Genomic DNA, 230,686 nt, shown 5'->3' on the forward strand with positions numbered 1-230,686 from the left:
AGCCATTAATTCTGCTTCAGCAACTAATTTTCCGTTTGCATATGCGTATGATTGCATATGACAGATTCCTCTTCTGATGGGTGTGATTAATTCACATCTAAAAATTAATGTATCTCCAGGAAGTACTTTTTGTTTAAACTTAACTTTATCCATTTTCATGAAATACGTTAAATAATTTTCTGGATCTGGAACTGTACTTAAAACCAAAATCCCTCCACATTGTGCCATTGCTTCTACTTGTAAAACTCCTGGCATTACTGGTGCTCCTGGAAAATGACCAACAAAGAAATTTTCATTCATTGTTACATTTTTCATACCAACAACATGTTTATCAGTTAATTCTAAAATTCTATCAACTAATAAAAATGGTGGTCTATGTGGTAGAATATCCATAATTTGATGAATATCCAATAATGGTGGTAGACTTAAATCATAGGTAGGAACATTATTCCTTTTTTCTAATTTTATGATTTTAGCTAATTTTTTAGCAAACTGAGTATTTACTAAATGCCCAGGTTTATTGGCTATAACTTTTCCTCTTATTCTTTTGCCAACTAAAGCTAAGTCACCAATTACATCTAATAATTTATGTCGTGCAGCTTCATTAGCCCAATGAAGGGTTAAATTATCTAATATTCCATTTGATTTTACAGCAATATTATCTTTATTAAAAGCCTTCTTTAATTTTTCCATTGTGGAATCAGAAAGCGCTTTATCTACATAAACAATCGCGTTGTTTAAATCGCCTCCCTTAATTAAATCATTCTCTAACAACATTTCAATTTCATGTAAAAAACTGAATGTTCTTGCTGCTGCTATATCATTTTTAAAGTCTGAAATTGTTTCTAAAGTTGCATTTTGAGTCCCTAAAATTTTAGTTCCAAAATCTACCATAGTTGTTACTTGGTATTCATCAGAAGGCATTAAAATAATCTCGCTTCCTGTAACTTCATCTTTATAGGAAATTATTTCCTTAACAATGTATTCTTCAATATCAGCATCTTGTTCTTTTATTCCAGCTTTTTCTAAAGCTTCAATAAAATATTTAGAAGAACCATCCATAATTGGAGGTTCAGATGCATTTAATTCAATAATTAAATTATCAATATTCAATCCAACAGCAGCCGCTAATACATGTTCTGATGTTTGTACTTGAACGCCATTTTTTTCAATATTTGTTCCTCGTTGCGTATTTACAACATATTCGGCTTTTGCTTCTATTGTTGGGCTTCCTTCTAAATCTACTCTTGTAAATGCAAATCCATGATTTACAGGTGCAGGTTTAAATGTCATTGTTACATTATTTCCTGTGTGTAATCCTACACCAGATAACGTAATCTCTTTTTGTATGGTTTGTTGTTTGTTACTCATTATTATTCATTTTGAGTATAAGCTCTTTTTCTATTGTAGTTAGTTTTGAAACTGTTTTTAGTGCTGTAAATTTCATCAAATGCAAAAGTATAAAAAAACTTAGTATTAGGCTAATTTCATTTTTTTAGGATAACACAAAAAGTGCTTATTTACTGGCTTTGCCAATGCCTGTAGGTTTAATTGATCTGAAGCTTTTACAATATCTAACAATGTTCCTTTTTTTGTTAAGATTTTAATCGGAATTTCTGAATTATATGCTTGATTAGAAACCATATCTGTAAATGCAAAATAAGCTACCAAATCATCATCTAATTTATATGCTTCCTTTAATTGATTTTTAATGATTGTTATTTCTTCTTTTGAATGTTTTTCATCTTGTATATCAATCTTTAGCAGTTTTCTATCAATAATCATTGTTGATAATTGTGATAACACAAAATCTGAATGGTTTCTCCAATCTTTTATGGCATGTAAAATATCGTAATCGTCCAATCTTGAAAACAATTCAAGTTTTTCATCATCAAAATCTTTTAAAGAAATTTCATTGTTTAAAAAATATTTTAAAGCTGTACTCGCTTCAATTTCAATATTCTTTTTTGTTAATTCTTTTGCTCTTTTTAAAACTTTAACCAACATGTTTTCAGCTACTAAACCCGTTTTATGTAAATACACTTGCCAATACATTAATCGTCTAGCAATCAAGAACTTTTCGACAGAATAAATTCCTTTTTGATCAATTACTAATTCATCATCTTTTACATTCATCATGGCAATTAACCTATCCGAAGAAATATTTCCTTCAGCAACTCCAGTATAAAAACTATCACGTTTTAAGTAATCTAATCGATCAATATCTAATTGACTAGATATTAGTTGATATAGAAACTTTCTATGATATTTCCCTTCAAAAATTGCGATGGCTAAATCTAATTTTCCATTAAAATGGTTATTTAATGATTTCATAAACTTTATTGAAATCTCTTCGTGCGAAATTCCGTTTACAATACTATGCTCTAAAGCATGAGAAAAAGCGCCATGACCAATATCGTGCAATAATATAGCAATTGATACTGCATTTTCTTCATCATCAGAAATTTCAACGCCTTTTGTTCGTAATACACGTATCGCTTTTTGCATTAAATGCATACAACCAATAGCATGATGAAATCGGGTGTGATTTGCACCTGGATACACCAAATTAGAAAAACCCATTTGAGTAATCCTTCTTAAACGCTGAAAATAAGGGTGTTCTATAATGTCAAAAATTAATGGATTTGGTATGGATATAAAGCCATAAATAGGATCATTAATTATTTTTAATTTGTTAGTTTTAGTTTTTGCCAAAATAAAAAGTTACAATTCAAGACAAATCTAGCAAAACCAAACCAAACATTATTTTATTAACGTATTTTTATCATTTAGAAACACAACATATATGTATTTAACCGTTTCTTTAGTAAATAATCTTTTTATATGAGAAAAATAGACATTCTTTGGGTTGATGATGAAATTGATTTATTAAAGGCTCATATCATTTTTTTAGAGAGTAAAAATTACAATGTTACTACTTGTAATAATGGTACAGATGCTATTGATTTAGTTGATGACACTCAATTTGATATTGTTTTTTTAGATGAAAATATGCCAGGTTTAACGGGTTTAGAAACCTTAGCAGAAATCAAACAAAAACAAGCAAATCTTCCTGTAGTAATGATTACTAAAAGTGAGGAAGAATATATAATGGAAGAAGCTATTGGTTCTAAAATTGCAGATTATTTAATTAAACCTGTAAATCCGAATCAAATATTATTGAGTTTAAAAAAGAACCTGGATTTATCTAGGTTAGTGTCTGAAAAAACAACTTCTAATTATCAACAAGAATTTAGAAAAATAGCGATGGATTTGGCTATGGTTAATTCTTATGAGGATTGGATTGATATGTATAAAAAACTAGTCCACTGGGAATTAGAATTGGAGAATATTAACGATTCTGGAATGTTAGGTATTTTAGAAAGCCAGAAATCTGAAGCAAATACTCAGTTTTATAAATTTATAAAAAAGAATTATCAAGATTGGTTTACAGCTCATGATAGACCTACGTTTTCTCATACATTATTTAAAGATTATGTAGTTCCTAATATTGATTCGGAAAATGGAACTTTATTAATTGTGATTGATAATTTACGTTATGATCAATACCGAGTTTTAGAGCCTTTTATCAATAATCATTACAAAAAGGAAGAAGAGCATTCGTACTTTAGTATTTTACCTACAGCAACTCAATATGCTAGAAATTCTATATTTTCTGGATTGATGCCATTAGATATGGAAAAAAGACATCCCGACCTTTGGAAAAATGATACCGATGAAGGCGGAATGAATTTATATGAAAATGAGTTCTTAAAAGCACAGATTCAACGATTAGGGTTAAATATAAAACACGAATACTATAAAATAACTTCGTTAAAAAAAGGAAAAGAATTAGCCGATAATTATAATGGTACTAAGCAAAACGATTTAACAGTTGTTGTTTATAATTTTGTTGACATGCTTTCACATTCAAAAACAGAAATGGAAGTTATTAAGGAATTAGCTGGAGATGATAAAGCGTATCGATCTTTAACAGTTAGCTGGTTTAAAAATTCGCCATTATTTGACATTCTTCAAAAAGCACAACAATTAGGTCAGAAATTAATTATCACAACAGACCACGGAACTATAAATTGTAAACATCCAACAAAAGTAATTGGGGATAAAAATATTAGTGCAAATTTACGCTACAAAACAGGTCGTAGCTTAAGTTATGAAGATAAAGATGTGTATGCAGTAAATAATCCTAAAGACATTTATTTACCTAGTATATCATTTAATAGTCCATTTATTTTTGCAAAAGAAGATTTGTTTTTTGCCTATCCAAACAATTACAATCACTTTGTAAAATACTACAAAAACACATATCAACATGGTGGAATCTCTTTAGAAGAAGTTATTATTCCTTGTGCAATTTATGAGCCTAAATAACTAAAATAGCTTTTACTTTTCCTTTTTTACTTTTACCTTTGTCTTCTATGAATAAAACCTATTCTTTAGATCAATTAACCGATGTCGCAAAAGAAGTAATAGAAAACGCTCAACATAAAATTCTATTATTTTATGGAGAAATGGGTGTTGGAAAAACAACGTTAATAAAAGAAATTTGTACTGTCTTAGAAATCGAAGATATTGCCCACTCACCTACTTTCTCACTGGTAAATGAATATCAAACTAAAAAAGGAGAAATTGTTTATCATTTTGATTTTTATAGAATAGAAGATGAAAACGAAGCCTTAGACATGGGAATTGAAGATTATTTATATACAAATCATTGGTGTTTGATTGAATGGCCAGAAAACGTTAAAAATTTATTACCTTTAGAAACTGTTGAAATTCACATCTCACTTTTAGAAGATGGTAAAAGAAATATTCAGCTTAAATAACTTTTTATGAGTCAGTTTTCTCCATTTAGTAAAGAAGAATTATTACCACAAGAAGAAATGCTTGAGGTAAAAAAGCAAAAAGGAGAATTATTTATTGGTTTACCTAAGGAAACTCATTTTCAAGAAAAAAGAGTTTGTTTAACACCAGATGCAGTTGCAGCATTAACTCAAAACGGCCATCGGGTTGTTGTAGAAACGAAAGCTGGTGAAGATGCAAATTTTACCGATAAAGAATATTCTGATGCTGGCGCTAAAATTTCATATGATATAAAAGAAGCTTTTGGCTGTAATATCATTTTAAAAGTAGCTCCACCAACCGAAAAAGAAATTGAATTAATCAACCCCCAAAGTATTTTAATTTCTGCATTGCAATTAAAAACTCAAAACAAAAAATACTTTGAATGCTTAGCTAAGAAAAGAATTACCGCTGTTGCTTTTGATTATATAAAGGATGAACATGGTGTTTTTCCAATAGTAAAATCGTTAAGTGAAATTGCCGGTACAGCTTCTGTTCTAATAGCTGGTGAATTAATGAGCGGCGTTAATAAAGGAAATGGTTTATTATTCGGAAATATTGGTGGTGTAGCACCTACAAGTGTTGTAATTCTTGGAGCTGGAACCGTTGGAGAATTTGCTGCAAGATCTGCAATTGGTTTAGGCGCTAGAGTAAAAGTTTTTGATAATTCTATCACTAAACTAAGAAAATTACAACATGCATTAAGTATGCCTATTTATACATCAACCATTCAACCAAAAACATTAGCTAAAGCATTAATGCGTTGCGATGTTGCTATTGGTGCAATTAGAGGAAAAAACAGATCACCTATTGTTGCCACAGAAGAAATGATTGAGCAAATGAAAGAAGGAGCTGTTATTGTTGATGTTAGTATCGATCGTGGTGGTTGTTTTGAAACGTCAAACATTACAGATCATAAAAAACCTACTTTTGAAAAACACGGTGTAATACATTATTGTGTACCCAATATACCTTCTAGATATTCCAGAACCGCTTCGGTATCGATTAGTAATATCTTTACTCCCTACTTACTAAATATTGCTGAAGAAGGCGGATTTGAAAACGCTGCACGCTATGATAAAAGTCTAAGAAACGGAATGTATTTTTATCATGGAATTTTAACCAATAAAACAGTAGCAAATTGGTTTGACTTACCTTTTAGAGATATAAATTTACTAATTATTTAATATAATAAAACTGTAAATAACTATTATTTTATTACAGTAATAGTGGATGGTTTTTTTATAACTTTGAAGTAATAAAATTTAAATATACTAGTTATATATTTTAGTTTATTATAGTATAAACTGTTAATAATTTAGAATAATGTTTATTCCCCCAAGAATAACAAAATGGCTGTTTTTAATAGCTATCTTATGTTTTTGTAACAGTGGTTTTAGTCAAGTTACTGTTAATGATAGTAATTTATCTTCTCAAGGAATGGTAGATTTATTGCTTTCAAATTCGTGTGCAACACGTTCAAACATTAGTGTATCTTCAAATCAATCCGTCGCATACTTCAGTAATAATGGTTCAAATTTCCCTTTAAATGAAGGGATTATCATTAGAAACGGAATCGCAACGCACACACAAGGTATTTATACAGGAAATAACTTAAATAGTCAATTAAATACAAATTCTGATGCCGATTTACAAACATTAAGTAATCAATCCAATCAACCAGCACAAATAACAGATGTTGCATTTTTAGAATTCGATTTTACTCCTTCTTCTACTAATTTTTCATTTAACTTTTTATTTGCTTCTAATGAATATGGTGAATGGCAGTGCGGATTTAGTGATGTATTTGGTTTTTTTCTTACTGATTTAACCACAGGAATTACTAAAAACATTGCAGTAGTTCCAAATACTCAAAATGCTATTTCAGTAAAAGAAATTAGAGATAATCAATATAATTCATCATGTAATTCAACAAATCCAGAATTATTCAACACATATAATGTAGACACTCCAGCAAATTCTTCCGTAAATATGCGAGGTTTTACAAATGTTTTAACAGCAAGTTCTTTAGTAACACCTAATAATCCATACAGAATTAAGTTTGCAATTGGAGATTATAATGATGCTACCTTTGATTCTGCAGTATTTATTCAAGCTGGAAGTTTTGATACTTTTTTGAATTTAGGAGAAGATAGTGTTTTATGTAGTGGTGATACTACTCAATTAAATTCAGGATATACAAATACAACCAACTTTTCTTATGAATGGCTTTTAAATGATGTGGCTATTCCAAATGAAATCAACACAAGTTTGACCGTAAATCAACCAGGAACTTATAAATTAAATATTACCAATACAACAACTAATTGTATAATTTCTGATGAAGTTATTATCTCTACTTTACAAGTAAATCAACCGAACGATTTACAAGAATGTAGCGGGAATAATGTCACTTTTAATTTAACTTTAAACAATACGACTGCATTAAATGTTGATGAAAACATTTATGACATATTGTATTATAATTCCATCGAAAATGCCACTAATAATTTACCTATAGCAGATAATTTATTATCACAATATCCAAGCGGTGGTAATGAAACTATCTTCATTCGCTTAAGAAACAAAAACACGAATACTATTTGTACAGATACCGTAAATTTCAATTTAAATATTACAAATATTGAAGCAACTAGACCTTCAAATATAACGGTTTGTCAAACAGATCAAACGTTAAACATTCCAGATACTTTTGAACAACAAATCTTAAATAATTTAAATCCACTGAATTATACAGTTTCTTATTTTAGAAATGAAAATGAAGCTGAAAGCAATATAAATGCTATTGTTAATCCAGAAAACTATCCACTTATTGGGAGTGGAATTACAATTCTTTGGGCGCGATTAACAGATAATACAAATTCAATTTGTTTTGATGTAGTTGATTTTAACATCACTATTAATCTTTCGCCACCAATAACAACGTTAGAAAACGTTTATGTGTGTTCGGAATATACTTTGCAACCTCTTGCAAACGGGAATTATTTTACTGGACCGCAAGGAACAGGGACTCAATTAAATGCCGGAGATTTAATTACAAATCAATCTACAGTATATATATACAATTCCAATCCAAATGGATGTTTTAATGAAACTAATTTCACAATAAATATGGCAGATGAATATACGGTTCCATTAGTACATTGTGGAACTTTTACGGTGCCATCTTATCCCAATTCAGTGTTTTATGATGCCACAAATGGACCAAACGGAACTGGAACAATTATTCCTTCAGGAACTGAATTTACTACAAATCAAACTATCTTTTTTTATGCAATAAACGAAGACGACAGTATTTGTGTAGATACCCAGTTTGATATTATAGTTAACCCGCTACCTCCAGTAGATACTTTTGAAAATGTTATTACGTGTGATTCTTATACCTTACCTCCTATTACCAATGGTAATTATTTTACAGAAATAGATGGAGGCGGAACGCAACTAAATGCAGGAGTACAAGTTACATCTACTCAAACAATCCATGTTTTTAATATTGATGCAGTTACCAATTGTACAAATTCAAGTCTATTTAATGTAACAATTATAGATACTTCAGTTTTTCAAAATTTAAGCGCTTGTGGTAATTATAGATTACCAAATGTTGAATTTGGTGGTTATTTTACTGAAGCTGTTGGTGGTGGAACTCCTATTGCTATTGGTACTACTATAACAAGTTCTCAAACTGTTTTTTATTTCGCTCCCGAAATAACCGATAATACAAATTGTACCGATAATATTTCTATAGATATTACAATTAATCCTTTACCGCCAGTAGATAGTTTAGAAAATATTATTAGATGTCAAGATGATTTACCAACATTACCAGCTTTAACAAACGGAAACTATTTTACGCTACCAGGAGGACAAGGAACACAATTAAATACTGGAGCTGTTATTAATACTACACAAACTGTTTTTATATATAATACCAATCAATTTTGTGATGCTCAAACTAGTTTTACAGTAGAGATTAGACCATTTCCTATAATTGATAATTTTACTGATGTTTTTGTTTGTGATACTTATACCTTACCACAACTTTCTAATGGAAGATATTATACAGAATCTGGTGCACAAGGAACACAATTAAATGCTGGTGAAGTAATTACAACCAATCAAAGGATTTTTATATTTAATGATTATTCAGATTTGGAAGGCTGTACTAATGAAAACTTTTTTACTGTCAATATTCTAAAAGTTGAAGTAGATGAATTAGAAGATATAAAAGCATGTGACACCTATATTTTACCGCCACTAACTGTAGGTAATTATTTTACAGAGCAAAATGGTCAAGGAACTCAATTAAATGCAGGAGAGACTATAAATACAACTCAAACTATTTATATATATTCAGAATCGGGCACAAGAATTGTCTGCTCAGATCAATCTAACTTTACAGTTACTATTTCTAACACACCCATTTTACCAGTATTTAATGATATTGAAAATTGTAATTCTTTTACACTTCCATCACTAACTCCAATAACTCCAATAACTGGAGTAGATATAAATTATTATAGACAGCCAAACGGAATTGACAAAATTAATATTGCAGATTATACAATCTCAGAAATAGGAACACAAAAAATATATGTAAGAGCATTTACACAAAACAACTTAGATTGTTTTACAGAAACGTCATTTGATTTAACAGTTCATCCCCTATTAGATTTAGTAATTTTAGATGCCTTTATTTGTGAAGATTCAGAAACAGGACTCATAAGAAATACCGCTATTTTAGAGACTGGTTTAAATCCAAATGAATTTACTGCAAATTGGTATTTAGATAATCAATTAGTGGGAACTGGAGTGAGTTATGAAGCTGACCAAGAAGGAATCTATAGAATAGAGTTTATTAAACTAATTCCAGATGTTGGAGCAAATTGTACTTATAATCCCACAGAAGTTTTGGTTAGAAAATCGACACCTAAAGCGGCTATTGAATTTTTAACTCCTGCTTTTTCAAGTAATTCTACTGTTAGGGTTAATTTTAGTGATGAAGGTTTAGGAAGCTATCAATTTAAATTAGATGATGGAGAATTTCAAGAAAGTAATACATTTAGAAATGTAGGATTTGGGAATCACACGATTATTGTAAAAGACATCACAGAATATTGTGGTGATTTTGTTTTTAATTTCACAGCTATAGAAACACCTAACTTTTTTACACCAAACGGTGATGGTATAAATGATGTTTGGAATATTCATCATTTAAAAAATAATCCAGAAGCCATTGTAACTATTTACAACAGATTTGGTAAATTAATTTACACATTTAAACCCTCAACTGGGAGTTGGAATGGATATACTAATACTGGTAATTTAGCAAATGCATCAGATTATTGGTTTATAGTAGCATTTACTTTTCAAGGAAAGCATACAGAATTTAGATCTAACCTTTCATTGATAAGAAATTAGCGTTATTTTTGCTGATCTAAAATCGTAACATGCTTGTAAAACGTATTTTTTATTATTTAATAGGATTATCATTAGGCGCTATTGGTGTCTATTTTTTTTGGCAGAAAAAAAATGCTTCTTTTGATTATGGCATGGATGCTAGAACTCTAAAAACTATCAGAATAAGAGATAGAGTTTATTCTGATGAAGCTAAAATAAAAATGACACAACATAATATTGACACCTTAAAAATAGCAGCCATTTTACAAAATGGCGATGTTGATTTTGGAAAAGGAAAACCAAGACAAAAGCCTTGTGCAGAATATTATGTTACAGGAAAAAAAGAATTGAAAACTGTTAGTTTATTAATAGAACGTTGTGATTCTACAGCAACTATAAAGAAAGTGATTTTAAATTAACAATTTTTGTATTTGTCATGGATTCCTACTCCACTTAATATCATAGGAATAATCTTTTCTAATCTTTTTTGCTTTGTAACCTCTCTTTTTGCTGAAGAAATATAATCGGCATAGTCTCTTTTTTTACTTACAGTTAAGCTTTCGAAAGAAGTAATCAGTTTTTTATTAGTATCTAAAGCTGCTTGTAAAAATGAACAAACCACTAAAGGTTTAGCTCTATTTGGTTTTATTTCATTTCCTGCCTTTACATTATCTATAGCTTCTAAAACATAGCTTTTTATTAATTCAGTATCAATTTCATCCATAGAATGAAATCTCCATTGTAACATTGCTTTTGTTTTTCCTTCTTGAGCGTTTATAAAAACTTTCTGTTCATCTTTTAATAATACTCCTTGAAAAAACCATAAACCACAATAATTTTTAAAAGCTGCTAAACCCACAATATTTTTATCGTTAAAAACATAGGTTGGTGCACCCCATTTTATTGTTTCTTCAACAGGTAAATTTGTAAATACTGAGCGTAATAAAACCAACTCTTTACTACACTTTTCTTTTTTAGAAATATATTCGGCAACTTTATCATTCATTTTTTAATCTTTTATAATAGAGTTCTTCAATTTTATCTACATTTTTTATGGTCTTTTTCACCCAATTAAAGTACAAAATTTCTTTTTCTTGATTTGTTAGTTCCCAATCTATAGTAGAGTTTCTTAGTTTTTCGGTTACATTTTGCAAAATAATAGCTGCTGCAACAGATATGTTTAAGCTTTCTGTAAAACCAACCATTGGAATTTTTAAAAATCCATCTGCATGTTCTTTAACATAATCAGAAACTCCTTCCTTTTCTACACCAAATACAAATGCTGATTTTTTAGTAATATCAAAATCTTCTAACAAACAAGAATCATTGTGTGGTGTTGTAGCAATTATTTGATACCCATTTTCTTTTAATTCTTTTAAACATGTTTTGGTATTATCTCCATCAGAACTATATCTATTTAAACTCAGCCATTTTTGAGATCCTTTTGCTACATGCCTCGAAACTTTATTAATGTACTTGTTTTCAATGGCATGAATATCTTGTACGCCAAAAATATCACAGGTTCTTACAACAGCACTTGCGTTATGTGCTTGGAAAATATCTTCTAAAACTACTGTGAAATGCCTTGTTCTTTGTGCTAGTATTTTTCTGAATAATTTTTTACGCTTATCCGTTAAATATCCTTCATAATAGGTTAAAAGTTGTTTGTCAATCATATTTACAAACTTAATTATTATTTTTACTCCAAGAGAAATTAATTAAAATTTACTCAAACTTTTTATAGTTGATGAAAAAAATAGTCATTTTAACTGGTGCCGGAATGAGTGCTGAAAGTGGATTAAAAACATTTAGAGATGCTGATGGATTATGGGAAGGACATGATATAATGGAAGTTGCAACCCCAGAAGGTTTCGCAGCTAATCCTAGCTTAGTTTTAGAGTTTTATAATCAACGAAGAAGTCAATTATTAAAAGTTTCACCTAATAAGGCGCATTTAAATTTAGTCGATTTAGAAAAAGATTATAATATTGAAATTATTACCCAAAATGTTGATGATTTACATGAGCGAGCTGGTAGTAAAAAAGTCTTACATCTTCATGGTGAATTAATTAAAGCCAGAAGTACGAATAATGAAGAAGACGTTTTCGAGTGGAAAAAAGATATTAACTTAAATGATTTTTGTAAAAACGGACATCAAATTAGACCACATATTGTTTGGTTTGGAGAAGCAGTTCCAATGCTTGAAAACGCTATAGAAATCACACAACAAGCAGATATCTTAGCAATTATAGGCACTTCTATGCAAGTTTATCCAGCCGCTAGTTTAGTTGATTATATTAAACCCAATACACCAATTTATTTTATTGATCCAAAACCTTCAGTAAATAAAAACCAATTTAATAATCTTACGATAATAGAAGATGTTGCTAGTTCTGGTACTGATACATTAATTGAGTTACTGAGAACTCTCGATTCCGCTCGAGATGAAAATTAACTTAACAATCTATTAAAGTATTCGTACAATTCTCCTTTAGCAATCGTACTTCCTTTTTCGATTAAATCAAAAATCTCAACATTTCTTTCTTTTAGATACTTTTTTGAGCCGTTAAAGAATTCAATACTTTTATCATTTGGATTCTTTAATAACCATTCAAAACCATCCTGTTCTAATAGGTTTATGTCTTTATCAACCTTTATAACAATTCTACTAAACTCTTCTTGATAGCATTTAAAAAGATTCACTGTTTTTTCTGAGAAGTGTTCTAAATACTCAGTTTTGTTTAAAACATCATCCCAAACAACATCAGAAAACACATTCATTTCTTCTTCGGCAACGTTCGGTTTATCTTTTTTTATGGCGTCCCATTCTTTTTTATCAATTTTTTGAGAAGCCAAAAATCGTGCAAATTCTTCATGTAAACTTTCAAATTGTTCTTTGGTAAGTTGTCTATATTTCATCTGTAATTTTATGTTTTATTAAAGGTCAGATGTAATTCGCATATTAATCATCTTAATAAAATTAAAAATCCTAGTTACGCTCATTTCATTCCGCAAAAATAAGTTTACAAACTTAATTCTTCAACAATATTCTCAATCATTTTCACACATAGATTTAATTGTTCTATAGAAACAAATTCATTTGCTCTATGTGCTTGCTCTATTGATCCAGGTCCACAAATAATACTCTCAAAACCAGCTTCTGAGAATTGTCCAGCTTCTGTAGCATACGCTACATAGCCTAGTTTTTCCGTGTCGGTAACTTTAACTTTATTGATAAATTCAATAATTGAAGAGTCTTCATCTGTTAACAGTCCAATAACTGGTGGATGTAAAGGCGTATTTGTAATTTTAAAATCTGGAAATAATTGTTGTTTTTCCTTTTCTAAGGTGCTACAATAAGCACTATAATCAGAAAGGATGTCTTCAATTTTATCTTCAGGTATAGAGCGAATATCCCATTCAAAAGAAGCATTAGCAGCAACTACGTTTGTTGCAATTCCACCATTAAATTTACCAACATGTAAGGTAGAATACGGTGGTAGAAACTTTTCATTTTGAGTAGAAGAAGACAATTCTTTCATTTTATTTTCTAACCAAAGAATTAATCGAGAACTTTCATGAATTGCACTAACCTCCTTCTCTATTCTACTGCTGTGTCCTTGACTTCCATTAACTTCAGTTTGTACATATAAAATTCCTTTTTGACCAACAACAGGTTGCAACAAAGAAGGTTCTCCAATAATTGCATATTTTGGTTTTTCAGAATAATATGTATTTATATGTTCTGCAAGCTCTGGAGCACTTAAACATCCAATTTCTTCATCATAAGAAATAGCAAAGTATATTGGCTTTTTTAATGCAGAATTCACCATTTTTGGTAATACAGATAAAAAGCAAGCTAAATAACCTTTCATATCACAGGCTCCACGTCCGTAGAGCTTATCATCAATTTCTACTAATTCAAACGGATTCGTTTTCCAAGGCTGTCCTTTCACAGGTACAACATCTGTATGACCTGATAAAATTACGCCTCCATCTATTGCTGGTCCAATTCTACAGTGTAATGATGCTTGTGTTTTTTGTTCATTATAAATATAAACAACATCAATTCCGAAAGACTTGATATATGTACTTATCCAATCTACTAATTCTAAATTATTTTGTGTGCTTAACACATCAAAACTCACCAATTTAGTTAAGATTTCTTTTACTGTCATTTTAATAATTTGAATAGGTTGCAAAGATTAAAACTATCCAAGAAACTAAAAGAATAGCAATTACAACGGGCAAAATAAATTTAAACCATTTATCTAATGGAACTCTACACATACTAAGCATAGCAATTAACCCACCTAATGTTGGATTGATTAAATTAACTACTCCATCACCTATTTGAAAGGCTAAAATGGTTGTTTGTCTAGTTACTCCTAAAACTTCTCCTAAAGGAATCATTACGGGTAAAGTAGCCAATGCTTGTCCGCTACCAGAAGGAATAAAAAAGTTAATAATACTTTGCGATATAGACATTCCTATAGCTGCTAAGTTTTGAGGTAAACCTTGTAATACATTGGCCATTTCAAAAGAAATAGTATCACTAACATTCCCCATATCCATCAATACTTTTATCGTAGTTGCAAATCCAACCATAAAAGCTCCTGGTGCAGCTTTTGCTATTGAATTTAATACGGTTTCACTAAATAGTGTTGGATTCATTCTTACAACTAGACCACAAGCAATTGCAATCATTAAAAAAACCGCTGAAAGTTCTGTAAAGTACCATTTAAAATTAAAAACTCCATATAAGATAATTCCTAAGCCAAGAACAAACACAGCAAGAACTGCATAATTTTGAGCAGAAACTGTATAGTCAGAAATTGGTTTCGATAATTTTATACCGCTTTCATCTAAATCTTTTCCTAATGATTTTTCTTTGTTTTTAGTGATTCTTTTTAAATATCTAATATTGTATAATGATAATAGTAATAACCCAAAAAAACATAATGCAGTTCTTAATGGCGCTCCAGAAAATAATGGTAGTTCTGCAATTTTATGCCCAACACCTACTGTATAAGGGTTGATAGGTGATAATCCAAAACCAATAGTTATAGCTCCAACTGATATTCCGGCAGCTAAAATTAAATCTCCTCCTATTGCAATACTTAATACTGCAGCTATAGGTACCATGGCAATATTATGCTCATAACCAACAAAAACTCCTAAGAAACCGTAGAAAAAGGTCATTAAAAACACAATCAAGTATTTTTTCTCATTCCCCATTGTTCGTACTAAAGTTCCTACTAAATTTTCTATAGTCTTTGTTTTTTCCATAACTCCAAACATGATTCCGCCTGCTAATACGATAAAAATGATTTTAACAGCTGCTTCAAATCCTAACGGAATTGCTTTAAACATGTCAAAAAATGAAATTGGAGTACTAGTAATAGTATGGTAAGAATTTGGAACAACTCTACTTCTTCCATCAACTACTATTCTTTCAAACTCACCTGCTGGTATTATATGCGTTAAAGCAGCAACTGCAACTATAATGATAAATAATATAGTGAGTGCATGTGGTATTTTAGAAAATAGTTTGGTTTTTAGCATATAGTGATAGTAGTGAAAGTGCTACTAATTTGGCTAAAATAAAAAAAGCTTGTTCATATGAACAAGCTTTTTACCTATATTATAGTATTTTTAAGTTTTTACTTTTCAGCAACTACTTCAAATACGATATCTGCAACAACTTCTCTATGTAAACGTACAGAAGCGTTATATTTACCTAATCTTTTAACAGTTCCACCAATAACTTTGATAAATTTCTTATCTATCTCTGTTCCAGCTTTTGTTAAAGCATCAGCTACATTAATGTTGTTTACAGAACCAAATAATTTGTCTCCTGATCCAACTTTAGATGCAATCTTAATTTCGTAACCTTTTATAGCTTCTGCTAATTTATTAGCATCATCTATTACTTTAGCTTCTTTAAAAGCACGTTGCTTTACATTTTCTGCTAATACTTTTTTAGCTGACTTTGTCGCTAAAATTGCTTGTCCTTGAGGTATTAGGTAATTACGACCATAACCATTCTTAACAGTTACTAAATCGTCCTTAAAACCTAAGTTTTCTACGTCTTGTTTTAATATCAATTCCATGATTCTACCTCTTTATTATTTTAACAAATCTCCAACGTAAGGCATTAACGCTAAATGACGCGCTCTTTTAATAGCTTGCGCTACTTTACGTTGATATTTTAATGAAGTTCCTGTTAAACGTCTTGGTAAAATTTTACCTTGTTCGTTTACTAAATACATTAAGAAGTCTGCATCTTTATAATCGATGTATTTCATGCCGTTCTTCTTGAAACGACAATATTTTGCTTCTTTTTTAGTGTCAATGTCAAGTGGAGTTAGATATCTAACTTCTCCTTGCTTTCCGCCTTTTGCTTGTTGTTCTATTGATGCCATTTCTTACTTTTTTGCAGATTTAACACGTTCTGTTCTTTTTTTAGCCCACGCTGCTGCATGTTTGTCTAGTCTTACAGAAAGGTAACGCATAACGCTATCATCTCTTCTAAATTCTAATTCAAACGCAGAGATTTCTTCTCCAGCAACTTTGTACTCTAATAAGTGATAAAAACCACTTTTTTTCTTTTGAATTGGATAAGCTAATTTCTTTAAGCCCCAATCCTCTTTTGAAATCATTTCGGCACCTTTAGAAACCAAATAGTCCTCAAACTTTTGTACTGTTTCCTTTATCTGAGTGTCAGATAAAACGGGATTCAAAATGAAAACAGTTTCGTAATGATTCATAATTAAGTATTTAAATATTATTTTTAAGGGTGCAAATATAATAACTTTTTATCTTTATTAGTGAGTATATTCTTAAAAATATATCACTAAAACTAGCTAGTTGATAAAACAAAAAAAGCCAACACAGGGTTGGCTTTACAAGAATATACAAGTATGTTAATCCAAATCTAGACGCAATCCTAAAGAAATGTTACGTGTATTACTATTATTAAATAATGTATTTAAATCATATTTTACATAAAAAGAACAATCTCTATAACCTAAATAAGTACTTAATCCATAGTTAACAGTTTTAGTATTAAAATCATTTTTTTCTACTTGCTCTACTCTAACATTATTTGCATCTAAGTATTCTATATACTGTCTTGTTCCTAGTTTAAAACCAAAGAAAGCTCCTAAACCAAAACGGACAGATTTATTAGTTCTATTTCTAGGTGTACCATCAGAATAACTACCGTTTTTAGAAAAATCCCACTCAAAATGTACTGGAAAAATAACCTGGGCATGACGTAATCTACTCTCTGTTAAATTTTCTGGATGCACTTGTAAACCTGTAGTGTTTCCATTAACAACATGATATTGATTATTCTCTGCTCTTAAATTATTCCAAAGAAATGAAACTCCATATTTCAAATAAGAAGCCGATGGTCTTCTATTAAATCTTGTTTTCCAAGTCCATCCTATTTCATAAAAACGAGATTTCCAAAATTTATAGTTAGAAACGTCAAGCGACCCAAAATCATCATCAATCAATACATTATTTACCCCCATGGCAAACACAAATTGAGAAGTTGAAGCTTTACCACGTTTACCTTTCTTTTCCCACTTTTTCTTTCTATCAGATATACGTTTTTCAGCTCTTTCTTTATTTAATGAGAATCTAAATGTTTTATTACCTATTGTAAAAGTATTATTATCATCATAGTCATCTTCTTTTGTACTTGCTATTTTACCATTCGTTTTATCTTGCACAAGTTGCTGTAATAGTTTTTCTTGCGCTCCTACTCTATTCTCAATGTTTTTTGCATGATATGCTGCTGCAGTTTTTTTAAGTTGAGTGGCAACTGTTTGTGTTATTTCTTTGTTTTCTAATCTTAGATTGATTTGATTCACTTTTATCTTTAACGAATCTTTTTCTTCTTTAGTGATTTCATCAATTTTCTTTGATATTTTCTGAACTTCTTTTTCGAAGATTTTTTCTTGAGAAAAAGCCATAGTTGTAGTTAACAACACTAATATTAATAGTATTCTTTTCATTTTATTAAATTTTAATGATTCTTTATTTTTTGATAAACCTTTCGACTACGCTCTAGGTGATAATTAATTATTTCTACTAGCAATTGCAGAGGCAATTCCTGATATTTTTGATTTTAATGTCGACATAAAATTATTTTTAAATACATCTTCATCAATATCACGTTCTACTTCTGCTAAAATGGTATTAGGATCAATGCTTAAATTCGATTTTTTGAGCTCACTTTTAATCGTTTTTAATACATCATCTCTATTAACATTATATTTAGCATAATAGGTTTTTACTTCTTCTTCGGTATGGGTAACGGCAAACAATAAATCGTCACTATTAATTTTTATACTTGATGTTGAAGTTTCTTTTTTTACAGATTGCATCTTTACACTCGCAATGACACTTTTATTAATAACTTCTGATGAATTACTATTGTCAATACTTGCAATTACTGTTTTGTCCTTCTTAGTTGCTCCTCTTTTATTTTCTTTTGAAATAGAAATATTATTTTTAGATATTGAATTTTCATCTTTAATACCTTTTGACTGCGCTCGAGTTGATATTTCTTTTTTATTTTTAACATCTACAATTGCTTCTTCAACAGGTGTTATTTGTTTTAAAACTGAATTATCAAATTGCAAAGTATCTATTGGTGATGCTACAATTATTTCTTTTACTGGATTTATCTTATCATTTCCATTAAAAAAGTAAAACCCAACACTAATCAATAAAGCTATACTTGCTGCATATCCTAAATACAAAAACCAATTCGGTTTCTTTTTAGTTTGCTGTGCATCTAACTGACTACTTAAACGTTCCCAAGCAGAGTCTGACGGCTGCAATGTTCTGTTTTTTAGTTTTTCAGCAATTTGTATGTCTATCTTATTTGTCTGCATTATGTATTGAATTCATTTTAATATAATTTGTTTGCAACCATTTACGTGCTTTAAATAATTGCGATTTAGAGGTGCTTTCAGAAATTTGTAATTTTTCTGCAATCTCTGCATGTTTAAAACCTTCAATAGCATATAAATTAAACACCAACTTATAGCCTTCTGGAAGTTTATCTATTAGTTTTTGAATATCTTCAACCGACGTATTTTCTAAACTTTCTGTAGCAGAATCGTTAAAAACATAGTCTTCATCTGATAATTGAACTGGATTCTTTTTTCGTAAATAACTTAAACATGTGTTTACCATTATTCGTCTAATCCAACCTTCAAAACTTCCTTCACTTTTAAACTTTTGCACATTCGTAAAAACCTTTAAAAACCCTTGTAACATCAAATCTTCTGCATGATGCATATCTTTAACATACTGTCTACATACACCCAACATTTTAGGAGAATACTGCTCAAACAATTGCTGTTGAGCTTCTCTGTTTTGCTGGCTTGCTTTTTTAATAAGCGTAGCTTGTTGGTTATGTAATCGTATAATTTTCAATCCGGATTAATTGGTTTTTACTGTCTTACAAATATATAGACTACAGATTTTAGAAAAAGGTTGCTTGGATTAAAAAAGTTTTCTAAACTTTTTTAGTTATTGGTTTTTAGAAGTTAGTTATTAGTTAAAAAAATGAATTATAATCAATACGTTTCTGTAAATCATATTTTCATTATTAGGATATAATTTTATTTATTATAATTTTAATGAAACCTTACTCTTCTTCAACTCTTTATAAAACAACTTTTTAGTAATTTCAGCATTATAAAAAGGAATCATTTCTTTAAGTTTCTCTTTACCTTTTTTAGAGTTTATCAACTCAGGAAAAGCTTTTTCTATGACTTCTAACATAATTGAAGTTGCTGTAGAAGCACCTGGAGAAGCTCCAAGCAAACAAGTAATACTTCCATCTTTACTAGATATTACTTCTGTACCAAATTGAAGTTTTCCACCCTCAAATTCATCTTTTTTAATAATTTGAACTCGTTGACCCGCTTTTACAACTTCCCAATCTTCATCTTTAGCCTTTTTCACAAACTTGCGTAAAGAATCCATTCTATCCTCTTTACTCATCAAAACTTGCTCTATCAAGTATTTTGTGAGCGGTAAATTATGCCAAAAAGCGCCAAACATTGAAGGGATATTATCAAACTGAATGGATTTAAATAAATCGAAATTTGAACCTTCTTTTAAAAATTTAGGACTGAAACCTGCAAATGGCCCGAACATTAATTGTTTTTTACCATCTATATAACGCGTATCTAAATGTGGTGTAGACATTGGCGGATCTCCAATTCCAGCCTTACTATAAACTTTAGCGTTATATTGTTTTATAATTTCTTCATTTTTACAAACCAACCATTCTCCACTAACAGGAAAACCTCCATAACCTTCTTTTTCATCAATTTCTACTTTTTGTAATAATAACAAACTTCCACCACCAGCACCTATAAAAACGTGCTCTGCATCAATTTGACACTTCTCTTTTGTTTTTAAATTCTTTGCTTCTACTGTCCAAGCAATATCTGTATCAGGATCAATATCTAACACTTCCATATTACAATGAACTGGTGTATTAAATTCAGTTTCTAAAATGTGAAATAGTTTTTCAGTTAATGAACCATAATTTACTTCTGTTCCTCTATCAATTCTAGAAGCGGCCATGATTTCACTTTCATTTCTATCATTCATAATTAAAGGAAACCAATCTTTCATTGTATCAATTTCTCTTGTAAATTCGATAGAATCGAACATAAAATGTTCTTGAAATGATTTAAATCTTTTTTCTAAATAATCCGCATTTTCTTTTCCTAAAACCCAACTATGATGTTTTACAGATGCTATAAACTCATCTGGATTTTCTAATAATTTTTTATCAACTAAATATGACCAAAACTGTTTAGAAATTTCAAATTGAGTACAAATATCAATTGCTTTTTTTATAGATACTTTTCCATTTTCTTCAGGACAATAATTCAACTCACATAAAGCAGAATGACCTGTACCGGCATTATTCCAAGCCGCAGAACTCTCTTGAGCAACTTTATCTAAGCGCTCTAAAATTAAAATATCAACTTTTGAATCTAATAATTTGGTAATCAAAGCTAACGTTGCACTCATAATTCCACCACCAACACATATTAAATCATATTCTTTTTTTAATTTCATTTTCTTTTATGATTTTATAACACAATATAACTAAAAACCAATAACTAAAGACTAACAACTACCTTAATAAGCATCCACATCAATAATAAAACGAATAGGTCTAAAATCTTTAACAGCCTCAAAAGTATTTTTAACTTTAGTAAGTTGTTCTTTGGTTTTTGCTAAAGATTGTTTTGGTGGAATTTTAATCACTAAATTTTTAATATATAAATTTCTAATTCTAGAAACTGCAGGTGCTGAGGGTCCTAAAACATGTTTACCAAAAGAATTTTGCAAGGCTTTTGCTAACCAATTAATTCCGTTATCAACTTTAGTATAATCTCTATGTTTTAACGTAATTTTAATCAATCTATAGTATGGCGGATAATGAAACTGCCACCTGTCTTGCAGCTGTTCTTTATACATTTCTGTATAATTTGTTGTAGAAACTTGTTGCAATATTTGATGATACGGATTAAACGTTTGTATGGCAACATTCCCTTGTTTTTTGCTACGTCCTGCCCTACCAGAAACCTGAACCATTAATTGATACGCACGTTCAAAAGCTCTAAAATCTGGAAAATTCAGCATAGAATCTGCGTTTAAAATTCCAACTAAAGAAACATTTCCAAAATCTAATCCTTTAGAAAGCATTTGAGTTCCTACTAAAATATCTATTTCTTGCGCTTCAAAAGCGCCAATTATTTTTTGATATCCATGTTTTCCTCGTGTGGTATCTAAATCCATTCTCCCGATGGTATGATTTGGAAACAACTCTTTTAATTCTAACTCAATTTGTTCGGTTCCAAAACCTTTGGTATCTAATGTATTACTTCCGCAAGCACCACAACTATTTGGCATGGCTCGTTGATAATTACAAAAATGACAGCGTAATTCTGTTTTATATTTATGATACGTTAAACTTACATCACAATTAGGACATTGTGGAGAAACTCCGCAAGTTTTACATTCTACAACAGGAGAAAATCCACGACGATTCTGAAATAAAATAACCTGTTCTTTTTCTTCTAAAGCTTCGGTAATTAAGGTGATCATTCTATCAGAAAAATGATTCGTCATTAATTTTTTACGATGTTTTTCTTTAATGTCAATAAGCTCAATTTTTGGCAATTGTACATTTCCAAAACGTCTGTTTAATTCCACAAAACCATATTTGTTTTGCTGTGCATTAAAATAACTTTCTAAAGACGGAGTTGCAGAACCTAGTAATATTTTTGCGTTATGTAATTTTGATAAAACTATAGCGGCATCCCTCGCATTATAACGTGGTGAAGGCTCAAATTGTTTATAAGACGTTTCATGCTCTTCATCTACCACAATTAACCCTAAGCTAGAAAATGGTAAAAAGATGGATGAACGCGCTCCTAAAATGATTTGTGCTTTTGGTTTACTTTCTAAAACATTATTCCATACTTCTACTCTTTCATTCATAGAATATTTGGAATGAAACACAGAAACTTGATTTCCAAAATAGTTTTGTAAGCGTGTAATTATTTGTGTAGTCAACGCTATTTCAGGTAATAAAAACAAAACTTGTTTTCCACTTTCAATAACTTCATGGATCAATTTTACATAGATTTCAGTTTTCCCAGAACTAGTAATTCCATGTAATAATGTAACGTCTCTTTCTTTAAATGATTTTTTAATTTGATTGAGTGCAGCATCTTGAAAATCATTTAATTGCATCAATTCATTGGTGTCTCCCTTATATTGAATTCTATCGGTTTTAATATGATAGGTTTCAAAGATATTTTTATCAACTAAAGTTTTTAATACGGCTGAAGAAACATTTGATTTTTCAAGTAACTCTTTTGCTTTTATTGGTTTTTTAGTACTTAATAATTGAAAAAAAGCTAATACAAGTTCGCGTTGTTTTTTTGCTCTTGTTAAAGAATTTACTATACTTTCTATCGCATTATCATCAGAATAATCAGCATGAAAACGGACATACTTAACCAGTTTTGGTTTGTAAACTTCATAAATCTTTTCTTTAATGGTTATTGCTGATTTTTTAATCAACTCATTAATTATTGGCAATACTTTTTTTGTTCCTAAAATATCTGCAACTTGATGGATTGTTAATTGTGATTGATGTTGCAAAGCTTCAAAAACTAAAAATTCATGATCGCTTAAAACTGATTCATCAGTAAAACCTTCGTTTTTATATACAATTGTTTCACTTTCTAATAAAAAAGCGGATGGCAATGACGCTCTAAAAACATCTCCCAAAGAACACATATAATAGTTGGAAATCCACTGCCAATGTTTTAATTGTAACTCATTTACAATCGGTTTATCATCTAAAATTTGATGAATATCTTTTGCTTCATACAACGTTGGAGCAACTTGATGGATATTAAAAACCATTGCGGTATAAATCTTAGACTTTCCAAACGAAACAGCAACACGCATTCCTTTTTTCAGAAAACCAGCTTCTTCTTCCGTTACAGTATAGGTAAAGGTCTTCTGAAGCGGAATGGGTAATATAACGTCTATAAAGTGTGCTCTCACTTCGAGTGATTTTGTATATGAAATTTTCAAAATAGTATCGAGAAGTCTACTTTTAAAAAGTTCTCGATACAAAATTGCAAAAGCAATTTTACTCGAACTGACATTAATCGATTTTTATATAATTTCAAAACTACATAAAATTCATTAAATTTGTTTGTATTACACCAAACTAAAAAACATGAAAAAATTATCCCTCACACTACTTTTTCTTTTTACTATTAACTCTTTTTCTCAAACTGATTCTGGAAATTTAGAAAATTATTTGCATGCAAAAATTGCAGCAATGCCAGGTGAAACTGGAAACAACTTTAGTATACCAACAGATAATGAAGTAACTAGTTGGACAGCAATGATTAATTCTATTTTATCGAATGATATTGCTACAGCAAGAACCAATGCAACTTCTGTGAATTATCAAATTGTTGAATATACAGATACTGATATTGGTAATAATGATGTGTTTTATGTTGTAGAAGAAAAATCGCCACAATCTAAGTATTGGGGAACTTTTGCTTTTGCAAAGAATGCAGCAAGGCCTAATTTAATTTTACAAGCACCACATTCAGATTTCGATTTTAATACAGGTAAACAAGCAATCTATTGTTTTGTAAGACTTAATAATAAAGCATTATTTTTAAATGGAACTCATCGTTGTAATCACAGTACATTATCAACCTGTGCAGGAACAACAACAGTTTGTACTGGCGGATCTTCTGAAGCTTTTAAAATTTCTGATATGGCGCATAATGCCGAAACCATGTGGCAAAAAACAACAGAAATTATTTATAATACCATCACAGAATCCGTCTTTTTTCAATTACATGGTTTTGCTAAAAAAGATGATGATCCGTATGTTATTTTAAGTAACGGAACAGATCAAACTCCAACTACAGATTATGCTGCACAATTAAAAACTGCGTTATTTGCTCAAGACAATACGTTAACTTTTAAAACAGCACATCTAGATAATTGGGATCGTTTAGTAGGTTTTACCAATACACAGGGAAGATTAATAAATCAAAGTAATAATCCCTGTAATCAGTCTGCACAATCTACTACCGGACGGTTTATTCATGTAGAACAAGAAAAAACGAAGTTAAGAGCAGATAGTACGGGCTGGGAGAAAATGTATCAAGCTTTGGTAGGTGTTTTTGGAGTATTAATGAAAGTTGAAGATTTTGTTCAAATTAAAATGAAAAGCGAAAATCCATTTAAAAATAGCTTGACTTTTTCTGCGGAAAATATGCAAAATATTTTGATATATGATATTCTTGGAAAAACAATATATCAAAATAAGAATACTAAAGAATTAAACAGATTTACTATTGATACAAAATCGTTTTCAAACGGGATTTATTTCTTAAAAGTAACTACTAATAAAGGAACTGACATTAAAAAATTATTACGTGAATAATACCGAGTGGAAATCTAAAGGTGAATTTATTACGGTTTTTAACAGAAAACTATTTGTAATTGATTCTAAAGATGTCATTTCGAGCGTAGTCGAGAAATCTCAAGAAACGATGGTTGTTCTCCACGGATACCCAACATCTTCTTTCGATTATTTTAAAGTGTTACCAGCACTTTCTAAACGGTATCGTGTAATTATTCATGATCATTTAGGTTTCGGTTTTTCTGATAAGCCTTTAGACTACTCCTATTCTTTAATAGAGCAAGCCGATTTTGCACTTCAATTGTGGAAACAGTTAGGGTTGACAAAAGTAACCTTATTAGCGCACGATTACGGAACAAGCGTTGCCACAGAAATACTAGCTAGACACAATAAAAAGCAAATCAATTTACAGATTGATAAATTTATTCTTTGCAATGGTTCTGCCCATATAGAACTTTCTAAATTACGTACCATACAGAAATTATTAAAGAGTAAAATAACTGGAAAATTCGTAGCTAGGTTAACCAATTATCCGATTTTTAGAAAGAATATGCGTAATATTTATTTTGATAAATCTAAAGCTACTAACGAAGAATTAAAAGAAATGTGGGAGCTTTTAGAGCATAATAATGGACGAAAAGTAATCCATCAATTAACTAATTATATTAACGAGCGATATTATTATTGGCATCGTTGGATTGGTGCTCTGAAAGAAACACAAATTCCTGCTAAAATTATTTGGGCAAAAAACGACCCAATTGCCATTCCAAAAATTGCTGAATTATTACATGAAGAGATTCCTAATAACGAATTAATTTGGATGGAAAACTGCGGACATTTCTTAATGCTAGAAAAACCTGATGAATGGGTTAAGTTGGTTTTGAAATAAATAATAGTTAATTGAAAGATGTAAACTAATTCGAGTACAGTTGAGAAACTTCATCATAAATTTAAGATTTTTCCATTTCAGTAGAAAAGACATTTGTCTTAAACAACATAATTCGTAACTGATTAATAAATAGCGTTTTATAAAACCAACAAAGACGGAAAAAAACCTCCTATAAGTAATTCTAAAACAATATTTATGGGTACATATACAAGGGTAATATAGCCAAGAGTAGAAGCCATAAACCGAACGATAGATGTAACTTCTACTTTTTTTTTCTTGTGAAATTTAAAATTAAAATGGGCGATGAATCCAACAATCGTTAATAGCCCAATCGTAAATAAAAAACCTACCAAAGGGAATCTATAAGTACTACTCTCTAGAAAATTATCACTGGCTACAATATGGTTTACAATTAAAGAGAAAAGAACCAATAGCATTGCTTTTTTAAACCAAGTCCAAGCAGTATTACTGTTAATTTTCACCATCGTTTTAGTCTTGTATTTTGGATTGGTTATATTGTATTCCAGTAATGGAATCTCTTTTTTGTTAGTTTCAAAAGTAAAGAATAATTTCTAAAATTACTTCAATTTAATATCGCTAGCATACAGAAGTTTCTTGTTTTAAAAATAGTATTCCTCCTCTTCAATTTATGAGTCTTTTAGAGTGCATTAAAAAATTGATCGAGTTTGTATGTTTCTAAATTTACTGTAAATTCATTTTATGAAAAAAACTAACTATTCTTCTGGAATTCTACAATACATTCCTTTTTTTTTATGTGATTTGGTCTGATGATTTATTATCTTATTCTGAAGTTTCTGTCGTAAAAAAAGCCATAGAACAAGATACATCTCTGACCAAAGAAGAGCATCACTATCTATTACAGTGTTTGGATAAAAAGAATCCACCTGCTAATGAAGAATTAAAGCATTGGAAAAATGTAATTTCTAATTCGAATATAAAGCTTATAGAAAGTGATACCTATCCCCTAGCCACTTTTAGTCAGAAAATGGTCGCACATCATTTTGAAGCATTTCCCTTAAACGAGCATTTAAAAGACATAGAAGTTAATTTAGGCTCAGCCCAATCATTACAATCACTTATTTGAAATAGAGGTTGTAAAAGAGCCTATTTCTAATTATTATACACCCAAAGAAATTGATAGCCTCTTAAAAGGAGCACATGCTACAACCATAGATAATTTTAGATAAGTATTAAAAGACCCTATTTTTAAATGGGAACTAAGAAGAACAAAAGAAGCGTTTTGAGCCCATGTATTAAAACAAATCGAGTTTCTGGCAGCAAAAGGATATGGAGCCATGGGCTATCCTGCAGCCTATGGAGGTACTGAAAACATGACTGGTTATGCAGCTATTTTTGAAAATATGATGTATGTAGATGGAAGTATGGCTGTAAAATTTGGCGTTCAGTTTGGTCTTTTTGGAGGAAGTATTCAAAAACTAGGAACAAAAAAACATCATGATGCGTATTTGTCAGCAACTGGAAAAGCAACTCTTTTGGGTTGTTTTGCCATGACAGAAACAGGACATGGATCTAATGTAAGAGGCGTTAAAACTACTGCTACTTATGACAAAGAAACAGACAATATTATTATTCATACCCCTGGAAAAAATGATAATAAAGAATATATAGGCAATGCGTTAGATTCAAGTATGGCCTCTGTATTTGCTCAATTAATTGTTGATGGTAAAAACCATGGCGTTCATGCTATTTTAGTACCTATTCGTGATTCGAATCACAAATTAATGCCAGGTGTAATAATAGAAGATAATGGTTATAAATTAGGGTTAAATGGTGTAGACAATGGTAAAATTTGGTTTCATCAAGTACGCGTACCCAGAGAAAATTTATTAAATAAATATGGTGATATTCTTCCAGATGGAAGCTATCATTCTGATATAGAGAACCCAAGCAAACGTTTTTTTACTATGCTAGGTACTTTGGTTGGCGGTAGAATTTGTGTAGCACGTGCAGGACTTGGTGGTGCTAAAAAAGCATTAGCCATTGCCGTAAAACATGCATTAAAAAGAAGACAATTTAATAATAGTATAAAGGTTCAGGAAGATTTATTAATGGATTATCCTTCACATCAATTACGTTTAACTCCAGTAATTGCAAGTTGTTACGTATATGATGTAACCCTTACACATATGATGAAACAGTATAGTGATCCTTCTATTTTAGACAAACGTAAAATAGAAACCCAAGCTGCAGGATTAAAATCTATTATTACCTGGTTTGCAAATGATGCCATACAAGAATGTAGAGAAGCTTGTGGTGGAAAAGGATATTTAATGGAAAATCAGATTTCGGATTTAAAAGGTGATGTTGATATTTTTACAACCTTTGAAGGTGATAACCATGTATTACTACAATTGGCTGCAAAGGGTGTTTTTATCAGATTTTAAATCGGAATTTAATAGCGCTGGTTTTACAGCGGTTCTTAAATTTTTAGGAACTCGAATAGAAGACAAATTCAATACAATTAATCCTGCCTATACAAACAATGTAGATAAAGATCATTTGTATAATTCTAAATTCCATAAACATGCTTTTAATTATCGCACAAGAAGGCTTACCTATACAGTTGCCATGCGTATTCGAGATTATGTAAAAAAAGGAATGCCATCTTACCAAGCATTTTTAAAAGTACAAACGCATTTATTGGCTGTAGGGAAAGCTTATATTATAGAATTGGCTTATAACACCTTTACAGATTTTACGAATACAATTGAAAATAAAAAAAACAGGTTGTTATTTAAAAAAACAAGCACTTTGTATGCGTTGCATGAACTGCAAAAAGATGCTTCTTGGTACTTAGAACAAGGCTATATAAGTGGCACAAAATCGAAAGCAATACGTAAACGTGTAGAAAGGCTAACCTCAGAATTAAGACCCTATTTAGTTGCTTTAATTGATGGATTTGGAATTCCTGAACATAGTTTGGAGGCTCCTATTGCAAAAAGTTAATGTAATTTTTTAGAGAATACAATATTTTTATATTTTTTCCCATCAACTAAGAAGTTTAATTCCCCAACATTAATGAACTCATTTTTTTCATAGAATCTAATAGCTCTTTTATTTTTTATATACACAGAAAGCCATAGGGTATCTAATTGCAATGCTTTTACTTGTTCCTCTACATACGTTAATAACTGGTGCCCAACCTTTAAAGGAATAAAATCATTTAGGATAAAAATTCGTTCTAACCTGCAACTATTTTGTGAAGCAACATGTTCGTTTGTAGCATGCACTATTATTTTTGCATACCCAATTGGTAAGTTTTCTTCATACATAATATAGAAGAGTTGCTTGGGGTCGTTAATATTCTCATTGGTTTTAGAAATTGAAAAATTCTCGTCTAGGTATTTTTTTAGCTCGTTTTTATCCTCTATATAATGTCCGTGAGATTCTGCCCATGTTTGTCTTCCTAAAAGTGCTAATACTTCTGTATCTGCTTTTGTTGTTTTTTTTATTTTAATCATTGATATTTTGTTTTATTCGTAATCTTCTTAAATGATATCCATGGAGAAATACAGCAATGGTACACCCTATTATTATGGGAAAAGCATTAATAAATACACCATAAAAAACGTAACCAATATTGGCAATGAGTGAAATTAACCGCAGCTTATATTCGCCTTTGGTAGACATGGAATAAAGATTTATCACTAATGCTGCGTAACCAATACTATCAATTAAAACTGGACTCATAATGTTATTCTATCTTAAAATTATAAACTATACTTAATATAGTTACAATAGTAAGTATATTATCTTACCTTTGCAATAACGGTCAAAAATGATAGTATAAATAAATTAGAAATATGTACGCATTTAACGAAAAAGAATATCCTTGTATCACAACATTAACGATGGGAATTATTGGTGGAAAATGGAAGGCTGCAATTTTATACAATTTAAAGTCTAGCATACTTCGTTATAATGAACTTAGAAAAACGATGCCAACAGTAACAGAACGAACGTTGAGTTTACAGTTAAAGACATTGGAAAAAGATGGAATTATTAAGAGGAAAGTGTATACTTCTAAACCACCACTAAAAGTAGAATACTCCTTAACCGAATTTGGAAAAACGTTAATTCCTGTTTTAAATGCTCTTGTAGATTGGGGAAAATATGTGATTGAGCATAAATCTGACTAATGCGGAAAAGCTTAAACCTTTTCATCAACATTGTGTTTCCCTCCTATTATAGCTACGCATACTATTTTTTTTTAGTATAAACACGTATTTAAAGTAATTTAAATTAACTATTTTGGTAGCTTTTAAATATAAATGTACAATTACAAGAAATCCCTCATGTATCATTGGATATTAAAAAATGACCAAATAAAACTTATTTGTTGTGTCATTTTGGTATTGCTATCCATACATAATTCGTTTTCTTTTGAGCAACAAACAGAAAATACTTCTTTAAATAATCCTCAAAAATCGTCTTTTCATACAAATATTGAAATCTCTTTAGATTCTGATTGGGAGTTTTATTGGAATCAATTAATTGAGCCTGGAAATTTTGAAGCTACTACACCATTAAAAAAAGTATCACTAAATAATTGGACAACATTTAATCTTTCAGATAGTACTAAACTACCTTCTTTTGGTTTTGCTACGTATAGATTAAAAATTTCTGTTCCAAAGGAAAGATCACATATATCATTATACATACCTAAAGCTTATTCTTCTTCTAAAACTTATATAAATGGTGTTTTAATCTCTGAAATTGGACGTGTTGGGACTTCTAAAACTGAAACAATTCATAGAAGAAGCTCGCAAATTATTCCTTTAAGTACGTCAGAATCTAAATTCGAAATTGTTATTCAAGTTGCTAATTTTTATCATCATAAGGGCGGTTTTACAGAACCTTTAATAATTAGTAAGAGTAATTATTTGCTTAAAAAGAAGCATAAAAAAACAATAGCAGATATGTTTTATATAGGAAGTTTAGGTTTTATTGGAACCTTCTTTTTATTTTTCTTTTTGTTTTATTGGAATAAAGACAGCGCCGTTCTCTATTTTGGAATTCTTTGTTTATCAATAGCTTACATGTCTTTAAGTGATAGATACGCACCTTTGGGAGAACTTTTTGAATCTATTAGTTTTATTTTTTTAACAAAGATTGAGTATTTTTCATTGTTTATTGTGGGGGCTTCTGCGAATCTTTTTTTCCATGCTATTTTTTCGAGTTTTATGTATAAGAAGTATAAAAAAATCATCATTTATATCTTTTCTATATTCTGTTTATTATGTCTTTTCTTACCGGCTCCTTACTTTACTAAACTAGTTTCACCTTTCTTAATGTTATTAATCATTAACTTGTTATACATCTCATATATCATTATAAAAGTAATTATTTCTAAAGAACGTGAAACCTTTTTATTAATGGCAAGCATGCTATTGGGTTTAGTGATCTTTTTTGGACATATTATTTTCTTTATTTATAAAAATGAAAGCATTTTAATTTTAGTTAATTTTGGTTATCTAGTTGCTTTTTTGCTTTTCTCTATGCTTTTAATGACAAGGTTTGCCAACTCATTTGAAGAACTAGAAGAATCTAAAGAGTTAGCAATAGAACAGCGAAAAGAGATCTCTATTAAGTCTGATGAACTTAAAAATGTAAATCTAGAATTAGAAGAAAATTTAAAACTTTTAAAAAACTACAACACAGAATTAGATAATTTTAATCACATTGTTTCTCACGATTTAAAATCTCCATTAATAGCAATACATTCATTAGTCGCTTTTATAGAAGAAGATGTTCATACTTCTCTTGATAAAGAATCTAAATATCATTTTGAATTATTAAAAAACAGAGTATCTAAAATGAATGCCTTAATTAATGGCCTTTTAGATTATTCTAAAATAGCTAGAGGTAATAAAAAGAAAGAATTATTTAGCTTAAACAATTTGTTAAGTGAAGTTATAAACTTGTTTGATGCTACTGATAATCATATTTTTAACCTTCCAGAAGTAGATGCTGAAATTTATGCAAATAAGCTTGAATTAGAACATGTTTTTCAAAATCTTATAAGTAATTCCATAAAACATAATGATAAAAAAATAACGGAAATCAATTTTTCATTTACAAATTTAAAAAATGAATACTTATTTTCTGTTAACGATAATGGTCCTGGTATAGATGCTAAATATCATACTAAGATTTTTGACATGTTTAGTCAATTAAGTAATGAGAATGAAGTAGAAAGTACCGGAATTGGGCTTTCTATTGTTAAGAAAATAATTTCAGAAAATGATGGAACTATTACTGTAGAATCTGAGAAAGGAATGGGAACTACCATAAAATTTTCTTGGAGAATTTCAAAAAAATAAAGCAACAAAAAAGTCCATCAAAAACTTGATGGACTTTTTAAAACTTGAATTTATATTTAGATAACTTTTACGTTTACTGCATTTAATCCTTTTTTACCTTCTTGTAGGTCAAACTCAACAGAAACGCCTTCACGAATTTCGTCTATTAATCCAGAAATGTGAACAAAGTGATCTTTGTCTATTCCTTCTTCTGTAATAAAACCAAATCCTTTAGACTCGTTGAAAAATTTTACTGTACCTGTACTCATAATTTACTATATTTATTTTAATATTACTTATTTGATTTCAAACATCGTGCCAAAGAACCTCTACTCCTATTGCTTCTTTGCCTTTTTCTTTTTAGGTTTTTCTGATTTAGAATGAGTCGCATTTATTTTTTCTAAATGATTTGCTAGTACTTTTTCAATCAATTCTTCTTTTGTTAAATGATGAAAAACAGTACTCACTTTCTTTTTAAAATTTTCAGAAATTGTACGATTAGGTTTCGTTTTAAAAATTTTCTTTGCCCATAAAAGAGTGTTATTCTCTTCAATACTTTTTGCATCAGCTTTTTTATAGCGATTAAACGAAATACTAAGTTCTTTTTCAAACTCAGCAATATCAACAACCTCTTCTGGTTGAAGAACTGTTAAAGAAAGTCCCTTTGCTCCTGCCCTTGCTGTACGCCCACTCCTATGAACATAGGTGTCATAAGTGTCTGGTAGATGGTAATTTACTACATAAGAAACCTCTTTAACATCAATTCCTCTTGCTGCTAAATCTGTAGCCACTAAAATATCGATATGTCCTTCTCTAAATTGTCCCATGATTCGATCACGAATTCCCTGGGTTAAACTACCATGAATAGCACCTGAAGAGAACTTATTAATAGCTAAGTTTTTTGCTAGTTTATTTACGGCAGCTTTTGTTTTACAAAAAATGATTCCTCTTTCTCCTTCTTTTGAGTTTAAAAAGTGAAGTAATACTTCTAACTTTTCTATGGGAGCAACCACTACATATTGATGATCGATCCCTTGGTGCCCCAAAGTAGTCATATCTGCCTCTATCTGCACAACATTTTTAGACATATAGTTTTGCACCAATTGTTTGATAGTTCCTGGCATGGTTGCCGTAAATAATAAGGTGCGCCTTTTTTTAGGAATTTCTTTGATAATAGCATCTAATCCTTCTTTTAAAGCACTCACCATTTCATCAGCTTCATCTAGAATAAAATAAGCAATATTCTTAATATTAATAGCCTCTCGTTTAACTAAATCTGCTAAACGACCTGGTGTGGCAACCACAATATGTGTTGTGCTTTTTAAACGTTCAATTTGAGGCTTTATAGGGATTCCTCCACAAATTACTGCTATTGATGTTTCTGGACTGTGTGCCGCAAAAGAAATCAAATTATTGTAAATCTGTTGCCCTAACTCTCTTGTAGGCGCTAATATGACTGCTTGAATTTCAGAACTATCAGTATTTATCAATTGTAATAAAGGCAACCCAAAAGCAGCTGTTTTTCCTGTACCCGTTTTTGCTAAAGCAACAATATCTTCTTTTTGCTCTAACACTACAGGAATTACTTTTTCTTGAATATCTGTTGGTGTAGATATTTCTATAGTTGATAAGCTTTGTTGTAATGCTGCATTAATTCCTAAATCGGAAAAACGTTTTGACATAAAAAATATTTTTGTCAAAGGTAACGACACTTTTCATGAGAATACTATCTATTTTATTTGTTATTTTTTATTTCTGATAAATATCCTAAAAAACTATATTCGCGGCATGTGGATGTATTTAGGTTTATTGGCTGCTCTTTTCTTAGGATTACACAACTTATGTAAAAAACATGCAGTTCAAGGAAATGAGGTTTTCCCTGTGCTTCTAGGCACGGTTTTTAGTGGTTTTTTATTTGTTGCTGTTTTTTATTTATTGGCTGTTTTATATCCAGATTATGCTCTAGAAAAAGGCTATAATTTTCAATCTATTTCTTGGCAAACTCATGGTTTTATTTTTATAAAATCGATGATTATGGCTGGTTCTTGGGTTTTAGCCTATCAAGCTTTAAGACATTTACCAATAACTATTGTAACTCCTATACGTTCTGCAGGTCCTTTCTTTACTTTTATTGGCGCAATGGTTATTTATAAAGAAAGTCCAAATTTATTTCAATGGATTGGTTTTTTTCTAATTATATTTTCTGTGATATTATATTCTAGAATTGGTAAAAAAGAAGGCATTATTTTTAAAAAGAATAAATGGATATTTGCCATTATTGGTGCTACCTTTTTAGGTGCTTCTAGTGGTTTGTATGACAAGTTTTTGATTCAGAGTATCCATTTAAACCCACAAACCTTACAGTTTTGGTTTTGCTTTTACACGATTCTAATATTGTTACTTATTTTAACGATCACTTGGTTTCCTTATCCAGAGAAGCGTAAATCATTTAAATTCCGTTGGTCTATAATTGCTGTTGGTGTTTTATTACAAGCTGCTGATTATTTTTACTTTAAAGCTTTACAAGATCCTGACGCATTAATTATGCTACTTTCAGCAATAAAAAGAAGTCAAATTATTATTGCTGTAGTTGTTGGAGGACTTATATTTAAAGAAAAGAATAAGCGAAAGAAACTAGTACCATTAATTGGTATTATGTTAGGTGTCTTTTTGATTTTGTATTCTTAGTTTCTACAACTATTTCATAAAGCATAAAAAAAGCCCATCAAATACTTGATGGGCTAAAAATTATAAAATTTTAAAAACTAATTTAATTTTTAATAACTTTTTTAATAGCTACCTCCCCTTTTTCAGTTGTTATTTTCATTAAATAAATTCCATTCGAAATTGAATGAATATTAATGTTTTTTGTCGTGAATTTTTTAACAATTTGACCTTGTAAATTGAACAAATCAATAGCCTTAATTTGCCCTTTTAATTCTACAGTTAACTTTCCATTTGTAGGATTTGGAAACATCTTAAAGTCAAAATTATTATGATCGTTTATACTAGCTGTACTGCTAAAGATTGCAGTAATATTTTTACTAGCATCCATAGTAATACTTAAAGGGTTTATTGTCCCAGTTGCATCCCCAGACCATCCAACAAATTGATATCCTGTATTTGGAGTTGCTGTTAATCCTACTACAGTTCCATCATCATATGTTCCATTTGTTGGATTTGGGTTTGTTGTTACAGTACCATTAGTTGCAGTAATAGTTAATGTTCGTTGAATTTTACTAAACATTGCTGTAACAGACTTATCTGCATCCATTGTAATATTTAAAGAATTTGTTGTTCCTGTTGCATCACCAGACCAACCATCAAATTGGTATCCTGCATTAGGAGTTGCTGTTATTCCTACTACAGTTCCATCATCATACGTTCCGTTTGTTGGATTTGGGTTTGTTGTTATAGTACCATTAGTTGCAGTAATAGTTAATGTTCGTTGAATTTTACTAAACATTGCTGTAACAGACTTATCTGCATCCATTGTAATATTTAAAGGATTTGTTGTTCCTGTTGCATCACCAGACCAACCATCAAATTGATATCCTGCATTAGGAGTTGCTGTTATTCCTACTACAGTTCCATCATCATACGTTCCGTTTGTTGGATTTGGGTTTGTTGTTACAGTACCATTAGTTGCAGTAATAGTTAATGTTCGTTGAATTTTACTAAACATTGCTGTAACAGACTTATCTGAATCCATTGTAATATTTAAAGGATTTGTTGTTCCTGTTGCATCACCAGACCAACCATCAAATTGGTATCCTGTATTAGGAGTTGCTGTTATTCCTACTACAGTTCCATCATCATACGTTCCGTTTGTTGGATTTGGGTTTGTTGTTACAGTACCATTAGTTGCAGTAATAGTTAATGTTCGTTGAATTTTACTAAACATTGCTGTAACAGACTTATCTGAATCCATTGTAATATTTAAAGGATTTGTTGTTCCTGTTGCATCACCAGACCAACTATCAAATTGGTATCCTGCATTAGGAGTTGCTGTTATTCCTACTACAGTTCCATCATCATACGTTCCGTTTGTAGGATTTGGGTTTGTAGTTACTGTTCCGTTTGTAGCATTAATTGTTAAGGTACGTTGAATTTTACTAAACATTGCCGTAACAGACTTATCTGCATCCATTGTAATACTTAATGGATTTGTTGTATTTGTATTTCCAGTACCAGCAAAATCTCCCGTCCAATGAGAAAACTCATAATTAGAATCAGGATCTGGTGTTAACGTAACTACAGTTCCATCATCATAAGTACCACTATTATTTGTTGTTGTATTAGGGTTTGGGCTCACCGTAATATTACCATTTGTTGCATTAATTATTAATGTACGTTGTGTAACAGGTATTAAACTGAATATTGCAGTAACCGTTTTATCCGTATCTATTGTGATATTTTGAGGATTTGTTGTTCCTGTAACATCACCAGACCATCCATCAAACTGATATCCAGTATTTGGTGTTGCTGTTAAAGTTACCACAGTTCCGTTTAAATAAGTACCGTTTGTTGGATATGAATTTGGAGTTACTGTTCCGTTTGTAGCATTAATAGTTAATGTATGTTTTATTAAACTAAAGTTAGCTTTGTATGCTTTGTCTGCATCCATAGTAACACTTAAAGGGTTTGTTGACCCTGTTGCATCTCCAGACCAACCATCAAATTGATATCCTGCATCTGGTGTTGCAGTTATAGCAACTACTGCACCATCTGTATAAGTACCATTCGTTGGATTTGGATTTGTTGTTACTGTACCATTACCAACTACTGATGTATTAAGAGTTCTTGTAACGACAATAGTTGCAGGATTTGATCCGAATTCATAGACTCCCATATCTACTGTAGTATTAAAAATACGTTGATTTCCTAATAAATCTGTACTAGTTGTTACATACGTATTATCTCCGCTATCTTTTGCTGGCGAACTCGTTGTTAATGAAAAATCTCCATTTAATAAATCTGTAAAAGACGGATCTGTATCACTTGTTGCAGTTGTTGATGTAATTAAAGAATCGTTAAAATTATTTTCATCTATAGAATTATACACATTAACAGAAGTAACAGGTATTCCGTAAAGATCTGTAATAGATTTAGTTGCTACGTTACCAGTTGTTTTATTGTTCCAAAATATCGAATTTGAAACTACTGCATTAAATGTACCAAAGAAACCAGGATGTCTACTAATTGCGAATACTGCATGAGTAGAAGCGTTTAAACTTTGTTCTGTACCTGTATCTGTATTGTTAACCAATGTGTTATTTGTGAAATTTAAATCAACATCAGATGTGCTTCCTAACATTCTAAACCAACCTGCACTTCCACTAAATCCTAGTGCTGAAGCAGTTAAATTAGCTGCGGTATTACTGTTAAATAGTGTGTTTGAAATATTTATATCTACATTGGTATTACTTCTTATAATACTATAAATACCAGTACCCCAACGAGAGAAATTATTGGTGAATTCACAGTTTTCTATAGTTAATACACCTCTAGTTCCTGTAGCATTATTCAACTCAAACTCTGCAATTAAACCAGCACTTGCATTTCTAGAAACATTGTTCTTAATAATACAATTTTTAAGTGTTAGTTTTGCAATTGCCTTATTCTTTACTATAGCACCTCCCTGTTCTGTTGTACTTAAACTATTATGAGCATCACTTATAGTTAAACCATCTAGTAATAAATCATTTCCTGTTGTTGTAATCTTAACAATATGAGTACTGTTTACATTTCTACGTGATGTCTCATTATAATTAGCAAGATAACCCACAACGTTATTATCATCATTTCCTAAATCACCTGATAATATAGTTTCATTAGCTCCAAGAACTCTATCTGAAAGTTTTGTTTCTGTTCCTGCAAAACCTCCATAAATTTTCATACCACTCTTTGTTATATTAAAAGAAACACTTATATCTGACGCATTTGGTGTATAAGTACCAGCAGCTACCCAGATTTCAGAATTATTAACAGTATTTGATAAAGCGGTAGTTAAACTTGTATAGGCATCTGGCCAAGTTGTACCATCGTTATTTCCTGTAGCATTCTTGTTAACATATATTTTTGATTTCACAAAATTAGCCGTTATATTGATGGTGTTATTTACTAATACGCCTAAAGTATTTGTATTACCAACGATATCTCCTGTCCAACCATTAAATTTATATCCTGCAGCTGGTGTTGCTACTAAATTTAATACAGTACCATAATCATGGTTTTGTGAGACAGGATGATTTACAGTTCCGTTTCCGGTTACTTGTACATTTACTTTATATGTAAATAATGCATACGGGTCAAACTCATATGCTCCCACATCTATAGTACTTGTAACAATTCTATCTTTACCTAATAAATCTTTTGTAAAAGTTGCTGGTAATTTTGAATTATCTCCTGTATTAATTGCAGGTGAACCTGATAGTAATATAAATTCATTATTAGCTGCATCTTTAAGTAATGGATCTGCATTACTAGTATTTGTTAAATTAGCAGCTGTTAATTTAGAAAAACTACCCTGATCTATAGAATTTACTGCTGTTACATTTTGCCCTAAAGTAGTGTGCATTCCTGATATAGCATTAGCTATTACTCCCCCTGTAATGGTATTATTCCAAAAAATACAATTGGCAGCCTCTAAATTTAAAGTTCCACTAGTAGTAGAAGCTCCGACAGTAGCTCTATTTAAGTTGTTCATATAACTATGTGTACCGATATCATTATTATTAACATAGGTGTTATTTACTAAACTAGTAGTTACATTAGCAGATCCATGTAGAGATCTAAACCAACCAGCACTAGCAGCAAATCCTACAGCGCCACTTAAATTTTTAGCTTCATTATTACTAAATAAAGAATTGGTTACTTTAAATGTAAACACACCACCAGATCTTGCCCAAGCAGCAAAAGAAGTACTGTGGCGTGCAATGTTATTATCAAAAATACAGTTCTCGATATCAAGAGTACCTCCAGAAGAGGTATATTCTGCATTTATACCTGCTGCATGACCAGCATAATTGTTTTTAAACGTAGAGTTTTTTACTGTCAATGAATTTACAGTTACTCGTTTAAAAATACCTGCTCCTGTTGAATTATTAGCTGTACTATTTGCAACTCCATCTTGAATAATAAAACCATCTATAACAATATCATTTTGATTTACATCAATAACATGATACGCGTTTTCACTTCTACTTCCTCCAATGTCATCTCCTGACAAATCACCAGATAAGATGGTTTCATTAGTTCTTAAATCTCTTTGATTTAAAGTAGTTTCTGTACCGTTAAACCCTCCATATAATTCAACATTTTTTTTGTTGATTGCAAAAGGAACAGTTCTGCTTGAAGCATGAGGTGTATAAGTACCTTTTGCAACCCAAATTTCACCACCCTCTTGCAATGTACTTAATGCACCCTGTAAGTCTGTATATGCATTTGTCCAAGAAGTTCCGTCATTTGTTCCTGTTGCATTTTTATTAACGTATGTAATCCCGTTGGTTCTAACCTCTAATGGAGAGGACCAACTAGACATCGTTGAATTTGCACAAGGTCTTCTTAAATATACATTGTAAATAGTACCTGGTTGTAGACCAGTTAAATTTTGAACATCATTGGCTGTATAATTTATGTTTGATACTATTGTAGCATTTGCAAAAGGTTGTCCTTTAGCAACGTATGCTAAATCGAAAGTACCCGATTCTGACCAAGAAACATCTGCTGTGGTTTCAGTAATATTAGCTGTTGAAATAATAGATGTTAACGGTGGAAAACAAAAATTATTTATAGTAGCTAATTGTGTAACTTCTGCTTGTGTTACTCTTTTAGTATAAATATTTAAATCATCTATAGCACCATGAAACCTATTTGAGTCGCTCAAATTATTAGTTCTGTTGTTTCCGACTGTAAAGTTTCCGTTCGTGTCATGAGATCCAAGTAATCTAAAACTAACTGAAGATGAACCACTTTCATCTATTCCTACTTCGCCTTGATCTAAACCATCAATGAACACCCTTGTTCTAGTTCTAATAAAAATGGTTAATCCTGAAGAACTAACACTATAAGTATTACCAATTGTCATTACAACATGATGCCAGTTACCATCACTAATAATAGGAGTCGTACTATTAGTTGAACCTCTGTATGAAGTATTTCCACTATGCAATACTCTTGTACTTACTCCTATTTTACCATCTTGTAAAAAAACATAATACCCTGTCCAAGTAGTACTAGTTAAACTTGAGTTATTATTAGAATCGTCAATAATAATTCTTTTATTAGTATCATTTGTAGTTGTTTTGATCCAAAAACTAACTGTACCTTCATTTCCGTAGTTAGCACCTAAATTATTACTAGGATACGCTACATCTGTTCTTGTTAAATGATCTCCATTTAAACTAATTGCATTATTTGCTACTGTAAAGCGGTCATCTATATTTGCTAATGCTGTTCCTGTTTGTGTAAATGTTACTGCATTGGCTGCGTCTGTAAAAACTCCATTGGTGAAGTCGTAATTAGCATATAAACCATTAGTGGGTATTTGTGCGTAGGTTATGCTAGCTACAAAAAGTAATAAGAAAAATAATTTTGATTTCATTTTATTGATTTTATGTTTTGGCAAAAAAACGGCGAGATTTTATATTGTAAACAATTCACTTTATGAATAGTGATTTTAGTTTGTGAATGAAAATTTTAAACAAAAAAAAACTCAGTTATGAAAACTGAGTTTATTGTATTTATTAATTTATAGTATATCTTATTCAGAAATCTTTATAATAAATTCTTTGATTTTTTGCTTTGTCATAGCATTAGCTTTAATTTTACTTTTACTATAAAAATTACTGAATGAAAAATCTGTCCAATCTGGCGATTTTTTATTTGCTGGCATTATCATTACAAAGCTTTCTTTGTCGTAAGTAATCATATATAATCCAATAGCATTAAAGAAAACGGGGAACCCTAAAGCTTGGCTATCTTCTTTTTGATATTTATACATTGCAGGAGAGCATCGTTGACAAGCTGCAACAACCAATACTTTGTCATTTCCCCATTTAGTAAATTGAAATAGTTTTTCTTTGGTCATCTTTCTTCCTATTCCTCTCTCTGCATCCATTAAAAGATAAGTTCCATCAATAGTTTTAGTAGGCTCTTTACTTTGAGAAAAAAGCATACAAGGCATTAGTATTAAAATTAAGAGTGTTAAAAGTGTTTTCATAATTAGTTAAATTTAGTTTAGTAGTATTTTTACGTTTTACACAACTCTCTATATATTAGTTTATATTTATAGTTTTACCACAACCTGTATTCTTACCATAAACCTTCCTTCCCTCTACAATATATGCATCACTATCGCAATTCCAAGCTCTTGTTCCTCCTGCTACTACCTCCGTACCTAAGCTACAACCAGTACTAGAGTGACATATATAAATAGATTGACTGCTGTTATTTCTAAGTGTTACATTATCTCTTTTTTTCACATCCTCTACAAATTTTTGATAAGCTTTCATCCTTTTATACTTTGGCGTTGCTTTAATAGAGTCATTATACCTTTTTATTTCATCAGCACCTTTATTTTTTGCTGCAATGATATTTTTATCATGCTGTTTTTCTTTTATTGTTCTATTTTTCTGCTTAGCCTTCATTGCTACTAAATAATCTTTAATTAACTTATCTAGATTTTTATTTTGTAAGGCTTTGTGAGCTTCTCCGTAATTAGGATTCTTTTTAGATTTGTTTTTTGCTTCTTTTAGTTTTTGAAAGAAAGACATCTTTTTCTTTTTAGTTTTTTTCTTATTTCCAGTAGCTTTTTCTCCTTTTATTTTAATATAAACATCATCTATATTTTTAAAAGACGTTCCGTCAGTAGAAATACCTCTTACAACAAATACATAGTCCTCGATAGCTATAATTCCGTCCTTTTGATATTTATGTTTCATATAGCTTTCATAAGGATATCCGCTACATTCATAGTAACCTTCTATCACATTATATCCTCCTCCTTTTTCACCTTTTTTCTTTCCTTCATCTATAATAGCACTTATTTCATAACCTTCACCTGAAGAAAGACGTTTTAAATCAAACTTAACTACATATCGTTTGTCGTTAATTTCATAAGTACCATCACCTTCAGCATCCCAGACTCTTGTATACTCTTGGTATTGATCATTCATTGAAATATTATCAAATAAGTTGTTTTGTGCAAATGATATTGTTGTTATCAAAAGTGCAATTGCTGTAATTAAATTTCTCATTGTTTTTTATATTAAATATTTTGAATACAAGATTACAATCAGAATAAAAAAAAAGAACAAAACGTTTTATGAATGGTAGTTTTGGTTTGTGAATGAAATAATGGGGCTCTTAAAGCTAAGAAATGTTTTAAATAAATGGTAAGTTTACAATAACTTTTGTTCCTTTTGCTACTTCACCTTCATATAAATCTTCTATTGTATAACCAATTTCTTGAGCGTATTGTTTTCTGAAGATATCTAAACGTTTTTCTATAGCTCCTAAAGCAAAAGATTCATGATGATGACCTTGACGACTTGTTATTTCTTTTGCTTTCTCTCTACCAACACCATTATCTGTAATGATACATTGTAAGCTGTTATTCGAAAAAACAAATTCAATATCAAGTTCTTTTTTTCCTGATTTATGTAATAAACCATGAACTAAAGCATTTTCAATAAAAGGTTGAATTAATAATGATGGTATTTCTAAATTTTCTTCTGAGTTATAAGAAATCGTATATATAAAATCTTCACCAAAACGTAAGTTTTCTAACTTTAAATACACTTTTAAAAAATTTAGTTCTTCTTGTATAGAAATAAAATCTTGATTAGAATAGCTTAATGCATTACGTATCAAAACCGAAAATAAAACAATAGAATCATACGTTGCATCTGTATCATGTTTTAAAACTAAATCTTGTATAGAATTTAAGGCATTAAATATAAAATGAGGGTTCATTTGAGAACGCAAAGCCGTTAAATTTGTGGTAATCAATTCTTTTTCAAGCGATACTTTTTCTAGCTGAGCTATTCTTTCTTTTTCTTTTCCTTTTATTTTTCTTCTAAAATAATAATTCATACTTCCAAAAAACAATAATGAAACTCCTAAAATAAACCACCAAGTTTTCCAATATGGTCTTTGTATTGAAAAGGTAAGTTCTTTTATATTTTTAGGTGAAGAATTTTCTAAGTTTGGTTGTACCTGAAAAGTGTATTTCCCCGCAGGTAAACTATTATATTTAACCGAGTTAATGTTCTTATCTGTAAATAACCAAGTATCACTTAATCCCTTTAATCTATACTTATAATTACTTTTTTGGTTGTATAAAAAACCATTAACATTAAAACCAATTTTTATTGCGTTTTGATTATAATTCAACCTATAATTAGAACCAACAACTGTATCTTTTTCATTAATTTCTAACTCATTAAAATATATTTCAGGATACTGTTCTTTAAATAGATTTTCTTTATTTAATGAGAATAAACCTTCATTTGAAGATAAAAACACTTTGTTATTAAGGATTTCAATTCCTGTGATATCATAAGATAAAATACCTTCACGTTTTGTTAGTGTTTTAATTTTTTTTGAAACAACATCAAGTAATTGAAAACTATTTTCTGAAGAAATCCAGAGATTATTTTGATCTCCTTTTATAATACCTGTATTATTTGAAGTTAGTCCGTTACTCGTATTATAATGATGTATAACAGAATCATTTTTAATACCATAAATACCATTATTAATTGAAGATACCCATATAACACCGTCTTTGGTTTTAGTTAATGATCTACCATAAATTGGCTTATTATTATATTTAATAATTTTTGATTCCCATGTATGATTATACTTAACTAAATTATCTACAAAGGCAACGTATACTTCTTTTTTGCTTTCATCTTTTAAAGAAGCATATGTTCTCTTATTATTAGAAATGACGATTTCGTTTTTAAAACTTCCGTTTTTTAATATTTTAACCGTATTGTAACTTGTAAAAAAAACATCCTTTTTATTTAAAATTAATAAGCTTTTAGCAGTGCTAATTTTACTAACTTGTTTTATTTCTTTTAATTGAAACGTTTTATAATTATAAGTGAATGATTGTATGTCTTTACTAATATAAACTGTACTTTTTTCTGGATGATTTTTAAGTACAGAAACTCTATCTTTAGTAGGTATATCTATAAAATGTTCTTTATCTTTTTGAATATTATAAAATCCAATATCACCCGCTTTACTTCCAAATACCAGCGTGTTCTTATTTATAATATCTAAACTACTTATATTTTTGTTTTTTTCTGAAACGGTAGCAACTTCTATAGCTATATTGGGTGCAACATAAATACCATCATTTAGTGTTGTAAACCAATAATTATCATCTTTATCTTTTATAATCTTTGTAACACTTTTATCTTTTAAAAACCTTTTTTTAAATCTAAATCTATTCTCTTTAAATTCAAAAATCCAAACGCCAGAATTTGTCCCAAACCAAATATCATTTTCGTTTTCAAATTCTGTATGAATTCTTTCTTTAGCTATAGGTTTTGAGCCTTTTACTGGAATAATATTTTTATCTAAAGAATTAATTTTATAGAACTTATTGATACCTAGTCTATTTTGATAAAGGAAAAGAGAAGATACTATTTTAAATATTTTTGATGGCCCTTGAGTTATTGTTTTCCCTTTATGATCTTTAGTTGGTAAATTATTTGCAGCAATTGCTTTAAAGTAATTTTTATTTGTGAGGCTAATGATAGAATCTACATTACCAAAATATATAGTTTTATCTAGTTTTAAAGGGTTTCCGAAATTTTTATTGTTCGTATGAATATTTTCTATCAGTTTAGTTTCAATATTTATTTTATAAATATTTCTAGCAGAAAACACCCAAAGAAATTTCTTTACAACCATAAACTCAGAAAGTTCTCCTTTTAGAAGTTTACTTAAATCTGTAAATAAATGGAGTTCATTATTTTTTGTGAAGAAAAATTGCCCAGAGATGTTATTACACCAAATTCGTCCTAAATCGTCTTGTTTAACTCCAAAAACAGATCTACTTCGTTGTTTTTTATTACTAAAGCTTTTATACGATTTACCATCGTATCGGTAAAGTCCATTATCTGCAGCTAACCAAATAAAACCTTTGTCATCTTCTATTAAATTGTAAAACTCTTTATCTGGTAAACCATTTTTTTCTGAAAGATGAATAAATACAGGTTCTTGTCCATTCATTAAAAATGAAAACATAAAGAACAATAGAAAAAAAATATTTTTCATCAATATATATAATGCTTTATTGCAAAAATACTTCTTCAAAATCATCAACTCTTGCTCTAGAAATTCTTGCTTTTAGTATTCCGTCAGCTAATGTAATGCTTAAGTCTGTTTTATTTAGAAATTTGATATATGAAATATTAATAATCCAAGCTCTATGAGTACGGAAGAATGAAGAATCTTTTGGTAAAACATTTTCAAAATATTTTAAGTTCTTACTTGTAGTAATAACCTTTGTATCTTTTAAATGAATTTTACTGTAAGCACCATCAGCTTCTACTGCAATGATATTGTCTAAATCAACAATTCTTCTATTTCCTATTTCTGGAAGTACAATTTTCTTGTAGTTTTTATCTTTTATTGTTGCTAATAAGTTCTGATAATCAACCAGTTTATTTTGTTTCCCTAATTTTTCTTCTAATTTAGAAATTGCGTCTGTTAATTTTTGTCTATCTATTGGTTTTACAAGGTAGTCGATGGCATTTAATTCAAATGCTTTTATAGCATATTGATCATAAGCCGTTACAAATATAATTTCGAAGTTTATCTTTTTAAAGAACTTTACAATCTCATAGCCAGCATAATTAGGCATTTGTACATCTAAAAAAACAACTTGTGGTTTTAGTTCTTTAATCTTTTCTACTCCTTCTTCTAAATCACAACAAATAGCCACTACCTCTATAGAAGATGTTCTTTCTAATAAATTGTTTAGAACATTTCTTGCACTTTGTTCATCATCAATAAGTATCGCTTTTATTTTGGTCATACTACAAATATAAAAATTTGATTATAGTACCCTTCATTTGTTTTATGAATAGTATAATTGGTTTGTAAAGTAGAAAAATAAAGCATAAAAAAAGTCCATCAAATACTTGATGGACTTTTTGAAAACTTGAAGTATATGTTTTAAATAACTTTTACGTTTACAGCGTTTAATCCTTTTTTACCTTCCTGTAAGTCAAACTCAACAGAATCGCCTTCACGAACTTCGTCAATTAACCCAGAAATGTGTACAAAATGATCTTTTTCAACTCCTTCTTCAGTGATAAATCCAAATCCTTTAGATTCATTGAAAAATTTTACGGTTCCTTTACTCATGGTATTGTAATTAAATTTATAATATATTAACCGCAAAGATGAAACCATTTTTTTGATTTATAAGCTTTTATCTGTTTTATTAATTCGTTGTAACTGCCTATTTGACTTGATTTTAGCCAAATTACACCTATTTAAAGCAATCTTCTGATATATTACTGTAGTTAAAATTATACACGTATACTAGGCTAAAATCTCAATATCTATAGTAATTCTTTACAATAATCGGAACTTGAATCCTTAAAAAACATCAATTACTATTTTTGGTTATTGATAAAAAATGGCACTTCATTAAAAGAAAACTACAGTTCATTGATATTAATTTTTGCTACCAGTATTCTTCTATATAATTGCATCATAATTATTATTGCATAAAAACTAAAACAAAAAATTGCTATGATAAAGACTATAAACTTGGGATATCAATATTCAAAAAAAGTACAAATTTTCAATAACCTAAACTTAACTTTTTCTCCTGGAAAAATATATGGATTATTAGGGAAAAATGGCGCTGGAAAATCTACCTTGATTAAAAACATCACTGGAATGCTTTTTCCTACAAAAGGAATTTCTGAGGTATTTGGCTTAGTACCTAAAAATCGTGAAGTAAGTTTTTTAAAAGAATTGTTTTTTGTTCCAGAAGAATACTACTTACCGAACCTAACTATAAATGAACTAGTAACTATTTATAAAGATTTTTATCCAAATTTTGATACAAATCAATTTAACAACTATACCAAAGAGTTTAAAATAGAAAAGAGTAAAAAAACAACTGAACTATCATTAGGGCAGAAAAAGAAAATATTAATTGGTTTTGCATTGTCTGCAAATACCAAAGTATTAATAATGGATGAACCTACGAACGGTTTAGATATTCCTTCTAAAATTCTGTTTAGAAATATGATAAACGATTCATTTAAAAAAGACAGAATTGTAATTATCACCTCACATCAAGTAAGAGATTTGGATGAATTAATTCATTCAATTATTATAATGAATGATGGGGAAATATTATTAAATAATGATAAAGATTTTATAGCTAAAAATCTACATTTTCAATTAACAGATACACTTCAAGATACTATCGATTTAATTTATCAAGAAAAAGTTAGCAATGGTTTTGCTTCAATTAAAAAGAATAATACTAACAATGCTGGCTACATAGATATTGAACTGCTTTTTAATGCTGTATTAACAGATGAAAGTAAAATTAATGCTTTATTAAACTAACATACTATGAATATTTCAACAATCTCCTTATTAATAAAAAGACAATTTAAAGAGAATTATAGAATTTATGGAATTGGACTTTTAGTATTAATTGCCTTACTCCTATTTATGTTTTTATTAGTCCATCAATGGCAAGATAGTTTTGCTGGTGCTGTACAAAATGGTGTCTTTATTATTGGATTATTTATAGCTGGTGGTATATTTTCTAATTCAATGTTTCATGAATTTTCAAATCCACAAAGTGGCATGTGGTTATTAAGTATTCCTGCAACACATTCAGAAAAAGTACTCACAAGTATCATTATATCTGTGGTATTTTTTTTATTAATCTACTTCCCTACTTTTTATTTAGCAGATATTTTATATTTATTAGTTACTGGTAAAATTGGTATGGAAGCTATTTTAAACCCTTTTAAAGATGGCTTTTATCAGTTTATTTTCTTCTATTTTTTATTTAACGGAATCATTTTATTAGGAAGCGTAATTTTTGGCAAACATAGTTTTATAAAAACTTTATTAGCAGCAATAGTACTAATGGTGACTTTAAATTACATAAACACACTAATTCTTCAATCTCTTATTCCAGAAGCTTCAATTGTTTCTAGTACAGCTTTTGATAGCTTCTTGTTTAGACATGAAGGAGAAAATATTAAAGTTTCATTATTTGGAAGTTCTGATGTAATAAGTTCAGTATTTGTACGATTTGTAATTCCAATATCTATCTGGTTTACGGTTTGGTTAAAGTTAAAAGAAAAACAAATTTAAAAAGATGAAAAAGAGTAATTTATTTATAACAATTCTAAGTACAGTTATCATTGTAGGAATGTTTGCAACAAACATTACATTAAAAAACGAGTATCAAAAAATTGATGTTTCAGATCCTTTTAAAAATTATATTTCAATAGATCATAAACCATATTCAGTTCTTGATATTTCTGGTAGTAATGGATATCCAATTCAAATTATAAGCAAAAAAACAAATGATATAAAAGTATTACGCTCTAGAGTGAAACACTTTAAAAGTGAATTAAGAAATGATACATTATATATTAAGTTTACAGGTTCAAACATTCCTTCAAATCAACGTTATAATTCAAATACACCTTATGGAATAATTATTGAAAATGATAAATTAGCAAGTATTATCAGTAAGAATACTCATAACAGGATTTTTAATCTGGAAAATAAAAATTTACATTTAACTATAAAAGGAAACTCTTTTATTGAAATGAGTCATTGTAACTTAGATACTTTACAAGTTGATGTGCAAAATAGCGGTTATATTGATTTTACAATGAAAAATAAAGCAGAATACTTAGATTTAAAAATGTCTGATAAATCGATAGTTTCTTTACAAAACTTAGATTTTAAAAGTATAAAGCATTCACTAAAAGATAGTGTCTCAATTGTATTATCTAAAGATGCTTTTAATAAAATTTTAAAATAATAACAATGCAAACTAATACATTAACAACAACCTTTTTCACTTTATTTACTATCATATTTATTGCTGTTTTTCCACATCTAGGATTGATTACTTTTTTTCCGATGATATATACAGTTCCAGTAATATTATTAGTTTGGCTGAACTTAAAAATCAATAAGGAAAGCTTTTCTGACATAAACTTTCGTTTTAAAGACATCAATTTTAAATCATTTATTATAGGAATTCTTACAGCTATTTTAATTTATTTATTCATGAGGCATATTTTCTTCCCTTTTTTAGAACTGTTTATTACTTTTAAAGAAGCTGATGTAGATTTATACAATGACCTTAGAGAAAAAGGTACTACTTACTATTTAATTATACTTGTTTTAGGTTGGATTGTTGGTGGTTTTTATGAATCTATTGTTTTTCATGCATTTACCTTTTCTCAATTAGAAAAAATTATTGATGGAAAATATAAAACGGTAATAAGCTTCATGATTACTAGTTTAATTTTTGGAGTATATCATTATCAATTAGGTACTGCAGACATGATAAATGCTTTTGTTATTGGAATAATATATTTAGGTATGTTTTTGTTTTACAAGAGAAATTTGTGGAATACAATATTTTGTCATGGAGCATATAACACAATTGCAATAACTTTATTACATTTAGGCTACATATAAAATGATGAGTTTAGATACTATAATTAATAAAAGAAATACTTCTAAAACTATTAGAATATTATCGCATGTTTTCTTTTGGATATTATTGTTTACTAGTTCTTATTTCTTAATTCAATCATCATTAAATTACTATAAAACAACACCTTTAAGCTATTTAACGCCATTAAGAAACACTATAGGCTTAATTGTTGTTTTTTATCCATTAATGTATATTGTTATTCCAAATTTTTTAGAAAAAAGGAGGATTTTCACTCTAATAGTTTCTTTTGTAATTCTCATCTTTATCTATGTTTTTTTAGAAGCACTTGGAGGGAAAATGGTTTTTAGTTATTGCTATAGCTGTGCTGCAATGGCTCAAATAAAGAATCCAGACTATTTAAGTGTGATACAAAAAAGCTTTATAGATAATATTTTATTTAAAGGCTCTAATTTTGGTTTATATTTTAACTTACTTTCTGGACTTGTTTTACCAATTGCAATAAAAAGTAGTTTAGGATATTATCAATTTTATATAAAATCTCTAGAATTAGAAAAAGAAAATGTACAGTTAGAGCTTAACTTTTTAAAAGCGCAAGTAAACCCACATTTTTTATTTAATACATTAAATAATTTATATGCATTAATTATTCAAAAGCGAACAGAAAAATCTTCAGAAACAGTAACACGTTTATCAAGTTACATGCGGTATTCTTTAGATAACGCTCATAAAACTTCAATTTTATTATCCGAAGAAATTACCTTGATAAAAGATTATTTAGAATTAGAAAAATTACGATTAAATCATACAAAAGTATTTTTTATAACAAACGCGGATTCAACCAATCTAAGCATTCCTCCTCTTCTATTTATTCCATTAATAGAAAATGCTTTTAAGTATAATGTTGATCAAAAAGAAAGTGAAATTCGATTAGAACTTAGTATTAAAGAAAATAAACTTGAATTTACAATCCAGAATTATTTTGATGAAAGTAGGCTTAAAAATACGTTAAGCGGATTAGGATTAAAAAATTTAAAAAAACGATTGAATTTATATTTTTCTGATAACTATATTTATCAAGTAGATGTAAAAAACTCAGTATATATTGCCTATTTAAAGCTAAATTTAAAATGAAAACAGTACAAGTTTTAATTGTTGATGATGAGCCTCTAGCAAGAGAAGTTATAAAAACTCATTTGCAAAAAATTTCTAATTGGAATGTTGTAAAAACCTGTATTAACGCCGAAGAAGCTTATGAAGCTTTGTTAAATAATACTATTGATGTTTTATTTTTAGACATTCAAATGCCAGTAATTACAGGAGTTGAATTTCTACAATCATTACAAAATCCACCATTAGTTATATTTACAACTGCCTATAGTAAATACGCTTTAAAAGGGTTTGAATTAAATGCAATAGATTATCTTTTAAAGCCAATTTCTTTTGGTCGCTTTTCACAAGCAATAGATAAAGCTAATAAAAAACTTACAACAATATCAGGTGATCCAAAAACTGAAAACGCATCCAATTATTTCTTTGTTAAACAAGATGGAAAACTGATTAAAATTAAGTTTTCTGAAATCGTTTATATAAAAGCAGAACAAGAATATAGCTTTATATTTACTAAAAAAGAAAAACTATTGGTAAGTATGCATCTTAAAATGTTAGAAAAAATAATACCTAAAAACCAATTTACAAGAATACATAGATCCTATATTGTACCTCAAGAATCTATTAGTACTATTTATGGTAATACAATTCAAATTGGTGAAAATATTCAATTACCAATTGGTAGCACGTATAAGGAAAATTTATTACAGAAATTAAATATAAAAAAGTAGGGTTACTTTATATATTTAAAACCCAAAACCAAATTGAAATCCAATACGCATACCATCTTCACTATTAAAAGCAGAAAGATTTGCGGTCATCATATCAGCTAGATTTATAAAGAACCCACCACCTACAGAAGTATTCCATTTATTCTGATTTAACGACGGATTAGTCACAAATTTGTTATCAATCCATACACTTCCATAATCAAAACCACCATAAAAACCTAAACTAATGGGAAGTATATTTGTTTTTAATCGGGTAAAATTCCAACGGATATCTGTAGATTGAACAAAAGCACTTTTACCTGTAAATCGCTGATTTCTATATCCTCTCAAACCATTACTAGCTCCTAAATTTGCAGCTTGATAAAATTCGAACCCTTCTCCTAAATTTACTTGAGTACTTAAATTGGTGGCTAACACTAAAAGTCCACTCGAAACTAATTTATAGTCAAAACCTAAATCTGCATTTAAATATCCAAAACCTTTACTTGTACTTACATTGTTTTTATATCCTAATAACAAACCAAATTGCATTCCTAGCGTTGGAAATGCCTCATTATCTTTATGCCTAAAACCATAGAAAGTTTCTCCTCCATAAAAATCTTGTTGATCGAAAACTACATGATTAATAGGCAACGTTTTTGCTAAAAAGCGATTGTTGGTACGATCTACTTCATTAGATTCATAAAAAACACTCGCTATAAAACTTGCTCCATAATTTCCGTTCCAAATTAATGAAGGCTTTAGTTTAAAAGTTCTAATTTTAATACGATTATAATCTCTATCTACATCAATGCCATCACTTGTATCTGCATGATGATTTTCAGTACTATTCCCAAATCCAAAGAAGTTCATAGCATAATTTGGGCTATTAAAAGTAGCTTCAATACCAAGATTATAATTTCCAAAAACATTAGTAAACTCTCCTTTGTATCCTAATTCATAACCACTTGTTGCAAAATAATAAGCGCTAGAAATAATATGTTGTGTTGTAAACGGGTTGCGCTCAAATCCAGAACTTGTATATGTGTAATTAACTCCAACTTTTAACCCATCATCAGGATTAGAACCGATGGTTGGTGAAAATTGCCCTAAACTATTTTTTAGTTTTTTATAATCATACACATTTGTTTCGTAATCGTCAGTGAGTTTAATTCTTGCTTTTTTAGCTTCAGTTATGGTATTCTTTTTAGATGTATAATCATAAATAAAAACCTTTCCGCCTTCAAGAACTTTATAAGTATCGTTATGTTGCCCACCTATTAAACGAATTTTAATCTTAGTACTTTTTCCTAAAACTTCAAATACATCTTCATCATCTAAGCCATAAATCCAAATTTCTTTAGTTTCATTTGGATCATAGGTTCGTTGATGAAATATTTTCCCTTTTTCACCTTTCTTTATAGTGTTTACAAGAATTTCTAAGCTTCCATCATCGTTACAAGTAATTGTAAAGTAATCATCTTTATTAGTTCCTTTAAGTACTGAAAACGAATTAACTAATTTATAATAACGATCTGATATTTTTTGAAGGTTCCCTCTCCTAGCCTTTAATGTTCTTTTTATTTCATCAATATTTTGGTCTCTAACTTCTTTTGGGAAATTTAAAAATGCTTTTTCAATTACGGCATCAGTAACACCATCTTGTATTTTTTTAACTTGCGCATCCCAAACGGTTTTATCAGCTTGTTGAATAAACTCCATATCTAACGGATACGGTTCTACATTTACGCCTTTTACATCCACTAAATCATCATCATATTTACGAAGTAACCCAGCTACTGGTAATAATTTTACAGCAGCATTCAATAAAAAACCATCAGACATAATAGAAAACGCCTGATCTCTATCTCTTGGCATTGGTCTATATACTTTTTTTCCATTCTCTTTAAACTCTATCCAACGCCATTGATCTTGATGTCTGTCCCAATCGCCAATCAACATATCAAACAAACGAGCTCGAATGTAAGAAGCCTCATCAATCGTAAAATCAACATCCTTATGGAGTTTTTTCATCACATCATCAGTACTCAATAACTTATTTTGATGTCCAAAACTAGCCAATTCACTATGTCCTTCAGATGTATGCTCCTCAATCATGTATAATTCATCTCCAAACTCATTATTATAGCTCCCTAAGGCATTTTGCTTCGGAATGTAGTATAACTTAGGATTTGTATGATAAACGCCAGCAGCGTCTGATAAATCGCCAATAGTAAATGGTGCATACGGATGTGAGCCAGCAAAAACATCTAATAAAAAATCTTCGGTTTCTGTATTATTGAATTGTCCTTCGATATATTGATCTTTAAACATAACCGCTTGTAAATACTGTACCGCATTTTTACGCAAAGCACGCATCACATATTGTGCACCCGTTTTGGTTTTTAATCGTAAAGATCTAGACTGATTTCCACCGCCTTTTCTAACAATACTAACGCCACCATACAACGTATCTAAATTAACTGTTGGCGCTTTAACTGGTGTGCTATATACATTTCGATACCGATTTCCCCATAAAAATTTGTAAATACTAGATTTTGTAGTTTCTTCTTTTGAATAAATTGACGCTGCTTTTTCTTTTGGAAAATTAATTGGATATGTTGTAAAATCTTTCTTCTGATTCGGTTTTAACACTTCCGTCTGATAGACAATTTTATCATCATCCGCAGAAAAAAAACTCACAAATGAAGATCCATCTTTAAATACATCTAACCTAGCATAACCAGAGGTTCCGTAAGAAAACTGACCACCACCAATATTTCTAGTTGGAGAAACTTTAGAGCCAGAACCGCTAATAATTTGATGTAAATTGTCTTCAATAATATACTGTAAGCTATGTTCATGTCCAGAAACAAAAACTACTTTCTTATTTTCTTGTGAGATCGTAATTATTCGTTTTTTTAACTGACCGTAGATTTTATTTTGTAGGTCAGTATTCACAACACCGCCAGTTTTTCTAATCATGTTTTTTAATGATCCTAATAACGGTAAAGGTTTCATGTAATCTTTACATGAATATTGACCACCATGAGGTCCATTGGTGTACATTGGGTGATGTAACGCTACAATAGTAGTTTTTCCTCTCGATTTTTTTATCAAGCTTTTATATTCATCAAAAAAACGTGCGCGGGTTTTAATATCACATTTAGCGTTAATCGTTGGGTGTTTATCCCAATTTTCTATATACCACTGGGTATCTATTAGAATTAATTCAATATCCTTAGAAATATGAATGTTTTCAATGGGGCAACCATTTTCTGGAAGAAAAGATTTTTTACCCAAGATAGCTTCTACATATTTTTCTTGTCTTTTCACTCCTTTTATTCCACCACTATACCAATCGTGATTCCCTGGAATAAAAATAGCGTTCCCTTTAAAGTTTTCTGCTGTACCTGCTTGAGTATTTAATTGATGTTCTGCAAATTCTCTATTCTCTGCCCCTTTTTTTGGCATTCCATCTTCATAAATGTTATCGCCTAAAAAGATAGCAGTACTATTCTTAGGTGCTTTGTTTAAAGCTAATCTAAAGGCTTTTAAAGTTTTAGTAGTTGTTCCTAATGGCGAATTTCCTCCATCACCAATTAAATAAAATGAATGCTCTAATTCTTTATCTGGAAAGGAAGTTGCTATATTAGATTTAGAATATTGAGGTTTAAAAGTAGCACACCCACTAAACAAAAGCAAGGTTATAACTTTTAAAAAAATAGTAGAGTTTATTTTCATATTTAAAATACAAAAGCTTAGTTGTATTTAATGCTCTAAAATTACATTTATTTAGAAAAATATACGTTTTTAAATTGATGTAATTCTTACTTTTTTCTTTTTTAATCTTGAGTTATTTAAGTTCTCTATCAAATTATCAGCAACCGTAATAGGAACAGCTACAAATGCGCAATCTTGTTTTAACTCTATAATACCAAGCTGATCTTTAGTTAAATTTCCTTTCTTTAAAAACAAACCTGCAATATCTCCTTTAGAAATTTTATCTTTTCTACCACCAGAAATAAATAAGGTTGTCCAAAAATTTGGTTTTCTTTCTGATTGCTTGCTAATATCTTGAATTGCTGTTTTTACTATAAAATCAGGTAAACGTTCCTCTTTCCATTTTAAAACATAAGCGGTTCCTTTTGCAGAAACTCTTGCGGTTCGTCCGTTTCTATGAGTAAACTCTTCTTTATACAACGGTAATTCGAAATGAATAATGAATTTCATTTCAGGGACATCAATACCACGAGCAGCAAGATCTGTTGCTATTAATAATTGATTGGTTCCGTTTCTAAATTTAATTAAAGAACGTTCTCTATCTTTTTGCTCCATCCCGCCATTAAAACAACCATGACTTATATTTTTACTCTCCAAGAAACTACTTACAGTTTGTATACTATCTTTTAAATTACAAAAAATAATTCCTTGTTGATTTCCAACATGATTTAATAAATGCAATAGTGTATTTAGTTTATTTTTTGAAGGAGAAATCACCGTTTTAATTGTTAATTTCGATTGCTTAGTCCCTAAGTAATTAATGATTTTTCGTTGATTAACATTAACAAAGACTGGGATTTCAACTCCCTGTGTTGCAGATGTTAATATTCGTTTACTTAAAGTAGATAATTGATTTATAACCCCTCTCATTTCATACTCAAATCCAACTTCTAAAGATTTATCAAATTCATCTAAAATTAAGGTTTTAATAAATTCTTTTGAAAAACGATCATTGGCAAAATGATCTGAAATTCTACCTGGTGTACCAATTAAAATTGCTGGTAAATGCTTTAATTCAATTTTATCTTTAGACATGGGTCTACCACCATACACAGCATTTACTTTATATCCAGAGCCCATAGAACGAATTACTTGTTCTATTTGTATAGCTAATTCTCTAGAAGGCACCAAAATTAAAGCTTGTATTTCATTAGATTCTTTATCTAGCGATGCTAATAACGGTAAAGCAAAAGCTACTGTTTTACCGGTACCTGTAGGTGATAAAAGAATGGTGTTTTCATTTTCATTAATCGCAGCAATAGCTTCCTCTTGCATAGGATTTAGCTCATAAATATTTAACTTTCTTAATATTTCTTCTTGCCCTTTAATTTGATTTGCCATTACTTGTTTAGTTATTTAAAACAAAAAGCTCTCAAAAATGAGAGCTTTTAATTTATTATATGCTTTTTATAAACTTATATTTTCTTTACTCTTACAGCATTCATACCTCTTTGCCCCTTTTCTAATTCAAAAGAAACTTTATCATTTTCTGTAATTTCATCAATAATACCACTTACGTGTGTAAAATACTTTTCGTTATTTTCTGTATCAATAATAAAACCAAAACCTTTAGAAGAATCAAAGAAAGAAACTTTTCCTTTTCTAATAGGATCTTCTTCTGGTAAATCTTCTTTTTTAGTAACAGAAATCTGAATATCTTCTAACTCGTATTCAACCTTTAATTCTGGATCTGGTGGCGTATCTGTTAAATTACCATTATGATCTACATATGCAAACTGAATACCTTTACTTCCTCCTTCTTCTTTCTCCAATTTCCGAGCCTCCATTTTCTTCTTCTTGTCCTCACGTTTTTTTAAACGTTTCTTCTCTTTTTCACTTTTATTATAGGTCTGCTGCGATTTTGCCATATTTATAGTAAGATATTTTGTAAATAATATTTTACAAAGATATGATTTTACTTTGGACTAATAAAGGTTTCATATGAATTTTGGTAGTTGAAAACCCCAGAAAACCTAATTATAGGTTCTAAATTTTTGTTTCTAATTTTAAGAACTCTAAATTTGTTTAATAAATTATTCCTATGAAAGTTCCTCCAATAAAAATTTACCTTGTTTTATTTGCTATCTCTTTTTTTTACGGATGTAAGAGTAATTCTGTAAAATTTAACTCAACAAAAGATGATACGATTAATGAGTTTAGAAAAAACTTGTCCATAAAAAAGCATCGAGTAAAATCGTTACGCACTAAAAAAAGTGCAGATGAATGTATTTCTTTATTAAATAATGATGGTCTTTTTATCGATTTAAAAGATAAAAGTGATTTAATTCTTACAGATGATTGGATACAAAATATCTCAGAAAAAAAACAGCGTGATGGAGGAAAATTTCTTACTGAAGCTTTTAATAGACTGTGGAGAATAGCTGAAAAGTATCGCTCTAAAAACATAGATGTCAATAATTTAACTGAAACTCAGAAAAAACTATTTAAAGGAATTGCTTTTTATGCCAACTTAGAACAAAGAAGACCAGATACGTTTGGAAGGTTTCATTCATCATGCTTCGCTATTCCAAATGCAGCTGTAAATATCTATTTCGCTCTTGTTGATGCTATGGATACAATTGAAAATGATAAAAACGTACATGCTGATTTAACACTATTAAATAAAAGCATTAAAGAAATTGCCATGCAATCTTGGACAAAGCCAAAAAGAGATGATGAAACCGATGATAATATTGTAAGTGTTTCACGTTTTAGAAATCACGTTTGGTGGGTTGGCGGAAATGCATTAGCCTACAGATCATTATTGCCTGCAGCAGTTATGATGAAATCTACTAAAATGATTGATGTACTTCAAGAGGTTGCCATAAAATCACTTTCAAGTGTTTCACATAATACTTATGATACTGCTTTTTGGAATGAAGGTTTTACCGCAGATGGTGCAGGTTGGGGTCACGGAAAACAATCTTTAGTTTGGGGATATCCTATTGACGGAACATATAATGCTTTAAAATTATTATCAAAATTTAAGGACACACCTTGGGATGCAAATCTTTCACAAGAAAACTTAGCACCCATTTTCAACTATCTTCAAGGCTCTTCTTGGTATTATTATAAAGGTTTTGAGCTACCTTGTTTAGGAAGAAAAAGCATGGTTTACAGAAAGAAAAAGCAAATTATTAAAAGTTTTTTATTGGTGAAATCTTTACTCAATAATTTTAAAGACGATTTAACGAAGGAACAAATTAACGAATTAGAAGATTTTCAAAGTGATACTAAAAAGTTTCATATAACAATGAACAACCACCCTGAAAAACAGTATTCAGGAAGTCGATGGTTTTTTAATAATGATGATTTAGTACAGAAAACCGAGAATCATTCTACTATTTTAAATATGGCTTCTATTCGATGTGATGGTAGTGAAAGTGCCTTATTTCATGATCGTTATAATTATTTCACAAATGACGGTTTAACGTTGTTTTTTAGAAATGGAAACGAATATCAAGAAGCGATGGGTGGTTGGAATTTAACAGCTATTCCTGGGGTAACCAGTAGACAAGGAGAAGAAAACTTAGTGCCTATAACCAATTGGAGAGGTTTTATTAGTAAGCATAATTTTGCAACTGCCGCAACTAGTGGAAGTAAAAATGCAGCAGCAGGGTTTATTTTTGAAAAAATGAATGCTTCAGCTAAAGAAGGTGTAAATGATAGAGTTGGTTTAAAATTTGACACTGATTTTATTTACAATGTAAAAGCACATAAGTCTTATTTCTTTTTAGGTGATTATATGTTGGCATTAGGCTCCGGAATTACAAATAATACTCCAGAAGTAAAAGGTAATATTTGGACAACCATAGATCAAACTTTATGGAATAACACTGTTTCTTCTAATTCAATAGCTACAGGTGAGATTACTTTAGATGATAAAAGCTTTTCTCAAGAGCTTTCAAACACATCTGAAAACATTATTTGGACTTCACAAAAAGGTGGATTCTCTTATGGTATTTTACAAAATCACACCACAGGAAACGTAGTATTACAAACTGAACATAGAGCCACAAAGTGGCAAGAACTAAACGGTTTAAATAAAAAAAGAAAAGACCTTCCAAAAAACATTGATATCTTTCAATTAGCGATAAATCACGGTCAAAATATCACCAATGGAACTTATGGTTATTTGGTTTATTTTGGTGATGAAAAACCTCAACAAGCTTTTAATAATCAAACAATTAAAGTTTTATCAAATACCACTAAATTACAAGCTGCCGCAACAAAGAATAAAGAAATAATCGGCGCCGTTTTTTATGATAAAAGTGAAGAATTAGTGATAGACGCAAATTGGAAAATCACTACTTCTGCTCCATCATCATTATTACTAGAAAAAGAAAGAAATGGTTATAAAATTACTGTTACGGATGCAGAGATGAATAAAAACCTGACTTCTATTAAACTAAAATCTACAGTAGAATTTAAAGGAAATAACGTTTTAAAAGAAGGAAATTGGTTTACAATAACAATCGATTTACCTAAAGGTGAATTATTAGGAAAGCCAGCGACTGTATTTTTAAAACTTTAAAAATTTATTAATCATTTTCTTCTAAGCTAAAAAATTCATTTACAGAAACATTGAATACTTTAGATAGTTTTAGCGCCAAAACTGTTGAGGGTACATACCTGTTTTTCTCAATAGAATTAATTGTTTGACGAGAAACACCTATTTTTTTCGCTAAATCTTCTTGTGTTAAATCTAACATTGCACGTTGTACTTTTAAAGTATTTTTCATCTTATTTATTATATCTTTTTAACTGCCAAAAAAACATTAGCTGAACAATTAGCATAAAAAACAACACTTGAAAATAATTAAAAGACTTTAACTCATCATTTTCATTAAGTAAAAACGCGACTCCAAAGTTTATTAATGGTTGTACAAGAGAATATACAATAGCCATTAAAAAAGCTAATCTATAAGATTGAGAGCGTAAACTATCTACAAACTCATCTTCTATTTTTTCTTTTGATAAAGAGATGATTAATAATCCTACTAATAAAATTGCTTGTAGTATTGGTCGAATCCATTCAGAATTTTCTATATATTTTCTTCCAATCATTAATACAAACGCACCAATTGCAATAAATAAACCTACTTTTTTAAATTGATTTCCTAGTTGAAATTTATTCATTTTTTCTAAATGACTTCTTTCTCTTTCACAAATTGTTTGTTTTGACATGGCATTTAATTTTACAATTAGACAAATTAACTTTCTATAATGACAAATATACTTTACATTTTATAAATAAAAAAATCTTTTTTACTATATTTAAATTATCAATCAACTAAACAAATATATTATGACAACAAAAACTGACAATTCAAAAAAATGGCTATTAGGGATATCAATATTTGCAATTATATGGAATGCCATGGGTGTAAATATGTATTTACAGCAAGCTTATAAAACTGATAGTTTTAAAGCTATGTATCAAGATCCTAAAATTTTAGAAATGGTAGAAAACACACCTTCTTGGGTTATGGGAGCATTTGCAATAGCTGTTTTTGCAGGAGTTATTGGAAGTCTTTTACTTTTATTAAAAAAGAAATTAGCTAAATCTGTTTTATTAATTTCATTAATTGCAGTGCTAGCACAAATGACTTACAATGTTTTTATTAGCGGAGCAATGGAAGTTTATGGTCCTGGAGCTGTAATTATGCCAATAGTAACACTTGTATTTAGTTTCTTTCTCTATTGGTATAGTAAAAAAGTAGATGCAAAAGGCATCTTAACTTAAAAAATAAATATCTTGTTAAATATATAAAGCTGCCTATGGTAGCTTTTTTTATTCAAATAATGCAGCTAAAAATTCTGCAACACATGCTGGTTTTTTTTGACCTTTTATTTCTATGACACAAGAAAATGTCACTTTAATCCCGTTATTATCTAATTCTTCAATTTCTTTAATAGTTGAAAGCATTCTTAGCTCACTATTTACAGGTACAGGATTAGGGAAACGAACTTTATTCATTCCATAATTAAGTCCCATTTTTACACTTTTAATTGAAAAAACTTCTTCTAACAACCTAGAAATCATAGCAACAGACATAAATCCATGAGCAACAGTACTTTTAAACGGACTCTCCTTCTCTGCTCTTTCTTCATCAACATGAATCCATTGCTTATCTAATGTTGCATTAGCAAAATCATTAATCATTTGCTGAGTTATTGTATACCAGTTCCCTGTTGGTAACTCCTTACCTAACATTGTCTTAAACTCTTTGATATCTGCAAACTCTACTGGTTTCATATGCTAGTTTTTAGTAAATAAATCGTCTTTAATTTTAGGTAATTTTAATTGATATTTTACGGCAATCAGTCTAATAATTACAATGACTAAACCAGAAACTATAAATTGAATATTTTCTTGTAAATCAAAATAATCTGTTAATAAATAGGTGATTCCGCCTAATAAACAAGCTGAAGCATAAATTTCTTTTTCAAAAATCAATGGCACTCTTGCGGTTAAAACATCGCGTAAAACACCTCCAAAAACTGCAGAAATCATTCCCATAATTAAAGCAATAAACGGATGTAAATTAAATGCCAGTCCTTTTTGCAACCCTAATAAAGTAAAAACACTAATTCCAATTGTATCAAATAAAAACAACGTTTTACTTAACGGTGCAATTTTACTTTTCAGTAAAAATGTAAAAACCACAGCGATTAGAATCGTCCAAACATAATTAAGATCACCAATCCAATTAATTGGATGTCCGTTTATAAGAACATCTCTTATCATTCCACCTCCTACTGCTGTTACAAAAGCAATAATGATAACACCAAATAAATCGAATTTTTTATCAGAAGCAAACAAAGCGCCACTAATTGCAAATGCAAACGTTCCAAGGATATCTAAAACGTAAATAAATTCCATCTTAATTTTTAACTTCGGTAAATTTGATATTTAGTTCTTTCTGTATTTCATGGATTCGCTCAATTTCACTTGGTAAAACAAATGCAATTGAAATTCCAGTTTTTCCTGCTCTAGCAGTTCTTCCGCTTCTATGTGTATAATATTCTAATTGTTCTGGTAATTGGTGATGAATCACAAAATTTAAATCTCTAACATCAATTCCTCTTGCAGAAACATCAGTAGAAATTAAATATTGAATACTTTCATTTTTAAAAGCACGCATTACTTTCTCTCTATCTCTTTGTTGCATATCGCCTTCTAACGCTCCTGTAGAAAACCCTTCTTCTAATAATTGTGCATTCAAACTTTGAGCACCTGCTTTTGTTCTACAAAAAATAATACCTCTTTGTGTTTGTCTTGTTTCTAAAAACGTAATGATCGCTGCTGTTTTTCCTTTAATAGTTGTTCTTGTAAACTGATGTCTAATATTTTCATTTACCAGAGAATTTCTATTAATTTCTACCCTAGAAGCATTAGGATCCATATATGTTTTTATAATCTTCTGAATTTCTTCTGGCATCGTTGCAGAAAACAACCAGGTATTTCTTTCTTCTGAAGTCGTATACTTTAAAATTCTATTTAGATCTTGCTTAAAGCCCATGCTTAGCATTTCGTCAGCTTCGTCTAGTACAAGGTTCTTAATATTTTTTATATCAATTTCTCCACGTTCTATTAAATCGATTAATCTACCTGGAGTTGCCACTACAACATGTGTGGTTCTTTTTAAATTATTGATTTGACGATCAATTTTCTCTCCACCATACACCGCTTCAACAAATATCTTTGTGTCTACATATTTTGTAAACTTGAATAATTGCTTCTTAATTTGTTGAACCAATTCTCTTGTTGGCGATAATATTAACGCCTGAATTTCGTCTTTTTTATCATCAATATGATGTAGAATTGGCAATCCGAAAGCTGCTGTTTTACCAGTACCTGTTTGAGCTAAACCAATAAAATCAGTTTTGGTGTTTAATAAAACAGGAATTGCTTTTTCTTGAATTTCTGAAGGTGTAGAAATCCCTAATTCTTTAATAGATTTTATATAATCTTTATTAATACCTAATGCAGAAAATGTTGACATTTATCTCTAATTTTCTGCAAAGATACCTTTATTTGTTAGGTTGTAACACATTTAAAACTTTTTCAGTAATTCTAACAGGCTTATAGTTAGAAGCATCAAGCATTCCCCAAATTGTTAGTGTCTTAACAATCAATACTTCATTTAAATAAAACTCCATATGCCTTTCAGATTTAAATCCTTTAGACTCACCTACCCATGTTTTTATAGTAATTTCGTGATCTAAAAGTGCTTGTTTTAAATAATCTACTTCATGCCGTATTACTACCCAAACATATTCTGGAAACGGGCTATCTTTTGTTAAGAATGACCAATGTTGAAAAGCAACTTCATCCATCCATTTAATGTATACAACATTATTTACATGATTTAGGTCATCAATTTCTTTGGAAGTAACTTTTCGTGTAGTGGTAAAAACTGAATTCATTAATCTATAATAGATTCGCCATTTAAATTTGTGGTTAACACATCACTAAAAAAGTTAAAAAAAGGACGTAGTGCTTTATAACTTTTATCTATTTCAGATAAAAAATTAGGTGATAAAACTTCTTTATCGGTGAAATTTCTTACAGCAATAAATCCTTTTTTACGTAATAAGTCAATATCCGAATGCTCTTTATCAAATCCTCTTGGAGCAGATTTCAATTCATGTCCTTCAAATTTTCCTCCAAAATACTTTATATAGTTTTCGGCTTTTAGGATTTTTCTAAATTCTGATGCATCTAACTCAATTTCTTTTCTAATTCTAAACAAATCTTCTTTGTTTGGTTCCCAAAACCCACCTGCTAAAAAGGACTCTCCTGGTCTTATTCTTAAATAATAACCTCCACGTAATTCTTTTCCTAATCTAGAAAATGATCCAGCAAAATGGGGTTGATACGGCGTTTTATCTTTAGAAAAACGTACATCTCTATAAATTCTAAATAACTTGAATTTATCTATCTCATCATGTTGTTCAAGACTTTCTCTTATTGAGGCATAAAGTTCCTTTGCATTATCTTGAGCTTCTTTAAAAACAGGTTTAGTGTCTGCAAACCAATCACGATTATTATTTTTCTTTAAATCTTTTAAGTATTGAAAGCTTGATTTGTTGAAATGCATTTTGATTAAATTTAGACCAACAATTTACAAAATAGATTTGTAACTTCGAATTTGATATGCATCAAAAATCAAAACTTCTACAAAAAAGATACGAAGGGTATTTACAAACAAATTGTTTATGGAAAGGCAATGCAATTTATGAATTAAATCAATTTGAATTAAATTCTAAATCAATACAAATTAATTTAAAAATTGATGAAAAACTTCGGCTTGGAAAATATATTGAGCGTTTGGTTTCTTTTGAACTTCAGCAAAAAAATAATATTTCGATTGTATGTGAAAATATTCAAATTCAACAAGAAAAAATAACATTAGGAGAATTGGATAGTATCATTTTAAAAGACAAAAAACCAATTCACTTAGAAATCATTTATAAGTTTTATTTATATGATGATTCTATTGATAAAGATCAAATTGAATGTTTTATTGGACCTAATAAAAAAGATTCCTTAGTAGAAAAATTAAATAAACTTAAAGAAAAACAGCTACCATTGCTCTATTCTAAAGAATGTAAAAAGTATTTGAAAGAATACAATTTAAAACCTAAAGAAGTTGAACAACAAGTATATTTTAAAGCACAATTATTTGTTCCATATTCTAATCAAAATATTCAGCTAAAAAAAATCAACCCTGATTGTATTATTGGTTTCTATATCAATCTAGAACAAATTCAGCATTTTAAAAATTATAAGTTCTATATTCCTAATAAAAAAGACTGGTTAATAATTCCATTTACAAATATTGATTGGTTAGGTTTTTCTGAATTTAAAGAAATAACGAAATCAATTTTAGAAAGACAATTTTCTCCTCTTTGTTGGCTAAAAGAACCAAATGGAGAAATTAAAAAGATCTTTTTAGTTTGGTGGTAAAGGATAAACTCAATTTAATTTTTAATTATTTTAATAGTTTCTATAGACTTGTCTTGAATGATTTTTAATAAATAAATCCCTTTAGAGATAGCTTTATTTTCTAAATCTATTGTAACTTTTGTACTGTTCTTTTTTATAGATTGTAATAAGATGTTTCTACCATTAATATCTGAAACTATTATTTTCTGAACTGAATGGTTTAATGGTAAACTAATATTTAACTCTCTATTAGTAGGGTTAGGATACACCTTAAAATCTTTTATGCTATTATTTTCAACTGATAATCTTATATACCAATCTTTTTTTAATAAATTAAATTTAGCAATTGCTTTATCAAACCAAGATGGTCTAGATCCTAAACGATGGGTTACCTGGGCTTCATACAAAGATTCTGGAAATGCTTTTGCACCATTACTTTCTTCATATTTTATATTTGATTGCTTAAAAGTTGTAGAACTTCCATGATACCCTACTATAATTGGATTTGCTACAGCAGCACCACAATAATTACTACCACAATCACTCCAAAAATCATAATTACTCACACTTGGTCCTGTTCTATTATAATTCCATAAAGTAAGCCCTCCTAAATGGTTAGGTAAATTTGTATAGTTACCACCATTACCAGTTACATTATAGCCTGCATATAAATCGTACAAATTAGATCTTGGATAATTTCCATGAATATCCATCCCTCTTCCGTTAGTTGCATCAATTCTCCAAGCAACAGAACCTGTAGTTCTTCCAGAAACATCTATACCATGCCATTGTCCTTTATTAGTGTCATCCCAAATTAAGCCCATTAAAATTCTTGAAGAACCTCCAGCTCCAACTAGAGAATGTCCTCTATTTCCATCAACTAATAATTGTATGATTGATACAGCGTAACTATGGCCTGTAGAAACTACGTTTGTTACATTAGAAAAACGTGAACGTCTAACCCAACAATGTGCAGCGTCACTAAAACCTATCGCAGCCCATCCAGAATCATGAATATAATCTTTATGATGTACAAAATCATCTGTGAAATTTCCTTTAAAGTGAATATCCTCAAAACCAGAATTTCCCATCATCTTATACCCTCTAATTGTCCAATTATGAGCAGCTTTTAAATCATTTATTATTTGATCTTTAAAATATATTTTATTTCCATCTATTCTATCAATTTCATGAAACTCTTTCCCCTCAACTCCTTTGGTGTTTATATTACTCCAAATACTTCGAGTATTGGTTTTACCATCTAAGTACAAACTATTTGCGGCTGTATTTGCTGCCATTTCCATTCGCACATATTTATAATTAACTAAACTACTGGCATTTGCAACCACGACAAAGTTTGAATTCTTATACGAATTAGCAGTTAGAGCTAATTTTGCTGAAGCGCCATAATCTCCATCAAAAACAAACATTTTAGGAGTATTCCACAACGTAGTAATCCCAGGTTTTTGAGACATTACAGTTTTCATGTTTATTACTGTACCTCCAAGCTCAGATCCACTACCTTTTATTATAATATTCGATTTTGTTATTTTTATTGATGTATAGTTTCCTGCTACAGAATTTACAGTAAACTCTCCTTTAGGAAAAAAAACAATACCTCCACCTGCGCTTTCCGCTGCATTAATTGCTGCCTGAATCGCATCTACATCAGAAACATCATCATTGGGAATTGCGCCGTAGGTTGTTACATTAAAAATAGTTCCTGTACTCTCAGGAATTTCCATTTTACCTAATTTATAACCTGCAAATCCATAATTTGGTAAATCTGGAATATTTGCTGCTGCTGCACCTGAAATTGCTCCTGTATATTTTTGCCAAATTTTAGCATCTTGTGCAACTGTACTCAAAGAAGTTATTATACTTAAAATGACTATTAGAAAGTAATTTTTATTCATAACAAATTAATTTTTAATAAGCTTTTGTAATTTAATACTATTCTCTTTTCTTAGCTTAAGAAAATACACTCCTTTGCTTAAAGCGCTTATATCTATTTTTTTGAAATCTCCTTTTTTTGAAATTACTATTTTACCATTTAAATCAATAATTTCAATAGAATTTAAATCTTTTGCTCCTTCTATTGAAATATAATTTTTAGCTGGGTTTGGAAAAATAGTTACTGTATTTATGCCATTATTTGCAACTGACAATATTGCATTGGTAGATAATTTAAAATCATCTATTCTTATATAAGCGTCTTTTGGAGATACTGCAGATCCACCATGATAATAATTAAACCAATATGCATAAACTTTATCAAAATTATTATTCGATGTCGTAGTAAACCTAATATTTATCTTTTCAAAAACTTTAACTCCATCTATCCAGGCTTTAAGAACTCCGTTGCTACTACTAACATCATTAACTTTAATATATTGCTCTACTGTATACCACGTATTGTGTTGCATAGTAGAATTACCACCAGACCAATACCAACTATCTCCCCAGGTTTTACCATTCGCTCTACTCATATCTTTATGATAAACATAGTACCTATTCCTTGTTTTGGTAGCTCCACTTGGTGAAATTGATCCTCTAGCCGACCAACCATTTGTTCCGTCGGATGATTTATTTCCCCAACCGGCAACACCTCTTGTACCATCAAAACCAGGAGATTTACCTGAATATGAATCCATTGTTGATTCATAATACACTTTATATTGTGCATATATTTCTTGAGGATCTTGCAAATTATTATTAGCAAAGATAAATTTCATCTCCCCTCCATAATGCTCTCCTTTTGAAACTTTTACTTGTATATAGCCCGAATTATTATATCCACCATTGGTGTGATGAGTAAAATTAGTTCTACGGTTAAAGTTATATGCGCTATCCCAATTGGATTCAGTATTAAAATCATTTTGATGAATTAATTGTGCATTAAGCAGACAATTCATTAAAATAAATAGGAAGAAAATAGTTTGTTTTTGTTTTATCATAAGTTTAGATAAAAGTAAACAATGTATACTAAATCATAAGGGGGAACTTGTTCATTTTTAGGGTACTTTAATTTTTTAAAATCTTTACCACTTTATTTACTATTAGAGTAATTAATTTCATTGAATATTATATTACAAAAATGGAATATAATATTTTTATTTCTCTCTAGATTTTAAAACTTCAACAACATCATTCAATTTAAAACCTTTTGCTTGCAACAACATAAGATAATGAAAAAGTAAATCGGCACTTTCATCTAAGAATAAATCATCGTTATTATCTTTTGCTTCAATAACAACTTCTACTGCTTCCTCTCCTACTTTTTGAGCAACTTTGTTAATCCCTTTTGCAAAAAGTGATGCAACATAAGATTTTTCTGAATCAGCATTTTTAATTCGATTCTCTATTGTATTTTCTAATTTTGTTATAAAACCAAAATTTTGATTGTTTTTTTCATCCCAACAAGTATCTGTTCCTTTATGACATGTTGGGCCTACTGGATTTACAGTAATTAATAATGTATCGTTATCACAATCATTTTTAATATCCACTAGATTCAAAAAATTACCACTTTCTTCACCTTTAGTCCATAATCTTTTTTTAGTCCTAGAAAAGAAGGTTACTTTCTTCGTTTCTTTAGTTTTAACAAAGGCTTCTTCATTCATGTAACCCAACATTAAAACATTTTTTGTTGCGGCATCCTGAATAATTACTGGTACTAATCCGTCGTTATTTTTATTAAAATCTATTTCCATTTTTCTATATATAAAACACTTAAATAATTCTGTGCTCTTTTATTTTAAAGACGCACAGGTATATTATTATTCTTTAATTCTGTTTTTAAATCTATAATATCTATTTCTCCAAAATGAAAAACACTTGCTGCTAACGCAGCATCAGATTTTCCTTCTTCAAACGTGTCTATAAAATGCTGTACAGAACCTGCTCCACCAGAAGCGATAATTGGAATATTTAATTCTGTAGACAAACGTCTTAAAGCTTCATTAGCAAAACCTGATTTGGTACCGTCGTTATTCATTGATGTGAACAATATTTCACCAGCACCGCGTGTTTCCACTTCTTTTGCCCAATCGAATAAATTTAATTCTGTTGGTATGGTTCCTCCAGCTAAATGTACAATCCATTCTCCGTCAATTTGTTTAGCATCAATAGCGACTACCACACATTGACTTCCAAATTTTTGTGATAACTCGTTTACTAATTCTGGTCGTTTTACTGCCGATGAGTTTACAGACACTTTATCTGCACCCGATTTTAAAAGCACAGCTACATCTTCAATAGAAGATATACCGCCGCCAACAGTAAACGGAATATTAACTTGCTCTGCAACTTTTAAAACCATTTCTATCATGGTTTTTCTGCCTTCTAAAGTTGCCGAAATATCTAAAAACACCAACTCATCTGCGCCAACTTGCGCATATTGTTTTGCTAATTCAACGGGATCTCCAGCATCACGTAAATCAACAAAATTAACACCTTTCACGGTTCTTCCGTTTTTAATGTCTAAGCATGGTATTATTCTTTTCGTTAGCATAAAACAGTTGTTATTTGTTAGTTGTTAGGATAAAATTCTCTAGTTGTTTTAAGCTTATTTTATTCTCGTAAATTGCTTTTCCAATAATGACACCTTCACAGCCTAACTCAGCAAGTTTAGGTAGTTCATTAAATGCTGAAATTCCTCCAGATGCAATTAATTTTAAAGTATCAGATTTCTCTAAAACTTCTTTATAAACATCAAAACTAGGGCCTTGTAGCATACCGTCTTTAGAAATGTCGGTACAAATCACATAGGATATTCCTTCTTTTTGATAATTATTAATAAACGGAATTAACTCTAAACTACTTTCTTCTTGCCAGCCATTTGTGGCTATTTTTCCACCAGAATTATCCGGATAAAAATCAGCTCCTAAAATTATTTTTTCAGCTCCAAACTTATCAATCCAACTTTTAAATACATCTTGATTTTTTACTGCTATACTTCCTCCAGTAATTTGATGTGCACCAGAATTAAAAGCAATTTCTAAATCTTTATCAGACTTTAAACCACCGCCAAAATCAATTTTTAAATTTGTCTTGGAAGCAATAGCTTCTAACGTTTTATAATTAATTATTTTACTCGCTTTCGCGCCATCTAAATCAACAACATGTAAGTATTGAATTCCTGCATCTTCAAACTCTTTAGCAACCTCTATAGGGTTTTCATTATATATTTTTTTCGTGTTATAATCGCCTTTCGTTAAGCGAACACACTTTCCTTCTATGATATCTATGGCTGGAATTATTCTCAAAATAGTTGTTAGTTGTTAGTTGTTAGTTGTTAGTTGTTAGTTCAAGGAAATTTTTTAAAATTTGTTCTCCTGCTTTTGATGATTTTTCTGGATGAAATTGAACCCCATAAAAATTATCTTTTTTTAAAGCTGATGCATATTCAATGCCATACTTTGAAGAAGCAATCGTTTCTTTACAATTTTCAGCATAAAAACTATGCACTAAATACATGAATTCTTGATCTTTAATATCATTAAATAAGTCAGACTTTAAATTGGTAATGGTATTCCATCCCATTTGCGGCACCTTAACCGCGTTAGAAAAACGTTTTACATGTACATTAAAAATACCCAAACCTTTTGTGTTTCCTTCTTCAGAAAAATCACACATTAATTGCATTCCTAAACAAATACCTAAAACAGGCTGATTTAAGGTTGGAATAACCTTGTCCAACCCACTTTCTTCTAACATTTTCATTGCTGAACTCGCTTCTCCTACTCCAGGAAAAATCACCTTATCAGCAGCTTTAATTTCATCAATATTATTGGACAAAACAGCATCAACACCCAAACGCTTAAAGGCAAATTGGATGCTTTTTATATTTCCTGCACCGTAATCAATTATTACTAGTTTCATTTTAATCGTTGTTGGTTGCTAGTGCTTTGTTGTTGGGAAATTTATAATCCAATAACTAAATACTAGCAACAAATTTTATAGCATTCCTTTTGTTGATGGTAAAAACATTTTATTTGCATCTCGTTTTACAGCCATTTTCATAGCTTTTGCGAACGCTTTAAAAATACCTTCAATTTTATGATGTTCATTATCTCCTTCAGCTTTAATATTCAAGTTGCATTTTGCACCATCTGTAAAGGATTTAAATAAGTGAAAAAACATTTCTGTAGGCATATCTCCTACTTTTTCTCTCTTAAATTCTGCATCCCATTCTAACCAATTTCTACCACCAAAATCGACAGCTACTTGCGCTAAACAATCGTCCATTGGTAAACAAAAACCGTATCGTTCTATTCCTAATTTGTTACCTAAAGCTTTATTAAATAATTCACCAAAGGCAATCATAGTATCTTCAATCGTGTGATGCTCATCAACCTCTAAATCGCCATCTACTTTTATGGTTAAATCCATCGAACCATGACGTCCGATTTGATCTAGCATGTGATCAAAAAACTTCAGCCCAGTATCGATATCATTTTTACCAGAACCATCTAAATTTAACTTGATGTAAATCTTCGTTTCATTCGTATTTCTAGTAATTTCTGTTACGCGATCTTCTAACTTTAAAAATTCATATATAGCTTTCCAATCGGTACTTGTTAAAGCGATTGCATTTACAATGTCTTCCTTAGGTGTTTCAATTTCATTAACTCCTAATTCAGGATCTTCAGACAAATAAATTCCTTTGGCTCCTAAATTTTTTGCTAACTCCATGTCGGTAATTCGATCACCTAAAACAAAGGAATTTTCTAAATCATACGCTTCAGAAAAATATTTTGTTAATAAGCCAGTTCTTGGCTTTCTTGTTGGTGCATTGTCTTCTGGAAAAGACTTGTCTATTAAAACCTCTGCAAACTCTACACCTTCATTTTTAAAAGCTTGAATTACTTTATTTTGTGCTGGCCAAAACGTGTCTTCTGGAAAAGAATCGGTTCCTAAACCATCCTGATTGGTAACCATCACTAATTCATAATCCAACTCATCTGCAATTTTACCTAACCATCTAAAAACACCTGGATAAAACTCTAATTTTTCTAAACTATCTAATTGGTAATCGATTGGTGGTTCTATAGCCAACGTACCGTCTCTATCTATAAATAATACTTTTTTCATTTTATTATTTTTAACGCTCTAATTAACCTTGAATTTTCTTCTAAAATACCTACACTAATTCGCAAACAATTATCACATAAAGGTTGATTAGTTCTATTTCTTATAACGAGTCCTAAATCAATTAATTGATTATATCTTTTAGTTGCGTCATCAACTTTTATTAGAATAAAATTAGCATCCGACGGATATACTTTTTCTACAAAACTAATTTTTTCAATTTGTTGATAAAGTCTTTTTCTTTCGCTTTTAAGTTGATTAATTTCGTTATTAACTTCCTCCATTTTATTCAATCTAACTAAGGCTTTAGCTTGTGTTAGATTATTTACGTTATAAGGTGGTTTAATTTTATTTAAAACCGAAATTATTTCTTTTGATGCATAACTTATACCTAATCGTATTCCTGCCATACCAAAGGCTTTAGACAAGGTTTGTATCACGATTAAATTAGGGTATTTATGTAATACTTTTAACCAACTTTCATTTTCAGAAAAATCAATATAAGCTTCGTCAATTACTACAATTCCATTAAATTTAGTAAGCAATATTTCAATTGATTCTTGTGTAAAACTATTTCCTGTCGGATTATTTGGTGTACATAAAAATATCAATTTGGAATTAGCATCTACTTGCTCCAAAATTTCATCAACATTTAGCTGAAAATTGTCATTTAGCAACACTTTTCTATTTTCAACAGCATTGATGTTTGCTAAAACACTGTACATTCCATAAGTTGGTGGTAACGTAATGATGTTATCTTCATTGGGTTCACAAAAAACCCTAAAAATCAGGTCTAATACTTCATCACTTCCATTTCCTAACAAAATATTTTCAATAGGAATATTATTTAATTCCGACAACCGTATTTTAACATCGGTTTGTTGTGGATCTGGATATCGATTACTTCCGTTTTCAAAAGGATTTTCGTTTGCATCTAAAAAAATCATATTGCTTGTAGCATCCTTATATTCGTCTCTTGCAGATGAATATGGTTGTAAAGACAAAACGTTTTTTCTAACTAGTTTGGATATGTTCATGACTCTAAACTTTTTAAACGTAAACTAACCGCATTTTTATGGGCTTGTAACCCTTCTGCTTCTGCCATTAATTCTATTGATTTTCCAATATTCTGAATTCCTTTTTTTGATATTTTTTGGAACGTAATACTTTTGGTAAAACTATCTAAATTTACACCAGAATACGCTTTACTAAATCCGTTAGTTGGCAATGTATGATTGGTTCCAGACGCATAATCTCCTGCACTTTCTGGTGTATAGTTTCCAATAAACACAGAACCTACATTAATAATATTATCGATGTAATAATCGTTATTATTTGTACAAATAATAAAATGTTCTGGCCCATATTCATTAATTAATTCTAAGGCTACTTCATCATTTGCAACATAAATCAATTTAGAATTTGAAATTGCTTTTTCTGCAATCGCCTTTCTGGGCAATACAGAAAGTTGTTTTTCTATCTCTTTAGAAACTAAATCAATAAAAGTATTCGACGTAGATACTAAAATAACTTGACTATCAACTCCATGTTCTGCTTGACTTAACAAATCTGAAGCTACAAAACTAGCATCCGCAGAATCGTCTGCAACAACTAATAATTCACTTGGTCCAGCTGGCATATCAATGGCAACACCATATTTTGTTGCTAATTGCTTTGCAACGGTAACAAACTGATTTCCTGGCCCAAATATTTTATACACCTGAGGAATCGTTTCTGTACCAAAAGTTAGTCCTGCAATTGCCTGAATTCCACCAACCTTATATATTTTAGTTACCCCACAAAGTTGTGCAGTATATATTATTGCTGGGTGAATTTTCCCTTCTTTATTTGGCGGAGAACACAAAATCAATTCTTTACAACCTGCAATTTGTGCAGGAACTGCCAACATTAGTACTGTTGAAAATAAGGGTGCTGTACCTCCAGGAATGTATAAACCTACTTTCTGAATCGCTCTTTTTTCTTGCCAACATTCTACGCCATTAACAGTTTCTACATACACTTTTTCTGTTTTCTGAGCAGTATGGAACTTTTCAATATTTGCTTTTGCAGCCGCTATAGCTTCTTTTAATGCTGGTGAAACTTGATTTGAAGCTTCATTAATTTCATCATTAGAAACTAACTTATTCTCAATAACAACATTATCAAAAATCGATGTATATTTTGATATTGCAAAATCTCCATTTTGCTGAACATCACTAAAAATTTGGTCTACAGTGTTTTCTACTTCTTCCAAAGACTGTGTAGGTCTTTCTAAAATAGAATTCCATGTGTTTTTCGGTGGATTCTGAAGTACTTTCATTACAATACCATTTTTTCAATTGGACATACTAAAATTCCTTCTGCTCCTTTGTCTTTTAACTCGTCAATAATTTCCCAAAATTGATTTTTATCAATTACAGTGTGTACAGAACTCCAACCTTTTTCTGCTAAAGGAAGCACAGTTGGACTTTTCATACCTGGCAATAATGTAATAATTTCTTCTAATCGATCATTAGGTGCATTTAACAATACATATTTCGAGTTTTTTCCTTTTAAAACCGACTGCATTCTAAACTCTATTTTGTTTAATAAGGCTTGATTTTCATCAGAAATTAAAGGTGAAACTGCTAAAACTGCTTCTGATTTTAATAAAACCTCTACTTCTTTTAACCCGTTCTTAAACAACGTACTACCACTAGAAACAATATCTACAATTGCATCCGCTAATCCAATATTTGGAGCTATTTCTACAGATCCATTAATAATATGAAGTTTTGCATCAACATTATTTTTATCTAAAAATTGTTGCACCGTATTTGGATACGATGTTGCAATTCTTTTCCCTTCTAAATCTTTTAAATTGGTATATTCTGTTGATTTAGTCACGGCTACTGATACTTTACATTTAGAAAACCCTAAACGTTGTGTAAAGTTTAAATCTTGCCCTTTTTCTACCAATACATTCTCTCCAATTATAGCACAATCTACTACTCCATCCCTTAAATACTGTGGAATATCGCCGTTTCTTAGGTAAAAAACTTCTAATGGAAAATTACTTGCACTTGCTTTTAATTGATCTTTTCCATTATCAATAGAAATACCACAATCTTTTAAGATTTGTAATGAATCTTGATTTAATCTTCCTGATTTTTGAATAGCTATCTTTAACTTACTCATTTTGTTGTTTTTAGATTGTTGAAACAATCAAGTTTGGTTTTGTTCATTAAAAAACCCGCTTGATTGTCTCAAACGGGTTTAAAATATGTTTTGATTTTATTCAATACATTTTCAGTTCGCTTGAGAGCAAATATGAAAATGGTGATGATGATTTTGAATAAAAGTCATGTCTTTTTGTTTACATGACAAATATTTGTAATTATTTTTAATAAAACCTAATGGAGTCTCTTTTTTTTGATGAATTTAACGAAGATTTGTCAATTTAATAATTTTTACTACTTAAAATTACTATTAAAGCAACGTTTCTAAGTAATGACTTTCAATAGCATAGCTTTCTTTTAAACTCAAAATTTTTGAATTGATAGCTTCATCATCACTCTTTTTTGTTGATTTAGAAGCTACTAACATTACATTTTTTCTTGTATGTTCATTGCTTATGAATTCAAATACTTTGGTGTTATAATCGTGTTTTTCTAGAATTAAGGCTCTAATTGTATCCGTAACCATTTCAAACTGACGTTCTTTAAAAATACCGTATTTTAATAATGGGCTTTCTTGCTCCTTCCCTTTTACTTGCTGACGGATTTGTTTATGACAACAGGGCGCACAAATAATTAAGGATGCTTTTGATGCTAATCCTTTGTAAATTGCATCATCTGTGGCAGTATCACACGCATGTAACGCAATTAGGATATCTATTTTTTCTTCTTGATATTCTTGAATCGGTTTGGCAACAAAGTTTAGGTTTTTAAAACTAGATTTTTCAGCGATATCATTACAATAATTCACCAATTCTTTGCGCAACTCTATACCGGTAATCCTTGCGTTGTATTTTTTTTGATTGACTAAATAATCATACAAAGCAAAGGTTAAATAACCTTTACCCGAACCCATATCTACAATATGGATGTTTTTAGCCAATTTAGAGCTAGCCAATAATCCTTCTATTATTTCTAAATACTTATTGATTTGACGGTACTTATCTGCCATTTTATGGATTACCTTCCCTTCTTTATCCGTTATCCCCAAATGAAATAAATACTCGCTCTTTTCTATTCTTTTAACTTTAGGTTTATCGTGCGTATCGGGTAATTTATTTTTAAAACTTGGTGCTACCGTCTTGTAAGAGATTTTCTTCTTCTTAGAAATAAAAACTTGTAAATCATTTTCTAAAGTAAATAATGTAGCTGCTCTAAAATTAATAGTTAACAAACCTTCTAATTCAACAATAACTTCTTGTAACGAATAGTTTTTAACATAATCATTGGTTTTGTTTCTATATAAAAACTGAAAAGATTGCTCGCCTTTTAAAACAATTTGACGTACATATACGTTTTGTAATTCTTCACTTTTTCGAATAGGTTTACTCAATGTCAGTTTAACAAAATTATCCTTTGTTATACTTTCTCTTAAAGTGTCATACAAATTTGAAAAGTCGTTCATGGTGCAAAGATATTAAAAACAAAACCCATCAAAATTGATGGGTTAAATTAATTGTTATTTCAAGTAAAGACTATGGTCTAAAATTAATTTTACGCATACGTAAGCTTTCTGGAGTAACTTCTAAATACTCATCAACTTTAATGTATTCCATATTTTCTTCTAAAGAAAAATCTACTTTTGGAGCAATTTTCATAGCATCATCTGTACCAGATTTACGCATGTTTGTTAACTGCTTTCCTTTAATTAAGTTTACAGCTAAATCAGTATCCTTACTATTTTCTCCAATTACTTGACCAATATAAATTTCTTGGTTAATGTCTATAAAGAAACGTCCTCTATCTTGTAAACGATTTAACGCATACGCTGTTGCTTTACCAGCTGCAGAAGAAATTATAGCTCCTTTTACATCTTCTGTAAAATCTCCTTTATAAAGACCGTATTCAGAAAAACGGTGATTTATAATTGCTGTACCAGCTGTAGCTGTTAAAATTCTATTTCTTAAACCAATTAATCCTCTTGAAGGAATAGAAAATTCTAAATGTTGTAAATCTCCTTTTGGTTCCATAATTAATAAATCTCCTTTTCTCAAAGAAACTAAATTAATTGCTTTAGAAGCCATATCTTCAGGAACATCAATAGACAATGTTTCCATTGGCTCGTGTTTCTTACCATCTATTTCTTTAATGATTACTTGTGGTCTTCCCACTTGTAACTCATATCCTTCTCTACGCATTGTTTCGATTAATACAGATAAATGTAAAACTCCACGTCCGAAAACGTTAAATTTATCTTCAGAATCTGTAGTTTCTACTTTTAATGCTAAGTTCTTTTCTAATTCTTTAAACAGTCTGTCTCTAATGTGACGAGATGTTACATATTTACCTTCTTTACCAAAGAAAGGTGAGTTGTTAATTGTAAACAACATACTCATGGTAGGTTGGTCAATTTCAGTTCTTGGTAATGCTTCTGGGTTTTCTAAATCTGCAATTGTATCACCAATTTCAAATCCTTCAATACCAGTAATAGCACAAATATCTCCACAAGGAACTTTTTGTACTTGCGCTTTACCCATTCCTTCAAAAACGTGTAATTCTTTAATTCTTACTTTCTTGGTAGAACCATCAGCCTTACAAAGCTTATAATCTTTACCTACTTCTAAATCTCCTCTAAATACACGTCCAATAGCGATTCTACCTGTAAAAGAAGAAAAATCTAAAGAAGTAATTTGCATTTGAGGTGTTCCTTCATTGTAAGTTGTAGCTGGAATAGATTCTAATACAGCATCTAATAATGGAACAATATTATCTGTTTCATTTTGCCAATCTGTACTCATCCAATTATTCTTTGCAGAACCATAAATAGTTGCAAAATCTAATTGTTCTTCTGTAGCTTCTAAAGCGAACATTAAATCAAAAACTTTTTCATGAACTAAATCAGGAGTACAGTTTTCTTTATCTACTTTATTTACAACTACAATTGGCGTTAAACCTAATTCTAAAGCTTTTCCTAAAACAAAACGGGTTTGTGGCATAGGGCCTTCAAAAGCATCAACCAATAACAAAACACCATCTGCCATTTTTAATACACGCTCTACTTCTCCACCAAAATCGGCGTGACCAGGAGTATCAATTACATTGATTTTAGTGTTCTTATAGTTTACAGATACGTTTTTAGAAAGAATAGTAATTCCTCTTTCACGTTCTAAATCATTATTATCTAACAATAAATCTGTACGTTCTTTACGATCGTCCAAAATCTTAGCTTGATCTATAATTTTATCTACTAATGTTGTTTTCCCGTGATCAACGTGCGCTATAATAGCGATGTTTCTGATTTGCATGCTTAATTTCTTAAATTTCGTGCAAAAGTAGTGTATTCTTCTCAATACAAAGTTGAAAAGCTGAAAAGTTTTAAAGTAACAAGGCCTAAAATTGTAAAAAGAAATTAAAAAAGTAGATACTTATGCATCTTCTCTAAAGGCAGAAGGCAAAATATCTGGAATTAATTTTATCAATAAAGGCAATAATAATGCACCACCAGGAAGCAAAAACACAGCAAAAGCTGGTATTGCTTTACATATATCTAAGAGTTGTTCTTTTATTTTTTCTTTTTCATCATCATCTAAAGAAGTATGTGTTGCTTTTTTTATCAACCCAACAGCTTCTTTACTCTGTGCTAACTCTTTAGCTAAGCGTTTTTTATTCTTTTCAAGAATTTCTTTAAACTCTTCTTTTGTAGTCATTAAATTTTTCTTCGCTTACGCTCAGTTTTTAATAAATTAAGCTCTCTACTTGTTTGACCAGCAACAGAAGTATTTTCTTCTGCCCTTCTGATTAAGTACGGCATAACGTCTCTTACAGGTCCAAAAGGCAAGTATTTAGCAACATTGTAGCCTTTATTTGCTAAATTATAACTGATATGATCGCTCATTCCAAATAATTGACCAAACCATAGCCGATTATCGTTCTCTTCAATTCCATATTTTTTTGCAAGCTCCATTACTAAATAAGAACTTTCTTCATTATGAGTACCCGCAAATAAAGCCATTTTTGGATGTTCCATCATATATTTTATAGCGGTATCATAATTTTCATCAGTCGCTTTTTTATTTTCACAAATTGGTGATGGATAGCCGTTTTCTTCAGCTCTTTCTCTTTCTTTTTCCATATAAGCGCCACGAACCACTTTCATACCAATATGAAAACCCTTTTCTTTCGCTTTTTGATGAAGCTTTGTTAAATACTCCATTCTATCATGACGATACATTTGTAATGTATTAAAAACAATGGCTTTTTCTTTGTTGTAAGTTTCCATTAATTCCTCAATCAACTCATCTGCTGCATCTTGCATCCAACTTTCTTCAGCGTCAATTAGTAACGGAACATCTTTTTTAACTGCGTCTTTACAAACAGTATGAAAACGCTCTAATACTCTATCCCACTCTTTTGTCTCTTTATCCGACAACGATTTTCCTTCTGATATTTTTTGATACAAACCAAAACGCCCAAAACCTGATGGTTTAAATACCGCATACGGAATCGATTGTTTTTCTTCACAAAAATTAATGATTCGTAATATCTTTTTTAAAGCGCCGTCAAAACTAATTTCTTCATCCTTCCCTTCTACAGAATAGTCTAAAACACTATGAACTTTACCATTAGTATACATATTGGCTATTATTGGCAAACAATCATCTTCTGTTACGCCTCCACAAAAATGATCGAAAACTGTAGAACGAATCAATCCCTCAATAGGCAAATGCGCTTTTAATGCAAAGTTGGTTACAGCACTACCTATTCTAACCATAGGTTGATTTTGAATCATTTTAAAAAGAAAATAAGCGCGTTCTAACTGAGAATCAGATTTTAAAGAAAAGGCAACTTCTGTATTATCAAAGAGTTTCATTCACTAATAATTTATATCCAAACAAAGATACTTATAAAAAGAAAAAATTAAATATTTTCTACTTAATTTGCGGCTTCAAATTTTTTGTGCATGAAATCCATTAAAGCAGTATCATATTTTGTTCATTTTCAGGATAAAGGCTATCAAGAACTATCAAAATTAGTTGAAGAAAAAAGCTATTCTTCTATATTTATTTTGGTAGATGAAAACACTTTAGAGCATTGTTACCCTACTTTTATGTCAAATTTTAGCACACATACTAGAATTGAAGTCATAGAAATTGAATCTGGTGAAATCAATAAAACCATTGATACTTGTACTGGAGTTTGGGAGGCTATGACTGAATTGGATGCAGATAGAAAAAGTTTACTAATTACCTTAGGTGGTGGTGTAATTACTGATTTGGGTGGATTTGTAGCTTCTACTTTTAAACGTGGAATTGACTTTGTTAATGTACCTACTACTTTACTTTCTATGGTTGATGCTTCCGTTGGAGGAAAAACGGGTGTAGATTTAGGTGTATTGAAAAACCTAGTAGGTCTGTTTGCTAATCCGCAAATGGTGATTGTAGATGAAACATTTTTAGGCACAGTTTCTGAACGTGAAATTCGCTCTGGAAAAGCAGAAATTATTAAATATGGCTACACATACGACATTAAACTAATTAATGAATTAATAAATGATAATTCAAACAATATCAGCAAATTAATTCACAGGTCTATTGAAATAAAAAACGAAGTTGTTCTTGAAGATCCTAAAGAAAATGGATTAAGAAAAATTCTAAATTTCGGACATACTTTAGGGCATGCTATTGAGTCTTATTTTTTAGCTTCTGATGAAAAAGAAAACCTAACTCATGGGGAAGCAATTGCAATTGGTATGATTACAGAAAGTTATCTTTCTTCTGTATTACTAGGTTTTTCTAAAGATAAATTAACAGCCGTAAAAGAGTTGATTATTTCTGTTTATGGAAAAGTGCCTATTCTTACTTTAGATTTTAACCCTATCATGGAGTTTCTAAAACATGATAAGAAAAACGTAAACGGACAGGTTAACTTTGTTTTATTAAAAGATTTTGAAGATTACAAATTAGATTGTATTGCTTCAGAAGAACTGATTATTAGAAGTTTAGAATATTATAATAGTTAAGCAGATTTCCCCTTTTTTATAACTCTAATAATTGTTATTCCTGTGAAGACAGGAATCTTGAGCTTTACTATATTTAGAGGTTTCTGCCTTAGCAAGAATGACAGCGGAATTTAATTCTTAACATAACAAGATTGATAAATATCCTCATAAACTGGTAGAATATTTTCTAAAGAGAATAACTTAGTATGTTCTTTTGCATTGTGTTTAAACGTATCTAAAGTTTCATCGTCTTTTAAAATAGTAATTGCGTTTTTTGCCATATCAGATATATCACCAATAGTACTTAAATATCCAGTTTTTCCATGAATATTAACTTCTGGCAATCCACCTGTATTTGTTGATATTACAGCCGTAGATGCTGCCATTGCCTCTAAAGCTGCCAAACCAAAACTTTCTGTTTTAGAAGGTAACAAAAACAAGTCTGAATAGCATAGAATTTTAGCAACTTCATTACTGTTGCCTAAGAATAAAACTTTATCCTCTATTCCTAATTCTTTTACTAATAATTCAGTTTTACTTCTATCTACTCCATCACCAACCATTAATAATTTTGAAGGAATTTCTTTCTGAATTTCATTAAAGACTTTAATAACGTCCTCAGTTCTTTTTACGGGTCTAAAATTACTAACGTGAGTTACGATTCTTTCTTCAGGTAGCGCAATTCCAGCTCTTTTACATTCAGTTTGATTCGCTTTGTCATACTTCTCAGTATCAATAAAATTATAGATTACTTTTATGTCATTAGTAATATTAAAAAGACGTAAGGTATCTTCTTTTAAACTATTTGATACCGAGGTAACTACATCAGAATTATTGATACTAAATTCAACCGCAGTTTTATACGTTGGATGACTTCCAACAAGCGTAATATCTGTACCATGTAATGTTGTGACAACTTTAATATGAATTCCTTTTTCTAATAACATCTTTTTTGCCATAAAGGCAGCGTACGCATGCGGAATTGCATAATGCACATGCAATACTTCAAGTTGATGCTTTTCTACAATTTCCACCATTTTACTTGACAAAGCAAGTTCATAAGGTTGATATTGGAATAATGGATATTCTTCTAATAAAACTTCGTGAAAATGTAAATTGTGAGTAAAAAAATCTAACCTAACTGGTTGATTATAAGTTATAAAATGAACTTCATGTCCTTTATCCGCCAATGCCATTCCAAATTCTGTTGCCACTACTCCACTTCCTCCAAATGTTGGATAACAAACAATTCCTATCTTCATATTTATTAAATGATTTAATATTAAAAAGAATACTACTCTTTTATAACTTTAGTTGTAAAGATAAAAGTATTCTTACATTTTAACGTTAAATAAATTCACAAAAAAAGAGTTTTTCAAAAAATGAAAAACTCTTATCTATATCATTGATTATTTAAAATAATACTAATAATCTCCTAATGTTACTGGATTTTGAGTTAAAGCATTTTCTAATTGCTCATCATTAGGAGCTTTTCCGTGCCAAGCATGCGTATACATCATGTAATCGATCCCATTCCCCATCTCTGTGTACAATAAAATACAAATTGGTTTTCCTTTGCCAGTTAATGATTTTGCTTCCGCTAAGCCTGCTAAAATAGCCTCTATATCATTTCCTTCCTTAACTTCTAATACATCCCAACCAAAAGCAAGAAATTTATCTTTAATACTTCCCATTGGTAATACATCATCTGTAGCACCATCAATTTGTTTACCGTTTAAATCTATGGTTGCAATTAAGTTATCAATTTTTTTTGCTGATGCATACATAATTGCTTCCCAGTTTTGGCCTTCTTGTAATTCACCATCACCATGTAAAGAATACACTAAACGATCATCATTATTCAACTTTTTTGTTGTTGCTGCTCCAATGGCAACAGACAACCCTTGTCCTAATGATCCAGACGCCATTCTAATTCCTGGTAAACCTTCATGAGTTGTTGGATGTCCTTGTAAACGCGAATTTAACTTTCTAAACGTTGCTAATTCTGCTACATCAAAATAACCACTTCGGGCTAAAACACTATAAAAAACAGGTGAAATATGTCCGTTTGATAAAAAGAATAAATCTTCATTCTTCCCGTCCATAGTAAAATCTGATGAATGTTTCATTACTTCTTGATATAAAACAGTAATAAACTCTGCACAGCCTAACGAACCTCCTGGATGACCAGAATTTACGGCATGCACCATTCTTAATATATCTCTTCGAACCTGTTGGGTAAAATCCTGTAATTGCTGTGTTGTTGGCATTATTTAAATTTTGTTGCCAGCAAAAATACAAAAGCGATTGTATTTGTATTGATTTTGAATAAGTTTTCTTTAATAATTATTAACAGGCTATTTTTAAATTAATTAAAAATAGTATCAAAAAGTTTAAAAAAAGAAAAGAGCTTGATGTTTCCTTTTTCATAGTTTCCCTTTATTTTTGGAAAAAATTAAAAACACAATACTCTTTTCTAAGTAACAAATTTAAAGCATTTAAAGCATTGTTACAATAATTGCAAGTCTAAATTTATGAATTTCGACTAAATACAAAAGGTTTTTTCCCCTTATAAAACTATTAAACATATAGGATAAGAAGAATTAATATTTTATGTTTGCAATATATGTTATCTGCTATGATCAATATAATACGTTTTGCTACTTTACTACTTATTTTCATTTTTAGCACGAAAATAACTTCTCAAAACCAACACACTTTAATTGACTCTACTTACAATTATATTTCAGATAAATATTATAAATATAAGTTTACTGATTCAATAAAAGCGAAGCATTACTCTGATAGTTTTTTACTTAAATCTAAAAAAGAAAATGATACTCTAAGTTTAATTGATGGTTATTTTTATAAAAGTGAAGTTTTAAAAAATGATTCTATCTTTATTAATTACTTAGATAATTTAATATTTTCAACAAAAAACGTCCCTTCAAAATTATTTCCTGCAATAGCCTATTTTCAAAAAGGTGAATATTATCAATATAAAGAAGAGAATAAAAAATCGTTAGAAAATTTATTACTAGCAATAAAATACACCAATATAAATAAAAATGATAGCCTTAAATATATTGCAAAACAATTGGTAGGTATTTTAAAATCAAAAAATAACGAGTTAAATGATTCTAAAAAAATATACCGAGAAGTTTATAATTTTTATGAAAGGAATCCGAAATATAAAGACTCAATAAATTATTTTAATCTATTATCAAATTTAACTTTAGATTTCTTACAAGAAAAAAAGTTAGATTCTGCAAATTTTTATAATGCTAAAGCTACTTTATATGCTAAAAACACAAAAGATACATTCAATTTAAACTTTCTTACATTTAGACAAGGACAAATTGAATTCGAAAAAAAGAACTATAAAAAAACAATTCAATTAATAAACAAATCTATACCATCAATTGAATTAGAAGAAAATTATTCAGCATTAAACTATGCTTACTATTATATTGCTAAATCAGAGTTTTATTTAGGAAATACAAAAAAAACTTTAAAATACAATTTACTTATAGATTCGTTATATAGTTCGAAGAATATACCTAATAAAGTACAAAAAAGTAGTTATACATTTTTAATCAAGTATTATAAAGGAAAAAATGATCTTAAAAATCAATTATTATATATAGAAAAGTTATTAAAATTAGATAATATACTTACAAAAGATAATTTTGAATTGACTAAAACTTTTACTGAAGAATTTGATACACCAAATTTAATTGCCCAAAAAGAACGTCTTATTAATAAACTACAAGTTAATGTTCATTCATCAAATAATGCAAAAACTATTTTAGGAATTATTGCTTTATTAGCATTAATATTAACCGGGTATCAGTATAGAAAACGAAGAAAAATTAAATTAAAGTTTGAAGAGTTAATTAACAATAAGGAAGATAAAATTGCTTTTAATAAATCTAAAGCAGAACCCATTAAATCATCTGAAATCAACCTTTCTAAAGAAATTGTAGCTAGTATTATAGACTCTTTAAATAGCTTTGAAGAAAACAAAAACTATACAAATAGTAAACTTAGCCTTAATTCTTTAGCAAAGGAAATAAATACTAACCCAAATTATTTATCTAAAATAATTAATTTTTATAAAAAAGTAAGTTATTCTAAATATATAAGCGACTTACGTATAAATCATTGTTTAGAATTACTAAATAGTCAATCTGAGATTAGAAAATATACTATTAAAGCCATTGCAAAAGAAGTTGGTTTTAATAATTCTGAATCTTTTTCTAATGCATTCTTCAAAAAAACTGGATTGAAACCTTCCTATTACATCAAAGAGTTGAAAAAATTTGATAAATAAAAAAAAGAAGAAAAAAGAGCCTATAATATTTATTTTTTTTATAATACTACCCCCTAAGTAAGCATACAAATTAGTAATTAATTATTGAGCTCTTTTTAATGATTGTTAAAAGTAAGTCTAAACCTTTAAAGTAAAAACAAAATATAGTCTGTTTTCATGAATTTCGATAAGTTCATGAAATAAATTAGTACAAAAATTAAGTTTTTTGCTTCTTTTTCTTAGCAGCAGGAAATAATACATTATTTAAAATTAAACGATATCCAGGCGAAGTTGGATGTAAATCTAGTTCAGTTTTTGGGTCTCCTACTCTATGGGTGTAATCTTCTGGGTCATGGCCTCCATAAAAAGTAAACATGCCTTTTCCTTTCGTTCCATGAATATAACGCGCTTCTCTATTTGTTCTATTTTCTCCTAAAACTAATACGGTTGATTTTACCGTATTCCTATCAAAAGAAGTCGTTTGTCCCATAAAAGCTTTTACCAATTGCGTATGATTCTGTGTTAACATAGTAGGAACTTGATCCCACTTTGCAGAAAACTCTATTAAAGAAAAATAATCTGATGTTTTCGGAATTCTACGCTTTCTAGTCATATCAATCGTAGAAAACTCATAGGTGGTCGGATTTCTAATCAGTTGAAAATCTTTAAAAGCAAACGTTTTATTATAGTTTATTTTAGATTGATAGCTAGGTTCGGATGCATCTCCATCAAACATGGCTTCTGAAATATCAACTCCTTCGGCAGATAAAGCAATATCAAAACTATCGGTTGCAGAACACATGGCAAACATAAATCCACCTCCAACAACATAATCTCTAATTTTCTTTGACACAGCTAATTTTGCTTGCGATACTTTTCCATATCCTAATTTAGCTGCTAATTTTTCAGACCGCTTCTTCCCTTCTATATACCAAGGAGCAGTTCTAAAAGCGCCATAAAAACGTCCATACTGACCTGTAAAATCTTCATGATGCAAGTGCAACCATTCGTATAACAACAATTTATCACTCAGAACCTCCTCGTCATAGACTACATCAAACGGAATCTCTGCATACGTTAATACCATAGTTACAGCATCATCCCAAGGCATTTTGTCTTTTGGAGAATATACTGCTATTTTTGGAGCTTTTTCTAACGTTACTGCTTCTTGATTTTTAGAAGGTGATGAAATTTCTTCTAAAATTAATGCAGATTTTGCCGTTGAAATTATTTGATACGAAACTCCTCTAATTTTACACTCTTTTTCAATTACTGGGTTATTTTCTATCAAAAATGCGCCACCATCATAATTTAACAACCATTTAGCTTTAATACCTTGTTGTAAAGAATAGTAAACAATTCCATATGCTTTTAGATGATTTTTCTGATTATCATGACTCATAGGCACATAAATAAAAGATGCCCAAATAGAATTTGATAAGAATAAAAAAGTAAGTAATGTTAAAAATTTCTTCAATCTGATATTTCTTTTATTTATTATAATCTTTAAACCAAGCCAAAACATGGGCAACTTTACTAATTAAATTACTTGGTTTTCTAGCAATACCATGTGAAGCTTCAGGAATTTCCACCAAAATAGTTTCAATTTTCCTTAGTTTTAACGCATGATATAATTGTTTTGCCTCACTTGGAGGTGTCCTTAAATCATTCATACCTACCATGACCATAGTTGGTGTTTCAATATTACCTACTAATGATAACGGAGAAAATTTCCAATACGTATCAAAATTTTCCCAAGGTTGCCCTGGATACCGTGAATTTGCATAACCATAATAATTATCGGCAACCAATGTTTTACTTATCCAATTCATTACTGGTTTAACAACAGCAGAAGCTTTAAATCGATTGTTTTTACCAATCATCCAAGCCGTCATAATACCACCAGCACTTCCTCCAGTTACAAATAACTTATCATTGTCAACCAATCCTTTTTTAACTAAATAATCTACACCGTCCATAACATCATTATAGTCTTCACCTGGATAATTATTATATAATAAATTTCCAAATTCTTCACCATAACTTGTACTTCCTCTAGGATTAGGATAAAAAACTACATACCCATCTGCAGCATATAGCTGCATTTCAGCAGAAAAACGATCGCCATAATTTAAAATTGGCCCACCATGATTTTCAACGATCAATGGATATTTTTTTGAAGCATCATAATTTGGTGGTTTCACAATCCAACCTTGTATATTTCTGCCATCGAAAGTAGATTTGTACCAAACTTCTTCTGTAACACCTAATTCTCTATAACTTAAAACATCTTCGTTTAAATTAGTGATGAGTTTTACTGATTTATTATCTTGAATTACAGCCAATTCTGCTGGGTATTCGGGTCTAGTTTGTGTATACACCAAGGTTCCATTATTAGCAACAGAATAAGAGCCAGATGCATAAGGTCTACCAATTGTAGTTCCTCCTAAATTATCTGCAAGTTTTGTTATTTTTCCATTTAAGGAAATATATCCAACTTTAGAATTTCCTTTCTCATCATAGGTAAAATACAAACCTTTCCCCTTTTTATCCCAAGAAATATTAGAAATACTGTTATCAAACTTTTTGGAGACAACTTTTTGATTGTTTCCATTTGTATCCATAATATTCAATACCCTATTTTGATGCGTTTGTACTTTATCTTTAAAACCTAAATACGCTACTTTCTTTCCATTTGGAGATACTTTAGGTGAATAATCTGGTCCATTTTGAGAAGTTAATACCGTTATTTTTTTAGTTGCTGTATGTATTTTATATACTTCGTTATTTCTAAATTTATATTCCCAATCTTTTACTCTATTGGCAGAAAAGTAAATAAATGTACCATCTGGAGAAAACGACAAACTTCCTCTGTGGTTATAAGTATCACTTGTTAATTGTCTGGGTGTTCCTCCTTCCGCAGGAATGGTAAAAATATGCGTAAAACCAGGTTTTAAATAGCCTCTACCATCAGCTTCATGTTTTAATCTATCTGTAATTCTTGCTGATTTTGCCCATTTTGCACCTTTTGGCTTCTTTGGCATTTTAATAACAACCGGAGACTTTTCTGCTTTAAACATTGTAAAAGCAATTTGTTTTCCATCTGGAGACCAAGTTATACTACTTGGAGACATTTCTAATTGAGAAATCTTAGCTATTTTACTAGTGTTAACCCAATACATATATAGTTCTGAACCTTCTTTTGTTGTACTTACAAAAGCAATTCTATCTCCGTTTGGAGACCATCTAGCTTGCGATTCGTTTACTTCTCTTGAAGTTAATTTTCTATGTGATGATCCATCTGTATTAATAATCCAAAGATTGCCTTTAGAAGTATCTTTCATAATATCAAAACCAGTTCTTCTATAAACAACTTGTGTTGCATCTGGAGAAATTTGAGGGTCGGAAACCCATTCTAAAGAAAATACATCTAATTGTTGAAAAGGTAATTTCTCATTTTGAGAAACAACTATTTGAAGACTAATAAGGTAAAAGACAATAAAAAATATACGCTTCATAGTTAATGCTATTGTAAAAAACTAAAATACACAATTACTAGAAAGCAATTGTGCATTTTTTTATTTTTATGAATTGTTTATGAAAATACTTATTTACGATAATCTCAATAAATTCAACAATAAGATCATTAATATCAATGGTTTACAGGAATGACATGAGGTATTATCTAAAAAGGAACATCATTATCATCACCTGTTCCAAAAGCATCTTTAGGTTCAATTCGTTGGTCTGGGAAAATATCAGAATTCATACTCGATTGGAATTCACTACTAAAACTTTCTTCTAAATCAGAAAACTTAGCCAAGTGACCCGTAAACTTTAAACGAATATTGTCTAATCCACCATTTCTGTGTTTTGCAACAATAAATTCTCCTTGTCCAGCACATGGTGTATGATCATCATCGTCCCACTCTTCCATTCCGTAATATTCAGGTCTAAAAATAAACGATACAATATCAGCATCTTGCTCAATCGCACCCGATTCACGTAAATCAGATAATAAAGGACGTTTACTTCCTCCACGTGTTTCAACCGCACGTGATAACTGAGATAAAGCAATTACTGGAACTTCTAATTCTTTTGCTAAGGCTTTTAAGTTTCTAGAAATCATCGAAATTTCTTGCTCTCTATTTCCGCCACCTTTTCCGTTTCCACCCGCTGTCATTAATTGTAAATAATCAATAACAATAATTCTAACTCCGTGTTGCGATACTAATCTTCGTGCCTTTGCACGTAAATCAAAAATGGATAATGATGGTGTATCATCAATAAAAATTGGTGCATCAGAAAGCTTCTTAACTTTTACATTTAATTGCTCCCATTCATGTGGTTCTAAATTTCCTTTACGCAGTTTTTCTGATGTCAATCCCGTTTCCGAAGAAATCATACGAGTAATTAATTGTACAGAAGACATCTCTAAAGAAAATACGGCTACAGCATGATTAAAATCGATGGCCATGTTTTTTGCCATCGAGATAACAAATGCTGTTTTTCCCATACCTGGACGTGCAGCAATAATGATTAAATCGGAAGGTTGCCATCCAGAGGTTAATGCGTCTAACTTGGTAAAACCAGTAGCTAAACCACTCATTCCCTCCTTATTACCTATTTCTTGAATCTTCTTTAATGCTTGTTTTACAAGATCACCAGCTCCTTCTGAACTCTTTTTTAAGTTTCCTTGAGTTACTTCAAATAACTTCCCTTCTGCATCATCTAATAAATCAAAAACATCAGTAGTTTCATCATACGCATTTTCTATAATTTCACTTGATATCGAAATTAATTTACGCTGAATGTATTTTTGTAGAATGATTCTTGAGTGAAACTCAATATGAGCAGAAGATGCTACTTTCTGAGTTAAACGAATCAAATAAAAATCACCTCCTGCTAACTCTAACTTTGCGTTCTTTTTTAGTTGATTAGAAACCGTTAATAAATCAATAGGTTGCGAATTCTGAAAAAGCTCATAAATAGCAGCATAAATCTCTTGATGCTTGGTATCATAAAAAGCATCGGGATGCAAAATATCAATGACATCATCAATACCTTTTTTATCAATCATCATGGCGCCTAAAACGGCTTCTTCTAAATCTACTGCTTGTGGGGGAATTTTACCTTTTTCTAGACTAATTAATCTAGATTTATCTATTTTTTTGCCGGCAAATGAGCTTGTTTTTTCCATACTACACAAAGGTAGATTTTTACTTTGGTTGGGGGCTCTCTTTTACAACTTTTATTTGTACACATTTATTGTAAACAAAAATGTTATTATCTTGTTAACAAGTACCCAACTTCTAAATTGATTGCGTATTTTTATCGAAATGAAATGGAACAAAAAACATCTTTTCTTAACAGCACTCTTACCCATAAACAGTTTACTAGTTAATTGGATAAGTCAATACCCACAAGTAATTGAAGAATATTATTCAAATGGAATCTATCCTTACATTTCTTCATTTTTTAGGATTATTTTTGGTTGGATTCCGTTTTCTGTTGGAGATGTTTTAGGTTTTGTTTTGATATACTGTGTAATTAAGTTTATTTACAAATTGATAAAAAGTCGATTTAAAAATATCATTGCTCAGCTATTAAAAATCACTTCATTTTTATCGATACTTTATTGCTGTTTTTATCTTTTCTGGGGCTTAAATTATTTTAGAGAACCTTTATCAAAAAAACTCGGTTATGAAAAAACGAAATATACCACAGAGCAATTAGAAAACACTACAAAACTCATTATCAACAAACTAAATAAATATCACCTAGAAATCACAAAAAATGATTCTTTAAAAGTTGAAAATCCATATACTGCTAAAGAAATGTATGAAAAAGCATTGCTGGGTTATGAAAATTTGGAAAATGATTTTCCACAATTAAAATTCAATTTTAAATCTACTAAAAGTTCATTAGTTAGTTTGTTACAAATGTATAATGGCACATCTGGTTATTTAAACCCTATTACTGGAGAAGCACAAGTAAATGATCGAATTCCAAAAACAAGTTTTCCAACTACTGCATGTCATGAAATGGCACATCAGATTGGATATGCAGCAGAAAACGAAGCTAATTTTATTGGTTTTCTAGCCGCCAATTATCATACAGATGTTTATTTTAAATATGCTAGTTATCGAATGGCTTTTGGATATTGTATTTCTGAAATGCGTAAACGCGATAAAAGCACCTATAAAGGACTCTGGAAATTAGTAAATAAAGGAATTAAAAAAGATTACAATGCCAGTTATGACCTCTGGCAACAATATCAAAACCCAATAGAACCACTCATAAAAAAAGGATATAATTCGTATCTAAAAGCGAATAATCAGACTAAAGGAATTGAGTCTTATAACTATGTGGTTGATTTATTGATTTTATATTTCAGAAAAGATTTAGCTATTGTTTCTTCTTAAAATTATGTTAAAGTCTTAACGAATCCTCAATATGAAACTGGGAATGAATATTTTTATTGACAATTCAAATATACATACATAATGAGAAAACTTTTTCTACTACTCTTTTTCTTGTCATTTTCTTTAGTACAAGGTCAAGATTATTTCCCAACAGATTCGGGAGTAAAAACATCAAAAAACACGCTAGTAGCGTTTAAGAATGCTACTATATATGTGTCCCCTAAACAGGTTATTAAAAACGGAACTTTACTAATTAAAGATGGTAAAGTAGTAAATGCTGGTACATCAGTTAACATTCCTAAAGGAACAAAAACAATTGATTTATCTGGTAAAACAATCTATCCTTCTTTTGTAGATGCTTATGCTACTTTTGGAATTGCTAAACCAAAAAGACCTTCTGGAGGAGGATTTGGTGGCAGACAATATGACGCTACTCGTAAAGGATATTACTGGAACGATCATATTAGACCAGAAACCGATGCTGCTAATGAATTTAAATTCGATGCTAAAAAAGTAAAAGACTTTTTAAAAGCTGGTTTTGGTGTGGTTAACACACATTTAGAAGACGGGATTATTAGAGGAAACGGAATGTTAGTTGCCTTAAATCCTAATACTACTGATGCCTATAGAATATTAAATAATAATTCTGCGCAATATTTATCCTTTGCAAAAAGTAGAAAATCTAAACAATTATATCCAGGCTCTAGAATGGGTGCAATGGCACTATTAAGACAAGTATATAATGACGCAGATTGGTATGCGAAAGGCAATATGAAAAATACCGATTTAGCTTTAGAAGCTTTAAATGAAAATAAGAACCTTAAACAAATATTTGATACTGGTAGTTTATTAGATCTTTTTAGAGCTGATAAAATTGGTGATGAATTTGGTATTCAATATACCTTAGTTGGTAATGGTGATGAATTTGAAAGAATTAACGACATCAAAAAAACCAATGCACAATTTATTATTCCAGTTAATTTTAGAAAAGCATACGATGTTAGCAATCCTTTATTAGCACAACATATTTCTTTAAATGATATGCGTAAATGGAATCAAGAACCTTCTAATCCAGCTGTTTTAGCAAAAAACGGAGTTTCTTTTGCATTCACTTCAAAAGGATTAAAGTCAGTTGGAATGTTTTCAAAAAATATTCAGAAAGCCATTAAACATGGATTATCTAAAGAAAAAGCATTAGAAGCGTTAACTACAATTCCTGCAAAAATTTTAAATAACTCTAAAATTGGGAATCTTAATAAAGGAAGTTATGCGAACTTTATTATTACTTCTGGTGATGTTTTTGATGCCAAAACTACCTTATATGAAAACTGGGTTCAAGGAAGTCAGAATATCATTAATGATATGAATATTAAAGATCTTTCGGGTAATTATTCATTAAGTGTAAACGGTAATAAATATGACTTAACTGTTTCTGGTAAAGGCGCTAAACAAAAAGGAAGTGTAAAGTTAGGCGATAAAAAAGTAAAATCTAAATTTTCTTTTAAAAACGATTGGGTTTCTATTTTACTAAATGAAACAAACGGATTTACTCGTTTATTAGGTAAAGTTTCAGCAAATAGTAACTATTTACAAGGAACTGCATATAATGAAGCTGGAAACGAATCTTTTTGGTCTGCCTCAAAAAATGCAGCTAAAGATGATAAAAAGAAAGACGATAAGAAGAAAGATGATAAAAAATCTTCACCCGAAGTTGTTGCAGTAAGTTATCCAAATATTGGTTTTGGTAACTATTCACAACCGAAACAAGAGACTATCCTAATTAAAAATGCAACGGTTTGGACCAGTGAAAAAGACGGAGTTCTTAAAAATACAGATGTATTATTAAAAGGAGGAAAAATTTCTAAAATAGGTAAAAACCTAAGCGCAAGAGGTGCAAAAGAAATAGACGGAACTGGCAAGCATTTAACTGCTGGTATTGTTGATGAACACTCACACATTGCAGCTTCTGCTATTAATGAATGGGCACAAAATTCTTCGGCAGAAGTAACTATAGAAGATGTTGTAGATCCAAATGATATCAATATTTACAGAAACCTTTCTGGAGGAACAACCTCTGTACAAATTCTACATGGTTCTGCAAATCCAATTGGAGGTCGTTCTGCAATTATCAAACTTAAATGGGGAGAGAATGCAGATAATATGATTTATGAGAATACGCCTAAATTCATAAAATTTGCTTTGGGTGAAAACGTAAAACAGTCGCGAAGCGCAAACGGGGTTCGTTTCCCACAAACTCGTATGGGTGTTGAGCAAATGTTTATCGATTATTTTACAAGAGCTAAAGAATATGATGCTAAAAAGAAAAGCGGTCAGCCTTATAGAAAAGATGCAGAAATGGAAACATTGGCTGAAATCATTAATAAAGAACGTTTTATTTCTTGTCACTCTTATGTACAATCAGAAATTAATATGTTAATGAAAGTTGCAGAAAAATTCAATTTTAATGTAAATACATTTACGCATATTTTAGAAGGTTATAAAGTAGCCGATAAAATGAAAGAACACGGTGTTGGTGGTTCTACTTTCTCAGATTGGTGGGCATATAAATATGAGGTAAACGACGCAATTCCATTTAATGCAGCAATTATGGCAAATGCTGGAGTAACAGTTGCTATTAATTCTGATGATAGAGAAATGTCTCGAAGATTAAATCAAGAAGCGGCAAAAACTATTAAATATGGTGGCATGTCTGAAGAAGAAGCTTGGAAAATGGTGACTATAAATCCTGCAAAATTATTACATATCGATGATAAAGTAGGAAGCATAAAAACTGGAAAAGATGCCGATGTAGTTTTATGGAGCGATCATCCAATGTCAATTTACGCAAAAGCTGAAAAAACCATTATTGACGGAAAAGTATATTTTGATATTGAGAAAGATCATCAAAAGAGAAAAGCAATTACGCAAGAAAAAAGTAAGCTTATCAATATGATGTTAAAAGAAAAAATGGGTGGCGGCAAAACACAGATGCCTTCTAAGAAAAAAGACATTCATTTTCAATGTGATACTGAATTAACCGCTAAAAACTAAAATCATGAAAAAAATAATATACAGCATACTGTTTTTCTTTTTAGTAGGAACAAGTATTGCACAGCAAACACCAGCAGCAAAACAAACAATAGATGTAACTATTGAAGGTGCAACAGCGCATTTAGGAAACGGAAAAGTGATAGAGAATTCATTAATTATGTTTTCTAAAGGGAAAATTACGTATGTAGGAAGTGCTTTAACAAAAATAGGACGAATCGGAACCATAATAAATGGAAAAGGAAAACATGTTTATCCTGGCTTTATTGCTGCAAATGCCTCTTTAGGTTTAGCTGAAATCGATGCTGTAAAAGCAACTAGAGATTTTGATGAAGTTGGTACTATGTTACCGCATATCAGAAGTTTAATCGCCTATAATGCAGAAAGTAAGGTAGTTGAATCTATGAGACCAAATGGTGTCTTAATGGGACAAATTACACCGCGAGGTGGTACAATTTCTGGAACATCATCTATAGTACAATTTGATGCTTGGAACTGGGAAGATGCAGCAGTAAAAGTAGATGATGCCATACATATTAATTGGCCAAGTAGTTTAACAAGAGGACGTTGGTGGCTAGGTGAAGATGCTTCACTAAAACCAGATAAAAAGTACGCAAAAAACATTGCAAATATTAAAGATTTCTTTGCAGATGCAAAAGTATACTTATCGGGTAGTAAGAAACAAACTAACTTACCTTTTGGGGCTACTGAAGGATTATTTAATGGTTCTCAGAAAATATTTCTTCACGCAAGTGGCCAACAAGAAATTACAGATGCAATCACAATTTGTAAAGATGCAGGTATTAATAATATGGTGATAGTTCACGGACAAGGAGCTGATAAAGTTGCTAATTTATTAAAGACAAATAATGTAGCTGTTATTATTGATAGACCTCACAGAAACCCTAATAGCGAAGATGATAGTTATGATAGTACCTATACCTTAGCAAAATCTTTAGTTGATAAAGGGATTTTAGTAAGTTTAGGAATGGAAGGTCAAATGGAACGTATGAACACTAGAAACTTACCATTCTATGCTGGTACCTATGCTGCTTGGGGACTAGGGAAAGAAGAAGCATTAAAGTTAATTACTTCTAATACTGCTAAAATTTTAGGAATAGATAGTACAACTGGAACGCTAGAAGTAGGAAAAGATGCCACGTTGTTTATTTCTAAAGGTGATGCTTTAGATATGAGAACAAACGTACTTTCAAATGCATTTATACAAGGACGTAAAATTAGTTTAGAAACTCATCAGACAAAACTTTGGAAACGATATTCCGATAAGTATAAAAATCAATAAAATAAAAAAGGCGCTGATTTCAGCGCCTTTACTTTTTCCTTTTCTAAACAACTTGTTTAACTCATAACAATGTTGAAAACAAATTCCTTAAATTCTTTACAAATATTATAAAACTAGTTTGAATGTAAAATACCTATATATAGGTATTTATTATTTTGAACATTTATAAAATTTCCCAGAGTCTTTTACACCTACGCGAACTTTGTCTATAATAATAGAAATCGAACGTTTTTCTTTTAGGTCGTAATATGTAGAATAAATAGCATGATTTGATTTAATATGAATTCTATCTGTTGCTATATATTTTTTTGAAGTACTTTTTGATTTTGGAACTGCACTATAATTAATATGTAATGGTTTAGCATATCTATTTCGAAACTGAATTTTCCAACGATATGCTTTACTTTCTTTATTATATACACCTTTTTTAATTCTATAATCCAAACCTTTTAGGCAAGATGTTTTCTTCCATTTTCCCCAACCGTAATTATTATCTGAAACGTTAGAATTAAAAAGAAATAACAGTAAAAATGTTGTAATAAAAAATCTATTCAAAATCATCTGCAAATATTATTAAAAAACACTTTAAATTACTATTTAATTATAAGTATTTTTGTAGGAAATGAAAGAAATAGCAAGCATTCAAAATCCATTCATAAAACAACTTGTAAAACTCCAAGAAAAATCTAGAGAACGCAAAAAACAAGGATTATTTTTAATAGAAGGCAAACGTGAAATTTCTTTAGCTATAAAAGGAAATTATCAAATTACTTCCCTCCTTTTCTGTAACAATTTAATTACTGATAATGAGTTAGAAAGCTATACTACAAATGAAACTGAGCTTATATCAGTAACAAAAGAAGTCTATCAAAAAATTGCCTATCGAGATTCTACTGAAGGATTGATTGCTCTTGTAAAAACAAAAGATTTTTCGTTAGAAAACATCACATTTAAAAACATCACTCCTCTACTTCTAATTGCAGAAGGAATCGAAAAACCAGGTAATATCGGAGCTATGCTAAGAACTGCCGACGCAGCAAATATTGATGCAGTTTTAATTGCTGATGCAAAGACAGATTTATACAATCAAAATGTAATTAGATCTAGTGTAGGTACATTATTTACCAATCAGATTGGTGTAGGAAGTTCTGAAGATATAATTACTTTTTTACAGAAAAACAATATAAACTTCTATGCTGCTACTTTACAGAATTCAAACGAATATCATACGGTAGATTACACACAATCATCTGCAATAGTTGTTGGTACTGAAGCAACAGGTTTAACAGAGATTTGGAGAGAAAAAGCGACACAAAACATTAATATTCCTATGCAAGGAACCATAGATTCTATGAATGTTTCTGTAGCTGCTGCTATTGTTATTTTTGAAGCTAAAAGACAAAGAATAAATTAAAAAAATTACATGAACTCAACTATACTATTCTACATTCTAATAGCAATTATTATCATCAGTTTTTTAGTTGATAAAGTTTTAGATACGTTAAACGCAAAACATTTTGATGATCCTATTCCAGAAGAATTGGCAGATGTATATGATACCGAAGAATACGAAAAGTCGCAATCATACAAAAAAACAAATGATCATTTTTCTAACTTAACAGGCTTCTTTTCTATCATTTTAACTTTATCATTCTTTTTCTTTGATGGTTTTGCTTATGTAGATCAGTTTGCAAGAAACTATACCAATCATCCAATTTTAATTGCGCTTATTTTCTTTGGAATTATCATGATAGGTTCTGATATGTTAACCACACCTTTTTCATATTACAAAACTTTTGTGATCGAAGAAAAGTTTGGTTTCAACAAGACTACTAAAAAAATATTTTGGTTAGATAAATTAAAAGGAGCCTTGATGTCTGCTGTTTTAGGTGGAGGAATTTTAGCTTTAATTATTTGGTTTTATCAACTAACTGGTACAAACTTTTGGTTATACGCTTGGGGATTAGTAGCCATATTTAGCATATTTATGAATATGTTTTATGCAAAACTTATAGTTCCTTTATTTAATAAACAAACACCTTTAGGAGATGGTGAACTAAAAACAGCCATAGAAACCTATGCAAAAAAAGTAGGTTTTACTCTCAATAATATTTTTGTGATTGACGGCTCTAAACGATCAACTAAAGCAAATGCATATTTTTCTGGTTTTGGTTCTCAAAAAAGAATTACATTATTTGATACTTTAATTAATGATTTAGAGACTGATGAAATTGTAGCCGTTTTAGCACATGAAGTTGGTCATTATAAGAGAAAACACATCATTTTTAATTTAGTTACCTCTATCCTACTCACAGGTTTTACACTGTATATTTTATCGCTATTTATTAATTCCCCTTTATTATCTGAAGCCTTAGGAGTTTCTATACCAAGCTTTCATATTGGTTTAATTGCTTTTGGAGTTTTATATTCTCCAATTTCAGAAATCACTGGTTTAGTCATGAATTATTTTTCAAGAAAGTTTGAATATCAAGCTGATGATTATGCAAAAGAAACCTTTGCAGGAAAACCATTAATTACATCGCTTAAAAAACTATCAAAAAACAGTTTAAGTAATTTAACACCGCATAAAGCCTATGTATTTATGCATTATTCTCATCCAACATTGTTGCAAAGAATTCAGAATTTAAAAAAGTAATACTTGCTCATTACATTTCTTTGTGGTACTTTTCCTTATCAATAAAAAAACATTTTTAGTGTAATTTATGGCCTATTCTGCAACCATAGAAGAAGAAAATAAGGAAATAGCAAATCGATATAAAGATTTGTTAAAAGGAACGTATGAAGTTTTATCTAAAGAAGATAAAGCTTTAATACGTAAAGCTTTTGATATTACTGTAGAAGCTCATTCAGAACAAAGAAGAAAAACTGGTGAACCTTATATATTTCACCCTATTGCTGTAGCAAAAATTGTTGCTTATGAAATTGGCTTAGGAGCAACATCAATAGCCGCAGCATTATTACACGATGTAGTTGAAGATACAAAATATACTATCGATGATATGGAACGGTTGTTTGGAGAAACAATTGCTCGTATTGTTAGTGGATTAACTAAAATCTCTCGATTAAACAAAGAGAAAGACGCTTCAATTCAAGCAGAGAATTTTAGAAAAATGTTACTCACACTTAATGATGATGTTAGGGTTATTTTAATAAAAGTTGCAGACCGATTGCATAATATGCAAACTATGGATGCAATGCCTGCACATAAACAGCTAAAAATCTCATCAGAAACTTTATATATTTATGCACCATTAGCACATAGACTTGGACTTTATAATATAAAACAAGAACTCGAAGATTTAGGATTAAAGTATACAGAACCAGAAGTTTACAACGATATTTTAAGTAAAATAACAGGTAGTAAAGAAGAACAACAGAATTACATAGATAAATTTGCAGAAACCTTAGACAAAGCGTTAGTAAAGGAAGCTTTTGATTATGAAATAAAAGGGCGATTTAAATCAATTTTTTCTATTAGAAGAAAAATGAGAAATCAGAATGTTTCTTTTGATGAAGTCTATGATAAGTTTGCCATTCGTATCGTTTTTAAACCAACTTCTAAGGATGAAAAATTTGATGCTTGGAAAATATATTCAATTGTTACAGATCATTTTAAACCAAATCCTTCACGATTAAGAGATTGGATTTCTCAACCAAAATCTACTGGATATGAAGCCTTACATATTACGGTTATTGGACCAGAAGCCAAATGGGTAGAAGTTCAAATTCGTTCTGAAAGAATGGACGAAATTGCTGAAAAAGGCTATGCCGCCCATTTTAAATATAAACAAGGAAAAGTTAATGAAAACGGTTTAGAAGGCTGGTTAAATAAACTAAAAGAAACATTAGAAAATCAAAGTTTGAATGCCGTAGATTTTGTTGAAGATTTTAAACTAAACCTTTACGCTAAAGAAATTTATGTATTTACACCTAAAGGCGATTTAAAATCCTTACCAAAAGGTGCTTGTGCCTTAGATTTTGCGTTTGCAATTCATACCGATGTTGGACTAAAATGTAGAGGTGCAAAAGTAAACGGAAAACTAGTTCCGTTAAGTCAAGAACTTAATAGTGGTGATCAAATAGAAGTTCAAACAGCTAACAATAATAAGCCCAATGTACGTTGGTTAGATTTTGTAATTACTGCAAGAGCACGTACCAAAATTAAATCGGCATTAAAAGAAGAAGAGAAAATTATTGCCGAAGAAGGAAAAGCTATTTTGGCAAGGAAATTACGTCATTTAAAAATTCCTACGAATGATAAAACATATCATGAACTTGCTACTTTTTTTAAATTAAAAACAAGCTTCGATTTATTTTTTAGAATTGGTAATGGCGCCATTGATAATACGCAGTTAAAAGCATACGCAGCACAACGAAATAGTAAAATACTATCATTCTTTAAAAATACGTTTAGTAGATCTTCATCAGATAATATAACTGAAAAAGAAGAGATTACTGCAAAATATGATGCATTAGTTTTTGGAAAAGAAGAGGAAAAACTAGATTATAAATTAGCCAAATGTTGCAATCCAATTCCTGGTGATAATGTATTTGGATTTGTAACCATTAATGATGGTATAAAAATTCATAGTAAGAGATGTCCTAACGCAATTTCGTTGCAATCCAACTATGCTTATAGAATTATGCGTGCTAAATGGATAGATTCTACCAAGCAAGAATTTAAAGCAATTTTACACCTTTCTGGAATCGACAATAAAGGAATTGTTAACAATTTAACACGTATCATTTCGAATAACATGAGTGTATTTATCCATAGTATAAATATTTCTGGAGATCAAGGTGTTTTCGATGGTAAATTGTCCATTAGTGTTAAGAACAAAAACCAGTTAAATAAGCTTATTGAGAGCATTAAAAAAATTGATGGTGTTCAAAATGTAGAACGTGTTAATACTTTGTAAATATCATTTGACTAAAAGCTTGGAAATATCCATTATATAACAGTAAATTTGTTCTTTCGTAAAAACTAAATTTATGAGTGCTTCAAATGATAATCAAGAAGTTGTAAAAAAAGTTTTCACTGCTTTTTTAGAAGAAAACAAGCATAGAAAAACTCCCGAAAGGTACGCTATACTTCAAGAAATTTATGATGTTGAAGAACATTTTGATATAGAGTCTTTATATATTAAAATGAAAAATAAGAACTACCGTGTTAGTAGGGCTACCTTGTATAATACTATTGATTTATTACTCGATTGTGGATTAGTGCGTAAGCATCAATTTGATGGGCAATCTATGGCACGATATGAGAAAAGTTATTTTGATAAACAACACGATCATGTAATTTTAACGGATACTGGAGAAGTAAAAGAATTTTGTGATCCAAGAATTCAAATTATCAAAAAAACGATTGAAGAAGTTTTTGATATTGATATCCATAATCATTCACTTTATTTTTACGGAACAAAAAAGAAAAACACAACTAAAACAACATAAACACAACAAACTAAATGGCTGTAGATTTATTACTCGGACTACAATGGGGAGATGAAGGAAAAGGTAAAATTGTAGATGTACTTACAACAAATTATGACATTATTGCTCGTTTTCAAGGAGGTCCAAATGCAGGACATACCTTAATTTTTGATGGACACAAGCATGTTTTACATACAATTCCTTCAGGTATTTTTCATAAAACAGCAATGAATGTTGTTGGTAATGGAGTTGTTATCGATCCTGTTATTTTTCAAAAAGAATTAGAAAATTTAGATAAGTATGATATCGATTATACTACTAAATTATTAATTTCAAGAAAAGCACATTTAATTTTACCAACACATAGATTATTAGATGCAGCATCAGAAACATCTAAAGGAAAAGCAAAAATTGGTTCTACATTAAAAGGTATTGGTCCAACTTATATGGACAAAACCGGTAGAAACGGAATGCGTGTTGGAGATTTAGAATTAGACAACTGGAAGGAGAAATATGATGCATTAACTAAGAAACACTTAGGAATGTTAGATTATTTTAATGTTCAGATTGATTATGATTTAGAAGAATTAGAAGCCGAATTTTGTAAAGGAATAGATAAACTAAGAACATTACAATTTATAGATTCAGAAGAATACCTTAACAATGCCATGAAAACTGGTAAAACTATTTTAGCAGAAGGCGCGCAAGGTTCTTTATTAGATATCGATTTTGGAACCTATCCATTTGTAACTTCATCAAACACAACTGCTGCTGGTGCTTGTACTGGTTTAGGAGTTGCTCCAAATAGAATTGGTGATGTATTTGGTATTTTTAAAGCATACACAACTAGAGTTGGATCTGGCCCTTTTCCAACTGAGTTATTTGATACTGATGGTGAAACCATGGCACGTGTTGGTCATGAATTTGGTGCAACAACAGGTAGACCAAGACGTTGTGGTTGGTTAGATTTAGTTGCTTTAAAATATGCTGTTGATGTAAACGGTGTAACACAATTAATGATGATGAAAGGTGATGTACTTTCAGGTTTCGACACCTTAAAAGTGTGTACTTCATATAATTATAAAGGAAAAGAAATTTCACATCTACCTTATAACATAGAACCAGAAAACGTTTCTGTTAATTATTCAGAATTCAAAGGATGGGAAGAAGATTTAACAAAAATGACTTCTGCGGATCAATTACCTCAAAATTTGTTAGACTATATTTCTTTTATAGAAAAAGAAACTGGCGTACCAATTAAGATTGTTTCTGTTGGACCCGATAGAAAACAAACCATACTAAGATAAGTTTATCTTAAGTTTAAGAACTTTGGCATATTCTTTTCATTATTTTTGTAAACATCAAAAAACAAAAACAGTTTTGAAAAGAATATGCTTTTTTAGTTTACTAATTCTCTCCTACTTAGCAAATGCACAAGCTAAAAAAGTGACTATAGAAAAGTCTGACTATTCTTATGTTGATGAAGAAAAGTTTCCTGGCGCTACCGTATTTATTGGTGATGTAATTATGCATCATGATGGAGCAAAACTCACCTGTAAAAAAGCATTGTATTATCAAGAAAGGAATTTTTTTAAAGCCTTTGGTGATGTAGTCATTAATCAAGGAGATACTATTAAACAAACAAGTGATTATTCGGATTATGATGCCAACACAAAACAAGCATTGTCTTGGGGAAATGTTGTATTAACAGATCCTAGCATGGTTTTAAAAACGGATACCTTGCATTTTGATAGAATAAATCAAAAGTTATATTACAAACATTACGCAACTATAAAAGACGAAACTAATGTTCTAAAAAGTAAATATGGAAATTACTATTTAGAAAATAAAAAATTTACCGCCACCACAAGAGTTACTGTTGATAATCCAGAGCACAATGTAGTATCTAATCACCTAGATTATTATACACAATATGGTACAGCCTATTTATACGGGCCATCAACTATTACAAACTCACAAAACGAAAATAAAATTTATTGTGAGCGTGGATTCTATAATACCAAAACAGATATCTCTCATTTTGTAAAAAATGCTAAGCTATTTTTAAAAGAAAGAACTATTGAAGGAGATAGTTTGTATTATGATAAAAATAAAGGATTTGCTTCTGCAACAAAGAATATTAAGGTAATAGACACTGTACAAAACTCAATAGCAAAAGGTCATTATGCTGAATTATTCGACTTTAAAGATTCACTATTTATTACAAAACGAGCTGTTGCAATTTCTGTTTTTGAAAAAGATTCTAGCTATACGCATGGTGATACCCTTTTGGTTACTGGAAAAGCAAAAAATAGAATATTAAGAGCATTTCATAATGTAAAAATATTCAAATCAGACTTACAAGGAAAATGCGATTCATTACATACTAATGAAGCAATCGGGTTAACAAAAATGTATAGAAATCCAGTTTTATGGTCAGAAAAAAGTCAGATTACTGGAGATACCATTCATTTATTAAATAATTCTGTAACTAATAAGCTAGACTCATTAAAAGTGCTAAATAATTCGTTAATCGTTCAAAAAGATTCTTTAGGGAAAGATGATTATAATCAGATTAAAGGCAGAAATATGTTTGGTAAATTTGAAAAAAACAAACTAAGAATACTTTTGGTAAAAGGAAATGCAGAATCTGTTTATTACAATAGAGATGATAGTGGCACCTTAGAAACCATAACAAAAGAAATTTCAAGTAATATTGAATTTACCTTAGTAGATAATGAAATTGAGCAAATAAAATATATCACTAGTCCAGATGGAACATCATTTCCTCCCGATAAAGTTACGGATGATGTTGTAAAATTAAAAGGATTTATTTGGCGTGATGATGAAAGACCTAAAGTAATGGAAGATATTTTTATTAAAGATCTATCTGGTAAACCATTACCAAAAGTCAAAAAAGGTACAGCTAAAATTAAAGAAAAACCAACTACTAAACTTGATAGTATAAATACTAAAAGGAAAGTATTTTTAATGGATAAACTAAAAGATCAGTAAATATGAAAACTGATTTTTATAAATATCAAGCACAAACTTCACCACACCCTTTAGCATTAGAAATATCGCATGCAAAAGGAAATTATATTTATGATACCTCTGGAAATGAATATTTAGACTTTGTTGCTGGCGTTTCTGCAAATAGTTTAGGTCATAATCACCCAAAAGTATCAGAAGCTATTAAAAATCAACTGGATAAATACACACATGTTATGGTGTATGGTGAGTTTATTCAGAAACCACAATTAGAACTTTGTAAAGCATTAGCAGAAAATTCTCCAGATAATCTAAACGCAGTTTATATAACTAATTCTGGAACAGAAGCGACAGAAGGCGCATTAAAATTAGCAAAACGTTTTACCAATCGACATGAAATAATTGCAGCAAAAAACGGGTATCATGGTAATACTCAAGGTGCCATGAGTGTTTGTGGAGCTGAAAAACAAAATGCAGCTTTTCGCCCATTAATCCCAGGAACAAAATTTATTGAATTTAATAATCAAATTGATATTGACAAAATAACAACAAAAACTGCAGCTGTTATTTTAGAAACAATTCAAGGGGGTGCAGGTTTTATTGATCCTAAAAACGATTATTTAAATGAAATACAACAACGTTGCAATCAAGTTGGAGCCTTATTTATTTTAGATGAAATCCAAACTGGGATAGGCAGGACTGGAAAGTTTTGGGGGTTCGAAAATTATAATGTAGTTCCAGATATTATTATTACTGGGAAAGGTTTGGGTGGTGGAATGCCAATTGGTGCTTTTATTTCTTCTACAGAAATAATGGAGACCTTAAAAGATAATCCAAAATTGGGGCATATTACTACATTTGGAGGTCATCCAGTAATTGCATCAGCAGGATTAGCGACTTTAAATGAAATTACAAAGTCTAACTTAATTTCTAACACATTAAATAAAGAACAACTTATTCGAAATTTATTAGTTCATCCTTTGATAAAAGAAATTAGAGGAAAAGGATTAATGCTTGCTTTACTTGTTAAAAGTTCTGAGATAGCTTCAAAAATTATTCTACAATGCTTGGAAGAAGGATTATTATTATTCTGGTTATTATTTGAAGGGAAAGCTATCCGAATTACACCACCATTAACTATTTCTGAAGAAGAAATAAAAAAAGGTTGTGCAATTTTATTAAGAGTTTTATCAAATCTAGAAAAGTAAAACATTTACTTCTTATTTAGAAATATAAATTAATATTCTAAAAATCAATTATTTACATATTGATTATAAAATCACCTATTTAACATTTCATAAATTCTCTTAAAAATAGTTAAAACCAGTTAAAAGACGTTAAGCGTTTGTTAAACTCATCATTTTAGTGAAACATTTTATTTTTTCGGTAGTCTTATCTGTATAAATTAAATCTAAAATCTCACTTATTATGAAAAAATTTAAATTAATTATTGCTATCATAGCAATTAGTATGTCAACTACATTTTCTGCATCTGCAAACGATAATGACAAAAGAAAATCAAAAAAAGTTGTTAAAACTGAATTAAGAACTCAAATCATTAATCTATTAGGTACTAAAATGCCTTTTCAAATAGATAAAAATGTTTCTGCTAAAATTTCTTTTTTATTAAATAATAGTAATGAAGTTGTTATCATCTCTGTAGATTCTAATAATGAAACTGTTAACTCTTTTGTAAAAAGCAAGTTAAATTATCAAACTGTAAAAGTTGAAGGAATTAAAAAAGGAGAAATTTATAAAGTCCCTCTAAAAGTTAAACAATCTTAGTAAAACAACTGGTTGGTTAGTTGGTGCCCAATAATAACTTAGGTTATGTTGGGCATTTTTTATGCAAAAAAAACCTCAGAACAATTCTGAGGTTTTAAATATTAATTTTGTGCTTTTTTTAAATTTAAGCGTTTTGCTTCTTAATTAAATTTAATGCAGAACCTTCATTATACCATTCTATTTGTCCTTCATTATATGTATGATTTGCAAGAACTGTATCTTTAGAACCATCTGCATGAACAACTTCTAATGTTAAAGGTTTACCAGCAGAAAATTCATTTAAATCAACAAAGTTAAAAGTATCATCTTCTTGAATTAAATCATAATCAGCTTCATTAGCAAATGTTAAACCTAACATTCCTTGTTTTTTAAGGTTTGTTTCATGAATTCTAGCAAAAGATTTTACTAAAACAGCTGCAACACCTAAATGACGTGGCTCCATCGCTGCATGTTCTCTAGAAGAACCTTCACCATAATTATGATCTCCAACAACTATTGTTTTTATTCCAGCCGCTTTATAAGCTCTTGCTGTTTTTGGTACTGCATCATATTCTCCATCTAACTGGCTTTTTACAAAGTTCGTTTTCATATTATATGCATTTACTGCACCAATTAAACAGTTGTTAGAAATATTATCTAAATGTCCACGGTAACGTAACCAAGGCCCAGCCATAGAAATATGGTCTGTAGTACATTTACCATGTGCTTTTATTAATAACTTAACACCCGATAAATCATTTCCTAACGGTGTAAAAGGAGTTAATAATTCTAGTCTTTCAGAATCTTTATTTACTTTTATTTCAACACTACTTCCATCCTCTTCTGGTGCTAAATAACCATCATCTTTTACTTCAAAACCTTTTGGAGGTAATTCCCATCCAGTTGGCTCATCTAATTTAACTTCTTGACCGTCTTTATTAATTAAAGTATCGGTAATTGGATTAAAATCTAAACGACCAGCTATTGTAATTGCTGCTACCATTTCTGGTGATGCAACAAATGCGTGTGTATTTGGATTCCCATCTGCACGTTTAGCAAAATTTCTGTTAAACGAGTGAATGATAGAGTTTTTAGGTGCATTTTTAGGATCTTCATAACGTGCCCACTGACCGATACATGGTCCACAAGCATTTGTAAAAATCTTAGCATCTAAGTTTTCAAAAACTTCTAAAATACCATCTCTATCTGCTGTATAACGTACTTTTTCTGATCCTGGATTAATACCAAAATCTGCTTTTGTACTTAATCCTTTATCAATAGCTTGTTGTGCAATTGAAGCTGCTCTAGACAAATCTTCATAAGAAGAGTTTGTACAAGAACCGATTAATCCCCATTCTACTTTTAAAGGCCAATCTTTTTCGTTTGCTATAGCTGTCATATCTGAACCAGCTTTAGTAGATAAATCTGGAGTAAATGGACCATTTAATAATGGTGATAATTCTGATAAATCAATTTCTATTACTTGATCAAAATATTGTTCTGGATTTGCATATACTTCAGCATCACCAGTTAAATACTCTTTTACTTCATTTGCAGCATCTGCAACATCATCTCTATCTGTAGCACGTAAATAACGTTCCATAGATTCATCATATCCAAAAGTAGAAGTGGTTGCTCCTATTTCTGCTCCCATATTACAAATTGTACCTTTTCCTGTACAAGACATTGCTTTTGCTCCATCACCAAAATATTCTACAATCGCTCCTGTTCCTCCTTTTGCAGAAACAATACCTGCAACTTTTAAAATAACATCTTTAGGCGCAGTCCAACCAGAAAGTTTTCCTGTTAATTTAACACCAATTAGTTTTGGAAATTTTAATTCCCAAGCCATTCCTGCCATTACATCTACTGCATCTGCTCCACCAACACCAATAGCAACCATACCTAATCCACCAGCATTTACTGTGTGAGAATCGGTACCAATCATCATTCCTCCAGGAAATGCATAATTTTCTAATACTACTTGATGAATAATTCCTGCTCCTGGTTTCCAAAAACCTAAACCGTATTTATTAGATACTGATTCTAAGAAATTAAAAACTTCATTACTTGTATTTAAAGCAGACTGTAAATCAGTACTTGCTCCGTTTTTAGCTTGAATTAAATGATCACAATGTGTAGTTGTAGGTACAGCAACTTTACTTTTTCCAGCTTGCATAAACTGTAATAATGCCATTTGAGCAGTTGCATCTTGTAAAGCAATTCTATCTGGAGCAAAATCTACATAATCTTTCCCTCTAACAAATGCTTTATTTGATTTACTATCCCATAAGTGAGAATATAAAATTTTCTCTGCTAATGTTAATGGTTTCCCTGTAATGTTACGCGCGGCATCTACTCGTTCTACAACGTTTGCGTAAACTTCTTTAATCATATTAATATCAAAAGCCATATGTATCTATTTTTTTATGAATTTTAGTGGTGCAAAATTACTATTTTTCTCTTTAATATTAAAAAATAATCAATCAAACCCTTTAATTATTGAATTATTTTCTGTAAAATAAAAAATAAATAATCATTTAATAATTATTTAAGTTAAAATACAACATATTTTATCAGAATGATAATAGTGATTTAAATAAAATAGAAAAAAGCAGACTAATAAGCCGAATTCTGTTCCTTTAAAAAGGTTCTTATCATTTATCTAGTTCTAAAATTACTCTTAGAATCCATCTGCCTACCCTTTAGAATCGAGCGAGTCGCCCTCAAGTTCTAATATACATGGCATTGCACCGCATAGAGTTTACCTGGTTTCACTACAGCCTAACTGTACATTCTTTCTGTTGCACTGGTCCTCAACTTACGTTGGACGGATGTTATCCGCTATGCTACTCTTTGGTGTCCGGACTTTCCTACTTTTACAAGTCGATAAGATAAGTCTGCTTTATATTATATGTACTAATACAATCTTTATTTAAAAACAAACCCACTCAATAAATTGAGTGGGAAAAATTGCTATGAAAAAGAAAAAGTGTTATTAACATAAGTTAACAACACCACAAATATAGAGTATATTTTTAATAAAACAAGACTCTTGTATATTTTTTTTCTTTTTTTTTAAGAAAACATATCTTTTACCTTTTCAAAGAACGATTTATCAGAGTTTTTAGGGTCTGGCGTAAAGTTCTCGTCTTCTTTCATTTCTTCAAAAAATCGTTTTTGATCTTTAGTTAACTCCTGTGGAGTCCAAACATTTATGTGAATTAAGAAATCTCCTGTTCCGTAATGTTCTATACTTGGAAGTCCTTTTCCTTTCAATCTTAAAATTTTTCCAGACTGCGTTCCACCGTCAACTTTAATTTTAACTTTTCCAGTTACGGTTTCAATTTCTTTGCTAATTCCTAAGACAGCTTCTGAGAAATTAATGTATAAATCAAAATGAACATTAGTTCCTTCTCTTTTTAATTTTTCATGTGGAATTTCTTCAATCAATACTAATAAGTCACCTGAAATAGAATTTTTACCTGGAGCATCATTCCCCTTTCCTCCTACTTTTAATTGTACTCCTTCTGTTACACCAGCTGGAATATTAATTGGTACTGTTTCTTCTTTTACAACTAATCCTTGAGCATCCGAACCGTTTGGTTTTGAACTTATAGATTCTCCTGCACCTTGACAAGTTCCACAGGTTGTTGCTGTTTGCATTCTACCTAATATAGTATTGGTAACACGCATTTGTTGCCCAGAACCATTACAAGTACTACAGGTTTTATATTTAACGCCATCGGCTTGCACCTTTCTACGAACCTTTACTTTCTTTTCTACTCCTTTGGCAATTTCTTCTAACGTAAGTTTAACACGAATACGCATATTAGAGCCTTTTACTCTCGCTTGACGTTGACCGCCACCGCCGCCAAATCCACCGAATCCACCACCAAATCCACCTCCAAAAATATCTCCAAACTGACTGAATATATCATCCATATTCATTCCGCCACCACCAAATCCACCACCTTGTGGACCATCAAAAGCTGCATGACCGTATTGATCATAACGTGCTTTTTTATTGTCATCACTTAAAATCTCATAAGCTTCTGCTGCTAATTTGAATTTTTCTTCAGCGGATGAGTCATCTGGATTTTTATCTGGATGATATTTTATTGCCATTTTACGGTATCCTTTCTTTATTTCTGCTTGAGATGCAGATTTAGAAACTCCTAATACTTCGTAATAATCTTGTTTTGCCATGCTTATTCAATTATCAATTAACAGTAATCAATGATTAGTGGTAATTGTAGATTGTTAATTGTAATTTATATTATTGTCCGATAACCACTTTTGGATAACGAATTACTTTTTCTCCTAGCTTATAACCTTTTTCCACACAATCAATTACTTTTCCTTTCAATTTCTTTGTTGGTGCTGGGATTTGTGTAATTGCTTCGTGAATTTCTGCATCAAAAACATCTCCTTTTTTAACTTCTAATCTAGTTAAACCTTTAGCTTCTAATGTAGAATAAAACTTTTGATATATTAATAAGACTCCTTTACGTAACTCTTCAGCCTCTTTGTCTTCTTCTATATGTAATAAAGCACGTTCAAAATCGTCAACAATTGGCAGTAATGATGTCATTAATTCCTGACTTGCCGTTTTAAATAATTCGATACGCTCTCTAGAAGTACGTTTTTTGTAGTTTTCGAACTCTGCAAACAAACGTAAATACTTATCTTTTTCTGCCTGAATTAATTCTTCTGCTGTTGGTTCTTCTACAACCTCTTCTTCCTTTTCTTCCTGATTCTCTTCTACTTGCGAGTTTTCAATCGCATCTTCTAATTCGTCTTCTTTTGTATATTGATCTTTACTCATTTTCTATTTAATCATTAAATTGTATACAATTTATTAGCAAGAATATTGCCAATAAAAAAATCGTGTCAAGTTGACACGATTTTATATATATTTTGATTTTATTAATCGTTTATACGTTCAATCCTAGCTCCAATAGATTTTAAACGAGCTTCAATATTTTCGTATCCTCTATCAATTTGCTCAATATTATTAATGATAGATGTTCCTTTTGCAGACAATGCAGCTATCAATAAAGAAATACCTGCTCTAATATCTGGCGAGGTCATTTTTGTTGCTTTTAATTGCGATTGATGATTATGACCAATAACCGTAGCTCTATGTGGATCACATAAAATAACTTTAGCACCCATATCAATCAATTTATCTACAAAGAATAAACGACTTTCAAACATTTTTTGATGTATCAAAACTGTCCCTTTTGCTTGTGTAGCAATTACCAAAACAATACTTAATAAATCTGGTGTAAATCCAGGCCAAGGTGCATCTGCAACTGTTAATACAGATCCATCTATATAATTTTGTATTTCGTATGATTCTTGTGCTGGAATGTAAATATCGTCGCCTCTTTTTTCTAAGGTAATTCCTAATTTTCTAAATACATTAGGGATTTGTCCTAAGTTTTCCCAGCTTACATCTTTTATGGTCAATTCAGATTGGGTCATTACTGCAACCCCAATCCAAGAACCAATTTCTATCATATCTGGTAATACTCTGTGAGTACATCCTCCTAAAGAAGTTACACCTTCTATGATTAATAAATTAGAACCAACACCTGAGATTTTTGCACCCATGGAATTCAACATTTTAGATAATTGTTGAATATAAGGTTCACAAGCTGCGTTATAAATTGTAGTTGTTCCTTTGGCAAAAACAGCTGCCATAATAATATTTGCTGTTCCTGTTACTGAGGCTTCATCTAACAACATTTCCACACCAGTTAAACCATCTTCTGCTTCTACACCGTAAAAATATTCTTCCTTATTATAACGGAATTTAGCACCCAATCGAATAAATCCTTCAAAATGCGTATCTAACCTTCTTCTTCCTATTTTATCACCTCCTGGTCTAGGAATATATCCTTTTCCAAAACGTGCTAATAAAGGGCCAACAATCATTATAGAACCTCTTAAAGAACTTCCATCTCTTTTAAATTCGGCAGATTCTAAGTATTCTAGATTTATTTCATCAGCTTGAAAAGTATAAGAATTTGAACTTAACTTCTCTACTTTTACACCTAGTTCTCCTAAAATAAAAATAAGCTTGTTAACATCTATAATATCTGGAACATTATTTACTGTTACTTTTTCTGGAGTTAAAAGCACTGCACAAAGAATTTGCAATACTTCGTTTTTAGCTCCTTGAGGCGTAATTGTTCCATTTAACTTATAACCTCCTTCAATTTTAAATGATGCCATTTACTTTTTACGATATTTATGGTTTGTTTTTCCTTTATGGTGTGTTTTACCTTTTTGTCCTTGACTACTACGTTTTCTAAGCAAGTGTTTACTTTCTGTTAAAGCTTCTTCGGTTTCTGTTAGATCTATCTTATTATCAGAAAGCACTAATAAATGCTTAAAAATCACAGCATCATCAACGGTATCTTTATTCCAATTTAAGTAGCATTTTTTCATATGATTTGCAATCGCAAAAATTAATGCTTCTTTTTTATCTCCTTCTTCCCAACTTAAAGCTACATCTATCATGGTTTGAATATTATTTCCATAATAACGATATCTAGAGGCAGATTTTGGATAGGCTAAAGATTCTGGTTTTTCTTGTAATTCTTCTTTAGACGGAATTTCATAAGGTGCATCTGCATCCAATTTGAAATCTGACATAATAAACAATTGATCCCACAATTTGTGCTTAAAATCTGGCACATCACGTAAATGTGGTTGCAAATTACCCATAACATCTATAATAGCTTTTGCCATGGTATTTCGCTCTTCTTTTGTTTCTAAAGCCACACAATGATTTACCAATTTTTGAATATGTCTTCCATATTCTGGAATTATCATTAAAGTCCTTTCTGAATTGTATTCTAAGTCAAATGTCATTTTATATTTTTTGAAGTGTTCTCGATACATTTTCTTTTCTTTCCTATCAAAAGAAAACACTCGAACTGACAATATATTTGTAGTTATTTTAAGAATGCAAAATAATTAATAATTATGAATTATGAATTACTTATTAAATAAAATTTTAAATTGATTACCCAATCACTTTTAGCTTGGCAAATTGCAATAACAATTTCTTTTTACCAACCGTACCAAACTTAATTTCTGCTTTTTTATTTGGTCCATTTCCTTCTAATGCAATTACTTCTCCAGTACCAAATCTATTGTGCTCAACAATATTACCAACCACTATTTTACCATCAAACAAATTAGTTTTTGAAGTATCTCTAGGTATCTTTTTCAAGTTTTTTGGAATATTGATTTCTTTCTTTTTCTGTATTTCTCGCTCTTGCTTTTTTCTTTGAATAGGTTTTTGAAAACGAATTCCTTTCGGCGCATCATCAAACAAACCAGCATCTATAAACCTATTTACTCTTGGTTCTGGCGCTTTTGGAGTGATGTATTCTAAATATCGATCATCTATTTCTTCTAAAAATCGACTAGGTTCTCCATCGGTTAATTTCCCCCAACGATATCTAGTTTGGGCATAACTTAAATAGGCTACTTTTTCCGCCCTGGTTAAGGCTACGTAAAACAATCTTCGTTCTTCTTCAAGTTCAGAACGTGTATTCATACTCATGGCTGAAGGAAATAAGTTTTCTTCCAACCCGACAATATAAACATATTGATATTCTAATCCTTTAGATTGATGAATACTCATTAATGAGATTCTAGGAGCATCATCTTTATTTTCTGAATCAAAATCTGTAGCTAAAGCAACATCTTCTAAAAAAGAAGTTAATGAGGCATCTTCTCCTTGTTCAATTTTATCGGTAATAAAATCTTTAATTCCGTTTAATAATTCCTGAACATTTTCAACTTTACTTACTCCTTCTGGCGTACCGTCTTTTTGTAAATCCTTAACTAATTGAGTTTGTTTCACAACAACTTCAGCAATTTCAAATGCATTTAATTTCTGAGCATCAATCTGAAAACGCTGCATCATATTTACAAAATTCTGCAACTTTGTTTTTGTTCCTGTGTTAATTTTTATATCAATCTTATCGATATATTTAATGATTTCAAAAATTGATTTTTTATAATGATTAGCAGCAATGGTAAGCTTATCAATAGTTGTAGCTCCAATACCTCGTGCAGGATAATTAATAATTCTTTTTAAGGCTTCTTCATCATTTGGATTGATTAATATACGTAAATAAGACAGTAAATCTTTAATTTCTTTACGCTGATAAAAAGATATGCCACCATAAATTTTATACTTAATATCTTTCTTACGCAAGGCATCTTCCATGGCTCTAGATTGCGCATTTGTTCTATAGAGAATTGCAAAAGAATCAGCCGTTAATTGATGATTCATCATGTTTTCCCAAATAGACTGCGCAACATACCTACCTTCTTCTCCATCGGAAATAGTTCGCATTACTTTAATGCTTTCTCCAGCATCATTTTGTGTCCAAACTTCTTTATCTAATTTGGTTTTATTTTTTTCAATAACACTGTTTGCTGCATTAACAATATTGCTAGTTGATCGATAATTCTGTTCTAACTTAAAGGTTTTAACATCTGGATAATCCTTCTGAAAGTTTAATATATTTTGAATATTTGCTCCTCTAAAACTATAAATACTCTGACTATCATCTCCAACAACACAAATGTTTTGAAAACGATCTGCTAACGCTCTTACTATAATATATTGTGAATGGTTGGTATCTTGATACTCATCAACCATAATAAATCTAAATCTATCTTGGTATTTTGCCAACACTTCAGGAAAACGTGCTAACAACTCATTGGTTCTCAGCAATAAATCGTCAAAATCCATAGCTCCAGATTTAAAGCATCGATCTACATATTCTTTATAAATATCGCCAACTCTTGGCCTACTTGCGTGTAAATCTGCTTCTTGTAGATCAGAATTATTAAAATATGCTCTTACTGTAATTAAACTATTTTTAAAGGAAGAAATCCTATTTAAAATCTGTTTTGCTTTATAACGATCTTTATCAAGACTCATTTCTTTAATGATAGCCGTTATCAATCGAACAGAATCTTGGGTATCATATATTGTAAAGTTTGAAGGATAGCCTAATTTATCTGCTTCTGATCTTAAAATTCTTGCAAAAACTGAATGGAAAGTTCCCATCCATAAATTCTTAGCCTCACTTACCCCAACAACACCAGCAATACGCTCTTTCATTTCACGTGCTGCTTTATTGGTAAATGTTAATGATAAAATATTAAACGCGTCTATACCTTCTTGCATTAAATGAGCAATTCTATAGGTTAACACTCTTGTTTTACCAGAACCAGCACCTGCGATGATAATCATAGGGCCTTCTTTTTGTAAAACAGCGTCTTTTTGTGCTGGATTTAAGGAAGTTAAATAGTTTGCCAACTTTTCTTTATTAAAGTGGAAATTTAGGGATTATACTACGGATATCTTAAAGAGGTTATTAGTTTTTATTCACAAGTTTATTTTTCTATCTTTAGCCTCAATCAAATACATTATACATGAAAAATTTTACACTTTTTTTGTTATTTCTGATGACCTTCTCTTTGAATGCACAAGATTTAACTAAGGATATTAATGCTATAGAAAATAAAGTAATTGAATGGAGACGTGATTTTCATCAAAATCCTGAATTATCTAATAGAGAATTTAATACTGCAAAAAAGATTGCTAAACATTTAAAATCTTTAGGTATAGAAGCACAAGAAAACATTGCAAAAACTGGTGTTGTTGGAGTTTTAAAAGGAAATAAACCTGGTAAAGTTGTTGCTTTACGTGCAGATATTGATGCCTTACCTGTTATAGAACGAAATGATTTACCGTTTAAATCTACTGTAAAATCTAACTTTCTAGGTAAAGATGTTGGTGTAATGCATGCTTGTGGTCACGATACACATACCGCAATATTAATGGGTGTTGCAGAAGTTTTATCAAAAAATAAAAAACACATAAAAGGGACTGTTAAATTTATTTTTCAACCAGCAGAAGAAGGAGCTCCCGAAGGTGAAGAAGGCGGTGCTGAATTAATGGTAAAAGAAGGTGTTTTAAAAAATCCAGATGTAGATGCAATTTTTGGATTGCACATTTCTTCAGGCTTAGAAGTTAATAAAATCAGTTATAAACCAGGTGGTATTATGGCGGCATCTCAAAGTTTTAAGGTAAAAGTTAATGGTAAACAATCTCACGGTTCTAGACCTTGGGGAGGTATTGATCCAATTATGATTTCTGCAAAAATTATCGATGGACTTCAGACAATTATCAGTAGAGAAATGGAACTTACTAATGAGGCTGCTGTTATTACTATTGGAAAAATAGATTCTGGTGTTCGTAGTAATATTATTCCAGAAAGTGCAGAAATGATTGGTACTATTAGAACCTTAGATTATGATATGCAAAAGAAAATTAATAAGCGAATGAAAGAAATGGTGCCTGCTATTGCTAAAGCATACAGAGCAACTGCTACGATAGAAATAGAAAGAGGATATCCGATTACATATAATCATATAGATTTAACGGCAAAAATGTTACCTACTTTACAAAATACTGCTGGTAAAGAAAATGTATATAAGATTAAAGCTATTACAGGTGCAGAAGATTTTTCTTTCTTTCAGAAGGAAGTACCTGGTTTGTACTTTTTCTTAGGCGGAAAAACTGCTGGAAACACAAATCCTTATCCGCATCATACTCCTGACTTTTTTATTGATGAAAGCGGTATGTTATTAGGAGTAAAAACAATGACACAATTAGCATTAGATTATTTAAATAATTAATAATATACATGGAAGATAAACTTATTGAAGGTTTAGCCTATGCCCTACCTGCTTTAGTAACTGGTGGTGTAGCATATTTTATTTTTAGTGGTTTTCTTAAACAAAGCGAGAATGATAAAAAGTTTGCTGCTTTAGTTGAAAAAAAGAAAGAAAGTTTGCCTATAAAATTACAAGCGTACGAACGAATGCTACTTTTTTGTGAACGTTTAAATCCTGCTAAATTATTAGTTAGAGTGAAGCCAATAAGCACAGAAGCAAATGATTACCTTCAACTTCTTCTAGCTAATATAGAACAAGAATTTGAACATAATATGGTGCAACAAATTTACATTTCTGATACTAGCTGGACAACAATCATTGCTGCTAAGGCTGCCATCATTAATAAATTAAAAAACGTTTCTGAAAACTCAAAGAATGCACAAGAATTAAGAGAAAATGTATTAATAGAATATTCCAATACAGTACCTCCAACAGAAACTGCTGTTGAATTTATAAAAAGTGAAGTGAAAAAATTATTATAATAAATCGTTTAACTAACTATTTATTTAGGTGTTTTTAAATATTCTTTTATAAAAGAAACGTTATTTCTAGAAACTGGTACTTTAATATCTAAATTTTTAATATTAACGTAAGATTTAGCTTCCTTTCTAAAAATTGATTCTACTTTCAGTAAATTAATTAAATATGATTTATGACAGCGATATATAAATTTATTATTTATTGAGCTTTCAAGAGTTTTTAAAGAATTTCTAATAGTAAACTTTAATATTGTATTCTCAATTTTTTTTAAATAAAAAACATCAATATAATGTTCTTGAGAATAGGCATACAAAAACCTTTCTGACTTTATTTTTAAAACTTCTCTTTTATTTTTCCCTACAAAAATGAGTTCTTCTCCTACATCATTTATTTCATCACCAACTAATTTAGAAACATCTTTATAACTATAAATTAGATCAATTAAAATATGAAAAACACTAGTTAATGTATAAATGAAAATAAAATAAACAAATGTTATTAAAAATGTAAATGCAAAACGTATTGGTTTAAATAAACCCGTTTCTTCTATAGGTTCTCCAGTAAATGGGTTATATGAAGTTCTGTTACCTGTGTAAAAATATAAAATTGCCTGAAAAGCATATACTAAGAAAAAACAAATCAAAAAAGTACCTATAAAACTTACTCTTAAAAAATGAGCACCCTTTTTTTTATTATTAAAAATAATTGGCAAACTATAAGACAATAAACCTATAACAGTATAAGCTAAAATGTAAATATAATTTTTTACACCAGTTAAATTTGAGTAAATAATTGTTGGTTTAAAGAAAAGAAAAATAAAAAGGAGACAAGAAGCTAAAAAGAAACTATTTCTGACTATTTTTTTCTTAAGGCCTGCTGGTTTTAAAAATTCTGATACTATATTATAAAACTCAAAGCCTTTTTTCATGTAAAAAAATGTACTTAATGTAAATTTCTATAAATTTAATGAAAATTTAAGCAATAGAAGAAAAAATAATTATGTGTATATAATTATGTTATATATTTATATAAAAATATGTCCCCCAATTTAGTTTACACATATTTTATTTTAGATTTTGAACTAAAAAAGACTGCTTTTAAAGCAGTCTTTTTTAGTTACAGGTTTAAACTCATAAATCAGAGGAAATAATATTATTGCTAATTTATGATGTCTGTATTTTTTTAGCTGATATTTAAATATTAATTCTTTCTAAGTATCAAAATTTAAGTCTTAGTCCAAATTTAAAATTTCTTCCTCGTGTAGAATACCCTATAATATCATCATAATCTTCATTTAAAAGATTAGTTATTCCTCCAAAGAAAGTTACAGTTCCTTCTAATAAGGTATAATTTGCATTTATATCTAACAAATTATAGCTTGGTAATATTACATCTGTTCCTGCTGTACCAAAACTACCCCATCTATCAAATAAAGTTCGTTCACCTACATTTCTAAAACCAACATTTAAAAATAAGTTTTCATACGCATTTATATCTGTAGATACTACAATTTTATGCCTCGGAATATAATCATCAAAATCATCTGTAAGATCTTTATCTGTATAGGTATAACCAATATTTACATCAATAAATTTTGCAGGTGCAATCTTTGCATTTACTTCAATTCCGTTAGCATTAGAAGAACCATTACCATATTTAAAAGTTGTATTATCATAGATAATTGCGTCTTTTTCTTTTCTATTAAAGTAAACAACGTCTAGGTTAACTATATCTTTAATATTTCCTTCAAACCCGATTTCAAAAGTTTCATTAGACTCTGGTTTTAAATCAGCATTACCACTAAAACCGTCATATAATTGATATAAACTTGGAGCAATAAATGCAGTACTATACGATGCTAATGCTTTTATAGAACCGTCCTCGCTTTTAATTACATTATAAGCTGCGTTTGCATCATACACAAAATGATTTCCATAGGCACTATGCATATTATATCTACCACCTGCATTTAAACTCAAACCATTATCAGCAATATAAACTAATGATACATAAGGATCAATTGTGTTAAAATTAGCCGTTTTTGGATCAATTTTCCCAAAAGGAGTTATTGTATTATTATCATGTTTTTGATAATTTACACCTGTAATTAACTGTAAATTAAAATCATTCAAATCAATTTTATTAACTACATCTAAGTTTAAACTTCTACCATTAAATTGATATTCATCAGTTGCTTTAGAAAACGAGTTATACTGCTCTAAGTTTCTTTTTACTTGATTGATACTAGCCAACACATAAGCTTGTCCGTTTTTATACTTAAAACTTGGTTTCACACCTACTCTAAACTGACTTTGGTTACCATTATTGATATCTGAATCATTAAATGCGCCTGCATCAAAATCATAATTAAATTTGTCGAAATTATAGAATGAAGTCAATGCAACTTTCTTTGAAAATTGATATCCTACTTTTAACAATCCATTTCTACTGTAATATTTATCAGCATCAAAATTTGCAGCCGTTTTAGACTTAGCAGCAGACATTCCATCAATTCCGCTTACATTAAGTGACGTTAAGAAATTAAAATTCCCTAAAGTTCCATTAACACTTGCATTTTGATTCATATCCTGAAAACCTGCATTATTAACTGTTGCCGTATTATTTGTACCTAAACTTACTTCATACGTACCTGTAATTTCTTTTTTCGTAGCTTTTTTTAGAATGATGTTAATCACACCTGTTGCGGCACCAGAACCATATAACGTAGATGAAGCTCCTTTTAAAACTTCAATTTTTTCAATTTGATTTAATGATAATAATCGTAAATCATATTCTTGATTTATTCCTGATGGATCAGAAACTGGTACACCATCTATTAACACTAAAACCTGCCTAGCTCTTCCTCCTCTTACATAAGTGCTTCTTGGTTCTGAAGGATTTGTATTTACACCTCTTACATCAATTCCTGGTAAATTGTTTAATAAATCGATAACGGTTTTACCTGCATTATTACTGATTTCTTTTTGAGAAATTTGGTAAATAACTTTACCTGTGTGTTCTTTTTTTAAGGCAAATTTTGTTGCCGTTACAACAACTTCACCAAGTTTTTCTACTTTCTCTTTCTCCTTTAAGTCTTGAGAAAATAAATTTGAATTGACAAAACTACATGCCAATACACTTACAATTAATAATTGTTTTTTCATTCTAAAATTGATTTACATTAAATCAGGTAAATTTTTGTACAATACAAATAGTGTACGCTAACTTTTATCCCGAAAGTTTATTTCGTTTTTTGATTTTTGGCAGGTCTCCTGACTTATTATTATGTTACTCTGCCTTCCCATTATTACTAACTAAATAATAATTAACAGTGGCATAAGTTTAAGTAACATCCTCATACAAGGAACTGAAACAAATTCAGTTTAAACTTACAGTTGCGGGAACAGTTCTGGATTTTAACCAGATTCCCTTTTAATTTGATGTAAATAACCTTACATCAAAACCAAAATCGCTGCAAATTTAGTTTAATAATTGAAATGACAAAACTATTTTGTAATCTTGTTCCTTAATTATTTTATTGATGTATAAATCAGTTTTTACTTCTATTTTTTGCTTCTTTTTTCTTTTACAATTCACAGCTTGTAAAGAAATAAAAAAAGAAACTAACTATAATTCAAAAATTAAATCATTACTTAACATAAATTACGCTAAAGGTTTTGATTTTAAGAAAGATACACTTTTTATAAAAACTCCATATAAAAATTCAAATGAAGATTTCATTTATAGAATTCAATATAAAAAAGATGATGGAAATTTAAGTGATAAAAACACAACTACTCTTCTTGTTCCTATAGAAAAAATGGTAGCAACTTCTACTACGCACCTTCCTATGATCGAATTATTAAACGAGGAAAATTCGTTAATCGGATTTCCACATACTAAATATGTTTCCTCAGAAAAAACAAGAGCATTAATTGATAGTGGAAAAATTACAGAGTTAGGGAAAGAATCATCTTTAAATACAGAAGTTCTTTTAGATTTAAATCCAGAATTAGTTGTTGGTTATTCTGTAAATTCAATTAATAAAGTATTTCAAACTATAGAAAAAGCTGGTATCCCTGTAATTCAAAATGGCGATTGGCTTGAAGAAACACCATTAGGAAGAGCAGAATGGATTAAGTTTTTTGGCGTTTTATTTGATAAATCTAAAGAAGCAGACAGTATATTCAAATCAATAGAGAAAAGTTATCTAGAAGCAAAAGAAATAGCGTTAAAAGCAAAAAATAAACCAACTGTACTTTCAGGAGCCATCATGAGTAAGGATATTTGGAATTTACCTGCTGGTGAAAGTTTCGTTGCTACATTTTTAAATGACGCAAACCTAAACTACTTATGGAAAGACACTAAAGGAAAAGGAAGTTTATCCTTAAGTTATGAAAGTGTTTTAGAAAAAGCGCAAGATGCCGATTTTTGGATTGCCCCAGGATATTTTAGTTCAAAAGAACAAATGTTAGCTAGTAATAAGCAGTATAAAAACTTTAAATCATTTAAAGAAGATAATATTTACACGCCTTCTACAAAAAAAGGAAAAACTGGAGGAGTTATTTATTACGAGTTAGCGTCTACTAGACCCGATTTAGTTTTAAAAGATATTATTAAAATTACAAACCCAGAATTACTTCCAACCTATACGTTAACTTTCTTTGAAAAAATGGAATAAAAAAAACCCTAGTGAATACTAGAGTTTAATTTTTGGGATAACTAGATAACAAATTGTTTGTTATTTATATTGTGATAGTATGTTGATCTTTATTAACAATGTAAAATTACTACATACTTGCTTTATAGAAGAAAAATAACGGGTAGTTTTTGGGTAGTTTAGGGGTGGTTTTTGGGTGGCAGAAGGGTGATTTATTGACTTTTAAGCTTTTTGCACTTATTTATTTACAAAAGCGATAGCTTCTTTTCTGTTTTTTATATTTAAAGCTTCATATATATTTTTAATATGATACTTTACTGTATTAACAGAAATATTTAATTCATCTGCAATTTCTTTATTCTTCTTCCCTTTATTTATAAATTCTAAAATCTCTTTTTCTCTTACACTTAATTTATTATCATTAATAACTTCATTAGAAATTTCATTGCTAGACTCAACAATTAATGTTTCTATATCAAACCTCATTTGTTTATTTTGCTCATGCAATATTTTCATTCTATAAACAAGAGCAAACGAAAATAATAGCATTTCGAAAAAACCTGCAACTTTAATAATATCACTAGAAAAATTTAGAACAGAAAATCCAAAAAGTCTAGCTACATAATAATCTAATCCAAATATTACCATAAAGAAATAGGCAATCACAAATATTCTTATAAATAAATCTTTTTTAAATAATGTAACTGCAAGAAACCAAAAGAATGTTAAGAAAACAACTGTAGCTGTCTCTACCAAAGCAAAATAGATAAAATTACCCGTAGAAAAATAAAGTATAAATAAAAAGACAAAAACAGCACCAAAAAATAGTATTAAATACCTAATTTTAGGATAATAGTTTTCTAACCCTAAATATTTGGTTGCAAAAGTTACTCCGAATATGGTTCCAATAGTATGAATGAATAATATGATAAAATCCATAATGTCTTGAGAAACATTAAAAAGAATTAATAGACCATCGCTAAAACTTAGAGAACAGGACACACAGAAGACAAACAATCCGTAAAACAAAAACGTTTTATCCTTAAAACTTAAAGAATATATAATGTTTACTAGCACAATAAAAAGAGCAAAGCCATAATATAAACCTATAATAAGTAAGTTTACTTTCTCTTTGAATTTATATCCTTTTGCTGAAAAAACCTCTACTGGAATAAAGGCTTCTTTTTCAAGTTTTAACTTAATTAGTAATTTTTCATTTTTTTTTACTTTAAAAGTAACAAATCGTTCATGACTCTCTCTATTTAAAATAGCGCCATTATGATAAGCTTCAGCATTAAAAATATGAGAACTTTTAAATTGAATTATATTTTCATCTTCAGAAAAATCAGTAATTTTAAACCAATACACACCTCCATCTAAACCTTTATTGATAATTTTATCATAAGGAATAAAATCATAATTGTCTACATCTTTAAAAGACAACTCACCTTCTTTATCTTGATAGTAACTAATATCTGCTTGAGAAAAACATATAGCAGCTTTCAAGAAAAAAAATATAAAAAAGACGTTTTTAAACATAAAACGGTTAAAAGATTCGCAATTAATTGCTGGGACAGAATAATAAGACTGTAATTTATAATATAATTTACAAAGTTGCAAATTTAAAAGCCGAAGTTGCATGAATTGTAGTTGTATCAAATACTGGAATAGAAATATCTTCTTGTTTTATTAATAACGGAATTTCTGTACAACCTAAGATAATACCCGTTGCTCCATTTTCTATTTGCTTATTAATTATAGCAACATAGCTCTCTTTAGAAGACGCTTTTATAATTCCTTTAGAAAGTTCATCATAAATAACACGATGAATTTCATCTCTATCATTTTTGGCTGGAATTATCGTATCTATACCAAAAGAAGATAATACATTTTTATAGAAATCTTTTTCCATGGTGTATTTTGTACCTAACAGAGCAACTTTTTTTATTTTTTGATTCATTATTGTTTTTGAGGTAGCTTCTGCGATATGAATTACAGGAATAGAAACCGATTTTCTAATCGCATCTATACATAAATGCATTGTATTCGCACAAATTACAATACAACTTGCACCTCCTTTTTCTAAATTTACGCCAGCAGTTGCCATGATATCATCCAACAAATCCCAACGATTTTCTTTCTGATATTTTGAAATTATACCAAAATCAACTGAATTAATTAAAACTTTAGCAGAATGTATACCTCCATATTCTTTTGATGCTAAATCATTTAACACTCTATAATACATGATTGTAGATTCTGGAGTTATTCCGCCAATTAAACCAATTGTTTTCATCTAGTTTTAAAATAATGTTTGTTGATTTTCATCATTATTTTCTTTTTTCTTTTTGATTGCCTTTTTTAACAAAGCTGTTTTTTTATCGTCTTTATTAGGTAAATCAGGTAAAGAAGCATTTTTTATAGTTGGCACGTCTAAAGGTAAGGTTTCTTCTACAACCTCTTCAATAACTTCTTCTTCAATTACCTCTACTTCTTCTACTTTTGGTGCTTCTGGTTCCTCAAAAGGCAATGATTCTAATAAATTAACTTGCTTAATTTTATCTGTAGTTAATTGATTTCCTAGTGCTTTTATACCTTTTACAGCTATAAATTCCTCTAAATTAATCTCCATTTTTTCTAAACTACGTTTAGAAAAAATAATTTCTGCCATCGGACGATAATCCGTTGCTACAATCTCTAATTGCGACTTTTCGTGTTCAGATATAAAAACCTCTTCCTTTTCTGGAGTTTCTATTAAAAAACGTTTGATATAATAACGTTGCTTATCTCCATCAAAATAAATTGCAGAGATAGGTTTCTTTGAGTTCCATTTTTCTAAGACAATCATATCTTCTTCAAAATGCATCCCAAGATTAGGCTTCACTGCTTTAATTTTACCTGATTGAGTTGCTATCAATAATTTATCTTCTGCTCTAAATTCTCCTAACAACTCACCTCTTTCATCAACATTTAAACGTTGAACAGCATCATCAAACCAAATTTTACGTGGTTTTAAGGTAGAAACTCCTTCAGATTTAAAATCGACACTTTTTATAGCGTATTTTGTAATTGTATTTCCTCTTACTCCTCTACCTTTCACTGCTAAATCAGCAAAATCTATATCCCATTTCATTTTTTTGACACTACCGACAGCTCTTAAATTTATCGTAACTACTTCTGCTTCTCCGTTAGGATTTGCAGTAAAATACAGTACTTTTGATCCTTTATTTCCGTTTGCTAAATCATATTCTTTATCACGTGTAACAGAAGTAACATTAAAACGCTTCATATAACTAGCGCCTTTTGTTCCGTCTTTGTACATATAATTGTAAACAGTTCTTTTATCCTTTTTCTTAAAAATCGCGATATGAATAATGTCTTTACCAACAAACGTTTTAGAATCGACTTTTGTAACCATCATTTTACCATCTTTTCTAAAAACAATTACATTATCGATATCGGCACAATCGGTAACATATTCATCTTTTTTAAGTGATGTTCCAACAAAACCTTCTGCCCTATTTACATAAAGTTTTGTATTTCTCATTACTACTTTTGTAGCAACGATATCATCAAAAATTCTGATTTCTGTTTTACGTTCTTTTCCTTTACCGTATTTATCTTTTAGATTTTTAAAATAATCGATAGCAAACTCGATTAAGTTATCTAAATGATTTTTTACAACGGCAATTTTATCTTCTAAACTTTCTATATGCTGTTTGGCTTTATCAATATCGAACTTAGAAATCTTTTTAATTCTGATTTCTGTTAAACGTACAATATCTTCTTCAGTAATAGCGCGCTTTAAATGTTTAATATGAGGTTTTAAACCTTTATCGATAGCGGCAATTACGCCTTCCCAAGTTTCTTCTTCTTCGATATCTCGATAGATTCTATTCTCTATAAAAATTCTTTCTAAGGATGAAAAATGCCACTGTTCTTCTAATTCATTTAATTGAATTTCTAATTCACGTTTTAACAATTCTACAGTTAAATCTGTAGAATGTTTTAGCATTTCTGAAACACCTACAAAAACTGGTTTATTATTTTCTATGGTACAACACAAAGGTGAAATTGAAGACTCGCAATTTGTAAAGGCATACAACGCATCTATAGTTTTATCTGGCGATACATTTGGCGGCAAATGCACCAAAATTTCGACATTCGCAGCTGTATTATCTTCTATTTTTTTAACCTTTATTTTCCCTTTTTCATTTGCTTTTAAAATACTATCAATTAAAGAAGTGGTAGTTGTTCCAAAAGGAATTTCGGTAATTACTAAGGTTTTTTTATCAAGTTGAGATATTTTTGCTCTTACTCTAACTTTTCCACCACGTTTTCCATCATTATAATTGGTAAAATCAGCAATTCCACCAGTTAAAAAATCAGGAACTATTTTAAAACTTCTTCCTTTTAAGTATTTGATTGAAGCATCAATTAATTCAATAAAATTGTGTGGTAATATTTTAGTGGATAAACCAACAGCAATCCCTTCTGCTCCTTGCGCTAATAAAAGCGGAAATTTAACAGGTAAATCAATAGGTTCTTTACGTCTTCCATCATAAGAAAGTTTCCAAGCGGTCGTTTTTGGATTAAAAACAACTTCTAGAGCAAATTTTGATAAACGAGCTTCAATATATCTAGATGCTGCAGCTCTATCTCCTGTTAAGATATTTCCCCAATTTCCTTGCATATCAATCAGTAATTCTTTCTGACCAATTTGCACCATAGCATCTGCAATGGAAGCATCACCATGTGGATGATATTGCATGGTATGCCCAACAATGTTCGCAACTTTATTATAACGTCCATCATCCAAATCCTTCATAGAATGCATTATTCTACGCTGTACTGGTTTTAAACCGTCTTCCAAAGAAGGAACGGCTCTTTCTAAAATTACATACGAAGCATAGTCTAAAAACCATTCTTTGTACATTCCTGTAACCTTAGTAATGGTTTCCTCTTGAGGTGAATCTAAATTATCATTTTGATTCGTTAATTCTTCTTCGTGTTCGTTGTCGTTTATTTCTTCACTCATTCTTAAACGTTTAACTGTTTAATCGTTTATTTTCTGTTGAATATTAAAATTACTTTTTATAGCCTATTTTGTTTCTTTCTGATTTATTCTCTTTTTTCTCTATCAATTCATCTAAATAAGAAAACACTAACTCTATATTTTTAGAATTATTAGTAATTTTCTTTTTGATTGACTCTATTTCTAATTGCACTGAAACATTATCACTTAATAATTGACGCATTTTAGTAAATATTCTTATAATTTTAATATTTACAGCAATTGCTCTATCACTATTTAAAACACTAGATAACATTGCAACTCCTTGCTCTGTGAAAACCATTGGAGCATAACGTAAGCCCATTTTATCAGATTTGGAGGTCGCAAATTGCGTCCTCCAATTTTCCAATTCATTTTTAGTTAATTCAAACATAAAATCACTTGGAAAACGACTTATATTTCTTCTAACAGCTTCCTTTAATCTTTTTGTTTCTACCTGATATAATTCCGCTAAATCTCTATCTAACATTACTTTTTGATTGCGAATCAAATAGATTTTATTGGTAATAATTTCATCAGGAATTATTCTATTCTCTTTTTCTTCTTTCATTTTTTATTCTTGAGGTCACAACTTGTGATCTCCAATTTTCATTCACTTGCTCAAAGTCTTTTCCTTCGGAAAGGATTTAGGATAGGCTACTCCTCTTCAACATAATCCAATTCTACTTTTAAATTCTCTATGATAAATTTCTGCCTATCGGGAGTGTTTTTTCCCATATAGAATTGAAGCATTTGTTCAATCGACATTTCTTTATCTAACATTACCGGATCCAAACGAATATCATCACCAATAAAATGTACAAATTCATTTGGAGAAATTTCACCCAATCCTTTAAATCGTGTTATTTCTGGTTTCCCTCTTAATTTACCTATTGCTTCTCTCTTTTCTTCATCAGAATAACAATAGAAAGTTTGTTTTTTATTTCGAACTCTAAACAACGGAGTTTCTAAAATATATAAATGTCCTTCTTTAATTACTTCAGGAAAAAATTGAAGAAAAAACGTAATTAATAACAAACGAATATGCATTCCATCTACATCGGCATCTGTAGCAATTACAATATTGTTATAACGTAAATCTTCTAAACCATCTTCTATATTTAAAGCGGCTTGTAATAAATTAAACTCTTCGTTTTCATACACGATTTTCTTTGATAAACCGTACGAATTTAAAGGCTTTCCTTTTAAGCTGAAAACTGCTTGGGTATTTACATTACGTGATTTTGTGATCGATCCAGAAGCAGAATCTCCCTCTGTAATAAAAAGTGTAGTTTCTAAATGAGCTTCCTTTTTGGTATCTCCTAAATGAATTCTACAATCGCGCAATTTTTTATTATGCAAACTTGCTTTTTTAGCTCGATCACGAGCTATTTTACGAATTCCAGAAAGTTCTTTACGTTCCTTCTCTGCTTGTAATATTTTCTTCTGTAACTTTTCTGCTACATCTGTATTTTTATGTAAATAATTATCCAGCTGAGTTTTTAGAAAATCGTTGATATATGTTCTTACCGTTGGCATTCCATCACCCATTTCCGTAGAACCTAACTTTGTCTTGGTTTGACTTTCAAAAACCGGCTCCATCACTTTTATAGAAACCGCAGAAATAATAGATTTTCTAATATCTGAAGCCTCAAAGTTCTTACCATAATATTCTCTAATTGTTTTTACAATTGCTTCTCTAAAAGCTGCTTGATGTGTACCACCTTGTGTGGTATGCTGTCCGTTTACAAACGAATGATATTCTTCTGAATATTGTGTTTTACTATGTGTTAAGGCAACTTCAATATCATTGCCTTTTAAGTGAATTACAGGATACAACATATCATCTTGATTGTTATTATCCTCTAATAAATCCTTTAAACCGTTTTCTGAAACATATTTTTCTCCATTAAAAATAATGGTTAAACCTGTGTTTAAATACACATAGTTTTTTAGCATTTTAGCTACATACTCATTTCTGAACTTATATTTCTTAAAGATAGTTTCATCTGGAACAAAAGAAACTTTCGTTCCTTTTCTTCTAGTGGTTTCTTCTAATTTTTCTTGATTTGTTAAAACTCCTTGTTCAAATTCTGCCGATGCAGATTTTCCATCTCTATTAGATTCTACTCTAAAAAAAGAAGAAAGTGCATTTACTGCTTTGGTACCAACTCCGTTTAAACCTACCGATTTTTTAAAAGCTTTAGAATCATATTTTCCACCCGTATTCATTTTAGAAACTACGTCTACAACTTTTCCTAACGGAATTCCACGACCATAATCTCTAACGATAACTTTACTTCCTTGAATAGAAATTTCGATGGTTTTTCCAGCACCCATCACATATTCATCAATAGAATTGTCTAAAACTTCTTTTACAAGAATGTAAATTCCGTCATCTGGAGAAGAGCCATCGCCCAACTTACCAATGTACATTCCTGGACGCATTCTAATGTGCTCTTTCCAATCTAGAGAGCGAATATTATCTTCCGTATATTTTGTTTCTTGAGCCATAAAATCTAAACTAGCAGAGTGCTTGAAGTCCATGCTAAAATACCATTAACTAACAAAAAATGAAATGGCTAAAAGAATTAGTTATCAACAGGATTTCAACGAATAAAAGCGTACTGTTTTTACATAAAAATCACAAAATTAAACAATGCGTTGTATTTTTAAACAAATGATGATTCTTTAAGAGTTTTAAATACTTTTGTAGCATAAATAAACACAGATATTTTGGAAAGAGAAACACTTTTAAGATTAGCGAATAAATACGGAAGTCCTTTATACGTTTACGACACAGATAAAATTGAATCACAATACAACAGGTTAACAGATGCTTTTAGTTCTGTTAAAAACCTAAAGTTGAATTACGCTGTAAAAGCACTTTCAAATATCAATATATTAAAATTCTTTAAAAATATTGGAGCTGGTTTAGATACAGTTTCTATTCAAGAAGTTCAATTGTGTTTAACAACAGGAATAGATCCAAAGGATATTATTTTTACACCAAACGGAGTTTCACTTCAAGAAATTGAAGAAGTAGCAAAATTAGGCGTTCAGATTAATATTGACAACCTTTCAATCTTAGAGTTATTCGGACAAAAACATCCTAATATTCCAGTATGTGTGCGTATCAATCCACATATTATGGCAGGTGGAAATTCTAAAATTTCTGTCGGTCATATCGATTCTAAATTTGGAATTTCAATTCACCAAGTACCACATATTAAGCGTGTTGTAGAAAACACTGGTATGAATATCAACGGAATTCATATGCATACAGGTTCTGATATTTTAGATATTGATACTTTTTTAAGAGCATCAGAAATATTGTTTGATGTTGCTCGAAACTTTAAAAATATTGATTTTATCGATTTTGGAAGTGGTTTTAAAGTACCTTATAAAGAAGGCGATATCTCTACAGATATTGAGCAATTAGGCGTTCAACTTTCTGAGCGTTTTAACGAATTTTGTTCTGAATACGGAAAAGACATAACACTAATGTTCGAACCAGGGAAATTTTTAGTTTCTGAAGCTGGAAATTTCTTAGCAAAAGTTAATGTTGTAAAACAAACTACTTCTACAGTTTTTGCACATGTAGATTCAGGATTTAACCATTTGGTAAGACCAATGATGTACGATTCTTATCATCATATTACTAATATTTCTAACCCAGAAGGAAGAGACAGATATTATTCTGTTGTTGGGTATATTTGTGAAACAGATACTTTTGGTTCTAACCGTAGAATTTCGGAGATTTCTGAAGAAGATGTTTTATGCTTCCACAATGCGGGCGCATATTGTTTCTCAATGGCCTCTAACTACAATTCCAGGTATTTACCAGCAGAAGTTATGTTGCATAAAGGCCAAGATTATTTGATAAGAAAAAGACAAACTTTAGATGATATTTTACACAATCAAGAAGTTGTTAATTTTACAAAAAAAAAGAAAATTAAAGAACTAGTTGAAGCTTAAGATTAACTAAAACATAAATACATCCACTAGAAATATTTTTTTAGTGGATTTTTTTACATTTACACCCATAAACAAAACAATTTTATAATGAAAATTCTAGGAATAGGCAGTAATTATGTTACTGATTTAAAAGATATTGAAGAGAAAAAGAAAGCGAAGAAATTCATCTTTTCTAAACCATCATCAAGTTTAGCAATTAATCGTGATGTTGAATACCCAAGTATTACAAATCAATTAATTTACGAAGTTGAATTAGTGATTAAAATTGGAAAGGAAGGAAAAAACATCGCAAAGAAAGATGCAAACTCTTATATCTCGGAAATTGCCGTTGGAATAGATTATACAGCAAAAGATCTTTTAAGTGATGCTAGAGAAACAAAACATCCATGGGAATTTGCAAAAGGATTTGATGGTGCTGCTCCTATATCTAGCTTTAAATCGATTACAGAATATCCTAATTTAGCGGATATTAATTTCGATTTGAAAATTAATGAAGAATTAAAACAAGAAAGCAATACAGCGTATATGATTAATGATTTTGCTGATATTATTGTGTTTATTTCTGAATATATGACTTTGCAACCAGGAGATTTAATTTTTACAGGAACACCTGCTTTAGGAAAAGGAGAAATTTTTAAAGGAGATCAATTACAATGTTCAATTAATGGTGAATTGATGTTAGATTTTAAAATGATCTAAAATAAATATCAAGCAAAGTAGTATCCACTAGAAATGTATTTTAATACAGTTTTAGTGGATATTTTTTTTACATTTACTTTATGAGATTAGTACTTTCTAAAACAGAAGATATTCCTGCAATTATGCAAATTATTAACGATGCAAAAAAACATTTAGCATCTCAGAAAATAGATCAATGGCAAAACGGATATCCGAATCAAGAACAGATTGAAAACGACATTCTAAAAAAACGAAGTCATGTTGTTAAGAATGATGAAAATCAAGTAATAGCAACTTCAATGTTTACTGTAGATCCAGAGCCAACATATAAAACTATTGAAGGTGATTGGGTGATTGATGAAAAAGAAACCTATGGAGTTATTCATAGATTAGCGATTAAATCAGCATTCAGAAAAAACGGAATTGCACAATTTATTTTCAATGAGTTTCATCAACAATTAAAAGATAAAAACATTAAAAGTTTAAAAATTGACACGCATGAAGAGAATACTCAAATGCAAGCGCTCATCAAAAAATTAGGCTACCAATATTGCGGAATTATTTACACAAGTTACAACGCAAAAAGATTGGCTTTTGAGAAAGTAATTTCTTTTTAAAAATACGTCATATGACGTATTGGGTGATAGAACATCCATTAGTAATTTTGAAGTAATTATAACTACTTTAAAATTACAATTATGAAAAAATTACTCATTCTAGCTTTTATGCTAATTAGCGCTTTTAATTTTGCTCAATTAAAAGTTGTAAGTGATATTAACAAAGGGACTTCTGGAAGTAATCCAGAGGATTTTTTTGAATTTAAAGGGGAATTGTACTTTTCTGCATTAATTACAGAGCCATATACAAATAACGATGTAATAAAGTTATGGAAAACTGATGGTACTGAAATAGGCACCAAACAACTTGAAGATATAGAACGGACACGTAATAATTATTTTCATTACTCAGAAAATTACATTTTTTATTTTAATGGACAAAAGTTTGTGAAAACTGACGGGACTACAACACAAGATGTAAATATAGATTTAGCTAATTTCCAATATGTTGTGGGAGCTTATGGCAATTACTTTTATTTTATTAATTCTATTGGAGAGGAAAGGGCTTTGTACAAAACAGATGGCACAACTACAACCTTGTTGAAATCTTTTCCCAAAAGTGAGCGCTTATCTGCTTCCGATAACAAGAAGAATATATTTAAGTTTAATGACAGTAAAATTATTATTTATTTAGAAACAGAGACTCATGGAAGAGAACCTTATATTACTGATGGAACACCAGCAGAAACAAAACTTTTAAAAAACATCACTATAAATGATAGTAGCACAGAAAACACAACATTTCATCAAGTAAATAATTTCAGTGTTTTTAAAATAGGAGTTAACCATTTATGGAAAAGTGATGGAAGTGAAAATGGAACAAAAAAAATTAAAGAATTTACATTTTCAAGAACCAAAATAATAGATTTTATAACTCCATTTAATAGCAAACTATATTTTAGTTATTATAAAGAATTGTGGGAAACAGATGGTACAGAAACAGGTACAAAAATGGTTTTTGATGAGATTAATAATGAAGGACTAATAAGAGGTATTTCTAAAATTGGAAACAATTTAATGATATTAACTCAACAAGCTGTTCATTTGTATGATGGAAGTTCAAACACAACGACTAAACTTAATACACCAGATTTGTCTTTAGTGCAAACTAAATTTATAAGTATTGGTAACAAAGCATATTTTAATGCAGATTATAAGGGTCAAGGATTTAGAATTTGGACTACAGACGGAACAGAAGCAGGAACTAAATCTCTAAAACCAGTATGGCCAGATGGAAAAGTTCCAAGTACTTTACAAAAAATTAACAATAAACTTATCTTTTCTTCTGGAAGTACACAAGGAACTTATAACATTGGCGAACTTTGGGTTTCTGATGGTACAGATACAGGTACAAAACTATTAAAAGACATAAATAAAGCTGGTAATATAAATTCAAGTCCTCAATTTCTGACCAAATTAAACGGAAAAGTATACTTTGCTGCTGATGATAATATTAATGGTAGAGAGTTATTCGTTTTTGATGGTACAACTACAACATTAGTAAAAGATATAAATCCCGGTTTTCAGTCAAGTAAACCTCATGATTTTTATTTGTTCGGTGATAAAATTATTTTTAAAGCCTATTCGTTAGATAAAGGCTTAGAACTTTGGATTACTGACGGAACTACAGCAGGAACTAAAATCTTAAAAGATATCAATCCAAATGGAGATGGTTTTTTAAATGATAATAGAGCTTATGTAAGAATTGGTTATTTTAAAGAGTTTAATAGTGAACTTTATTTTTTCGCAAACAATGGAACAAATGGTATGGAGTTGTGGAAAACTGATGGAACTGAGGCTGGAACAACAATGCTAAAAGATATTAATTCAGGTGCTAATTCTTGTTCAAGACCAGCACTTGATTTGAGACCAAAAATAGTTGAAACTAATAATGAACTTTACTTTTATGCTGCTATTTCTGGTTCAGATAATAATTTAAGTTCATTTAAAATGTGGAAAACTGATGGAACCACAGATGGAACAGTATTAGCAGATGATATAAATAGTGCGGTAAAAAGCAATACTATTTCAGGAAATAAATCTTTTAGCTTTAACAACCATTTTTATTTTTATGGTAGAGAGTTTTCTACCAATCAGTTAAAATTATTTAGAACAGATGGAGCCAATACTATTAAATTTATTCCAAACTTAAAAATCTATCAAACTACTCAATTTTTTCCAAATTCAGAAAGAATCTATTATGTTTATAATGAAAATATGGGTGCAGGAACTGAACTTTGGGCTATAGAAAAAGATGATACTGTTGGTTTATTCAAAGATATAGTAAGTGGTGCACATAGTTCTTCACCCTCACGCTTTTTTAAAATTAATGGGTATTTATATTTTCAAATATCAAATGCAGATTTTAAGGGTGAACTTTGGAGAATTGGTGATAATTTTCAACCAGAAGTAGTTCTTTCTCCACAAAATAATCTAGGTTTTAATGGTTATGAGAGATTACTATCAAATGGTGAAGATTTATTAATTTTTGAAGCGGATGTTAATGTTGGATATAAACTGTCTCAACTAGATCTCACTACAAAAACATTAACTGAGGTATTTTCTATAAATAATAAATTTATATACGGACAAACTGTAGGCGGTTTTAACGTATATCATACCATAATAAATGATAAGTTATATTTTACAGGAAATATAGAAGGAAAAGGAGAAGAATTACTTTCTATAGATTTTAAAACATTAAGTATAGAAAATCTAAGCTTAAATCATAACAGCAGAATTATTATATATCCTAATCCTGTTAAAAATGATTTATCAATAAAATTGAAATCAAAAATTAAAAAAGGAAGCATATTTAATATCTTAGGTAAAAAGATCTTATCCTTTTCTTCAAAGAAAGTAGATGTTTCTAGAATTAATCCAGGTATTTATATTTTGAAGGTAGAAGATATATATGGTAATATTTCATCAAAGAAATGGATTAAAAAATAAAAAAAAGTAAAATAAAACTATATTTACAACCTCATAAATTCAATTTTATGAGGTTTCTTTTTTAGATAAATCCAAAGACAAAAATGCAATTACTTCAATATATAATTCAACAAACACAAATCTCAGAGAAATCTGTTAAAAACACGATTTCTTTACTAAATGAAGATGCTACAATCCCTTTTATCTCTAGATATAGAAAAGAAATGACTGGGAATTTAGATGAAGTTCAAATTGGTGAAATTGTAAAATATAAAGAAGCTTTTGAGGGTTTAGAAAAACGAAAAAAAGCAATTTTAAAAGCATTAGAAGAGCAAAATGTTTTAACAGTTGAGTTATCACAAAAAATTAATATAACTAAAGATTTAATCACTTTAGAAGACTTGTATCTACCTTTTAAAAAGAAACGTAAAACCAAAGCGGAAACAGCACGTTTACAAGGTTTGGAACCGTTGGCAAAAATGATAATGAGTCAGCGAGTAAATGATTTAGAACATACAGCATCAAAATATACTTCTAAAGAAGTTAAAACTATTGATGATGCTTTAGAAGGCGCTCGTTTTATAATTGCAGAATGGATAAATGAACGTACAGATATTAGAAATAACATTAGAAGAGAATTAGAAAGATATGCTACCATTTCATCTAAAGTTATAAAAACTAAAAAAGATGATGAAAAAGCGCAAAAGTTCAAAGACTATTTTGATTGGAATGAATCATTGAATAGAATTCCTTCACATCGATTATTAGCAATTTTAAGAGCAGAAAATGAAGGTTTTATTCGTGTTAAAATAGAAATTGATAAAGAAAGAGTACTTCTAAAAATGGAAGATAGAATCATTCGTACTCAAAACGAATGTACTACTCAAATTGAATTAGCCATTCAAGATGCTTTTAAACGTTTATTATTTCCATCTTTATCAAACGAAGCTTTATCCAATGCAAAAGAAAAGGCAGATGAAGCAGCTATAATCGTTTTTACAAAAAACTTAAAACAATTATTATTGGGCGCTCCTTTGGGCGGAAAAAGAGTTTTAGCTATTGATCCTGGTTTTAGATCGGGTTGTAAAATTGTTTGCTTAAATGAGCAAGGAAATTTAATGCACAACGAAAATGTATTTCCGCATGCGCCACAAAATCAATCTTTTGATGCGATAAAGAAAATTAGTTCTCTCGCAGAAGCGCATAAAATTGAAGCAATTGCCATTGGAAACGGAACAGCTTCAAGAGAAACAGAACAATTGATTAAAATGATTCAATTTAAAAATGAAATAGAGGTTTATGTTGTTAGTGAGGCTGGCGCATCTATTTATTCTACTTCTAAAATTGCAAGAGATGAGTTTCCTAATTATGATGTTACTGTTCGTGGGGCAGTTTCTATAGGAAGAAGATTGCAAGATCCTTTAGCGGAATTAGTGAAAATTGATGCAAAATCAATTGGAGTTGGCCAATATCAGCATGATGTTGATCAAACAAATTTAAAAAAATCACTAGATACTGTTGTAGAAAGTTGCGTGAATACGGTAGGTGTAAACATCAATACAGCAAGCGAATTTTTGCTGAGTTATGTTTCTGGAATTGGACCAAAAATTGCAGAAAACATTGTAAATTATAGAAATGAAAATGGTTCTTTTACATCGAGAACTACTATAAAAAAAGTAGCACGCTTAGGCGGAAAAGCATTTGAGCAAGCTGCTGGTTTTTTAAGAATAAAGAACGCCAAAAATCCTTTAGATAATTCTGCTGTTCATCCAGAAAGCTATGGTTTGGTTGATAAAATTGCGAAAGATTTAAATAAAAGTATTGCTGATTTAATTGGAAATAAAGAAATTCTTCAGAAAATCAACTTACAAAAATATTGTACAGAAACTATTGGTTTACCTACGCTACAAGACATTATTAGCGAATTAGAAAAACCTGGTTTAGATCCAAGAGCGAAAGCAAAAGTCTTTTCTTTTGATGCAACTATTAAAACGATTACTGATTTAAGAATTGGTCAACTTTTACCAGGAATTGTAAATAACATCACCAATTTTGGTTGTTTTGTTGATATCGGCATTAAAGAAAGTGGACTAATTCATGTTTCTAATTTATCTGATACTTTTGTAAAAGATGTCAATGCATTTGTAGCGCTTCAACAACAAATTGTAGTCAAAGTTTTAGAAGTTGATGTGGCTAGAAAGAGAATTCAATTGGCTTTAGTGAAATAATTCTCTTGTTCTCTTCAAAAAACTATTATTAAGAAGGTATTTATTTATAAAAATGATGGTTTTTATCATCATTATTTTACTTTTATATATTTTATGATGGCAAAAACCATCAAAAAAAATATTTTTTATTTTAATTTACATATCTTTGTGTTGGCAAAAACCAACATTAATTATACAAAACAAGGTTAAAGATGGTAAATACTAACAATAATTGGATTTCAATGAATGATAAATCAATCATAAAATCCATTGGAAATTATATAAAGCATCAACGCTTAAATCAAAATAAAACACAAGGGAAAATTGCAAAAACTGCGGGTGTTAATCGCTCTACAATTAGTCAAATAGAAAATGGAGAAGCAATTTCCTTGAGTTCTTTAATTCAGATATTAAGGGCTTTGAATTTATTAAGCGTCCTAGATGTTTTTAATGTTAATACACAACCAAGCCCTTTAGAGCTTGCTAAAATTGAAAAACAAAAAAGAAAAAGAGCTAGAGATACTAATGATAATCCTAAAAATGAAAGTAAATGGTAAGCATAAAAACTGCCTATGTTAAAATATGGGGAGAAGTTATAGGCGCTATCGCATGGAATGAAGATCAAGGATTTGCAAGTTTTGAGTACACACAAAAATTCAAAGCAAAAGGTTTGGATTTAGCTCCTATAAAAATGCCGATCAATGCTAATCAACAAATATTTTCTTTTCCTGAATTAAAAGCAAGTAGAAACAGTGAATTTGATACCTTTAAAGGATTACCAGGTTTATTAGCAGATGTATTGCCAGATAAATACGGAAATCAACTTATGAATGTTTGGTTGGCACAAAATGGTAGGCCAGAAAATAGCATGAATCCAATAGAGCAATTATGTTTTATAGGAACAAGAGGAATGGGCGCTTTAGAATTTGAACCTACACAACTGCCTTCTGTAAAAAATACGTTTGAAGTACAGGTAAATAGTTTGGTAAATATTGCACAAAAAATGCTGCATAAAAGAGAAGATTTTAAAACAGATCTTACTAAAAATCAGCAGCAAGCAATGACAGAAATTTTAAAAATTGGGACTTCTGCTGGTGGTGCAAGACCAAAAGCAATTATTGCATACAATCCTAAAACTGGTCAAGTACGTTCTGGGCAAACCAACGCACCAAAAGGTTTTGAACATTGGCTGATTAAATTAGATGGTGTAAGTGACGAACAGTTTGGAACAAGTAAAGGTTACGGAAGAATAGAAATGGGCTATTATTTGATGGCAAAAGATTGTGGTATAAACATGATGGAATCTAAATTATTAGAAGAAAATAATAGAGCCCACTTTATGACCAAACGATTTGATAGAGAAGGAAATAAAACAAAGTTTCATGTGCAAACTTTTTGTGCAATGCAACATTATGATTTTAATGAAGTAGGAAATTTTAGTTATGAACAGCTTTTTCAAACAATGAGAATATTACGTTTGCCATATCCAGAAGCAGAACAAATGTATCGTAGAATGGTATTTAATGTGATTGCTAAAAATTGCGACGATCATACAAAAAACTTTGCTTTTAGATTAAAAGAAAATGAATCTTGGGAAATAGCTCCTGGATATGATATTTGCTATGCTTACAGACCTGACAGTATATGGGTAAGTCAGCATGCATTAAGTATTAACGGAAAAAGAAAAGGATTTACAAAAGCTGATTTATTAACTTTTGCAAAAGCAATAAATATAAAAAAAGCTGAAAAAATTGTTGATGAAATCAATGACAAAATACAACAATGGCCTATATATGCTGATAAAGTTGGTGTCTATAAAAAACAAAAAGAAGCAATACAAAAAACACTATTGAATTTAAAATAGTTATGATTGAAGAAGACAGAAATACAAGAAAAAGAAAAATTGCTCAATTAACATTTAAAGAGAAAATACCATTCTTCTTGTTTCCTTTTGGTTTTGGCTCAAATTTATTTCCTGTTAAAGACTATAATGATTCTGAACTAGATCGTTTTAAGAAATATGGCTTTGAAAAAAAATACAATGATGCTATTAAATTAAAGAAATTAGGAATCATTTTTTATTTTATTATCCCTATAATTTTACTACTTTTCAAAACTCTTAATTCATAAAATTTGAAAGTCTGTATTGCCGAGAAACCAAGTGTTGCCAGAGAAATCGCTACTATTTTAGGAGCCAACACAAAACGTGATGGCTTTTATGAAGGTAATGGTTATGCAGTAACCTACACTTTTGGGCATTTATGCACACTTTTAGAACCTAAAGATTACAAACCACATTGGAAAAGTTGGGATTTAAATAACTTACCCATGTTACCAGAACGCTTTGATACCAAGGTTACTGGCGATGCTGGTATCAAAAAACAATTTAACATTGTTAAAGATTTATTCAAAAAAGCAGATGTTATCATTAATTGTGGGGATGCTGGAACAGAAGGAGAATTAATTCAACGTTGGGTAATTAATCAATGTAATTATAAAGGAGAAGTTCAGCGTTTATGGATTTCATCACTAACCGAAGAAGCTATTAAAGAAGGTTTTAAAAACTTAAAACCTGCCGAACAATATGACAATTTGTATTACGCAGGATTTTCTAGAGCAATTGGAGATTGGCTATTAGGATTAAACGCAACGCGTTTATATACTGTTAAATTTGGTGGTTACAAACAAGTTTTATCTGTTGGAAGAGTGCAAACTCCTACCCTTGCTATGTTGGTAAATCGATATTTAGAAATTCAGAATTTTAAACCACAACCTTATTGGGAATTACAAACTACGTATAGAAATACACTTTTTAATTATGAAGATGGACGTTTTCTAAAACAAGAAGACGGACAAATTTTAGCAGATAAAGTAGCTGAAACTGACTTTGAAATTGTTTCTGTAACCAAAAAGAAAGGAAAAGAATACGCGCCAAAACTCTTTGATTTAACAGGGTTACAAGTGTATTGTAATAATAAATTTGGTTTTTCTGCGGATGAAACTTTAAAAATGGTCCAGAAATTATATGAGATGAAAGTGGTTACCTATCCTAGAGTTGATACTACTTTTTTACCAAATGATGTGTATCCAAAAGTAGCAGGAATTTTATCAAAATTAACCAATTATAAAGAACTAACTCAACCACTTTTAGGACAGAAAATAAAAAAGACAAAGCGTGTTTTTGATGATAAAAAAGTAACAGATCACCATGCGATAATTCCAACAGGAATTCAAGGGAATTTACAATATAATCAGCAACAAGTATATGATATTATCACCAAAAGATTTATTGCTGTTTTTTATCCAGATTCCGATGTTTCAAACACTTCAGTTATCGGAAAAGCTGCTGACGTTCCTTTTAAAACAACAGGAAAAGAAATTATTAATAAAGGTTGGCGAGTTGTTTTTGAGTCGAAAGAATCAACAATAAAAAAAGAACTCACAGAAAAACTAACACTTCCTTCTTTTAAAAAAGGTGAAAAAGGAAAACACGAACCTTCATTTTTAGAAAAAGAAACAAAACCACCTAGAAATTTTACAGAAGCTTCGCTCCTACGCGCTATGGAAACTGCTGGAAAACAAGTAGATGACGATGAAATGCGTGAATTAATGAAAGAAAATGGTATTGGAAGACCTTCTACTAGAGCAAGTATTATTGAAACCTTATTCCGAAGAAAATATATTGAACGTAAAAAGAAATTAGTACTGCCAACACAAACCGGAATCGATTTAATTAATTTGATTGATAACGAATTATTAAAATCTGCTGAATTAACTGGACGTTGGGAAAAACGTTTAAAAGAAATTGAACGCGGTGAATTTAATGCTGGTACGTTTATCAATAACATGAAAAAAATGGTGGATGAATTGGTCTATGAAGTTCGATCTAATAAAACAGTCAAACGTATTTCATCTCAATCTGTCACTTCGAGCGCAGTCGAGAAGTCTCAAAAGATTTCTCCAAAAGGTCGAAATGACAAAAAAACAAAAAAACAACTTGTAGGAAAAACCTGTCCTAAATGTAAAAAAGGAACTATTATAAAAGGCTCTACTGCTTATGGTTGTTCGGAATATAAAAATAATTGCGATTTAAAACTTTCTTTTAACATCTACGGAAAGAAAGTTTCAGAAAATCAATTAATTCGTTTAATTGATAAAGGCTGCACTACCAATTTAAAAGGTTTTAAAACGGATAATGGTTCTGTTGAAGGTTTAATTCGTTTTGATGAAACTTTTGCTTTAAAGCTCGAACCAAAAGAAGCAATTGAGAAAAAATATTCTGATAAAATCTCATGCCCAAAATGTAAAAAAGGAACAATTTTAAAAGGAAAATCTGCCTATGGCTGCTCTAATTATAAATCAGGATGTGATTTTGTATTTACTTTTGAAAACATTAAAAAAGCTGCCAACGGTAAAATGCTGACTAAAGAATTGGTACTTTCTATAATTAATCAATAGTTAAAGGAAACTATTGATTGTATTTCCAATTATTAGTTTAAATTTATAAAAAATAAATGCTAAATATTTAATGGATTTCACAAACCCACTTGTGTATGGTGTTCCTTGCTTTTTAGGACTCATTTTAGTTGAATTAACTTATAGTAAACATCATAAAAGTAAAAAGAAAAACCTCTATAAGTGGAAAGATTTAGGTGCTAGCCTTACCATGGGGATTGGCTCTACAGTTTTAGCTCCTTTAACTAAAACCATTGCCGCTATTGTACTTTTTAATTTTGTCTATGATGTTTTTAATCCCATTGTTGATGGAGTTCGTACAAATATAATGGGGTATGAATCATTTGGTTATGCTTGGTATATTTGGTTAATCTGTCAATTATTAGATGATTTTAGTTACTATTGGTTTCATAGACAAAATCATAATGTTCGCTTTCTTTGGGCTGCCCATATTGTACATCATTCTTCTAGTAATTTTAATTTAGGAACAGCTGTTAGAAATGGTTGGTTTACTATTTTTTATAAACCATTTTTTTATATGTGGATTCCTGCAATTGGTTTTCCACCAGAAATGTTGGTTGTATGTTTAGGAATTGAAGCTTTATGGCAATTTCAATTACATACTGTTTATGTTCCAAAATTAGGATTCATTGAAAAATTCATGAATACACATACAATGCATCAAGTACATCATGCACAAAATTTAGAATATATGGATAAAAATCATGGAGGTTTTTTAAATGTTTTTGATAAAATTTTTGGTACTTGGAAAGAATTGGATGAAACTATTGATATAAAATACGGAGTTACACATCCACCAAACTCGTACAATCCATTAGTGATTCTTACTCATGAATATAAAGATATTTGGATTGATATGAAAAAATCTAAAAACTGGTATCACAAATTTATGTACGCATTTGCGGCGCCAGGTTGGAGTCATGATGGATCTACAAAGACTATAAAGCAACAACAAAGATTAATTAAAGAAAATAGTTAATACACTAATCAATCATTGTTTTTATATAGAAACTCTCAACCTTTTCTCTTGCCCAAGGTGTTGTTCTTAAAAATTTCAAACTAGATTTATAGGTAGGATTATTTTTAAACGCATTGATATTTAAAGTATCACCTAGTTCTTCCCAACCAAATTCTAAATACAATTCTTCTACAATAGTTGCTAATTTTATTCCGTGTAATGGATTATTAGGTTGTTCTTGTCTCATTAATTTTTAAATTTTCCTTAAACAAAAGTAGTGTTAAATATTTTTTCTGAATTTAAAATATTTAGCAAATTTTAATGATTGAATATTACGAATTTTTCAATAATTTAGCGGAAATTTAATGAAATCCACAAATGAAGAATATCGCATTACATAAAGTTCACGAAAGCCTTGGCGCAAAAATGGTTCCTTTTGCAGGTTATAATATGCCTGTACAATATGAAGGTGTAACCGCAGAACACTTAACCGTTAGAGAATCTGTTGGAGTTTTTGATGTAAGCCATATGGGAGAATTTTTGGTTGAAGGAGAAAATGCATTAGCATTAATACAAAAAGTAACATCAAATGACGCATCTAAATTAAAAGTTGGTGATGCCCAATACAGTTGTTTCCCAAATGAAGATAACGGAATTGTAGATGATTTAATCTGTTATCGATTAAAAGAAGAAACCTATTTATTAGTAGTAAATGCTTCTAATATTGAAAAAGATTGGAATTGGATTTCTAAATATAATGAGGAGTTTGACGCAAATATTAGAGACCTTTCAGAAGGATATTCTTTATTAGCAATACAAGGGCCAAAAGCTATTGAAGCAATGCAAAGCTTAACTTCTGAAGATTTAGCTGCTATAGATTTTTACACGTTTAAAATTACTGATTTTGCTGGTTATGAAGCAATAATAGTTTCTGCAACGGGTTACACAGGTTCTGGTGGATTCGAAATATATTGTAATAATGATGTTGTTGAAGATATTTGGAACAAAGTTTTTGAAGCCGGAGCAGATTTTGGCATCAAACCAATTGGCTTAGCAGCAAGAGATACATTGCGATTAGAAATGGGATATTGTTTATATGGGAACGATATTGATGACACCACCTCTCCTATTGAAGCTGGATTAAGTTGGATTACAAAATTTACCAAAGACTTTGTTAATCATGAAGCTTTAGCTAAAGAAAAAGAGCAGAAACCAGAACGTAGATTAGTTGCTTTTGAGTTAGATGAAAGAGGTATCCCAAGACAAGGGTATGATATTGTTGATGGCAACGGAAAAAAGATTGGAAATGTAACATCAGGTACGATGAGTCCTTGTTTAAGCAAAGGAATTGGTATGGGATATGTACCTAGAATATTTGCAAAATCGGGAACACAAATACATATCCAAGTTCGTAAAAAAGCAATTCCTGCAACAGTTGTAAAACTACCTTTTTATAAAGGATAAATGTTACTTACTTTTATTTTTTGACACAATTATTATCCCAAGAATCACAATTGTTGACCCTAAAACCTGAATTAACGATAGTCTTTCATCCAAAAAGAAATACGCTAGAATTATTGTAGAAATTGGACCAAAACTTCCAATAATTGAAAAATTAGATGCGTTCATTTTTTTTATCGCCCAAGACACTAAAAAAGAAGGGATCAATGTAGATACTGTTGCCATTAAAAAACCAAAAAAGTAAACTTCTTTCGGATAATCGAAAACAGATGCTCTGTCTAAAAGTAAATAATGAATACAGATACAAATTGTTGAAGTAATCATTGCATAAGAAGTAAACAAAAGCACACCAAATTTGGGAATTAACCAATCACTTCCTACTAAATATGTAGCATAAGTTAAGGCACTCATAAATATTAAAAAAGTTCCTAAAACAATATGATTTCCACTCGTATCTATTTCTCCCCAAAAAGTGATAATAATACCGATATAGGTTATAATAATAGCAATAACTTGATTTGAGGTTACTTTTGTTTTAAAGAAAATCCTTGAAATTATGATGACTAATGTTGGGAACACAAAAAGAATAATTCTTTCGTAACCAGCCTTTACATACTGTAATCCTAAAAAATCGAAATAGGCAGCTAAATAATAGCCAATGAATCCGAAGAAAATAATCCAGAGATAATCTTTTTTTACAACGCCCTTTTGCTTTTTATTTCTATAAAAATATGCGATCAACACATAAAAAGGGAATGCAAATAACATTCTAAACAACAATAAGTGTAGAGTTGTTACATTGTATTGATAGGCTAATTTTACCATGACGGCTTTTGCAGAAAAAAGAATAACGCCTAATAAACCAATAAAAACTCCTGATGCAAATATGTTGGATACTTTCATCTTTCTAAAGTATAAAAGACAAAATTTTAAAATATCTGTAGAATCTTAATTATACGATGTTCAGATAAGGAAATTAAATAATATAACCTTTATTAAACATTAAATCTAAAATGCATTACATCTCCATCTTTAACTATGTAATCCTTCCCTTCTACTCGCATTTTACCAGCTTCTTTTACTTTAGCTTCACTACCAAAAGTTACATAGTCTTCATAAGAAATGGTTTCAGCTCTAATAAATCCTTTTTCAAAATCGGTATGAATTACTCCTGCTGCTTGTGGTCCAGTTGCTCCGATAGGGATTGTCCAAGCTCTTACTTCTTTTACACCAGCTGTAAAATAAGTTTGTAAATTTAATAATTTATATGCAGAACGAACTAATCTAGAAACTCCTGCTTCTTCTAAACCAATATCCTCTAAAAACATCTGACGCTCTTCATAATCTTCTAGTTCAGTAATATCTGCTTCTGTCCCAACCGCTAAAACAATTACTTCTGCATCTTCATCTTTAACAGCTTCTTTTACTATATCTACATATGCATTTCCAGAAACTGCAGCGTTCTCATCAACATTACACACATATAATACTGGTTTTGCTGTAATAAATTGTAGTGATTGAACAATCTCCATTTCTTTTTCAGAAAAATCTAATGCTCTAACTGAAACACCTTGTAATAAAGTTTCTTCTACCTTTAATAAAATAACTAATTCGGCTTGGGCTTCCTTATTCCCTGTTTTTGCTGTTCTTTTAACTCTCTCAAGTCTTTTCTGAACAGTTTCTAAATCTTTTAATTGCAGTTCAATATCAATAGTTTCTTTATCACGAACTGGGTCTACCGAATTATCTACATGTATAATATTATCATTATCAAAGCAACGTAATACATGTAAAATAGCATCCGTTTCTCTAATATTTGCTAAAAACTGATTCCCTAAACCTTCTCCTTTACTCGCTCCTTTTACTAAACCAGCAATATCAACTATTTCAACAGTTGCAGGTAATACCTTTTCTGGATTTACCAATTCTTCTAATTTCTCTAAACGAGCATCAGGAACATTTACAACACCTAAATTTGGTTCTATTGTACAAAAAGGAAAGTTAGCACTTTGCGCTTTTGCGTTTGATAAACAGTTAAATAAGGTTGATTTTCCTACGTTAGGTAATCCTACAATTCCAGCTTTCATCTTTACTTGTTTTTTAGCGATTGCAAATATAATTTTTTTAATAGAATTAAGCATTGATGTATAAGATATAATCCATGTTTTACTCATCAAATAGTATTAAAGAACAATACAATCAACAATTCAACGCTACAACATTACTAATATATAGAGGTGTTTATTAATAATTCATTAATAAATTGTTATTTATTTTAATAATTTCTTAGTATGTTTGCTCTGCTATCGACCCCACAAATCATTAATTCGAAACAATTTAAACTTAATATTTTATGAAGAAAATTACCTTAGTATTAACATTACTATTAGTTAGTAGTGTGGCATTTAGCCAATTAAAAATTTCTGGTGTCGTAAGTGACCAGAATAAAGACCCACTTCCAGGGGCAAGTGTTCTTGAAAAAGGAACAACAAACGGAACATCAACCGATTTTGATGGAAACTACGAATTAACAGTTGGTGATAATGCTGTTTTAGTAGTTAGTTTTGCAGGTTATGAAACTAAAGAAGTTTCTGTTAATGGTAGAACTAATTTAAATATTTCTTTATCAGAAGGGTTATTATTGGAAGAAATAGTTGTTACTGGTAACAGAGCAAAACCTAGAACAATTCTAGATTCTCCTGTACCTATTGATAATATTGATGTTCAAGAATTACAAAGAAGTGGTAAGCCAACATTTGACAGAATGTTAGTATTTAAAGTACCTTCTTTTAATTCTCAAAATCAAGCAATATCAGATGCAACAGCTCATTATGATCCAGCTGATTTACGTGGAATGGGACCAAGTAGAACCTTAGTTTTAATAAATGGAAAGCGTAAAAATCAAAGTGCACAAGTATATTTAAATAGAACACCTGGTAAAGGAGAAGTTGGGGTTGATTTAAAAAGTATACCTACTGCTGCAATAGATAGAGTTGAAGTTTTACGTGACGGAGCATCTGCACAGTATGGTTCTGATGCGATTGCTGGAGTATTAAATATTATTTTAAAGAAAGATCAAGAATATTCGACTTTTACTTCAAAAGCAGGAATTACATCACAAAATGATGGATTCAATTTTGCTGCTGATTATAATACTTCTTTTGAATTTGGAAATGAAGGTTTTGTAAACTTAACTTTAGGTTATTATAAGCAAAACATAACAAATAGAGCTGGAATTGTTTCAGATACAGGAAGTACTCCAAGAGATGTAGCATGGTTAGCTGCTAACCCAACTGCTAATATGACAGTTGGTCAACCAGAAATGGAAAAAGGAGATTTATTTATTAATGCAGAGCATCCATTTGGTGATAATGCTACGCTATATACTTTTCATGGCTTTACAACAAGAACAGGTAAAAGTTTTGCATATTACAGAGCTCCATATTGGAGAAATGATGTAGCTAATGCTAACTTTATTACTGCAAATCCTAATGATTTTATTGGATATCAACCAACTTTTGAAACTGCAATTGATGACCATATCAATTCAGCTGGTATTAGATTTGATATCAATGATAAATGGAAAGCAGATGCTAGTATTACATTTGGATCTAATGATGTATTTTATACAGTAAACAATTCAGTAAATAGAGACTATTTAGCTGATCATGGTACTTCTCCAAGAACATTCAATCCAGGAGGTTACAGATTAACTAATGTTATAAATAATTTAGATGTTTCTGGATTAATATCTGAAGAAGTAAGTGTAGCCTTAGGTTTAGAATATAAAAAAGAAAGCTTTAGAGCTTTTGAAGGGAATCCATTGTCTTATTATAAAGGAGGTTCAGATTCTTTTGCCGGAATTAAACCAGCTGAAGCAGGACTTTGGAGCAGAAATAACTTTGCTGCATATGCTCAGTTAGATTATGATGTTTCAGAAGATTTATTATTAGGTGTTGCAGGTCGTTTTGAAGACTTTACAGATGCAGGAACAAATTTTTCTTGGAAAGTAAATGGTCGTTATAAATTAGGCGAAAATGGAGCAATTAGAGCTTCTTACAGTACAGGATTTAGAGCTCCAACATTACACCAACGTCACATTACCTTAAGTCAATATATTATTGTTGCAGGTTCATCAGAACCATTATTACAAGGTACTTTAGCAAATGATAATTCTGCTGTACAAGCATTAGGAGTTCCAAATTTAACTCATGAAACTTCAAAAAACATTTCTGCAGGTTTAACATATAAATTTGACAGAAACATTTCTGCTTCGTTAGATTTTTATAATATTAAAGTGAACGATAGAGTATTATTCTCTTCTCAAATTGGAACACTTGATGGTAATTTAGATGGATCAGATTCAGTTGAACAAATCTTAATTAATAACAATGTTGTTGCTGTACAATTTTTCATCAATGCTGGTAACACTAGTACAACAGGAGCCGATTTAGTTTTAAATTATAAAAACTTATTTGAAGTTGGTGAAGGAAAAGTTAACGCTAGTTTAGCTGCCAACTTTAATACTACAACTTTTGATGCTATTAATACTCCATCAGCATTAGCGAGTGGAGGCTATAATATTTTTGATAGACAAGAGCAAGGTTTAATTACAAATTCTAGACCAAAAAGTAAATTTATTTTAGGTTTAAACTATGTAGGTGATAAATGGGATTGGTCATTAAACAATACTCGTTTTGGAGAAGTTACAATTACTGCTCCACAATCAGGAGGAACAGATCAAGCTTTAGCTGCTAAAGTTTCTACGGATTTAGGATTTGTATATAAGTTAACAGATAAAATTAGTTTTAACGGAAATATCAACAACATTTTTGATGTATATCCAGATGTTACTTTAACTTCTACGAATACTGCACAAGCAGGATCTAGATTCCTTTATTCATCAGAAGTACAACAATTAGGACAGTTAGGTACAAATTTCGCATTAGGACTTAACTTTCAATTTTAATAAAATTTAACTCAATTAAATTTTGAGTTAATTATTTGAATACCAAAACACCCAAATCATAATGATTTGGGTGTTTTTATTTTATAAATTTTATAAAAACAATAAATCCTGAATTTCTTCAGGATTTATATATTTTTTAAATAAATATTTACTTATTCGTTATGCATAAAACTTTGCTTTCCTAAAAGTTCTTCTTCAGTTTCAACATTATCGTCATCAGGCACACAACAATCTACTGGACAAACTGCCGCACATTGTGGTTCATCATGAAAACCTTTACATTCTGTACATTTATCAGGTACTATATAATAGATTTCGTCAGAAACAGGTTCTTGATCTTCATCTGCGTTTACTCCCTTACCACTTGGTAAAACTACATCTCCGTTTAGGTCTGTTCCGTCTGCATATTTCCAATCGTCTGCACCTTCATAGATGGCTGTATTAGGGCATTCTGGTTCGCAAGCCCCACAGTTTATACATTCATCCGTAATAATAATTGCCATAGTTTTTCTCTTTGAGTTTATGTAACTTTGCGGTTGCAAAAATAAAGCCAAAATAATTGTCAACCAAAATAAATGAGTAGAATAGAAGAAAGAATTGACGCATTTACCAAATTAGGAATTTTTATCAGTCAATTTTCACAAAATGATAGTCAAAAAGCTAATGACGTTTTATTTAATGATATTTTCTTTGATGGCTTTAAGCATCAACTAAAATTAGCTCAAGAAAACAATTCTTGGTTTACAAAAGACAACATTTCTCTTTCACTCAAAAATTGGTCAAAATCACTAATAACCAGCAATTTAGAACAATGGACTTTAAATGAAAATTTTCAGAACGATTCTAAAACTGTTGCTATTGTTATGGCTGGGAATATTCCATTAGTTGGTTTTCATGATTTTTTGTCAGTGCTAATTTCAGGTCATTCTGTGCTAGTAAAACAATCTTCTAACGATAAACACATACTTCCTTTTTTAGCAAAATATTTAGAGCATGTTCATGAAGATTTTAAAGGAAAAATCACTTTTACAGAAGGAAAACTAGAAAATTTTGATGCAGTTATAGCTACAGGAAGCAATAATACCGCTAGATATTTCGAATATTATTTTAAAAATAAACCTAGTATTATTAGAAAAAGTAGGAATTCGGTAGCAGTAATTAAAGGTGATGAAACTTTAGAAGATTTTCAAAGTTTAAGCGATGATATTTTTACTTATTTTGGTTTAGGATGTAGGTCAGTTTCTAAATTGTATGTTCCTAAAGACTATAATTTCGAAACCTTTTTTAACGGAATGTATGGCAAAAAAGACCACATCACTAATGCAAAATATGCTAATAATTACGATTATAACAAAGCGGTTTATTTAATGAGCGAGTTCGATTTATTAGAAAACGGGTTCTTAATGATTAAAGAAGATGAAAGTTACTCCTCTCCTATTGCAACCATTTTCTATGAGTATTATGATAATTTAAACGACTTAAAAAATAAATTATCAGAAGATAAAGATAAAATTCAATGTATTGTTTCTAAGGGATTTGTAGAAAAAGAAGTTAGTTTCGGTCAAACACAAAACCCTCAATTATGGGACTATGCAGATGACGTGAATACTTTAGACTTTTTATCAAAAATATAATTAAAAATAGTATCAAAAAAGAATTAAAAATTTTAGATATTTGTTAGCTTAACACAACTACACAATGAAAAAACACAATTTTAGCGCAGGTCCATGTATTTTACCCGAAGAAGTACTACAAAAAGCTTCTGAAGCCGTATTGAATTTTAACAATGATGATTTATCATTAATCGAAATTTCGCACAGAAGTAAACCTTTTGTAGATGTTATGGAAAACGCTAGAAGTTTGGTTTTAGAATTATTAGGCTTAGAAAACCAGGGCTATAAAGTTTTATTTTTACAAGGTGGCGCAAGTACTCAGTTTTTAATGACTGCATATAATTTATTGAATAAAAAAGCAGCTTATTTAAATACAGGAACTTGGTCTAGTAAAGCAATCAAAGAAGCAAAACTATTTGGAGAAATGGTAGAAGTAGCTTCTTCAAAAGATAAAAACTTTAACTATATTCCTAAAGGATTTTCAATTCCAACTGATGTTGATTTTTTCCATACAACCAGTAATAATACTATTTTCGGGACACAAATTAAAGAGTTTCCAATGTTTGATGGTGTAAATGTTTGTGACATGAGTTCAGATATTTTTTCTCGTCAATTAGATTTTTCTAAGTTCGATTTAATCTATGCAGGTGCACAAAAAAATATGGGACCTGCAGGGGCAACATTAGTAGTAATAAAAGAAGATATTTTAGGAAATGTAGAACGAGAAATTCCTTCTATGTTAGATTATAAAATACATTTAGGAAAAGACAGTATGTTTAATACACCAGCTGTTTTTCCTGTTTATGTTTCTATGTTAACCTTAGAATGGTTAAAAGATTTAGGTGGAATTCCGTTTATTGAAAAAGTAAATCAGCAAAAAGCAGATTTATTATATAATGAAATTGATAGAAATCCTCTATTCACAGGTTTTGCTGCGAAAGAAGATAGAAGTAACATGAACGCAACGTTTAATTTAACGGATGATTCATTAAAAAGTACTTTTGAAACGCTTTGGAATGATGCACGAATTAATGGTTTAAACGGACATAGAAGTGTTGGTGGCTATAGAGCAAGTATGTATAATGCTTTGCCATTACACAGTGTACAAACGTTAGTGGATGCAATGCAAGAATTAGAAAGAAAAGCGTAATAATTATGAAAGTACTAGCAAACGACGGAATATCACAAAGTGGAGTTGACGCTTTAGAAAAAGGTGGATTTGAAGTAATTACTACAAAAGTTGCTCAAAATCAACTTGAAAATTACATCAATGAAAATAACATCGATGCAATTTTAGTAAGATCGGCTACACAGGTTAGACAAGAATTAATAGATGCTTGTCCGAGTATAAAACTAATTGGTCGTGGTGGCGTAGGTATGGATAATATTGATGTTCAGTATGCTAGAGATAATGGATTACATGTTATCAATACACCAGCCGCATCTTCTAGTTCTGTTGCAGAATTAGTATTTGCGCACTTATTCGGAATGTCACGTTTTTTACATCAATCTAATAGAGAAATGCCTTTAGAAGGAGATTCTCGATTTAAAGAATTGAAAAAAGCCTATGCTGGCGGAACTGAATTACGTGGTAAAACTATTGGTATAATAGGTTTTGGTAGAATTGGACAAGAAGTTGCAAAAATTGCGATTGGTTTAGGAATGGAGGTAATTGCTACTGATGCTTTTATGGAAAGTGCCACTATAGAATTATCTTTTTATAACAATACAAAAGCATCTTTTTCAATTGAAACACAACCATTAGCAACGCTTTTAAAAGATTCAGATTTTATTACATTACATGTACCTGCACAAGATGATTATGTTATTGGAAAAACTCAATTCGAAGCCATGAAAAATGGTGTAGGCGTTGTAAACGCTGCTCGTGGTGGTGTGTTGGATGAAATAGCATTGATAAATGCTATTGAAGAAGGAAAAGTTCATTTTGCTGCCTTAGACGTTTTTGAAAAAGAACCAACGCCAGAAATGCAGTTATTAATGAATCCTGACCTGTCTTTAACACCACATATTGGTGCAGCAACTAAAGAAGCTCAAGATAGAATTGGAACTGAATTAGCGAGTCAGATTATTTCTTTATTAAAGGAATAATTAACGATTTTTTGTTGTTAAAAAAACTAATTACTTACAACTAAATCCTAAAAACTAGTCAATGGCCATCGTAAAACCTTTTAAAGCAGTACGAGCTACAAGAGATAAAGTAGCTTTAGTGTCTTCAAAATCTTATGAAGCTTATACACCTGCTGAATTGGGTGCTAAACTAGATTTTAATCCGTTTACGTTTTTACATGTCATTAATCCTGGGTATAAATACCATCAAGAAGTATCTGGAGAGCAACGTTTTCAATTAGTTCATAACCGATTTTTAGAATTTAAAGAGAATGGTATTTTTTTACAAGACGAAAAAGAATCCTTCTATATTTATGAGAAAAAAGATGGTAAAAATAGCTATTGCGGAATTATTGCCGGAAGTTCAGTAGATGACTATGAAAATGACATCATTAAAAAACATGAAGGTACTATTGAAAAAAGAGAAATCCTTTTTGAAAACTACTTAAAAACTACTGGGTTTAACGCAGAACCTGTGCTCCTAACTTATCCTGATAATGATTCGCTAGAAACAATTATCAAAAACTATAAAGAAACGGTACGCCCTGAATATGAGTTTTCTACAACCGATAAAAAACTACATAAATTTTGGGTAATTACTGAAACCGATTTGCTTGATGAAATTAAAGATGCCTTTAAAACCATTGACTCAATTTATATTGCCGATGGACATCATAGATCAGCTTCTTCCTATTTATTAGCAAAAAATTTACGCAAAGAGAACCCAAATCATACAGGAAAAGAAGCCTATAATTATTTTATGACCTATTTAATTCCTGAAAGTCATTTACAAATTTCTGAGTTCAATCGATTTGTAAAAGATTTAAATGGATTGACTGTAGATGATTTTTTAATGAAATTAGACGCATCATTTAGAATAGAAAATCATGGTGCACACTATTATTACCCTTCAAAAAAGAATCATTTTAGCATGTATTTAGAAGGTACATTTTATTCGTTATATTTAAGAAGGTCTCTGTATAAATTTACGGATGCATTAAGTAAATTGGATGCAGAAATATTATTTAGAACAATCTTAAAACCTATTTTAGGTATTGATAACCTGAATAATAACAATAGAATTGGATATTCACATACTAAAAAAGATGTATTATCTGTTAAAACAAAAGTAGATGATGGTACATACAAAGTTGGATTTGGATTATTACCTATTTCTGTAAATGAAATGAAAGAAGTTGCTGACAACAATTTAAAAATGCCTCCAAAAACCACGTATATTGAACCAAAACTAAGAAGTGGATTAACAATGTACGAATTTTAGTACAACCTCTGAAAAGTCAATTTTAACCTATGATTACAAGAAACTTAACAGAAATAAAAGCAACCTTACCCGAACATGTAACCTTAGTAGCGGTTTCTAAAACCAAACCTATTGTTGATATTCAAGAAGCTTATGATGCTGGTCAACGAGTATTTGGAGAAAATAAAATTCAGGAAATGGTTGCTAAATATGATGCTTTACCTAAAGATATCAATTGGCATATGATTGGTCATTTACAACGTAACAAAGTAAAGTATATGGCACATTTTGTCGATTTAATTCATGGAGTTGATAGTTTTAAAACCTTGAAAGAAATCAATAAGCAAGCAAAAAAACATAATAGAGTTATTAATTGTTTACTGCAAGCTAGAATTGCACAAGAAGAAACAAAATTCGGATTAACTTTTAACGATATAAATCAAATAATTACTTCAGAAGAATTGTCTGAATTAGAGAACATTTCTATTGTTGGCTTAATGGGAATGGCAACATTCACGGATGATAAGCATCAATTACAAGAAGAATTTTCATCATTAAAAAACTTTTTTGACACGCTAAAAACTCAAAATTCAAAACTTAAAATTTTAAGCATGGGAATGAGTGGAGATTACCCCTTAGCCATTGAAAATGGGAGTACTATGGTTAGAGTTGGAAGTTCAATTTTTGGTCATCGTAATTATATTGCCTAAATTGCACGTCAAAGAAGAAGAAAGGTGTACGCTATATTAGACATTGAAACTACTGGCGGTAAGTTTAATGAAGAAGGAATTACTGAGATTGCCATCTACAAATACGACGGAACAACCGTTATAGATCAATTTATTTCACTTGTAAACCCCGAAAAAGAAATACAAGAATTTGTTGTTAAACTAACAGGTATTAACAATAAAATGCTTCGTAATGCACCAAAGTTTTTTGAAGTTGCCAAACGTATTATAGAAATAACCCAAGATTGTACGTTGGTAGCGCATAATACAGATTTTGATTACCGTATTTTAAGAACAGAATTTAGACGCTTAGGCTATGATTTTCTTAGAAATACTATTTGCACGGTAGAACTGAGTAAGCAATTAATCCCAGATCAACCTACTTATAAATTAGGTAAATTAGCAAAAGCATTAGGAATTCCAATGACAGATAGACATAGAGCTTCTGGTGATGCTTTGGCAACAGTGCAATTATTTAAAATGCTTTTAGATAAAAATGTAGATAAATCTATTATTGAAGCAGCTGTTAAATATCACGATAACAGAAATCAGATTGAAAAAGAGCAAAAGATTTTAAATTCGATTCCAGAAAACATGGGCGTTTTTTATGTGCATAGAAGTGATGGAACTGTTATTTATATAGGACGAGGAAGTAACATGAAGTCTGAAGTTAACAAACTATTTCTAAAAAGTTCTAATAGAGCTAAAAAAATACAAAGTAGAGTTTCTAAAGTATCTTTTGAAGAAACTGGAAATGTTCTTTTTACCCGTTTAAAGTTTTACACCGAATTAGATGTTTTAAAGCCTAAATATAATTTACAAAGAGCAAAAAAAATTAACCATAAAGATTTTGGTAACGATAATATGATTGTGCTAGAAAATGGACGTAAAACTGGTGAAAACGGCGTTATATTAGTAGAAAACAATGAAATTTTTGGGTATGGATATACAAATTTAGCACATCAAGAAAATCAATTAGAAGTATTAAAAAATATTGTTACTCCTTTTGAAAACAAAGCATTAGCTAAAAATATTGTAGCGAATTATCTTCAGAAAAATGCTGCAAAAAAAATCATCAGATTTTAACTTCCTTTACGCAGTTATTTCAATGCTAAAAAAATAATTTGTAGTATTGCTATAGAAAACTATTATTTGTGAGTTCAGAACAAAAAAAATCAAGTTTTAGACATCGATTACACGAAATAATTTACGAAGCAGACACCAATGCAGGTAAAGTATTTGACGTAGTTTTATTAGCCGCAATTCTTGCTAGTGTACTTTTTGTTATGCTAGAAAGCGTTGAAAGTTTTGATACTAAATATCATACGTTTCTAAATATTGCGGAATGGATCATTACCATCTTATTTACTATAGAATATATTTTACGCCTTATAGCGATTAAAAAACCATGGAAATATGTTTTTAGTTTCTACGGTATTATAGATTTACTTTCTACACTCCCAAAATACTTATCACTTATTTTTGTTGGCACGCATCATTTGGCAGCCTTAAGAGCATTACGTCTATTACGCGTTTTTAGAATTTTAAAACTAGCACGGTATATTGGAGCTTCAAACAGATTATTAGTTGCACTTAGAGCCAGTAGAGCAAAAATTGCAGTTTTCTTATTTTTCATCGTTATTTTATGCATCATTTTAGGAACAGTAATGTATATGGTAGAAGGCGAAGAAAACGGATTTACAAGTATTCCTAGAAGTGTATATTGGGCAATTGTTACTATGACCACCGTTGGTTACGGAGATATTGCTCCTCATACCCCACTTGGTCAATTAATTGCCAGTGTGATTATGATTTTAGGATACGGAATAATAGCTATTCCTACAGGAATTGTAAGCTCGGAAATGACGAAGACTGTGTTGGATGTTAATACGCAGGCTTGTCCTAGTTGTTTAAAAGAAAACCATAAAGACAATGCAGAATTTTGCTATAACTGTGGAAGTATTTTAAACGAAGAATAAGTGAATTATAAAAATACATTCATTACTATTGTTGGCCCTACTGCTATTGGTAAAACAGCTTTAAGCATTCAATTAGCCAATCATTTTTCTTGTGATATTATTTCTTGCGATTCCCGTCAATTTTATAAAGAAATGAGCATTGGTACAGCTGTACCCAATGCTGAAGAATTGGCAGCAGCAAAGCATCATTTTATACAAAACAGAAGTATTTTTGAGGAATATAATGTAGGACAGTTTGAAAAAGATGCGCTGCAAAAACTAGACGAATTATTTACTGAAAATTCGGTACAAATTATGGTTGGTGGAAGTGGATTGTATGTAGATGCTGTTTTAAAAGGATTAGATTATTTTCCTGAAGTAGCTCCAGCTATCAGAGAACAACTGAATGTCGAATTAGCAGAAAACGGAATAGCATCCCTTCAAAACAAATTAAAAGAACTAGATATTGAAAGCTATAAAACCTTGGCAATTGATAATCCACATCGATTAATAAGAGCTTTAGAGATTTGTATTGGTACAGGTAACACGTATTCATCCTATAAAAACAAACCCAAAGCACCTAGAAATTTTAATGCTATAAAAATTGGATTAACTGCCGATAGAGAAATTTTGTACAACAGAATTAATCAACGTGTAGATATCATGATGAACAATGGTTTGTTGGAAGAAGCAAAAAAATTACATCAGCATAAAACTTTAAACGCTCTACAAACTGTGGGATACAGAGAGTTATTCTCTTATTTTGATGGTAATTTTACCAAAGAATTTGCCATTGAAGAAATTAAGAAAAACACGCGTCGTTTTGCAAAACGACAAGGTACTTGGTTTAGAAAAGATACGGCTATTACTTGGTTTGATTATCAAGAAGAAATAGCACCAATTATAGAAACTATTACTACAAAACTTTAACTTTTTTTATGAAACTAAAGTTTTCATAACTCATTCGCTTTTATATATTTGCGCAAATTCCCGCTTTCGCGAGAATGATAACAATAAAATCAAATTATTTAATTATTTTTTATGAAATCAAAATTACTTATTGCTATTACAATTTTATTTACAAGTATTTCTTTTGCACAAACTAAAGTTGGAACGGTTGACTTAGATTATATTATTGGATTAATGCCAGAAATGAAAAAAGTAATCTCAAATACACAAGCTTATGGTGTAAAATTAGATTCTACTTTTCAAGTAAAATTAAAAGAATATCAAGTTAAGTTAGAAGAATACAAAAAAATGTCTGACTTATTGAAAAAAGTGAATACTAAAGAAATTGCGGGTTTAGAGCAAGATTTACAAAAATATAGACAGAACGGAAATCAATTGATACAATTAAAAAGAGATGAGTTCATGCGTCCTTTATATGGTAAAGTTGGCGGTGTTATCAGTGAAATTTCTAAAGCAAATGGATATACACAAGTACTTACCATTAAAGGAAACGAGTTTGCTTATATTGATGAAAAATTTGATATTACGCAGTTAGTTTTAGACAAATTAGGTTTAAAACCTGCAGCTAAAAAGAACTAAAAAAGTGTACATATAATTTATAAAACCTCGCAACTAGCGAGGTTTTTTTGTTTTAAGAAATAAGCTGATTTTTTTTTCACAAAACGATAACTTCATTAACTCCGAATATAAATCATTAAAACGATACATATTCGTACAAGTTAACAAACCTTATAAAAACTCCCTTACCTCCTACTATAATTAGGTGCTTCTTTGGTAATGGCAACATCATGTGGGTGACTTTCGTTAATTCCACTTGTAGTAATTCTAACAAATTTACCCGTTTCTTTTAGTGTTGCTACATCTTTAGCACCACAATAACCCATACCAGCACGTAAACCTCCTACAAATTGGTGTATGCTTTCAAACAACTCCCCCTTATATGGCACACGGCCTACAATACCTTCTGGTACTAATTTTTTAATATCGTCTTCTACATCTTGGAAGTAACGGTCTTTAGAGCCTTGTTTCATAGCTTCTACAGAACCCATCCCTCTATAAGACTTAAACTTACGCCCTTCGTAAATAATAGTTTCTCCAGGACTTTCTTTAGTTCCCGCTAATAAAGAACCTAGCATTACACAATCTGCCCCAGCCGCGATAGCTTTTGGGATATCACCTGTATAACGAATTCCACCATCTGCAATTACCGGAATTCCGCTTCCTTTGATAGCTGCGGCTACTTCTAATACCGCAGAAAATTGAGGAAATCCTACACCTGCAACCACTCTTGTTGTACAAATAGAACCTGGGCCAATACCCACTTTTACTGCATCTGCTCCTGCTTCAACTAAATATTTAGCTGCTTCTGCAGTTGCAATATTACCAACAACAACATCTAAATCTGGAAATTTAGCTTTTACACTTTTTAAGGCTGCGACTACAGATTTTGTATGTCCGTGAGCCGTATCTATAATTACTGCATCTACACCAGATTTTACCAAGGCTGCTGCCCTATCTACAACATCAGGAGTAACTCCTAATGCCGCTGCAACTCGTAATCTACCGTAAGTATCTTTATTGGCAATGGGTTTTTGAGTAACTTTTGTAATATCTCTAAAGGTGATTAATCCTTTTAAGACAAAAGCATCATCAACAATTAATAATTTTTCAATTTTATTTTTCTGAAGAATTTTCTCCGCATCTTTTAACGAAGTTCCAACAGCAGCTGTTACCAAGTTTTCACTGGTCATAACTTCAATAATTGGACGTTTGTTATCATGCTCAAAACGCAAATCTCTGTTGGTGACAATCCCTTTTAGCACACCATTTTTATTAACAACCGGAATTCCGCCAATACTATGTTCTTTCATGTGCTGTTTTGCATCCAAAACAATAGCCGTTAAAGGCAATGTTACTGGATCTAGAATCATTCCACTTTCTGCACGCTTTACTTTTCTAACTTCTTTTGCTTGCTGCGCAATAGACATGTTTTTATGCAACACACCAATACCACCTTCTCTAGCCATAGCAATAGCCATGTCTGCTTCTGTAACCGTATCCATAGCTGCAGATACAATGGGTACATTAATGCTAATATTTTTAGTAAATTTTGTTTGAATACTTACGTCTCTTGGAAGTACTTCTGAAAAGGCTGGAACCAACAAAACATCGTCGTATGTTAATCCTTCTCCTAAAATTTTATCGTTGTGTGCTATCATGATGCAATCAATTGAAAGTTGCTAGAAATTAATTGCATGCAAATTTACAATTAAAATCCCTAACTTTACTTTAAATTAAATTTTATTTATGGAAACCTACGCAAACGCTTTATTATATGCTATCCCTTATTTTTCAGTTTTAGTATTAATTGAAGTAGCCTATGGTTATTTTGTTAAAAATCAAACTTATACTGCTTTAGATACCATTGCTAGTTTAAGTTCTGGTGTTACCAATTCCATTAAAGATTCTTTAGGATTGGTCGTAATTTTAATTTCTTATCCTTTTTTGGTTGATAAAATTGCATTGCTAACTATTGAATCTACTTGGCTAGTTTATGTCATTGCTTTTATTGCGATAGATTTTGCTGGGTATTGGAGTCATCGTTTAAACCACCATGTTAATTATTTTTGGAATTTACACGTAATTCATCATAGTAGCGAAGAATTTAATTTAGCTTGCGCATTAAGACAATCAATTTCTAACTTCTTTGGGTATATTGCTTTATTCTTACTACCTGCTGCACTTTTAGGAGTTCCTTATAAAGTAATAGGTTTATTGCTACCCATTCATTTATTTGCGCAATTTTGGTATCACACCAAACATATTGGTAAATTAGGATTTTTAGAATACATTATTGTAACACCTTCACAACACAGAGTACATCATGCGATTAACGATATTTATTTAGATAAAAACTTATCACCTATTTTTTGTGTTTGGGATCGTATTTTTGGCACCTTTCAAGAAGAATTAGACGAAGTTCCTGTGGTTTTTGGAGTACTTAAACCTGCAAGAACATGGAATCCTATATTAATTAATTTTCAGCATTTATGGCAGTTGATAAAAGATGCATGGAGAACAAATAATTGGATAGATAAACTTAGAATTTGGTTTATGCCAACTGGCTGGAGACCAAGTGATGTAATAGATAAATATCCTGTAAAAATTATTGAAGATCCGTATGGATATGAAAAATACACTTCTAACCCATCAAAAGCACTTATATTCACTTCTTATATTCACTTTATAATTACACAAGCCTTATTATTGTTTATGTTTTATAATTACGTACATATTGGTGCGAGTAATCTTTTGATCTACGGGTTCCTTCTTTTCTTAGGAGTGTATTCATTTACTTCTTTAATGGATTATAGCAAGCATTCGTTAATATTTGAATTATTAAGAACAGTATTAGGAGTTTACATTATTTATACCACTGCAGATTGGTTTGGTCTAAATGAATACCTCTCTATTGGGAGTACATTAATAATAGGATATTTCCTTGTTAGTTTAGTAGCAAGTATTTACTTTTTGTATTTCGAAAAGAGAACTATTGAAAAAGAGCTTGCAGTTGGATAGCCTTATTTTTTAGAGAAGAGTTGTTTTAAGATAATTAACACACTTGCTGTATAAGTAAGTGTCATTAATATTCCAGAAAACATAATTACGTATTTTAACCAGGTATGCCCTAACCACATGATATAAATTCCACCAAAAGTTAAGATAATAGAAGCGAAAGGCTCTATCATTAAAAACTTTTTAAGTCCCATATTTATTGATGTTGTTGATAAAATTAAGGCAAGAATAAAAAAAATAACCGATAAAGACAATACATGATTATGAAACAGCGTCATCATTTCTGATTTGTTTCTTTTAAACTTCATGATAGCTGCATTTTCATCTGCTTCGTTTCCTAAATAACGTTCTTCTATTCCTCTAGGATTAGATTCTGTGTTATGATCTACAAAGGAAATACTTGAATAAAAACCGATACTTAGGGTAATAATAAAAACACTAATAAGTAATTTTATTTCTTTTGGAAATTGATGAATTGCTCCACTAACTTGCATCAAAAACTTTATTATCTATTAATATTCTTAGATTCTGTAAAAAAGAATTTACAGCAATAGTCATAGAATTTGCAGAAATAGTAGCTCCAGAAATGGCCATGATATCATTACCATATTGTAAGGTATCATTAGATTTTTTACCGATAAATTGCTTTAACCAACGTCTACTACCAATTTCGCCACCATAATCTTCTCGGTATTTTAAGACCTTCGATTTTTTTATGATTAAGTTGGTATCTAATAAAATTAGGTAATCAAATTCGTCAGTTTTACTTGGGGCTTTATCAATAAAAGCATAGCCAATTAAAACGTCTGAACTTACTATTTTATATAAATTATGATTGTTGATTTTTTTAGACAATTTTAAATTGACACTATCTTCAATAGAAATAGTTTCGATTGTAAAATTTTCTACGATAAAGGTTTTCTTAATTTCTTTTTTTACTTTTTTCTCAATTTTACTCGGTAAAGAAAACGATAGGAATACTAAACTAGTTAGTACAAGTAAAAAAGAAAAAAATCGTTTTAAAATCATACAGCAAAATTAATTAGATTTAATCTAAATAAAAAGAAAAATCGTGATAAATTAATATTTATCACGATTTATTATATCAAATAATACCTTAAAATTTAGAACCAAACACCGAATCCTAAGTTAAATTGTTTGGTAACAGCATTACCAACAACTGCATTGTTTTTTAATTGATAATCTGCTTTAAACGCTGCTCCTGGAGCTACTTTATACGTTAACCCGAATGTCCATTCGTTTCTATCATATGATAAATTTTGAGCAACCCCATCAGTAGAAGCATGTGTATTAAAATCTTCATATCTTACAAATCCGAATAATTGTTGTTTCTTATTCATTGGTAATAAATTATAAGCTGTTTCTACATAAAAACCTTGTAATTTACTTCCCAAATCAGAACCGTAATAGGCGTTATATTCTTTACTATCTGCAATATTTGCAGTAATAAATTGACCTCTAGCAGTAAAACGTTGATACGCATAACGAGCATCTAATCCAATCATTGCCACACCAACATCAGAACCTGCAATATCTTCAATCGCTTTCTCTGATTGTGTTCTACCAAAATAACCTGATAATCCTAAACGTAATCCTGGTAACCCATAGTAATCTAATTTACCAGCAAAGTTGATATTGTTCATCGTAGATTCTGCTCCTTTTTGACGTCCGTTACGTAAACCGTTACTTCCACCTAAAAACTTACCATTATTATTAGAAGTAAATCCGTTAAACATATACGCTTGATAACGTAAAGATGCATCATCAAATTTACCAGAAAGTCCTAATCCAATTTCTCTCCAAGTAGTAGGAACAATGGCTTTATCCATACTTGGTCTTTCAACACCATTAAAAGTTGTAGGCTCATGATATTCGTTAATTATCCCCATTGGCACTAACATTAAACCAGCTCTTACATTTGTATTATCAGTAATACTATATTGTAAAAAAGCTTGCTCAACATACACTTCTTTTACGTGTTCAAACTCTAATTCTGTTATAAACTGTGTTCGGTCGTTGAATTTATAACCAAATAACATCACTACTCTATGCACATCTAACAATGCATTTTGTCCAGAAACACTATTATAATGAGCTTCTGCATAACCACCAACTGTTAATCCTTTCTGATTAATGTTTGATGATAAAAGACGTTGTGCTGCGTTTACTTGATTTTGTGGATTGATATTGATACTATCTTTCTGCGTATTCTGAGCAGAAATTGATAACGATACACTTACTGTTAAAAAGAATAAAAACTTCTTCATTATTACCTTACTTTTATTTAGATTAATTATAAATAGATGATTAAATATTCTGCAAATATAATATCCAAAATAACATTTGCAAACATTATTTAGAATTATTTTAAATAAAAAAGAAAAAGTTCTATAACTAACTGAAAAAGAATAAAATAAGTTACAAAGATTTTAAATAAGACACTACAGCCTTTCTAATATCATAAGAAATCTCTGTTGATTTAGGTTGATAAATTGAGAATACTTCTTTGTTTTTAGCGTTTAAAAAAGGAATGTCAAAACCTTTTAAAAGGTAGTCAGAAAAAGCAACAGTATATACTTTATCTATATTAATTGGCTGATGATTCACCAACCAGGTATCACCCTGTAAAACAGCATTATAACGCTGTAAATAGGCACCAGTACCTGCAGCTTTTTTTCCATAATCTAATACTCTTTTTAATAAACGACCTTTAATTTCCACTTTTAAAATTCCGCCACCATAAGGCAATACTCTAAAAATATCTACTGCATTAATATCGCCTTCTAAAACATCGTCTATTCTAATAGAACCTCCATTCACTAAAGCACAGTCTACTTTATCATTAAAACCAAAACTCATCGCTTTGGTAATAATTGCTCCCATATTTGTTTGTATACTTCTTATTGGTGTGTCTCTTGCTTCTAAAGGAACTTTTGTGTTATAAATTACTTCATCTGGTTTTGCAACAATGTCTTTAATTTTTGCTTTTAAAATTTGCTGCCATTTAGTAACGATTGCTCCTACTCTAGCATCTGTTTTAATAGTATTATTTATTTCTTTTAATTCTGATGTTACAATCGCCTTACCAGTTTTTTTATCGAACGAAATTCTATGAATATATACTGTTTTTGCATTGGCGTCCGCTTTAGAAATCTGAACATTCCCAACAAAATTATTACTATTTGTATGTTCATGTCCGCCCATAATTAAAGGTAAATCAGGAATTAATTTTGCAATTCTTTTATCGTTCACAATTTTAACGTGCGTTAAACCAAAAACAACATCAACCTTATCTTTTATAGCATTGTAAGAAGTTCTTGCCTTTACAAACATATTGCCATATTCTACATATTCTTTTGGGTTTGAAGGAATACAAACACTGATAAAGCCTACTTTTATTTTAGTTCCATCTGCGTCAGTGAATTCTTTGATAAACGTTTCTCCAACTGAAGTTTTTACACCATTTTTTTCTTTATAAAACGGAATAGAATTACCACTTTCTTTTAATTTTACATTGGCAGAAATCCATTCGAAATTACTTTCATTTAAGCGTTTTTGTAAATCTTTTTTTGGAACATCAAACTCATGATTTCCGAAGGCTACTACATCAAAATTCATAGCATTCATTACTTCTACCATTTGTTTTCCACGTACTCGTTCTCCATCAACTTTTATGGTACCTAATAAAGACGGATTCAAGAAATCACCAGCCATTACTAGCATTGTATTCGGATTTTCTTTTACTAAATCTTGATGTACAGTTTCTACTCTTGCCATTCCACCAAACATTCCTCCTTGGATGGGCGCAATTTCATATACATCATTTAATTGTAAAAAAGTGAAGTCTATTTTTCCATCATCTTTTACTACTTGTTTTGTTGTAGCACATGAAAAAATGATAGCAATAAATAAGAAATATATAAGTGATTTTTTTAAATTCATTTTCAACTAAAATTATAAATACCTTTAGATTGCGCTTTTTGTCATTCCTGCGAAAGCAGGAATCTATTTTTTTATTCTCTGGACTCCTGCCTTTGCAGGAATGACATATACTTTAAATTTTCACAAACAGCCTATCGCATACCGCCTACCTCCTACTGCCTATTGCCTATTGCCTATTACCTATTACCTATTGTCTAAACCCTCAAACAAAAACCTCTAAAGCTTTATTATAAGCACTTTCAAAACTCATCGGTTTAATATTAGTTTCTACATTTTCTGTAGTAAAATAAGAGACTAATTTTTCAGTTGGCATATTACCTGTTAATTCATCTTTTGCCATTGGACAACCACCGTAGCCTTTTATTGCTCCATCAAAACGATTACAACCAGCTTTAAAAGCTGCATTTACTTTTTGGTGCCATGTATCTGGTGTTGTATGTAAATGTGCACCAAACTCAATTTCTGAGTATTGCGGAATTAAATTAGAAAACAAGTAATCAATTACTTCTGGCGTCGAACTTCCAATTGTATCAGAAAGCGATACTATTTTTACACCCATTTTAGATAGTTTTTCTGTCCATTTACCAACAATATCAACATTCCAAGGATCTCCATACGGATTCCCAAATCCCATTGATAAATAGGTAACTACTTGTTTATTTGTTTTGCCTGCAATGTTTAAAATTTCGTCTAACGTTTCTATAGATTCAGCAATGGTTTTATGCGTATTACGCATTTGAAAATTCTCTGAAATTGAAAACGGATATCCTAAATAATCGATTTCTTCAAACTGTGAAGCATCGTTTGCACCTCTAACATTAGCAATAATTGCTAATAATTTACTGCTAGTTTTAGACAAGTCTAATTGTGATAAAACAGCGGCTGTATCTCGCATTTGTGGAATCGCTTTAGGAGAAACAAAAGAACCAAAATCAATCGTATCAAAACCTACTTTTAGTAAAGAATTGATATACAATGCCTTTTTTTCTGTTGGAATAAAGTGAGACTTTATTCCTTGCATTGCATCACGTGGACATTCTATGATTTTGACTTTTTTCATTGAAATCAAATATAGATAAAGTAACGTAGTTCTAAAATTATTTAAGTCGATTATTGCTCTCTTTTATTTAATTTCGTTCTATTGAAATGAATAAATCAAAATTAACATTACCAATAATTGTTATTTCACAGTTCTTTTGCACTTCATTATGGTTTGCAGGAAATGGAGTCATGTCTAATCTTGTTACTTCTTTTAACTTAAATGATAATGCTTTAGGATTATTAACTTCTTCAGTTCAATTCGGGTTTATTTTTGGCACATTATTATTTGCTTTATTTACCATTGTTGATCGTTTTTCTCCCTCAAAAGTATTTTTTCTTAGCGCTGTTTTAGGAGCTCTATTTAATATTGGATTCATTTTTGAAAATCAAACTTTATATAGTTTAATCAGTTTACGATTTTTAACAGGGTTTTTCTTAGCGGGGGTTTATCCTGTAGGAATGAAAATAGCTACCGATTATTTTAAAAAAGGACTTGGAAAATCATTAGGATACTTAGTTGGTGCTTTAGTTTTAGGAACTTCCCTACCTCATCTGCTTAAAGATATTTTGATTAATTTTTCTTGGAAAAGTGTATTAATTACAACGTCTTCTTTAGCTTTTACAGGAGGTTTATTAATGTTAGTCTTTGTTAAGAATGGTTCCTATAGAAAAAAGAGTACTGCCTTAGATCTATCAATTTGTTTTAAAGTTTTTAAGAATGTTGATTTTAGAAAAGCTGCTTTTGGATATTTTGGACATATGTGGGAGTTATATGCCTTTTGGACATTTGTTCCTATATTATTTATGAAGTTTCAAAAATTAAATACTACTGTAGAGTATAATATCTCTATCCTTTCTTTTTTTGTAATTGCAATTGGTGGAATATCGTGCGTTTTTGGAGGATACATTTCTGAAAAATTAGGGGTTAAAAAAACGGCAACTAGCTTTTTATTCTTATCCTTTGTATGCTGTATAATTTCTCCTTTAATATTTCAACAAAATAATGAATATATTTTCATGTGTTTTATGCTTTTTTGGGGAATGGTTATCATTGCAGATTCACCATTGTTTTCTACACTGGTAGCAAAAAATGCACCACTAAAAGATAAAGGAACCGCATTGACAATTGTTAACTGTATCGGGTTTTCTATAACAATTGTTAGTATTCAGATTCTGAGTAATTTAATAGATCTAACAAACTCTAATTCAGTTTTCTTACTATTAGGTATTGGGCCGCTTTTTGGATTAATCAGCCTTAGAAAAAAATCAAATTAAAATAAATACTGCAATGGCTAGAAAGACAATAATTTGAGTCCATTTAAGATACAATCCAATATTTTTATTTTGCTGAATACTTTCTGATATTGTTCCTGCTAGAATTGCTATTAAAGAAAAAATAATGAATGACACCAACATAAAAAGCAATCCTAAAACATAAAATTGTATTACCGTTGATAGCGAATCACTAAACAAAAATCCTGGAAAAAAAGCCAAAAAGAAAATAGTTACTTTAGGATTTAAAACATTCATAATAAACCCTTGCTTAAATAATTGAGAAGTTGATTTCTTCTCAACATTATCATTAAATAAAACTATGGCAGCATCAGCTTTATAAAGCTTGAATGCTAAATACAATAAATACATTGCTCCCAATACTTTAATTACAAAAAAAATAGTCTCTGATTCTTTTATAATGGCAGAAACTCCAAAAGCTAACAACGTAGTATGGACTAAACACCCAGAAATTAAGCCAAAAACAGTCGCTAATCCATACTTTTTACCATTTACAATACTTTGTGTTAAAACAAAAATATTATCTGGCCCAGGTGAAATAGCTAATGCACTTGTAGCAAGAACGAAAGAAAATAAAATTTCAAAATTCATATTAAAATACAAACTACAATTTATCAATTAGAAAAGTAAGACCAATTGAAAGAATACACGTAAGATAAAGTTGTTAAATAGCTTTTAAAATTGCCTTATTAATTCGTTTTACTAAACGAGGACCTTCATAAATAAAGCCTGTATAAATTTGTACTAAATCTGCACCAGCCTTAATTTTTTCTAAAGCATCCTGTTCAGAATGAATTCCTCCCACACCAATAATTGGAAAAGCTTTGTTGGAGTTATCTGCTAAATATTTAATTACCCTTGTACTTCTTTCTTTAATCGGTTGCCCGCTTACACCACCATTTCCAATTGCTTTTAAACGACTTTCTGATACTTTTAAATTATTTCTATTAATTGATGTATTAGAAGTAATAACACCATCTATTTTAGTCTCAGCGACTAGTTGAATAATTTCATCTAGCTGAGTATCATTTAAATCTGGAGCTATTTTTAATAAAATTGGTTTTTGTTTTTCTTGTTGATTATTTACTTTTTGAACTTCAGTAATCAGTTCTTTTAAATATCCAACGTCTTCTAATTTTGCATGACTAGAAACATTTGGGCAACTCACATTTAGTACAAAATAATCTACATACGGGTGTAATCCATTAAAGCATGTTAAATAATCTTCGGTGTAGTTTTCGGATAAAGTATTGGTGTTTTTACCAATATTTCCACCTATAATTAATTTTCCTTTATTCTTTTTTAGTTGGTCAATTGCAGCTTCTAATCCTTCATTATTAAAACCCATTCTATTAATAATACCTTGATCATCTTTTAGACGAAATAATCTTTTCTTTGGATTTCCAACTTGACCTTTTGGAGTAACCGTACCAATTTCAATAAAACCAAAGCCAAAATTTGCAAGTTCATTATACAGGACGGCGTTTTTATCAAATCCTGCTGCTAACCCTACTGGATTTTTAAAGGTTAACCCAAATAAATTTCTTTCTAAATTTTTATCGTTAACTTGATATAAACTTCTAAAAATTGAAGGTAATAAAGGAATTTTAGATAAAAACTTTACCAGTCCAAAAGTAAAATGATGTATTTTCTCTGGATCGAAAAGGAAAAATATTGGTCTTATAATTATTTTATACATTATTTAGATTTATACCAATTTTCATACGCTTTAGATTTTATAAAATTAGGATAATTATTAGCTATATTTAAGGTTATATCTTCTTTATTAGTTTTAAAATCATTATTTAAAACATCTAATATTTCAATAGCCTTTTCATGGTTATGCTGCTCTAAATAAATCATCAATTTACTTTCATAAGCATCTATAAATTTTGGAAAATCTTTATTCACAGTAGTAAACATTTCTAATGCTTCTTTAATTTTTTTCTGATAAATAAAAGTATTACCTCTAATAAAATTAAGCAATTTATCTCCTTTTACATATCTATCAAGAATATCTATATTTTGAAAAGCTTTATTAAACTGTTTATTTATTATATAACCATCTATAGATATTAAAGGTAGACTTTTGTCTTTAGGAAAACTCTTTTTATAATCTTCAATACTCTCTATATATAACTTTTCAGAGATATTTGATGAAGCATTAATATTTATTATTTTAAAAGATTTTAATTTTTTAGAAGCATTACTAATGCTATTATACTTATTTAATGCTTTTTTAAAGTTTTGTTTTAAAATTAAAGACCTGACTTCTTTTAACTTTTCTAAATCCTTTATAAAAGTAATTTCATCTAAATTTTTATTATCAAATATAACCTTGTTTAGCATTCTCTTATACATCCTCTTATAAGAATCACTCAAAAATTCACCACTTAAATAAATATAAGTATCTATTATTTTAGGCTTACCATTTACAACTTTAATTAAATGGTCATGATAATTTATTCCATTATTATATAATCTAAATATTAAATGATAATTATTATTTTCATCTAAATACACATTAATGAAATCATAATAAGCTCCATTACTTTTTTCTGAAATAATCATTTCTCCAAAGCTAAACTGCCTAGAAAAACTTTTAAAATACCCACTATTGAATTGAAGTATTCTTTTTTTACTTGATTTTTGTAAAAAACGATTCGCTAAAGCTCTTTCATCATAAAGCTTATTAATACCAAAAATATCATCGCTATCTAGAGCTTTTTCTAAAGCATAACCCAAACGTTCAACATCACTTATGTTTGCAGTTTCTATTACCTGTGATTTAATATTTTTTTTACACGAAATAAAACATAAAATAAAAAGCAACAATAATTTTCTTAACATAACTCTATCTTAAAACAGCATCCAAATTCTTTTCGAATGTTTGCTGTAATTTTTGCATTATTTTATCTATTTGTTTATCTGCTAAGGTTTTGCTTTCATCTTGTAACACAAAACTTACTGCATATGATTTTTTACCTTCTGGTAATTTATCACCTTCATACACATCAAATAAATCTACTTCTTTTAATAAGTTTTTTTCAGATTGAAATGCTAGATTATAAATTTCTTTAAACTCAACTTTATCATCTAACAATAGTGCTAAATCACGTTTTACAGCTGGGAACTTTGGCATGTCAGAAACTTTTAAATTTTTCTTACCTGTTAATTTTAAAATATTCTCCCAATTAAAATCAGCATATAAAACCTCTTGTTTTATAGAAAACTCTTTTAAAATTGATTGCTTAACAGTTCCAAAATCAACTAATTTTATTTTACCTAAACCAAAGGAAATACCTTCAGAGAAAATATCTGATTTTACTGGTGTTGTTTTTAATTTATGCACTCCTAGCCTACTTAACAAAGTAGTAATAATACCTTTTACATAAAAGAAATCTGAAATTCTAGAAGCAGCATTCCAACCATCTTTTGTTCTGTTTCCAGTTACAAAAAGTGTTAGATGTTTATCTTCTTGGTATTTATCTTGAAATTTATGATATGTTTTACCGAATTCGTAAAACTTTAAGGTGTTATTTTTTCTATTAATATTATAAGAAACACTTTCTAAGCCACTAAATAATAGTGATTGACGCATCACTTTTAAATCGCTACTTAACGGATTAAGCATTTCCACATTATGCTCTAGTTGTAAGTTTTCTGTTAAATTAACGTAGTCTTCTTTGGTTAAAGAATTTGCCATAGTTTCATTAAATCCTAAAGCACTTAATTGGTTGGCAACAATATTTTCTATCTTAGTCTCATTAGTAGTATCAAATGAAATTGAGGTGTTTAATTTGTGTGAAAACTCCACATTATTATAGCCATATACTCTTAGAATCTCTTCTATAATATCTGCTTCTCTTTGTACATCAACTCGATACGAAGGTATTGTTAATCCTAAACCTCCTTCAGTTTCACTGCTTATTTTTATTTCTAAAGAGGCTAATATTTTCTTAATAGTTTCTTTAGGAATTTCTTGACCAATTAATCGATACGCATTTTCATAAGAAAGAAACACTTGAAAGTCTTCCATCTTTTCTGGATAGACATCTAAAATATCTGATGCCATTTTTCCGCCTGCATATTCTTCAATTAATAAAGCTGCACGTTTTAGAGCATATTCTGTTGTATTAATATCAATTCCTCTTTCGAAACGAAAAGAAGCATCTGTGTTTAACGCATGTCTTTTTGCAGTCTTACGAATTGATACTGGATTAAAATAAGCCGCTTCTAAAAATATGGCATTTGTGTTTTCTGTAACACCCGATTTTAATCCACCAAAAACACCACCAATACAAAGTGGATTATCTTCTGCATCACAAATCATAATGTCTTCTGATGATAATTCTCTTTCAACTTCATCTAACGTGATGAATTTTGTGCCTTCTTTTAAGTTTTTTACAACTACTTTATTCCCTTTTATCTTTGCAGTATCAAACGCATGAAGCGGTTGTCCTAATTCATGTAATACATAATTAGTGATGTCTACAATATTATTTTTGGGTGTTAAACCAATGGCTTTTAATCTATTTTGAATCCATTCTGGTGAATCTTTTACTTCAACATCAGAAATTGTAATTCCGCAATAACGAGGTACCAAATCTTTATCTTCTACATCAACATCTATTCTTAAAGTACGTTCATCTACATGAAAATCTGACACAGATGGTGAAATTAATTCAAGATTAATATCGTTTTGCATTAAACCAGCTCGTAAATCTCTTGCAACTCCATAATGACTCATAGAATCTGCTCTATTGGGTGTTAACCCAATTTCAAATACTTGATCTGATTGTACATTATAAACAGTTGCTAAAGGTGTACCAACTTCTATTGTATCTTCTAAAACTAGAATTCCGTCATAAGATTTCCCTAAACCTAATTCGTCTTCGGCACAAATCATTCCATGACTTTCTTCTCCTCTAATTTTTCCTTTCTTTATTTTAAATCCTGCGCCTTTATCATCATACAACATTGTACCAATAGTAGCTACAGGCACTTTTTGTCCAGCAGCAACATTTGGTGCTCCACACACAATTTGTAGTGGTTCACCTGTTCCTAAATCGACTTTAGTAATTTTTAAACGATCAGCATTTGGATGTTGAATACATTCTAAAACTTCGCCAACAATAACACCTTGTAGACTCCCTTTAATTGTTTCTTTGGTTTCTATACCTTCTACTTCTAATCCTAAATCTGTAAGTAATTCACCTGTTTTAGAGGCTTCCCAGTCTAATTGTAAAAATTGTTGCAACCAGGTATATGATATTTTCATTTGCTACTGTTGAAGTTTCAGTGAGCAAATTTACAAATTTTTATAATTTATAAACTGATTTGTTTAGTGAATTTAATTATGAATTAAGGATAAGAAAATAATTATGGAGGCTATTTTTATTAATTTCAATTTTTTACTTAAATAAACTAAACCAACAACAATTTATTAACAACCTCACTCCCCATTTCTTCATTAATCATTTTTACAATTTTTTCTTTACCATAGCTTAATTCTTCTCTAAGAACAGAAGAAGATAATTTTATCACCAATGTTTTATTTTGTAGTTGAATACCGGTAGTATAAGACACAACACCCTGCCCCATTAGCTTTGCCCAAACTTCTTCTATCTTCAGTTTTTGCATGCCTTTAGAGAGGTTATTATCTTTTATAAAAGACCCCATTAAATCTTTAATCGAAAAACTATCGTTTTCTCTTTTACTCATTTTTTTTCTTGTCTCTTGTCTCTTGTCTCTTGTCTCTTGTCTCTTGTCTCTTGTCTCTAATAACTACAACTTAAAAATCTTAAACTCCTTCTTTCCTTGTTTTAATACATTTTCAGTTCGTTCAGAATGTGTGTCTGTAATAAATATCTGTCCGAATTCGTCATTATTTACTAAAGTAATAATTTGCGCTACACGTTGTTCGTCCAATTTATCAAAAATATCATCTAACAACAAAATTGGTAATACATTAGATTGTTGTTTGATAAACTCGAATTGTGCTAATTTTAACGCAATTAAATACGATTTCTGCTGACCTTGAGAACCAAACTTCTTAATAGCATGTTCATCAATTTGAAAACTTAAATCGTCTTTGTGAATTCCGCATGTTGTGTATTGTAATATTTTATCTTTTTCTAAACTTTTCTTAAGTAAATCAGATAAATCACTTGTATGTAACTGACTTTTATATACTAAATTAACTTGTTCTTTATCTTCCGATATTATTTGATACTTTTCATTAAATATCGGTATAAAGCCTTCTAAAAAAGCAGTTCTTTTAGTATAAATTTTAGTTCCTAAATTATGTAACTGCTCGTCGTAAACGCTTAAGTTTAACGCATCAAAAGTTCTATTAGCTGCAAAATACTTTAATAATGCATTTCTTTGAGAAAGCACTTTATTATAACTAATTAAATCTTGTAAGTAGCTTTTATCTTGTTGTGAGATAACGCCGTCTATAAATTTTCTTCTTGTATCGCTTCCTTCTACCACCAAATCTCTATCCGCAGGTGAAATAATAACTAAAGGAAATAATCCTATATGATCAGAAAACTTTTCGTATGCCTTATCATTTCTCTTTAAAATCTTCTTCTGCCCTCTTTTTAAACTACACACAATTTTTTCTACACGATCGTTTAAATTGTATGCGCCTTCAATCATAAAAAAGTTTTCATGATGTTTTATGTTTTGTACAGCAACAGGGTTAAAATAACTTTTTGCAAAAGACAAATAATAAATAGCGTCTAAAACATTGGTTTTACCAACACCATTATTGCCTACGAAACAATTTATTTTCTGTTGAAAATCAAATGTTTGCGAAGAAATATTCTTAAAATTCACCAAAGAAATTTTTTCCAAATACATAGTTATCCTTAAGATATACAAACCTATTGTAAAATATTGATTTTTTTTACTAAATATTGATTTTTAAAATCCAATTAAATAAACTATTTTTGCGCCACAAATTTTAAAGAATTCATGGCTACTTACAAGAAAAGAGGTGCTAAACCTAAAGATAAAAAAGGACAAAATCAGATAGATGAGTCTCAATTCGAAACTGCAGAAGTTTTTAACACTTTAGACGAAACTGCTTCTAAATCTGAACAATGGATAGAAAAAAACAGTAAACCTTTATTTACTGGGTTACTTGTTGTTGTTGGATTATTTTTAGCTTTTTTAGCATATAATAAATACGTTGTTGAACCTAAAGAAAGTGAAGCTGCAAACGAATTAGCCTTTCCAAGAAAATACTTTGATGAAGCTTTAACAGCAGGTACAGATGTAGATTCTTTATTTAATTTAGGATTAGAAGGTGCAGACGGAAAATATGGTTTTGTAGACATCGCTGAATCTTTTAGCGGAACGAAAGCTGGAAATTTAGCGAACTATTATGCAGGTGTTTCATATTTAAAAATGAAGCAGTATGAAAAAGCAATCGAGTATTTAAGTAATTTTTCTTCGGATGATCAATTATTAGGCCCTACTGCTTTAGGTGCAATTGGAGATGCGTTTGCAGATATCAATCAACCAGAAGATGCATTAGGATATTATGAAGATGCTGCAAATAAAAAGAAGAACGATTTTACTACGCCGTTATTTTTATACAAAGCTGCACAAACAGCAATGCAATTAAAAAAATACAGTAAAGCAGAAAGTTTATATACTAGAATTAAAGAAGATTTTGCTAAATCTGATCAAGGAAAAGATATAGACAAGTACATCAATAGTGCTAAATATGCTGAATAAGTAGTTAGTAACTTTGTGTTGGGAATTAGTTTTACCAATTCACTAAAGACTAACAACTAAACACTAATTTATGGCAACAACTAATTTATCATATTACGATAAGACAACAATCCCAAATGCGAAACCTTTTCGATTTGGGATTGTTGTTTCTGAGTGGAATCCAGAAATAACCAATAACTTACAACAAGGCGCAATTGACACTTTATTAGATTGCGGCGCTTTAAAAGAAAATATTACTTCTTGGAATGTTCCTGGTAGTTTTGAGCTTGTTTTTGGTTGTAAAAAAATGATTAAAACTCAAAACCTTGACGCTGTTATTGCTATTGGAAATGTAATACAAGGAGAAACAAAACATTTCGATTTTGTTTGCGAAGGAGTCACTCAAGGTATTGTAGATCTTAATATTAAGTACGATGTTCCTGTTATTTTCTGTGTGCTTACAGACAATACAAAACAGCAATCTATCGATAGATCTGGTGGTAAACTTGGTAATAAAGGTATTGAATGTGCTGTAGCTGCTATAAAAATGGCTGCTATAAAAAATAGTGGATCAAAAGGAGTTAGTATCGGTTTCTAACAATTTTTGTGAATACTTTTTGAACCCATTTCTTGAACACTCATTTATTATTCTGTAACTTTGACTTTATACTATTTTTGGTTTAGTTTTTGCGCTACAAAAGTATATAACCAATTATCTACAGCAATCATGGGAATTTTTAAAAAGAAAATTAATAAGTTCGATTACCAACCTAGATATTATAAAGGTGATAACCCTTATAAATTTGATCACAAGTTTGATGAATTTAGAACTACTGTAAATACAGATAGGAGTTTAAAAGGGAAATTTGTAAATGCTATTGATGAATTTAAAGATTCAGAGAATGGTGGTGTAAATAAAACAATCTTAATCATCATCTGTATATTAGTTTTAATTTTTCTATTTATTATCGATTTCGATTTATCAATTTTTTTAGGTAATTAATGTCAGATATCATTCAACTTTTACCAGATCATGTAGCCAATCAAATTGCTGCTGGAGAAGTAGTACAAAGACCTGCATCTGTGGTAAAAGAATTACTAGAAAACGCTATTGATGCTGGTGCAACCTCAATAAAACTCTTATTAAAAGACGCTGGTAAAACATTAATTCAGGTGATAGATAACGGTATTGGTATGAGTGGTACCGATGCAAGATTATCTTTTGAACGTCATGCGACTTCTAAAATAAAAAGTGCAGAAGATCTTTTTAATTTAAGCACAAAAGGTTTTCGTGGCGAAGCATTAGCTTCTATTGCTGCGATTGCTCATGTTGAATTAAAAACCAAACAAGAATCTGAAGAATTAGGCACACAACTTAAAATTGAAGGTAGTAAAGTAATTTCTCAAGAAGTTGTTTCTACATCAAAAGGGACAAGCATTGCTGTAAAAAACTTGTTTTATAATATTCCAGCTCGAAGAAATTTTCTGAAATCAGACACCATTGAAACTCGACATATAATTGACGAATTTCAACGTGTCGCTTTAGCACATCCAAATATTGCTTTTTTATTACATCATAATAATAATGAGGTGTATCATTTAAAAGAAAGTAATTGTAGAAAAAGAATCATCGGGATTTTTGGTGCTAAAATGAATGAAAAATTAGTGCCAATTGATGAAAAAACAGACATTATTTCTATTGAAGGTTTTGTAGCTAAACCTGAATTCGCAAAGAAAAAAAGAGGCGAACAATTCTTTTTTGTAAATGATCGTTTTATAAAAAGTTCGTATTTAAACCATGCAGTTGTAAATGCTTTTGATGGTTTATTAGACACCAATCATCACCCCTCCTATTTTTTATACTTAACGGTACCGCCAAATACTATTGACATTAATATTCACCCTACAAAAACAGAAATTAAGTTTGATAACGAAAAAGCCTTGTATGCAATTATAAGAGCAACAATTAAACATAGTTTGGGACAATATAATGTTGCGCCAGTTTTAGATTTTAATAGAGATGCCACGTTAGACACACCATATAGCTTTAAGCAACAAAAAGTTACGACGCCAAAAATTACGGTAGATCCTTCGTACAATCCTTTTAAAAATGATGATAAAGAAGTCTATCATCAACAAAATTATAAAAAAGATATTGGCTCTTGGGATGTTTTATATAGCAATATTGAGCCTGAAGTTAAAACAGAACAAGCAGAACTTTTTGAGAATAAAACGATTACAGAAGCTAAAAAAACAATTCAGATTCAACATAAGTATTTATTAAGTGCTATAAAATCGGGTGTTGTTTTAATCAATCAATCGTTAGCACATCAACGGGTTTTGTATGAGCGATTTTTAAAAAGTATTACGGTTAGTGAAGCCAATAGTCAACAATTATTGTTTCCTGTAAAAATTTCGTTTTCATCACAAGAGATAGAAACAATCTATACGATAAAGTCAGAATTAGAAAACGCAGGTTTTGTTTTTGAAGAATTTACCAAAGAATCGATTACTGTTAGAGGCATTCCAACCTCAATTTTAGAAAGTCAGATTACACAAATTTTAGAACAACTATTAAACGATATAAATTTAGACATTCCAGAAGCAAGTTTTAGTCATTTTGATGTAATGGCAAAATCATTTGCAAAAACATTATGCATTAAAACTGGAGCGGTATTATCAGAAAAAGAGCAAGAAAATTTAGTAAACGACTTATTTTCTTGTAAAGAACCAAATACTTCTCCTTTTGGGAAAAATACTTTTAAAACATTAACAATTAAAGAAATAGACGCAATTTTTAGTCATTAAAAATGAATACAAAACTTACAGAAGCCATAAAACATTTAATAATTGTTAATGTTATTTTATTTGTTGCGCCGCAACTTTTAAAAATGGATTTCACCAACATTCTAGCATTACATTTTCCACAAAACGAACATTTTGGTTTTTGGCAATATGTAACGCATATGTTTATGCATGGTAGTTTTCCACATCTTTTATTTAACATGTATGGCTTATGGGCATTTGGGACGCCTCTGGAGAAAATGTGGGGAAGGAATAAGTTTTTATTCTTCTACTTTTCAGTAGGAATTGGAGCTGGACTAATTTATAGTTTGGTAAATTATTATCAATTTAATGGAGTATACCAGCAACTTGTAGAGTTAGGATTATCTTCAACTGAAATTCAACATATTTTAAATTCTGGGCAATATAATGATAGTATAATTCCGCTTTCAAATAAAGAAATGAGTGAATTTTATAGTTTATATCATACACCTGCCGTTGGTGCATCTGGAGCAGTTTATGGTGTGTTAGTTGCCTTTGGAATGTATTTTAAAGATGCTAAATTGGCATTAATATTTTTACCGATTCCTATAGCAGCAAAATACTTTATTCCTTTAATTTTAGTAGGAGATTTGTTTTTTGGTATGACACGTTATTCTATTGGTAACATTGCACATTTTGCACATATAGGTGGAGCTTTAATAGGTTTTCTATTAGCTTGGTACTGGAAAAATAATCAATTTAAACGCTGGAATTAATTTTTATGGACATCTTAGAAAACATAAAAATTAGATTTAAAAAAGCCAATATTGTAGAACAATTAATCTACATAAATTTAGGCGTTTTTTTTATTGTGTTTTTATTTAACACATTCGGTTTTTTATTTAATGTTAATTCAAACTTTATTGTTGATTGGTTTGCGCTACCAGCTACTTTTGACGGATTATTAAGCAAACCTTGGACACTAATTACCTACGGATTTTTACATGCTAGTTTTTTACATATTTTATTAAACCTAATTGCCTTGTTTTATTTTGGAAATTTATTTTTAGAATACTTTACTCCAAAGCAGCTAATCAACTTTTATGTGTTAGGAACCGTATTTGGCGGAATTGTATTTTTGTTAAGCTATAATATATTTCCTGCTTTTTCAAATCAAATAAACCAAAGCATATTATTAGGTGCTTCAGCAGGTATTTCTGCCATTTTTATAGGAATTGCTACGTATATGCCAAATTATCAGTTAAAGCTTCGTTTTATTGGTTTTATTAAGTTGTGGCATTTAGCAGCAATTTGGGTTGCCCTAGATGTAATACAAATCCCAGCAGGGAATGCTGGTGGACATTTAGCACATATTGGAGGTGCATTGTTTGGCTTTTTATTTGTGAGCTTTGCAAGCAACACAAAAATTGATTTATTAAAACCGATAAGAGAACTGTTTAGTAAAAAAAGGAAGCCCTTAAAAACTGTCCATAAATCTAAAAATGTTAGAAAAAAGAAAGATGTAAAATCAAATAATCAACAACAAATCGATGGCATCTTAGATAAGATTAGTAAATCTGGTTACGATACGTTAACTAAAGAAGAAAAGGCATTTCTTTTTAAACAAGGAAAGAAATAATGTATGAAGAAGTATTCCCTCATTAAAAAATTACTGTACCTAATAAATTCAATTGTCGCTGCAATTTTATTACTATCCTATTTATTGCCGTTTATTTCACCAAAATCAGTTCCAACCTTTGCTGTACTTAGCTTATTAGTTCCATTTTTGATTATAGCAAATTTATTATTTCTAATTTATTGGTTGATAAAATTAAAAAAACAGTTTCTTCTTTCAGCTGTAGTTTTAGGGATAGGATGGTTATTTTCATCACCTTTTTACAAACTTTCAGGAACAAACAATGTCTTAAATTCTGATGTTAAAGTGATGAGTTATAATGTACGAACATTTAACTATTACAAATGGAATAAAGACAAAAATGCCGCTCAAAAAACGTTTGAATTTATTACTGAAAAAGAACCAGATATTCTTGCTATTCAAGAGTTTTATGAGTCAGATAAAATTAGTTTTACCTATCCGTATAAATACATAAAAACGAAATCAAAAAACAACAAGTTTGGCTTAGCAATCTACTCTAAATTTAAAATAATTAGGCAAGGATCTCTAGATTTTGCAAACAGCACAAACAATGCTATTTATATTGATATTCTTAAAGATAAAGACACTATAAGAGTATATAATTTACATTTAGAATCTTTAAAAATTAATCCTGATAAAGAAAATTTTGGAGAAGAAAACTCAGAGAAATTATTAAAGCGATTAAAATCTTCATTTACAAAACAAACAAATCAGACTGAAGTTTTTCTTGCCCACGAAAAACAATGGAAAGGAAAAAAAATTATCTGTGGCGATTTAAATAACACAGCATATTCTTGGGTGTATAACCAGATTGCTAATAATAAAAAAGATGCGTACATCGAAGCTGGTAAGGGATTTGGGAAAAGTTTTAATTATTTTTTCCCTGTAAGAATTGACTTTATTTTAACAAATGAAAATACTGAAGTTACTCGTTTTAGAACATTTCCAGTAAAATACTCCGACCACTTCCCTATCCTTGCCAATCTTAATTGGGAATAACACTATTTTGTTTTTTTAACGTTCTTAAGTACCAAATGATTGATTGGATTAATCCCTAAATCCTTAACGTTTTTGTGAGTAAAACGTAACGCAACATCATAATACAAAGGAATAACTGGCGCAGAATCCATAACTAAACTATCCATTTTTCTATACAAAAAATGACGTTTTTTAACATCTAAAGTTTGTACTGCTTCTTCATATAAATTATCAAATATTTCACTTGAATAATGTGTGTAATTAGGCCCTTTCGGTGAAAAGTTCTTACTATGATAAATAAATAAATAGTTTTCCGCATCAGGATAATCTGCAACCCAACTACCTCTAAAAATTGACAATTGTCCTTTAGCCTTTTGTTCTCTCAATGTTGATGGAGGCAAAACTTCAACAATAACTTTTAAGCCTATTTTTTGCATTTCTCGTTGTACAAATTCGCACAAATCTAAATATTGACTATCTGTTGAAACTGTTATCGCTGGTGATGAATTACCAGATTCTTCAATATATTCTTTAATTAATTGCTCTGCTTTTTTAGGTTGATACGTATATCCTTTCATATTCGAAAAAGAGGGTAATCCTTTTGGTATAAATCCATTTATTGCTGGCGTACCAATACCATTCCGTAAATACTTTATCATTTTTACTCTATCAAAACCATAATTCATCGCTTTTCTAATCTTAATAGCATTGGCTTCTTTTTCTTCAGAATCTGTATAAACACCCAAATATTCTGTGTTTAAATACGGACTTGAAATCATGTTAATTTTATCAGTATAATTAGTTTGTAATTGTCCTTTAGACGTTAATAAATCATCTTTATAAGAAACATCAATACTATTTAAAAAATCTAAATTCCCTTGAATAAACTGTAAAAACTCACTTTGTTTATCAGGCAAAAAAGTAATAGCAACTGCTTCTACATAAGGTAATTGATTTCCTTTATCGTCTTTTTCGTGATAAAACTTATTTTTTCTAAAAACCAACTTCGTATTCTCCACCCATAATTTAAACGTAAACGGTCCTGTACCAATTGGATTTGCTCTAAAACGGTCTCCGAAATAATCAATAGCTTCTTTCGGGACTACTGAACAATATTTCATACTTAATAAACTTAAGAATGGCGGAAATGGTTTTTTTAATGTGATTGAAAACGTAGAATCATTTTTTGCTTTAAAACGATCAACAAATTCTAATACCCATTTTCCTGTGGATGCTACTTTTGGGTCTATTAATCGGTTAAAAGAATATTCGAAATCTTTTGCAACTACATTTCTTGTAGAGTCTTTTCCGAATAATATATGCTTATGAAATTGAATATCTTTTCTTAAATTAAAATCATAGTGAATTCCGTCATCAGAAATAGTCCAACTTTTAGCAATATCAGGTTCAACTTCTAAACTATCATTTAATTGTACTAATCCGTTAAACAATTGCGTAGTTGCCCAAATGGTTCGTAAATCTTTAGAAAACGCTGGATCTAAGGTATTGATGTTTTTGTGCTCGTTATATCTAAAAACTTGTGTATCATCAAATTTTGATTGTTCTTGAGTGCACGAAAATAGTAACAATATAAAGGCTACAATTGTGCTTAATAAAATATTATTTTTAAATTTTATTTTAGCAAATATTATTTTCTGAGTTCTAATCACTTTTTATTATTTCTCTTTACTTTTTTATCTTTATAGTATAGCTTATCAGCAACATAGATTGTTTTAGAAACTTCAGCAAAAACTATAGTTTTATCTTTATTTGTTATATAAATATTTTTTACTAAGTCGATTTCTTTTTTATCTGCAACTTCTTTTTTTAATTGCGTAATTTCTTCTTCGGTAAACATAAAATCTACATAACAAGTTTCAAAAGCGGGTCTTTTAAATTTTATTGTAGCTTCTTTATCCCAAACTACATAATTTCTATCTAAAATATTTAATAACTGAATCATAAATATTGGATCGGTAGCAGAAAACAAGCTTCCACCAAAAATAGACCCTACATAGTTACTATTTTTATAAGACAGTTTAATTTTAACCTTAACAGACAATAAATCTTTAGAAACTTCAACTATTCTTCCTGTAGATCTACTGTACATAGGTGATAAATTAAACCCATATTTATAGATAGAACTTTTACTTATAAATTTTTCTGCTATTTTTTGGAGTTTAGCGTACATCTAATATTTTTTAAATCCGTATTCTCTTTCTACTTTCGATATTCTAAGTTGATATTGTTGATACCATTTTTCTCTTCCTAAATTTCTAGCTTCAGAGTGTTCTATATTGTTTTTCCAATTTATTATTGCTTCTAAACTTTCCCAATAAGAAACTGTGATTCCAACTTCACTCCTAGCAGATTCAATACCTAAATATCCTTTTTGCTGTTTTGCGAGTGCTTCCATTTTATCAGCCATTTCTAAATAACCTTCTGTTTTATCAGTCAGTGTAGTTGTAAAAATAACGGCATAATAAGGTGGTTTTAGCGTGTCTTCAATCATAAATAAAGTTCGTATTTAGTTTCTGGTAATTTAATGTCATCGCTAATAAATTGTCTTACGGATTTAAATTTTAGACGCTCTATTATTTTTGTAGAAGCAACGTTTTCGTCAACTACATAAGCAATTAACTTGTTTATTTTTATCTGTTTACAATAATTAATTAATTCCTCACACACTTCAAAACCATAACCATTTTCCCAAAATTTTTCTAAAAAACGATAACCAATTTCATCGTCTTCATCATCTTTTACTAACGCAACGGTTCCTACAAAATTAAGGTCTGACTTTCGAATCACAGCATAAATCCAAAAATCATTCGTAGGTTTTTCATATTTAGCAATTAACTCTTGAAGTTCATTAAAACAAGCTGCTTCATTTTTAACGTCTCCAGTTGCATATTGCAAAACTTTCGGATTACTTTCTAGTTCATAAAAAGGCTGGGCATCTTCTAAAACAAGTTTTCTAACTAATAAACGTTCTGTTTCAAAAATCATGAATAATATTGTAATTTTGCACCACATAAATACTGTCTTAGACAGATTTAGGAAATACACTATACGAACTTCTAAAAAATTAAAGACGTACACAAGGCTTTTGTTTTTTATTTAGGATAGAAATTAGCATGATTACAGATAAAAAAGTAGCTTTTTATACGTTAGGATGTAAATTAAATTTTTCTGAAACTTCTACTATTGCTAGAAATTTTGTGAATGAAGGTTTTGATCGTGTAGATTTTGACCAAAAAGCTGACGTTTATGTAATTAACACCTGTTCTGTTACAGATAATGCTGATAAACGTTTTAAAACCATTGTAAAGTCTGCTTTAAAGCAAAACGAAGAGGCTTTTATTATTGGTGTTGGATGCTATGCACAGTTGAAGCCAGAAGAATTAGCAAATGTTGATGGTGTAGATTTAGTGTTGGGAGCAACCGAAAAGTTTAATGTTACTAGTTATATAAACGATTTAACTAAAAATGATGTTGGACAAGTTCATTCTTGTGAAATTGAAGATGCAGATTTTTATGTTGGCTCCTATTCTATTGGCGATAGAACACGTGCGTTTTTAAAAGTACAAGATGGCTGCGATTATAAATGTACCTATTGCACCATTCCTCTTGCTCGTGGAATTTCTAGAAGCGATACCTTAGAAAATGTTTTGCACAATGCAAAAGAAATTTCTTCTAAAGGAATTAAAGAAATTGTTTTAACGGGTGTAAATATTGGCGATTATGGAAAAGGTGAGTTTGGCAATAAAAAACACGAACATACTTTTTATGAATTAGTAAAAGCATTGGATGATGTGGAAGGAATTCATCGATTACGAATTTCGTCTATAGAACCAAATTTATTAAAAGACGAAACCATCAATTTTGTTGCAAACTCAAAAACATTTGTACCCCATTTTCATATTCCGTTACAATCTGGTAGCGATGAATTATTAAAGAAAATGAAGCGTAGGTATTTACGTAAAACATATACTGATAGAGTTGCTGCTATAAAAAATATAATGCCAAATGCTTGTATTGGTGTTGATGTTATTGTTGGTTTCCCTGGAGAAACAGACGAATTGTTTTTAGAAACTTATACTTATTTAAACGATCTAGATATTTCATACTTACACGTATTTACGTATTCTGAAAGACCAAACACAGAAGCTGTTTTGTTAGACGGAATTGTACCAAAAAAAGTACGCGCTAAACGAAGTAAAATGTTACGTGGTTTATCTGTAAAAAAGCGAAGAGCTTTTTATGAAACTCAGCTTGGAAACACACTAAATGTACTGTTTGAAAGCGAAAATAAAGAAGGTTATATTTATGGTTTTACAGAAAATTATGTGAAAGTAAAATCGCCTTGGAATCCTGAATTGGTAAATACCATTCACGCTATAAAATTGACGAAAATTGATGAAGATGGTATAGTTCGATTTGATTTTGTAAAAGAAAGTGTAACTTTATAAAAAAATAACTCATGAAACTAATTCTATCTATTTGCTTATTGCTTTTGGTTGCTTGCGCGGAAAATCAAAAAAAAGAAAAAAAACAGACAACTACCCCTACTATTAAAACTGAAGTTAAGGTAGAAGAAACTCCTTCCGCTATAGATTCTTTAGAAATAATTGAAAAAGAAGTTATTGAAGAAGTTGAAGTTATAGAAGAAATCAATTATAATTTAGTTTCGATAAAAAAAGAAGCCTGTGATGGAGATTGTCCGGAATTTGAAGTTACAATTTCTAAACTAGATAGTATTTTAAATTTTAACGGTATTAAAAATGTTGCGTTAGAAGGCGAACATCAATTAAAATTAACATCAGAGCAATATTCAGAAATTATAAAGAGACTAGATTCTATAAGAACTGTAACACTTTCAAAATCGTATTTAGATACATCAAAAACCTTTTTGTCTACCACGACCCTTACTATAGAAAAAGATACAGTTACAGTAAACCTTTGGAAAGACACACCAGAACAGCTAACAAATATGTACATCTATATTGAAGATCTTTTATATGATCAAAAATATTTAGAAGAATAATGGGTAAAACGCCTATTTATTTTGTTCCTGGTTTAGCTGCCAATGCAAAGATTTTTGAGTTTATCACATTACCCAAAGAAAAGTATGAGCTTTATTTCTTAGAATGGCTAATTCCGCTTTCTACAAACGAATCTATTGAAGAGTATGCAAAAAGAATGTGTGAGAAAATTACACATCAAAATCCAGTTTTAATTGGTGTTTCTTTTGGTGGTGTTATGGTACAAGAAATGAGTAAAATTATTGCTACTAAAAAATTAATCATTATTTCAAGTATTAAAAGTAATCAAGAATTTCCAAAACGATTAAAATTTGCGCAGATTACTAAAGCTTATAAATTATTTCCGACTAAAATAATTATCAATATAGAAGAATACGCAAAATACTTTTATGGCGATTATTTAAAAAAACGAGCCGAACTATATAAAACCTATTTATCGTTAAGAGATCCTGTCTATTTACAATGGGCGATTTACAACGTTTTACATTGGCAACAAAAAGAAACAACAAAAGACATTATTCATATCCACGGTACAAAAGACCTTGTTTTTCCTATAAAAAACATCAACAACTCTAAACAAGTTGAAGACGGAACTCATGCAATGATTTTAACAAAAGGAAAAATGATTTCAAAAATTTTAGAAACGGAATGCTTTTTGTAACTTTATAATTGAATTAAAATTCTATGCATTCATGAAAAAATCAGTACGCTATTTATCTATTGTCAGTTTATTATTAATCACTATTTTATTTTTCAATGTAATTGGGGTAAAAAACATCCCTTTTTTAAAGAATGTAAGTGAAAAATATGAAATAAAAGCATTAAAACTTCCTAATAACCTTAATCTTGCAGGCGAAAGAGTCCCGATAGAAAGAGAAAATATTAGAGAGCGAATGGATAGAGAATTGTTGGTAAATACGTATTGGCAATCAAACGGATTATTATTATTAAAACGTGCAAATAAATACTTTCCAATCTTAGAACCTTTATTAAGAAAGTACGGATTACCAGATGATTTTAAGTATTTAGCCATGGCAGAAAGTGGTTTTACTGATGAAACCTCTTCAGCTGGAGCAGCAGGAATGTGGCATTTTATGAAAGGAACGGGTCGCGAATATGGCTTAGAAATCAACAAAAATGTTGATGAACGGTATCATATAGAAAAAGCGACTAAAGTTGCCGCTAGGTATTTAAAGAGATCAAAAAAACGTTTTGGAACTTGGACATTAGCTGCTGCTGCATATAATGCTGGAAATGCTGGCGTAGCAAGAAGGTTAAAAGCACAAAAAGTATCTAGTTATTACGATGTCTTATTACATAAAGAAACTGAACGATATGTTTTTAGAATTGTGGCATTAAAAGAAATTATTTCTAACCCAGAAAAATACGGTTTTGTATATGATAAAGAAGACTTATATACCTTGCCAGAAACCTATACTATAGAAATAGACTCAGCAATTACAAACATTGCATCGTTTGCTAAAAAGTTTGGTACTAACTATAAACAGTTAAAAATTCACAATCCTTGGTTACGTGAAAATAAGCTCAATAATAAATCAAGGAAGTTATACGATATAAAGATTCCCGTAAAATAAGAGCATCAAAAAAGCCCATCTAAATTAGATGGGCTTTTGTAAAAAATTGGATAAGTATATATTAAATAACTTTTACGTCTACTGCGTTTAATCCTTTTCTACCTTCTTTCAACTCGAATTCAACTTCGTCGTTTTCTCTAACTTCGTCGATTAAGCCAGAAACATGAACAAAATGTTCTTTGTTTGTTCCTTCTTCAGTAATGAATCCAAATCCTTTAGATTCGTTGAAAAATTTTACGGTACCTTTCATTGTAATTATGTATTAGTGCTGTTTATTTTTTTTATTAAACAGCGGTTGTTAAAAACGCAAAGATAATATCAAAATTTTAATTACAACTATAAAATGTTGATTTTCTTTGATTTATTTAAAAATCAAGTGATTTTAGCGTTTCAAATTCCTTAATGATCTCATCTAAAACTTCTTTGGCTGGTTTTATACTGTCAATTAATCCTGCTATTTGACCAATTTCAAGCTCTCCATTCTCTAAATCACCTTCAAACATACCTTTTTTAGCTCGTGCCCTACCCAATAATTCTTTTAACTCTTCTACTGTAGGATTATGTTTATACAATTCTTGTAGTTGTAAATAAAATTTATTTTTGATTAACCGAACTGGCGCTAATTCTTTTAATGTCAATTGAGTATCTCCATCTTTAACATTAGAGATTGCTTCTTTAAAATTTTGATGCGCAGAGGATTCTTCTGTTGCTGCAAATCTACTTCCTATTTGTACACCATCAGCTCCTAAAACCATCGCAGCCAACATGCCTCTTCCAGTGGCAATTCCTCCAGCAGCTATCACAGGAATCTTAACTTTTTCTTTGACCATCGGAATTAAAGTAAACGTAGTTGTTTCTTCTCTCCCATTATGTCCACCAGCTTCAAAACCTTCACAAACTATAGCATCAACACCAGCAGTTTCTGCTTTTAAAGCAAATTTCACAGAACTTACAACATGCGCAACAGTAATACCTCTTCCTTTTAAAAATGATGTCCAAGTTTTCGGATTCCCAGCAGATGTAAATACGATCTTCACTCCTTCTTCAACAATTATATCCATGATTTTTTCAATATCTGGATACAACATCGGTACATTTACACCAAATGGTTTATTAGTTGCATTCTTACATTTTTGAATATGCTCTCTTAACACTTCTGGATACATAGAACCCGCACCAATTAATCCTAATCCACCAGCATTTGAAACAGCTGAAGCTAATTTCCAACCAGAAACCCAAACCATGCCTCCTTGAATTATAGGATAATTGATATTAAAAAGTTGTGTGATTTTATTTTGCATTTAAAAAATTATTCTCTTTCAATAAAAAGTTAAAGGCAGATTATAAGAATAAGGTACATTTCGGTTCATATACTTTGCTGATGTCCACTCTTTAGATTCTTTAAAAAATTTATAAATTATATTTTTAATTCTGTTTGGAATATTGTCATTAATTACAACTGAAGATACTTTTCCATTTGTATCCACTAGAAAATTGATATATATCGTACCTTTTATTTTTAAATTAGTTTTAAAATTTATTTTCCTTGTTAAGTTTTTTAACTCTTTATAAATATTTTTTTTACTTCCATTTTTGAATTTCGGAGTAGTAAATTCTGTAAATCCAGAAGCTGTTTTGACACCATTAATATCATAAAACAAGGTTTTAATAACTTCTCCTTCATTAAAATATCTTCTACATGCTTTTTTACCATTTATGTGAAAATATTTCCAAACACCTACTTTTTTATCATTATCATAAAAACTAATATGGTCTAAGTTTCCATTATAAAACCAAAATTTTTCAACTCCATGTTTTTTTGACTCGTCATTATACTCAGTAATTTTCTGAATACTTCCATTAAAATGATAATCAAATACTTGTCCTACTGGCGTGTATTTTTCATCATTTAGATGATACCCTTTTTTTGAAATTTTACCATCCCTGAAATACTTGGTTTTAAGAAATAAGGAATCTTTTTTTACTATTGTTTCAATAAATCTCGCTTTAGATTTGTCTTTAATAGTATTTCCTTTGTTATCCAGGTAATTTACTATTGAATCTTGTGAATAAAGATTCATCAATAAGAGATTAAGAACTAAAAATAATAATTTATTTTTCATAATTACGCTAACAAATTACTCCAGAACCAAGTAGTTCTTCATTTATATACCAGGCAACGAATTGACCTTCTTGAATGGCAGATTGTTGATTATCAAACGAAACATACAATCCATTTTCAACTTGAAAAATAGTCGCTTTTTCTAATGTTTGTCTATATCTAATTCTTGCTTCAACTTCTAGAGATTCTCCTTCATTTAATCGTAAATCTTCACGAATCCAGTGGAGTTCTTCATTAGAAACAAACAACACATTTCTGTACAAACCTTTATGATTTTTTCCTTCACCTGTGTAAATTATATTTTTCTCAACATCAGTTTCTATAACAAATAATGGTTCTTTTGTTCCTCCAACTGCTAACCCTTTACGTTGTCCTTTAGTAAAATAATGTGCTCCTTGATGTTTCCCTACAACTTTTCCATCTTCTAAATTATAGGTGTATTTTCTTGAAAAATAAGTTAGTTCATCATCTTTGGAAGTAAAACTCGGTATTTCTCTAATATATTGAGGATTATCATCAGGAATTTGAACTATTACTCCTTCTTTTGGTTGTAATTGTTGTTGTAAAAAATCGGGTAATTTTACCTTACCGATAAAACAAAGTCCTTGCGAATCTTTTTTCTCCGCAGTAATTAAATCAGCTTTTTTTGCGATTTCTCTTACTTCTGGCTTCGTTAATTCACCAATAGGAAATAACGCCTTAGATAATTGTTCTTGAGATAATTGACATAAAAAATATGACTGATCTTTATTTACATCTTTACCTGCTAATAATTTATAAATGGTTTCACCATTAATTTTTTCCTCAGTTTTTCTGCAATAATGCCCAGTAGCCACATAATCTGCTCCTAATTTAAGAGCGATATCCATAAAAACATCAAACTTAATTTCTCGGTTACAAAGAATATCTGGATTTGGTGTTCTCCCTTTTTCATACTCGGCAAACATATAATCTACAATACGTTCTTTGTATTGAACGCTTAAATCTACAGTTTGAAAAGGGATTCCTAATTTCTCTGCTACAATCATAGCATCATTGCTATCCTCTAGCCATGGACAATCGTTAGAAATAGTAACAGAATCATCATGCCAGTTTTTCATAAAAAGCCCAATAACTTCGTATCCTTGTTCTTTTAACAAATATGCTGTAACACTACTATCTACACCACCAGAAAGTCCTACTATTACTCTTTTCATTCCTTAAAATTGAGTGGACAAAGTTACGGATTTGTTAGCGATAATTGCATCATATTATTTTATGAGTCTATCAATAAAATGAATACCAATTAATTTTTAGGAGTACCGCTTTTAGATTTATCAAAGGCAGCTTGTTTTTTGGCTTCTTTTTTAGATACTTTTTTTCCACCTATATAAAAATCCCATTTACCAGAGCGCTTTCCGTTTTTATAACTTCCTTCTTCTTTTAAATCTCCTTTTAGATTAAAATATTTAGCAATTCCGTTTGCTTTTCCTTCAGCATAATTCATTTCTTCTATCAATATTCCTTGATCAGAATATTTTTTAGAAACTCCTTGTTTTACACCATTTTTATATTCACAATGCTCAGCTATTTTTTCATTATTAAAGTAGTTTTTTACATCGCCTTCTAACTTTCCTTCAACATAATTTTCTTCAGAAAACAATTTTCCGTTAGAAAAATAATAGATCCACTTTCCTACTCTATTTCTACCAATCATCATTCCTTTACTGCGTAACTTTCCTTTTAGTGTATAATGCTTAACAGAAGCTGAGTCTGATGTTGTAGAAAATTTCTTGATGATTGTTGGATGCGATGTTGTAGTAATATCATAATATTTAAAAACACCTACTTCCTTACCGTTTACAAATTTACCTACATATCGTAAACGTTTATTGTTATAGTATTTTTTCCAAACTCCAGTGCGTTTGTTATTTTTATCAAACTGATTTACTTTTTGCGCAAAAGTTGTTGGCAAAAAAAAGATAATTAATCCTAAAACTATAAATACTCTTTTTATATTTATCATGGTAAAATTCGTTAATTCAAAGATACATAAATCGTGCCCAAATGAGTAGAAAATGGATTGAATCTATACTCAATGATGTTGAAAACGCTATGCGTATAAACAGAAATAATGCAGCAAATATTGTTTGGGACAACCCAGATTTATTTGAAGATTTATTATATATGAGTTTTGAGGTTGATAATAAGCAATCTATAAAAGCTGCTTGGGTTTTAGAATGGGTTTGCACGCATAAAAGTTTAGATTTAATTATTCCACATCTAGATTTTTTCACCCAGAACATAAAAAATGTTCATTTTGATAGTGCTTTAAGACCCTGTGCAAAAATTTGTGAACATTTAGCAGTTGCTTACACATCAAAAAACAGCAACTTGACAAAAGATGCGATCATACCAGAACACATTGAACTTATTATTGAAACTGGTTTCGATTGGTTAATCACGCCACAAAAAATTGCTGTAAGAGCTTATACTATGCAAGCTTTATATCTTTTTGGATTAGAAAAAGATTGGGTGCATCCAGAATTAAGGCATTTAATTAGTACAAAAATTATACACGAAAGCAAAGGTTGTAAAGCAAGAGGAAGAAAGATTTTACAATTAATCGAAAAACACCAGCAAAGAGCTTTATAAATCTACTTAAATCAGTATTTTTGCAACTTTCAACACAACAACAAAAAATGAACTTAACAGAACTAAATGCTATTTCGCCAATTGATGGTAGATACCGCAACAAAGTATCGATTCTTGCAAATTATTTTTCGGAAGAAGCTTTAATAAAATATAGAGTAAAAGTAGAAATTGAATATTTTATTGCACTTTGCGAAATTCCGCTTCCACAATTAGCTGATTTTAACACTGATTTATTTGAGGATTTACGTAAGATATATATCGGTTTTTCTGCCGATGATGCACTGAAAATTAAAGATATTGAAAGCGTAACTAATCACGATGTAAAAGCTGTTGAGTATTTTATCAAAGAAAAATTTGACGCGTTAAGTCTTCAAAAATATAAAGAATTTATTCACTTCGGATTAACTTCTCAAGACATTAACAATACGGCAATTCCTTTATCTATTAAGGATGCAATGAATGAAGCATATATTCCTGCTTATTTTTCTTTAATAGAAAGATTACAAGAATTAGTCATTGAATGGAAAGATATTTCTATGTTGGCAAGAACACATGGTCAGCCGGCTTCTCCTACTAGGTTAGGTAAAGAAGTTGACGTTTTTGTTGTTCGATTAAAAGAGCAATTAAATTTATTAAACGATATTCCAAGTGCTGCAAAGTTTGGTGGTGCAACTGGTAATTTTAACGCACATAAAGTAGCATATCCATCAATTGATTGGAAAGAATTTGGCGGTAAATTTGTTCAAGAAAAATTGAGTTTACATCATTCTTTTCCAACAACACAAATAGAGCATTACGATCATATGGCGGCTTTATTTGATGGTTTAAAACGTATCAATACTATTATTATAGATTTAGATAGAGATTTTTGGACCTATGTTTCGATGGATTATTTTAAGCAAAAAATTAAAGCTGGAGAAGTTGGTTCTTCTGCAATGCCTCATAAAGTAAATCCGATTGATTTTGAAAATTCTGAAGGAAATTTAGGAATAGCAAATGCAATTTTTGAGCATTTATCTGCAAAGTTACCAATTTCTAGATTACAGCGTGATTTAACAGATAGTACTGTTTTACGTAATGTTGGTGTACCATTTGGACATACATTAATTGGTTTTTCTTCCACTTTAAAAGGATTAAATAAATTATTGTTAAACAAAGAAAAGTTTGAACAAGATTTAGAAAATAATTGGGCAGTGGTTGCAGAAGCAATTCAGACTATTTTAAGACGTGAAGCATATCCAAATCCTTATGAAGCATTAAAAGGATTGACGAGAACTAACGAAAAAATCAATCAAAAATCAATTGCTGATTTTATTGATACGCTAGACGTTTCTTCTGCAATAAAAAATGAATTAAAAGCAATTACTCCTGCTAATTACACGGGAATATAATTTTATGATGAAAAAAGAAAAAAGAGAAAAGAGAAAAGAGGTTTTTCATTTCTTAAATAACAAGTTTACAAAAAATAATCTTTGTTCATGGTTCTTTATTCTTAGCTCTTGTTTCTTTGTTCTTGTATCTTGCAAATCAGCATCAGAGGGAAATCCTGATCGATTTAAATATGGCGTTTTTGAAATTCCTGCTGGAGAAGGTTTTGTAAAAGAAACTATTATTAGAAAAGATAGTATTCAGATTAGTAAACATGGTGATGAAATTGATACGCTTTCTATTAAGTGGAAGAACAACTTTTTTTATACCTTGCGATATATTAATCCGAAAAACGATTTAGAAAAAGATCCTATGTATATTCAAATTAATAGGGTTAAAAAGGATTCTTACGATTTTACAGTTAAAATTGGGTTTTCAAATTTTTCTAAAAAAGGAACAATTTATAAAGTGGAATAAGTATTAAGGTTTTTAAAAAACATATAGCATTTTTTTTACTACTTGTATTTTTAGTACCAGTAGCAATAAATAATATTCATGAATTATTAGAACATAAGCATGATGTATGTTACTCTAAGGTAGAAAATCACATTCACGAAAAAGACTTCGATTGTAGTCTACATCTTTTAAAACAATCAGATTCTTTCTTAGAATTAAATCAATTTATAACTAAAGAAAACATAGAGTTTCATCTTAAAAATGAATCTTCTTATAGTTTTTTAAAACATCATTATCAATTATCGTTTTCATTAAGAGGGCCACCTTATACAGCTTAAATTAAGTCTTATTAATTTAATTACTGAAAACAAAAAAATGACAAAATTATTTTGGTTTTGTGTTTTTGCTGTTTGTATAGTTACAAATACAATAGCACAAGACTGCGTGTATACCTTTAAAGGGAAAATCACTGATTTTCATGACAATACAACAATAATTGATGCATCTGTTCATATAATAAATTTAAATAAATACGCCACAACTAATGAAAAAGGTGTTTTTGAATTTACGAATTTATGTTCAGGAAAATTAATTATTGAAGTAAAGCATGTGGCATGTGAGCCTAAAAGAATTACTATAAATTTAACTAAAAATTTATTTAAAGAAATTCTGTTAGAACATCATTTAGAAGAACTTAATGAAGTAGTTGTTAACTCGAATATCAAAACAGAAGTCACTAGTATAGAGCAATCTATTAAAAAAAATGTGATAGAACGTTTTACAGATAAATCGTTAGGCGATGCTTTAAAAACCATTAGTGGTGTATCTTCTTTAAACACTGGAAACTCTATTGTAAAACCAATGATTCATGGTTTACATAGTAGCAGGTTATTACTTATTAGTAATAATGTAAGAATGTTTGATCAAGAATGGGGAGATGAACACGCTCCTAATATTGATATAAATGCTAGTGATAGAATTGATGTAATAAAAGGCGCAAATACACTAAAGTTTGGTAGTGATGCTATTGGAGGTATGATTTTTATTAAACCAAAAAAATACGCTATTAAAGACAGTCTTTTTGGAAGTTCTTTACTATCATTCAACTCAAATGGTTTGGGTGGCAACATAAATTCAGAAATTATAAAAACATATAAATCTGGGTTTTATGGAAAACTTCAAATGAGCTATAAACAGTTTGGAGATTTTAATGCACCTAATTACAACCTAACAAATAGTGGTTTAAAAAGCTTAAACAGTTCTTTTAGATTTGGATATAATAGTTTTGAAGAAGGCTTTGATGCCTATTATAGTTATGTAAATAATGAGTTTGCCATTTTACAATCTTCACATATTGGAAATGTAAATGATTTAGTAGAAGCCATCAACAACAAGGAACCAAGAGTTCTTGACGGTTTTTCTTACACTATAAATAATCCAAGACAATCTATAGAACACCATTTAGGTAAAGTGGAAGCATATAAGCGTTTTAAAGGTTTTGGAAAACTAACAGTTCAGTACGATTTTCAAATTAATAGACGAAAAGAATTTGATTTAAGAAGAGGAGAATTAAAAAATACTCCTGTTATAGATTTACGATTATTCACCAATAGTTTGCAATCTGATTTACAAATAGATTATACAGACAATTTAAAAATAAATACAGGTATTTTAGCCAGGTATCAACAAAATGATGCGGTTTCTGGGACAGGAACTAGAGCTTTAATTCCTGATTTTGATAAATATGAATTTGGTTTTTATACAATAGCAAATTATAATTTAAATGAAACCACAGAAATTAATGCTGGTTTACGTTATGATTATTCTAGTATAAAGGCAAGAAAATGGTATAATGTTTCTGATTGGAATACAACTTATAATTATGATACGTTATTTCCTGAATTTGAAACTGGTACCATTGATGGAACTCGAATTTTAACAAATCCTGAGTTTTCATTTCATAACATTTCAACAAGTTTAGGTTTAGTTAAGAAGTTTGAAAATAATCTATCATTACTTTTCAATTATGGTTTAGCATCTAGAGTCCCAAATCCATCAGAATTATTTAGTGATGGATTACATCATAGTGCAGCTAGAATAGAAACAGGTTTATTAACTATTGATAAAGAGATTGCTAATAAATTTGCTGTTTCTTTAGAAAGAAACAATGATCGTTTTGGATTTGTAATTAGCCCATATTTTAAGAGTATCAATAATTTTGTTCAATTAATTCCAACAGGAATTACAACAACTATTAGGGGTGCTTTTCCAGTTTGGGAATACAATCAGGTAAATGCTCAACTATTTGGAATTGATATTGATGTGAATAAAAGAATTAGCAATCATTTTAATTACAAAGGAAGTTTTAGTTGGTTAAAAGGAACTAATACAACTAATGATATTCCTTTAATTCACATGCCAGCTACAAATTTCAGTAATCGTATTTCGTATATAAATGATGATTTGAATCAATTATCAATCAATTTAACACAAAAGACTATTTTACAACAAAATAGATATCCAAATTATAACTTTAATACATTTAATGCAATACAGCAACAAAATGTATTTGTAGACATTAGTTCTACACCACCTACCTATTCATTATTTGGTTTAAACACCTCAGTCGTTTTTAAAGCTTTTAATAAGGGAAGCATAAAATTAGACTTTACTATTGAAAATTTATTTAATGTTTCTTATCGAGAACATCTAAATAGATTAAGATATTTTGCTGATGAAGTAGGTAGAAACTTTAACTTAAAAATTAAAATAAATTATTAAAACATAGAATTATGAAAAATATAAACACCATAAAAACAATTAAATTATTAGCCATTTTATTTATTTCGGCATTAACTTTTACAGCATGTACTGGTGATGATCATGATGATGATGACCATGATCATGGAGAAGAATTAATAACTACAGTAACCTATACATTAACCAACGGTAATGATGTTGTTACTTTAACTTTTTTAGATTTAGATGGTGAAGGTGGTAATGCAGGTACATACACTATTTCTGGTCCTTTAACAGCAAAAACAACTTATAGAGGTGTTATAAAGCTTGAAAATGCTACAGAATCTCCAGCGGAAGATATTACAGCTGAAGTTAAAGCAGAAGGTGATGAACATGAGTTTTTCTATACCTCGGGTGTTTCTAGTATTACAATTGCTAAAACTGATAAAGATGGAAATGGTAATCCTTTAGGAATTGAAACTACACTAAGTACAGCTGCTGCTGGTTCTGGTACCATTACTGTTATTTTAAAACATGAGCCTACTAAACCTAATGATGGAAGTTCTAGTAATGCTGGTGGAAGTACTGATGTTGAAGTAACATTTAATGTTACAGTTCAATAATTAAAAAAAATCTTTCAATAATAAAAAAATCGATCAATTTTGGTCGATTTTTTTATTGTCATACTTTTCTTTTTTTAAATATTTAAAAGACTCCAATTATTTACAATTTTAGCATTCCTTATGGCTAAAACTTCTCCAAATTGAAGAAAAACAAATTCGCTTTGGTGAGGTCTCAAAAAGACATAGTCTCCAACATCTAATTTTGTCTCATTAGAAGCATTAATCATAACTTGGTTAGTGCTTTTACCAAAAATAGCATTTCCAGAAATACCTTCTGGTTGATAATAATTTGCCATCCATGATCCACCAAAAATATAATAAGAATTTTGCATGTTAGGATCCCAAACATTTAAAATATTACTTAAAGATTCAATACTAGGTAAGTTGGTATTATTATATTCTTTTAATATTGGCGTAGCAATAAAACTTGCCGGTTTAAATTGCTCTAATGTATCTATATCAAAGTCTGTAGGCATTACTGCAAAAGAACCTGCAGAAATATCATTTAAAGGTGAACTTGGTTGATTATGCAATCCTAAAGTTGGACTTCCAGCACCGTTAAAAGTTAAATTATCGTTCCATAATTCTTGAAAATCATTTTTTACTAAATTTTTACATGCATTGTAAAAATCACACATATTTTGATATCCTTTTTCTCTAGATAATAACACTGAAGGCACTTTTACAATATGAGCGTCATAACCCATAAAGCCAGAAAATGTAACATGCTCTTTATTTTTACTAATGATTTGAAGAGACTTTCTTAAACTTTCTAAAGTACTAAAACCTCCACGATGTAAGCCAACATCAATCTCTATATTTAATAATAATTTTATATTATTTTGTTTAGCAAAATTGATGTATTCATTTATTCTTTTCTCAGTATCTACAAGCCATTGTACTTGTTTACTAGCATGAAACCCATTTTCTACCACTAATGTATCATAATAATAATTTACGGCTTTAATAGGCATAGGTTTACCAAAAAGAATATCTATAGTTGTATCGGAATATTTTGAAATTTGAGTTAAAAAAGACTGATTAAAAATCATCAATTTTTTAGTACTCACTTTTTGCATGATATAATTTAACAGCTCAATACTTGGTAATGATTTTACAACAACTCTAAAACTCTTATTTGTTGGAATTAATTTTTTTAGCTCCAATAAGTTTTCATCCAAAACATCTAAGTCTATCAATAAAAATGGATTTGCTTTTTTATATTTTTTTAAAGATTGATTTAATTTAGAAAAATAAGGAGCATAATTTCCACTTTTAGTTTTTAATAATCGTGCAATTAAACCAGCAAAAAATAACACCAATAAAGAGAATCCTGTAATTTTAAAAAATTTTCTTCTTTTCATTTTACCCAAAAATTTTATTAATATAATCGTTAGAAAAACGTTTTTTGGGGTCTAATTCGTTTCTTAATTTAACAAAATCGTCATATTTAGGATATAGTTTTTTAATTCCTTCTCTGTCGTAATAACTTAATTTTCCCCAATGAGGACGGCCTTCATATCTTTTAAATATTTCATGAAAGATTGGAAAGTATTTATTGTATTCCTTATCTGCGAATTGATGTACAGAAATAGACATAACATCTCTTTTATAAAATGGACTCATCCAAAAGTCATCTTGTTTTACAACCCTAATTTCCAAAGGAAAAAAGATAGGAACCTTCAATTTTTGTCCAGTTTTTAAAATTTCTCTTACACAAGCTATTCCCTTCTCTTTTGGAATTTGATATTCCATTTCATTAAATTTTACATTTCTAACACTAGGGTATATTTTATAACTATCGTTTATTTTAGACGTCGAGTCTATTAATCCAGAAATTAAATTCTGAACTTTATCGGTTCTAGAACCAGAATCACCAGAAAGTGTTAATCCTAAGGCTAATAAAAAATCATCACTCAAAAAAGGCTGCTCTACTTTTGTAATATTTTTTGATGTTTTATTCAATGTTTTAACTACTACTTGATCAGAATAGAAGAATGGAAATATTTCAAAATTTCTATTTTCTTCTACTAAATTCCAAAAATTGTCCAAAGTTTCGTTTAAATCCGCTGGATACACTTTCTCTTCTAATTTATAAGTATCAGTTAGTTGTACCGTATATTCTGTAACTATTCCTAAACTTCCTAAGGCTACAGTTCCTCCATAAAAAATCTCACTATTTTCTTCTGAAGAACAATTTAATATTTCTCCGTTTGCTATGATTAATTTAAACTTTTTAACAAAACCAGCAAAACTTTGTAAATCCTTACCCGTACCATGTGTAGAAGTTGAAACTGCACCACCTAAGGTTTGTTTATCAATATCCCCTTGATTTAGAAATGCTAAACCATTTTTATGTAATTGAGGAGTTAAATCACTTAAAGGTATTCCAGATTGAACAGTTACTTCTTTAGCATTCTTATCTATTGATATTATTTTATTTAAGTTTTTTAAGCTTGATAAAATATCATTAGTAGGCACCACCGGACTAAATGAATGACCTCCACCAACAACTCTAAATTTATTAGAAGTGGTTTTTAATTTATTTATTAAATCCTGTTCGTTTTTAGGGATAAAAAAAGAAGAAGGTTCACACACTTGACCTCCTGACCAATTACTCCATTTATTAGATTCTTTTAATAGAAGAGAGGAATCTAAATTTTCGCTTATTTTAGAATTAATAACATTTAATCCTGCTAAACCTCCAATGGCAGTTGCGCCAAGAACAATTCCTGTTCCTTTTAAAAATTTCCTTCGCTTCATATAAGAATAAAATTATTGCACATATTTAGTTTTCTTCAACGTGCTTAACACAATAAAAGACGCTAAAAAGAAAATTGCTAATGCTAAAACAGACCATTGCATAGAGTCAGTTAACGCATATAACGCTCCATAAACTAAAGTCCCTAATACAATTGCTATTTTTTCTGTTACATCATAAAAACTAAAATAAGTGGCATGGTCTTCAGTTTCTGGTAATAATTTAGAATACGTAGATCTTGTTAATGATTGAATTGCTCCTTGTACCAAACCTAACATCCCTCCTAACCCATAAAAATATAATGCTACATTTTCTTGACTTTTATCTAACATAAAAGCACTAAAACAAACTAATGTCCAAATACCTAAAGTAACTTTTAAGGCTTTAATATTTCCCCATTTTTCTGACAACCTTGAAAAAAGTAAAGCGCCTAATATCGCCACAATTTGAACTAATAAAATTGTAATTATCATATTTATTGCTGGTAAACCTAATTCTGAAGATCCAAAGATAGCAGCCATTAAAATAATAGTTTGCACACCAATACTTAATAAAAAGAATGCTATTAAAAAACGTTTTAAAGTTGGGTAATTCATTGCTTCTTTAGCAACAATTTTTAATTCTCTATATCCTTTCCAGATATAATCATTATCGGGTTGTTTGTTATATATATCATTAGGCAATCTTTTAAAAGTGACTTGGGCAAAACCAATCCACCAAATCCCAACTAGTACAAATGAAATACGTGAAGCCATTCCTGTTGTTATACCAAATAAATCTGGCATTTGAATCATTATTAAATTAATGATCAACAAAATAACAGATCCAGAATATCCATAAATAAACCCTTTTGCACTGGCTCTATCTTGCTGTTCTGGATGTGCAACTTCTGGCAAATATGCATTGTAAAAAACGATACTTGCCCAAAAACCTATACTTGCCAAAACAGTAAATACAATACCAATCCAAACTGTATCAATTCCATCAAAAAAGTATAAACTCATAACTGACAAACCTCCTAACCAACAAAAGAACTTCATAAATTTTTTCTTGCTTCCTGTATAATCTGCAATACCTGATAATATTGGAGAAATAAGAGCTACTACTAAAAAAGAAAATGATAACGCATAACTGTACAAGCTATCTGGATGCTCCCAATCCATCCAAAGAAAAGAAACTGTTTTCCCTTCTGTAATTGCACTAAAATATAATGGGAAAATTGCGGTACTTATTACTAAAGAATACACTGAATTTGCCCAATCATAAAAAGCCCATCCATTAATTAATTTCTTATCTCCTATTTTAAGCATTAGTTTAGTTTTGAGTTGATTTAAAATAAAAAAGCCGTTCATTAAAATGAACGGCTTACAAGATACTAAAAGTATTTATTTATTGTCCATTCAATTGCATTTCTGCTTGTTTATTAAATTTTTCTGCAAACTTTTTGGCAGTTGGCAAATATGCCTTTAAATCTTGAATTCTAGATTGATTTGATGGATGTGTGCTTAAAAATTCTGGTGGCGCATTTTTAGATCCAGCTCGTTGACTCATACGAACCCAAACTTCTGCAGCTTCTTCACCATTATAACCTGCCATTAACATAAAAACTAATCCTAATCTGTCTGCTTCCGTTTCGTGTGTTCTACTAAATGATAACATTCCTAATTGAGAACCTACACCATAAATCATATTCCACATTTGAGCTTGACGCGGATTTTTACTCCCAGCAGTTCCAATTGCAAGTGCTACTCCACCTAGTTGTTGTACTTGTGCTGATGACATACGCTCTTGTCCATGTTTAGCAAAAGCATGAGCAACTTCATGTCCCATCACTGCTGCTACACCATCAATATTATCACAAATCGGCATGATACCGGTATAAAAAACTACTTTTCCTCCTGGCATACACCAAGCGTTTACCGTTTTATCATCTATTAAATTAAATTCCCAGCGATAAGAATTTGCTTCACTCTGCATACCATTTGCACGCATAAATCTATCTACAGCAGCAGAAACATTTTTACCAACTTGCTTAATTTCATTTGTCATTTCTCTATTGGCAGACAATTTGTTTTTCTCTAAAAACCCTTTGTATTGTGCAAAACTTGCAGGTAACACTTGTGCATCACTTACAAAATTCACTCTCTTACGTCCTGTAATTGGTACGGTACTACATTCTATAAATAGTACACAAACAAACAATATGGCTAAATATTTTTTCATTTTTTATGGTATTAAATCGTTATTAATTATGACACAAATCTTAAAAATAGTCACAAAAAAAATACGTTAATTATTTCCTTAAAGTTACGTATTCTATATAAATCTTAAAAATTATTTTTACAACTTATGTAAGTTTGGTTTTATATGAACGTCAAAAAAACAGTTAAGAATCAATTTATGAGGAAATTAGTTGCCTTTTTTATTATTGGAATTTTATTGAGTTGTGCTACCAAAGCTCAAAATAAAACTGAAGAAAAAAAATATACCGTTACAAAGACTGATGCAGAATGGAAACGTCTTTTAAGTCCAGTACAGTATTATGTTTTACGTGAAGCTGGAACTGAAAGACCTTTTACAAGCCCGCTAAATAAAAATCACAAAAAAGGAACATTTACCTGTGCTGCATGTAAAACTCCTTTATATAAATCTGAACACAAATTTGATTCTGGTACTGGTTGGCCCTCTTTTGATAGAGCCATAAAAGGAAATGTAGAATTAGATGTAGATTATAAAATTGGGTATGCCAGAACCGAATTAAAATGTAATACTTGTGGAAGCCATTTAGGGCATTCTTTTAAAGATGGCCCTAAAGAAACAACAGGTATGCGACATTGCATAAATGGAATTGCTTTAGAGTTTGTTCCAAAAAATTGATTTAACAAAAAGTCGTAAATTAGAGCTGATATTTTATCAGCTCTTTTTTATGAATACAACTTATCTTTCTAGCGCTAAAAAACAATTTGAATATTATAAATCACTTGGCGACAAAACTTTTAATCAATTAACTGAAGATCAACTATTTTGGACTTCAAATAATGATGATAATTCTATTGCTATTATTGTAAAACATATAGCTGGGAATATGCTGTCTAGATGGACAAATTTCTTAACTGAAGATGGTGAAAAGGATTGGCGAAATAGAGATGATGAATTTGTAAATTCTTTTACAACCAAAGAAGAAATAATTGCTTGTTGGGAAAGTGGTTGGAAATGTTTATTTGAAACAATAAATTCATTAGAAACAGATGATTTAGAAAAAATTATCTACATAAGAAATCAAGGACACACGATTACTGAAGCAATAAATAGACAGTTATGTCATTATTCGTATCATGTTGGACAAATTGTTTTTCTTGGAAAGCTTTTGTTAGGTGATGATTGGAATACGTTATCTGTTGCAAAAAATGCTTCAAAAGAGTATAATGATGATAAGTTTAGCAAAGAAAAAACAAAAAACATTTTACGGAAGATTTGTAATTTATTGTTGTATCTTTCTATTTATTTATATGATATAGTATGAACAAAAATGAAATAGTTGACGCATTAGAAGAAAAACATCAAAAATTATTTAATTGGTTAGAAAATCAGCCAGAAGAAAATTGGATAGCTGGTCCAGATGGAAGATGGACAACAGGGCAGCATGTTCTTCATTTAGTTGATTCATTAAAAAAGCTAAATAAGGCGATGGGTTTTCCTAAATTTTTATTGAAATATAAATTTGGGGTTTCTAATAGAGATTTACGTTCCTACAATGAAGTTGCAAAACGATATCAAGAAAAGTTAGATGCAAATAAAGAAAGAGCTAGAGTTTTTAATAAAGAGCTAGGAAAACCAACTTTGGAAGAAAAAAAACAGTTAATAACTTCGTTACAAATTCAGAATAAAAAATTACAGCATAAAACCAACAAGTGGAAGGATAAGAATTTAGACAATCTAATTATACCGCATCCTTTAATGGGAAAAATGCCAGTACGGGAAATTGTGATGTGGACCGCACATCATACAGAACATCATTTAGAAACGCTTACCAAAGATTATTAACTTTATCATATAAAAATCTATCCTCTAAAAGTAATCAACTAACGACTTATTACTATATTTGTGCTTCTAAAAATTGAAGCAGACCATGTTTAATAATTTAAGCGAAAAATTAGATAAAGCCCTACATACCTTAAAAGGTCATGGAAGAATTACAGAAGTAAATGTTGCAGAAACACTAAAAGAAGTTAGAAGAGCACTTTTAGATGCTGATGTAAACTTTAAAATAGCCAAAGAATTTACTAAAAGAGTACAAACCAAAGCCATTGGTCAAGACGTATTAACTACGTTAAATCCTGGGCAATTAATGGTAAAGTTGGTTAAGGATGAATTAACTGATTTAATGGGTGGAGAAACCGTAGGAATTAACCTTGGTGGATCTCCAACTGTAATTTTAATGTCTGGTTTACAAGGTTCTGGTAAAACTACTTTTTCTGGAAAATTGGCAAATTTCTTAACAACTAAAAAAGCTAAAAATGTTTTATTAGTAGGTTGTGATGTTTATCGTCCAGCAGCAATTAATCAATTACAAGTAGTTGGAGAACAAATTGGTGTAGAAGTATATGCAGAAGTTGGAAATAATAATCCTGTAGAAATTTCTCAAAACGCTATTAAACATGCAAAAGCAAATAGTAAAAATGTAGTTATTATTGATACGGCTGGTCGTTTGGCAGTTGATGAAGAAATGATGACTGAAATTTCTAACATTCATAAAGCTGTAAATCCACAAGAAACATTATTTGTTGTAGATTCTATGACAGGTCAAGATGCTGTAAATACTGCAAAAGCTTTTAATGATGTTTTAAATTTTGATGGTGTTATTCTTACAAAACTAGATGGTGATACACGTGGTGGAGCTGCATTAACCATTAAATCTGTTGTTGATAAACCAATTAAGTTTATTGGTACTGGAGAGAAAATGGAAGCTATAGATATATTCCATCCAGATAGAATGGCAGATCGTATTCTTGGAATGGGAGATGTTATTTCTTTAGTAGAAAGAGCCCAAGATCAATATGATGAAGAAGAAGCTAGAAAACTACAAAAGAAAATCGCTAAAAATCAGTTTGGTTTTGATGATTTCTTAAGTCAGATTCAACAAATCAAAAAGATGGGTAACATGAAAGATTTGGTGGGTATGATTCCTGGTGCTGGAAAAGCTATGAAAGATGTAGATATTGATGATGATGCTTTTAAAGGTATTGAAGCGATTATTCATTCTATGACGCCTTCGGAAAGAAGCACACCAGCATCAATAAATTCAAGTAGAAAAAAGAGAATTGCAAAAGGATCTGGAACAACCATACAAGAAATTAACCAGTTGATGAAGCAATTCAATCAAATGAGTAAAATGATGAAGATGATGCAAGGCGGTGGCGGAAAGAAAATGATGCAAATGATGAAAGGAATGAAGTAAAAATTATGAATTAGAAATTACGAATTCTTAATTCGTAATTCGTAATTAAAAAAAATATGATTTTATTAGACGGAAAAAAGACATCAGCAGATATTAAAGAAGAAATAGCATTAGACGTTAGAGAATTAAAAGCTAATGATGAAAAAACACCTCATCTTGCTGCAATTATTGTTGGTAGTGATGGTGCAAGTATTACCTATGTAAATGCTAAAGTAAAAGCCTGTGAACGTGTTGGGTTTGAATCTACTTTAATTCGTCTACCTGAAGATACAACTGAAGAAGATTTACTAAATGAAATTGCTATTTTAAATGTTGATAACGATATAGATGGATTTATTGTTCAGTTACCTTTACCAAAGCATATTGATGAACAAAAAATATTAATGGCAGTTGATCCTGATAAAGATGTTGATGGTTTTCATCCTACCAATGTTGGGAAAATGGCTTTAAATTTACCAACTTTTATTTCTGCGACTCCATTCGGAATCCTAGAATTATTAGATCGTTATAACGTAGAAACTTCAGGTAAAAATGTAGTTGTTATTGGTAGAAGTCATATTGTAGGAAGTCCGATGAGTATTTTACTATCTCAAAAAAGAAAGGTTGGAAATGCTACCGTAACCATTACGCATAGTAGAACTAAAAATCTAAAAGAAATTACTTTACAAGCTGATATTATTATTGCTGCATTGGGGATTCCAGAGTTTTTAAAAGCAGATATGGTTAAAGACAATGTTACTGTAATTGATGTTGGAATTACTAGAATGGCAGATCCAAGTAAGAAAAGAGGTTTCCGTTTAGTTGGTGATGTTGCTTTTAATGAAGTTGCTAAAAAGGCTGCTTATATTACACCAGTTCCTGGCGGCGTTGGTCCAATGACCATAGCAATGTTGCTTAAAAATACATTATTAGCTCGTAAAAGAAGAAGTAAGTAGTTTTCTTACTTTTCATTTTGTTGTTTTATCGCAATATAAACTCCTACTGTAATTGCAATAGTGATTGTTATAATAATTGCGATGTTACTTCCTATATTCATTTTTAATCATTTCTAATACAGGTTATTTTCCAAAAAGGAAAGACAACGGTTTCGGATTTATCTACCCACTCTCCTATCCATTTGTAGCCTTTTTTACTGATGTCATAAAATGTAAGTCTAGAAAAACCGTCGGTTCCATTGGGTGCTTTTTGATCTTTATATAAAACAATACTTCCTTCTTTTGTTTTATTACCAGACCAAGCACCTAATCTAGGCGATGCTACTTTAGACGAATAATAATGTACATACCATTTTAAACTATCTTTATTATACTGACGGATACTTCCTCCATTACTTCCATCTTCTTTTAAAGTCATGTCTTGCACAGCAGTACCATTCATAATATATTTCCATGTCCATTTTGTTTTTACAGGTGTTGCCCATGTTCCATCAGGTTTTCTTCTTTCTGATTTACAATTACATGCACCAATCAACTCTTCATAATCCTGTACTTGTTTTGGAGCTTTCGGATTGTATTTTCCAAAAGGATTTTCTTTAGAAATTCGGTAGTCCGTATTGGGTATTTCTTGTAAAAAAACAACACTAAATGATAAACAGAAAATGTAGAATAGTAGATTTTTAAAACGCATAAGTAATTGATTTTATGACTGTAAAGTACATAAAACAATACGTGATAAAAGAAATTTTAACGCTGATTAGGAAAATTTTAACGAATGCTATTCTTCTTCTCGATTGACTAAATCCATAGAAAAAGCAGGTAAACAAATAGCAATATATTCGCATTCATTATCAAAAGGGTTTGAATATTGAACACGGGTATTTTTATCTATTTTAATGGATTGACCAGCTTCTAGAACTACCGTTTCACCATCGATGATAAATTGTTTTTTACCTTTTATGATATAGGTATATTCATCAAATTCTGGTGTTTGAAAAGGTTCGCTCCACTTTGGAGGCGCAATCATATGTGCAATGCTTATTTGCGAATTTCCGTCTGTAGCATTCCCAAAATGTTCTTCTATTAACTTTCCATCTGTTGTTGGTACAACAAATGGTGTTTTCTGAATTGAATATTTTTTTTTCATACTACTAAGTGCGTAAGCGATTGAAATGGCATCCTTTTTATTGTCAGTTCGAGTAAATTTGAGAAGAATGAACAAATTTGTATCGAGAACAAAATAAAAAGATATAATGGAAAGCGCGGTTTTGTTTTTACAAAATACGCCCTAATTAAACCAAACAACTAAAGATTTAATTCTTGCCAAATCTGGAATTTGATCTGGTGTAACTTTTTGCATGCTTGTTTGTTTTAAGCCTAACTCTTCTTTATCGATAGCAATGGTAGCGTTTAGATCGTCTATAAACAAGGTTGCAGATGCCAATGAAGTTTCTACTTTATTGATCTTATTATTATTGTTTACGTTTAAAAAAGTTGATGCCAAAGACAAACCTGTTTCTGTTTTATATCGATTATCGAAAATCTGTACACTTTTTATAGTTGACGTAGAATCTAATTGTTCTCTAGGCACAATAGTTAACAAGTGCTTCCCTCCTTTTTCGTATACTAAATACTCATCATCATCTTGAAAATAATTATCGCCTGTAGAGCCTTCGCTTAGGTTTTTAATGATGGAATCATTTTTAAAAATGGTTTCTAACTCCTGAATAGTCGTTTTTGTAGTTAAACCGCCTACTTTTCCTTTTGCAATTGTAAATTTATCTTTATTTCCACAGCTAACAATTAACGTTGCTATTAAAGCAATAGCTACATAATTCAATATTTTTTTCATTCTTTTTTAGTTTGATTTAGATACCAATAAAAACGATTTTATTTTCTCTTTGGTATGTTAACGTAATACTTTTTTAAGGATTCCGAAGGCAGCTCTTATAAATGTTGCACTTGTTAAAACTTTAACAATAGGATTCATTCTTGTGCTTCTTCTTGATGTTGATGACGATCTTCTTTTCGTTTTTGCTTCTTCTTTCTTTTTTTCGTCAGCAGTTTTCTTTTTATTGATTTTTTCTATTTTCTTATTCAACAATTCGTAAGCGCTATCTCTATCTACCTCATCATTGTATTTAGGGATCAATCGAGAATTATCTAACACTTGTTTAATTTCTCTATCTGTTAACACATCCATTCTACTCATAGGTGCACGCAACATAGTTCTTGCTAATGGTGTTGGAATTCCTTTTTCGTTTAAAACGGATACAAAGGCTTCTCCAATTCCTAACTGAGTTAAGACTTCTTTGGTGTCGTAATATTCTGAACTCGGATAATTTTCTGCCGCTAACTTAATGGCTTTTCTGTCTTTTGCTGTAAATGCTCTTAATGCATGCTGAATTTTTAATCCTAATTGTGCTAAGACATCTTCTGGGACATCTTTAGGATTCTGAGTGACAAAGTACAATCCAATTCCTTTAGAACGAATTAACTTAACGATGCTTTCTATTTGTGATAACAGCGCTTTTGAAGCTTCTTTAAACACTAAATGCGCTTCATCTATAAAGATGATTAATTCTGGTCTGTCGCTATCGCCTTGTTCTGGAAACGTTTCATACACCTCTGCCAATAATTGTAGCATAAAGGTTGAAAATAATTTTGGTTTGTCTTGAATATCGGTTAAACGTAATACAGAAATGATTCCTTTTCCGTTTTCATCTATTCTTGTTAAATCATCTACTTCGAAAGATTTCTCTCCAAAAAACAACTCGCCTCCTTGTTGTTCTATTTCTATGATTTTACGTAAAATTGATCCTGTACTAGACGTAGAAATTCTACCATATTCTGCTTGAATTTCTTCTTTTCCTTCTTGCGTTACAAACTGTAGTACTTTTTTAAAGTCTTTTAAATCTAGTAATGGTAATTTATTATCATCGCAATATTTAAAGATGATTGCTACAATACCCGATTGTGTTTCAGTTAAGTCTAAAATTCTAGATAATAAAACAGGACCAAATTCTGAAACTGTTGCGCGCAGCTTTACTCCTTTTTGTTCTGAAATAGTTAAGATTTCTATTGGAAACTTTTTTGCTTCAAAGGGAAAACCAATTTTTACGTGTCGTTCATCAATTTTTGGATGCCCAGGACTTGGTTGTGCTAAACCAGATAAATCTCCTTTTATATCCATTAATAAAACTGGAACGCCTTTTTCTGACAAGTTTTCTGCCAACACTTGTAGTGTTTTTGTTTTTCCTGTTCCCGTTGCTCCAGCTATTAAACCATGACGATTTAAAGTTTTTAAAGGAATTTTTACAATAGCATCGGTTATGGTCTCTTCACCTAGCATTGCTGCTCCAAGTTCTAAAAACTCACCTTTTGTTTTATAACCGTTGGCAATGAAATCGAAAAATTCTTCCTTTCTACTCATGATTCTAAATTTTGATAAAAATAATCAAAGTTTAAAACGTGTGAAATAAAAAGTAATAAAGTTATTCATTAATTAAAGAATAATAAAGATTTACGATTTTTAATATCTCCCAATCTTTAATTTTATTTTTTCTCATTCCTTTAATTAATTTTGGGCAATCATAAAAAAACTTTTTTAATCTTTTTTTAATATTCTTACAACCTATTCCATCAATACAACCAATGCTATAAACAAACTTATCCTTTTTTCTTCTTATATAGACTTCTTGTTTTGAATAATTAATTTTTAATGGCTTTAAGTATTTAATATCGCCTATGAAATAAAAATGAACTGCAAAAATTTCAATTTCTCCTTTTGAATATACTTTAGTTCCAATTACTTTTAAATCTTTTTTATATCTAGTATCAATTTTAGCATTTAGGAAATAAAACTTATATGATTCTTTACTATGATGTACTGTAACTTCTGATATACTATCTGAATTATAAGTTGTTTTATTTTCTAATGATGTTATTTTAAATCCGTCAGAATTAACTAAATCATGTATTTCTGTACCATTTTTAAATTTAATTGCAACATTAGTTTGTGAATACACTAATGAAGTAATTAAGAAAATAAAGAACAAAATGATATTACTTTTTTTCATCAATAATAAAAATAATCAAAGTTTAAAACGTGTGAAATAAATTAATAGAATAGTTTAATAAGATTGTTAATATGTGGTATACTATTATTTATCACCACAATTTTTTTCATAATAATCAGCAATTGCAAAAGTGTTTTTTTTTCGAATTTTATTTTTATTTACAAGTGCAATTAATTTTGGACAATCTGTAAAATACTCTCGTACTCTCTTTTTTATTCCTCTCTGACCTACACCAAAAAGATATCCCATATTATAAGCTATCTTATCATTTGTTCTTTTCAAAAATGCCTCACTTGATTCACTTGCAACAGTATTCATCATTCCACCAAACCCAAATCCAAATCCAAAAGAATGTATTGTTGTTGGGACATAAAACAACTCAATATTTTCACCAGTTAATTTTTTCACTCCTAATCTTTTAATTATTTTTTTTGATTTTTTATACTTTTTAGTAGAAATTACGTGAAATTTAGTAGAATCTTTTCCATTAATAACGATTACGTTATTAATAAAATCAAGATCATATTTCATTTTATTTTTTTTATAAATTAAATGAGTATTTTGTTGATAGAATCTTTTAATTTCAAATTCTCCAATCATAACTTCTCCATTACTAAACTTAACCTTCATCTTATCTTGTCCAAATGTCCCATTTAAAGAAAATAGAATTACTAATAATAAAATCTGCTTTTTCATATATTTTTTTTAACAATATTAATTTTAGTTATCAAATATTGTGATAGCTAAATTAGTGAAAAATATTATTAATAAACTTAAGATTACTACTCAGTTCTAATTCTCTGAAATGACAGTTTTTTTCTCTTTTACATTAAGGACTTTTTCCTAAAAAACTATTCAATCCAATTCTTAAAATCTTTTACTCGCTCTCTACTCACAATAATTTCTGAATCTGAATAGGTATGTAGTTTTAACTGTAAACGAGAATTGGTATATGAAATAATGTCTTTTATAGCATTTATATGCACAATAAAGGTTCTATTAACTCTAAAAAATTGTTCTGGGTCTAATTGTTCTTGCCAGTGCTCTAAAGAATGATCTATTAAATAACTGCGGTTGGCATTGGTTTGTATATAAGTAGCTTTGTTTTCTGAGTAAAAACATTCTATTTCATCAACATGAATAATCTTAATATGTTGACCAATTTTTATGGTAAATCTTTTTTTGAATTTTCTATCGACGGGATTAATCAGTAATTTTCTGATATCATCAATATTTACCTGTAAATCTGTTTGTTTAGGTTGATTTTCTTTAAACTTATCTACAGCAATTTTTAATTCGTCCTCATCAATCGGTTTTAATAAATAATCGATAGAATTTAGTTTAAATGCTTTTAAGGCATATTCGTCATAAGCAGTTGTGAAAATGATAGCTGACTTCACCTCTATTTCTTCAAAAATCTCAAAGGATAATCCATCTGATAATTGAATATCCAAAAAGATTAAATCGGGATGTTCATTGTTTTGAAACCAATTAAGTGACTCTTCTACAGAATGTAACATGGTTTGCACTTCAATATCTAAAGCAGCCAACATTCTATTCAATCTTCTAGCTGCGGGTTTTTCGTCTTCTATAATGATTACATTCATAAATTTTGAGTCTTTCTTCTTGTTTCTTTTCTCTTATCTCTTTTAATCTTTCACTCTCTACTTCTCGTTCATATATTCTTTAACCTTGCGCTCTTCCCAGTTTTTACCAAACAAGTCTGGTGTACCAAAAACTACAATTCCGTGAATTATCAATCCAACTCCCCACCAAAAAAAGAAATGATAATTATTTACATCTGTAAAAGCTTCTATAATTGAATCTCCATACATAATATCTTTATAAATCCTTCTTCCTATAAACACAAAGTTAATCACTAAATAAACAACTAAATGCTTGTAAAATTTTTTAATGTCTTCTACTCTTTTTTTTGCGCTGTTATATCGTTCTAAATTTGACTTTTCTTCCATAACTTTATTTTTAATCGTTTAAGTATTCGTTAATTTTTTTCTCTTCCCATTTTTTTCCGAAGAAAAATCCAAAGCCTGTAATTTTAAAAGTGTGTAATAACATAGGTACGCCCCAAAGAAACAATGTACCAAAGGTATTTATATCATAAATCGCCTCTTCTAAGGTTTCTCCATTTTCCAAATTTCTTGTAACCTTACTAAAGATTATCAATGAATTAACAACAATAAAAATGGCTAAATGAAAATAATATCCTTTTAAAGAAGCTACCTTCTTTTTCGCTCTAATTAGTTTTTGCTCTTGTGTAATTTTAGTATTCATCAGTTTACGATTTATCGTTATCTAAATATTCTTTAATCTTACGCTCTTCCCAATTATTACTAAAAAAAGCTTTTGATCCAAAAACACCTAACCAATGAAAGAATAATCCAATTCCCCAAAATACCCAAGTAGAATACACACCAAAATTATTGACTGCTTCAAAGAATGTTTCGTTACCGTCACTCATCATTCCAAAAACGATAATCCCAGATAAGAATAGGTTTACCATAACATAGGATATTGCATGCCAGTAAAATCCTTTTATCTTTTCTACGCGTTTTTTTGCCTTTATATATTGATGTTCTTTTGTATAATCTCTTTCCATCTTATTAATTATTATTATTCATAAACTCTTTAATCTTACGGTCTTCCCAATCTTTTCCAAAGCCGAATTTTTCAAAACCAAAAATACTAAACCAGTGAAAAACGATGCTCATGGTTAATCCACCCATAGGGAACCAAAACCAATGAAATTCTGGTGTTACATAAAGGTTGATAAAAATTAAAAACGGAACTACACAAAGTGTTACTACTATATGAGCATAAAATCCTTTTATTTTTTTTACTTGCTCTTTAGCTTTAATATATTGCTGCTCTTCTGTATAACGGTTATCCATTGTATTAAAACTTTTTATTGTTATCCATCATTTCTTTAATTTTACGATCTTCCCAGTTTTTTCCTAAAAATATACTGTAGTTATTTACTTCTAAAAAGTGAAATAATAATCCTATACCCCAACCTATCATTGGAAACCAGAACCATTGAAATTGTGGTGCAGTATTTAAGTTTATAAATATTAAAAAAGGAATTACTAAACAGTATGAAACTAAGTTTTGATAAAACTCTTTTAGTTTTTCTACTCTCTCTATAGCCTTAACATATTTGCTGTTTTCTAAATCGTTTGTATTATAGGTCATGTTATTTGTTTTTCTTAACAGTGGTAAACTCACTGTAAATGTTTTGTTATTGTTTGTTATTTGCAGGGTTTTATCGGTAATTAAACCATATCTATCGGCAATATTTCTTAATCCAACTTTGGTGCTTTTACCTATAGCTTCTTTCGGATTGATGTTATTCTGAATTTGAAGAAATCCATTCTCTTCAAAAATGTTTATTTCTAATGGTTTTGTTGATGAAACCACATTGTGTTTTACTGCGTTTTCTAATAATAGCTGTAATGATAAAGGCACAATTTTTAAATCGGAATCCCCTATTTCTGTTGGTATATTAAACTTTACAGCATCTTCAAAACGCATTTGTAATAATTCCATATAGGTTCTAGCAAAATGTAATTCTTCACTTAATGGAACCAGCTCTTTATTACGTTGTTCCAATACATATCTATATACTTTAGAAAGTTTGGTAGTAAATTTTTCTGCTTGATTTGGATTTTCGCCAATCAAAGAAGTTAAAACATTTAAACTATTGAATAAAAAGTGTGGATCTAACTGACTTTTTAATGTTTCGAACTTTGCTGTTTCTGTTTTAGCAACAATTTGTTGTTGTGTACTTTCTTGCTTAAAAGAAGCTTTCCAATTGTGCATAAAACCTTTTGCATGGAAAAAAGTAGCAACTCCTAACGAAATAACAACTCCGAAAAAGTAAGATAAATACACCCAGTCTTTTGTTATAATATTATCAAAATCATGTCCAAAAATGAGCACATATTGTATATACTGAATCAAAAACACTACAATACAGGTGTATATTATTGTTGAGACTACAGCTGCCCAAACTCTTTGATTGGTTTGAGTAATCCAACTCCATTTTTTACTTAACCACTTATTTATTAATCCGTTTCCTAAACCTAAACCAAAGGAATACATAGATGAAATTAAAAAAGTATTTCCGATAGATTCTAAAGAAAAGTCTCGATTAATTACAACAAAGATCAAGGCAAATACTAATGCTACTTTTAAGCATACTAGCAAATCGTTCTTTAACTCTTTTTTTGAATACATTGTTGTGTTTATTGACATTCGGATTAATTTTAAAGTTCGTTTTCTAAAATTTGATTTCTAAAGATACATCTTTATCAGAAACTGTAAACTTAGAAGTATTAAATTGTGGAGGTCCATATGCCATTACATTATTAGAGGATCCAAAATCTTCTATTGGCATTCTACCATTAAAGTCCATTATTCCGTTTTCATTCTTATCATGATAACAAATAATTGAATATTCACCTTCAGTAACATTCTCAAAAACAACGATACTTTTTCCGTTTTCTATTTTAGATAATTTTCCTTGAAGTGGTTTTTTCATGAAGCTATCTTTATCATATAAAGCATAACTTACATTTCCTTTGTCTGAAGTTGCATTGATTACTGTTGCAGTAATAGTTTGATTTTGAGCGGTAATATTTTCTGATAAAAATAATGCTGCTGCGATTAAAATTGGTAGTAAAATTTTCATAATTTCTGTTTTTATTGATTAATTACAGGACAAAGATGCAATGAGACTGTAGTTTTTGAAATTATAAATTACCGAACTGTATTTTTTTTTGGATGAATTGTAGATAGTTAACTATTTAATGCTTTTTTATAAGTTTCTATGGCTCTATTTCTTGCAAATTTATGTTCTACCATAGGTTGAGGATAGGTTAATTCATCAAAATCTTCGATCCATTTTCTAATATAAATCAACTCTTTATCAAACTTTTTTAATTGTTCTGATGGATTAAAGACTCTAAAATATGGAGCAGCATCGCAACCAGTTCCAGCTGCCCATTGCCAATTTCCATTATTTGCTGATAAATCATAGTCTAGCAATTTTTCTGCAAAATAAGCTTCGCCCCAACGCCAATCAATTAATAAATGTTTACATAAAAAACCAGCGGTGATCATTCTAACTCTATTATGCATATAACCCGTTTTGTTTAGTTGACGCATACCTGCATCAACCATTGGGTAACCAGTTTCACCATTACACCACTTATTAAATTCATCTTCATTATTTCTCCATGGAACTGCATCATATTTTTTCTTAAAATTATTAGTGATAACTTTAGGGAAATGATATAATATTTGCATGAAAAATTCTCTCCAAATTAGTTCGTTTAAAAAAGTAGCATTGGTTTTCAGGGCAAACTTTACCATTTTTCTAGAACTAACTAGACCAAAACGTAAATAAGGAGATAAATAAGATGTTTGATCTATTGCTGGGAAGTCTCTTATACTATCATAATTCTCTAAAAATGATAAATTATAGGGTTTTACTTTAATTTTAGTTTCAGAAAACCCCAGTGATTTTAAAGCAGGAAATTCTTCATTAATTAGATAAAAGTTAGAGGATTCAATTTGATATTCTTTTATATCATTGACATTATCAAACTTTTTAAGCCACTTATTTTTATAGGGCGTATAAATCGTATATGGTAAACCATCATCTTTTACAATTTCATTTTCTTCAAAAATGACTTGATCTTTATAGCTGAAAAAATCAATAGCGTTTGATTTTAAAAACTCCATGACCAGATTATCTCTTTTTATGGCATAAGGTTCATAATCTTTATTAGTATAAACACTAAGAATATCGAACTCTAAAGTAAGGTCTTTCCAAATTTCTAGCGGATTTCCTTTTCTAATGAATAGAGAAGAACCTTTACTTTTTAATTCGCTATCTATTTTTGATAATGTTTCATAAATAAAAGAAACTCTAGCGTCCTCTTTGGGTAGTTTATCTAGAATTTCATCATCAAAAATAAAAATAGGAATTACTTTATGGTTAGATTTTAAAGCCTTTGATAATGCTGCGTTATCTTCTAATCGTAAATCTCTTCTAAACCAAAATAGAACAACACTATTTGCCATTAAACATCTTTTCTAAAGTTATATAGCGATATTCAAAAATGCTTTTCAATTGTTTTTTAATAAAAATTGCTTGTGCAATATGCCCTAAAAAGCCAAACGGAATTTTATAGGATATTTTATCTTTCATAAATGTATTTCCGTTTGCTAATTCTTCAAACCAATGTTCGTGATGCCACATTTTATAGGGTCCAAAACGTTGTTCATCTATAAAAAAATCGTTTTCTTTCACTTGGGTTATTTCTGTTACCCAATTTGTTTTTATAAATGGAACTGGAGAAACCTTATAAGTAATAATTTGTCCTTGATACGCTTTTTTATCTACTTTAGAAGTGATATTAAACCCCATTGATTTAGGTGTAATATTGGCTAAATTTTCTGGTGACGAAAAATAGTCCCATGCTTCTTCTAAAGGTATTTTTAATTCCTGTTCAGTTTCTAACGTATAAATCCCTGAATGTTTTTTAAAATGAAGCATAAATAGTTTTAATTATAAAATACGATGTATGCATTTAAACTTGTTGCAATTGTCATCCAAACTAAATAAGGAGCAATTAATAATGTTGAATACTTTAATTGTTTAATATGATTAAAAGTAAAATAACCAATCAGCAACCATAAAACTGTTATAGAAACTAACCCTATTTCGGTTTGATGTTGATTGAAGAAAATATAATTCCAACTTATATTTAAAATCCATTGAACAGAATATAAAGTGATTAGCTTTTTGTCTGAAAAATCATATTCATAACTTAATTTTGTCATATAAAATGAAAAACAAAGCATTATTGAAGACCATGCTGCACCAAACACCCAATTTTCGGGCGTCCATGGAGCCTGATTTAATGTTGTATACCATTCGGTTCTTGGTCCATTTTCCATTAAAACAACACCAATTCCTAATGCTAAGAAATTAAAAAAAAGAAAAATGATAAATCTTACTACTTTAGTATTCATAATTTTTCTTCTTTAAATAATTGAAAATTAATTGGGTAGAAAACAACATTGTAAATGCATAAAAAATGTCTTCAAATGGAATTGTAAAGAGTCTTAAACCTATGTTTTCTTCATTATTATACCATACAACAGGTTCGTCAATAAAACTGCCTGTTAGAATTCCGTTTACGATAAAAAACGGAATTAGTATGACCAAAAAACTTGGTAAATAAACTTGTAAAGTTTCAATATGCATTTTTAATCCGTAACATAGTAAAAGTAAAAAGAAACTAAAATTTACAGTCGTATACCATTTTCCGAAATTTAAAATCAACAAAACTCCTATGGTCAATATTATCATTGAACATAAAAAAAAAGTTGCTTTTTTAGATAGCTTCAGATTTGGTAAATAAAATTTTAAAACCTCATGTGTAAACAAACAAGCAAAAGGAATACAGAAAAAGAATAGCCACTCCTCTAGTGGCATTTTTAGAATGTTAATTGACATATGATAATCAGCATTAAAACCCCAAATTCCATAATGAGTAAATAATGCATCCCAAATCAAAAAAGGAATGGCAACTAAACCAATACTTATACATGCAATTTTAAAATATTTAATAAAGTGAAACTTTTTTTCAAAAATGCTATACAATAACGGAATACTTAAACTTCCTAAATTTAATATGAGATATAGATATTCTTTCACTGTACTTTTTTAAAGTATTTAAAAGGAACAAATAGCATCCCGAAGCATTCACCGTCAGGTTTGTCAAGGTGTTTATGATGAATTTTATGTGCTTTTCTTAACCCTTTTAAATATTGATTATTGGTGTTTTTAAACCAATTAAATCGTCTATGAATTAATACATCATGAATTAAAAAATACGCAATTCCGTAGCATAAAATCCCTAATCCTATAAAAAACAAAAAGTTTAACTCAGGTCTAATTCCGAAATAAAAAAGCAATATACTTGGAATTGCAAAGACAATAAAAAAAGCATCGTTTTTTTCAAAAACATGTGGATAGCCTGGCTGGTGATGATCTTCATGTAAAAACCAACCAAAACCATGCATTACATATTTATGTGTACACCAGGTAATTCCTTCCATGGTTAAAAACGTAAAAATTGTAATTAGTATAAATTGTAACATTTATATCAAATTTAATTTATATTTCACATAACTTCTAGCTAATAAGTTTATTTTCATTGGATTAGAAATCCTAATTCTAGTATCCATTATTTTAGCTGAAGGTGTTTTCTTTAATTTTTTTAATAAGCGTCTGTAATATCTATAAGCCATATATACGCCAAATTTTGCTTCAACTGGTAATTTTAATATTCCGTTTTTAAAAGCTAAATCAAAATCTAGTTCAATCTCTTGTATAATTTTGTCTTTAGATGCTGTATCTAATTGTTTTAAATCGACATTAGGAAAGTAAGATCTGTTTAATAATTCAAAATCATCTTTTAAATCTCTTAAAAAATTAACTTTTTGAAATGCAGAACCTAATTTCATTGCTGCAAACTTTAGTTCATTATACTTAGCATCATCACCATTTACAAAAACTTTTAAGCACATTAAACCAACAACATCCGCAGAACCATAAATATATTCGTCATATTCTTTTTGCGTTTTATATGTTGTTTTATACAAATCTGCTTTCATACTTTTTAAGAACGATTGTACCATATCGTCAGTAATATCATACTTTTTTACAGTAGCTACAAAAGCGTTTAAAATTGGGTTTAAACTAATTCCTTGGTGTAAAGCTGCATAATATTGATTTTCAAAATCTAATAGTAAATCTTCTTTATCATACTCATGAAAAGTATCTACAATTTCATCTGCAAATCTTACAAATCCGTATATATTATAAATAGCAGTTCTAATTTTTGGGGACAACATTTTTACCGCCAAAGAAAAAGAAGTACTATATTTATTAGTAACTAGCTTACTACAATTTTCTGATACTTGATCAAATAGTGCTTTCATTTTATTGGTTTTTTATTATTAAATCTGCCGCAATTTTTCCTGAAATCAATGACGGTGGAACTCCAGGACCTGGCACCGTTAGTTGACCTGTAAAAAACAGATTTTTAACTTTTTTGCTTTTAATTTTTGGTCTAAGAAAAGCTGTTTGTAAAAGTGTATTGGCTAATCCGTATGCATTTCCTTTATAAGAATTGTAATCGGTTATAAAATCATTTACACAATAGGATTGCTTAAAGATAATAAAATCTTTAACTTTTTGATTGGTTAATTTTTCTAATCTATTAATTATAATATTAAAATATTTTTCTCTTAAAACTGGCGTATCTTCAATTCCTGGTGCTAAAGGAATTAAAAATGTTGCAGCTTCTTTATTTATTGGCGCAAAAGAATCATCTGTTTTTGAAGGAAAACTTGCATAAAACAGAGGATCTTTAGGCCAACTGGGGGTGTCATATATACTTTCTGCATGAACATCAAAATCTGTATCAAAAAATAAAGTGTGATGTTCTATATTATCTAATTTTTTATCAAAACCTACATAAAATAAAAGTGATGATGGAGCAAAGGTTTTTTTACTCCAAAACTTTTCTGAATATTGTCTTAAATATTGTGGCAATAATGTTTCTGTATGATGATAATCTGCACCGCTTAAAACAATATCAGAAGCAACAGTCTCATTATTAACAATTAAACCTGAAGCATTTCCAAGTGAATCAGTTGTTATTTCTTGAACGACTGCGTTTGTTATAAAATTCACCCCTAAACTGTTTGCCAAAGTAACCATAGCATCAACAACTTTATACATTCCACCTTCTGGATGCCATGTACCTAAACCAAAATCTGCCGAATTCATGAAATTATATAAACCAGGTGTTGTTTGAGGTTTAGCACCTAAAAATAGTACAGGAAATTCTAATATTTTAATAAGTTTTGGGCTTTTTATATTTTTTCTAACCTGATTTCTAATGTTATTAAAAACTTGATTTAAACGAATAATTGTATCATAGTTTACTAATTCAAATGGAGAGACCCCTGGCTGATAAACTAAATTTTCAACGGCAACTTTATAATTTCCTTTTGCAGTATCTAAAAACTTTTTTAAATGTTTACTACTTCCAACTTCTTCCTCTTCAAAAATCTGATAAATTGCCTCTAAATTACCTGGAATTGTAATTGTATCTTCTATATCAAAATATACTTGATATGCCGGGTCTAATTTTTTTAAATGATAATAATCTGACGGTTTTTTTCCAAAGTCGGCAAAAAAACGTTCAAAAACATCTGGCATCCAATACCAAGTTGGACCTATATCAAAAGTAAAACCTTCATTTTTATATTGTCGTGCTCTACCTCCAACAGTTGAGTTTTTTTCATAAACAGTCACATCATAGCCTGCTTTTGCTAAATAACAAGATGCTGCTAAAGATGAAAATCCTGAGCCAATTATGGAGACTTTTTTATTCATTTATTTTTTGTTTAATAAATATATAAAATATTTAAACAAAAATACTATGTTCAAAAAAAATATTACAAATATTTTAACACATCAATAAGTGATGGGTAAACATGTATGTTCGATTTAAATATAATTTCTTTTAAATCCATCGCTTTTTTTCCAATAGCTATAAATTTATGATTTGTATCTTTTAATATATCTTCTACTTCGTAAAAATAATCGTTTACTTTATCATCATAAGGCATTACTGTCATCGATGTTATAAAGCAAATATCTGTATCACTTTCAAAAAAATAATTAAGGTTATTTAATGGTAAACTTTGTCCTAAATAGATTGTTTTATATCCTCTTAAAACCAGTTCATAATTTAGATATAATAAACCCAATTCATGAATTTCATTCTCTGGTAAAAATAACACATAAGTTATATCAGTATTACTCGTAGAATATTCTAGCTTTTCTGTATTTATTTGAATTTTTTGAGAAATTAAATTTGAGATAAAATGCTCATGAGCAGGTAATAATGTGTTTGTCTGCCACAACAATCCAATATGATTTAAAAAAGGAATAAATACATCTTTAAACAGTTCTCTAAACGTCTTTTTGTGTAACAACTTATTGTAGGTATTATTAAATAATACTTTATCAAATTGAAACATTGCTAACTTAAATGAATTAATTGCTTCGTCATTAACAGCTATTTTAAATGCTAACTCTCTTGCGTTTATTTCAATTGAGTCATTACTGAGTTGAGCGATCTTAGAAATCTTAAAATTATTTTTATTTAATAAAACAACATTCAATAGTTTTTGTAAACTTTCAGGTGAATAATATCGAATATTAGTATCAGTTCTTTGAGGTGATAAAAGGTTGTACCTTTTCTCCCAAATTCTAATGGTATGCGCTTTTATTCCTGAAATATTTTCAAGATCCTTTATTGTAAAGAATTTTTTAATATTGTTCAACTTTTTTAATTTAAAGTTTAACAAATATACAGAATTATAATTATTCTTAATAAAATATATTATTTCTTGTAACAATTTTTACATTTACGCTACTTATCAATTAAACGAAACCAAACGAGTGCAGAAGGAGTTAGAAATTAAATTTTTAGCGGATTTTGAGCAAAATCAGAATATTGCTCATAAAGTGTGTAGGATTTACACAACTAATAAAGATGCACACAATGATTTGTTTCAGGAAATCACCATTCAACTTTGGAAAAATTACGCAAAGTTTAGAGGTGATGCAAAATTTAGTACATGGATGTATAGAGTTGCTTTAAATACAGCTATTTCTTTATACAGAAAATCCACTAGAACAGTAAAAACACAAGATATTACAGATTATGCTTATAAAATAAAATCTGTTGATTATGATGATACAGAAGAGTTACAATTAAAAGCATTGTATAATGCGATTAGAAAATTAGGAGATATTGATAAAGCACTCATATTCTTATACTTAGAAAACAAACCTTATAAAGAAATTTCTGCCACCCTAGGAATTTCTGAAGTAAATGCAAGAGTAAAAATGAATAGAGCAAAAGAGAAATTAAAAAACATATTAAACCCATAAATTATGGATTTAGATACTTATAAAAAAGCTTGGGAAAATCAACCAAAAGAAAACGATACTGTTTCTAAAGTTGATATTTATAAAATGGCTCATTCCCGCTCATCGTCTATTGTGAAATGGATATTTATTATTAGTATTATAGAATTTGTTGTTTTTCAATGTTCTTATTTCTTTTTCGATTTAGAAAAAACAAATAAAGCTTACGAAGACTTAAATTTAAAAAGCTTTTACAAAGTTTCACTTGTTATTGGTTATATAATTCTATTTTACTTTCTAGTAAAGTTTTATTTAAATTATAAAAGGATATCAGTTATTGAAACTACAAAAGACTTAATGAGTAAAATTATAAAAACAAGAAGAACTGTTAAGCAATATGTTTTATTTAATCTAAGCTATCTTTTTATAATAATTACAGTAGTTACAATTGCAATTGTTAATAAAGGTATTGATGGAATACCCCATGATAAAATTTACATTTTTATTATAGGTATGGTTATTTTTACTATTGTTGCTATAGGTTTATTTTTACTTATTTATCAATTACTATATGGAATTTTATTAAGAAAATTGAAAAGAAATCACAAAGAATTGGCTAAATTAGAGGAGTTAAATTAATTTATTTTTTATGAAAAAAGTAATTTTATTACTGTTTTTAAGTATTTCATTATTCGGATTTTCGCAACAAAAATCTACTTTTTGGGATAATGTACGTTTTGGTGGTGGATTTGGATTAAGCTTTGGAAGCAATACAACAATTTTATTATCACCAAGCGCAGTCTATGATTTTGAGAATGGTTTTGCCTTAGGTGCTGGTTTAAATTATACCTATAGTGAATTAGGAACTGTTTCAACAAACATTTACGGAATTAGTTTAATTTCTTTATATCAAATTCCTGTTGTAAACATTCAACTTTCAGGGGAATATGAGCAACTTTGGGCAACTCAGACAAACATAAATACAAAAACCAATTTAAATTTCCCTGCATTATATATTGGTGCAGCTTATAATAAAGGACGTTTCGCTTTTGGGTTTAGATATGATGTTTTATATGATGAAAATCAATCTATATACGCGTCACCAATTACGCCCATAGTTCGCTTCTATTTCTAAAAATTTTGAAGTTCAGAAAGTAATTTCTCATGCATTGTATCTGTATAATCTAAATGCGTTACTATCCTGATTTTACCTTCACCCATTGGAGTTAACAAAATATCTTTTTCATTCATTTTATTGATGAAATTAGTATCACCAATAGATTCATCAACATAGAAAATAACGATGTTAGTTTCTATTGCTTCTATTTTTGTAACATACGAACAGTTTTCTAAAACATTCCCAATTTCTTTAGCTTTTAAATGATCTTCAGCTAAACGATCTATATGATTATCTAAAGCATAAATTCCTGCTGCAGCTAAATATCCAACTTGTCGCATGGCACCTCCAAACAGTTTTCTTACACGTAAGGCTTTAGCTATATCTTCTTTTGAGCCTAACAAAATAGAACCGATTGGGGCTCCTAATCCTTTTGACAAACAAATAGAAATGGTATCAAATAAAGTTCCATATTGTTTCGAGCTTTCTTTTTTAATGACTAATGCATTAAACAAACGAGCTCCGTCTAAATGATATGCTAAATTATTAGCAGAAGCTACTTGTTTTATTTTTTCTAATTCTGAAAAGTCCCAACAAGCTCCACCTCCTTTATTCGTTGTGTTTTCAATACAAACCAAACGATTATATGGAACATGAATATCCGCTCTACCAGCTACTGCTTTTTCTAATTGATTAGCAGTAAACATTCCTCTATTTCCATCAATTAAATGAGATGTTACTCCTGAATTAAAAGCTGCTCCTCCCCCTTCATAATTATAGACATGTGCCCATTTATCGCAAAACATTTTATCTCCAGGATGTGTATGAATTTTTATTGCAGCCTGATTTGCCATGGTGCCAGATGGAAAAAACAACGCATCTTCCATTCCAAACATAGCTGCTGCTTTTTCTTGTAACTCATTGGTGGTAGGATCCATTTTAAAAACATCATCACCAACATTTGCTGTCATCATTGCATCCAACATTCCTTTTGTTGGTTTAGTTACGGTATCAGAAATTAAATCTATTATCATCTATACTACTCGTGTTTAATATTTATAATCGTTCCCAATTGGTGAACCATCTGGAATTTTTGGTGCTGTTACTTTGGAGTATTTAGATGGATTCTTTTTAAAATTAACAATCATTTCTGCATACTGACTACCAATTTCTTTTAACATCAGATTAGTAAATTTAGTATTTAAAATCGATCTTACTTGCGGATAAATATTCTTATTAGCAGCCAAAACAAACATCGCGTTTAAAACTTCCGTTTTTATGATTTCTTGCAACCCTTTATGATATGAATCTTTATAATTTTTCTCAAAAGATGCTTTTATCAACGTATCTAAAACTTCTGCTAATCCTAATTGAGAACTTTCTAAACTTTTATGTTGCACCAATCTATTCGCTCTTTCTGGATGCAATAAAAAACTTAATGAAAATTGACTGGCGGTTTGAACAGCTCCAAATGGATCGAAAGCTACTCCTGTTTTAGATTTAAAAGATTCTCTTGTTCTGCCAAAACCATAGGTTCTTGGTGGAAAAAGTGATAGTAAATGTTTGGGAATTGCTATTTCATTTACATCAATTGTTTTTAAAATAGATTGCAATGCTTTTCGTTCTTTTTTACCATCAACACGTTTAACAATAGGTTGATTTGATCCTTTTACTGCATACGAATAATCTAATCCTCCAATTAATTTAACCGCAGCTTCTGTTTGATAGCGATGAAAAAAGTATAATGGAACAAAAACATCTTCTAAAACTGAATATGCTTCTTTTGAACGAATATTATCTGTTGAAAATTTTTGAATCGCGTTTTTTCTAATTTCTAATACATTTTCTAATTCAACAGCAGGATTTTCTCCATTATCCCACAAATGAGCATAGGCATGAGCACTCCCTTTTGGTCTTGCATCTTGATCAGAAATATATCGTAAACCACTACTAAAAGCATCTTTTAAAATTTTCTGTAATTGCGGTTCTTCATCACCAACAAAATCTTGATAAGAATAGGCTACAACAACTTTATCCCAAGCACCAATTTTATCATCATACGCATCAGAAAAATCAATACTACCATTTTTTAAACTCAATTTCGGATGCGGATAATCCATCACAGAAGACCTATTATTAGTACTTGCTGCAAAATTATGAGCAAAACCTAAAGTATGTCCAATCTCATGCGCAGACAATTGTCTAATTCTAGCTATTGCCATATCTAAGGCAAATCTATCATTAGAATCGTTAAACTTATAAGGAGCTTGCAGGGCTTGTGCAATTAAAAAATCTTGACGAATACGTAACGAGCCTAAACTAACATGTCCTTTAATAATTTCTCCTGTTCTGGGATCAGAAATACTACCACCATAACTCCAACCACGTGTAGAACGATGCACCCATTGAATCATGTTATATCGAACGTCAAGAGGATCTGCTCCTTCGGGTAACATTTTAACTTGAAAAGCATTTTTATAACCAATTGCATCAAATGCTTGATTCCACCAACGTCCGCCTTCCAATAAAGCTGAACGAACAGGTTCTGGCGTACCTCTATCTAAATAATAAATAATAGGTTCTTTTGCTTCACTAATTTTTGCGGATGGATTTTTCTTTTCCAATCTATGTCGATAAATAAAACGTTTTGCTATCGGTTTATCAACTGGTGTTGCATAATCTAAATAGCTCATTTGCCAAGAACCACAACGTGGATCGTATCTTCTTGTTTTGTAATTTGCATCTGGCAATTCAACAAAAGAATGATGTTGGTGAACCGTAACTAAACTTGCATTTGGAGTGACACTTCTAATATTATATCCTTTTGGCTTTCCTGAAAAAGTAAGCATTACATCAAATTCTACATTCTTAGGAAATGATTTTGTTCTTTCTAAATAAAAGGCAGATTTACTTTTATCTAACTTATAACTTCCTTGCTTATTTCTTGCTAATCTATTGGATACTCCATGTGCATCTCGCATTAAAAAATCAGTTGCATCAACTAAATAGTTACTATTTTTTGTTTCTTTTATTTTAAAACCATGCAATACAGATTTAGCAAATGCTTCCTTAACAGATTGTTTCTCTTCTTTATTATTTGTGATGGCTCTAAAATCTTGATTAGGCTGAATTAATAATAATTTATTACCTACTTTGATAAACTTTACAACTACTCCACCACCTAATTGCCCACGATCTAAACCGATATCATTAGAACCAATTCCTTGTGATAATGCGGTAACATATAAAAATTCTTTATTAATTTTATTTATGGATAAATAAATTTTGTCTTCGTTTTCATCATAATAAGAAGGAACAAATCCATTGTATTTTTTTATCCCTTTTTTTCCTTCAAAAAATTGTGAAAATCCGGTTAAAGAAAATGCAAGAAGTAAAATAAGTGTGGTTAGTTTTTTCATCATTTAAAATATTTCTATAAAAATAGAAAAAATCATTTTAGTAATTTATAAAACAAATTAGTATGTGTAAATAATTAGGTTATTTTTGTGTTGATTATGATGACACAAGACCAATTGAAAAATATTTCTGAACGTGTAGAGAAGCTAAAAACGTATTTAGAAATTGATCAAAAATTAATACAAATAAGCAACGAAGAGGAAAAAACTGCGAATCCAGATTTTTGGAATAATCCAAAAGAGGCTGAGGTTTTAATGAAAGAACTTCGGTTTAAGAAAAAATGGGTAGAAGATTATAACTCAGTTAAATCTATGAGTGAAGATTTAGCTGTTTTGTATGATTTTTACAAAGAAGATGCAGTTGATGAAAACGAGATTACTGAACAATTTGAAAAAACGAGTACTTTTTTAGAAGATATTGAATTTAAAAATATGCTTTCTGAAGAAGGAGATTCTTTTTCTGCAACGATACAAATTACTGCTGGCGCTGGCGGAACAGAAAGTTGTGATTGGGTAGAGATGCTTTCAAGAATGTATACGATGTGGGCAGAAAAGCAAGGTTTTAAATTAAAAACGCTTAATTATCAAGCTGGTGATGTTGTAGGAATTAAAACGATTACTCTAGAAATTGATGGTGATTATGCTTTTGGTTGGCTAAAAGGTGAAAATGGCGTTCATAGATTGGTTCGTATTTCTCCTTTTGATTCAAATGCAAAACGTCATACAACATTTGGTTCTGTATATGTTTTTCCAGTTGCTGATGATTCTATAGAAATTGACATAAATCCTGCAGATATCGAAATTGTTACAGCAAGATCAAGTGGTGCTGGCGGACAAAATGTAAATAAGGTAGAAACTAAAGTTCAACTAACTCACAAACCTACAGGAATTCAAATTTCTTGTTCTAATTCACGTTCTCAACATGATAATAGAGCAACTGCAATGAAAATGCTTAAATCCCAATTATACGAAATCGAATTACAAAAAAGGTTAGCTGCTCGTGCAGATATTGAAGCTAATAAAATGAAAAATGAATGGGGAAGTCAGATTAGAAATTATGTGATGCATCCTTATAAATTAGTGAAAGATGTAAGAACTGCTCATGAAACTGGTAATGTAGATGCAGTTATGGATGGAAATATTAATCCTTTTTTAAAGGCTTATTTAATGTTGAATGGACAGAAGAAGTAACACAAAACAATATTTCTACTTAATCATAATTCTTTTGATAGCAATGTTACCAAATTTGCTATTAATATTTATTGGCGAAGATTCTATTGTAGCTTCTTTTTTAAAGAAATCAGTGTTTTTAGTTTTATGCCTTTCTTTGTTAATAATACCATTATCTTTCTTGAAACCGAAATACTATAGTTGGATTATTTTATTAATTTTTCCTTTAATATTATTTGAAATCTCTACAATTGGTCATTTTAAAGCACCATCTTCAGAAGAAATTATCGCCTCAATATTTTTAACGAATTACTATGAAGTTTCAGAGTTAATTAGAGGCAATTTTTTAAGCAGTCTTATTGCTCTTATATTATTTTTAATTACAGTTTTTATTAGTATAAAAATTAAACAAAGTTTCAAATTATCTAAAAATATTAAAAAGTTAATTTTAATATCTTGCCTTAGTTTTTTTACAGTCTTATATATTAGAAATTATATAGTTTCATTAACTTTTAAAGATAATTTTAAGGAAAGACTTGGCGCAACAAATTATGCTATTGATGTTCAATTAAATAAAACATTTCCTGTTGATGTTTTTTTAAAACTTGGAAAAGCCTATAAAGGGATTAAGCGAAAAAAAAGGTATAAAGAAAATATTAAAGATTATAAATTTGGTGCAATAAAAAATGACACCATAAAGAAACAAGAAATATATGTTCTAGTTATTGGTGAAACTTCTAGAAAACATAATTTTAGTTTATACGGATACCATAAAAAAACTACTCCTAATCTTGATGAAATTTCAAATATTATTGCATTTCGTAATGTTAAATCAGCTGCTAATGTAACCTCTTTAAGT

Annotated in this window: 208 protein-coding genes, 1 other RNA gene and 1 riboswitch (2 of these 210 cut by a window edge); of the genes, 88 read left to right on the forward strand and 121 right to left on the reverse strand. The window is 29.9% G+C overall.

Annotated features, from left to right (window positions below; all coding sequences use genetic code 11):
* Together OD91_RS01055 and OD91_RS01060 are read right to left on the reverse strand one after the other, a co-directional pair.
* Positions 1-1,371, reverse strand: the 5' portion of a protein-coding gene (locus tag OD91_RS01055; RefSeq protein WP_144894554.1) for a bifunctional UDP-3-O-[3-hydroxymyristoyl] N-acetylglucosamine deacetylase/3-hydroxyacyl-ACP dehydratase. The gene continues 21 nt to the left of window position 1, outside the view; only the first 1,371 of its 1,392 coding nucleotides appear in the window; it begins with the start codon at positions 1,369-1,371; its stop codon lies beyond the left edge, outside the window.
* Between the two features lie 105 nt (positions 1,372-1,476).
* On the reverse strand, positions 1,477-2,715 hold the full coding sequence (locus OD91_RS01060; RefSeq protein ID WP_144894555.1) for an HD domain-containing protein: 1,239 nt from the start codon (positions 2,713-2,715) through the stop codon (positions 1,477-1,479).
* 129 nt (positions 2,716-2,844) lie between these two features.
* Between OD91_RS01060 and OD91_RS01065 the strand changes: the two genes are divergently transcribed.
* The 5 genes from OD91_RS01065 (at position 2,845) to OD91_RS01085 (ending at position 10,700) form a co-directional block, all read left to right on the forward strand.
* Complete coding sequence (locus OD91_RS01065; RefSeq protein WP_144894556.1) at positions 2,845-4,392, forward strand: bifunctional response regulator/alkaline phosphatase family protein; 1,548 nt, start codon at positions 2,845-2,847, stop codon at positions 4,390-4,392.
* A gap of 47 nt (positions 4,393-4,439) precedes the next feature.
* Positions 4,440-4,847 carry a tRNA (adenosine(37)-N6)-threonylcarbamoyltransferase complex ATPase subunit type 1 TsaE gene (gene tsaE / locus OD91_RS01070; RefSeq protein ID WP_144894557.1) on the forward strand — a complete coding sequence of 136 codons (408 nt, stop codon included), beginning with the start codon at positions 4,440-4,442 and terminating at the stop codon, positions 4,845-4,847.
* A 6-nt stretch (positions 4,848-4,853) separates the two neighbouring features.
* Positions 4,854-6,050, forward strand: a complete 1,197-nt coding sequence (locus OD91_RS01075) for an alanine dehydrogenase (RefSeq protein WP_144894558.1) — start codon at positions 4,854-4,856, stop codon at positions 6,048-6,050.
* A gap of 139 nt (positions 6,051-6,189) precedes the next feature.
* Positions 6,190-10,302 carry a T9SS type B sorting domain-containing protein gene (locus tag OD91_RS01080; protein WP_144894559.1) on the forward strand — a complete coding sequence of 1,371 codons (4,113 nt, stop codon included), beginning with the start codon at positions 6,190-6,192 and terminating at the stop codon, positions 10,300-10,302.
* 29 nt (positions 10,303-10,331) lie between these two features.
* Positions 10,332-10,700: a DUF4258 domain-containing protein gene (locus OD91_RS01085; RefSeq protein WP_144894560.1), complete on the forward strand. Its 369-nt coding sequence runs from the start codon at positions 10,332-10,334 to the stop codon at positions 10,698-10,700.
* On the opposite strand, the gene OD91_RS01090 is transcribed toward OD91_RS01085, so the two are convergent.
* On the reverse strand, positions 10,697-11,287 hold the full coding sequence (locus OD91_RS01090; RefSeq protein WP_144894561.1) for a YdeI family protein: 591 nt from the start codon (positions 11,285-11,287) through the stop codon (positions 10,697-10,699). The two genes, OD91_RS01085 and OD91_RS01090, sit on opposite strands and share 4 nt — an antisense overlap.
* Positions 11,280-11,957, reverse strand: coding sequence for an RNA methyltransferase (locus OD91_RS01095; RefSeq protein WP_144894562.1), 678 nt, complete (start codon positions 11,955-11,957; stop codon positions 11,280-11,282). The genes OD91_RS01090 and OD91_RS01095 overlap by 8 nt, the downstream gene beginning before the upstream one ends.
* 71 nt (positions 11,958-12,028) lie before the next feature.
* Between OD91_RS01095 and OD91_RS01100 the strand changes: the two genes are divergently transcribed.
* Positions 12,029-12,736, forward strand: a complete 708-nt coding sequence (locus OD91_RS01100; protein WP_144894563.1) for an NAD-dependent deacylase — start codon at positions 12,029-12,031, stop codon at positions 12,734-12,736.
* Here OD91_RS01100 and OD91_RS01105 read toward each other — a convergent pair.
* The 11 genes from OD91_RS01105 to priA all read right to left on the reverse strand — a co-directional run bounded on the left by OD91_RS01105 (position 12,733) and on the right by priA (position 23,919).
* Positions 12,733-13,200 (reverse strand): DUF6495 family protein, encoded by a 468-nt coding sequence (locus OD91_RS01105; RefSeq protein ID WP_144894564.1) that lies wholly within the window; start codon positions 13,198-13,200, stop codon positions 12,733-12,735. The two genes, OD91_RS01100 and OD91_RS01105, sit on opposite strands and share 4 nt — an antisense overlap.
* A 104-nt stretch (positions 13,201-13,304) precedes the next feature.
* Positions 13,305-14,459, reverse strand: coding sequence for an acetylornithine deacetylase (gene argE, locus OD91_RS01110; protein ID WP_144894565.1), 1,155 nt, complete (start codon positions 14,457-14,459; stop codon positions 13,305-13,307).
* 1 nt (position 14,460) lies between these two features.
* The gene (locus OD91_RS01115; RefSeq protein WP_144894566.1) at positions 14,461-15,846 is read right to left on the reverse strand and encodes a YfcC family protein; all 1,386 of its coding nucleotides are present in this window, start codon (positions 15,844-15,846) and stop codon (positions 14,461-14,463) included.
* Positions 15,847-15,944: 98 nt separating this feature from the next.
* Positions 15,945-16,394: a 50S ribosomal protein L9 gene (rplI, locus tag OD91_RS01120; RefSeq protein ID WP_144894567.1), complete on the reverse strand. Its 450-nt coding sequence runs from the start codon at positions 16,392-16,394 to the stop codon at positions 15,945-15,947.
* A 15-nt stretch (positions 16,395-16,409) separates the two neighbouring features.
* Entirely contained in the window at positions 16,410-16,706 is a 297-nt protein-coding gene (gene rpsR, locus OD91_RS01125) for a 30S ribosomal protein S18 (protein WP_144894568.1), read from the reverse strand.
* A gap of 3 nt (positions 16,707-16,709) precedes the next feature.
* Positions 16,710-17,051 carry a 30S ribosomal protein S6 gene (gene rpsF, locus OD91_RS01130; protein WP_144894569.1) on the reverse strand — a complete coding sequence of 114 codons (342 nt, stop codon included), beginning with the start codon at positions 17,049-17,051 and terminating at the stop codon, positions 16,710-16,712.
* A 156-nt stretch (positions 17,052-17,207) separates the two neighbouring features.
* A complete protein-coding gene (locus tag OD91_RS01135; RefSeq protein ID WP_144894570.1) occupies positions 17,208-18,308 on the reverse strand; it encodes a hypothetical protein in 1,101 nt (366 codons plus the stop codon).
* A gap of 63 nt (positions 18,309-18,371) precedes the next feature.
* Positions 18,372-19,193, reverse strand: a complete 822-nt coding sequence (locus OD91_RS01140) for a hypothetical protein (RefSeq protein WP_144894571.1) — start codon at positions 19,191-19,193, stop codon at positions 18,372-18,374.
* Complete coding sequence (locus OD91_RS01145) at positions 19,180-19,740, reverse strand: RNA polymerase sigma factor (protein ID WP_144894572.1); 561 nt, start codon at positions 19,738-19,740, stop codon at positions 19,180-19,182. Before OD91_RS01145 ends, OD91_RS01140 begins: the two co-directional genes overlap by 14 nt.
* Before the next feature lie 195 nt (positions 19,741-19,935).
* Entirely contained in the window at positions 19,936-21,408 is a 1,473-nt protein-coding gene (mqo, locus tag OD91_RS01150; protein WP_144894573.1) for a malate dehydrogenase (quinone), read from the reverse strand.
* A 63-nt stretch (positions 21,409-21,471) separates the two neighbouring features.
* On the reverse strand, positions 21,472-23,919 hold the full coding sequence (gene priA, locus OD91_RS01155) for a primosomal protein N' (protein ID WP_186434365.1): 2,448 nt from the start codon (positions 23,917-23,919) through the stop codon (positions 21,472-21,474).
* A 178-nt stretch (positions 23,920-24,097) separates the two neighbouring features.
* Between priA and OD91_RS01160 the strand changes: the two genes are divergently transcribed.
* Together OD91_RS01160 and OD91_RS01165 are read left to right on the forward strand one after the other, a co-directional pair.
* Complete coding sequence (locus tag OD91_RS01160) at positions 24,098-25,333, forward strand: T9SS type A sorting domain-containing protein (RefSeq protein ID WP_144894574.1); 1,236 nt, start codon at positions 24,098-24,100, stop codon at positions 25,331-25,333.
* The gene (locus OD91_RS01165) at positions 25,326-26,201 is read left to right on the forward strand and encodes an alpha/beta fold hydrolase (protein WP_144894575.1); all 876 of its coding nucleotides are present in this window, start codon (positions 25,326-25,328) and stop codon (positions 26,199-26,201) included. Before OD91_RS01160 ends, OD91_RS01165 begins: the two co-directional genes overlap by 8 nt.
* Positions 26,202-26,338: 137 nt before the next feature.
* On the opposite strand, the gene OD91_RS01170 is transcribed toward OD91_RS01165, so the two are convergent.
* Positions 26,339-26,686, reverse strand: coding sequence for a hypothetical protein (locus tag OD91_RS01170; protein ID WP_144894576.1), 348 nt, complete (start codon positions 26,684-26,686; stop codon positions 26,339-26,341).
* 290 nt (positions 26,687-26,976) lie between these two features.
* Here OD91_RS01170 and OD91_RS13640 point away from each other — a divergent pair, with 290 nt between their 5' ends.
* From OD91_RS13640 to OD91_RS13650, 3 genes are all read left to right on the forward strand, one after another.
* Positions 26,977-27,306 carry a hypothetical protein gene (locus tag OD91_RS13640; protein WP_255513133.1) on the forward strand — a complete coding sequence of 110 codons (330 nt, stop codon included), beginning with the start codon at positions 26,977-26,979 and terminating at the stop codon, positions 27,304-27,306.
* A gap of 211 nt (positions 27,307-27,517) precedes the next feature.
* Positions 27,518-28,627 carry an acyl-CoA dehydrogenase family protein gene (locus OD91_RS13645; RefSeq protein WP_255513134.1) on the forward strand — a complete coding sequence of 370 codons (1,110 nt, stop codon included), beginning with the start codon at positions 27,518-27,520 and terminating at the stop codon, positions 28,625-28,627.
* The gene (locus OD91_RS13650; RefSeq protein WP_255513135.1) at positions 28,608-29,189 is read left to right on the forward strand and encodes an acyl-CoA dehydrogenase; all 582 of its coding nucleotides are present in this window, start codon (positions 28,608-28,610) and stop codon (positions 29,187-29,189) included. The genes OD91_RS13645 and OD91_RS13650 overlap by 20 nt, the downstream gene beginning before the upstream one ends.
* On the opposite strand, the gene OD91_RS01180 is transcribed toward OD91_RS13650, so the two are convergent.
* A complete protein-coding gene (locus tag OD91_RS01180) occupies positions 29,186-29,704 on the reverse strand; it encodes an N-acetyltransferase (protein ID WP_144894577.1) in 519 nt (172 codons plus the stop codon). The genes OD91_RS13650 and OD91_RS01180 overlap by 4 nt on opposite strands.
* Positions 29,705-30,046: 342 nt before the next feature.
* Here OD91_RS01180 and OD91_RS01185 point away from each other — a divergent pair, with 342 nt between their 5' ends.
* Both OD91_RS01185 and OD91_RS01190 read left to right on the forward strand, forming a co-directional pair.
* A complete protein-coding gene (locus tag OD91_RS01185; protein ID WP_144894578.1) occupies positions 30,047-30,382 on the forward strand; it encodes a helix-turn-helix domain-containing protein in 336 nt (111 codons plus the stop codon).
* A 156-nt stretch (positions 30,383-30,538) separates the two neighbouring features.
* Complete coding sequence (locus tag OD91_RS01190) at positions 30,539-32,566, forward strand: ATP-binding protein (RefSeq protein ID WP_186434366.1); 2,028 nt, start codon at positions 30,539-30,541, stop codon at positions 32,564-32,566.
* Positions 32,567-32,622: 56 nt separating this feature from the next.
* Here the strand turns inward: OD91_RS01190 and OD91_RS01195 are convergent, their stop codons facing one another.
* Both OD91_RS01195 and OD91_RS01200 read right to left on the reverse strand, forming a co-directional pair.
* Positions 32,623-32,814 carry a cold-shock protein gene (locus OD91_RS01195; protein ID WP_144894580.1) on the reverse strand — a complete coding sequence of 64 codons (192 nt, stop codon included), beginning with the start codon at positions 32,812-32,814 and terminating at the stop codon, positions 32,623-32,625.
* A 66-nt stretch (positions 32,815-32,880) separates the two neighbouring features.
* Positions 32,881-34,227, reverse strand: coding sequence for a DEAD/DEAH box helicase (locus tag OD91_RS01200; protein WP_144894581.1), 1,347 nt, complete (start codon positions 34,225-34,227; stop codon positions 32,881-32,883).
* Between the two features lie 106 nt (positions 34,228-34,333).
* Here OD91_RS01200 and OD91_RS01205 point away from each other — a divergent pair, with 106 nt between their 5' ends.
* Positions 34,334-35,233, forward strand: a complete 900-nt coding sequence (locus tag OD91_RS01205; protein ID WP_144894582.1) for an EamA family transporter — start codon at positions 34,334-34,336, stop codon at positions 35,231-35,233.
* Between the two features lie 82 nt (positions 35,234-35,315).
* Here the strand turns inward: OD91_RS01205 and OD91_RS01210 are convergent, their stop codons facing one another.
* The 6 genes from OD91_RS01210 to OD91_RS01235 form a co-directional block, all read right to left on the reverse strand.
* A complete protein-coding gene (locus tag OD91_RS01210) occupies positions 35,316-41,150 on the reverse strand; it encodes an InlB B-repeat-containing protein (protein WP_144894583.1) in 5,835 nt (1,944 codons plus the stop codon).
* 159 nt (positions 41,151-41,309) lie between these two features.
* The gene (locus OD91_RS01215) at positions 41,310-41,768 is read right to left on the reverse strand and encodes a hypothetical protein (protein ID WP_144894584.1); all 459 of its coding nucleotides are present in this window, start codon (positions 41,766-41,768) and stop codon (positions 41,310-41,312) included.
* 55 nt (positions 41,769-41,823) lie between these two features.
* Positions 41,824-42,804, reverse strand: coding sequence for a hypothetical protein (locus tag OD91_RS01220; RefSeq protein ID WP_144894585.1), 981 nt, complete (start codon positions 42,802-42,804; stop codon positions 41,824-41,826).
* Between the two features lie 127 nt (positions 42,805-42,931).
* On the reverse strand, positions 42,932-45,811 hold the full coding sequence (locus tag OD91_RS01225; protein ID WP_186434367.1) for a histidine kinase: 2,880 nt from the start codon (positions 45,809-45,811) through the stop codon (positions 42,932-42,934).
* A gap of 46 nt (positions 45,812-45,857) precedes the next feature.
* Positions 45,858-46,604 carry a LytTR family DNA-binding domain-containing protein gene (locus tag OD91_RS01230; RefSeq protein WP_144894587.1) on the reverse strand — a complete coding sequence of 249 codons (747 nt, stop codon included), beginning with the start codon at positions 46,602-46,604 and terminating at the stop codon, positions 45,858-45,860.
* Between the two features lie 140 nt (positions 46,605-46,744).
* A complete protein-coding gene (locus OD91_RS01235) occupies positions 46,745-46,936 on the reverse strand; it encodes a cold-shock protein (protein ID WP_144894588.1) in 192 nt (63 codons plus the stop codon).
* 393 nt (positions 46,937-47,329) lie between these two features.
* On the opposite strand from OD91_RS01235, the gene OD91_RS01240 reads away from it, so the two are divergent.
* The 6 genes from OD91_RS01240 to OD91_RS01265 are packed head-to-tail and all read left to right on the forward strand — an operon-like array spanning position 47,330 to position 52,096.
* Positions 47,330-48,163, forward strand: coding sequence for an ATP-binding cassette domain-containing protein (locus OD91_RS01240; protein WP_144894589.1), 834 nt, complete (start codon positions 47,330-47,332; stop codon positions 48,161-48,163).
* Positions 48,164-48,169: 6 nt separating this feature from the next.
* Positions 48,170-48,928, forward strand: coding sequence for a hypothetical protein (locus tag OD91_RS01245; protein ID WP_144894590.1), 759 nt, complete (start codon positions 48,170-48,172; stop codon positions 48,926-48,928).
* Between the two features lie 4 nt (positions 48,929-48,932).
* Positions 48,933-49,610, forward strand: a complete 678-nt coding sequence (locus tag OD91_RS01250) for a GIN domain-containing protein (protein ID WP_144894591.1) — start codon at positions 48,933-48,935, stop codon at positions 49,608-49,610.
* Positions 49,611-49,615: 5 nt separating this feature from the next.
* Positions 49,616-50,278, forward strand: a complete 663-nt coding sequence (locus OD91_RS01255; protein WP_144894592.1) for a CPBP family intramembrane glutamic endopeptidase — start codon at positions 49,616-49,618, stop codon at positions 50,276-50,278.
* A gap of 4 nt (positions 50,279-50,282) precedes the next feature.
* Positions 50,283-51,389: a sensor histidine kinase gene (locus tag OD91_RS01260; protein WP_186434368.1), complete on the forward strand. Its 1,107-nt coding sequence runs from the start codon at positions 50,283-50,285 to the stop codon at positions 51,387-51,389.
* Positions 51,386-52,096, forward strand: a complete 711-nt coding sequence (locus OD91_RS01265; RefSeq protein ID WP_144894594.1) for a LytTR family DNA-binding domain-containing protein — start codon at positions 51,386-51,388, stop codon at positions 52,094-52,096. The genes OD91_RS01260 and OD91_RS01265 overlap by 4 nt, the downstream gene beginning before the upstream one ends.
* A gap of 15 nt (positions 52,097-52,111) precedes the next feature.
* Here the strand turns inward: OD91_RS01265 and OD91_RS01270 are convergent, their stop codons facing one another.
* The 3 genes from OD91_RS01270 to OD91_RS01280 all read right to left on the reverse strand — a co-directional run bounded on the left by OD91_RS01270 (position 52,112) and on the right by OD91_RS01280 (position 57,726).
* A complete protein-coding gene (locus tag OD91_RS01270) occupies positions 52,112-55,819 on the reverse strand; it encodes a metallophosphoesterase (protein ID WP_144894595.1) in 3,708 nt (1,235 codons plus the stop codon).
* Between the two features lie 69 nt (positions 55,820-55,888).
* Entirely contained in the window at positions 55,889-57,199 is a 1,311-nt protein-coding gene (locus OD91_RS01275; RefSeq protein ID WP_144894596.1) for a DEAD/DEAH box helicase, read from the reverse strand.
* A gap of 74 nt (positions 57,200-57,273) precedes the next feature.
* Complete coding sequence (locus OD91_RS01280) at positions 57,274-57,726, reverse strand: cold-shock protein (protein ID WP_144894597.1); 453 nt, start codon at positions 57,724-57,726, stop codon at positions 57,274-57,276.
* A 173-nt stretch (positions 57,727-57,899) separates the two neighbouring features.
* Between OD91_RS01280 and OD91_RS01285 the strand changes: the two genes are divergently transcribed.
* On the forward strand, positions 57,900-60,392 hold the full coding sequence (locus tag OD91_RS01285) for a polysaccharide lyase family 8 super-sandwich domain-containing protein (protein ID WP_144894598.1): 2,493 nt from the start codon (positions 57,900-57,902) through the stop codon (positions 60,390-60,392).
* 7 nt (positions 60,393-60,399) lie between these two features.
* Here OD91_RS01285 and OD91_RS01290 read toward each other — a convergent pair whose 3' ends face one another.
* The gene (locus OD91_RS01290) at positions 60,400-60,600 is read right to left on the reverse strand and encodes a helix-turn-helix transcriptional regulator (RefSeq protein ID WP_144894599.1); all 201 of its coding nucleotides are present in this window, start codon (positions 60,598-60,600) and stop codon (positions 60,400-60,402) included.
* A 1-nt stretch (position 60,601) separates the two neighbouring features.
* A complete protein-coding gene (locus OD91_RS01295; protein ID WP_144894600.1) occupies positions 60,602-61,045 on the reverse strand; it encodes a hypothetical protein in 444 nt (147 codons plus the stop codon).
* Between the two features lie 121 nt (positions 61,046-61,166).
* Here OD91_RS01295 and OD91_RS01300 point away from each other — a divergent pair, with 121 nt between their 5' ends.
* Positions 61,167-61,604 carry a hypothetical protein gene (locus OD91_RS01300; RefSeq protein WP_144894601.1) on the forward strand — a complete coding sequence of 146 codons (438 nt, stop codon included), beginning with the start codon at positions 61,167-61,169 and terminating at the stop codon, positions 61,602-61,604.
* A gap of 48 nt (positions 61,605-61,652) precedes the next feature.
* Here OD91_RS01300 and OD91_RS01305 read toward each other — a convergent pair whose 3' ends face one another.
* From OD91_RS01305 to OD91_RS01325, 5 genes are read right to left on the reverse strand one after another with little or no spacing between them, the layout of a single operon-like run.
* Positions 61,653-62,117, reverse strand: coding sequence for a MaoC family dehydratase (locus OD91_RS01305; RefSeq protein WP_144894602.1), 465 nt, complete (start codon positions 62,115-62,117; stop codon positions 61,653-61,655).
* A 3-nt stretch (positions 62,118-62,120) separates the two neighbouring features.
* Positions 62,121-62,744 carry a trimeric intracellular cation channel family protein gene (locus tag OD91_RS01310; protein WP_144894603.1) on the reverse strand — a complete coding sequence of 208 codons (624 nt, stop codon included), beginning with the start codon at positions 62,742-62,744 and terminating at the stop codon, positions 62,121-62,123.
* 1 nt (position 62,745) lies between these two features.
* Entirely contained in the window at positions 62,746-63,867 is a 1,122-nt protein-coding gene (locus OD91_RS01315; protein WP_144894604.1) for a DEAD/DEAH box helicase, read from the reverse strand.
* A gap of 28 nt (positions 63,868-63,895) precedes the next feature.
* On the reverse strand, positions 63,896-64,291 hold the full coding sequence (locus tag OD91_RS01320; RefSeq protein WP_144894605.1) for a thioesterase family protein: 396 nt from the start codon (positions 64,289-64,291) through the stop codon (positions 63,896-63,898).
* On the reverse strand, positions 64,291-64,965 hold the full coding sequence (locus OD91_RS01325) for a DUF2461 domain-containing protein (protein ID WP_144894606.1): 675 nt from the start codon (positions 64,963-64,965) through the stop codon (positions 64,291-64,293). Before OD91_RS01325 ends, OD91_RS01320 begins: the two co-directional genes overlap by 1 nt.
* A 56-nt stretch (positions 64,966-65,021) precedes the next feature.
* Between OD91_RS01325 and OD91_RS01330 the strand changes: the two genes are divergently transcribed.
* Entirely contained in the window at positions 65,022-65,834 is an 813-nt protein-coding gene (locus OD91_RS01330) for a DUF1853 family protein (RefSeq protein WP_144894607.1), read from the forward strand.
* Positions 65,835-65,848: 14 nt separating this feature from the next.
* On the opposite strand, the gene OD91_RS01335 is transcribed toward OD91_RS01330, so the two are convergent.
* The 14 genes from OD91_RS01335 to OD91_RS01400 all read right to left on the reverse strand — a co-directional run bounded on the left by OD91_RS01335 (position 65,849) and on the right by OD91_RS01400 (position 80,930).
* The gene (locus tag OD91_RS01335; RefSeq protein ID WP_144894608.1) at positions 65,849-67,729 is read right to left on the reverse strand and encodes a DUF4955 domain-containing protein; all 1,881 of its coding nucleotides are present in this window, start codon (positions 67,727-67,729) and stop codon (positions 65,849-65,851) included.
* Positions 67,730-67,735: 6 nt separating this feature from the next.
* Positions 67,736-68,770 carry a T9SS type A sorting domain-containing protein gene (locus tag OD91_RS01340; RefSeq protein WP_144894609.1) on the reverse strand — a complete coding sequence of 345 codons (1,035 nt, stop codon included), beginning with the start codon at positions 68,768-68,770 and terminating at the stop codon, positions 67,736-67,738.
* 156 nt (positions 68,771-68,926) lie between these two features.
* Positions 68,927-69,526 (reverse strand): bifunctional phosphoribosyl-AMP cyclohydrolase/phosphoribosyl-ATP diphosphatase HisIE, encoded by a 600-nt coding sequence (gene hisIE / locus OD91_RS01345; RefSeq protein WP_144894610.1) that lies wholly within the window; start codon positions 69,524-69,526, stop codon positions 68,927-68,929.
* 44 nt (positions 69,527-69,570) lie between these two features.
* Positions 69,571-70,326 carry an imidazole glycerol phosphate synthase subunit HisF gene (hisF, locus tag OD91_RS01350; protein WP_144894611.1) on the reverse strand — a complete coding sequence of 252 codons (756 nt, stop codon included), beginning with the start codon at positions 70,324-70,326 and terminating at the stop codon, positions 69,571-69,573.
* A gap of 10 nt (positions 70,327-70,336) precedes the next feature.
* Positions 70,337-71,080, reverse strand: a complete 744-nt coding sequence (gene hisA, locus OD91_RS01355; protein WP_144894612.1) for a 1-(5-phosphoribosyl)-5-[(5-phosphoribosylamino)methylideneamino]imidazole-4-carboxamide isomerase — start codon at positions 71,078-71,080, stop codon at positions 70,337-70,339.
* A 22-nt stretch (positions 71,081-71,102) separates the two neighbouring features.
* A complete protein-coding gene (gene hisH / locus OD91_RS01360; RefSeq protein WP_144894613.1) occupies positions 71,103-71,696 on the reverse strand; it encodes an imidazole glycerol phosphate synthase subunit HisH in 594 nt (197 codons plus the stop codon).
* 75 nt (positions 71,697-71,771) lie between these two features.
* Positions 71,772-72,908, reverse strand: coding sequence for a bifunctional histidinol-phosphatase/imidazoleglycerol-phosphate dehydratase HisB (hisB, locus tag OD91_RS01365; protein ID WP_144894614.1), 1,137 nt, complete (start codon positions 72,906-72,908; stop codon positions 71,772-71,774).
* Positions 72,905-73,942, reverse strand: coding sequence for a histidinol-phosphate transaminase (hisC, locus tag OD91_RS01370; protein WP_144894615.1), 1,038 nt, complete (start codon positions 73,940-73,942; stop codon positions 72,905-72,907). The genes hisB and hisC overlap by 4 nt, the downstream gene beginning before the upstream one ends.
* On the reverse strand, positions 73,939-75,225 hold the full coding sequence (gene hisD / locus OD91_RS01375) for a histidinol dehydrogenase (protein ID WP_144894616.1): 1,287 nt from the start codon (positions 75,223-75,225) through the stop codon (positions 73,939-73,941). The genes hisC and hisD overlap by 4 nt, the downstream gene beginning before the upstream one ends.
* Positions 75,225-76,082: an ATP phosphoribosyltransferase gene (gene hisG / locus OD91_RS01380; protein ID WP_144894617.1), complete on the reverse strand. Its 858-nt coding sequence runs from the start codon at positions 76,080-76,082 to the stop codon at positions 75,225-75,227. Before hisG ends, hisD begins: the two co-directional genes overlap by 1 nt.
* A 291-nt stretch (positions 76,083-76,373) precedes the next feature.
* Positions 76,374-77,525, reverse strand: a complete 1,152-nt coding sequence (locus tag OD91_RS01385) for an SAM-dependent methyltransferase (RefSeq protein ID WP_144894618.1) — start codon at positions 77,523-77,525, stop codon at positions 76,374-76,376.
* Between the two features lie 70 nt (positions 77,526-77,595).
* The gene (gene typA, locus OD91_RS01390) at positions 77,596-79,365 is read right to left on the reverse strand and encodes a translational GTPase TypA (RefSeq protein WP_144894619.1); all 1,770 of its coding nucleotides are present in this window, start codon (positions 79,363-79,365) and stop codon (positions 77,596-77,598) included.
* Positions 79,366-79,485: 120 nt separating this feature from the next.
* Positions 79,486-79,767 (reverse strand): LETM1 domain-containing protein, encoded by a 282-nt coding sequence (locus OD91_RS01395; RefSeq protein WP_144894620.1) that lies wholly within the window; start codon positions 79,765-79,767, stop codon positions 79,486-79,488.
* On the reverse strand, positions 79,767-80,930 hold the full coding sequence (locus OD91_RS01400) for a proline dehydrogenase family protein (RefSeq protein WP_144894621.1): 1,164 nt from the start codon (positions 80,928-80,930) through the stop codon (positions 79,767-79,769). Before OD91_RS01400 ends, OD91_RS01395 begins: the two co-directional genes overlap by 1 nt.
* Positions 80,931-81,020: 90 nt before the next feature.
* Here OD91_RS01400 and aroB point away from each other — a divergent pair, with 90 nt between their 5' ends.
* On the forward strand, positions 81,021-82,079 hold the full coding sequence (gene aroB / locus OD91_RS01405; RefSeq protein ID WP_144894622.1) for a 3-dehydroquinate synthase: 1,059 nt from the start codon (positions 81,021-81,023) through the stop codon (positions 82,077-82,079).
* 110 nt (positions 82,080-82,189) lie between these two features.
* Here aroB and bshA read toward each other — a convergent pair whose 3' ends face one another.
* Complete coding sequence (bshA, locus tag OD91_RS01410; RefSeq protein ID WP_144894623.1) at positions 82,190-83,320, reverse strand: N-acetyl-alpha-D-glucosaminyl L-malate synthase BshA; 1,131 nt, start codon at positions 83,318-83,320, stop codon at positions 82,190-82,192.
* 162 nt (positions 83,321-83,482) lie between these two features.
* The gene (locus OD91_RS01415; protein WP_144894624.1) at positions 83,483-84,328 is read right to left on the reverse strand and encodes a transketolase; all 846 of its coding nucleotides are present in this window, start codon (positions 84,326-84,328) and stop codon (positions 83,483-83,485) included.
* 368 nt (positions 84,329-84,696) lie between these two features.
* Between OD91_RS01415 and OD91_RS01420 the strand changes: the two genes are divergently transcribed.
* Positions 84,697-86,391 (forward strand): AraC family transcriptional regulator, encoded by a 1,695-nt coding sequence (locus tag OD91_RS01420; RefSeq protein ID WP_186434369.1) that lies wholly within the window; start codon positions 84,697-84,699, stop codon positions 86,389-86,391.
* A 196-nt stretch (positions 86,392-86,587) separates the two neighbouring features.
* Here the strand turns inward: OD91_RS01420 and OD91_RS01425 are convergent, their stop codons facing one another.
* The 3 genes from OD91_RS01425 to dnaB form a co-directional block, all read right to left on the reverse strand.
* Positions 86,588-87,772 carry an asparagine synthetase B gene (locus tag OD91_RS01425; protein WP_144896897.1) on the reverse strand — a complete coding sequence of 395 codons (1,185 nt, stop codon included), beginning with the start codon at positions 87,770-87,772 and terminating at the stop codon, positions 86,588-86,590.
* Positions 87,773-87,860: 88 nt separating this feature from the next.
* A complete protein-coding gene (locus OD91_RS01430) occupies positions 87,861-89,888 on the reverse strand; it encodes a S9 family peptidase (protein WP_144894626.1) in 2,028 nt (675 codons plus the stop codon).
* 167 nt (positions 89,889-90,055) lie between these two features.
* Positions 90,056-91,570 carry a replicative DNA helicase gene (gene dnaB, locus OD91_RS01435; protein ID WP_144894627.1) on the reverse strand — a complete coding sequence of 505 codons (1,515 nt, stop codon included), beginning with the start codon at positions 91,568-91,570 and terminating at the stop codon, positions 90,056-90,058.
* A 139-nt stretch (positions 91,571-91,709) separates the two neighbouring features.
* On the opposite strand from dnaB, the gene OD91_RS01440 reads away from it, so the two are divergent.
* The 3 genes from OD91_RS01440 to OD91_RS01450 all read left to right on the forward strand — a co-directional run bounded on the left by OD91_RS01440 (position 91,710) and on the right by OD91_RS01450 (position 97,146).
* Positions 91,710-92,795, forward strand: coding sequence for a DUF3810 domain-containing protein (locus OD91_RS01440; protein WP_144894628.1), 1,086 nt, complete (start codon positions 91,710-91,712; stop codon positions 92,793-92,795).
* Between the two features lie 81 nt (positions 92,796-92,876).
* On the forward strand, positions 92,877-95,846 hold the full coding sequence (locus tag OD91_RS01445; RefSeq protein ID WP_186434370.1) for an amidohydrolase family protein: 2,970 nt from the start codon (positions 92,877-92,879) through the stop codon (positions 95,844-95,846).
* A 4-nt stretch (positions 95,847-95,850) separates the two neighbouring features.
* Positions 95,851-97,146 carry an amidohydrolase family protein gene (locus OD91_RS01450; RefSeq protein ID WP_144894629.1) on the forward strand — a complete coding sequence of 432 codons (1,296 nt, stop codon included), beginning with the start codon at positions 95,851-95,853 and terminating at the stop codon, positions 97,144-97,146.
* Between the two features lie 150 nt (positions 97,147-97,296).
* Here the strand turns inward: OD91_RS01450 and OD91_RS01455 are convergent, their stop codons facing one another.
* Entirely contained in the window at positions 97,297-97,707 is a 411-nt protein-coding gene (locus OD91_RS01455) for a hypothetical protein (RefSeq protein ID WP_144894630.1), read from the reverse strand.
* Positions 97,708-97,768: 61 nt separating this feature from the next.
* Here OD91_RS01455 and OD91_RS01460 point away from each other — a divergent pair, with 61 nt between their 5' ends.
* From OD91_RS01460 to OD91_RS01495, 8 genes are all read left to right on the forward strand, one after another.
* Positions 97,769-98,560, forward strand: coding sequence for an RNA methyltransferase (locus tag OD91_RS01460; protein WP_144894631.1), 792 nt, complete (start codon positions 97,769-97,771; stop codon positions 98,558-98,560).
* Positions 98,561-98,569: 9 nt separating this feature from the next.
* Positions 98,570-99,802 carry a M48 family metallopeptidase gene (locus OD91_RS01465; RefSeq protein ID WP_144894632.1) on the forward strand — a complete coding sequence of 411 codons (1,233 nt, stop codon included), beginning with the start codon at positions 98,570-98,572 and terminating at the stop codon, positions 99,800-99,802.
* A gap of 67 nt (positions 99,803-99,869) precedes the next feature.
* A complete protein-coding gene (locus OD91_RS01470; RefSeq protein WP_144894633.1) occupies positions 99,870-102,086 on the forward strand; it encodes a bifunctional (p)ppGpp synthetase/guanosine-3',5'-bis(diphosphate) 3'-pyrophosphohydrolase in 2,217 nt (738 codons plus the stop codon).
* Between the two features lie 73 nt (positions 102,087-102,159).
* Positions 102,160-102,621, forward strand: a complete 462-nt coding sequence (locus tag OD91_RS01475) for a Fur family transcriptional regulator (RefSeq protein ID WP_144894634.1) — start codon at positions 102,160-102,162, stop codon at positions 102,619-102,621.
* A gap of 14 nt (positions 102,622-102,635) precedes the next feature.
* Positions 102,636-103,907, forward strand: a complete 1,272-nt coding sequence (locus tag OD91_RS01480; protein ID WP_144894635.1) for an adenylosuccinate synthase — start codon at positions 102,636-102,638, stop codon at positions 103,905-103,907.
* A 73-nt stretch (positions 103,908-103,980) separates the two neighbouring features.
* On the forward strand, positions 103,981-105,615 hold the full coding sequence (locus tag OD91_RS01485; RefSeq protein ID WP_144894636.1) for an OstA-like protein: 1,635 nt from the start codon (positions 103,981-103,983) through the stop codon (positions 105,613-105,615).
* 2 nt (positions 105,616-105,617) lie between these two features.
* Positions 105,618-106,799, forward strand: coding sequence for an aspartate aminotransferase family protein (locus OD91_RS01490; RefSeq protein ID WP_144894637.1), 1,182 nt, complete (start codon positions 105,618-105,620; stop codon positions 106,797-106,799).
* 220 nt (positions 106,800-107,019) lie between these two features.
* On the forward strand, positions 107,020-107,376 hold the full coding sequence (locus tag OD91_RS01495) for a hypothetical protein (protein WP_144894638.1): 357 nt from the start codon (positions 107,020-107,022) through the stop codon (positions 107,374-107,376).
* Between the two features lie 124 nt (positions 107,377-107,500).
* On the opposite strand, the gene OD91_RS01500 is transcribed toward OD91_RS01495, so the two are convergent.
* The 7 genes from OD91_RS01500 to OD91_RS01530 all read right to left on the reverse strand — a co-directional run bounded on the left by OD91_RS01500 (position 107,501) and on the right by OD91_RS01530 (position 116,716).
* Positions 107,501-109,768: an aconitate hydratase gene (locus OD91_RS01500; protein ID WP_144894639.1), complete on the reverse strand. Its 2,268-nt coding sequence runs from the start codon at positions 109,766-109,768 to the stop codon at positions 107,501-107,503.
* Between the two features lie 194 nt (positions 109,769-109,962).
* Positions 109,963-110,262: RNase P RNA component class A (gene rnpB / locus OD91_RS01505), an RNA gene on the reverse strand.
* Between the two features lie 171 nt (positions 110,263-110,433).
* Positions 110,434-111,564, reverse strand: coding sequence for a molecular chaperone DnaJ (dnaJ, locus tag OD91_RS01510; protein WP_144894640.1), 1,131 nt, complete (start codon positions 111,562-111,564; stop codon positions 110,434-110,436).
* Positions 111,565-111,634: 70 nt separating this feature from the next.
* Complete coding sequence (locus tag OD91_RS01515; RefSeq protein ID WP_144894641.1) at positions 111,635-112,183, reverse strand: nucleotide exchange factor GrpE; 549 nt, start codon at positions 112,181-112,183, stop codon at positions 111,635-111,637.
* A 101-nt stretch (positions 112,184-112,284) separates the two neighbouring features.
* Positions 112,285-113,598 (reverse strand): UDP-N-acetylglucosamine 1-carboxyvinyltransferase, encoded by a 1,314-nt coding sequence (gene murA / locus OD91_RS01520; protein WP_144894642.1) that lies wholly within the window; start codon positions 113,596-113,598, stop codon positions 112,285-112,287.
* Positions 113,599-114,240, reverse strand: coding sequence for a DUF4290 domain-containing protein (locus tag OD91_RS01525; RefSeq protein ID WP_144894643.1), 642 nt, complete (start codon positions 114,238-114,240; stop codon positions 113,599-113,601). It lies immediately after the preceding gene.
* A 154-nt stretch (positions 114,241-114,394) separates the two neighbouring features.
* Positions 114,395-116,716, reverse strand: coding sequence for an ATP-dependent helicase (locus tag OD91_RS01530; protein WP_144894644.1), 2,322 nt, complete (start codon positions 116,714-116,716; stop codon positions 114,395-114,397).
* A 116-nt stretch (positions 116,717-116,832) separates the two neighbouring features.
* Here OD91_RS01530 and OD91_RS01535 point away from each other — a divergent pair, with 116 nt between their 5' ends.
* Both OD91_RS01535 and OD91_RS01540 read left to right on the forward strand, forming a co-directional pair.
* On the forward strand, positions 116,833-118,101 hold the full coding sequence (locus tag OD91_RS01535; RefSeq protein ID WP_144894645.1) for an amidohydrolase: 1,269 nt from the start codon (positions 116,833-116,835) through the stop codon (positions 118,099-118,101).
* 8 nt (positions 118,102-118,109) lie between these two features.
* Positions 118,110-118,622, forward strand: a complete 513-nt coding sequence (locus OD91_RS01540) for a hypothetical protein (protein WP_144894646.1) — start codon at positions 118,110-118,112, stop codon at positions 118,620-118,622.
* A gap of 20 nt (positions 118,623-118,642) precedes the next feature.
* On the opposite strand, the gene OD91_RS01545 is transcribed toward OD91_RS01540, so the two are convergent.
* Positions 118,643-119,548 carry a LytTR family DNA-binding domain-containing protein gene (locus OD91_RS01545; protein ID WP_144894647.1) on the reverse strand — a complete coding sequence of 302 codons (906 nt, stop codon included), beginning with the start codon at positions 119,546-119,548 and terminating at the stop codon, positions 118,643-118,645.
* Between the two features lie 289 nt (positions 119,549-119,837).
* On the reverse strand, positions 119,838-121,784 hold the full coding sequence (locus OD91_RS01550) for a TonB-dependent siderophore receptor (protein WP_144894648.1): 1,947 nt from the start codon (positions 121,782-121,784) through the stop codon (positions 119,838-119,840).
* 80 nt (positions 121,785-121,864) lie between these two features.
* Positions 121,865-122,103, reverse strand: a riboswitch (cobalamin riboswitch).
* Positions 122,104-122,161: 58 nt separating this feature from the next.
* Between OD91_RS01550 and OD91_RS01555 the strand changes: the two genes are divergently transcribed.
* A complete protein-coding gene (locus tag OD91_RS01555; RefSeq protein WP_144894649.1) occupies positions 122,162-123,301 on the forward strand; it encodes an ABC transporter substrate-binding protein in 1,140 nt (379 codons plus the stop codon).
* Positions 123,302-123,517: 216 nt separating this feature from the next.
* Here OD91_RS01555 and OD91_RS01560 read toward each other — a convergent pair whose 3' ends face one another.
* The 5 genes from OD91_RS01560 to OD91_RS01580 all read right to left on the reverse strand — a co-directional run bounded on the left by OD91_RS01560 (position 123,518) and on the right by OD91_RS01580 (position 130,847).
* Positions 123,518-124,786, reverse strand: a complete 1,269-nt coding sequence (locus OD91_RS01560) for a LuxR C-terminal-related transcriptional regulator (protein WP_186434371.1) — start codon at positions 124,784-124,786, stop codon at positions 123,518-123,520.
* Between the two features lie 100 nt (positions 124,787-124,886).
* Entirely contained in the window at positions 124,887-125,576 is a 690-nt protein-coding gene (locus tag OD91_RS01565; protein ID WP_144894651.1) for an aspartate/glutamate racemase family protein, read from the reverse strand.
* Between the two features lie 6 nt (positions 125,577-125,582).
* Entirely contained in the window at positions 125,583-128,318 is a 2,736-nt protein-coding gene (locus OD91_RS01570; protein WP_144894652.1) for a DNA gyrase/topoisomerase IV subunit A, read from the reverse strand.
* A 49-nt stretch (positions 128,319-128,367) separates the two neighbouring features.
* Positions 128,368-128,904, reverse strand: a complete 537-nt coding sequence (locus OD91_RS01575) for an ORF6N domain-containing protein (protein ID WP_144894653.1) — start codon at positions 128,902-128,904, stop codon at positions 128,368-128,370.
* A gap of 86 nt (positions 128,905-128,990) precedes the next feature.
* On the reverse strand, positions 128,991-130,847 hold the full coding sequence (locus OD91_RS01580) for a DNA topoisomerase IV subunit B (protein ID WP_144896899.1): 1,857 nt from the start codon (positions 130,845-130,847) through the stop codon (positions 128,991-128,993).
* Positions 130,848-131,069: 222 nt separating this feature from the next.
* On the opposite strand from OD91_RS01580, the gene lysA reads away from it, so the two are divergent.
* The 10 genes from lysA (at position 131,070) to OD91_RS01630 (ending at position 144,199) form a co-directional block, all read left to right on the forward strand.
* Positions 131,070-132,311 (forward strand): diaminopimelate decarboxylase, encoded by a 1,242-nt coding sequence (lysA, locus tag OD91_RS01585; protein WP_144894654.1) that lies wholly within the window; start codon positions 131,070-131,072, stop codon positions 132,309-132,311.
* Between the two features lie 87 nt (positions 132,312-132,398).
* Positions 132,399-133,010 carry a fumarylacetoacetate hydrolase family protein gene (locus OD91_RS01590; protein ID WP_144894655.1) on the forward strand — a complete coding sequence of 204 codons (612 nt, stop codon included), beginning with the start codon at positions 132,399-132,401 and terminating at the stop codon, positions 133,008-133,010.
* Positions 133,011-133,090: 80 nt separating this feature from the next.
* Positions 133,091-133,606 carry a GNAT family N-acetyltransferase gene (locus tag OD91_RS01595; protein WP_144894656.1) on the forward strand — a complete coding sequence of 172 codons (516 nt, stop codon included), beginning with the start codon at positions 133,091-133,093 and terminating at the stop codon, positions 133,604-133,606.
* A gap of 81 nt (positions 133,607-133,687) precedes the next feature.
* Positions 133,688-136,558 carry a T9SS type A sorting domain-containing protein gene (locus tag OD91_RS01600; protein WP_144894657.1) on the forward strand — a complete coding sequence of 957 codons (2,871 nt, stop codon included), beginning with the start codon at positions 133,688-133,690 and terminating at the stop codon, positions 136,556-136,558.
* Between the two features lie 83 nt (positions 136,559-136,641).
* Complete coding sequence (locus OD91_RS01605; RefSeq protein WP_144894658.1) at positions 136,642-138,765, forward strand: Tex family protein; 2,124 nt, start codon at positions 136,642-136,644, stop codon at positions 138,763-138,765.
* 191 nt (positions 138,766-138,956) lie between these two features.
* A complete protein-coding gene (locus tag OD91_RS01610) occupies positions 138,957-139,301 on the forward strand; it encodes a helix-turn-helix domain-containing protein (RefSeq protein WP_144894659.1) in 345 nt (114 codons plus the stop codon).
* Positions 139,295-140,608: a type II toxin-antitoxin system HipA family toxin gene (locus tag OD91_RS01615; protein ID WP_144894660.1), complete on the forward strand. Its 1,314-nt coding sequence runs from the start codon at positions 139,295-139,297 to the stop codon at positions 140,606-140,608. The genes OD91_RS01610 and OD91_RS01615 overlap by 7 nt, the downstream gene beginning before the upstream one ends.
* A gap of 2 nt (positions 140,609-140,610) precedes the next feature.
* Positions 140,611-140,874, forward strand: coding sequence for a hypothetical protein (locus tag OD91_RS01620; RefSeq protein ID WP_144894661.1), 264 nt, complete (start codon positions 140,611-140,613; stop codon positions 140,872-140,874).
* A 3-nt stretch (positions 140,875-140,877) separates the two neighbouring features.
* Entirely contained in the window at positions 140,878-143,202 is a 2,325-nt protein-coding gene (locus tag OD91_RS01625) for a DNA topoisomerase 3 (RefSeq protein ID WP_144894662.1), read from the forward strand.
* A gap of 70 nt (positions 143,203-143,272) precedes the next feature.
* Positions 143,273-144,199, forward strand: a complete 927-nt coding sequence (locus OD91_RS01630; RefSeq protein ID WP_144894663.1) for a sterol desaturase family protein — start codon at positions 143,273-143,275, stop codon at positions 144,197-144,199.
* Positions 144,200-144,203: 4 nt separating this feature from the next.
* Here the strand turns inward: OD91_RS01630 and OD91_RS01635 are convergent, their stop codons facing one another.
* Positions 144,204-144,425 carry a VF530 family DNA-binding protein gene (locus OD91_RS01635; RefSeq protein WP_144894664.1) on the reverse strand — a complete coding sequence of 74 codons (222 nt, stop codon included), beginning with the start codon at positions 144,423-144,425 and terminating at the stop codon, positions 144,204-144,206.
* 131 nt (positions 144,426-144,556) lie between these two features.
* Between OD91_RS01635 and gcvT the strand changes: the two genes are divergently transcribed.
* Entirely contained in the window at positions 144,557-145,642 is a 1,086-nt protein-coding gene (gene gcvT, locus OD91_RS01640; RefSeq protein WP_144894665.1) for a glycine cleavage system aminomethyltransferase GcvT, read from the forward strand.
* 3 nt (positions 145,643-145,645) lie between these two features.
* Here the strand turns inward: gcvT and OD91_RS01645 are convergent, their stop codons facing one another.
* A complete protein-coding gene (locus OD91_RS01645; protein WP_144894666.1) occupies positions 145,646-146,542 on the reverse strand; it encodes a DMT family transporter in 897 nt (298 codons plus the stop codon).
* A 92-nt stretch (positions 146,543-146,634) separates the two neighbouring features.
* Positions 146,635-147,726, reverse strand: a complete 1,092-nt coding sequence (gene ychF, locus OD91_RS01650; protein ID WP_144896900.1) for a redox-regulated ATPase YchF — start codon at positions 147,724-147,726, stop codon at positions 146,635-146,637.
* Positions 147,727-147,992: 266 nt separating this feature from the next.
* Between ychF and OD91_RS01655 the strand changes: the two genes are divergently transcribed.
* Positions 147,993-150,608 carry a TonB-dependent receptor gene (locus tag OD91_RS01655; RefSeq protein WP_144894667.1) on the forward strand — a complete coding sequence of 872 codons (2,616 nt, stop codon included), beginning with the start codon at positions 147,993-147,995 and terminating at the stop codon, positions 150,606-150,608.
* A gap of 152 nt (positions 150,609-150,760) precedes the next feature.
* Here the strand turns inward: OD91_RS01655 and OD91_RS01660 are convergent, their stop codons facing one another.
* Positions 150,761-151,111: a 4Fe-4S dicluster domain-containing protein gene (locus OD91_RS01660; protein ID WP_144894668.1), complete on the reverse strand. Its 351-nt coding sequence runs from the start codon at positions 151,109-151,111 to the stop codon at positions 150,761-150,763.
* Between the two features lie 72 nt (positions 151,112-151,183).
* Between OD91_RS01660 and OD91_RS01665 the strand changes: the two genes are divergently transcribed.
* The 9 genes from OD91_RS01665 to OD91_RS01705 all read left to right on the forward strand — a co-directional run bounded on the left by OD91_RS01665 (position 151,184) and on the right by OD91_RS01705 (position 159,843).
* Positions 151,184-152,242 carry an acyl-CoA reductase gene (locus OD91_RS01665; RefSeq protein WP_144894669.1) on the forward strand — a complete coding sequence of 353 codons (1,059 nt, stop codon included), beginning with the start codon at positions 151,184-151,186 and terminating at the stop codon, positions 152,240-152,242.
* A 64-nt stretch (positions 152,243-152,306) separates the two neighbouring features.
* The gene (serC, locus tag OD91_RS01670; RefSeq protein ID WP_144894670.1) at positions 152,307-153,371 is read left to right on the forward strand and encodes a 3-phosphoserine/phosphohydroxythreonine transaminase; all 1,065 of its coding nucleotides are present in this window, start codon (positions 152,307-152,309) and stop codon (positions 153,369-153,371) included.
* A 5-nt stretch (positions 153,372-153,376) separates the two neighbouring features.
* On the forward strand, positions 153,377-154,330 hold the full coding sequence (locus OD91_RS01675; protein ID WP_144894671.1) for a D-2-hydroxyacid dehydrogenase: 954 nt from the start codon (positions 153,377-153,379) through the stop codon (positions 154,328-154,330).
* 61 nt (positions 154,331-154,391) lie between these two features.
* The gene (locus OD91_RS01680) at positions 154,392-155,630 is read left to right on the forward strand and encodes a DUF1015 domain-containing protein (protein WP_144894672.1); all 1,239 of its coding nucleotides are present in this window, start codon (positions 154,392-154,394) and stop codon (positions 155,628-155,630) included.
* A 29-nt stretch (positions 155,631-155,659) separates the two neighbouring features.
* On the forward strand, positions 155,660-156,319 hold the full coding sequence (locus tag OD91_RS01685; protein ID WP_144894673.1) for a YggS family pyridoxal phosphate-dependent enzyme: 660 nt from the start codon (positions 155,660-155,662) through the stop codon (positions 156,317-156,319).
* Positions 156,320-157,423, forward strand: a complete 1,104-nt coding sequence (locus tag OD91_RS01690; RefSeq protein ID WP_144894674.1) for an exonuclease domain-containing protein — start codon at positions 156,320-156,322, stop codon at positions 157,421-157,423.
* Positions 157,424-157,491: 68 nt separating this feature from the next.
* Entirely contained in the window at positions 157,492-158,316 is an 825-nt protein-coding gene (locus tag OD91_RS01695) for an ion transporter (protein ID WP_144894675.1), read from the forward strand.
* Complete coding sequence (gene miaA, locus OD91_RS01700; RefSeq protein WP_144894676.1) at positions 158,317-159,225, forward strand: tRNA (adenosine(37)-N6)-dimethylallyltransferase MiaA; 909 nt, start codon at positions 158,317-158,319, stop codon at positions 159,223-159,225.
* A gap of 111 nt (positions 159,226-159,336) precedes the next feature.
* Positions 159,337-159,843: an OmpH family outer membrane protein gene (locus OD91_RS01705; RefSeq protein ID WP_144894677.1), complete on the forward strand. Its 507-nt coding sequence runs from the start codon at positions 159,337-159,339 to the stop codon at positions 159,841-159,843.
* 164 nt (positions 159,844-160,007) lie between these two features.
* Here OD91_RS01705 and guaB read toward each other — a convergent pair whose 3' ends face one another.
* On the reverse strand, positions 160,008-161,483 hold the full coding sequence (gene guaB, locus OD91_RS01710) for an IMP dehydrogenase (protein ID WP_144894678.1): 1,476 nt from the start codon (positions 161,481-161,483) through the stop codon (positions 160,008-160,010).
* A gap of 88 nt (positions 161,484-161,571) precedes the next feature.
* Here guaB and OD91_RS01715 point away from each other — a divergent pair, with 88 nt between their 5' ends.
* Positions 161,572-162,843, forward strand: coding sequence for a sterol desaturase family protein (locus OD91_RS01715; RefSeq protein ID WP_144894679.1), 1,272 nt, complete (start codon positions 161,572-161,574; stop codon positions 162,841-162,843).
* Positions 162,844-162,845: 2 nt separating this feature from the next.
* Here OD91_RS01715 and OD91_RS01720 read toward each other — a convergent pair whose 3' ends face one another.
* From OD91_RS01720 to OD91_RS01740, 5 genes are all read right to left on the reverse strand, one after another.
* Positions 162,846-163,334, reverse strand: coding sequence for a hypothetical protein (locus OD91_RS01720; protein ID WP_144894680.1), 489 nt, complete (start codon positions 163,332-163,334; stop codon positions 162,846-162,848).
* Complete coding sequence (locus tag OD91_RS01725) at positions 163,324-163,869, reverse strand: FMN-binding protein (RefSeq protein WP_144894681.1); 546 nt, start codon at positions 163,867-163,869, stop codon at positions 163,324-163,326. The genes OD91_RS01720 and OD91_RS01725 overlap by 11 nt, the downstream gene beginning before the upstream one ends.
* Before the next feature lie 95 nt (positions 163,870-163,964).
* Positions 163,965-165,128, reverse strand: a complete 1,164-nt coding sequence (locus OD91_RS01730) for a porin (RefSeq protein ID WP_144894682.1) — start codon at positions 165,126-165,128, stop codon at positions 163,965-163,967.
* A 151-nt stretch (positions 165,129-165,279) separates the two neighbouring features.
* A complete protein-coding gene (locus tag OD91_RS01735) occupies positions 165,280-166,803 on the reverse strand; it encodes a bifunctional UDP-sugar hydrolase/5'-nucleotidase (protein ID WP_144894683.1) in 1,524 nt (507 codons plus the stop codon).
* Between the two features lie 202 nt (positions 166,804-167,005).
* Entirely contained in the window at positions 167,006-167,863 is an 858-nt protein-coding gene (locus OD91_RS01740; RefSeq protein WP_144894684.1) for a hydroxymethylglutaryl-CoA lyase, read from the reverse strand.
* An 86-nt stretch (positions 167,864-167,949) separates the two neighbouring features.
* Here OD91_RS01740 and OD91_RS01745 point away from each other — a divergent pair, with 86 nt between their 5' ends.
* Positions 167,950-169,119, forward strand: a complete 1,170-nt coding sequence (locus OD91_RS01745; RefSeq protein ID WP_144894685.1) for a nitrate/nitrite transporter — start codon at positions 167,950-167,952, stop codon at positions 169,117-169,119.
* Here OD91_RS01745 and OD91_RS01750 read toward each other — a convergent pair.
* The 6 genes from OD91_RS01750 to OD91_RS01775 all read right to left on the reverse strand — a co-directional run bounded on the left by OD91_RS01750 (position 169,111) and on the right by OD91_RS01775 (position 176,004).
* Positions 169,111-169,728 (reverse strand): LysE family translocator, encoded by a 618-nt coding sequence (locus tag OD91_RS01750; RefSeq protein ID WP_144894686.1) that lies wholly within the window; start codon positions 169,726-169,728, stop codon positions 169,111-169,113. The genes OD91_RS01745 and OD91_RS01750 overlap by 9 nt on opposite strands.
* A gap of 73 nt (positions 169,729-169,801) precedes the next feature.
* Positions 169,802-170,836 (reverse strand): quinone-dependent dihydroorotate dehydrogenase, encoded by a 1,035-nt coding sequence (locus OD91_RS01755; protein WP_144894687.1) that lies wholly within the window; start codon positions 170,834-170,836, stop codon positions 169,802-169,804.
* Positions 170,836-171,987 carry a lipopolysaccharide assembly protein LapB gene (locus OD91_RS01760; protein WP_144894688.1) on the reverse strand — a complete coding sequence of 384 codons (1,152 nt, stop codon included), beginning with the start codon at positions 171,985-171,987 and terminating at the stop codon, positions 170,836-170,838. Before OD91_RS01760 ends, OD91_RS01755 begins: the two co-directional genes overlap by 1 nt.
* Positions 171,988-171,991: 4 nt before the next feature.
* Positions 171,992-174,418 (reverse strand): phenylalanine--tRNA ligase subunit beta, encoded by a 2,427-nt coding sequence (pheT, locus tag OD91_RS01765; protein WP_144894689.1) that lies wholly within the window; start codon positions 174,416-174,418, stop codon positions 171,992-171,994.
* A 146-nt stretch (positions 174,419-174,564) separates the two neighbouring features.
* Positions 174,565-174,861: a DUF721 domain-containing protein gene (locus tag OD91_RS01770; RefSeq protein WP_144894690.1), complete on the reverse strand. Its 297-nt coding sequence runs from the start codon at positions 174,859-174,861 to the stop codon at positions 174,565-174,567.
* Positions 174,862-174,924: 63 nt separating this feature from the next.
* On the reverse strand, positions 174,925-176,004 hold the full coding sequence (locus OD91_RS01775) for a DNA replication/repair protein RecF (protein WP_144894691.1): 1,080 nt from the start codon (positions 176,002-176,004) through the stop codon (positions 174,925-174,927).
* A 114-nt stretch (positions 176,005-176,118) separates the two neighbouring features.
* Here OD91_RS01775 and OD91_RS01780 point away from each other — a divergent pair, with 114 nt between their 5' ends.
* The 7 genes from OD91_RS01780 to OD91_RS01810 all read left to right on the forward strand — a co-directional run bounded on the left by OD91_RS01780 (position 176,119) and on the right by OD91_RS01810 (position 182,287).
* Entirely contained in the window at positions 176,119-176,886 is a 768-nt protein-coding gene (locus OD91_RS01780) for a tol-pal system YbgF family protein (protein ID WP_144894692.1), read from the forward strand.
* A gap of 70 nt (positions 176,887-176,956) precedes the next feature.
* Complete coding sequence (ribH, locus tag OD91_RS01785) at positions 176,957-177,463, forward strand: 6,7-dimethyl-8-ribityllumazine synthase (protein WP_144894693.1); 507 nt, start codon at positions 176,957-176,959, stop codon at positions 177,461-177,463.
* Positions 177,464-177,592: 129 nt separating this feature from the next.
* The gene (locus tag OD91_RS01790; protein WP_144894694.1) at positions 177,593-177,868 is read left to right on the forward strand and encodes a riboflavin synthase subunit beta; all 276 of its coding nucleotides are present in this window, start codon (positions 177,593-177,595) and stop codon (positions 177,866-177,868) included.
* On the forward strand, positions 177,868-179,673 hold the full coding sequence (gene mutL / locus OD91_RS01795; RefSeq protein WP_144894695.1) for a DNA mismatch repair endonuclease MutL: 1,806 nt from the start codon (positions 177,868-177,870) through the stop codon (positions 179,671-179,673). Before OD91_RS01790 ends, mutL begins: the two co-directional genes overlap by 1 nt.
* A 2-nt stretch (positions 179,674-179,675) precedes the next feature.
* Positions 179,676-180,407 (forward strand): rhomboid family intramembrane serine protease, encoded by a 732-nt coding sequence (locus tag OD91_RS01800; protein WP_144894696.1) that lies wholly within the window; start codon positions 179,676-179,678, stop codon positions 180,405-180,407.
* Between the two features lie 5 nt (positions 180,408-180,412).
* A complete protein-coding gene (locus OD91_RS01805) occupies positions 180,413-181,270 on the forward strand; it encodes a rhomboid family intramembrane serine protease (protein ID WP_144894697.1) in 858 nt (285 codons plus the stop codon).
* Between the two features lie 3 nt (positions 181,271-181,273).
* Entirely contained in the window at positions 181,274-182,287 is a 1,014-nt protein-coding gene (locus OD91_RS01810) for an endonuclease/exonuclease/phosphatase family protein (protein WP_144894698.1), read from the forward strand.
* Between the two features lie 2 nt (positions 182,288-182,289).
* Here OD91_RS01810 and OD91_RS01815 read toward each other — a convergent pair whose 3' ends face one another.
* The 4 genes from OD91_RS01815 to OD91_RS01830 are packed head-to-tail and all read right to left on the reverse strand — an operon-like array spanning position 182,290 to position 185,272.
* Positions 182,290-183,936 carry an ABC transporter substrate-binding protein gene (locus tag OD91_RS01815; protein ID WP_255513137.1) on the reverse strand — a complete coding sequence of 549 codons (1,647 nt, stop codon included), beginning with the start codon at positions 183,934-183,936 and terminating at the stop codon, positions 182,290-182,292.
* Complete coding sequence (locus OD91_RS01820; RefSeq protein ID WP_144894699.1) at positions 183,933-184,457, reverse strand: DUF4442 domain-containing protein; 525 nt, start codon at positions 184,455-184,457, stop codon at positions 183,933-183,935. Before OD91_RS01820 ends, OD91_RS01815 begins: the two co-directional genes overlap by 4 nt.
* Positions 184,458-184,778, reverse strand: a complete 321-nt coding sequence (locus OD91_RS01825) for an antibiotic biosynthesis monooxygenase (protein WP_144894700.1) — start codon at positions 184,776-184,778, stop codon at positions 184,458-184,460.
* Positions 184,775-185,272 carry a GNAT family N-acetyltransferase gene (locus OD91_RS01830; protein WP_186434372.1) on the reverse strand — a complete coding sequence of 166 codons (498 nt, stop codon included), beginning with the start codon at positions 185,270-185,272 and terminating at the stop codon, positions 184,775-184,777. The genes OD91_RS01825 and OD91_RS01830 overlap by 4 nt, the downstream gene beginning before the upstream one ends.
* A gap of 128 nt (positions 185,273-185,400) precedes the next feature.
* On the opposite strand from OD91_RS01830, the gene mtaB reads away from it, so the two are divergent.
* From mtaB to OD91_RS01850, 4 genes are read left to right on the forward strand one after another with little or no spacing between them, the layout of a single operon-like run.
* On the forward strand, positions 185,401-186,735 hold the full coding sequence (gene mtaB, locus OD91_RS01835; protein WP_144894702.1) for a tRNA (N(6)-L-threonylcarbamoyladenosine(37)-C(2))-methylthiotransferase MtaB: 1,335 nt from the start codon (positions 185,401-185,403) through the stop codon (positions 186,733-186,735).
* 11 nt (positions 186,736-186,746) lie between these two features.
* Positions 186,747-187,310, forward strand: a complete 564-nt coding sequence (locus tag OD91_RS01840; RefSeq protein WP_144894703.1) for a DUF6438 domain-containing protein — start codon at positions 186,747-186,749, stop codon at positions 187,308-187,310.
* Positions 187,310-187,969, forward strand: coding sequence for an alpha/beta hydrolase (locus tag OD91_RS01845; RefSeq protein WP_144894704.1), 660 nt, complete (start codon positions 187,310-187,312; stop codon positions 187,967-187,969). Before OD91_RS01840 ends, OD91_RS01845 begins: the two co-directional genes overlap by 1 nt.
* A gap of 31 nt (positions 187,970-188,000) precedes the next feature.
* Positions 188,001-188,903: a lytic transglycosylase domain-containing protein gene (locus OD91_RS01850; RefSeq protein ID WP_144894705.1), complete on the forward strand. Its 903-nt coding sequence runs from the start codon at positions 188,001-188,003 to the stop codon at positions 188,901-188,903.
* Between the two features lie 61 nt (positions 188,904-188,964).
* Here OD91_RS01850 and OD91_RS01855 read toward each other — a convergent pair whose 3' ends face one another.
* The 5 genes from OD91_RS01855 to OD91_RS01875 form a co-directional block, all read right to left on the reverse strand.
* Positions 188,965-189,153, reverse strand: a complete 189-nt coding sequence (locus tag OD91_RS01855) for a cold-shock protein (protein ID WP_144894706.1) — start codon at positions 189,151-189,153, stop codon at positions 188,965-188,967.
* Between the two features lie 115 nt (positions 189,154-189,268).
* Positions 189,269-190,204, reverse strand: a complete 936-nt coding sequence (locus tag OD91_RS01860; RefSeq protein ID WP_144894707.1) for a nitronate monooxygenase family protein — start codon at positions 190,202-190,204, stop codon at positions 189,269-189,271.
* Positions 190,205-190,222: 18 nt separating this feature from the next.
* Entirely contained in the window at positions 190,223-190,984 is a 762-nt protein-coding gene (locus tag OD91_RS01865) for a toxin-antitoxin system YwqK family antitoxin (protein ID WP_144894708.1), read from the reverse strand.
* A 49-nt stretch (positions 190,985-191,033) separates the two neighbouring features.
* On the reverse strand, positions 191,034-192,221 hold the full coding sequence (mnmA, locus tag OD91_RS01870; protein ID WP_144894709.1) for a tRNA 2-thiouridine(34) synthase MnmA: 1,188 nt from the start codon (positions 192,219-192,221) through the stop codon (positions 191,034-191,036).
* An 89-nt stretch (positions 192,222-192,310) separates the two neighbouring features.
* Entirely contained in the window at positions 192,311-193,030 is a 720-nt protein-coding gene (locus OD91_RS01875; protein ID WP_144894710.1) for a toxin-antitoxin system YwqK family antitoxin, read from the reverse strand.
* A 41-nt stretch (positions 193,031-193,071) separates the two neighbouring features.
* On the opposite strand from OD91_RS01875, the gene OD91_RS01880 reads away from it, so the two are divergent.
* From OD91_RS01880 to OD91_RS01900, 5 genes are all read left to right on the forward strand, one after another.
* Positions 193,072-193,659 carry an adenylosuccinate lyase gene (locus tag OD91_RS01880; protein WP_144894711.1) on the forward strand — a complete coding sequence of 196 codons (588 nt, stop codon included), beginning with the start codon at positions 193,072-193,074 and terminating at the stop codon, positions 193,657-193,659.
* 47 nt (positions 193,660-193,706) lie between these two features.
* Positions 193,707-195,050: an adenylosuccinate lyase gene (purB, locus tag OD91_RS01885; RefSeq protein WP_144894712.1), complete on the forward strand. Its 1,344-nt coding sequence runs from the start codon at positions 193,707-193,709 to the stop codon at positions 195,048-195,050.
* 7 nt (positions 195,051-195,057) lie between these two features.
* On the forward strand, positions 195,058-195,504 hold the full coding sequence (locus tag OD91_RS01890; protein ID WP_255513138.1) for a hypothetical protein: 447 nt from the start codon (positions 195,058-195,060) through the stop codon (positions 195,502-195,504).
* Between the two features lie 354 nt (positions 195,505-195,858).
* Positions 195,859-198,264 (forward strand): TonB-dependent receptor domain-containing protein, encoded by a 2,406-nt coding sequence (locus OD91_RS01895; protein ID WP_144894713.1) that lies wholly within the window; start codon positions 195,859-195,861, stop codon positions 198,262-198,264.
* Positions 198,265-198,275: 11 nt separating this feature from the next.
* Positions 198,276-198,845 carry a type 1 periplasmic binding fold superfamily protein gene (locus tag OD91_RS01900; protein WP_186434373.1) on the forward strand — a complete coding sequence of 190 codons (570 nt, stop codon included), beginning with the start codon at positions 198,276-198,278 and terminating at the stop codon, positions 198,843-198,845.
* Between the two features lie 74 nt (positions 198,846-198,919).
* On the opposite strand, the gene OD91_RS01905 is transcribed toward OD91_RS01900, so the two are convergent.
* The 4 genes from OD91_RS01905 to OD91_RS01920 all read right to left on the reverse strand — a co-directional run bounded on the left by OD91_RS01905 (position 198,920) and on the right by OD91_RS01920 (position 203,829).
* The gene (locus OD91_RS01905; protein ID WP_144894714.1) at positions 198,920-200,209 is read right to left on the reverse strand and encodes an alanine racemase; all 1,290 of its coding nucleotides are present in this window, start codon (positions 200,207-200,209) and stop codon (positions 198,920-198,922) included.
* A gap of 1 nt (position 200,210) precedes the next feature.
* Positions 200,211-201,608, reverse strand: coding sequence for a D-arabinono-1,4-lactone oxidase (locus tag OD91_RS01910; RefSeq protein ID WP_144894715.1), 1,398 nt, complete (start codon positions 201,606-201,608; stop codon positions 200,211-200,213).
* A 12-nt stretch (positions 201,609-201,620) separates the two neighbouring features.
* Positions 201,621-202,916: an MFS transporter gene (locus OD91_RS01915; protein ID WP_144894716.1), complete on the reverse strand. Its 1,296-nt coding sequence runs from the start codon at positions 202,914-202,916 to the stop codon at positions 201,621-201,623.
* Between the two features lie 79 nt (positions 202,917-202,995).
* Positions 202,996-203,829: a M48 family metallopeptidase gene (locus OD91_RS01920; protein ID WP_144894717.1), complete on the reverse strand. Its 834-nt coding sequence runs from the start codon at positions 203,827-203,829 to the stop codon at positions 202,996-202,998.
* Between the two features lie 177 nt (positions 203,830-204,006).
* Between OD91_RS01920 and msrB the strand changes: the two genes are divergently transcribed.
* The 5 genes from msrB to folD all read left to right on the forward strand — a co-directional run bounded on the left by msrB (position 204,007) and on the right by folD (position 207,999).
* Positions 204,007-204,483 carry a peptide-methionine (R)-S-oxide reductase MsrB gene (msrB, locus tag OD91_RS01925; protein WP_144894718.1) on the forward strand — a complete coding sequence of 159 codons (477 nt, stop codon included), beginning with the start codon at positions 204,007-204,009 and terminating at the stop codon, positions 204,481-204,483.
* 49 nt (positions 204,484-204,532) lie between these two features.
* Positions 204,533-205,129 carry a DUF1572 domain-containing protein gene (locus OD91_RS01930; RefSeq protein WP_144894719.1) on the forward strand — a complete coding sequence of 199 codons (597 nt, stop codon included), beginning with the start codon at positions 204,533-204,535 and terminating at the stop codon, positions 205,127-205,129.
* Entirely contained in the window at positions 205,126-205,650 is a 525-nt protein-coding gene (locus OD91_RS01935; protein WP_144894720.1) for a DinB family protein, read from the forward strand. Before OD91_RS01930 ends, OD91_RS01935 begins: the two co-directional genes overlap by 4 nt.
* 85 nt (positions 205,651-205,735) lie before the next feature.
* Positions 205,736-207,064, forward strand: a complete 1,329-nt coding sequence (ffh, locus tag OD91_RS01940) for a signal recognition particle protein (RefSeq protein ID WP_144896904.1) — start codon at positions 205,736-205,738, stop codon at positions 207,062-207,064.
* Positions 207,065-207,120: 56 nt separating this feature from the next.
* Positions 207,121-207,999 (forward strand): bifunctional methylenetetrahydrofolate dehydrogenase/methenyltetrahydrofolate cyclohydrolase FolD, encoded by an 879-nt coding sequence (folD, locus tag OD91_RS01945; RefSeq protein WP_144894721.1) that lies wholly within the window; start codon positions 207,121-207,123, stop codon positions 207,997-207,999.
* Between the two features lie 103 nt (positions 208,000-208,102).
* Here the strand turns inward: folD and OD91_RS01950 are convergent, their stop codons facing one another.
* The 21 genes from OD91_RS01950 to OD91_RS02050 all read right to left on the reverse strand — a co-directional run bounded on the left by OD91_RS01950 (position 208,103) and on the right by OD91_RS02050 (position 223,535).
* Positions 208,103-208,690: a hypothetical protein gene (locus OD91_RS01950; protein ID WP_144894722.1), complete on the reverse strand. Its 588-nt coding sequence runs from the start codon at positions 208,688-208,690 to the stop codon at positions 208,103-208,105.
* Between the two features lie 87 nt (positions 208,691-208,777).
* Entirely contained in the window at positions 208,778-209,146 is a 369-nt protein-coding gene (locus OD91_RS01955) for a cupin domain-containing protein (protein WP_144894723.1), read from the reverse strand.
* 141 nt (positions 209,147-209,287) lie between these two features.
* Positions 209,288-209,851 carry a hypothetical protein gene (locus OD91_RS01960; RefSeq protein WP_144894724.1) on the reverse strand — a complete coding sequence of 188 codons (564 nt, stop codon included), beginning with the start codon at positions 209,849-209,851 and terminating at the stop codon, positions 209,288-209,290.
* A gap of 57 nt (positions 209,852-209,908) precedes the next feature.
* On the reverse strand, positions 209,909-211,432 hold the full coding sequence (locus tag OD91_RS01965) for a helicase HerA-like domain-containing protein (RefSeq protein WP_144894725.1): 1,524 nt from the start codon (positions 211,430-211,432) through the stop codon (positions 209,909-209,911).
* A 61-nt stretch (positions 211,433-211,493) separates the two neighbouring features.
* The gene (locus OD91_RS01970; RefSeq protein WP_144894726.1) at positions 211,494-212,078 is read right to left on the reverse strand and encodes a hypothetical protein; all 585 of its coding nucleotides are present in this window, start codon (positions 212,076-212,078) and stop codon (positions 211,494-211,496) included.
* A gap of 84 nt (positions 212,079-212,162) precedes the next feature.
* A complete protein-coding gene (locus tag OD91_RS01975) occupies positions 212,163-212,774 on the reverse strand; it encodes a hypothetical protein (protein WP_144894727.1) in 612 nt (203 codons plus the stop codon).
* A gap of 155 nt (positions 212,775-212,929) precedes the next feature.
* A complete protein-coding gene (locus OD91_RS01980; RefSeq protein ID WP_144894728.1) occupies positions 212,930-213,685 on the reverse strand; it encodes a LytTR family DNA-binding domain-containing protein in 756 nt (251 codons plus the stop codon).
* Between the two features lie 57 nt (positions 213,686-213,742).
* Positions 213,743-214,051 carry a 2TM domain-containing protein gene (locus OD91_RS01985; protein ID WP_144894729.1) on the reverse strand — a complete coding sequence of 103 codons (309 nt, stop codon included), beginning with the start codon at positions 214,049-214,051 and terminating at the stop codon, positions 213,743-213,745.
* 10 nt (positions 214,052-214,061) lie between these two features.
* Positions 214,062-214,370, reverse strand: a complete 309-nt coding sequence (locus OD91_RS01990) for a 2TM domain-containing protein (protein ID WP_144894730.1) — start codon at positions 214,368-214,370, stop codon at positions 214,062-214,064.
* 4 nt (positions 214,371-214,374) lie between these two features.
* Complete coding sequence (locus tag OD91_RS01995; protein WP_144894731.1) at positions 214,375-214,695, reverse strand: 2TM domain-containing protein; 321 nt, start codon at positions 214,693-214,695, stop codon at positions 214,375-214,377.
* A gap of 4 nt (positions 214,696-214,699) precedes the next feature.
* Entirely contained in the window at positions 214,700-214,987 is a 288-nt protein-coding gene (locus OD91_RS02000; RefSeq protein ID WP_144894732.1) for a 2TM domain-containing protein, read from the reverse strand.
* Between the two features lie 4 nt (positions 214,988-214,991).
* Positions 214,992-216,350, reverse strand: a complete 1,359-nt coding sequence (locus OD91_RS02005) for a 2TM domain-containing protein (protein WP_144894733.1) — start codon at positions 216,348-216,350, stop codon at positions 214,992-214,994.
* A gap of 25 nt (positions 216,351-216,375) precedes the next feature.
* The gene (locus OD91_RS02010; RefSeq protein ID WP_144894734.1) at positions 216,376-216,786 is read right to left on the reverse strand and encodes a DUF2141 domain-containing protein; all 411 of its coding nucleotides are present in this window, start codon (positions 216,784-216,786) and stop codon (positions 216,376-216,378) included.
* Between the two features lie 107 nt (positions 216,787-216,893).
* Positions 216,894-218,183 (reverse strand): deoxyribodipyrimidine photo-lyase, encoded by a 1,290-nt coding sequence (locus tag OD91_RS02015; protein ID WP_144894735.1) that lies wholly within the window; start codon positions 218,181-218,183, stop codon positions 216,894-216,896.
* Positions 218,173-218,658 carry an SRPBCC family protein gene (locus OD91_RS02020; protein WP_144894736.1) on the reverse strand — a complete coding sequence of 162 codons (486 nt, stop codon included), beginning with the start codon at positions 218,656-218,658 and terminating at the stop codon, positions 218,173-218,175. The genes OD91_RS02015 and OD91_RS02020 overlap by 11 nt, the downstream gene beginning before the upstream one ends.
* 8 nt (positions 218,659-218,666) lie before the next feature.
* A complete protein-coding gene (locus OD91_RS02025) occupies positions 218,667-219,137 on the reverse strand; it encodes a TspO/MBR family protein (RefSeq protein WP_186434374.1) in 471 nt (156 codons plus the stop codon).
* The gene (locus OD91_RS02030; protein WP_186434375.1) at positions 219,127-219,825 is read right to left on the reverse strand and encodes a lycopene cyclase domain-containing protein; all 699 of its coding nucleotides are present in this window, start codon (positions 219,823-219,825) and stop codon (positions 219,127-219,129) included. Before OD91_RS02030 ends, OD91_RS02025 begins: the two co-directional genes overlap by 11 nt.
* Complete coding sequence (locus OD91_RS02035; protein ID WP_144894738.1) at positions 219,822-220,271, reverse strand: sterol desaturase family protein; 450 nt, start codon at positions 220,269-220,271, stop codon at positions 219,822-219,824. Before OD91_RS02035 ends, OD91_RS02030 begins: the two co-directional genes overlap by 4 nt.
* On the reverse strand, positions 220,272-221,114 hold the full coding sequence (locus OD91_RS02040) for a phytoene/squalene synthase family protein (RefSeq protein ID WP_144894739.1): 843 nt from the start codon (positions 221,112-221,114) through the stop codon (positions 220,272-220,274). It abuts the gene before it with no gap.
* Position 221,115: 1 nt separating this feature from the next.
* Positions 221,116-222,579 carry an NAD(P)/FAD-dependent oxidoreductase gene (locus OD91_RS02045; RefSeq protein WP_144894740.1) on the reverse strand — a complete coding sequence of 488 codons (1,464 nt, stop codon included), beginning with the start codon at positions 222,577-222,579 and terminating at the stop codon, positions 221,116-221,118.
* Positions 222,580-222,641: 62 nt separating this feature from the next.
* Positions 222,642-223,535 (reverse strand): MerR family transcriptional regulator, encoded by an 894-nt coding sequence (locus OD91_RS02050; RefSeq protein ID WP_186434376.1) that lies wholly within the window; start codon positions 223,533-223,535, stop codon positions 222,642-222,644.
* Between the two features lie 118 nt (positions 223,536-223,653).
* Here OD91_RS02050 and OD91_RS02055 point away from each other — a divergent pair, with 118 nt between their 5' ends.
* The 3 genes from OD91_RS02055 to OD91_RS02065 are packed head-to-tail and all read left to right on the forward strand — an operon-like array spanning position 223,654 to position 225,259.
* Entirely contained in the window at positions 223,654-224,148 is a 495-nt protein-coding gene (locus OD91_RS02055) for an RNA polymerase sigma factor (RefSeq protein WP_144894742.1), read from the forward strand.
* A gap of 3 nt (positions 224,149-224,151) precedes the next feature.
* The gene (locus tag OD91_RS02060) at positions 224,152-224,763 is read left to right on the forward strand and encodes a hypothetical protein (RefSeq protein ID WP_255513141.1); all 612 of its coding nucleotides are present in this window, start codon (positions 224,152-224,154) and stop codon (positions 224,761-224,763) included.
* 10 nt (positions 224,764-224,773) lie between these two features.
* Positions 224,774-225,259 (forward strand): hypothetical protein, encoded by a 486-nt coding sequence (locus OD91_RS02065; protein ID WP_144894744.1) that lies wholly within the window; start codon positions 224,774-224,776, stop codon positions 225,257-225,259.
* Here OD91_RS02065 and OD91_RS02070 read toward each other — a convergent pair.
* Positions 225,256-226,275 (reverse strand): low specificity L-threonine aldolase, encoded by a 1,020-nt coding sequence (locus OD91_RS02070; protein WP_144894745.1) that lies wholly within the window; start codon positions 226,273-226,275, stop codon positions 225,256-225,258. The two genes, OD91_RS02065 and OD91_RS02070, sit on opposite strands and share 4 nt — an antisense overlap.
* Positions 226,276-226,290: 15 nt before the next feature.
* Positions 226,291-228,660, reverse strand: a complete 2,370-nt coding sequence (locus tag OD91_RS02075) for a zinc-dependent metalloprotease (RefSeq protein ID WP_144896906.1) — start codon at positions 228,658-228,660, stop codon at positions 226,291-226,293.
* 96 nt (positions 228,661-228,756) lie between these two features.
* Between OD91_RS02075 and prfB the strand changes: the two genes are divergently transcribed.
* Positions 228,757-229,848 carry a peptide chain release factor 2 gene (gene prfB / locus OD91_RS02080; RefSeq protein WP_144894746.1) on the forward strand — a complete coding sequence of 364 codons (1,092 nt, stop codon included), beginning with the start codon at positions 228,757-228,759 and terminating at the stop codon, positions 229,846-229,848.
* On the forward strand, positions 229,832-230,686 hold the 5' portion of the coding sequence (locus OD91_RS02085; RefSeq protein ID WP_144894747.1) for a phosphoethanolamine transferase. 837 nt of this gene lie beyond the right edge of the window; 855 of the gene's 1,692 nt are visible here — the first part of the coding sequence; the start codon lies at positions 229,832-229,834; its stop codon lies off the right edge, out of view. Before prfB ends, OD91_RS02085 begins: the two co-directional genes overlap by 17 nt.

Origin of the sequence: Lutibacter sp. Hel_I_33_5 (genome assembly GCF_007827455.1) — a bacterium.
Taxonomy (GTDB): domain Bacteria; phylum Bacteroidota; class Bacteroidia; order Flavobacteriales; family Flavobacteriaceae; genus Polaribacter.

Coding starts and splice junctions, on each gene's coding strand:
- OD91_RS01065 (WP_144894556.1), top strand. CDS start 2,845: ATGAGAAAAATAGACATTCTTTGGGTTGATGATGAAATTGATTTATTA.
- tsaE (WP_144894557.1), top strand. CDS start 4,440: ATGAATAAAACCTATTCTTTAGATCAATTAACCGATGTCGCAAAAGAA.
- OD91_RS01075 (WP_144894558.1), top strand. CDS start 4,854: ATGAGTCAGTTTTCTCCATTTAGTAAAGAAGAATTATTACCACAAGAA.
- OD91_RS01080 (WP_144894559.1), top strand. CDS start 6,190: ATGTTTATTCCCCCAAGAATAACAAAATGGCTGTTTTTAATAGCTATC.
- OD91_RS01085 (WP_144894560.1), top strand. CDS start 10,332: ATGCTTGTAAAACGTATTTTTTATTATTTAATAGGATTATCATTAGGC.
- OD91_RS01090 (WP_144894561.1), bottom strand. CDS start 11,287: ATGAATGATAAAGTTGCCGAATATATTTCTAAAAAAGAAAAGTGTAGT.
- OD91_RS01095 (WP_144894562.1), bottom strand. CDS start 11,957: ATGATTGACAAACAACTTTTAACCTATTATGAAGGATATTTAACGGAT.
- OD91_RS01100 (WP_144894563.1), top strand. CDS start 12,029: ATGAAAAAAATAGTCATTTTAACTGGTGCCGGAATGAGTGCTGAAAGT.
- OD91_RS01105 (WP_144894564.1), bottom strand. CDS start 13,200: ATGAAATATAGACAACTTACCAAAGAACAATTTGAAAGTTTACATGAA.
- argE (WP_144894565.1), bottom strand. CDS start 14,459: ATGACAGTAAAAGAAATCTTAACTAAATTGGTGAGTTTTGATGTGTTA.
- OD91_RS01115 (WP_144894566.1), bottom strand. CDS start 15,846: ATGCTAAAAACCAAACTATTTTCTAAAATACCACATGCACTCACTATA.
- rplI (WP_144894567.1), bottom strand. CDS start 16,394: ATGGAATTGATATTAAAACAAGACGTAGAAAACTTAGGTTTTAAGGAC.
- rpsR (WP_144894568.1), bottom strand. CDS start 16,706: ATGGCATCAATAGAACAACAAGCAAAAGGCGGAAAGCAAGGAGAAGTT.
- rpsF (WP_144894569.1), bottom strand. CDS start 17,051: ATGAATCATTACGAAACTGTTTTCATTTTGAATCCCGTTTTATCTGAC.
- OD91_RS01135 (WP_144894570.1), bottom strand. CDS start 18,308: ATGAAAAGAATACTATTAATATTAGTGTTGTTAACTACAACTATGGCT.
- OD91_RS01140 (WP_144894571.1), bottom strand. CDS start 19,193: ATGCAGACAAATAAGATAGACATACAAATTGCTGAAAAACTAAAAAAC.
- mqo (WP_144894573.1), bottom strand. CDS start 21,408: ATGAAATTAAAAAAAGAATATGATTTAATATGTGTTGGTGGTGGAATT.
- OD91_RS01160 (WP_144894574.1), top strand. CDS start 24,098: ATGAAAAAATTATCCCTCACACTACTTTTTCTTTTTACTATTAACTCT.
- OD91_RS01170 (WP_144894576.1), bottom strand. CDS start 26,686: ATGGTGAAAATTAACAGTAATACTGCTTGGACTTGGTTTAAAAAAGCA.
- OD91_RS13645 (WP_255513134.1), top strand. CDS start 27,518: ATGGGCTATCCTGCAGCCTATGGAGGTACTGAAAACATGACTGGTTAT.
- OD91_RS01180 (WP_144894577.1), bottom strand. CDS start 29,704: ATGATTAAAATAAAAAAAACAACAAAAGCAGATACAGAAGTATTAGCA.
- OD91_RS01185 (WP_144894578.1), top strand. CDS start 30,047: ATGTACGCATTTAACGAAAAAGAATATCCTTGTATCACAACATTAACG.
- OD91_RS01190 (WP_186434366.1), top strand. CDS start 30,539: ATGTATCATTGGATATTAAAAAATGACCAAATAAAACTTATTTGTTGT.
- OD91_RS01195 (WP_144894580.1), bottom strand. CDS start 32,814: ATGAGTACAGGTACAGTAAAATTTTTCAACGAGTCTAAAGGATTTGGT.
- OD91_RS01200 (WP_144894581.1), bottom strand. CDS start 34,227: ATGTCAAAACGTTTTTCCGATTTAGGAATTAATGCAGCATTACAACAA.
- OD91_RS01205 (WP_144894582.1), top strand. CDS start 34,334: ATGTGGATGTATTTAGGTTTATTGGCTGCTCTTTTCTTAGGATTACAC.
- OD91_RS01210 (WP_144894583.1), bottom strand. CDS start 41,150: ATGAAATCAAAATTATTTTTCTTATTACTTTTTGTAGCTAGCATAACC.
- OD91_RS01215 (WP_144894584.1), bottom strand. CDS start 41,768: ATGAAAACACTTTTAACACTCTTAATTTTAATACTAATGCCTTGTATG.
- OD91_RS01220 (WP_144894585.1), bottom strand. CDS start 42,804: ATGAGAAATTTAATTACAGCAATTGCACTTTTGATAACAACAATATCA.
- OD91_RS01225 (WP_186434367.1), bottom strand. CDS start 45,811: ATGTTTTCATTTTTAATGAATGGACAAGAACCTGTATTTATTCATCTT.
- OD91_RS01230 (WP_144894587.1), bottom strand. CDS start 46,604: ATGACCAAAATAAAAGCGATACTTATTGATGATGAACAAAGTGCAAGA.
- OD91_RS01235 (WP_144894588.1), bottom strand. CDS start 46,936: ATGAGTAAAGGAACCGTAAAATTTTTCAATGAATCTAAAGGATTTGGA.
- OD91_RS01240 (WP_144894589.1), top strand. CDS start 47,330: ATGATAAAGACTATAAACTTGGGATATCAATATTCAAAAAAAGTACAA.
- OD91_RS01245 (WP_144894590.1), top strand. CDS start 48,170: ATGAATATTTCAACAATCTCCTTATTAATAAAAAGACAATTTAAAGAG.
- OD91_RS01250 (WP_144894591.1), top strand. CDS start 48,933: ATGAAAAAGAGTAATTTATTTATAACAATTCTAAGTACAGTTATCATT.
- OD91_RS01255 (WP_144894592.1), top strand. CDS start 49,616: ATGCAAACTAATACATTAACAACAACCTTTTTCACTTTATTTACTATC.
- OD91_RS01260 (WP_186434368.1), top strand. CDS start 50,283: ATGAGTTTAGATACTATAATTAATAAAAGAAATACTTCTAAAACTATT.
- OD91_RS01265 (WP_144894594.1), top strand. CDS start 51,386: ATGAAAACAGTACAAGTTTTAATTGTTGATGATGAGCCTCTAGCAAGA.
- OD91_RS01270 (WP_144894595.1), bottom strand. CDS start 55,819: ATGAAAATAAACTCTACTATTTTTTTAAAAGTTATAACCTTGCTTTTG.
- OD91_RS01275 (WP_144894596.1), bottom strand. CDS start 57,199: ATGGCAAATCAAATTAAAGGGCAAGAAGAAATATTAAGAAAGTTAAAT.
- OD91_RS01280 (WP_144894597.1), bottom strand. CDS start 57,726: ATGGCAAAATCGCAGCAGACCTATAATAAAAGTGAAAAAGAGAAGAAA.
- OD91_RS01285 (WP_144894598.1), top strand. CDS start 57,900: ATGAAAGTTCCTCCAATAAAAATTTACCTTGTTTTATTTGCTATCTCT.
- OD91_RS01290 (WP_144894599.1), bottom strand. CDS start 60,600: ATGAAAAATACTTTAAAAGTACAACGTGCAATGTTAGATTTAACACAA.
- OD91_RS01295 (WP_144894600.1), bottom strand. CDS start 61,045: ATGTCAAAACAAACAATTTGTGAAAGAGAAAGAAGTCATTTAGAAAAA.
- OD91_RS01300 (WP_144894601.1), top strand. CDS start 61,167: ATGACAACAAAAACTGACAATTCAAAAAAATGGCTATTAGGGATATCA.
- OD91_RS01305 (WP_144894602.1), bottom strand. CDS start 62,117: ATGAAACCAGTAGAGTTTGCAGATATCAAAGAGTTTAAGACAATGTTA.
- OD91_RS01310 (WP_144894603.1), bottom strand. CDS start 62,744: ATGGAATTTATTTACGTTTTAGATATCCTTGGAACGTTTGCATTTGCA.
- OD91_RS01315 (WP_144894604.1), bottom strand. CDS start 63,867: ATGTCAACATTTTCTGCATTAGGTATTAATAAAGATTATATAAAATCT.
- OD91_RS01320 (WP_144894605.1), bottom strand. CDS start 64,291: ATGAATTCAGTTTTTACCACTACACGAAAAGTTACTTCCAAAGAAATT.
- OD91_RS01325 (WP_144894606.1), bottom strand. CDS start 64,965: ATGCATTTCAACAAATCAAGCTTTCAATACTTAAAAGATTTAAAGAAA.
- OD91_RS01330 (WP_144894607.1), top strand. CDS start 65,022: ATGCATCAAAAATCAAAACTTCTACAAAAAAGATACGAAGGGTATTTA.
- OD91_RS01335 (WP_144894608.1), bottom strand. CDS start 67,729: ATGAATAAAAATTACTTTCTAATAGTCATTTTAAGTATAATAACTTCT.
- OD91_RS01340 (WP_144894609.1), bottom strand. CDS start 68,770: ATGATAAAACAAAAACAAACTATTTTCTTCCTATTTATTTTAATGAAT.
- hisIE (WP_144894610.1), bottom strand. CDS start 69,526: ATGGAAATAGATTTTAATAAAAATAACGACGGATTAGTACCAGTAATT.
- hisF (WP_144894611.1), bottom strand. CDS start 70,326: ATGCTAACGAAAAGAATAATACCATGCTTAGACATTAAAAACGGAAGA.
- hisH (WP_144894613.1), bottom strand. CDS start 71,696: ATGAAACTAGTAATAATTGATTACGGTGCAGGAAATATAAAAAGCATC.
- hisB (WP_144894614.1), bottom strand. CDS start 72,908: ATGAAAAAAGTATTATTTATAGATAGAGACGGTACGTTGGCTATAGAA.
- hisC (WP_144894615.1), bottom strand. CDS start 73,942: ATGAACATATCCAAACTAGTTAGAAAAAACGTTTTGTCTTTACAACCA.
- hisD (WP_144894616.1), bottom strand. CDS start 75,225: ATGAAAGTACTTCAGAATCCACCGAAAAACACATGGAATTCTATTTTA.
- hisG (WP_144894617.1), bottom strand. CDS start 76,082: ATGAGTAAGTTAAAGATAGCTATTCAAAAATCAGGAAGATTAAATCAA.
- OD91_RS01385 (WP_144894618.1), bottom strand. CDS start 77,525: ATGAACGACTTTTCAAATTTGTATGACACTTTAAGAGAAAGTATAACA.
- typA (WP_144894619.1), bottom strand. CDS start 79,365: ATGCAAATCAGAAACATCGCTATTATAGCGCACGTTGATCACGGGAAA.
- OD91_RS01395 (WP_144894620.1), bottom strand. CDS start 79,767: ATGACTACAAAAGAAGAGTTTAAAGAAATTCTTGAAAAGAATAAAAAA.
- OD91_RS01400 (WP_144894621.1), bottom strand. CDS start 80,930: ATGAAACTCTTTGATAATACAGAAGTTGCCTTTTCTTTAAAATCTGAT.
- aroB (WP_144894622.1), top strand. CDS start 81,021: ATGAAATCCATTAAAGCAGTATCATATTTTGTTCATTTTCAGGATAAA.
- bshA (WP_144894623.1), bottom strand. CDS start 83,320: ATGAAGATAGGAATTGTTTGTTATCCAACATTTGGAGGAAGTGGAGTA.
- OD91_RS01415 (WP_144894624.1), bottom strand. CDS start 84,328: ATGCCAACAACACAGCAATTACAGGATTTTACCCAACAGGTTCGAAGA.
- OD91_RS01420 (WP_186434369.1), top strand. CDS start 84,697: ATGATCAATATAATACGTTTTGCTACTTTACTACTTATTTTCATTTTT.
- OD91_RS01425 (WP_144896897.1), bottom strand. CDS start 87,772: ATGAGTCATGATAATCAGAAAAATCATCTAAAAGCATATGGAATTGTT.
- OD91_RS01430 (WP_144894626.1), bottom strand. CDS start 89,888: ATGAAGCGTATATTTTTTATTGTCTTTTACCTTATTAGTCTTCAAATA.
- dnaB (WP_144894627.1), bottom strand. CDS start 91,570: ATGGAAAAAACAAGCTCATTTGCCGGCAAAAAAATAGATAAATCTAGA.
- OD91_RS01440 (WP_144894628.1), top strand. CDS start 91,710: ATGAAATGGAACAAAAAACATCTTTTCTTAACAGCACTCTTACCCATA.
- OD91_RS01445 (WP_186434370.1), top strand. CDS start 92,877: ATGAGAAAACTTTTTCTACTACTCTTTTTCTTGTCATTTTCTTTAGTA.
- OD91_RS01450 (WP_144894629.1), top strand. CDS start 95,851: ATGAAAAAAATAATATACAGCATACTGTTTTTCTTTTTAGTAGGAACA.
- OD91_RS01455 (WP_144894630.1), bottom strand. CDS start 97,707: ATGATTTTGAATAGATTTTTTATTACAACATTTTTACTGTTATTTCTT.
- OD91_RS01460 (WP_144894631.1), top strand. CDS start 97,769: ATGAAAGAAATAGCAAGCATTCAAAATCCATTCATAAAACAACTTGTA.
- OD91_RS01465 (WP_144894632.1), top strand. CDS start 98,570: ATGAACTCAACTATACTATTCTACATTCTAATAGCAATTATTATCATC.
- OD91_RS01470 (WP_144894633.1), top strand. CDS start 99,870: ATGGCCTATTCTGCAACCATAGAAGAAGAAAATAAGGAAATAGCAAAT.
- OD91_RS01475 (WP_144894634.1), top strand. CDS start 102,160: ATGAGTGCTTCAAATGATAATCAAGAAGTTGTAAAAAAAGTTTTCACT.
- OD91_RS01480 (WP_144894635.1), top strand. CDS start 102,636: ATGGCTGTAGATTTATTACTCGGACTACAATGGGGAGATGAAGGAAAA.
- OD91_RS01490 (WP_144894637.1), top strand. CDS start 105,618: ATGAAAACTGATTTTTATAAATATCAAGCACAAACTTCACCACACCCT.
- OD91_RS01495 (WP_144894638.1), top strand. CDS start 107,020: ATGAAAAAATTTAAATTAATTATTGCTATCATAGCAATTAGTATGTCA.
- OD91_RS01500 (WP_144894639.1), bottom strand. CDS start 109,768: ATGGCTTTTGATATTAATATGATTAAAGAAGTTTACGCAAACGTTGTA.
- dnaJ (WP_144894640.1), bottom strand. CDS start 111,564: ATGGCAAAACAAGATTATTACGAAGTATTAGGAGTTTCTAAATCTGCA.
- OD91_RS01515 (WP_144894641.1), bottom strand. CDS start 112,183: ATGAGTAAAGATCAATATACAAAAGAAGACGAATTAGAAGATGCGATT.
- murA (WP_144894642.1), bottom strand. CDS start 113,598: ATGGCATCATTTAAAATTGAAGGAGGTTATAAGTTAAATGGAACAATT.
- OD91_RS01525 (WP_144894643.1), bottom strand. CDS start 114,240: ATGACATTTGACTTAGAATACAATTCAGAAAGGACTTTAATGATAATT.
- OD91_RS01535 (WP_144894645.1), top strand. CDS start 116,833: ATGAAAAATTTTACACTTTTTTTGTTATTTCTGATGACCTTCTCTTTG.
- OD91_RS01540 (WP_144894646.1), top strand. CDS start 118,110: ATGGAAGATAAACTTATTGAAGGTTTAGCCTATGCCCTACCTGCTTTA.
- OD91_RS01545 (WP_144894647.1), bottom strand. CDS start 119,548: ATGAAAAAAGGCTTTGAGTTTTATAATATAGTATCAGAATTTTTAAAA.
- OD91_RS01550 (WP_144894648.1), bottom strand. CDS start 121,784: ATGAAAAAACAATTATTAATTGTAAGTGTATTGGCATGTAGTTTTGTC.
- OD91_RS01555 (WP_144894649.1), top strand. CDS start 122,162: ATGTATAAATCAGTTTTTACTTCTATTTTTTGCTTCTTTTTTCTTTTA.
- OD91_RS01565 (WP_144894651.1), bottom strand. CDS start 125,576: ATGAAAACAATTGGTTTAATTGGCGGAATAACTCCAGAATCTACAATC.
- OD91_RS01570 (WP_144894652.1), bottom strand. CDS start 128,318: ATGAGTGAAGAAATAAACGACAACGAACACGAAGAAGAATTAACGAAT.
- OD91_RS01575 (WP_144894653.1), bottom strand. CDS start 128,904: ATGAAAGAAGAAAAAGAGAATAGAATAATTCCTGATGAAATTATTACC.
- OD91_RS01580 (WP_144896899.1), bottom strand. CDS start 130,847: ATGGCTCAAGAAACAAAATATACGGAAGATAATATTCGCTCTCTAGAT.
- OD91_RS01590 (WP_144894655.1), top strand. CDS start 132,399: ATGAAAATTCTAGGAATAGGCAGTAATTATGTTACTGATTTAAAAGAT.
- OD91_RS01595 (WP_144894656.1), top strand. CDS start 133,091: ATGAGATTAGTACTTTCTAAAACAGAAGATATTCCTGCAATTATGCAA.
- OD91_RS01600 (WP_144894657.1), top strand. CDS start 133,688: ATGAAAAAATTACTCATTCTAGCTTTTATGCTAATTAGCGCTTTTAAT.
- OD91_RS01605 (WP_144894658.1), top strand. CDS start 136,642: ATGCAATTACTTCAATATATAATTCAACAAACACAAATCTCAGAGAAA.
- OD91_RS01610 (WP_144894659.1), top strand. CDS start 138,957: ATGGTAAATACTAACAATAATTGGATTTCAATGAATGATAAATCAATC.
- OD91_RS01615 (WP_144894660.1), top strand. CDS start 139,295: ATGGTAAGCATAAAAACTGCCTATGTTAAAATATGGGGAGAAGTTATA.
- OD91_RS01620 (WP_144894661.1), top strand. CDS start 140,611: ATGATTGAAGAAGACAGAAATACAAGAAAAAGAAAAATTGCTCAATTA.
- OD91_RS01630 (WP_144894663.1), top strand. CDS start 143,273: ATGGATTTCACAAACCCACTTGTGTATGGTGTTCCTTGCTTTTTAGGA.
- OD91_RS01635 (WP_144894664.1), bottom strand. CDS start 144,425: ATGAGACAAGAACAACCTAATAATCCATTACACGGAATAAAATTAGCA.
- gcvT (WP_144894665.1), top strand. CDS start 144,557: ATGAAGAATATCGCATTACATAAAGTTCACGAAAGCCTTGGCGCAAAA.
- OD91_RS01645 (WP_144894666.1), bottom strand. CDS start 146,542: ATGAAAGTATCCAACATATTTGCATCAGGAGTTTTTATTGGTTTATTA.
- ychF (WP_144896900.1), bottom strand. CDS start 147,726: ATGAAAGCTGGAATTGTAGGATTACCTAACGTAGGAAAATCAACCTTA.
- OD91_RS01655 (WP_144894667.1), top strand. CDS start 147,993: ATGAAGAAAATTACCTTAGTATTAACATTACTATTAGTTAGTAGTGTG.
- OD91_RS01660 (WP_144894668.1), bottom strand. CDS start 151,111: ATGGCAATTATTATTACGGATGAATGTATAAACTGTGGGGCTTGCGAA.
- OD91_RS01665 (WP_144894669.1), top strand. CDS start 151,184: ATGAGTAGAATAGAAGAAAGAATTGACGCATTTACCAAATTAGGAATT.
- serC (WP_144894670.1), top strand. CDS start 152,307: ATGAAAAAACACAATTTTAGCGCAGGTCCATGTATTTTACCCGAAGAA.
- OD91_RS01675 (WP_144894671.1), top strand. CDS start 153,377: ATGAAAGTACTAGCAAACGACGGAATATCACAAAGTGGAGTTGACGCT.
- OD91_RS01680 (WP_144894672.1), top strand. CDS start 154,392: ATGGCCATCGTAAAACCTTTTAAAGCAGTACGAGCTACAAGAGATAAA.
- OD91_RS01685 (WP_144894673.1), top strand. CDS start 155,660: ATGATTACAAGAAACTTAACAGAAATAAAAGCAACCTTACCCGAACAT.
- OD91_RS01705 (WP_144894677.1), top strand. CDS start 159,337: ATGAAATCAAAATTACTTATTGCTATTACAATTTTATTTACAAGTATT.
- guaB (WP_144894678.1), bottom strand. CDS start 161,483: ATGATAGCACACAACGATAAAATTTTAGGAGAAGGATTAACATACGAC.
- OD91_RS01715 (WP_144894679.1), top strand. CDS start 161,572: ATGGAAACCTACGCAAACGCTTTATTATATGCTATCCCTTATTTTTCA.
- OD91_RS01720 (WP_144894680.1), bottom strand. CDS start 163,334: ATGCAAGTTAGTGGAGCAATTCATCAATTTCCAAAAGAAATAAAATTA.
- OD91_RS01725 (WP_144894681.1), bottom strand. CDS start 163,869: ATGATTTTAAAACGATTTTTTTCTTTTTTACTTGTACTAACTAGTTTA.
- OD91_RS01730 (WP_144894682.1), bottom strand. CDS start 165,128: ATGAAGAAGTTTTTATTCTTTTTAACAGTAAGTGTATCGTTATCAATT.
- OD91_RS01735 (WP_144894683.1), bottom strand. CDS start 166,803: ATGAATTTAAAAAAATCACTTATATATTTCTTATTTATTGCTATCATT.
- OD91_RS01740 (WP_144894684.1), bottom strand. CDS start 167,863: ATGAAAAAAGTCAAAATCATAGAATGTCCACGTGATGCAATGCAAGGA.
- OD91_RS01745 (WP_144894685.1), top strand. CDS start 167,950: ATGAATAAATCAAAATTAACATTACCAATAATTGTTATTTCACAGTTC.
- OD91_RS01750 (WP_144894686.1), bottom strand. CDS start 169,728: ATGAATTTTGAAATTTTATTTTCTTTCGTTCTTGCTACAAGTGCATTA.
- OD91_RS01755 (WP_144894687.1), bottom strand. CDS start 170,836: ATGTATAAAATAATTATAAGACCAATATTTTTCCTTTTCGATCCAGAG.
- OD91_RS01760 (WP_144894688.1), bottom strand. CDS start 171,987: ATGTTAAGAAAATTATTGTTGCTTTTTATTTTATGTTTTATTTCGTGT.
- pheT (WP_144894689.1), bottom strand. CDS start 174,418: ATGAAAATATCATATACCTGGTTGCAACAATTTTTACAATTAGACTGG.
- OD91_RS01770 (WP_144894690.1), bottom strand. CDS start 174,861: ATGAGTAAAAGAGAAAACGATAGTTTTTCGATTAAAGATTTAATGGGG.
- OD91_RS01775 (WP_144894691.1), bottom strand. CDS start 176,004: ATGTATTTGGAAAAAATTTCTTTGGTGAATTTTAAGAATATTTCTTCG.
- OD91_RS01780 (WP_144894692.1), top strand. CDS start 176,119: ATGGCTACTTACAAGAAAAGAGGTGCTAAACCTAAAGATAAAAAAGGA.
- ribH (WP_144894693.1), top strand. CDS start 176,957: ATGGCAACAACTAATTTATCATATTACGATAAGACAACAATCCCAAAT.
- OD91_RS01790 (WP_144894694.1), top strand. CDS start 177,593: ATGGGAATTTTTAAAAAGAAAATTAATAAGTTCGATTACCAACCTAGA.
- mutL (WP_144894695.1), top strand. CDS start 177,868: ATGTCAGATATCATTCAACTTTTACCAGATCATGTAGCCAATCAAATT.
- OD91_RS01800 (WP_144894696.1), top strand. CDS start 179,676: ATGAATACAAAACTTACAGAAGCCATAAAACATTTAATAATTGTTAAT.
- OD91_RS01805 (WP_144894697.1), top strand. CDS start 180,413: ATGGACATCTTAGAAAACATAAAAATTAGATTTAAAAAAGCCAATATT.
- OD91_RS01810 (WP_144894698.1), top strand. CDS start 181,274: ATGAAGAAGTATTCCCTCATTAAAAAATTACTGTACCTAATAAATTCA.
- OD91_RS01820 (WP_144894699.1), bottom strand. CDS start 184,457: ATGTACGCTAAACTCCAAAAAATAGCAGAAAAATTTATAAGTAAAAGT.
- OD91_RS01825 (WP_144894700.1), bottom strand. CDS start 184,778: ATGATTGAAGACACGCTAAAACCACCTTATTATGCCGTTATTTTTACA.
- OD91_RS01830 (WP_186434372.1), bottom strand. CDS start 185,272: ATGATTTTTGAAACAGAACGTTTATTAGTTAGAAAACTTGTTTTAGAA.
- mtaB (WP_144894702.1), top strand. CDS start 185,401: ATGATTACAGATAAAAAAGTAGCTTTTTATACGTTAGGATGTAAATTA.
- OD91_RS01840 (WP_144894703.1), top strand. CDS start 186,747: ATGAAACTAATTCTATCTATTTGCTTATTGCTTTTGGTTGCTTGCGCG.
- OD91_RS01845 (WP_144894704.1), top strand. CDS start 187,310: ATGGGTAAAACGCCTATTTATTTTGTTCCTGGTTTAGCTGCCAATGCA.
- OD91_RS01850 (WP_144894705.1), top strand. CDS start 188,001: ATGAAAAAATCAGTACGCTATTTATCTATTGTCAGTTTATTATTAATC.
- OD91_RS01855 (WP_144894706.1), bottom strand. CDS start 189,153: ATGAAAGGTACCGTAAAATTTTTCAACGAATCTAAAGGATTTGGATTC.
- OD91_RS01860 (WP_144894707.1), bottom strand. CDS start 190,204: ATGCAAAATAAAATCACACAACTTTTTAATATCAATTATCCTATAATT.
- OD91_RS01865 (WP_144894708.1), bottom strand. CDS start 190,984: ATGAATCTTTATTCACAAGATTCAATAGTAAATTACCTGGATAACAAA.
- mnmA (WP_144894709.1), bottom strand. CDS start 192,221: ATGAAAAGAGTAATAGTAGGACTTTCTGGTGGTGTAGATAGTAGTGTT.
- OD91_RS01875 (WP_144894710.1), bottom strand. CDS start 193,030: ATGATAAATATAAAAAGAGTATTTATAGTTTTAGGATTAATTATCTTT.
- OD91_RS01880 (WP_144894711.1), top strand. CDS start 193,072: ATGAGTAGAAAATGGATTGAATCTATACTCAATGATGTTGAAAACGCT.
- purB (WP_144894712.1), top strand. CDS start 193,707: ATGAACTTAACAGAACTAAATGCTATTTCGCCAATTGATGGTAGATAC.
- OD91_RS01890 (WP_255513138.1), top strand. CDS start 195,058: ATGAAAAAAGAAAAAAGAGAAAAGAGAAAAGAGGTTTTTCATTTCTTA.
- OD91_RS01895 (WP_144894713.1), top strand. CDS start 195,859: ATGACAAAATTATTTTGGTTTTGTGTTTTTGCTGTTTGTATAGTTACA.
- OD91_RS01900 (WP_186434373.1), top strand. CDS start 198,276: ATGAAAAATATAAACACCATAAAAACAATTAAATTATTAGCCATTTTA.
- OD91_RS01905 (WP_144894714.1), bottom strand. CDS start 200,209: ATGAAAAGAAGAAAATTTTTTAAAATTACAGGATTCTCTTTATTGGTG.
- OD91_RS01910 (WP_144894715.1), bottom strand. CDS start 201,608: ATGAAGCGAAGGAAATTTTTAAAAGGAACAGGAATTGTTCTTGGCGCA.
- OD91_RS01915 (WP_144894716.1), bottom strand. CDS start 202,916: ATGCTTAAAATAGGAGATAAGAAATTAATTAATGGATGGGCTTTTTAT.
- OD91_RS01920 (WP_144894717.1), bottom strand. CDS start 203,829: ATGAAAAAATATTTAGCCATATTGTTTGTTTGTGTACTATTTATAGAA.
- msrB (WP_144894718.1), top strand. CDS start 204,007: ATGAGGAAATTAGTTGCCTTTTTTATTATTGGAATTTTATTGAGTTGT.
- OD91_RS01930 (WP_144894719.1), top strand. CDS start 204,533: ATGAATACAACTTATCTTTCTAGCGCTAAAAAACAATTTGAATATTAT.
- OD91_RS01935 (WP_144894720.1), top strand. CDS start 205,126: ATGAACAAAAATGAAATAGTTGACGCATTAGAAGAAAAACATCAAAAA.
- ffh (WP_144896904.1), top strand. CDS start 205,736: ATGTTTAATAATTTAAGCGAAAAATTAGATAAAGCCCTACATACCTTA.
- folD (WP_144894721.1), top strand. CDS start 207,121: ATGATTTTATTAGACGGAAAAAAGACATCAGCAGATATTAAAGAAGAA.
- OD91_RS01950 (WP_144894722.1), bottom strand. CDS start 208,690: ATGCGTTTTAAAAATCTACTATTCTACATTTTCTGTTTATCATTTAGT.
- OD91_RS01955 (WP_144894723.1), bottom strand. CDS start 209,146: ATGAAAAAAAAATATTCAATTCAGAAAACACCATTTGTTGTACCAACA.
- OD91_RS01960 (WP_144894724.1), bottom strand. CDS start 209,851: ATGAAAAAAATATTGAATTATGTAGCTATTGCTTTAATAGCAACGTTA.
- OD91_RS01965 (WP_144894725.1), bottom strand. CDS start 211,432: ATGAGTAGAAAGGAAGAATTTTTCGATTTCATTGCCAACGGTTATAAA.
- OD91_RS01970 (WP_144894726.1), bottom strand. CDS start 212,078: ATGAAAAAAAGTAATATCATTTTGTTCTTTATTTTCTTAATTACTTCA.
- OD91_RS01975 (WP_144894727.1), bottom strand. CDS start 212,774: ATGAAAAAGCAGATTTTATTATTAGTAATTCTATTTTCTTTAAATGGG.
- OD91_RS01980 (WP_144894728.1), bottom strand. CDS start 213,685: ATGAATGTAATCATTATAGAAGACGAAAAACCCGCAGCTAGAAGATTG.
- OD91_RS01985 (WP_144894729.1), bottom strand. CDS start 214,051: ATGGAAGAAAAGTCAAATTTAGAACGATATAACAGCGCAAAAAAAAGA.
- OD91_RS01990 (WP_144894730.1), bottom strand. CDS start 214,370: ATGAATACTAAAATTACACAAGAGCAAAAACTAATTAGAGCGAAAAAG.
- OD91_RS01995 (WP_144894731.1), bottom strand. CDS start 214,695: ATGGAAAGAGATTATACAAAAGAACATCAATATATAAAGGCAAAAAAA.
- OD91_RS02000 (WP_144894732.1), bottom strand. CDS start 214,987: ATGGATAACCGTTATACAGAAGAGCAGCAATATATTAAAGCTAAAGAG.
- OD91_RS02005 (WP_144894733.1), bottom strand. CDS start 216,350: ATGTCAATAAACACAACAATGTATTCAAAAAAAGAGTTAAAGAACGAT.
- OD91_RS02010 (WP_144894734.1), bottom strand. CDS start 216,786: ATGAAAATTTTACTACCAATTTTAATCGCAGCAGCATTATTTTTATCA.
- OD91_RS02015 (WP_144894735.1), bottom strand. CDS start 218,183: ATGGCAAATAGTGTTGTTCTATTTTGGTTTAGAAGAGATTTACGATTA.
- OD91_RS02020 (WP_144894736.1), bottom strand. CDS start 218,658: ATGCTTCATTTTAAAAAACATTCAGGGATTTATACGTTAGAAACTGAA.
- OD91_RS02025 (WP_186434374.1), bottom strand. CDS start 219,137: ATGAATACTAAAGTAGTAAGATTTATCATTTTTCTTTTTTTTAATTTC.
- OD91_RS02035 (WP_144894738.1), bottom strand. CDS start 220,271: ATGTTACAATTTATACTAATTACAATTTTTACGTTTTTAACCATGGAA.
- OD91_RS02040 (WP_144894739.1), bottom strand. CDS start 221,114: ATGAAAGCACTATTTGATCAAGTATCAGAAAATTGTAGTAAGCTAGTT.
- OD91_RS02045 (WP_144894740.1), bottom strand. CDS start 222,579: ATGAATAAAAAAGTCTCCATAATTGGCTCAGGATTTTCATCTTTAGCA.
- OD91_RS02060 (WP_255513141.1), top strand. CDS start 224,152: ATGGATTTAGATACTTATAAAAAAGCTTGGGAAAATCAACCAAAAGAA.
- OD91_RS02065 (WP_144894744.1), top strand. CDS start 224,774: ATGAAAAAAGTAATTTTATTACTGTTTTTAAGTATTTCATTATTCGGA.
- OD91_RS02070 (WP_144894745.1), bottom strand. CDS start 226,275: ATGATAATAGATTTAATTTCTGATACCGTAACTAAACCAACAAAAGGA.
- OD91_RS02075 (WP_144896906.1), bottom strand. CDS start 228,660: ATGAAAAAACTAACCACACTTATTTTACTTCTTGCATTTTCTTTAACC.
- prfB (WP_144894746.1), top strand. CDS start 228,757: ATGATGACACAAGACCAATTGAAAAATATTTCTGAACGTGTAGAGAAG.